At 57.3% G+C, this 208,499-nt stretch carries 198 protein-coding genes, 1 tRNA gene, 1 other RNA gene and 1 pseudogene; 91 read left to right on the plus strand and 110 right to left on the minus strand.

The genetic code is table 11. From position 1 onward, the window contains the following. The first annotated feature begins 669 nt into the window (after positions 1-669). From SVU69_01020 to rsgA, 5 genes are all read left to right on the plus strand, one after another. Positions 670-3,231, plus strand: coding sequence for an EAL domain-containing protein (locus SVU69_01020; protein MDY6941577.1), 2,562 nt, complete (start codon positions 670-672; stop codon positions 3,229-3,231). Positions 3,232-3,343: 112 nt separating this feature from the next. Further along, the gene (locus tag SVU69_01025) at positions 3,344-3,913 is read left to right on the plus strand and encodes a pyridoxamine 5'-phosphate oxidase family protein (protein MDY6941578.1); all 570 of its coding nucleotides are present in this window, start codon (positions 3,344-3,346) and stop codon (positions 3,911-3,913) included. A gap of 92 nt (positions 3,914-4,005) precedes the next feature. Further along, positions 4,006-4,428 (plus strand): hypothetical protein, encoded by a 423-nt coding sequence (locus tag SVU69_01030; GenBank protein ID MDY6941579.1) that lies wholly within the window; start codon positions 4,006-4,008, stop codon positions 4,426-4,428. A 228-nt stretch (positions 4,429-4,656) separates the two neighbouring features. After that, positions 4,657-5,001 carry a 4a-hydroxytetrahydrobiopterin dehydratase gene (locus SVU69_01035; GenBank protein MDY6941580.1) on the plus strand — a complete coding sequence of 115 codons (345 nt, stop codon included), beginning with the start codon at positions 4,657-4,659 and terminating at the stop codon, positions 4,999-5,001. Between the two features lie 3 nt (positions 5,002-5,004). Further along, positions 5,005-5,907, plus strand: a complete 903-nt coding sequence (gene rsgA, locus SVU69_01040; protein ID MDY6941581.1) for a ribosome small subunit-dependent GTPase A — start codon at positions 5,005-5,007, stop codon at positions 5,905-5,907. A 92-nt stretch (positions 5,908-5,999) separates the two neighbouring features. On the opposite strand, the gene SVU69_01045 is transcribed toward rsgA, so the two are convergent. From SVU69_01045 to dapA, 8 genes are all read right to left on the minus strand, one after another. Then, positions 6,000-6,344 (minus strand): histidine triad nucleotide-binding protein, encoded by a 345-nt coding sequence (locus tag SVU69_01045; protein ID MDY6941582.1) that lies wholly within the window; start codon positions 6,342-6,344, stop codon positions 6,000-6,002. A gap of 35 nt (positions 6,345-6,379) precedes the next feature. After that, positions 6,380-6,994 carry a recombination mediator RecR gene (gene recR, locus SVU69_01050; GenBank protein MDY6941583.1) on the minus strand — a complete coding sequence of 205 codons (615 nt, stop codon included), beginning with the start codon at positions 6,992-6,994 and terminating at the stop codon, positions 6,380-6,382. Between the two features lie 6 nt (positions 6,995-7,000). Then, on the minus strand, positions 7,001-7,309 hold the full coding sequence (locus tag SVU69_01055) for a YbaB/EbfC family nucleoid-associated protein (GenBank protein ID MDY6941584.1): 309 nt from the start codon (positions 7,307-7,309) through the stop codon (positions 7,001-7,003). A 28-nt stretch (positions 7,310-7,337) separates the two neighbouring features. Then, on the minus strand, positions 7,338-8,972 hold the full coding sequence (dnaX, locus tag SVU69_01060; protein MDY6941585.1) for a DNA polymerase III subunit gamma/tau: 1,635 nt from the start codon (positions 8,970-8,972) through the stop codon (positions 7,338-7,340). Between the two features lie 148 nt (positions 8,973-9,120). Beyond that, positions 9,121-9,217: signal recognition particle sRNA small type (ffs, locus tag SVU69_01065), an RNA gene on the minus strand. Between the two features lie 105 nt (positions 9,218-9,322). Further along, positions 9,323-9,413: transfer RNA gene (locus SVU69_01070), tRNA-Ser, on the minus strand. A 97-nt stretch (positions 9,414-9,510) separates the two neighbouring features. Next, positions 9,511-9,786, minus strand: coding sequence for a hypothetical protein (locus tag SVU69_01075; protein ID MDY6941586.1), 276 nt, complete (start codon positions 9,784-9,786; stop codon positions 9,511-9,513). Next, positions 9,783-10,661 carry a 4-hydroxy-tetrahydrodipicolinate synthase gene (gene dapA / locus SVU69_01080; GenBank protein ID MDY6941587.1) on the minus strand — a complete coding sequence of 293 codons (879 nt, stop codon included), beginning with the start codon at positions 10,659-10,661 and terminating at the stop codon, positions 9,783-9,785. The genes SVU69_01075 and dapA overlap by 4 nt, the downstream gene beginning before the upstream one ends. Positions 10,662-10,801: 140 nt before the next feature. Here dapA and SVU69_01085 point away from each other — a divergent pair, with 140 nt between their 5' ends. Further along, positions 10,802-11,275, plus strand: a complete 474-nt coding sequence (locus SVU69_01085; protein ID MDY6941588.1) for a peroxiredoxin — start codon at positions 10,802-10,804, stop codon at positions 11,273-11,275. Between the two features lie 111 nt (positions 11,276-11,386). Further along, entirely contained in the window at positions 11,387-12,742 is a 1,356-nt protein-coding gene (locus SVU69_01090) for a PhoH family protein (GenBank protein MDY6941589.1), read from the plus strand. Between the two features lie 110 nt (positions 12,743-12,852). Here the strand turns inward: SVU69_01090 and SVU69_01095 are convergent, their stop codons facing one another. Both SVU69_01095 and SVU69_01100 read right to left on the minus strand, forming a co-directional pair. Beyond that, complete coding sequence (locus SVU69_01095; protein MDY6941590.1) at positions 12,853-13,932, minus strand: AI-2E family transporter; 1,080 nt, start codon at positions 13,930-13,932, stop codon at positions 12,853-12,855. A 94-nt stretch (positions 13,933-14,026) separates the two neighbouring features. Then, positions 14,027-14,257, minus strand: coding sequence for a sulfurtransferase TusA family protein (locus tag SVU69_01100; GenBank protein MDY6941591.1), 231 nt, complete (start codon positions 14,255-14,257; stop codon positions 14,027-14,029). Between the two features lie 61 nt (positions 14,258-14,318). Between SVU69_01100 and SVU69_01105 the strand changes: the two genes are divergently transcribed. Next, the gene (locus tag SVU69_01105) at positions 14,319-15,818 is read left to right on the plus strand and encodes a M48 family metalloprotease (GenBank protein MDY6941592.1); all 1,500 of its coding nucleotides are present in this window, start codon (positions 14,319-14,321) and stop codon (positions 15,816-15,818) included. 52 nt (positions 15,819-15,870) lie between these two features. Next, positions 15,871-18,549: a bifunctional acetate--CoA ligase family protein/GNAT family N-acetyltransferase gene (locus SVU69_01110; protein MDY6941593.1), complete on the plus strand. Its 2,679-nt coding sequence runs from the start codon at positions 15,871-15,873 to the stop codon at positions 18,547-18,549. Between the two features lies 1 nt (position 18,550). On the opposite strand, the gene SVU69_01115 is transcribed toward SVU69_01110, so the two are convergent. The 11 genes from SVU69_01115 to ccmA all read right to left on the minus strand — a co-directional run bounded on the left by SVU69_01115 (position 18,551) and on the right by ccmA (position 27,906). Continuing rightward, a complete protein-coding gene (locus tag SVU69_01115; protein ID MDY6941594.1) occupies positions 18,551-19,243 on the minus strand; it encodes a class I SAM-dependent methyltransferase in 693 nt (230 codons plus the stop codon). Positions 19,244-19,272: 29 nt separating this feature from the next. After that, the gene (locus SVU69_01120) at positions 19,273-20,874 is read right to left on the minus strand and encodes an AAA family ATPase (protein MDY6941595.1); all 1,602 of its coding nucleotides are present in this window, start codon (positions 20,872-20,874) and stop codon (positions 19,273-19,275) included. A gap of 96 nt (positions 20,875-20,970) precedes the next feature. Beyond that, on the minus strand, positions 20,971-22,179 hold the full coding sequence (gene ccmI, locus SVU69_01125; protein MDY6941596.1) for a c-type cytochrome biogenesis protein CcmI: 1,209 nt from the start codon (positions 22,177-22,179) through the stop codon (positions 20,971-20,973). Further along, positions 22,179-22,646 carry a cytochrome c-type biogenesis protein gene (locus SVU69_01130; GenBank protein ID MDY6941597.1) on the minus strand — a complete coding sequence of 156 codons (468 nt, stop codon included), beginning with the start codon at positions 22,644-22,646 and terminating at the stop codon, positions 22,179-22,181. Before SVU69_01130 ends, ccmI begins: the two co-directional genes overlap by 1 nt. Further along, positions 22,643-23,179: a DsbE family thiol:disulfide interchange protein gene (locus tag SVU69_01135; GenBank protein MDY6941598.1), complete on the minus strand. Its 537-nt coding sequence runs from the start codon at positions 23,177-23,179 to the stop codon at positions 22,643-22,645. The genes SVU69_01130 and SVU69_01135 overlap by 4 nt, the downstream gene beginning before the upstream one ends. A 3-nt stretch (positions 23,180-23,182) precedes the next feature. Then, a complete protein-coding gene (locus tag SVU69_01140; GenBank protein ID MDY6941599.1) occupies positions 23,183-25,165 on the minus strand; it encodes a heme lyase CcmF/NrfE family subunit in 1,983 nt (660 codons plus the stop codon). After that, positions 25,162-25,626 carry a cytochrome c maturation protein CcmE gene (ccmE, locus tag SVU69_01145; protein ID MDY6941600.1) on the minus strand — a complete coding sequence of 155 codons (465 nt, stop codon included), beginning with the start codon at positions 25,624-25,626 and terminating at the stop codon, positions 25,162-25,164. Before ccmE ends, SVU69_01140 begins: the two co-directional genes overlap by 4 nt. After that, a complete protein-coding gene (ccmD, locus tag SVU69_01150) occupies positions 25,610-25,798 on the minus strand; it encodes a heme exporter protein CcmD (protein ID MDY6941601.1) in 189 nt (62 codons plus the stop codon). The genes ccmE and ccmD overlap by 17 nt, the downstream gene beginning before the upstream one ends. Further along, positions 25,791-26,540, minus strand: a complete 750-nt coding sequence (locus SVU69_01155) for a heme ABC transporter permease (protein MDY6941602.1) — start codon at positions 26,538-26,540, stop codon at positions 25,791-25,793. Before SVU69_01155 ends, ccmD begins: the two co-directional genes overlap by 8 nt. A gap of 2 nt (positions 26,541-26,542) precedes the next feature. Further along, complete coding sequence (gene ccmB, locus SVU69_01160; protein MDY6941603.1) at positions 26,543-27,220, minus strand: heme exporter protein CcmB; 678 nt, start codon at positions 27,218-27,220, stop codon at positions 26,543-26,545. Between the two features lie 62 nt (positions 27,221-27,282). Continuing rightward, positions 27,283-27,906: a cytochrome c biogenesis heme-transporting ATPase CcmA gene (gene ccmA / locus SVU69_01165; GenBank protein MDY6941604.1), complete on the minus strand. Its 624-nt coding sequence runs from the start codon at positions 27,904-27,906 to the stop codon at positions 27,283-27,285. Positions 27,907-28,178: 272 nt separating this feature from the next. Here ccmA and pdxH point away from each other — a divergent pair, with 272 nt between their 5' ends. From pdxH to SVU69_01185, 4 genes are all read left to right on the plus strand, one after another. Next, a complete protein-coding gene (gene pdxH, locus SVU69_01170; protein MDY6941605.1) occupies positions 28,179-28,781 on the plus strand; it encodes a pyridoxamine 5'-phosphate oxidase in 603 nt (200 codons plus the stop codon). A 153-nt stretch (positions 28,782-28,934) separates the two neighbouring features. Then, positions 28,935-29,441: a 3-hydroxyacyl-[acyl-carrier-protein] dehydratase FabA gene (fabA, locus tag SVU69_01175; GenBank protein ID MDY6941606.1), complete on the plus strand. Its 507-nt coding sequence runs from the start codon at positions 28,935-28,937 to the stop codon at positions 29,439-29,441. A gap of 195 nt (positions 29,442-29,636) precedes the next feature. Next, the gene (fabB, locus tag SVU69_01180) at positions 29,637-30,854 is read left to right on the plus strand and encodes a beta-ketoacyl-ACP synthase I (protein MDY6941607.1); all 1,218 of its coding nucleotides are present in this window, start codon (positions 29,637-29,639) and stop codon (positions 30,852-30,854) included. A gap of 178 nt (positions 30,855-31,032) precedes the next feature. Further along, positions 31,033-32,412: a hypothetical protein gene (locus SVU69_01185; protein MDY6941608.1), complete on the plus strand. Its 1,380-nt coding sequence runs from the start codon at positions 31,033-31,035 to the stop codon at positions 32,410-32,412. Positions 32,413-32,435: 23 nt separating this feature from the next. On the opposite strand, the gene SVU69_01190 is transcribed toward SVU69_01185, so the two are convergent. After that, a complete protein-coding gene (locus tag SVU69_01190) occupies positions 32,436-33,170 on the minus strand; it encodes a helix-turn-helix domain-containing protein (GenBank protein ID MDY6941609.1) in 735 nt (244 codons plus the stop codon). Between the two features lie 387 nt (positions 33,171-33,557). Between SVU69_01190 and pyk the strand changes: the two genes are divergently transcribed. After that, positions 33,558-34,985 carry a pyruvate kinase gene (gene pyk, locus SVU69_01195; protein MDY6941610.1) on the plus strand — a complete coding sequence of 476 codons (1,428 nt, stop codon included), beginning with the start codon at positions 33,558-33,560 and terminating at the stop codon, positions 34,983-34,985. A 52-nt stretch (positions 34,986-35,037) separates the two neighbouring features. Here pyk and SVU69_01200 read toward each other — a convergent pair whose 3' ends face one another. From SVU69_01200 to flgA, 4 genes are all read right to left on the minus strand, one after another. Further along, positions 35,038-35,769, minus strand: coding sequence for a flagellar regulator YcgR PilZN domain-containing protein (locus tag SVU69_01200; protein ID MDY6941611.1), 732 nt, complete (start codon positions 35,767-35,769; stop codon positions 35,038-35,040). A gap of 70 nt (positions 35,770-35,839) precedes the next feature. Continuing rightward, positions 35,840-36,337 carry a flagellar protein FlgN gene (locus SVU69_01205; GenBank protein MDY6941612.1) on the minus strand — a complete coding sequence of 166 codons (498 nt, stop codon included), beginning with the start codon at positions 36,335-36,337 and terminating at the stop codon, positions 35,840-35,842. Positions 36,338-36,360: 23 nt separating this feature from the next. Then, the gene (gene flgM / locus SVU69_01210; protein ID MDY6941613.1) at positions 36,361-36,687 is read right to left on the minus strand and encodes a flagellar biosynthesis anti-sigma factor FlgM; all 327 of its coding nucleotides are present in this window, start codon (positions 36,685-36,687) and stop codon (positions 36,361-36,363) included. Positions 36,688-36,841: 154 nt separating this feature from the next. Continuing rightward, a complete protein-coding gene (flgA, locus tag SVU69_01215) occupies positions 36,842-37,627 on the minus strand; it encodes a flagellar basal body P-ring formation chaperone FlgA (GenBank protein ID MDY6941614.1) in 786 nt (261 codons plus the stop codon). A gap of 294 nt (positions 37,628-37,921) precedes the next feature. Between flgA and SVU69_01220 the strand changes: the two genes are divergently transcribed. Continuing rightward, complete coding sequence (locus SVU69_01220; protein MDY6941615.1) at positions 37,922-38,854, plus strand: chemotaxis protein CheV; 933 nt, start codon at positions 37,922-37,924, stop codon at positions 38,852-38,854. An 84-nt stretch (positions 38,855-38,938) separates the two neighbouring features. Here SVU69_01220 and SVU69_01225 read toward each other — a convergent pair whose 3' ends face one another. The 32 genes from SVU69_01225 to fliS form a co-directional block, all read right to left on the minus strand. Further along, the gene (locus tag SVU69_01225; GenBank protein ID MDY6941616.1) at positions 38,939-39,325 is read right to left on the minus strand and encodes a DUF2802 domain-containing protein; all 387 of its coding nucleotides are present in this window, start codon (positions 39,323-39,325) and stop codon (positions 38,939-38,941) included. Between the two features lie 234 nt (positions 39,326-39,559). Next, positions 39,560-40,108: a chemotaxis protein CheW gene (locus tag SVU69_01230; protein ID MDY6941617.1), complete on the minus strand. Its 549-nt coding sequence runs from the start codon at positions 40,106-40,108 to the stop codon at positions 39,560-39,562. A 12-nt stretch (positions 40,109-40,120) separates the two neighbouring features. Then, positions 40,121-40,696 (minus strand): hypothetical protein, encoded by a 576-nt coding sequence (locus SVU69_01235; GenBank protein ID MDY6941618.1) that lies wholly within the window; start codon positions 40,694-40,696, stop codon positions 40,121-40,123. An 11-nt stretch (positions 40,697-40,707) separates the two neighbouring features. Then, a complete protein-coding gene (locus SVU69_01240; protein MDY6941619.1) occupies positions 40,708-41,502 on the minus strand; it encodes a ParA family protein in 795 nt (264 codons plus the stop codon). Further along, positions 41,502-42,569, minus strand: coding sequence for a chemotaxis response regulator protein-glutamate methylesterase (locus SVU69_01245; protein ID MDY6941620.1), 1,068 nt, complete (start codon positions 42,567-42,569; stop codon positions 41,502-41,504). The genes SVU69_01240 and SVU69_01245 overlap by 1 nt, the downstream gene beginning before the upstream one ends. Beyond that, positions 42,559-44,541 carry a chemotaxis protein CheA gene (locus SVU69_01250; GenBank protein ID MDY6941621.1) on the minus strand — a complete coding sequence of 661 codons (1,983 nt, stop codon included), beginning with the start codon at positions 44,539-44,541 and terminating at the stop codon, positions 42,559-42,561. Before SVU69_01250 ends, SVU69_01245 begins: the two co-directional genes overlap by 11 nt. Positions 44,542-44,549: 8 nt before the next feature. Next, positions 44,550-45,239: a protein phosphatase CheZ gene (locus SVU69_01255; GenBank protein MDY6941622.1), complete on the minus strand. Its 690-nt coding sequence runs from the start codon at positions 45,237-45,239 to the stop codon at positions 44,550-44,552. 11 nt (positions 45,240-45,250) lie between these two features. Continuing rightward, entirely contained in the window at positions 45,251-45,646 is a 396-nt protein-coding gene (gene cheY / locus SVU69_01260) for a chemotaxis response regulator CheY (GenBank protein MDY6941623.1), read from the minus strand. Between the two features lie 10 nt (positions 45,647-45,656). Further along, positions 45,657-46,388 (minus strand): RNA polymerase sigma factor FliA, encoded by a 732-nt coding sequence (locus SVU69_01265; GenBank protein MDY6941624.1) that lies wholly within the window; start codon positions 46,386-46,388, stop codon positions 45,657-45,659. Then, on the minus strand, positions 46,385-47,266 hold the full coding sequence (locus SVU69_01270; GenBank protein ID MDY6941625.1) for a MinD/ParA family protein: 882 nt from the start codon (positions 47,264-47,266) through the stop codon (positions 46,385-46,387). Before SVU69_01270 ends, SVU69_01265 begins: the two co-directional genes overlap by 4 nt. Beyond that, on the minus strand, positions 47,259-48,566 hold the full coding sequence (gene flhF, locus SVU69_01275) for a flagellar biosynthesis protein FlhF (GenBank protein ID MDY6941626.1): 1,308 nt from the start codon (positions 48,564-48,566) through the stop codon (positions 47,259-47,261). Before flhF ends, SVU69_01270 begins: the two co-directional genes overlap by 8 nt. Positions 48,567-48,687: 121 nt before the next feature. After that, positions 48,688-50,733: a flagellar biosynthesis protein FlhA gene (gene flhA / locus SVU69_01280; GenBank protein ID MDY6941627.1), complete on the minus strand. Its 2,046-nt coding sequence runs from the start codon at positions 50,731-50,733 to the stop codon at positions 48,688-48,690. A gap of 42 nt (positions 50,734-50,775) precedes the next feature. After that, complete coding sequence (gene flhB / locus SVU69_01285; protein MDY6941628.1) at positions 50,776-51,915, minus strand: flagellar biosynthesis protein FlhB; 1,140 nt, start codon at positions 51,913-51,915, stop codon at positions 50,776-50,778. A 6-nt stretch (positions 51,916-51,921) separates the two neighbouring features. After that, positions 51,922-52,698 carry a flagellar biosynthetic protein FliR gene (gene fliR, locus SVU69_01290; GenBank protein ID MDY6941629.1) on the minus strand — a complete coding sequence of 259 codons (777 nt, stop codon included), beginning with the start codon at positions 52,696-52,698 and terminating at the stop codon, positions 51,922-51,924. Between the two features lie 5 nt (positions 52,699-52,703). Next, a complete protein-coding gene (gene fliQ, locus SVU69_01295; GenBank protein ID MDY6941630.1) occupies positions 52,704-52,973 on the minus strand; it encodes a flagellar biosynthesis protein FliQ in 270 nt (89 codons plus the stop codon). A gap of 9 nt (positions 52,974-52,982) precedes the next feature. Further along, complete coding sequence (fliP, locus tag SVU69_01300) at positions 52,983-53,729, minus strand: flagellar type III secretion system pore protein FliP (GenBank protein ID MDY6941631.1); 747 nt, start codon at positions 53,727-53,729, stop codon at positions 52,983-52,985. Then, positions 53,726-54,175: a flagellar biosynthetic protein FliO gene (gene fliO / locus SVU69_01305; protein MDY6941632.1), complete on the minus strand. Its 450-nt coding sequence runs from the start codon at positions 54,173-54,175 to the stop codon at positions 53,726-53,728. Before fliO ends, fliP begins: the two co-directional genes overlap by 4 nt. An 83-nt stretch (positions 54,176-54,258) precedes the next feature. Beyond that, positions 54,259-54,729: a flagellar motor switch protein FliN gene (fliN, locus tag SVU69_01310; GenBank protein ID MDY6941633.1), complete on the minus strand. Its 471-nt coding sequence runs from the start codon at positions 54,727-54,729 to the stop codon at positions 54,259-54,261. A 10-nt stretch (positions 54,730-54,739) separates the two neighbouring features. Then, positions 54,740-55,786 (minus strand): flagellar motor switch protein FliM, encoded by a 1,047-nt coding sequence (gene fliM, locus SVU69_01315; GenBank protein MDY6941634.1) that lies wholly within the window; start codon positions 55,784-55,786, stop codon positions 54,740-54,742. Between the two features lie 4 nt (positions 55,787-55,790). Continuing rightward, positions 55,791-56,297, minus strand: a complete 507-nt coding sequence (locus SVU69_01320; GenBank protein ID MDY6941635.1) for a flagellar basal body-associated FliL family protein — start codon at positions 56,295-56,297, stop codon at positions 55,791-55,793. A gap of 265 nt (positions 56,298-56,562) precedes the next feature. Further along, positions 56,563-57,528 (minus strand): flagellar hook-length control protein FliK, encoded by a 966-nt coding sequence (locus tag SVU69_01325; protein ID MDY6941636.1) that lies wholly within the window; start codon positions 57,526-57,528, stop codon positions 56,563-56,565. A gap of 289 nt (positions 57,529-57,817) precedes the next feature. Beyond that, complete coding sequence (gene fliJ, locus SVU69_01330) at positions 57,818-58,267, minus strand: flagellar export protein FliJ (protein ID MDY6941637.1); 450 nt, start codon at positions 58,265-58,267, stop codon at positions 57,818-57,820. A gap of 38 nt (positions 58,268-58,305) precedes the next feature. Next, entirely contained in the window at positions 58,306-59,730 is a 1,425-nt protein-coding gene (gene fliI / locus SVU69_01335) for a flagellar protein export ATPase FliI (GenBank protein ID MDY6941638.1), read from the minus strand. Positions 59,731-59,744: 14 nt separating this feature from the next. After that, complete coding sequence (locus SVU69_01340) at positions 59,745-60,401, minus strand: flagellar assembly protein FliH (protein ID MDY6941639.1); 657 nt, start codon at positions 60,399-60,401, stop codon at positions 59,745-59,747. After that, positions 60,394-61,398 (minus strand): flagellar motor switch protein FliG, encoded by a 1,005-nt coding sequence (gene fliG / locus SVU69_01345; protein MDY6941640.1) that lies wholly within the window; start codon positions 61,396-61,398, stop codon positions 60,394-60,396. The genes SVU69_01340 and fliG overlap by 8 nt, the downstream gene beginning before the upstream one ends. Further along, complete coding sequence (gene fliF, locus SVU69_01350) at positions 61,391-63,124, minus strand: flagellar basal-body MS-ring/collar protein FliF (GenBank protein MDY6941641.1); 1,734 nt, start codon at positions 63,122-63,124, stop codon at positions 61,391-61,393. The genes fliG and fliF overlap by 8 nt, the downstream gene beginning before the upstream one ends. Before the next feature lie 68 nt (positions 63,125-63,192). After that, on the minus strand, positions 63,193-63,525 hold the full coding sequence (fliE, locus tag SVU69_01355) for a flagellar hook-basal body complex protein FliE (protein ID MDY6941642.1): 333 nt from the start codon (positions 63,523-63,525) through the stop codon (positions 63,193-63,195). 108 nt (positions 63,526-63,633) lie between these two features. After that, positions 63,634-64,992: a sigma-54 dependent transcriptional regulator gene (locus SVU69_01360; GenBank protein MDY6941643.1), complete on the minus strand. Its 1,359-nt coding sequence runs from the start codon at positions 64,990-64,992 to the stop codon at positions 63,634-63,636. Positions 64,993-65,034: 42 nt separating this feature from the next. Further along, on the minus strand, positions 65,035-66,252 hold the full coding sequence (locus SVU69_01365) for an ATP-binding protein (protein MDY6941644.1): 1,218 nt from the start codon (positions 66,250-66,252) through the stop codon (positions 65,035-65,037). 137 nt (positions 66,253-66,389) lie between these two features. Continuing rightward, the gene (locus SVU69_01370; GenBank protein MDY6941645.1) at positions 66,390-67,805 is read right to left on the minus strand and encodes a sigma-54 dependent transcriptional regulator; all 1,416 of its coding nucleotides are present in this window, start codon (positions 67,803-67,805) and stop codon (positions 66,390-66,392) included. A 414-nt stretch (positions 67,806-68,219) separates the two neighbouring features. Further along, a complete protein-coding gene (locus SVU69_01375) occupies positions 68,220-68,564 on the minus strand; it encodes a flagellar protein FliT (GenBank protein ID MDY6941646.1) in 345 nt (114 codons plus the stop codon). 6 nt (positions 68,565-68,570) lie between these two features. Beyond that, entirely contained in the window at positions 68,571-69,008 is a 438-nt protein-coding gene (fliS, locus tag SVU69_01380) for a flagellar export chaperone FliS (protein MDY6941647.1), read from the minus strand. Between the two features lie 323 nt (positions 69,009-69,331). Here fliS and SVU69_01385 point away from each other — a divergent pair, with 323 nt between their 5' ends. The 16 genes from SVU69_01385 (at position 69,332) to flgL (ending at position 85,311) form a co-directional block, all read left to right on the plus strand. Further along, positions 69,332-70,825: a flagellin gene (locus SVU69_01385; GenBank protein ID MDY6941648.1), complete on the plus strand. Its 1,494-nt coding sequence runs from the start codon at positions 69,332-69,334 to the stop codon at positions 70,823-70,825. A gap of 252 nt (positions 70,826-71,077) precedes the next feature. After that, entirely contained in the window at positions 71,078-71,443 is a 366-nt protein-coding gene (locus tag SVU69_01390; protein MDY6941649.1) for a flagellar protein FlaG, read from the plus strand. Positions 71,444-71,501: 58 nt separating this feature from the next. Further along, positions 71,502-72,905 carry a flagellar filament capping protein FliD gene (gene fliD, locus SVU69_01395; GenBank protein MDY6941650.1) on the plus strand — a complete coding sequence of 468 codons (1,404 nt, stop codon included), beginning with the start codon at positions 71,502-71,504 and terminating at the stop codon, positions 72,903-72,905. 104 nt (positions 72,906-73,009) lie between these two features. Next, the gene (locus SVU69_01400; GenBank protein ID MDY6941651.1) at positions 73,010-73,969 is read left to right on the plus strand and encodes a GGDEF domain-containing protein; all 960 of its coding nucleotides are present in this window, start codon (positions 73,010-73,012) and stop codon (positions 73,967-73,969) included. 105 nt (positions 73,970-74,074) lie between these two features. After that, positions 74,075-74,956, plus strand: coding sequence for a protein-glutamate O-methyltransferase CheR (locus tag SVU69_01405; GenBank protein MDY6941652.1), 882 nt, complete (start codon positions 74,075-74,077; stop codon positions 74,954-74,956). A gap of 145 nt (positions 74,957-75,101) precedes the next feature. Further along, entirely contained in the window at positions 75,102-75,509 is a 408-nt protein-coding gene (flgB, locus tag SVU69_01410) for a flagellar basal body rod protein FlgB (GenBank protein MDY6941653.1), read from the plus strand. Positions 75,510-75,512: 3 nt separating this feature from the next. Next, on the plus strand, positions 75,513-75,926 hold the full coding sequence (flgC, locus tag SVU69_01415; protein ID MDY6941654.1) for a flagellar basal body rod protein FlgC: 414 nt from the start codon (positions 75,513-75,515) through the stop codon (positions 75,924-75,926). A 15-nt stretch (positions 75,927-75,941) separates the two neighbouring features. After that, positions 75,942-76,616, plus strand: a complete 675-nt coding sequence (locus tag SVU69_01420; protein ID MDY6941655.1) for a flagellar hook assembly protein FlgD — start codon at positions 75,942-75,944, stop codon at positions 76,614-76,616. A 43-nt stretch (positions 76,617-76,659) separates the two neighbouring features. Then, entirely contained in the window at positions 76,660-77,880 is a 1,221-nt protein-coding gene (gene flgE, locus SVU69_01425; protein ID MDY6941656.1) for a flagellar hook protein FlgE, read from the plus strand. A 40-nt stretch (positions 77,881-77,920) separates the two neighbouring features. Continuing rightward, positions 77,921-78,661 (plus strand): flagellar basal body rod protein FlgF, encoded by a 741-nt coding sequence (locus tag SVU69_01430; protein MDY6941657.1) that lies wholly within the window; start codon positions 77,921-77,923, stop codon positions 78,659-78,661. 37 nt (positions 78,662-78,698) lie between these two features. Then, positions 78,699-79,484 (plus strand): flagellar basal-body rod protein FlgG, encoded by a 786-nt coding sequence (gene flgG / locus SVU69_01435; protein MDY6941658.1) that lies wholly within the window; start codon positions 78,699-78,701, stop codon positions 79,482-79,484. A 16-nt stretch (positions 79,485-79,500) separates the two neighbouring features. After that, on the plus strand, positions 79,501-80,193 hold the full coding sequence (flgH, locus tag SVU69_01440; GenBank protein MDY6941659.1) for a flagellar basal body L-ring protein FlgH: 693 nt from the start codon (positions 79,501-79,503) through the stop codon (positions 80,191-80,193). A gap of 9 nt (positions 80,194-80,202) precedes the next feature. Continuing rightward, on the plus strand, positions 80,203-81,330 hold the full coding sequence (locus tag SVU69_01445) for a flagellar basal body P-ring protein FlgI (protein MDY6941660.1): 1,128 nt from the start codon (positions 80,203-80,205) through the stop codon (positions 81,328-81,330). Next, positions 81,327-82,220: a flagellar assembly peptidoglycan hydrolase FlgJ gene (gene flgJ / locus SVU69_01450; GenBank protein MDY6941661.1), complete on the plus strand. Its 894-nt coding sequence runs from the start codon at positions 81,327-81,329 to the stop codon at positions 82,218-82,220. Before SVU69_01445 ends, flgJ begins: the two co-directional genes overlap by 4 nt. 20 nt (positions 82,221-82,240) lie before the next feature. Beyond that, complete coding sequence (gene flgK / locus SVU69_01455) at positions 82,241-84,109, plus strand: flagellar hook-associated protein FlgK (GenBank protein MDY6941662.1); 1,869 nt, start codon at positions 82,241-82,243, stop codon at positions 84,107-84,109. 5 nt (positions 84,110-84,114) lie between these two features. Further along, positions 84,115-85,311, plus strand: coding sequence for a flagellar hook-associated protein FlgL (gene flgL / locus SVU69_01460; GenBank protein ID MDY6941663.1), 1,197 nt, complete (start codon positions 84,115-84,117; stop codon positions 85,309-85,311). An 8-nt stretch (positions 85,312-85,319) separates the two neighbouring features. Here flgL and SVU69_01465 read toward each other — a convergent pair whose 3' ends face one another. Further along, complete coding sequence (locus SVU69_01465) at positions 85,320-85,757, minus strand: CBS domain-containing protein (protein MDY6941664.1); 438 nt, start codon at positions 85,755-85,757, stop codon at positions 85,320-85,322. Between the two features lie 2 nt (positions 85,758-85,759). Beyond that, a complete protein-coding gene (locus tag SVU69_01470) occupies positions 85,760-86,971 on the minus strand; it encodes a cation:proton antiporter (GenBank protein MDY6941665.1) in 1,212 nt (403 codons plus the stop codon). 228 nt (positions 86,972-87,199) lie between these two features. Between SVU69_01470 and SVU69_01475 the strand changes: the two genes are divergently transcribed. The 5 genes from SVU69_01475 to glgP all read left to right on the plus strand — a co-directional run bounded on the left by SVU69_01475 (position 87,200) and on the right by glgP (position 95,220). Continuing rightward, positions 87,200-88,303, plus strand: coding sequence for an efflux RND transporter periplasmic adaptor subunit (locus SVU69_01475; GenBank protein MDY6941666.1), 1,104 nt, complete (start codon positions 87,200-87,202; stop codon positions 88,301-88,303). Beyond that, positions 88,288-90,267, plus strand: a complete 1,980-nt coding sequence (locus tag SVU69_01480) for an ATP-binding cassette domain-containing protein (GenBank protein MDY6941667.1) — start codon at positions 88,288-88,290, stop codon at positions 90,265-90,267. Before SVU69_01475 ends, SVU69_01480 begins: the two co-directional genes overlap by 16 nt. After that, entirely contained in the window at positions 90,264-91,400 is a 1,137-nt protein-coding gene (locus SVU69_01485) for an ABC transporter permease (protein MDY6941668.1), read from the plus strand. Before SVU69_01480 ends, SVU69_01485 begins: the two co-directional genes overlap by 4 nt. Positions 91,401-91,420: 20 nt before the next feature. Then, positions 91,421-92,527 carry an ABC transporter permease gene (locus SVU69_01490; protein ID MDY6941669.1) on the plus strand — a complete coding sequence of 369 codons (1,107 nt, stop codon included), beginning with the start codon at positions 91,421-91,423 and terminating at the stop codon, positions 92,525-92,527. A gap of 134 nt (positions 92,528-92,661) precedes the next feature. Continuing rightward, a complete protein-coding gene (glgP, locus tag SVU69_01495; GenBank protein MDY6941670.1) occupies positions 92,662-95,220 on the plus strand; it encodes an alpha-glucan family phosphorylase in 2,559 nt (852 codons plus the stop codon). A gap of 37 nt (positions 95,221-95,257) precedes the next feature. On the opposite strand, the gene malQ is transcribed toward glgP, so the two are convergent. The 3 genes from malQ to glgC are packed head-to-tail and all read right to left on the minus strand — an operon-like array spanning position 95,258 to position 99,696. Continuing rightward, positions 95,258-96,781, minus strand: coding sequence for a 4-alpha-glucanotransferase (gene malQ / locus SVU69_01500; GenBank protein ID MDY6941671.1), 1,524 nt, complete (start codon positions 96,779-96,781; stop codon positions 95,258-95,260). Beyond that, a complete protein-coding gene (locus SVU69_01505) occupies positions 96,747-98,432 on the minus strand; it encodes a glycoside hydrolase family 57 protein (protein ID MDY6941672.1) in 1,686 nt (561 codons plus the stop codon). Before SVU69_01505 ends, malQ begins: the two co-directional genes overlap by 35 nt. Beyond that, positions 98,422-99,696: a glucose-1-phosphate adenylyltransferase gene (gene glgC / locus SVU69_01510; GenBank protein MDY6941673.1), complete on the minus strand. Its 1,275-nt coding sequence runs from the start codon at positions 99,694-99,696 to the stop codon at positions 98,422-98,424. Before glgC ends, SVU69_01505 begins: the two co-directional genes overlap by 11 nt. A 382-nt stretch (positions 99,697-100,078) precedes the next feature. Between glgC and glgB the strand changes: the two genes are divergently transcribed. From glgB to ccoS, 11 genes are all read left to right on the plus strand, one after another. Further along, positions 100,079-102,274 carry a 1,4-alpha-glucan branching protein GlgB gene (gene glgB / locus SVU69_01515; GenBank protein MDY6941674.1) on the plus strand — a complete coding sequence of 732 codons (2,196 nt, stop codon included), beginning with the start codon at positions 100,079-100,081 and terminating at the stop codon, positions 102,272-102,274. Next, positions 102,267-103,775 (plus strand): glycogen synthase GlgA, encoded by a 1,509-nt coding sequence (gene glgA / locus SVU69_01520; GenBank protein ID MDY6941675.1) that lies wholly within the window; start codon positions 102,267-102,269, stop codon positions 103,773-103,775. The genes glgB and glgA overlap by 8 nt, the downstream gene beginning before the upstream one ends. Before the next feature lie 1,195 nt (positions 103,776-104,970). Further along, the gene (ccoN, locus tag SVU69_01525; protein ID MDY6941676.1) at positions 104,971-106,401 is read left to right on the plus strand and encodes a cytochrome-c oxidase, cbb3-type subunit I; all 1,431 of its coding nucleotides are present in this window, start codon (positions 104,971-104,973) and stop codon (positions 106,399-106,401) included. Between the two features lie 20 nt (positions 106,402-106,421). After that, positions 106,422-107,036: a cytochrome-c oxidase, cbb3-type subunit II gene (ccoO, locus tag SVU69_01530; GenBank protein MDY6941677.1), complete on the plus strand. Its 615-nt coding sequence runs from the start codon at positions 106,422-106,424 to the stop codon at positions 107,034-107,036. Positions 107,037-107,038: 2 nt separating this feature from the next. Beyond that, entirely contained in the window at positions 107,039-107,218 is a 180-nt protein-coding gene (locus SVU69_01535; GenBank protein MDY6941678.1) for a cbb3-type cytochrome c oxidase subunit 3, read from the plus strand. Further along, positions 107,215-108,126, plus strand: a complete 912-nt coding sequence (ccoP, locus tag SVU69_01540; GenBank protein ID MDY6941679.1) for a cytochrome-c oxidase, cbb3-type subunit III — start codon at positions 107,215-107,217, stop codon at positions 108,124-108,126. The genes SVU69_01535 and ccoP overlap by 4 nt, the downstream gene beginning before the upstream one ends. Before the next feature lie 6 nt (positions 108,127-108,132). Beyond that, the gene (locus SVU69_01545) at positions 108,133-108,435 is read left to right on the plus strand and encodes a hypothetical protein (protein ID MDY6941680.1); all 303 of its coding nucleotides are present in this window, start codon (positions 108,133-108,135) and stop codon (positions 108,433-108,435) included. Next, positions 108,432-109,838 (plus strand): cytochrome c oxidase accessory protein CcoG, encoded by a 1,407-nt coding sequence (gene ccoG, locus SVU69_01550; protein ID MDY6941681.1) that lies wholly within the window; start codon positions 108,432-108,434, stop codon positions 109,836-109,838. The genes SVU69_01545 and ccoG overlap by 4 nt, the downstream gene beginning before the upstream one ends. 5 nt (positions 109,839-109,843) lie before the next feature. Beyond that, positions 109,844-110,359: a FixH family protein gene (locus SVU69_01555; GenBank protein MDY6941682.1), complete on the plus strand. Its 516-nt coding sequence runs from the start codon at positions 109,844-109,846 to the stop codon at positions 110,357-110,359. Then, positions 110,360-112,828, plus strand: coding sequence for a heavy metal translocating P-type ATPase (locus SVU69_01560; protein MDY6941683.1), 2,469 nt, complete (start codon positions 110,360-110,362; stop codon positions 112,826-112,828). After that, entirely contained in the window at positions 112,825-113,022 is a 198-nt protein-coding gene (gene ccoS / locus SVU69_01565; GenBank protein MDY6941684.1) for a cbb3-type cytochrome oxidase assembly protein CcoS, read from the plus strand. Before SVU69_01560 ends, ccoS begins: the two co-directional genes overlap by 4 nt. 463 nt (positions 113,023-113,485) lie before the next feature. Here the strand turns inward: ccoS and SVU69_01570 are convergent, their stop codons facing one another. Together SVU69_01570 and fnr are read right to left on the minus strand one after the other, a co-directional pair. Then, positions 113,486-113,695 carry a hypothetical protein gene (locus SVU69_01570; protein ID MDY6941685.1) on the minus strand — a complete coding sequence of 70 codons (210 nt, stop codon included), beginning with the start codon at positions 113,693-113,695 and terminating at the stop codon, positions 113,486-113,488. Positions 113,696-113,747: 52 nt separating this feature from the next. After that, positions 113,748-114,497, minus strand: coding sequence for a fumarate/nitrate reduction transcriptional regulator Fnr (gene fnr, locus SVU69_01575; GenBank protein MDY6941686.1), 750 nt, complete (start codon positions 114,495-114,497; stop codon positions 113,748-113,750). A 409-nt stretch (positions 114,498-114,906) separates the two neighbouring features. Here fnr and SVU69_01580 point away from each other — a divergent pair, with 409 nt between their 5' ends. Next, complete coding sequence (locus SVU69_01580; GenBank protein MDY6941687.1) at positions 114,907-115,350, plus strand: GNAT family N-acetyltransferase; 444 nt, start codon at positions 114,907-114,909, stop codon at positions 115,348-115,350. A gap of 76 nt (positions 115,351-115,426) precedes the next feature. Here SVU69_01580 and SVU69_01585 read toward each other — a convergent pair whose 3' ends face one another. Then, the gene (locus tag SVU69_01585) at positions 115,427-118,504 is read right to left on the minus strand and encodes an error-prone DNA polymerase (protein ID MDY6941688.1); all 3,078 of its coding nucleotides are present in this window, start codon (positions 118,502-118,504) and stop codon (positions 115,427-115,429) included. A gap of 40 nt (positions 118,505-118,544) precedes the next feature. Continuing rightward, positions 118,545-120,281, minus strand: coding sequence for a sugar phosphorylase (locus tag SVU69_01590; protein ID MDY6941689.1), 1,737 nt, complete (start codon positions 120,279-120,281; stop codon positions 118,545-118,547). A gap of 259 nt (positions 120,282-120,540) precedes the next feature. Between SVU69_01590 and SVU69_01595 the strand changes: the two genes are divergently transcribed. From SVU69_01595 to SVU69_01650, 12 genes are all read left to right on the plus strand, one after another. After that, a complete protein-coding gene (locus SVU69_01595) occupies positions 120,541-120,858 on the plus strand; it encodes a hypothetical protein (GenBank protein ID MDY6941690.1) in 318 nt (105 codons plus the stop codon). Positions 120,859-120,965: 107 nt separating this feature from the next. Further along, entirely contained in the window at positions 120,966-122,378 is a 1,413-nt protein-coding gene (gene atpD / locus SVU69_01600; protein MDY6941691.1) for a F0F1 ATP synthase subunit beta, read from the plus strand. Positions 122,379-122,381: 3 nt separating this feature from the next. Continuing rightward, complete coding sequence (locus SVU69_01605; protein ID MDY6941692.1) at positions 122,382-122,780, plus strand: F0F1 ATP synthase subunit epsilon; 399 nt, start codon at positions 122,382-122,384, stop codon at positions 122,778-122,780. Between the two features lie 32 nt (positions 122,781-122,812). After that, positions 122,813-123,088 (plus strand): AtpZ/AtpI family protein, encoded by a 276-nt coding sequence (locus SVU69_01610; GenBank protein MDY6941693.1) that lies wholly within the window; start codon positions 122,813-122,815, stop codon positions 123,086-123,088. Beyond that, positions 123,072-123,434 carry an ATP synthase subunit I gene (locus tag SVU69_01615; protein ID MDY6941694.1) on the plus strand — a complete coding sequence of 121 codons (363 nt, stop codon included), beginning with the start codon at positions 123,072-123,074 and terminating at the stop codon, positions 123,432-123,434. The genes SVU69_01610 and SVU69_01615 overlap by 17 nt, the downstream gene beginning before the upstream one ends. A 1-nt stretch (position 123,435) precedes the next feature. Further along, entirely contained in the window at positions 123,436-124,179 is a 744-nt protein-coding gene (locus tag SVU69_01620; protein ID MDY6941695.1) for a F0F1 ATP synthase subunit A, read from the plus strand. Next, positions 124,172-124,444, plus strand: a complete 273-nt coding sequence (locus SVU69_01625) for a F0F1 ATP synthase subunit C (protein MDY6941696.1) — start codon at positions 124,172-124,174, stop codon at positions 124,442-124,444. The genes SVU69_01620 and SVU69_01625 overlap by 8 nt, the downstream gene beginning before the upstream one ends. A 4-nt stretch (positions 124,445-124,448) precedes the next feature. Beyond that, the gene (atpF, locus tag SVU69_01630; protein MDY6941697.1) at positions 124,449-125,234 is read left to right on the plus strand and encodes a F0F1 ATP synthase subunit B; all 786 of its coding nucleotides are present in this window, start codon (positions 124,449-124,451) and stop codon (positions 125,232-125,234) included. Next, positions 125,231-126,742, plus strand: coding sequence for an alternate F1F0 ATPase, F1 subunit alpha (locus SVU69_01635; protein MDY6941698.1), 1,512 nt, complete (start codon positions 125,231-125,233; stop codon positions 126,740-126,742). Before atpF ends, SVU69_01635 begins: the two co-directional genes overlap by 4 nt. A gap of 12 nt (positions 126,743-126,754) precedes the next feature. Continuing rightward, the gene (locus SVU69_01640) at positions 126,755-127,657 is read left to right on the plus strand and encodes a F0F1 ATP synthase subunit gamma (protein MDY6941699.1); all 903 of its coding nucleotides are present in this window, start codon (positions 126,755-126,757) and stop codon (positions 127,655-127,657) included. Between the two features lie 36 nt (positions 127,658-127,693). After that, on the plus strand, positions 127,694-128,995 hold the full coding sequence (locus SVU69_01645) for an MFS transporter (GenBank protein MDY6941700.1): 1,302 nt from the start codon (positions 127,694-127,696) through the stop codon (positions 128,993-128,995). 89 nt (positions 128,996-129,084) lie between these two features. Then, positions 129,085-129,687, plus strand: a complete 603-nt coding sequence (locus SVU69_01650) for a hypothetical protein (GenBank protein MDY6941701.1) — start codon at positions 129,085-129,087, stop codon at positions 129,685-129,687. A gap of 31 nt (positions 129,688-129,718) precedes the next feature. Here the strand turns inward: SVU69_01650 and SVU69_01655 are convergent, their stop codons facing one another. Genes SVU69_01655 through SVU69_01665 form a run of 3 tightly spaced genes read right to left on the minus strand, consistent with a single transcriptional unit; the run spans position 129,719 to position 131,826 of the window. Beyond that, the gene (locus SVU69_01655; protein MDY6941702.1) at positions 129,719-130,189 is read right to left on the minus strand and encodes an Rrf2 family transcriptional regulator; all 471 of its coding nucleotides are present in this window, start codon (positions 130,187-130,189) and stop codon (positions 129,719-129,721) included. 13 nt (positions 130,190-130,202) lie between these two features. Continuing rightward, complete coding sequence (locus SVU69_01660; protein ID MDY6941703.1) at positions 130,203-131,402, minus strand: NnrS family protein; 1,200 nt, start codon at positions 131,400-131,402, stop codon at positions 130,203-130,205. After that, positions 131,386-131,826 carry a YbaN family protein gene (locus SVU69_01665; GenBank protein ID MDY6941704.1) on the minus strand — a complete coding sequence of 147 codons (441 nt, stop codon included), beginning with the start codon at positions 131,824-131,826 and terminating at the stop codon, positions 131,386-131,388. The genes SVU69_01660 and SVU69_01665 overlap by 17 nt, the downstream gene beginning before the upstream one ends. 100 nt (positions 131,827-131,926) lie before the next feature. Between SVU69_01665 and hemN the strand changes: the two genes are divergently transcribed. Beyond that, complete coding sequence (hemN, locus tag SVU69_01670) at positions 131,927-133,306, plus strand: oxygen-independent coproporphyrinogen III oxidase (GenBank protein ID MDY6941705.1); 1,380 nt, start codon at positions 131,927-131,929, stop codon at positions 133,304-133,306. 14 nt (positions 133,307-133,320) lie between these two features. Here the strand turns inward: hemN and SVU69_01675 are convergent, their stop codons facing one another. The 5 genes from SVU69_01675 to SVU69_01695 form a co-directional block, all read right to left on the minus strand. After that, a complete protein-coding gene (locus SVU69_01675; GenBank protein ID MDY6941706.1) occupies positions 133,321-134,754 on the minus strand; it encodes a DNA polymerase Y family protein in 1,434 nt (477 codons plus the stop codon). A gap of 84 nt (positions 134,755-134,838) precedes the next feature. Then, positions 134,839-135,528: a translesion DNA synthesis-associated protein ImuA gene (gene imuA / locus SVU69_01680; protein MDY6941707.1), complete on the minus strand. Its 690-nt coding sequence runs from the start codon at positions 135,526-135,528 to the stop codon at positions 134,839-134,841. Then, a complete protein-coding gene (lexA, locus tag SVU69_01685) occupies positions 135,525-136,139 on the minus strand; it encodes a transcriptional repressor LexA (GenBank protein MDY6941708.1) in 615 nt (204 codons plus the stop codon). The genes imuA and lexA overlap by 4 nt, the downstream gene beginning before the upstream one ends. A gap of 410 nt (positions 136,140-136,549) precedes the next feature. Further along, positions 136,550-136,825: a hypothetical protein gene (locus SVU69_01690; protein ID MDY6941709.1), complete on the minus strand. Its 276-nt coding sequence runs from the start codon at positions 136,823-136,825 to the stop codon at positions 136,550-136,552. 185 nt (positions 136,826-137,010) lie between these two features. Then, a complete protein-coding gene (locus SVU69_01695) occupies positions 137,011-137,916 on the minus strand; it encodes a cation diffusion facilitator family transporter (GenBank protein MDY6941710.1) in 906 nt (301 codons plus the stop codon). Positions 137,917-138,059: 143 nt separating this feature from the next. Here SVU69_01695 and SVU69_01700 point away from each other — a divergent pair, with 143 nt between their 5' ends. Further along, positions 138,060-139,136, plus strand: a complete 1,077-nt coding sequence (locus SVU69_01700; GenBank protein MDY6941711.1) for an MBL fold metallo-hydrolase — start codon at positions 138,060-138,062, stop codon at positions 139,134-139,136. A 19-nt stretch (positions 139,137-139,155) separates the two neighbouring features. Here SVU69_01700 and SVU69_01705 read toward each other — a convergent pair whose 3' ends face one another. Together SVU69_01705 and SVU69_01710 are read right to left on the minus strand one after the other, a co-directional pair. Continuing rightward, positions 139,156-139,905 carry an SDR family oxidoreductase gene (locus SVU69_01705; GenBank protein MDY6941712.1) on the minus strand — a complete coding sequence of 250 codons (750 nt, stop codon included), beginning with the start codon at positions 139,903-139,905 and terminating at the stop codon, positions 139,156-139,158. 108 nt (positions 139,906-140,013) lie between these two features. Beyond that, positions 140,014-140,760, minus strand: coding sequence for a molybdopterin-binding protein (locus tag SVU69_01710; protein MDY6941713.1), 747 nt, complete (start codon positions 140,758-140,760; stop codon positions 140,014-140,016). Positions 140,761-141,124: 364 nt separating this feature from the next. Between SVU69_01710 and SVU69_01715 the strand changes: the two genes are divergently transcribed. Continuing rightward, positions 141,125-141,757, plus strand: a complete 633-nt coding sequence (locus SVU69_01715; GenBank protein ID MDY6941714.1) for an outer membrane beta-barrel protein — start codon at positions 141,125-141,127, stop codon at positions 141,755-141,757. Between the two features lie 146 nt (positions 141,758-141,903). On the opposite strand, the gene SVU69_01720 is transcribed toward SVU69_01715, so the two are convergent. After that, a complete protein-coding gene (locus SVU69_01720) occupies positions 141,904-142,524 on the minus strand; it encodes a carbonic anhydrase (GenBank protein ID MDY6941715.1) in 621 nt (206 codons plus the stop codon). Positions 142,525-142,747: 223 nt separating this feature from the next. Between SVU69_01720 and corA the strand changes: the two genes are divergently transcribed. Beyond that, complete coding sequence (corA, locus tag SVU69_01725; GenBank protein ID MDY6941716.1) at positions 142,748-143,719, plus strand: magnesium/cobalt transporter CorA; 972 nt, start codon at positions 142,748-142,750, stop codon at positions 143,717-143,719. 5 nt (positions 143,720-143,724) lie between these two features. Beyond that, positions 143,725-145,887: a mechanosensitive ion channel gene (locus SVU69_01730; protein ID MDY6941717.1), complete on the plus strand. Its 2,163-nt coding sequence runs from the start codon at positions 143,725-143,727 to the stop codon at positions 145,885-145,887. Positions 145,888-145,909: 22 nt separating this feature from the next. Here SVU69_01730 and SVU69_01735 read toward each other — a convergent pair whose 3' ends face one another. The 4 genes and pseudogenes from SVU69_01735 to SVU69_01750 form a co-directional block, all read right to left on the minus strand. Then, positions 145,910-146,578, minus strand: a complete 669-nt coding sequence (locus SVU69_01735; GenBank protein MDY6941718.1) for a TrkA family potassium uptake protein — start codon at positions 146,576-146,578, stop codon at positions 145,910-145,912. Continuing rightward, on the minus strand, positions 146,575-148,041 hold the full coding sequence (locus SVU69_01740; GenBank protein MDY6941719.1) for a potassium transporter TrkG: 1,467 nt from the start codon (positions 148,039-148,041) through the stop codon (positions 146,575-146,577). Before SVU69_01740 ends, SVU69_01735 begins: the two co-directional genes overlap by 4 nt. 139 nt (positions 148,042-148,180) lie before the next feature. Next, on the minus strand, positions 148,181-148,426 hold the full coding sequence (locus SVU69_01745) for a YdcH family protein (GenBank protein MDY6941720.1): 246 nt from the start codon (positions 148,424-148,426) through the stop codon (positions 148,181-148,183). Between the two features lie 167 nt (positions 148,427-148,593). Then, positions 148,594-150,756 (minus strand): annotated as a pseudogene (locus SVU69_01750) (YgiQ family radical SAM protein). A gap of 65 nt (positions 150,757-150,821) precedes the next feature. On the opposite strand from SVU69_01750, the gene SVU69_01755 reads away from it, so the two are divergent. The 6 genes from SVU69_01755 to SVU69_01780 all read left to right on the plus strand — a co-directional run bounded on the left by SVU69_01755 (position 150,822) and on the right by SVU69_01780 (position 155,809). Further along, a complete protein-coding gene (locus SVU69_01755; GenBank protein MDY6941721.1) occupies positions 150,822-151,619 on the plus strand; it encodes a DNA-3-methyladenine glycosylase I in 798 nt (265 codons plus the stop codon). A 128-nt stretch (positions 151,620-151,747) separates the two neighbouring features. After that, positions 151,748-152,329, plus strand: coding sequence for a phage tail protein (locus tag SVU69_01760; GenBank protein ID MDY6941722.1), 582 nt, complete (start codon positions 151,748-151,750; stop codon positions 152,327-152,329). 293 nt (positions 152,330-152,622) lie between these two features. Beyond that, positions 152,623-152,907, plus strand: a complete 285-nt coding sequence (locus SVU69_01765) for a VF_A0006 family four-cysteine protein (protein MDY6941723.1) — start codon at positions 152,623-152,625, stop codon at positions 152,905-152,907. After that, complete coding sequence (locus tag SVU69_01770) at positions 152,904-153,452, plus strand: GNAT family N-acetyltransferase (protein ID MDY6941724.1); 549 nt, start codon at positions 152,904-152,906, stop codon at positions 153,450-153,452. Before SVU69_01765 ends, SVU69_01770 begins: the two co-directional genes overlap by 4 nt. A gap of 60 nt (positions 153,453-153,512) precedes the next feature. After that, the gene (locus SVU69_01775) at positions 153,513-155,186 is read left to right on the plus strand and encodes an AarF/UbiB family protein (protein MDY6941725.1); all 1,674 of its coding nucleotides are present in this window, start codon (positions 153,513-153,515) and stop codon (positions 155,184-155,186) included. An 83-nt stretch (positions 155,187-155,269) separates the two neighbouring features. Beyond that, entirely contained in the window at positions 155,270-155,809 is a 540-nt protein-coding gene (locus SVU69_01780; protein ID MDY6941726.1) for a DUF924 family protein, read from the plus strand. Between the two features lie 110 nt (positions 155,810-155,919). Here SVU69_01780 and SVU69_01785 read toward each other — a convergent pair whose 3' ends face one another. The 5 genes from SVU69_01785 to SVU69_01805 all read right to left on the minus strand — a co-directional run bounded on the left by SVU69_01785 (position 155,920) and on the right by SVU69_01805 (position 161,591). After that, positions 155,920-156,714 (minus strand): methane monooxygenase/ammonia monooxygenase subunit C, encoded by a 795-nt coding sequence (locus SVU69_01785; protein MDY6941727.1) that lies wholly within the window; start codon positions 156,712-156,714, stop codon positions 155,920-155,922. A 632-nt stretch (positions 156,715-157,346) separates the two neighbouring features. Continuing rightward, positions 157,347-158,504 (minus strand): thiolase family protein, encoded by a 1,158-nt coding sequence (locus SVU69_01790; GenBank protein MDY6941728.1) that lies wholly within the window; start codon positions 158,502-158,504, stop codon positions 157,347-157,349. A 17-nt stretch (positions 158,505-158,521) separates the two neighbouring features. Next, positions 158,522-158,938, minus strand: coding sequence for an OB-fold domain-containing protein (locus SVU69_01795; GenBank protein ID MDY6941729.1), 417 nt, complete (start codon positions 158,936-158,938; stop codon positions 158,522-158,524). A gap of 192 nt (positions 158,939-159,130) precedes the next feature. Beyond that, positions 159,131-160,417, minus strand: coding sequence for an acyl-CoA dehydrogenase (locus tag SVU69_01800; GenBank protein MDY6941730.1), 1,287 nt, complete (start codon positions 160,415-160,417; stop codon positions 159,131-159,133). A 67-nt stretch (positions 160,418-160,484) separates the two neighbouring features. Then, positions 160,485-161,591 carry an acyl-CoA dehydrogenase family protein gene (locus tag SVU69_01805; protein ID MDY6941731.1) on the minus strand — a complete coding sequence of 369 codons (1,107 nt, stop codon included), beginning with the start codon at positions 161,589-161,591 and terminating at the stop codon, positions 160,485-160,487. Positions 161,592-162,074: 483 nt separating this feature from the next. On the opposite strand from SVU69_01805, the gene SVU69_01810 reads away from it, so the two are divergent. Beyond that, positions 162,075-162,542, plus strand: coding sequence for a universal stress protein (locus SVU69_01810; GenBank protein ID MDY6941732.1), 468 nt, complete (start codon positions 162,075-162,077; stop codon positions 162,540-162,542). Between the two features lie 9 nt (positions 162,543-162,551). Continuing rightward, positions 162,552-163,013, plus strand: a complete 462-nt coding sequence (locus SVU69_01815) for an HIT family protein (protein ID MDY6941733.1) — start codon at positions 162,552-162,554, stop codon at positions 163,011-163,013. A 99-nt stretch (positions 163,014-163,112) separates the two neighbouring features. Here SVU69_01815 and SVU69_01820 read toward each other — a convergent pair whose 3' ends face one another. Beyond that, positions 163,113-164,162: a class I fructose-bisphosphate aldolase gene (locus SVU69_01820; GenBank protein MDY6941734.1), complete on the minus strand. Its 1,050-nt coding sequence runs from the start codon at positions 164,160-164,162 to the stop codon at positions 163,113-163,115. A gap of 216 nt (positions 164,163-164,378) precedes the next feature. Here SVU69_01820 and glpK point away from each other — a divergent pair, with 216 nt between their 5' ends. The 4 genes from glpK (at position 164,379) to SVU69_01840 (ending at position 169,450) form a co-directional block, all read left to right on the plus strand. Then, a complete protein-coding gene (gene glpK / locus SVU69_01825; protein ID MDY6941735.1) occupies positions 164,379-165,878 on the plus strand; it encodes a glycerol kinase GlpK in 1,500 nt (499 codons plus the stop codon). A 66-nt stretch (positions 165,879-165,944) separates the two neighbouring features. Next, complete coding sequence (locus SVU69_01830) at positions 165,945-166,526, plus strand: acyl-CoA thioesterase (GenBank protein MDY6941736.1); 582 nt, start codon at positions 165,945-165,947, stop codon at positions 166,524-166,526. Between the two features lie 218 nt (positions 166,527-166,744). Next, a complete protein-coding gene (locus SVU69_01835) occupies positions 166,745-167,932 on the plus strand; it encodes an OmpA family protein (GenBank protein ID MDY6941737.1) in 1,188 nt (395 codons plus the stop codon). Positions 167,933-168,238: 306 nt separating this feature from the next. Continuing rightward, positions 168,239-169,450, plus strand: a complete 1,212-nt coding sequence (locus SVU69_01840; protein MDY6941738.1) for an OmpA family protein — start codon at positions 168,239-168,241, stop codon at positions 169,448-169,450. Positions 169,451-169,528: 78 nt separating this feature from the next. Here the strand turns inward: SVU69_01840 and SVU69_01845 are convergent, their stop codons facing one another. The 8 genes from SVU69_01845 to ald all read right to left on the minus strand — a co-directional run bounded on the left by SVU69_01845 (position 169,529) and on the right by ald (position 177,415). Next, a complete protein-coding gene (locus tag SVU69_01845; protein MDY6941739.1) occupies positions 169,529-169,816 on the minus strand; it encodes a DUF2845 domain-containing protein in 288 nt (95 codons plus the stop codon). Positions 169,817-169,886: 70 nt separating this feature from the next. Further along, positions 169,887-171,170, minus strand: a complete 1,284-nt coding sequence (gene serS / locus SVU69_01850) for a serine--tRNA ligase (protein ID MDY6941740.1) — start codon at positions 171,168-171,170, stop codon at positions 169,887-169,889. Positions 171,171-171,216: 46 nt separating this feature from the next. Next, positions 171,217-171,600 (minus strand): fluoride efflux transporter CrcB, encoded by a 384-nt coding sequence (crcB, locus tag SVU69_01855; GenBank protein ID MDY6941741.1) that lies wholly within the window; start codon positions 171,598-171,600, stop codon positions 171,217-171,219. Between the two features lie 28 nt (positions 171,601-171,628). Next, on the minus strand, positions 171,629-172,930 hold the full coding sequence (locus SVU69_01860; GenBank protein MDY6941742.1) for a replication-associated recombination protein A: 1,302 nt from the start codon (positions 172,928-172,930) through the stop codon (positions 171,629-171,631). Further along, complete coding sequence (locus tag SVU69_01865) at positions 172,927-173,265, minus strand: VanZ family protein (GenBank protein ID MDY6941743.1); 339 nt, start codon at positions 173,263-173,265, stop codon at positions 172,927-172,929. The genes SVU69_01860 and SVU69_01865 overlap by 4 nt, the downstream gene beginning before the upstream one ends. Before the next feature lie 53 nt (positions 173,266-173,318). Then, complete coding sequence (gene lolA, locus SVU69_01870) at positions 173,319-173,933, minus strand: outer membrane lipoprotein chaperone LolA (protein MDY6941744.1); 615 nt, start codon at positions 173,931-173,933, stop codon at positions 173,319-173,321. Positions 173,934-173,984: 51 nt separating this feature from the next. Further along, the gene (locus tag SVU69_01875) at positions 173,985-176,297 is read right to left on the minus strand and encodes a DNA translocase FtsK 4TM domain-containing protein (GenBank protein ID MDY6941745.1); all 2,313 of its coding nucleotides are present in this window, start codon (positions 176,295-176,297) and stop codon (positions 173,985-173,987) included. Between the two features lie 53 nt (positions 176,298-176,350). Next, a complete protein-coding gene (gene ald / locus SVU69_01880; GenBank protein MDY6941746.1) occupies positions 176,351-177,415 on the minus strand; it encodes an alanine dehydrogenase in 1,065 nt (354 codons plus the stop codon). A 145-nt stretch (positions 177,416-177,560) separates the two neighbouring features. Here ald and SVU69_01885 point away from each other — a divergent pair, with 145 nt between their 5' ends. The 3 genes from SVU69_01885 (at position 177,561) to infA (ending at position 179,872) form a co-directional block, all read left to right on the plus strand. Beyond that, positions 177,561-178,736, plus strand: a complete 1,176-nt coding sequence (locus SVU69_01885; GenBank protein MDY6941747.1) for a GNAT family N-acetyltransferase — start codon at positions 177,561-177,563, stop codon at positions 178,734-178,736. Between the two features lie 24 nt (positions 178,737-178,760). After that, positions 178,761-179,504, plus strand: coding sequence for a leucyl/phenylalanyl-tRNA--protein transferase (gene aat, locus SVU69_01890; protein MDY6941748.1), 744 nt, complete (start codon positions 178,761-178,763; stop codon positions 179,502-179,504). A 149-nt stretch (positions 179,505-179,653) separates the two neighbouring features. After that, on the plus strand, positions 179,654-179,872 hold the full coding sequence (gene infA, locus SVU69_01895) for a translation initiation factor IF-1 (protein ID MDY6941749.1): 219 nt from the start codon (positions 179,654-179,656) through the stop codon (positions 179,870-179,872). Between the two features lie 14 nt (positions 179,873-179,886). On the opposite strand, the gene clpA is transcribed toward infA, so the two are convergent. The 6 genes from clpA to SVU69_01925 form a co-directional block, all read right to left on the minus strand. Further along, on the minus strand, positions 179,887-182,154 hold the full coding sequence (gene clpA, locus SVU69_01900) for an ATP-dependent Clp protease ATP-binding subunit ClpA (GenBank protein ID MDY6941750.1): 2,268 nt from the start codon (positions 182,152-182,154) through the stop codon (positions 179,887-179,889). 122 nt (positions 182,155-182,276) lie between these two features. Continuing rightward, entirely contained in the window at positions 182,277-182,594 is a 318-nt protein-coding gene (gene clpS / locus SVU69_01905; protein ID MDY6941751.1) for an ATP-dependent Clp protease adapter ClpS, read from the minus strand. A 258-nt stretch (positions 182,595-182,852) separates the two neighbouring features. Then, positions 182,853-183,812: a beta-ketoacyl-ACP synthase III gene (locus SVU69_01910; protein MDY6941752.1), complete on the minus strand. Its 960-nt coding sequence runs from the start codon at positions 183,810-183,812 to the stop codon at positions 182,853-182,855. Positions 183,813-183,818: 6 nt separating this feature from the next. Then, complete coding sequence (gene plsX / locus SVU69_01915) at positions 183,819-184,853, minus strand: phosphate acyltransferase PlsX (protein MDY6941753.1); 1,035 nt, start codon at positions 184,851-184,853, stop codon at positions 183,819-183,821. 116 nt (positions 184,854-184,969) lie between these two features. Next, a complete protein-coding gene (gene rpmF / locus SVU69_01920; protein ID MDY6941754.1) occupies positions 184,970-185,143 on the minus strand; it encodes a 50S ribosomal protein L32 in 174 nt (57 codons plus the stop codon). A 162-nt stretch (positions 185,144-185,305) separates the two neighbouring features. Next, positions 185,306-185,833 (minus strand): YceD family protein, encoded by a 528-nt coding sequence (locus SVU69_01925; GenBank protein MDY6941755.1) that lies wholly within the window; start codon positions 185,831-185,833, stop codon positions 185,306-185,308. A 194-nt stretch (positions 185,834-186,027) separates the two neighbouring features. Between SVU69_01925 and SVU69_01930 the strand changes: the two genes are divergently transcribed. Continuing rightward, the gene (locus tag SVU69_01930) at positions 186,028-186,615 is read left to right on the plus strand and encodes a Maf family nucleotide pyrophosphatase (protein MDY6941756.1); all 588 of its coding nucleotides are present in this window, start codon (positions 186,028-186,030) and stop codon (positions 186,613-186,615) included. Here SVU69_01930 and SVU69_01935 read toward each other — a convergent pair. Both SVU69_01935 and radA read right to left on the minus strand, forming a co-directional pair. Further along, positions 186,607-187,593 carry an RluA family pseudouridine synthase gene (locus SVU69_01935; GenBank protein ID MDY6941757.1) on the minus strand — a complete coding sequence of 329 codons (987 nt, stop codon included), beginning with the start codon at positions 187,591-187,593 and terminating at the stop codon, positions 186,607-186,609. The two genes, SVU69_01930 and SVU69_01935, sit on opposite strands and share 9 nt — an antisense overlap. Further along, on the minus strand, positions 187,590-188,942 hold the full coding sequence (gene radA / locus SVU69_01940; GenBank protein MDY6941758.1) for a DNA repair protein RadA: 1,353 nt from the start codon (positions 188,940-188,942) through the stop codon (positions 187,590-187,592). The genes SVU69_01935 and radA overlap by 4 nt, the downstream gene beginning before the upstream one ends. Before the next feature lie 6 nt (positions 188,943-188,948). Between radA and SVU69_01945 the strand changes: the two genes are divergently transcribed. Both SVU69_01945 and SVU69_01950 read left to right on the plus strand, forming a co-directional pair. Beyond that, entirely contained in the window at positions 188,949-190,004 is a 1,056-nt protein-coding gene (locus tag SVU69_01945; GenBank protein MDY6941759.1) for a Stp1/IreP family PP2C-type Ser/Thr phosphatase, read from the plus strand. 6 nt (positions 190,005-190,010) lie between these two features. Beyond that, a complete protein-coding gene (locus SVU69_01950; protein ID MDY6941760.1) occupies positions 190,011-190,736 on the plus strand; it encodes an FHA domain-containing protein in 726 nt (241 codons plus the stop codon). A 14-nt stretch (positions 190,737-190,750) separates the two neighbouring features. Here SVU69_01950 and hrpA read toward each other — a convergent pair whose 3' ends face one another. Continuing rightward, entirely contained in the window at positions 190,751-194,638 is a 3,888-nt protein-coding gene (gene hrpA, locus SVU69_01955; protein MDY6941761.1) for an ATP-dependent RNA helicase HrpA, read from the minus strand. 100 nt (positions 194,639-194,738) lie between these two features. Between hrpA and SVU69_01960 the strand changes: the two genes are divergently transcribed. After that, on the plus strand, positions 194,739-195,659 hold the full coding sequence (locus tag SVU69_01960) for an SDR family oxidoreductase (protein ID MDY6941762.1): 921 nt from the start codon (positions 194,739-194,741) through the stop codon (positions 195,657-195,659). 9 nt (positions 195,660-195,668) lie between these two features. Here SVU69_01960 and SVU69_01965 read toward each other — a convergent pair whose 3' ends face one another. After that, a complete protein-coding gene (locus tag SVU69_01965) occupies positions 195,669-196,568 on the minus strand; it encodes an SAM-dependent methyltransferase (protein ID MDY6941763.1) in 900 nt (299 codons plus the stop codon). 126 nt (positions 196,569-196,694) lie between these two features. Between SVU69_01965 and SVU69_01970 the strand changes: the two genes are divergently transcribed. From SVU69_01970 to SVU69_01990, 5 genes are all read left to right on the plus strand, one after another. Then, positions 196,695-197,153 carry a hypothetical protein gene (locus tag SVU69_01970; GenBank protein ID MDY6941764.1) on the plus strand — a complete coding sequence of 153 codons (459 nt, stop codon included), beginning with the start codon at positions 196,695-196,697 and terminating at the stop codon, positions 197,151-197,153. Continuing rightward, complete coding sequence (locus SVU69_01975) at positions 197,114-197,854, plus strand: class I SAM-dependent methyltransferase (protein ID MDY6941765.1); 741 nt, start codon at positions 197,114-197,116, stop codon at positions 197,852-197,854. The genes SVU69_01970 and SVU69_01975 overlap by 40 nt, the downstream gene beginning before the upstream one ends. A gap of 115 nt (positions 197,855-197,969) precedes the next feature. Beyond that, a complete protein-coding gene (locus tag SVU69_01980) occupies positions 197,970-198,446 on the plus strand; it encodes a DUF3592 domain-containing protein (protein MDY6941766.1) in 477 nt (158 codons plus the stop codon). A gap of 242 nt (positions 198,447-198,688) precedes the next feature. Beyond that, on the plus strand, positions 198,689-199,150 hold the full coding sequence (locus tag SVU69_01985) for a globin family protein (protein ID MDY6941767.1): 462 nt from the start codon (positions 198,689-198,691) through the stop codon (positions 199,148-199,150). A gap of 185 nt (positions 199,151-199,335) precedes the next feature. Next, a complete protein-coding gene (locus tag SVU69_01990; GenBank protein MDY6941768.1) occupies positions 199,336-200,010 on the plus strand; it encodes an energy-coupling factor ABC transporter permease in 675 nt (224 codons plus the stop codon). Positions 200,011-200,095: 85 nt separating this feature from the next. Here SVU69_01990 and SVU69_01995 read toward each other — a convergent pair whose 3' ends face one another. Both SVU69_01995 and SVU69_02000 read right to left on the minus strand, forming a co-directional pair. Continuing rightward, a complete protein-coding gene (locus SVU69_01995; protein ID MDY6941769.1) occupies positions 200,096-200,962 on the minus strand; it encodes a class I SAM-dependent methyltransferase in 867 nt (288 codons plus the stop codon). A gap of 117 nt (positions 200,963-201,079) precedes the next feature. Next, the gene (locus tag SVU69_02000; protein MDY6941770.1) at positions 201,080-203,593 is read right to left on the minus strand and encodes an ExeM/NucH family extracellular endonuclease; all 2,514 of its coding nucleotides are present in this window, start codon (positions 203,591-203,593) and stop codon (positions 201,080-201,082) included. 298 nt (positions 203,594-203,891) lie between these two features. Here SVU69_02000 and SVU69_02005 point away from each other — a divergent pair, with 298 nt between their 5' ends. After that, complete coding sequence (locus tag SVU69_02005) at positions 203,892-204,935, plus strand: methyltransferase domain-containing protein (GenBank protein MDY6941771.1); 1,044 nt, start codon at positions 203,892-203,894, stop codon at positions 204,933-204,935. Positions 204,936-204,961: 26 nt separating this feature from the next. Here SVU69_02005 and SVU69_02010 read toward each other — a convergent pair whose 3' ends face one another. Then, positions 204,962-205,771: a thioesterase family protein gene (locus SVU69_02010; protein ID MDY6941772.1), complete on the minus strand. Its 810-nt coding sequence runs from the start codon at positions 205,769-205,771 to the stop codon at positions 204,962-204,964. Positions 205,772-205,899: 128 nt separating this feature from the next. Beyond that, positions 205,900-206,349, minus strand: a complete 450-nt coding sequence (locus SVU69_02015) for a VOC family protein (GenBank protein MDY6941773.1) — start codon at positions 206,347-206,349, stop codon at positions 205,900-205,902. 244 nt (positions 206,350-206,593) lie between these two features. On the opposite strand from SVU69_02015, the gene SVU69_02020 reads away from it, so the two are divergent. Continuing rightward, positions 206,594-208,261: a cytochrome c peroxidase gene (locus tag SVU69_02020; GenBank protein ID MDY6941774.1), complete on the plus strand. Its 1,668-nt coding sequence runs from the start codon at positions 206,594-206,596 to the stop codon at positions 208,259-208,261. Positions 208,262-208,499: the final 238 nt, after the last annotated feature.

Below are 208,499 nucleotides of genomic sequence, written 5' to 3' on the forward strand. Positions count from 1 at the left end.
GCCACTGTGGCGGCAGTGCCCCAGGTTGCCGTGCGTGCGTAGGCAGGTAACAAGCTGCCATAAGCGGCGATAACGCCGCCGGAGGCGAGCCCCGCCACAAAACGGCGACGGGTTAATTTTGGTCTTCGAAAAGTCATGATCTATTGGCCTAGAAAGCATGAGTATCGCCAACTCATGGTAAAACTTGTACCTAACGCACAGGTCAAGTCATATGTCGTGCTCGCCCTAGGATATGACGCTAGCGCAGCCGATTAGTCAATCGGCCAAAGCGGAAAACCAGGGCGGCCGAAGAGGTGCTCCGCAGAGCTGGGGTATGGTCCGTGTCCGGGTAGTCTCGCAACCGACGGATCACGGATAGTCGCCGCAACGCATATTCCGCGCGTTTCACTTGTTGGAATAAAAAAACACGACCATATTCTTATCATTCGGACGGAGATGATACCGCCGCCCGAGATCAAGAATTAAGAAACGACGACGATTTAAAAGTTTGAAGCCCGCCCGACCCGAAACGCATTGGCGCGAACGTTTGCGTGACAATATCACCGTATAAACTCGAGCACGACGAGAAGAACACATGACGTTGACCATCGAGCGAAGCATCTGAGTGCGATGAAGGCTAGTAACAATAGACCTGCGAAAGCAACCGAAAAAAGCCTCGAACACGATCGCTTGTACGAAGCGACGTTTGAGCTGGCACCGGAAGCGATGGCGCTGATCGATATCGATCGTGCCCTGGTGGTCAAAGGCAACGCCCGTGCGCGGCAGTTGTTGCAGGCCGAGAAAGGCTCGGATTGGCCGGAACCACCGCTTTACTCGCTATTCCCTAAATTCCAACCGGACGGCAGCTTGTCCAGAAGCCATGTGGCACGGGTGTTCGAAACCGCGCTCGACGGACGCACTCAAATACTGAGTTGCTGGCTAAAAGATCTCACCGGACGAATTTTCCCGAGCGAAGTACGCTTGGTGAAACTCCCTGTTTCCGGCCGCGAATTACTTCAAGCGACGATCCGTGATGTTTCTGAACAATATCGCGAGGAAACGCTGCGTTCGGGTGAAAATAAAATTCTCGCCAGCATTTCTTCGCCCACGCCATTGGCTGATGTGTTAGATCAGATCAATCAGTTGGTAGAAGAAGTCGTCGCGCGATCAATTTCTTCAATCGTGCTGGTCTCCGAGGACGGAGGCTACATGATTCATGGCTCGGCGCCCTACCTCCCTGACGAATACAATCAAGTCGTGGACGGCACGGCAGTCGGCCCCGCCGTCGGTTCGTGCGGAACAGCGATCTTTCGGCGAGAGCGGGTGGTGGTTACCGACATCCGTTCGGACCCGCTCTGGGCGGACTATCAAGAGCTCGCCGAGCTGGCCCGTGTGCGGGCGTGCTGGTCGACACCGGTTATCGCCGCCGATGGTCGAGTTCTGGCCAGCTTTGCGGTGTATTTTCGCGAACCCAAATCGCCAACCGCAGACGAACTGGCGCTCCTCGATCGCCTGGGACATCTGGTTCGAATCGCGATCGAGCGGGTTCGCTCGGCCGAGGCCTTACAGCGAAGCGTCACCCTTTACGAAGCGACCTTCGAACAAGCCGGCGTGGGAATCTCCCACCTGAGCACCGATGGTCGATGGTTGCACAGCAACCAAAAGATGCGCGAGATCACCGGCTTCGACGACGCCGAACTTCTGGCCAAACACATTCAGGAAATTACGCATTCCGACGACACCCCGGCACTACTGGACGCGCTCGCTACCCTGGCACGTAAGCCACAAACCCGTTATCACGCTGAGATTCGCTGCTACAAAAAAACGGGGGAAACGGTTTGGGTAAATCTTGCGCTAACGCCGATCAGCAGCCTGGATGGGCAGAGCGCCCACTACATCTGTGTGATGGAAGACATCTCCGAGCAACACCGCCTCTCCGAGCAACTGTCCTACCAGGCAAGCCACGACGCGGTCACCGGACTCATCAATCGATACGAGTTTGAGAATCGACTACGAAAAATCCTGCAAAATGCCTCCGCCGCTCCTAACCAGGCGGCCTTGTGCTATCTGGATTTGGATCAGTTCAAACTGGTCAATGACACGGTGGGTCACATTGCCGGCGACGAACTGTTACGGCAACTCAGCCGGGAGTTGACCCAAATCATCCCTGGCAGTGCCACGCTCGCTCGTCTCGGCGGTGACGAGTTTGGGGTCATCCTCCGGGATTACCCACTCAACGAAGCAGTGGAACTCGCCGAGCAACTGCGCGAAACGGTTGCGGAATTCCGCTTCAATTGGGACAGCAAAAACTTTCGTCTCGGCGCCAGTATTGGCGTGGTTGCGATTTCAGAACCCGAGTTCACCAGCGTCACCGACGTTCTTCGAGCAGCCGATGCCGCTTGCTACACCGCAAAGGATCAAGGCCGGAACCGAGTTTGTGTTTATCGGTCTGACGATAGCGACATTTTCCAGCGTCACGGTGAGATGGAGTGGGTGCAGCGCCTGACGCGGGCGCTGGATCATAACCTGTTCGTACTGGAAGCGCAGCCGATTGTGACAACCGATCAGCCGTCCGGAGATCCCCACCACTACGAATTGCTGATCCGGCTGCGCGACGGCAACGACCTGATTCCGCCCGGTGCATTTCTTCCAGCCGCCGAGCGCTATGCGATGTCGCCCCATATTGATCGCTGGGTTCTAAACAACGCGCTTAACTGGTTGGAGCGTTATCCCCACGCGATACCGCTGAGCGGATTCATGACCATCAATCTGTCTGGCGTGACGGTGGGCGATCCGAGATTTCACGATTTCCTGAGGGACGCCATGCGTGAGCGGATTCAACTGGCGCGGAAGATCTGTTTTGAGATTACCGAAACGGCCGCCATATCGAATTTGGCCATCGCGACCCAGTTGATCGACGCCCTACGAAAGCTCGGCTGTTCTTTTGCTTTGGACGATTTTGGCAGTGGCTTGTCTTCGTTCGGTTACTTGAAAACCCTTCCGGTCGACTACCTTAAAATTGATGGTTTGTTCGTCAAAGATATCGGGGACGATCCTCTGGACCGCGCGATTGTCCGGTCGATCAATGAAATCGGCCATGTGATGGGCAAGAAGACCATTGCGGAATTCGTCGAATCGGCGGAGATTCTGAACCATCTTCAACAAATCGGCGTCGACTACGCACAGGGCTATCACACTGGGCGCCCAAAACCGCTCATCCAGCTCGCTCCGGCGGAACACCGCAACCGCTAACCGATTGAATAGGTGGAGGGTACCGCCTTAGTCGGACCACGCCGAATCAGCAACAGATAAACTACGAATAATGCGCCACGCGTGCCGGCGCCAACGAAGCCATGGCGGGAACATGGGAAAGAAATTCGACACCATCAACGAGCGGCTGAAAGCTTTTATCGAAGCGCAAAAAATATTCTTTGTCGCTACCGCCGCTTGGGACGGGCGGGTCAACGTCTCGCCCAAAGGCTGCGATTCGCTCAGGATTCTCAACGGAAATCGATTGATCTGGCTTAATCTGACGGGTAGCGGAAACGAAACCGCAGCTCATGTGCAAGAAAACCCTCGGATGACGCTCATGTTTACCGCGTTTAGCGGCAACCCACTGATCGTTCGCCTGTACGGACAGGCCGAATGTGTACACGCCTACGACGCGAAGTGGTCCGAGCTCTATCCTTTATTCCCAGAGATACCCGGCGCACGGCAGATATTTGACGTTACGGTTGATTTCGTCCAATCGTCATGCGGTTTCGCCGTACCCTACTTCGACTACGTTTCCGAGCGCGACCAGTTAACGAAATGGGCCGACAAGAAAGGCGAGTCGGGTATTCGGGAATATTGGCGTGAACGGAATACTCATAGTATTGACGGGAAGCCAACGTACGTTTTGGAAGCCAAAGACGAACCCCCACTATCCGATTAGTCTGGCAATCCGGATGCGAAACCGCTTCAGGATTGGGTCGGAAACCCACCATACCGCCTTAAAAACGTCATTTGGACGAAGAGACCCTTAGCATGTCGAAAACAATAAAGCCTGTCGTCCAAGAAGAGAAAACGGGATGTGCAATCGCGGCCTCCGCAGCCTTGGCCGGCCTCTCCTATGCGCGTGCCAAGGAGATTGCGAATCGCCTCGGCATCTATGCCGAAGATTCGGCGTTGTGGTCCCAGACACATCCCATTCGCAGATTGTTGACCGAACTCGGAATCCGCACGGCACCCGACGAATCAACATTCGTCAGCTGGACGTCTCTACCGGATTGCGCGCTACTGGCGACCAAATGGCGTTTGATCAAAGAGAAACCCTTTTGGCATTGGGCGGTATTTGTGCGGGAAGGCCAGCACAGCTATGTGCTGGACTCAAGCAAAACACTTAAAACCCACATCCGAACCGACTTGGGGAGAATCGAACCCCGCTGGTACATCGAAATCATCCGCTAAAGTGCGCTCCAAAAACCATCACGAGACACCCCGATCCGTCGGATTTACGCGGTTTCCACGCCGCTAAAGCCTCTGTTTTTAACCGGACGCGGGGTCAGCTTTCTGAAACACTGGCGAGATGTCGCGCCGTATTGACGTTGTTTACGTGTCCAAAAAGAGGTAATACCCGTGGCCCGGCTATGGTATTTTCTCTCATCTCACGGAAGGACCAACAACACGAGCGGGCCTATGACCAACTTTCGAAACAAACGATGTAAACCCTGCGAAGGCGGCGTGCCACCATTGGACGACGCCACGGCTCGCGAATATCTGGCGCAGCTCGACAGCGGCTGGACGCGTAGTGCCGACGGTACGCGCATCCAACGGACATTCAAGTTTAGAAACTACTATCAAACCACCGCTTTCGTGAATGCCGTGGTGTGGATTGCACATCAGGAAGATCACCACCCCGACATCGCTTTTACGTACAACAAGGCGGATATCAGTTACTCAACGCATGCCGTGGGCGGATTGACGGAGAACGATTTCATCTGTGCGGCAAAGGTAGACGCCTTGATTCCGAAAGACGAGTAGTTCATGGCGCCAGTGCAAAACTCGGGGGCGACCAACCGGGCACGGGTGGTTGTCAACTTTGGCGCCGAATTACTGATCGAGACCACCCAAGGTGAATTGATACGCGCCAAGCCACGCAGAGGCGCGACGCTGCCGGTGTGTGGCGACTGGGTGAGCTACCAAATGGCGGATACACAAACCGCCCGAATCGACTCCATCGAGCCCCGTGCGAGCGCACTCTATCGCCCCCAGGGGCGTCATCGGAAACGCGTCATGGCCGCCAATGTCAACCAACTGTTGGTGGTGATTGCGCCAGAGCCGGCCCCGGATGCATTTCTGATCGACCGCTATCTGGTTGCCGCGGAAGTGGAAGGCATCAGTGCGCGGCTCGTCCTGAACAAATGGGATCTTGTGACCTCGGAGCAAGCTCCATACTACGAGTCGCTGCTGAATGAATACGAATCATTGGGGTACGCCGTCCACAGGGTCTCCGTACCCAGAGAGATCGGTCTGCAGAGGCTCAAAGAAGCGATCGACGAACATCTCAGCATTCTGGTGGGACAATCGGGTGTCGGTAAGTCCAGCTTGACCCGCATACTGATTGCCAGCAGCGAGGTGAAGGTCGGCGCTTTGTCCGAGGCCACGGGGACCGGTCAGCACACCACCACTGCTACCACTCTGTATCACGTTCCGAGCGGTGGCGATATTCTGGACTCTCCGGGAGTCCGGGACTTTAAGCTTTGGACCATGCCCATCTCGGACATTGCTCAGGGGTTTATTGAATTCTGCTCCCAACGTCCTTGTCGATTTCACAACTGCACCCACCGCGACGAGCCGGAATGTGGCATACGGGATGCCGCGCAATCCGGGGACATATCACCCCGCCGTTATGAGAGTTACCTGCGCTTGGTACGCGAGCTAACCTGACCGGTGAACGGCCCCCGCCAAAAGGCTTAATCGCACCCACGGCGAGGCACGCAAAGTCCCTACCGCCTATCAGTGAATAACTCGCGTCCTACTTAGCCCGGCGGCCAAGTCATCTGCCGACCGCCCAACAGGTGCAGATGAAGGTGGTACACCGTTTGCCCTGCAGCCAAATTGCAGTTCATGACCGTGCGAAAACCTCGATCGGCGATGCCGACTTCCTGCGCGATGTGTCGCGCGGCCAAGTACAGTTTCCCCACCAATTCGCCATCTTGGGGCGTCAAATCGTTGATCGTTGGGATGTGTTTGCGCGGAATCACCAGAATATGCGTCGGCGCTTGGGGGTTGATGTCATGAAAGGCGAACACATCTTCATCTTCGTAGGCCACCTTGGCAGGTATCTCACCGCTTAGCATTTTGCAAAAAATACAGTCAGCCATGTAGGCACCCCTCTCCCTGCTGTACCTGAGGTCTATTACGAAACCGGATCGCGGTGGATGGTTTGTCTTCCGCTGAAAGCGTGTGACAGCGTCCCGCCGTCGACATATTCCAGTTCACCCCCCATCGGGACGCCATGCGCGATTCGCGACGCTTTGACGTCATGTCGGGGGGCGATCTCGGCGATGTATTGTGCTGTCGCCTCACCCTCGACCGTCGGATTGGTGGCGATGATCACTTCGGATACCGGACCAGCGAATCGCTGCTCCAACAGATCCAGGCCAAGCTCGGTCGGCCCAATGCCATCCAGTGGTGATAAATGCCCCATCAACACAAAATATCGCCCTTGATAAAATCCGGCATTCTCGATGGCCAAGACGTCTGCTGGCGTCTCCACCACGCAGATCATGGAAGCATCCCGACGCTCATTGCTACAGATCGGACACAAATCGTTCTCGCTGAACATCCGGCAGGACTGACAATGACCGATGGTATCAACAGCCGTCGACAAGGCCGTGGCCAACGCTTTGGCCCCATCTCGGTTGCGTTCGAGCAGGTAAAAGGCCATGCGCTGGGCCGACTTGGGACCCACGCCGGGTAATAGCCTTAAGGCTTCGATCAGTTGAGCCAGACGAGGCGAAAACACACTCACCGGTCGCTAGCTCCCACTGGGTCCGCCAAACCCGCGGGCCATACCACCGACCTTCTGACTGAGCATCTTGTCCGCCTTATGGACGGCGTCGTTAAAGGCAGCGGCAATCAAATCCTCCAGCATCGACTTGTCGTCCATCACGCTGTCGTCGATTTGGACTCGACGCACTTCTCGGCGGGCGTTGATCACCACCTCGACCAGTCCGCCAGCCGCTTCGCCGGTGACTTCCAGGTTATAGAGATCTTTGGCTGCCTGCTGCATGTCTTGGCCCATCTGCTGGGCTTGCTTGAACAATTTGTCAAAAGGGCTACTCATTGGTGTTTTCTCCGTCAGCGCCGGGGCGCTAATCGATGGGTTTTACCCGTTTTACTTCCGCACCCATGTGTTCTTGCAACAGCTGAACGTTGGGGTCGTGTTCCGCCGCCTCCCGGGCTTCCAGTTCGTGCTGCGCACGGGCGGCGGCTTCGACGCGAGCCGGTGTCGACTCCAGCGTAGCCAGTTCAATTTTCAAAGCCAGGTTTGGTCGTTTGAAGTGCGTCCGTAGCGCCGACTGTAAGCGCTCCACTGCGACCGGGGTCTGCAGCTGCGAAAATTCCTGATCCAGTTGAAGAACGATGTGATCGCCTTGCATCGATTTCAAGGTGCTGTTCATCGCCAACTGCTGGGTCATGCCCCCCAACCGCAGTTTTTCGAGCTGCGATGACCAGTTGTCATCGCCGGCGGCATCTCCTACTGGAGACTTGGTCATCGGTTGCGGTAGGTCGTCGGGTCGCTCAGCAGCCGACTGACGTTGTTCGCCCTTGCCCGGGATACGCCGTCTGGAAGTGGGGTCTGGCTGGGGCGCCTTGGGCGCAACCGGAGCCGATGGCGACGCGGTGTGTGTCTGCGTCGTGTTCTTCATCGGGTGAAAAGCGAACAAGCGAAGGGCCGTCATTTCGAAACCCACAGCAGGGTCAGGCGCGAGCGGCAACTCACGCTTTCCGATCAGACAGAGTTGATAGAAGACTTGAATATCTTCCGGCGAAATAGCCGCTGCCAGATCGTCAATCAGGCCCGATTCCATTACAGCATCCGAACCTTGACCCAGTGTTTTAATAAACGCCATTTGCTGGAGCGTACTGGCGATTTCGTCCAGCAGACCGGAATAGTCAACGGCTTGTTCGCGCAGCCGCGTCAACAAATCGCGCAAAGCTTTCGCATCGCGCCGGATCAGTGCGTCCAGAAATCCGCGGACCTGCGTTTGGTCAATCGCCCCCAACATGCTGCCCACCTCTTCCGCCACCAGCCTTCCGGCGCCGAAGGCGATGGCCTGATCGAGCAGACTCAATGCATCACGCATGCTGCCATCGGCCGATTTGGCAATCAGCGCCAAAGCCTGCGGCTCGGCTGAAACGTTTTCTGCATCAGTGATTTTCTTGAGCTGCGTTTGAATAAGATCGGGCGGTAGTCGTTTGAGATGAAACTGAAGACACCGCGAGAGTACCGTGATGGGTAACTTACGGGGGTCTGTCGTACAAAGCAGAAACTTCACATGTTCCGGGGGTTCCTCCAACGTCTTCAACAACGCGTTGAAAGAATGCGTCGATAACATGTGCACTTCGTCGATGAGATAAATCTTGTAGCGCCCCCGCGTGGGTGCGTACTGCACGTTGTCAAGCAACGTCCGGGTATCATCGACTTTGGTGCGGGAAGCCGCATCGACTTCGATCAAATCGATAAAACGTCCCGCGTCGACATCCTGGCAGGCTGCACACTCGCCGCACGGTGTGGCGGTCATGCCCTGCTCACAGTTCAAACACTTGGCCAGGATGCGGGCAATGGTGGTTTTACCCACCCCACGGGTGCCGGTGAATAGAAAAGCGTGATGGAGTCGCTGCTGTTCCAGACCGTTGGACAAGGCACGCGCAACATGCTCCTGCCCGACCAATTCGGCAAAACTGCGGGGACGCCATTTGCGCGCAAGAACCGTATAACTCATCGGTGAACAACTATGAGGCAGCCCGATGCCGCCGTGTGACCAAACCGACATTCTAGCCCAATCGATAGGTCACGGTATGCAGTGAGCACGGATTTGCACCGCTGGTGCGTAATCAGACCAACCAAACTCGGCTATTTGGGGAGGCAGCCCCGACCAGCCACACCCCGGCGCCCGAATCCACTGCTGCCGCTGCTCCCTTCCGGGCCTGACGGGGTTCACAGTTTATCGTCGCGAGGGGACCAATCGGAGCCACCATAGAACAGTGAAATGTCAATTTTTCGTTAATATTGGCCGAGCCAAATAGCCGCGAATATCGATCTCCGCTCTTCTCGGCAGCTCGCGGCGAGATATGGCGGAGAGAGAGGGATTCGAACCCTCGATACGGTATTACCGTATACACGATTTCCAGTCGTGCGCCTTCAACCGCTCGGCCATCTCTCCACGCGGGTTTCGTCGTCGCCAGGGCATTAACGAGGGCGCAAGATTAACGCACACCGTGCGCCCGGCGCAATGTATGGCTCTCCCTGTCGCGAAAGGTTCAGGGGCTGGCCGGTTCATCCAAAAACGGCGGCGGCTCGTCCAGACATCGCCCATCGGCGCGCTTGCGGATGTCAGCTCCCTCGGCCACCGGCCGAGCGGGTGGGATATCCCAGGTCGTGTCCGGTGCCGGAAAACTGGCATTTTCCGGAATTACCATGGGCGGATATTCTCGAGCGTCGAGATAGATATCGCCATTGTTACATTCGGGCGTGCTCGCACAGCCGACGAGTAGCAAACCGATGGACGACGGGATCAACAGTTTCAATCGACTCACACTTCAATTCCAGCTTGTTGTAATGCCGCCACGACTTTAGGTCGGGATTCCGCGGTCAACGGCGTTAAGGGCAATCTGATTCCCTCTTCGATCAGCCCCATTTTGTGTAAGGCCCATTTCACCGGAATGGGGCTGGGTTCGACGAACAAATCCCGGTGAAGCCCCCGCAGTGATTGATCAATACCCATTGCGGTCTCCCGATCACCGGTCATGGCCGCAGCGCAAAGATCGTGCATCGACCGGGGCGCCACGTTGGCCGTGACGGAAATATCGCCTTTCGCGCCGGACAATATGGCCTCGGCCGCCGTCGCATCGTCACCGGAGTACACGATGAAACCATCACGACTGCGACTCAGAATTTCCCCGACACGCGAGATGTCTCCGGTGGCTTCTTTGACACCGAAGATATGGGCGACCTGCGACAGGCGGACAATGGTCTCAGGCTTCATATCCACGGCGGTGCGGCCGGGCACGTTGTACAGTATTTGCGGGACCGCGACCGCTTCGGCGACCGCCCGATGATGGCGATAGATGCCTTCCTGGGTCGGTTTGATGTAATACGGGCAGACCAGCAAGCAGGCGTCCACACCGGCTTCTTTCGCACCCCGCGTCAATTCGATGGCCTCGGTGGTCGAATTGGCGCCGGTTCCGCCGATGACGGGTATTCGTCCCTTCACCAGTTCGACTGTTCGCCGGATCACCTCCAGGTGTTCAACGAAATTGAGCGTGGCGGACTCTCCAGTCGTACCGACCGAGACAATTGCATCGGTGTGGTTTTCTATGTGAAATTCGACCAGTCGCGCCAAGCCATCCCAATCCACACCGCCATCGGCGTGCATGGGTGTGACCAATGCGACGATGCTGCCTTGAATCATCACGGGCTCCCTGGGAAAGAGTGCCATGTTACCTTGGGGGTCTGACGCCCCACAAGCGGGCAGAGCCCATCGGATGGGTTGTGCGTCTTATCGGTCACTAATGGGCGCAACCCCTCCCCAGCCAAGGAGTGCGAATCGCCATGAGCCAAATCGATGTCGGAGATCAACTACCCTCGTTTTCCGTCACCGCCACCGGCGGACAAACCATCACGGAAGAGAATCTGAAAGGAAAATTCACCGTGATTTATTTCTACCCCAAGGACAACACCCCTGGCTGCACCACGGAAGGACAAGAATTCCGCGACCTGCATGATCAGTTCCAGGCGCTCAACAGCCAAGTCTTTGGCGTCAGCCGCGACAGTATAAAATCACACGAGAACTTCAAGACCAAACAGATGTTCCCGTTCGATCTGTTGTCGGATCCCGACGAGGTGCTTTGCCAGGTGTTCGATGTCATCCGTGAAAAGAACATGTACGGGAAGAAGGTGCTCGGTATTGAGCGCAGCACCTTTCTCATCAACCCCGAAGGCGCCGTCGCGCAGATCTGGCGTAAGGTAAAAGCCAAAGGTCACGCCAAGGAGGTGCTCGACACCATCGCTGATATCAATACCTAGAGTGAAAAACACGACCCTGTTCTCCGTGCACTGCATATCGACTTAGAGGCCGTTGTGAAAAAAACCAAGATTCCGCATCTTCGCCTGTTTGTTCTGGACACCAATATCTTAATGCACGATCCCACAGCGCTGTTTCGTTTCGAAGAGCACGCTGTGTATATCCCCATGGTGGTACTCGAAGAACTCGACGCCGCCAAGAAAGGCATGTCTGAATTGGCGCGCAACGTCCGCCAGGTCAGTCGCTTCCTGGACGATTTGATCCGCGGCAAGGGGCGAGAAGAAATCAGCGACGGGATCGATCTCAGCCAATCACCGCTCACCGGCAACGGCTTTACGGTGGGCGGCGGGCGGTTGTTTTTTCAAACCGAACCCTTACTCGCGGAGTTACCGGGAAACCTGCCGGGCAACAAGCCGGACAATAGCATTCTCGCGACCGTGATGGGTCTTCAGGCGCAGCATCCCGACAGCCGCGTGACGCTGGTCTCGAAAGACATCAATTTGCGCATCAAAGCCACGGTGATGGGGATCGACGCCGAAGACTACTACAACGATCAGGTGCTGGACGACGTCAATTTGCTGTACACCGGCTGGGAAGCTTTGCCGCCGGATTTCTGGGATACGCACAGCAAGGACATGGATTCCTGGCATGAGGAAGGACGGACCTTCTATCGCGTTAACGGTCCCGGGTGTGGCGGATGGTTCCCTAACCAATGTCTATATCTGGAGGGTGACCAAGGGTTCGAAGCTGTGGTCCGCGAGGCTGGCGAAGATCAGGTCACCATCGAGATGCTCCGGGATTATCGTCAACAAAATCCGGTCTGGGGCATTCATGCGCGAAATCGAGAGCAGAACTTCGCCTTGAATCTGCTGATGGACCCCGATGTGGACTTCGTCACCCTGCTCGGCTCGGCCGGCACGGGAAAGACCCTTCTGGCCTTGGCCGCCGGTCTCACACAATGTCTGGAGATGAATCGTTTCCGCGAAATCATCATGACCCGGGTTACCATTCCAGTAGGAGAAGATATCGGCTTTCTACCGGGCACGGAAGAAGAAAAAATGACGCCGTGGATGGGTGCGTTGATGGATAACTTGGAAGTGCTCACTCACACCGATCAAGCCGGGGAATGGGGACGGGCGGCGACCAACGACCTGCTCAGCCATCGAGTGAAAATCCGGTCGCTGAATTTTATGCGGGGGCGTACTTTTCTCGACCGCTACATCATCGTCGACGAAGCGCAAAACCTGACTGCCAAACAGATGAAAACCTTGATTACCCGCGCCGGACCAGGGACCAAAATCGTCTGTTTGGGCAACATCGCTCAGATCGACACGCCCTATCTGACCGAAACCAGTTCAGGACTCACCTACGTGGTGGATCATTTTCGCAGTTGGTCCCACAGCGGACATATCACCTTGCTGCGGGGCGAAAGATCACGCTTGGCAGATTTCGCCTCTGACGCACTTTGATTTCGTCTGTTCCCACCCAACGGTGCTGCTAAGCCGACAGCGGGCTCGCAGCACCGATTGGGAACCAGGATTGCCGCAGACCAAAGCACGGCGGGTTATTCTTGAGCTCACTAGGGGGCCGTTTCGTCGGTCACGACACCCGATGCAATGTGATGAGGCCAGGCTTTGAGTATCGCTTGGACCAAGGTAGCCAAGGGAATGGCGAAAAAAATGCCCCAAAATCCCCATACACCGCCAAAGAACAGCACGGCGATAATAATGGCTACCGGATGCATGTTCACTGCCTCGGAAAATATCAGCGGCACCAGGATATTGCCATCCAGAAACTGAATGATGCCGTAAGCCAAGGTGACGTAAAACAGCTCGACGCTCCACCCCCACTGGAACCAAGCCACAGCGCATACCGGAATGGTCGCCACGGCTGCCCCGATGTAGGGTATCAGCACGGAAAAACCCACCAGGGTTCCTAGCAGCATGGCGTAGTCCAAGCCCAATATTCGGAACGTTGCGAAGGCGATAAATCCTACGATCACGATTTCGGCGATCTTACCTCTGATGTAGTTCGCCATCTGAGTATCCACCTCTCGCCAGACGGTGACCGCCAGCCCCCGATTGGAGGGCAAATAACTTTGAAACCAGCTTAAGATTCTGTCTTTGTCTTTCAGTAAGAAGAACACCAGAACAGGCACCAAGACCGTATAGACCATCATGGTGATCAGGCCGAAACCGAACGAGAGCGTGCGGGCCAACACATACTGCCGGAAGCTATTGACGTCCTCGCCAATTTCCGCGATGAGCGCTTGAACTTGCGCATCAGTGAAAAGGTTCGGATAACGTTGGGGTAAATTAATCAGCAACTGCTGTCCCTGTTCAATCATTCCCGGGAGCTGCTGAACCAGCTGAGTGATCTGGCGGATCAGAATGGGCACCAACGCCAAAGTGATGAAAAGCAGCGCCAGAACGAAGGCAAGAATAACGGCGGATACTGCGAGCAAGCGGGGTGTTTTGAGCCGCTCCAGAATTCCGACCAAACCCTCAAGCAAATAAGCGATCACAATGCTGGCCAGCACCGGCCCCATAATGTCGCCGAAAAAGAGCACGATGGTCATCCCGACCACCAAACTCAAGATCAGAAAAACCACCTGAGGGTCGGAGCTGAGCCGAGAAAACCACGCCCTTATAGATTCCATAATTTCCTGGCCGATTGAACCTATCGCCGGTTGTAACGTTCCAAGGCTCATACAGATAAGCAGTGCCATTGAAACGCTTTGAGTGACCGGTATCCTAACGCTTCAGCATGACCAGGTGAAACTTGTTGGCCAATGCGTGTTTCTCCAGTAGGGTGTTACCCGAGTGCTCCGCCCATAATTCGAAGTCCTTGATGGCGGTTGGCACTGTGGTCATGACACTCAGGGTTTGGCCGACTTCCATCGACTCGAGCGCTCTGCGGGCACGCAGCAAGTGAGCTGGCGCGGGGATGTTGCATAAATCAAGTTCGGCATCGTAATTAGCCATTAATATGACCTCTCCTATAGTCCAACTTTTTATTCGGCAGAGTCCATGGAAACCCGTCATCGTGAATCGTGACAAGTCTTCCGGACAGCCCGCCAGCACATCGGGAATCGTTCGGCACCCCATATCTCGCTTTCGCGTGACGCTGTTAGCCTTACTCACGCTAATTCTAGCCACACCCGCGGTGGTTTTTTCTCAAAATGACGCGCTGCCCGATATGGGGACGGCCTCCGACAACATCCTCTCACCACAAGAAGAGGAACAACTTGGCCGGCAAGTGGTCGAGCAACTTCACCGTCAGGGTGTGATCGTCCAAGACCCGCTCATCGCGGCCTATATCACAGATATCGGCCGCCAGTTGGCAGCATACAGCGGAACCAATCAAGGGCCTTTCTTCTTTTTCGTCACACGTGATCAGAGCATTAACGCTTTTGCCCTACCCGGTGGGTATGTGGGGGTAAATGCAGGGCTGTTTCTCACTTCGACTAACGAGAGCGAGCTCGCCGGCGTTTTGGCTCATGAAATCGCCCATGTCACTCAACGGCACATCGCACGCCGGATCGAAGCCACGCGCACAGCCAACATTGCCACCACGGCAGCTGTCCTAGCGGCCATCTTGGCCAGCAGCGGCGATGCGCAAGTGACGGAAGCTGCTATTTCCGCCGGTATGGCGGCGACTACCGAAAACGCAATTCGTTTTACCCTGCAAAATGAGTACGAAGCTGACCGCATTGGTATTCGAACGCTGGAAGAAGCTGGCTATAACCCGAGCGGTATGGCGAGCTTTTTCAAGCGGCTACAACAGTACAATCGGTTGTACGAATCGGCCGATAGCGGCTTTCTGAGAACTCACCCGGTGACATCGGATCGTATCAGCGAGGCGCAAAATCGCGCCGCCAACTATGGCTCCTCCTTCGAAGAGAGCAGCGACGCCTATCTGATCACGAAAGCACGGTTACGTGTCTTGACTACGCGCGAATTGACGCCCGTCATCGCCCATTTCGACGAAGAGCGTCAAACGACAACCGGCGCGCAATGGCAGGCGGCAACTTATGGTCAGGCCTTGGCGTTGAAGGCGCGCGGAAACAATGCCGCCGCCCTGCCGCTCTTGATCGCCCTGGTGGAACAGGCGCCCACGGTTCCGGCCTACCGGCTCGCCCTCGCGGAATCACAGCTATCGTCCCGCGAAATAACCGAATCATTAGACACATATGAGAAATCGTTAAAGTTATTTCCAATTAACTATCCGCTAACCCTGTCCTATGCTCGCGCGCTATTGGATACTGGCAACGCCCAAAAGGCCCGTGACCAGCTTCTGCAGCTGCCGTCTGATCAACCCGGCCACGCAGACCGCCTTCGGTTGCTGGCCCAGGCAGCGGAAGCTTTGGGACAGCAAGCGGACAGCCAATATTATCTAGCGGAATACTATTTGCTGCAGGGTCAACGTAGCTTAGCCATCGAACAACTTCAGATTTCCTTGACAAGAGCGGATATAAACGAAATACAGAAGGCGCGTGCACAGTCGCGCTTGAACACACTCATCGACAAGCCTGCACCACCATAACATCGGTGTCGTTTGGTGTAGGGATGGCATCGCTGTTGGAGAGGATATCGCAATGGCACAGCACTATCTCAGCAAGCTCTTTAAACCGGAATCCATCGCGGTATTCGGCGCCAGTGACAGAACCAATTCGGTAGGGCAATTGGTTTTCTCCAATCTCCTCTCCAACTGGAACCGAGATCGGCTCTATCCGATTAACCCCAGTCATCCGCAAATTGCCGGCGTTGCAGCTCACGCCTCCCTCGATACGGTCGATCAGAATGTCGATCTGGCCGTCATCACCACGCCCGCCTCCAGTGTTCCATCCATCATTCAGCAATGCGGAGAGCACGGCGTATCGAATGCGGTGATTCTCTCGGCGGGGTTCCGAGAAATCGGAAAAGATGGCGAACAGTTGGAACAGGACGTGATCAAAACCGCCCGAAAGTACGGGATTCGGTTCATTGGCCCGAACTGCCTGGGTGTCATGCGACCCGAATGTGGTTTGAACGCGACCTTCTACAAGGGTACGGCCCAACCGGGAAAACTCGCCCTAGTGTCTCAATCAGGCGCTCTGTGCACCGCCATTCTCGACTGGGCGGATGCAAACTCCGTCGGCTTCTCTACCGTGGTCTCGATGGGTATTTCAGCCGACATCGACTTCGGCGAGGTTCTGGACTTCTTAATCCATGACCCCGAAACGGAAAGTATTCTGCTGTACATAGAAGGCATTCACGATGCCCGCCGGTTCATGAGTGGCCTGCGGGCCGCCGCCCGGGTCAAACCGGTGATTGCCCTGAAGGTGGGCCGTCACGCAGCCGCCGGCCGCGCTGCCATGTCTCATACCGGCGCGCTGGTTGGCAGCGACGATGTCTTCGAGGCGGCATTACAGCGAGCCGGCGTGGTCCGAGGCCGGCGAATCTCTCATCTTTTTGCTGCTGCCAAAGCCCTGGCTTCCCCCGGGAGGCCGGAAGGAGACGCCCTCGCAATCGTCACCAACGGTGGCGGGCCAGGCGCGATTGCCAGCGATACCGCTTCCGATCTGGACATTCCGCTGGCCGAGCTGTCTCCACAGACGATCCGCGCTTTGGATGCCGTTCTACCTCCAACGTGGTCGCGAGCCAATCCGGTGGACATCATTGGCGACGCCACACCAGACCGATACCGGCAAGCGGTTGAAATCTGCTTAAACGATTCGAAAGTTCAAGGCTTGCTCGTTTTGCTCACCCCGCAAGCCATGACACAGCCCACCGAAGTGGCCGAAGCCGTGATCGCCGCCAGCCAAAACCAAACGAAGCCGGTGTTTGTCTGCTGGATGGGACAAAGCCAAGTTGACGAAGCCCGAGAGCGATTTACCGCCGCGGGGCTCCCCAGTTTCCACACACCTGAAACCGCGGTGGAAGCATTTCATTTTCTGGTCAGGCATCGACAAACTCGACAACAGCTCTTGCAAACACCGGCACCTTTGGGTGAATGGGAGCCGGCTGATGTGGACGGGGCCCGCTTGATCGTTGAGGGCGTACTTTCCGAGGGCCGCACCGTTTTAAGCGAAACCGAATCCAAGGCGTTACTCAGGGCATTTCGCATCCCCACCGCCCCGGCGCTTGTCGTCCGCTCTCCCAACGAAGCATTGGTTCAGGCAGAGGCCATTGGTTTTCCCGTGGCGATGAAGATCAACTCACCCGACATCACCCATAAATCGGATGTCGGCGGCGTGAAGTTAAACATTCTCAACGCCCAAAGCGTTCGTTCAGCCTACCAGGAACTGCTGCGCGAAGTGGCAAAACGCCGCCCGGAAGCGCGCTTGGACGGCGTGACGGTAGAGCCCATGGTCAAACGGCGCCATGGTCGGGAACTGTTGGTCGGTGTGGTGTCCGACCCGGTATTTGGGCCCGTGGTCACCTTCGGTGCGGGCGGCACCGCGGTGGAAGTGATGGGTGATCGTGCAGTCGCTCTTCCACCATTGAACCGGTTTCTGGTACGCGAACTGGTCAGCCGCACCCGGGTTGCCAAAATGTTGGGACCTTTCCGCGATATGCCAGCAGCCCACCGTGGCGCCCTGGAAGAGGTTTTACTGCGTGTCTCGGAGTTGGTTTGCGAACTGCCCACGGTGGACGAATTGGACATCAATCCACTCATTCTGGACGAGACGGGGGCCGTCGCAGTGGACGCCCGCGTGGTGGTGAAGCACGCGCGCACCACCGCCCAGCGCTATTCGCACATGGCCATCTACCCCTATCCGACGCATCTGGTTCAACGTTGGCAGTTGCCGGACGGAACCAATCTGACCGTCCGCCCTGTTCGGCCTGAGGATGCGGAATTGGAGCAAGCGTTCGTGCGAGAACTTTCCGAACGCTCTCGCTACTTCCGTTTTATGCAGGCACTAACCGAGCTCAGCCCGGATCTTTTGGCCCGGTTCACGCAACTCGACTACGACCGGGAAATGGCCTTGATCGCGGTGGCTCGCGAACAGGGTAAAGAGCGGGAAATCGGCGTCGCACGGTACGTGATCAACCCCGACTGGAGAAGTTGCGAGTTCGCCGTCGCAGTGGCCGATGCCTGGCAGGGGCGTGGTGTCGCTCATCACCTGATGGAGCAAATTATCGCCTCGGCACGTAGTCAGGGTCTTCGGCGGATGACGGGGCAGATATTGGCCGACAACCGGGAAATGCTCGAGCTGGCCAGCACGCTGGGCTTCGAGATCTCTCGAAATCCGGAAGACGCTAACCTGATGGAGGCGAACCTGGCACTTTGAATCAAATTGGCGCGCGCGCGGCAAAAAATGCCAGACAACCCTGAACCGACAGCTCATAGTTATCGAAGCGATCCGCCAAGGCCGTCTGCAGTCTATCTTCCGTGTCGGACGTGTTGTGGAATACCCCTTTCCGGTTGTAGAACGACATCAACCGCCGCGACAGGGCATTTTGCTGCGCCGGAGAATGCAGCAAGGTGGTACCGAACAGCACGCCACCGCTGGCCAAATAAGGCCGGAGATTGTCGAAAACCACCGCCTTATGAGACATATCGCCCGGCAGACAGTGCAGCAGATAGTTCAAACCGATCGATTCAAAAGAACGGGTTAAACCGCTGTCAGCCACGCTCTGGGGATCCAATACATTGGCTTGATGAACCGAGGGGCGATAGCGGACGATCCGCTGTGCCGTGACAGCCAGGCTGTTGGGATTCAAATCCAACAGGGCAATTCGCGGTTGCGGCGTGGGAAAATTAGCCCGGTCGAGAAACAAGCCGGTGCCCACGCCGACGTCCAAGTGAGATGAACTTAAATGTCTTTGGTAATGTGCGGCGATATCCTGGGTACGGACACGCCAAATGAAAGGTGTGGGAAAACGATAGACGAACCCATCGTAGCACGCCAAAACCCAACGCGAGTAGATGGCCTGCCCTTCGCGAACCGCCTCCGCCATCGATTCCGATTGCCGAATGTCCACTTTCTCAGTCGCCTTTTCGTATTGTTTTGTTACGATATCGCCGGTTGTCGCGTTGGCGCAGCGGCGCACATGCGGTGAATTTGCTCACCGATTGATTCCAAATCAACCGGTTTCGAGGTATCAACTGCCACCGCATGCTGACTTTCTACTTCTCCCAGAGGTTCGCGAGCCGTCAATTGTGCCTGAAGGACCGCCAAGCCGGCGTCTGACACAGACTGACCACTGCGCTCCCGGTCAATCACTCGCCGCCGCAGTTCGGCCGCTGGTGCGGTGAAACTCAAGATCACATGCGGAACGCCTTCCGGCTCTGCCACTGCCTCAACGAACCGCTGTCGTTCCGCCTGGCGAAGGAAGCTTGCGTCCACAACGACGGTGCGACCGGTTCGTAAGATTGCTCGCGCAAGGTTCCGAAGTCGGGCATAGGTTTGCTCGCTCGCTTGCGCGCTGTAGATCGACTCACCCACTCCAGCTGCCGCTCGGGTCTGCGGCCGTAACCCGAACAATCGTTTTCGCTCCACATCCGATCGTAAACGGATCGCCGGCAACCGCTCGACCAAGCGCTCAGTCCAGTAGGATTTCCCACTGCCGGAAACCCCATAGGTCAAGATCAGGATGCCGCCTGGCCGATCAGAGCACTGCCCTGCGAATTCGAGATAATCCCGGCATCGCGCATGAAACTCGGCATCGTCTTGCGATTGCGCCCGGGCTTGGGCGACGCCGATGGCAGCAACCTTCGCTCGAACCATGGCGCGGTAGGCTTGGTAGAAATCCAACACCGCCAGTCCTTCATAGTCGCCGCACAAGGCAAGGTATTGATCGAGGAATCGATGCGCCAATCCATTTTGCCCCTTGACCGACAAGTCCATGATCAGGAAGGCAATATCGTTGACGGTGTCGATCCATCGAAGGGCCGGATTGAACTCAATCGCATCGAAAGGCACGACGTGGCCCTGCCAACGAACAATGTTGCCCAAATGTAAATCGCCGTGCAGCTCCCGAACCCACCCCGCGGCTTTTCGGTCGCAAAAGGTCTCAAACAACGCATCGTGCCACGCTGCGCTATCCACTTGCATGCTCGACAGCTTTATCTGAAGTTCCGAATCTTGCCCCAAACAAAGTCTGACCGTTCTGAAGTTCTCCAATACATCATGAAGGATTTGATCGGGTTCTCCCCAGGGAGTCGATGGCAATGCCTGCGTGGCATCGATATGAAACTGTGCGACCTCCTTGGCCAGCGAATCCACAAGCTCGCCATGCAACGCACCGCGCATGGCCAATTGATCCAAGGTCTGATCCGGATCGAACTGCCGCATTTTTACCGCGTACTCGATCACCGGGCCTTTGCCGTCAAGCTCCGGGGCGGATACCTGCCCGGTGATGGCGACAACCCCAACGTACAAATCCGGCGCCATACGGCGATTGATCCGAATCTCTTCCTCACAGGCGTACCGGCGTTTTTCCAGGCTCGAGAAGTCCAGGAAACCCAGTTCAACCGGTTTTTTAAATTTGTAAACGTAGCTTCCGGTCAACAACAACCAGGAGATATGCGTTTCGATAATCTGAAAATCACTGACCGGGTGAGGGAAACGGGCCGCTGTCTGAAGCCGTTGCAAAAATGCAGGAAAACTCATAACAGGCCCTTAGCCGAGGAGGCGAACCAGGTTATCCCAACCGAATAATCCCTGGCTGCGCGTCCGGGAGGAACTGTCTCGCCGTGCTAATCAGACCTATGGGGTTCGGTTCCTAATGTCTATATGTAGCACAGTTTCAGACCAGTTCGACACCGGGCCAATTTGACCGTAAGGATCGCCCGTCTGCGCTTGTGCCGAATGGGTCCGGGAAATCCTTGCCGTGACCAGCACCTCCTCGAAATTAGAGAGACGAAGGCCGTCCGTCATCGCCATGCTATCGTCCAGGCGGACGTTGAGTGGCAAATCCCGAACCCGAACGCGAGCAACGGCTAAAGGCATCGGCGGACCCTCAACCGCTCGGGCGAAAACAAACACGGTATCGTTCGGTTGAACCGCATCGGCAATGGAAGGATCCAGGCTTACGGCCACCTCCAGACCCGTTTCGACACGTGTATCCAAGGCCGGATCGGCCGGAGCCGAAAGCCCACCCTTCTCCCGCGCGATGGCAATCTGCTCCCGAAGCAACTCATTCGCCTCTGGATCCAGCGTGTTCTGGGTAATCAGCGCTTGCCAACGGGAAACGGCAGTCTGGTACTCCCCGGCTTGCGAGGCAGCCAAACCGCCTAACCACAACGCCTTGGGCAAATCCGGTGTCATCGTCAACGCCTGCTCGATCAACGCCCGTGGCCGGCCCTCAAAGGCGTACAGCTCCCCGCGGATCGCAGAGACCTCGGCCAGGTCCGTCAGGAGCGCTGCATCATCGCCAAGGATCTCCCGCGCGTTCTCGTAAGCCGATTTGGCATCTTCATAGCGTGCCATCGCGAAATATGATCGGCCGAGCAAATACCAACCTCTGCCGTCGGAAGGATCCTGCGCCAAGCGGTCCGCCAGTGACTGAACCATCGCAGCCACCTCGGAAGAGGACACAGACGGTTGCGTACCGGCATTAAGCGCACCCGCACCCCCACCGAGTTGTGCGTAAAAGAACACGGCAACCACTGAAAACAGTGACGCAACCAACACTGCTGCAATCGGCGCTTTACCGGACTTCGCCGCCCTGCCCGCCATGTCTAAATCGTTGAGCAATTGCCGAGAAAGCTCATCGCGTAGTTCGTCGGCGGCGGCGGGATCGAACAAACCCGATTCGGCATCTTCGGCCAGCTCCGCCAAGCGTCGGCGATGGACGTCCGTATTGGTTTGGTCGGCTGATCTCACCCGCGTCACGCCCCGCCAGAGCGGCCAGGCCGCAAACAATAGCGCAACAATGAGCAGCGACAAAAGAAGTAAGTAAAATACCAAATCCATCAGTTGTTTTCGTCGCTATCTGAAAGTATTTTATTAGCCAGTTCTCGCTCGGAATCGGACAGCGCCGTTACCTCGGCGCCCGATTGCCGCCGCACTGTCATCAAAAGCGCGATAACGCCCAGCAATAGTAGTGCGCCAGGACCGAACCACAGCAGGTAGGTACTCCCTTTGACGGGTGGCCGATAGAGCACGAAATCGCCATAGCGGCTGACGAGAAATTCACGGATTTGTTCGTCGTCATGCCCGGCTATCACCATTTCATAAACCTCGCGGCGAAGATCTTCGGCCAGCTCGGCGTTGGATTCCGACAAGGTTTCGTTCTGACAGACCAGGCATCGCATGGATTCGATGAGTTGCTCATAGCGAACCCGCTCTTTTGGATCGTCGAACTCTCGCGGCAATATGGCATCAACGGTATGAGCAAGCAAAATCAAACACAGCAAGATCCCAGCGCGAATGTAGTTCATGAGAACTCCTCACGAATCTCCCGCAACAGGGGAATGATCTGATCCTCGACAATATCCTCCGTCAGCGGGCCGACGTGCTTATAGCGGATGACTCCGCGCCGGTCGATGACAAAGGTTTCCGGAACGCCATAGACGCCCCAATCAATTCCCACCCGACCCGAGAGATCATGTGCATTGGCCTTATAGGGGTTGCCAAAATGTTCCAGCCAAGCCAGCGCATCGACGCGCTGATCCTTGTAATTCAAGCCAAAGACGGGGGCCACTCTGCGGTCCGCGAGGCTTGAAAGCACCGCGTGTTCAGCACGACAGGCCACACACCAGGAAGCCCACACGTTCAGTACAGAAACAGGCGCTGCGCGTAAATCCTGTTCCGTAACGTGTCGATCAGGATTCGCTAAATCAGCCAATGTGAACGCGGGTGCCGGTTTTCCGATCAATGGCGAATGAATGCGGGAAGGATCACGCCCCAGACCCACGTACAAAAGCACGACAAGAGCGAGAAACAACACCAGCGGAACGAGAAAACGTCCCATTCGCTAAGCCGCCGCACCGCTCTCGGGTGTTTTTTTCTTCAAAGCCGACTGCCGACCGCTGACCCGCCGATAGCGCCGGTCTGTTGCTGCCAGAATACCGCCCAGCGCCATGAGCCAGGCTCCGAACCAGATCCAGCGGACCATGGGCTTGTGATGAATCCGCACGCTCCAGGCACCCCCGCCCAAAGGCTCTCCCAAAGCGGCGAACACGTCGCGGAGAAATCCCGGGTCGAAGGCTACTTGGGTCATGGTCTGTTGACGCACTGTATAAACCCGCTTTTGCGGCCGGAGCTCAGCCACGAAATCGCCGCCTCGGCTCACCACGAACAGCCCTTCTGCGGCTTCATAGTTGGGTCCGGATACCGCTCTCACGCCCTCAAACCGGTAGTGGTATCCGGCAACCTCAACCTCATCTCCGGGCTCCATTCTGAGGTTCCGCTCAATATCGAAGGTACTGACAACGCCGGCACCGATCATGAACACTGCGATGCCTATATGGGCCAGCTGCATCCCATAGTAACTTCTCGGCAAGGCACCGAAGGCGGCCAAACCACCGCCCCGCCGGCGAATTCGATCATAGATTCCCTGAAGCGCCGAACCCACGACCCAGAGCGCGAGAAACACAGTCAGGCCCAAAACGTAGTGTTCAAAGCCCACCCAAAACACGACGGTAATGGCCGCGAGAGCCACCGATACCAGGAATACGCCTTGCAAACGCGACATCAACTGCTTCGGTTCGGCCCGGCGCCATGCGACCAAGGGCCCCACGCCAATGAGAAAAACCAGAGGCAACATGATCGGCACAAAAACCGTGTTGAAATAAGGCGGGCCCACAGAAATGTTACCCAGTCCCATCGCGTCCACGGCCAAGGGATAGAGAGTGCCGAGAAGCACCGAGCCGCAGGCCACCACCAACAACACATTGTTGGCCAACAACAAACTTTCCCGTGAGAGCAAACTGAAACGACCGAAACTTTGCAGCGTTGGTGCCCGCCAAGCGTATAGCAGTAGTGATCCCCCAATCACGATCACGAGGAAGATCAATATAAACACACCGCGAGTCGGATCGGTGGCGAACGCGTGAACCGAGGTCAGCACGCCGGAACGAACGAGAAACGTCCCCAACAGACTCAACGAGAACGCCGCAATCGCCAGCAACACCGTCCAGGCCTTAAAGGTTCCGCGCTTTTCCGTGGCCGCCAGCGAGTGAATCAATGCCGTACCGACCAACCACGGCATGAACGAAGCATTTTCCACCGGATCCCAAAACCACCATCCACCCCAACCCAGCTCGTAGTAAGCCCAGCGACTTCCCAGGGCGATGCCGACGGTCAGGAACATCCAGGCGATCGTGGTCCAAGGCCGTGACCAGCGCGCCCAAGTGGCGTCCAGTCGGCCACCAAGCATGGCCGCGACAGCTAAACTGAAGGCTACCGAGAACCCCACGTATCCCATGTACAGCATGGGCGGGTGAATCACCATTCCGGGATCCTGCAACAGCGGATTGAGATCCCGACCGTCCGCAGGAACCGGAAACAGGCGATGAAAGGGGTTGGAAGTGAATAGGGTAAACAGCAAAAAGCCGACACTCACCAATCCCATGACGCCCAGTACCCGCGCCGCAAAAACAGTCGGTAGGCTGCGACTGGCGATGGCGACCGCCAAAGTCCAAAGCGCCAGGATCCAGATCCACAGCAGCATCGATCCCTCGTGACCGCCCCACACAGCCGTGACGCGATAGATCCAAGGCAGTTGGCTATTGGAATTTTGGGCGACGTAGTAAACGCTAAAGTCGTTGCTGAAGAAGCTGTAGGTTAGACAGCCGAGCGCCAGGGTGACGAAGACAAATTGACCGGCAGCGGCCGGCCGTGCGACACCCATCCAGCTAGCACGGCCAAGGGCTGCCCCAAGCAATGGCAAAACACCCTGCACCACCGCCAAACAACAGCTCAGTATCAATGTGAAATGACCGATCTCCGGAATCATTTCTGGAATTGTTCCAGCATTTCGTGGGGTGGCATCGCACCTTGGGCACGCAGGGACTCAGCAACTTCAGGCGGCATGTAGTTCTCGTCGTGCTTAGCCAACACCTGTGTTGCCTTCATGATACCCTCGGCGTTCAAGCGGCCCTTTGCGATCACACCCTGGCCTTCCTTGAACAGGTCGGGAAGGATGCCGTCGTATTCGATGGTCAACGTCTGTGCGGTATCGGTGATATCGAAGCGTACCGTGACACCCTCAGTCATTCGCTCAATCGTACTGGGAACCACCAGTCCACCCACACGAATGGGTTTGTCGACTGGCGCCTCTCCCGCCATAACTTGACTGGGGCTAAAGAAAAACATGAGGTTATCGCGGAAAGCGAAGCTGATCAGTAACACCGCCACGCCGACGCCAGCGGCGATCACAGTGGCGGCAATCAGGCGGTTTCTACGTCGTCGATTCATTTTGTGCTTTCTGTAGTTTTCGGTTTCGCTCCGAAAGACGGGCGATATCCCGGACAATACGCCGATGGCGGAACACCGGTAAGGCGGCCTGAAGGGTCAATAGGACGGCCGCGAGACCATAAGCCGACCACACATAAAGCCCGTATCCCCCCATCGCGAAATACTCAGCCATCACTCAGGGACTCTCCTATGACTTCCTTAACCCAATGTCGGTTCCGCTCGCGCTCCAGGATCTCGCAGCGCGAGCGACTCAATACCGCCGCGGCAAAATAGGCCATAAAACCTGCGGCCATGAGTAACAATGGAGTCAGCATATCCGCAGTCATCGAGGGCGCCGATGCCTTACTGACGGTTGCACCTTGGTGCAAGGTGTTCCACCAGACCACCGAGTAGTGAATGATCGGAATGTTCACAATGCCGACCAACGCCAGAATGGCGCCGGCCCGTGCCGCTTTTCTCCGATCCTCGATCGCCAGTTGCAGGGCCATGAAGCCGATATACAAGAAAAACAGAATGAGGACGGATGTCAGGCGCGCATCCCAGACCCACCAAGCCCCCCAAGTTCGCGCTCCCCACAATGAACCACTGGCCAAGGCCAATGCCGTAAACGCAGCGCCCAGCGGCGCGCTCTCCCGCGCCACCACTTCCGCCAGCTTGACCCGCCACACGAAGCCGATGGCGGCTGCTCCGGCCATAAACGAATAAACAAACATGCCCATCCATGCACTGGGCACGTGGACATAGATGATCCGGTAGACTTCACCTTGCTCATAATGGGTCGGCGCCAGGATGAGGCCGCCCACAAGACCGGCGCCCAACAGGCAGGCCGCCAGCAACCACAGCCAGGGGATCAACCGGCCGGCGCGACGATAAAAAATGGCTGGAGAAGCCCACTCGTGAAGATATCGATGCATCGTTAACCCAGGCTGACGCGAAGCGCGGCAGCGGTCGCGAACGGTGCCAAACTGGCCGCTAAAGCGAAAAGAGCACCCAAGATATAAAGTTGCGGTGCCGCTGAAAGCCCCTCCAGGGCCGCTCCAACGGCGCCTGCGCCAAACACCAAGACGGGCACATACAACGGAAGTAACAAAACCGACAGAAGGACACCGCCGCGCCCCAATCCAACGGTCAGTGCAACCCCGATCGCGCCCACCAGGCTCAACACAGGTGTACCCAGCAGCAAGCTCAACAGAAGCACCGGCAACACGTCGGGCGACAAGTTTAACAGGATGCCTAGGACCGGTGCGAGTAGAAGCAGCGGAAGCCCCGCCACCAACCAATGCGCCAAAACTTTTGCCGCGACCAATAGCGCAGCAGGATAAACGCTAAGCAACATTTGCTCGAGGGACCCATCTTCGAAATCGGCCCGAAACACGCTGTCCATCGATATGAGGCTGGCCAACAGCGCCGCCACCCAGATCACCCCGGGCGCAATACGGCGCAACACGTCCGGGTCAGCGCCAAGCGCCAGCGGAAACAGAGAAACGACGATCACGAAAAAAACCAGCGGATTGGCCAATTCGCCCCGACGGCGCACGGCCAAGCGTAAATCACGCTGAAGTAGCCCGAAAAATGCGCTGACCCCGTTACCCACTCGAATGACAACCTCTACAACATACCGATGGTGTTCACAAACCGATTTCGATGCGTTAACCGCTAGCCCAAGCGCAAGCGGGACACCCGCGCATCGGCCTCGTAGTCTAGCCCCCCATGAGTGCTACTGACGACGATACCCCCTTGCGACAGATGATCGTTGACCAGCCTCGCAACCATGGCTTGTCCGCGGACATCCAACGCCGTCAACGGCTCGTCCAGAATCCACAGCGAAGCCGATGCAAGCAGCAAGTGGGCCAGGGCCACCCTTCGACGCTGCCCCGCGGACAGGCGACGGACCAGCACATCTTCAAAACCGAGCAGACCGACCCGATGCAGAGCCGCCTCGAAATCAATATCTGCGCGACCATCGCCCAAAGAACCAGCGAACTGAAGATTTTCGACCGCGGTCAAATCCGAGCTCACGCCATTCAGGTGACCAACGTAAGCGAGTTCACCGTGAAAAGATGACTGCCAACTCCGAATATCGCGGTCACGCCAACGCACGGCGCCCTCTTCCGGCTCCGATAGCCCGGCAAGGATTCGGAGCAAACTGGTTTTACCGCTACCGTTCCTGCCCTCGATCTCCAACGCATCCCCCGGATAGAGTTGGAAGCTCAAGCCCTCAAACAACACCCGTTCATCTCGAATACAGATCAACTCGTCCGCACAAAGCCTCGGCTGCATGTCATCAGGTTGTGGTAGGTCCGGTGGAGTCAGGCGGAAGGACGACATCTTTTAAGACGCTTTTCCCCGAGTGATTGCTGTGGGGTGGAATCGGCGGATACGTTAATGGCCGTCCGCCAATAGGTCAATGCTGCACGCGGGCGTTTCAGCGCAGGTCGAGGAGCCGTATAATCTCGGCGTTCCGACACCAACTGTGCCCGAAAGGGCAGAAATCCTCCACCTGACAAGCAAACGCACCCATGGCGAATATTCAGGACTCACATAAAGACTCTATGGCCCTCAACGAGCGTAACGCGCCAAAAGATCCCTTCATATTGTTCACACAGTGGTACGCGATGAGCCAAACGCTCGGGTTAAGCGAACCGACCGCGATGACGGTTGTCACCGTTGACACGGCCGGACAACCGTCCGCCCGAGTAGTGTTGTTGAAAGAGTATGACTCGCGCGGATTTGTTTTTTTTACCAACTATAACAGTCGCAAAGGCTCGGATATTTGCGACAACGCGAAATGCGCCCTGCTGTTCTATTGGGGCCCGGTGGCGCGGCAAATCCGTATCGAGGGGGTTATCGAAAAAGTAGACCCCGCTGAATCGGATACCTATTTCGCCACTCGCCCGCGTAACAGCCAACTCGGTGCTTGGGCATCACCGCAAAGTCAGCCCATCGAAAACCGGCGCCAACTGACGGATCAATTCGAAGAGTTACGGCAGAAATATGAAGGCCGCCCCATTCCGCGGCCGCCCCACTGGGGTGGATATCGCGTCGTTCCCACCGTGATGGAGTTTTGGCAGGGCATGCCTGACCGTCTGCATGATCGCTTGCAATATGATGTTCTGGCATCGGGCGAGTGGTCGATGAAAAGGCTTGCCCCCTGACGACACTAAGGATATTAACGGTTGCCAATCGCTTGGTCATCGGAGATCATGCCCATCGGCAAGTTGGCATAGAACCCTCACGGGCCTTGCGATTCGTCAACAGAATTCAAGAAAACCGAGCTTTCTATGCACGTAAAATCAATGGGGTATTGAGTGGAAAGACGCCAGAGCTTCAACTACGATGATCTGCTGGCCTGTGGGCGCGGCGAACTGTTTGGTCCTGGCAATGCCCAATTGCCATTACCGCCGATGCTGATGTTCGACCGCATCACCCATGTATCGGATAAGGGCGGCGTCTATGACAAAGGACATATGGTCGCCGAATTGGACATCCGCCCGGAACTGTGGTTTTTCGAGTGTCATTTCCGCAATGATCCTGTCATGCCCGGATGTTTGGGTCTGGATGCCATGTGGCAGCTGATCGGATTCCACTTGGCTTGGCTGGGTGCCCCCGGCCGTGGCCGTGCCTTGGGTGTTGGTGAAGTCAAATTCACCGGACAAGTGCTGCCCGATGCCAAACGCGTCACTTACAAAATCGATATGAAGCGGGTGATATTACGCAAGCTCGTGATGGGCATCAGCGACGCCACAATGGAAGTTGATGGAAAAACAATTTATGAAGCCAAGGATTTACGGGCCGGTTTGTTCACTTCCACCTGATTACCAGAATTGCCACGAAAACACCTCAGACGCGATCATTGAAGGCGCCGTCGGAGTGAGCACCATGGCATCCGAGCCAACGATAATAAAACAGATGTACCCTTAGGCGAATAAGGCCAGATCATCGGTAGGTTGTGCGGCCGCACCGTACACCCCTACCCTAACAGGTAAGAGTATTTCCCAGGAGTTGCCACTATGCGAAGAGTCGTCGTGACCGGAATGGGCGTCGTGTCCAGCATCGGGAACAATAAGCAAGATGTGCTGAACTCGCTACGCAACGGAACCAGTGGAATCGCACGAAACGAAACGTATCAGGAATTGGGCTTTCGTTCCCATGTGGACGGCCCGCTTCGCATAGATCCGAAAGAGCTGATCGATCGGAAACTGTTTCGTTTCATGGGCGATGCCGCCGCCTACGCCTATATCGCGATGCGTGAGGCCATCGAAGATGCCGGCTTGCCGGCGGAGATCGTTTCAAATCCGCGCACCGGACTCATCTGCGGAAGCGGCGGAGCATCGCCAAGGAATCAAGTCGATGCAGTTGATATTCTCCGGGAAAAAGGAATTCGGCGGGTCGGGCCGTATATGGTCCCGCGGACCATGGCCAGCACCACATCGGCTTGCCTAGCGACCTCCTATCAGATTCAAGGGATCAACTACTCCATCAGCTCAGCCTGCGCCACCAGCGCGCACTGCATCGGAAACGCCTGCGAGCAAATCCAACTTGGCAAGCAGGACGTCGTCTTCGCCGGGGGCGGCGAAGAACTGCATTGGTCGTTGAGCATGATGTTCGACGCCATGGGTGCGTTATCCAGCAAGTACAATGACCACCCCACGACCGCCTCCCGAACATTCGATGCCGACCGCGATGGGTTTGTCATTTCCGGTGGCGGCGGAATGCTCGTTTTGGAAGAGTTGGAGCACGCGCTCGAACGCGGTGCCCCGATTTATGCCGAGATCGTTGGCTACGGTGCGACCTCCGACGGTTTTGATATGGTGGCACCCTCCGGAGAAGGCGCGATACGCTGCATGCGCCGAGCGCTGGAAACAACCGATGGGCCTATTGACTACATCAACACCCACGGAACCAGTACTCCGGTTGGTGACGTCAAGGAACTGCAAGCGATTCGCGAGGTTTTCGGCGATTCGATCCCCGCCCTCACATCGACGAAATCGCTCACGGGACACGCGTTGGGGGCTGCCGGCGCACACGAAGCGATTTACTCTATCCTCATGATGAAAAACGATTTCATCGCCGCATCCGCCAACATCGAAACACTGGATCCGGAAGCGGAAGGCTTCCCGATCGTGCGTGAACGACGCGATGGCGTTCGATTGGATCGGATTCTGTCTAACAGCTTTGGTTTCGGCGGCACCAATGCTTGCCTGGTACTACAACGTTTCGAGCGCTGATCACCGATATTCGCCAGAGAACGCGTCGCGAAAATTAGTTGCCTCGGTGGTTTTGCCTTCACCGAGGTTTTTAGCATCGTTCACAGCCGTTGATGTACGTCAATGCGCTTTCCGCACTAACCATTAGAGTAAGCCCATAAGGGATGAATCGACCGGGTTCGAGTGCGGTGGGCGCGGCATGGATGGCGGAGTTGAATTTGACGAGCGGCTCATTCAACACTACGACGCGGCCCGGTCCCGTTACACTTTCTACCCGACTCCGAGACACTTTCATCCCCTCTTCAACGGAACGACGTTCCGCCGGGCTCTTCTAACCAGTAACAACAATGCGCCGACCCGCTCCCTCTCCCTTCTGATTTACATCCCGTTTTACAAGGCGCCGGACGACCGCGCCAGCGGCCATCGCACCGACCCGAGTCAGACCCCGCACTATTTCGCGTGCTTGAAACGTGAAGTCGAATTGCTCGGCCAGCTGCTGCGCCCGGATCGGAGAGTCGCGGAGCTGACCGTGGTCGGTGGAACGCCAAGTGCCCTTGCGTCGGCGCAACTCGACCCGTTCTTCCCGTGTATTCACCGTGTGTTTTCACTGCCCCCCGAGGCCGACCGCGAATGGGCAGTCGACCTGGATTCGTCCGATCGGTGTGCCCGTGTTTTTTCGGACTTAGTCAATCTCGGCTTCAACCGGGTTCGCCTACGCCCGAGAAATTTCCAGCCGCAGAAACCATCCCTCGGATCACGACGAGTCAATTCGGATATACGCACCGCAGTAGTAGCGGCGCGGCGCGCCGGCTTGGGTTCCGTCGGTGTCGAGATTTTTTCCACATCGCTGATGCAACAATCAAAATACGTCAGCGTGGCACTGGATCAAGTGATCGAAGCGCGGCCGGATCGCGTGTTCCTCTTTCGGCCCCCGCAAAAGTTCCATTGTGCCAGTGGTACGGACTATTACCGTGATCTGGAGTTTGTCGGATCGAAAAACAATTTCGCAGTTTTCAAGCGATTTGCCGAACAGCTGCGCGATGCCGGTTATGTTTATGTCGGCCCAGATGTTTTTGCGCTTCCTTGCGATGCGCTGGTTCAAGCGCTGCAGACCGGTCAGCTATACCAGAATTGCTACGGCTATACCGCACACGGTCATTGCGACTTAATAGGATTGGGGTTGGGTGCAATCAGCCGAATCGGAACCAGTCTCTCCCAGAACACTCGGGACCCTCACGTCTACGAAAACCAATTGAACAGCGGCGCACTCCCGGTGGAATGTGGTATCGAATTAACACGGGTTGATCTGCTTCGCGAAGATATCATCTCCGACATCATGTGCCAGGGATGGGTCGATTACGCGTCAATTCAGGCCCGTCATGGCATTGAATTCGAGGATTATTTCCAAGAGGAGCTCGTGAATCTCAGAGCCATGGAAACCGACGGCCTGCTAAAAATGTCGGCTGATCATTTCGAGATTACCGCCCGCGGTAAACCACTACTGCCGGTCATCGCGGAGGTATTCGATACGGAGGCGTCGAGCCAGAACCGGAAGAGACCTCACTTTCATGCCGTATAGATGTAAGCCGGGGAATGGTCAAATCAAACAAATCGGGTCACACACCGCGCGGTGTGCGCCAGAGCAGCCATGTCGAGTAGCTTGACATCTCTGCGGTTGACCTCAATCAAACCTTCTTTCTCAAATCGCGTAAACACTCGACTAACGGTTTCCGTCGCAAGACGCAAAAAGTTTGCGATATCCCGCCGCGACATCGCCAGAACAAATTCTCGATCCGAGTAGCCCCGCTCCCGAAACCGATTAGACAGGTCTATTAGAAAACCGGCCAGTCTTTCCTCCGCGTGACTATCGCCCGCCAGCCACACATGGTTAGACAAATCTTTACTTAGCAGCCGCATAATCTGGTCTTGAAGACGGGGAATCTGGGATGCCAGAAGCGTTAGTTCTTCATAGGGCAAGGCGCACACTGAGCCGGTATCCAATGACACCGCGTCGGATTGGTAAGTGCCCGGGTAAATGGCGTCCAAGCCCATGATCTCGCCGGGTAAGAAAAACCCGAGGACGCGGTCGCGACCCTCGCTATCAACACGGTAATTCTTGAAACAGCCGGAACGAACCACAAACAGCGTGTGAAACTGTTCGCCCACCCGATAAAGGTGGTCACCGGTGTGCTTCGGACCGGAACGCTCAACGACGCTCTCCAAACGTTCGACATCGTTGCGGTTCAAACCGACCGGAACGCATAACTCGCTGAGCGAACAGTTAATGCAGGCACGACGAATCTGACGCTCCAACGAGGCATTGTTCGAATTCGTCACGGAGGGCACATCAAACTCCTGGAGCAACTGGGTAACGAGGAAACTCCGACTAATCGGATCGTCATGTCGATGCTTGGTTTTATTGCGGCGTTGGGAAATCCCCATTCGGACAGGTCCGTCCACCCGCACGCCAACCTGCCACTATTGTCCCAATCTATGCTCATGCTTGGATTGACCTGGGTCAATCCATCCGGGTTAATCGATCGAATCGACAAGCCCCAGATCCCCTGTCGCGGTCGACGGACCAAAGGGAACATTAGCCTATGGCCCAAGCATCGTCACCGCTATATAAATTACAGGGCATCAACCTGGTGTGTTTCATACGCCCACCGTATGATGTCGCCATAGGTCTCTCCCCGTTCGCCCCACAACTCAGGGAGTTCGTCCATGTCAAAATTTTTTCCCAAACACAAAACTAAAATTGTCTGCACCGTCGGCCCGGCGTCGTGGCAACCAGCGACGCTCAAGCGGATGGTGAGTGCGGGTATGAATATCGCTCGACTCAACTTGGCGCATGGCAGTCCTGATGATCACGTGAGGATGATCCGAGACATTCGTGCGGCCGCGAAATCACTGAACCGCCGTGTTGCCATTTTGGCTGATCTTCCCGGACCCAAAATGCGGGTAGGTCAAATCCCAAACGCACCGATCCATCTACGCCGAGACCAGAAAATCTGTCTGACAGACGACCCGAAAAACAAAACCGAGATCAATATTCCGCTGGATTGCGAAGGCTTGCGGAATTCGATCAGAACCGGCGCAACGATTTATTTAAACGACGGATTTATTCAACTCAAGGTCACCCGAATCGACGGCCACGACATTCACTGTCGGGTGATAGTCGGCGGGTCATTGTACTCCCACAACGGGCTGAACATTCCAGGCATTGATCTAGGTATCGCAGCATTCACCGAAGAGGATCGAAAACTAATGTCTTTCGCGCTGGATGCCGGTGTCGATGCCTTGAGCGTCTCATTCGTGCAACGTGCAGCAGACATTCATGCCGCGCGTGCGGCCGCGGCTGAACGTGGTTTTTCGCCTTTTATCATCGGGAAAATCGAACGCGGTCTTGCGGTTGAGAATATCGATGAAATACTCAGCGCGGCCGACGGCATCATGGTCGCACGCGGAGACCTGGGTGTGGAAACGCCGATTGAAGCCATCGCAGTAACGCAAAAGGCGTTGATCAGAAAAGCGAATTTGCGCGGACGCCCCGTGATCACGGCCACGCAAATGTTGGAATCGATGACAGAAAATCGGCGACCGACCCGAGCTGAAGCGACAGATGTCGCCAATGCCATTTTGGACGGCACCGACTGCGTGATGTTGTCAGGAGAATCGGCGATGGGGAGCTATCCCGTCGATGCTGTGAGGATGATGGCTCGGATCGCCAGCACTGTGGAACCCTCTCGCTCCCGCGATGACGTCCACGCCAAACTGCTGAAATCGAATGCGCAGGGAAAAGCCCGGGTAGAAGACGTGATGGCGATGGATATGTCAACGGCGGTAGATCGGTTAAAACCTCGCATCGTGGTCGCGCCCACCGACAGCGGTGCGACAGCCAGGCGGCTGAGCCGCTTCAAGTTTCCTCATTGGATCGTCGCCTTCACCAGTTCCCACCAAGTCTGCCAAAACCTCTGTTTTTCCTACGGTGTATACCCGGAGATGATCGAGCCCGGCGACTACAGCTGGCGAGAACTCAGCCGCCAATGGTGTGCCGATCACGACATATCTAGCGGAAGGGTCGTAATGACCCACGGCCCATCACGCGCGCAGCCCGATGCCAGTAGTTTCGTGGAAATCTTCGAGTTATAGTCAGGTCCGATAGTGACCTGCGCTCTTTTTGGTCCCGTCTGATGCGAGTAGTTCAGTCGCCGGTATGGGTTCTGACCCGAATCATCCTTCGCTGCAAATCGGCAACGAACCGGCGGATCATGGCGCGTTGCTTGGGTTCCAGAGAAACGAATCGGGCGCCAACACGGGTTTGCCTGCAGATCTCAATTTGTCCTTTAAATCGCAGTTCGACATCGGTTATCAGATCCCCGTCCGGCAGACGGAGGATGATCGGATAAGCGGCATCCCCCACGTCGACACTCAAATGATCTGGAAAACTCACTCCAAGTCCCTCTTCTGACAAGTCTTCCAGTTTGCCGACGACTTGACGCTCAAAGCCATCGTCGTACAGAACTAAACCCGCATCGACCGTGGAGCCGACAGGCACACGATGACAACCGCGTTGTTGTAAATACCGCAGCCATTCGGGAAAGGATATCCGTAACAACAACCGCTCCGCTCCCTGCGAAGAGTTGACCAAACGAGATGCGAAGAGAATTTCTTGACCACCCATCGCCCCCATCACGCTGAGACGCCTTGCCTCCAGCAGCCGATCATTGCCCGATGCAGGACGAAGGCCGTCTATAACGATTTCATGCTGGTACTCATCGATGTCGACCAAGGTGGTGCTATAACGGTCGTCGGTATCGGGAATCGAGACATTCAGAGGAATACGATTCTCCACCATCTGGCGGAGAATCTGCCTCACGCGACGCTTATCGCAAATCATCTCGTATCGGGTGAGAGAATCCGAATCAACAGGCATCGAAGACAAGATAGGGTCTCCCTTGTTGTCCGATTACAGACGTCTCGTGAGATTCTCGGAGCGCTGGCGTCTAAGCCGCGCCAAAACTACGGGATGCTGGGGCCGTCCAAGCGGATGGGTCTCCCGCGGGCCCATAGACAGGCTGATCCGCGTGTCCGCTCAATAGGGCGAGGGCTTGTTTCGCTTGGCGTTGCCGGAGGTTCAAGGCGACGCCGTTTACCGCGTTGGCCCGTTGGACGTGCCTCAGTAAATCGAGCATTTCTTTCCAAGCCGGGGTCACACGTTCGGACTCCGGCTGACCGCTGTCCAGGTGACCGAGCAAGGCATCGATTGACAAAGGTGAGGCATCATCAGACCACGTTGCCGTCAGCCTTTTTTGCGCGATATCGACGTTTTCCAACGCTTCAACACACACGCGTTTTTTTCCAACAACCACCTCCAGGGCGTCCCAATCGTTCCGGGTCAACATGACCCGCTCCCGTTCGATCAGGCCCAGAAGCGTTTGAGCGTGTTGCGTACCCTCTTCAAAGAGGGCACGCAACTGGTGGCGCATATCATTTATGTCCATATTCTCTCGCCGAAAGTAAACCTTTACCCACGGTCACCCAGCATCTGCTCCAGTGCGATCAATCGATCGGCTACCCGTTCCGAGTCAACGCGATATTGCCCACTGTCCACGAGCTGTTTGATTTGCTCGACGCGTTGAGTATCGACGACCGGTACTTTCTCAACGGCGGCGGCAAGCTCGTTAAGCTGCCTGGCCGTATCAGTGAAGGTGACCGAATCAGAAATCCGACTACCTGCCGCTCCGTCTTTCGGTGCGGCATCTTGCTTGCTATCTGTCTGAAACTTGGATTGCGAAACGCGATTGAGCGCCTCGGTAATTTGAGGTCCCAGACCATCGATTTTGTCGGGCATATTCCGTGCTCCCTAAAAGGTGTTCCCCGTGACTCGGTACGTGTATCGGTCGGCCTAATCGAAACTTTAGATCACACCACGAACACCTTTCCTCGGGCGACTCGACATGTGATCCATGTTTGCCCCCCCCAATCCTTGTGTTGTCCGAGTTAATCTACATCTGCACCTCCACTTCCGATTCCGATCGCACGACACCTTCAATGACCCGGCCCGAAGACTGATTTTTTACTTTGATGTAATCGCCGATCGCGCCTTCGGTGATCGCCTCCCCTCCCATGCGAATCAGGGCAGAGCCGTAACGTGCCATGATGCGAACGCGCTGACCTCGATGTATGACCACCGTCGAGGCTAATGCGTTGGCCGTCAGCGGTGTACCTTTGGCAACCGCCCGCGTGACCGTGCGACCCAATATCGCTTGCTCAGAACGGATATATCCATGCGGGATGGCGTTGAGATCACGCCGGATACGCATCAGATCGCCCGGTTCGACCACCGTACCCACAGCCAACGGTCTTGCCGCTACGAAAACGTGGCCAAACTCGGAAACTCGCACGGGAACGAACAAACGCCATGGACGATCTCCTTCACATTGCACCGAGACGGTCGTTTGCGCCCGAATATCACCGCCGTACGGGACCGATGCGATCAAGGGATACCCGCAGGCCGGTAGGCGTAATCGTTTATCCAGCTTGCCTGCGACCACGCTCACATCGGCCGAAGACGGCAACTGACTGGCCACGTAGCGTTCTGCGGCCTGACGAATCGCATCTAACGACTCAATGGCCTGATCCGCTTGAGATGGCGAGGCGATCGCGCCCAAGAGCACGAGACATAGCACGAACGATATCCGACGAACCAAACCCTGATCGGCCATCGATATCTGTACGGACAGCGGCACCGGCCGTATCCGGTGAATCCCATGGCGTCGGCTTTTTGACATACGTCAGAATTCCGTAACGTTCGACAAAATTTTCGTGTGGTTCGTGCGGTCGACCAAATGCCTCGTTCATTCAGCGACTTAGGGAGCCCCCATCTGAGTCACGGGTGAGGGTGCTTCGGGAACGAGGATTCGGCCTACCGACGATCCGAAAGACTTTATGCAAAACACATACCAACTTGAGTAAACGTCAGAAATTTAAGATCCCCTCGGAAACGTCGATATTCTTTGATGCAAATTGGGCACCTGGCCCGTCACTCAGGTCTCCGATCGATCTGAACTAAGGGAGAAATTTCCTTGGCAACACGGTTGCAAAGCGTCGACGAACGAACCCGACTCGCCGGCAGTAATCGGCTCGAGTTGTTATTGTTTCACTTGGGCGGACGGCAACGTTTCGGTATTAATGTTTTCAAAGTGCAGGAAGTCGTTCACTGCCCGCCCTTGAACAGCATGCCGAAAACCCATCCGCATATTAGTGGTGTTGCCCATTTTCGTGGGCGAACCATTCCATTTATCCGGCTCTCGGAGGCCATAGGGGCCCGAACCGACCCGTTTCAAGACGGCGAGATATTCGCGATCATTACGGAGTACAACCGAAAGGTTCAGGGCTTTCTCGTCAGCTCCGTGGATAGGATCGTCAATATCAATTGGCGGGACATTCACCCTCCACCACGCGGCAGTGGCCACCAACACTACCTCACCGCTGTCACCGAAATCGAAGATGAACTGATCGAGATTCTAGACGTCGAAAAAGTCCTATTCGATCTGGAAGGAAAACCTGAAAGCGAATGGACTCCAGACCTGACGTCTGATGGTTGTGCTTCCACTCCGTGTCAGAGAGAGGTTCTCGTCGTTGACGACTCTTCCGTGGCGCGCGCCCAGATTTGTCGGACCTTAGATCGCGTCGACGTGAAACACTCCGTCGCACGCAACGGCGACGAAGCGTGGAAGTTGCTGAAGAACCTGGCCGAAGAAGGTACACGTCCGAGTGATCGGTTCTTTCTTGTCATCTCCGATATCGAAATGCCGGAAATGGATGGTTATACGCTAACAAAATCCATTCGAGCGGATAAGCGGATGGACGATCTGCATGTCCTTCTGCACACGTCTTTGAGCGGCTCTTTCAATAAGGCCATGGTGGAACGGGTTGGCGCGAATAGCTTCATCGCCAAGTTCGATGCAGAAGAACTGGGCCGGTATGTCATCGACGTAATGCCGAGGGATCACTAATCAGAACAGTGCCGATTCAACCGCGCAACTGGCCAGATAGCAGCGGGCGCAACGGACAATAATCGCCCCAATCCGGCGGAGCGATCAACCTCGTTGGGCACGGTGCAGTTGTACAATCAGCTCCGCTTCGCCCTGACTCAACCCATAAGTCCTCACGAGATGCTGCGCGTCCGCGCCTTGATCGACCAGCCGGACCGCCTGCTCATAGAAGCGATCGCCTCCCATACGCCCACCGTCGGTCCGCTCCTGCCATTGGCCGAGTTTTTCCAAACGCTGCTCGATAGCTTCCAATCGCTTCTCCATCATTACCAAAGCCTTCCGCTGAGCTTGAGATTCTTTTTGCCAAGCTTGGATCAGATCGAAGTTCTTGCTGCTGGAAGACGATTTGATCTGGTTGAAGCGAATGACTGCCAGCACGACCAGAATGGCACTTCCCACCAGTAGCGTGGCTATCGTCAGTGTCGTTAACATCACTACCTCTTCGAAGCGAATTCTATCCGCAACGCCGCATGAACGGATCAGACGTATTCATCAACCCGCGCATCATCGTCCGGCGGTCGTTGATCGTGGGGCCGAGACGGTTGCTTCCGCTGTCGCCTACGGTCCTTTGAATCGTCTCCTTTCACCGGGCGCGTGGGCGCAACAGGCGAGAGTGGATTCAGCCGGTCAATCGCCATCGATTGCGTATGCGAGCCCTCTGTTTTCTCACGGGGAAAACGCCATCTCATTGAGATCGGTCTCCGTTAAAATCCGAGTCAGATCAACCAAAATCACCAACTCGTCATTCACGCTGGCGACGCCTTCTATGTAAGCAGAGGTCTCTTCATTGCCGAGGTGTGGAGCGCCTTCGATGATCGAAATGGGAATATCACGTACTTCAGAGATACTGTCCACCATAAAACCGATCACTTGATCGTTCGCTTCCATGACGACGATGCGCGTCATTTCATCGGGATCTTCGGCTACCAGGCCAAATCGGGTACGGGTGTCGATTACCGTCACCACGTTACCGCGCAAGTTGATGATTCCCAATACATAGTTGGGAGACCCTGGGACCGGTGCAATCTCGGTATAACGCAGTACCTCTTTGACATGCATGACATCAACACCGTAAACCTCGTCGTCCAGACGAAATGTCACACACCGACGTAAACCGTCGTCGTTTTGCTGTTCGCTGGCGTCCAAGTGATTGTCCTCCGGAATTCGTCCAAACAGATTGCTCTGTGTGTCGGGAATCGTTTCGTTCGAGTTCATTTCTAGCAAATTTCATACCGATGATCGCGCCGAATCCGCTACCGCACACTCTTCCAACGCAGCGACATCCAATATCGCCAGACGCTCACTGGGCAGCGTACCCGCCAGCCAGGCGCGTCGACCGTGCTCGCCCCGCCAGCAAACCGCGTCAACATTCACCGTTCGATAGCCTGACGACCGATCGCATAGCAAAATCAAACCGCTTTTCAGATAAACAGCGTGTGTCGGAAGACCCGGATGATGCGCATAACGTCCTTCAGGCAAGATAGTCTTTGCCGTATCGACCAGCTTTCCGGCCAACTCCGCCGCGACGGTCGAGTCTGCGTCGGAACCAACATTCGGGGGTGATCCTACCCGGTCAACCGCATCAGCTGGAACGGCCAGGTTAATGTCGGCGACCACAAAAACCAGATAGCGCGATTCGGATACTATTTGCGAACAATCCGCCGCTTCGGGGATCTCCGATTCCAAAACGGACGGCTGGTACAGGCTCTCGTTTGTTTGGAGATCTTCTGACGTGGAAAGCACTTCTCTCAGGTACTCCCCCATCGCGATGTCTGAGTCGGTGGTTACCGCGCGGGTCGTCATCGTCCGGTGCCTCAGTGATTAACGGCCGCTGCCGGTTGATGGGGATCTCGCTCCATACCCATCAGATCATCGGCCAGACGTGCATAAGCCAACGCACCACGACTGCCGGCTCGGTACTGAGACAGGGGGGTGGCTGCCTGACTGGCGTCACGAAATTGCGTATCTACCGGGATCACGTCCGACCACAAATTGTCTCCGCAATGACGCCGAAGCCAATCCAGGCTGTCCAGTGACGCCCGCGTGCGCCGATCGAACATCGTCGGCACAATTAGATACGAAGGTACAGGGTGGCCGGCGCGCGCCAGCATCACGAGCGTTTTCTGAAGCCCTTCCAAACCTTTCAGTGCCAGAAATTCCGTTTGAACCGGGACGATCAACCGATCACAGGCAGCTAAAGCGTTCACCATCAGCACGCCCAGCAGTGGTGGGCAATCCATTAGAACCACATCAATAGACGAGCTCACTGTCCGAAGGGCCGTCGATAACACGCGGCCGATACCCGGACGTTGGCCCAACTGCCGCTCCAACGTCGCCAATGCAGAGCTGGCAGGGAGAAGCTGAACGCCTTCGCAACCGGTATCGAGCAACAGCGACTCGTCGATACGGGACGCGGAGCCGAACAACGCATAAGTACCTTCCGACGAGCGATCGTCGGATACGCCGAAATGCGTGCTCAGCCCCGCATGGGGATCAAGGTCAATGGCCAAAACACGATGGCCCTGTTGAGCCAGAGTTCCGGCCAGGGTCACCACGGTGGTGGTCTTACCCACCCCCCCTTTCTGATTGGCCACGGCCCAGGCTCTCATCAGACTGGTCTCGTCTGGTCGGCCGTTTCCGGCTTCGCCGATGCGGCTCCGGCCAGATCAGGGCCGATTCTGGAAAGCGCCAGGATGCGGTCGGCAACTCCGGCATCGATCACGGCCCCAGGCATTCCAAAAATGATACTGGTCTCCTCATCCTGCGCCCACACCGCACCGCCGGCTTGTTTGAGTGCTGTGGCGCCATCGCACCCATCGCGCCCCATACCGGTCAGAATCACCGACAAGGCGTGCCCGCCGCACGTTTCGGTCACCGAACGTAAGGTGATATCAGCACACGGCCGGTAGTAAGTCCGACTGCCAGGATCATCATAAACGTGGACGTGCAGAAAGCCCTTGACGCTCACGACCGAAGTTTGCCGCCCGCCAGGTGCGATCAAGGCCTTACCGGGCAACAACGAGTCGCCGGCACGCGCTTCGCAGACCTGTATCGCACACAAATCATTGAGCCGTTCAGCGAAAGGTCCGGTAAAACTGGCGGGCATATGCTGGACCACCAAAATAGGGACGCGGAAATCTGCCGGTAAAGCCAACAAAATTTGTTGGACGGCCGCTGGCCCACCGGTTGAGGCAACCAGTACCGCCAAGCGAAACGGATTGTGCGACAGGGCTCGGGACACCGGCGTTTTGATCGGTGCCGCAGTCGTTGCAAACAACCGCCGCCCACCCAGTACGCGCAAGCGCTCGCGCAACTTGTTTTTGGCCACGCTTTCATCGGCACAGATTTCACTGAGCCGTTTTGGCAAAAAATCCACCGCGCCGGCGTTGAGCGCGTTCAATGTCGCGGTCGCCCCTTCGTGGGTCAGGGAAGAGAACATGAGAATCGGCGTGGGATGAGACCGCATGATTTCCCGCGTCGCTTGGATGCCGTCCATCACCGGCATTTCGATATCCATGGTGATGACATCCGGCCGCAGGAGCAGCGTTTTCTGGACCGCATCGCGACCGTTCTCCGCCATCCCGACCACCTCCAGGGCGGGATCTGCGGAAACGATCTCGGCGATGCGACGGCGGAAGAAGCCGGAGTCATCGGCGATCAGAACTTTAACTGGCACGCAGAAACTCCCGTCGGCTTTTCGCCAAACGGCCAAGTAACCCAGGTACGTCGAGAATCAGTGCGATATATCCGTCACCGGTGATGGTGGCGCCCGCGTAACCTGACATGCCATGCAACAAAGCTCCGAGCGGTTTGATGACGACTTCTTCCTGGCCGAGCACGTCATCGACCGAAAGCCCGAGCCGGGTGTTGCCGACGTGAATGGTCACCACATGGGAATCCCCATGAGCGCCTTTTGGAGTCCGCTCCATGCCGAGGCACTCGCTTAAATGCATCAGTGGGAGCGGCCGTTCCCGAACCATGACTACTTCCTGGCCATCCACTACTGACATATCGAGTTCGCTCAAGGGAAGAATTTCTTCGACGTTCGAGAGCGGAAGTGCAAACGGCTTGCCCTGCACCTTGATCATCAACGTGGGCAAGATAGCCAACGTCAGCGGGACGCGGAGAATCAGCTTGGTGCCTTTGCCAAGTTCCGAATCGATATCGACCGACCCGTTCAGTTGGCTGATGCGGGTTTTGACAACATCCATGCCCACACCACGGCCTGACACATCGGATATCTGTTGGGCCGTGCTGAATCCGGGTGCGAAGATGAGATTGAAACACTCTCGCTCGTCAAGCCGCGCCGCTGCTTCGGCTGTCATAAGCTCTTTTTCGATCGCTTTTTGCCGCAATACCTCTGGATCCATACCGGCGCCGTCGTCGGATATGGTCAAAAGGATGTTGTCACCCTCATTCTCTGCGGAAAGCAACACCCGACCGGCTCGTGGCTTGCCGTTTCGAATTCTCACATCGGGTCGCTCGATGCCATGGTCCACCGCATTTCGCACCAGATGGACCATCGGATCAGCCAGAGCCTCGACCAAATTTTTGTCGAGACCTGTCTCCTCTCCGGTCATCTCCAGGTTAATTTCTTTCCCCATACTACGAGCGAGATCCCGAACCACGCGGGGAAACCGGCTGAAGATTTTCTTGATCGGTTGCATGCGCGTTTTCATCACCGCGCTTTGCAGATCTGAGGTCACTAAATCCAAATTCGATGCGACCTGCTGGATGTATTCATTGCCAATGCTATCGCGAAGCGTCTGCAAACGATTGCGAACCAAGACCAACTCGCCCACCAGGTTCATGATGGTATCGAGGCTTCGGGTATCTACTCGAACCGTGGTTTCCTGGGCGCTGACATGAGAAGACGGTCGAGGAGCGGCTTTTGTTGTCTCTGGGGGCCGCGACGGCGCGGCAGAGGCTTGGCTTCCGGCAGTGGTGGATTGTTCGGGAACCGGCGCGACCGATTGCGTCTCCGGCGTTTTCTGATCGGACGGGGCACTCGGCCCGGAACTATTCGAACCCGGAGCGCCGGTGCCGTGCAGTTCATCGAGCAGCGCCTCGAATTCGTCGTCTGTCATCACATCACTGCCGTCACCGCCGGGAGAGACCGGTGGCGTTTGCGAGCCGGCCAGATCTGCGTCTGACGTTGTCTCCGCCAACAGCGCATCGAATGCGCGGTCGGCGGGATCTTCCGCCACGGCCGGGGACGATGCGAGGGCTTCCTCAGTGGCGGGTGGAGTCCCGGCATCTTCCTCGGTCAAGTAACTGGACAGTTGACTCAGAAGATCGGGGTCGGCCGGCGCCGGCAAGGTTTTCTGCGAAAGCGTTTCCAGCATGGCTCGAACGGTATCGACCACGCTCAGAATCGTGTCCATCAAGTCTGGTGTGATGGTCCTATCGCCTTGGCGCAGCAGATTGAATACGTCTTCAGCGTGATGGCAAATTTCAACTAAGTGATCGGCGCCGACGAATCCGGCACCACCTTTCACCGTGTGGAAACCGCGGAAAACGGCATTCAATAATTCTGTATCGTCGGGTTTTTGCTCGAGTTCGACCAGCTGTTCACCCAGCTGCTCGACGAGCTCACCCGCCTCGATCAGAAAATCTTGAAGAATGTCGTAGTCCACGTCTAGACCCATGGATTGTTCTAAATTCCTAACTGCTTGATGATCTGGTCCACTTCTTCCTGGTCGACACGATCAATGGACTCCTCTTCGCCCGATGCCACAGGATGAGCACGATCATCGATATCGCATCCGGCCATCCGGCTCAGTTCCGATTCGAGTTCTTCGAACAGGCCGACGACCCGTCGGATCAACTGTCCGGTCAGATCCTGGAACGCTTGTGCCTCGGTGATTTCCACCAAATACCGATGAAGTTTCGGCAGCACCTCATCGACTTCGTCTATGTAAGTTTCTGCTTGTTTTTGCCGTCGTTCCTCGTCTTGCGCGTTACCATCCGGTAGGTCGCCTTTCATCTCGGCGGACGCTTTCGTCAAATGACCGACGTGAGACAAACCTTTTTCGACCAGACTCAACGTTCGGTGAGCCGCTTGATCGGTTAGGGCAATGACGTAGTCGAGTCGTGTTCGTGCCGTAGGGAGGTCGCGCTCGGTCAACGCGGCGATACGAGACTCCTGCCAGGCCGATTCCAATCGTTCGTCTATATTTTCAGCCAAGTCCCGAACGGTGCGGAAAACTTCATCACTGCGCTCGCGGGTCAATTCGTCCAACTCTTTGGCGAACGCCCGCTCTTGGCCCGCCTCCAAATGGGCGACCATGCGATGGAGCTTGGCCAAGTATTTTTGGTTCATGGAGTCCGGCGTAGATTCAGACATGTCGAACTCCTTTAACCCGCGTTGGCGGCCAAACGCTCGAAGATTTTTTCGAGTTTTTCTTTCAATGTGGCGGCAGTGAAGGGCTTAATGATGTAACCGTTAACCCCCGCCTGGGCGGCGTTCACGATCTGTTCCCGCTTCGCTTCCGCCGTCACCATCAGAACCGGTATTGCGGTCAACGATGGATCCGAACGAATGGATTTGAGCAATTCGATCCCCGTGACACCCGGCATATTCCAGTCCGTGATGACCAGGTCAATGCGCGATGACTGCAAGATAGGCAAAGCGGTTTTGCCGTCATCCGCTTCAACGACATTGGTCAGCCCAAGCTCGCCAAGGAGGTTCTTGACGATCCGGCGCATGGTGGAAAAATCATCCACCACGAGGATCTTCATGTTCTTGTCCAAAACGATTCCCCTAGTTCCCACTCACCCAATCAGACATGCGGGCACGAATTCGAACCAGTGCCTGACCGTGGATCTGACAAGCGCGCGACTCACTGACGCCGAGAACAGCCCCGATTTCGCGCAAATTAAGTTCCTGGTCGTAGTAAAGCGACATCACCAAACGTTCTTTTTCCGGCAAACCGTTGATGGCTTTGGCCAACGATTCTTTAAACCCGTAATCCTGCAGATTTGCGAACGGATCGGCGCTACCGTCGGCGGGAATATCGCCGGGTTCGGTCACGCCGGTCTCTGGTTGATCAAGACTGAGAACACGGCAACCCGCTGCGTCGTTCACGATCTTGTAGTATTCATCGACCGAAATGCCCATGGCATCGGCCACTTCGATCGGCATCACCTCGCGCCCCGTTTCGTGCTCGAGCTTTCGTATCGCCTCCGCCACTTCCCGTGCTTTTCGGTGGACGGATCGCGGCGCCCAATCGGACTTGCGCGTCTCGTCCAGCATGGCACCGCGAATGCGAATGCCGGCATAGGTCTCAAAACTGGCACCCTGCTCCGGATCGTAGTTCCGGGCTGCCTCTAACAGTCCGATCATGCCGGACTGAATCAAATCCTCGATCTGAACGCTGGCTGGCAGACGACTGATCAAGTGCTGCGCGATGCGGCGAACGAGTTCAGCGTGATCTCTAACCAGTTGTTCTTGGTCAATTACTCGGTCTTCTGCGTAGGCTGCCTGGCCCCTCATGGTATCGCTCCCACTGGTTGTCTATGCGCGCCAATGAGCCGCTCTACAAAGAATTCCAGGCGACCACGAGCTCCCCGTGGTACAGGCCAATTATCGGCTTGAGCGGCCAAAGACTTGAATGCCCGCGCCGAGGGACTGCTGGGAAAGATATCCACAACCGCCCGCTGACGCTGAAGCGCTTTTCTTAAATATTCGTCGTAGGGGACTGCCCCCATGTATTGGAGGCAGACGTCCAGATAACGATCGGTGACCTTTGCGATCTTGTTATAAAGCTCCCTCCCCTCGAGCGAGCTCGACACCATGTTCGCTAGCACACGAAAATGCGTTACACCAAAATCCCGGCTGAGCACCTTGATCAATGCATAAGCATCGGTGATGGAAGCCGGCTCGTCGCAGACCACCACCACAACTTCTTGTGCGGCCTGCGTCATATCCAGAACGCTGTTCGAAATCCCGGCGGCGACATCCACAATCAACGCATCGACGGGCTGACGCAATGAACTAAAGGCCCGGATTAGGCCCGCATGTTCCGCGGAGGTCAGTGCCGCCATTTGGCGCGTACCGGACGATGCGGGTACAACGCGGACGCCATGCGGTGCGTCGATCAGAATGTCATCCAGGGCGCACGTGCCTTGGAGCACGTGGGTGATGTTGTAGCGCGGTTGCAATCCGAGCATCACATCGACGTTGGCCAATCCGAGATCCGCATCCATCAACACGACCCGGCGGCCCGAGCGGCCCATGGACATGGCGAGGTTGACCGAAACACTGGTTTTACCAACGCCACCCTTGCCACTGGTAACTGCCACCACACGCACGGCACGGCGTTCCTGTATGTCCCGCAAACCAGCGGCCTGATCCGTGAGCTGGTTAGCCATGGTCCCTCCCGCCGGCTTGGACAAAGACGGCATCGGGCTGATCGGCTGCTTGTTGACGCGCCAGCTTGGCGGCCCGCGCCACCAGCGCATGCGCACGCGCAACCTCGATGTCTTCAGGCACCCGCTGCCCGTCAGTGGTATACGCAACGGGTAAGCCGCCGCGCGCCAACTCGGAGAGCGCCGGCCCAAGGCTGGCCGCCTCGTCCAGTTTCGTGACGATGCAACCGGCCAACGCGACACAGCGAAATGCCTCCACGGTAGCCCGAACAGCCTCCGCCTGAGCGGTAGCTGGCAACACCAGATAGGGCTTGACGGCATCGCCTACCGTTCGCAGCCACGAGAGTTGATCGGCGGTTTGAACCTTGCGCTGGCACAGACCAACGCTGTCAATCAACACCAACGAACGATCACTGAGTGAAGCCAAAGTACGGAGTAGCTGAGGGCCGTCCTCGACCAAGCGGACGGGGACGCCAAGAATTCTTCCGTAGGTGAGCAATTGATCGTGGGCACCGATGCGGTAATTGTCGGTGCTGATCAGCGCCACCGAATTTGGTCCGTGCTGCAATGCATAGTGCGCAGCCAGTTTGGCCAAGGTTGTGGTTTTACCAACGCCCGTGGTTCCGACCAGCGCGATCACACCACCATTTGAGAGAATTTCATCACCGGCAATGGGCAGGCGGCGCGCCAGCGCAGCCAACGCCATCCGCCGCGCATTTTCCTTATCGAGTGCGCCACTTAAACTGGACACCAAATCGCGAGCGAGCGATTCGGATATTCCCAAAGACAACAGCTTCTGAAACGCTGCACCCAGGGCCGGATCCCGACGGACCATGTCGTTCCAGCCAAGGCGCGTGAGCTGTTGTTCCAACAGTTCGCGAACCGCCGACAACTCTTCGCGCATGGCCATCATGGCCGGATCCTGAGACCAAACAATCTGTGGACGTTTCTCTGACGATGGGGGCGTCAGCCCGGCGAGATCATGCTCGTCGTCCTGTTCACCGAACACCTCTTCGATGTCCGTATCTTCTTCGCCCTGCTGGCCGCTTTCACGGGCCGCAGCAGCCTCATAGGTCTCTATCGCACCTCGCGGCTGCGCCGCTTCATTCGCGCGTTGTGAGGCACTCATGCTTCGGTCGACCGCTTCGTGCACCAGCGCCTCGTCATAATCAATGGCGGTGATGACTTCCACGCCACCGTCGACTCTTCGGTTTGACAGAATCACCGCATCAGGACCCTGGCTCTCGCGAACCTCCTGGATTACCGAACGCATATCGGAACCGAAGAAACGTTTGATTTTCATAATGGCAGTGCCCTGCGCGACCGAGACACGTGATCAGCACAACGCAACTCGGGTTCGAAGTAGCTGTGGCGTTTATCGAATTTCATTATTATTTTTCTGCTCGTTTCGTAGCCGGTTTGTTTTATCCACCGATGGTCGCGACCAAGCGAAGTTGACGGTCCTCCGGTACTTCGTTGTATGACAAGACATGCAATCCCTCGATGCTATAACGCGTCAGTTTCGCCAACGCTCGCCTGAGAACAGGTGGAACCAAAAGCACGGCCGGCTGCGCATTGGACTCCTGACGCTTGACCGCATCTTTCAGAGAGCCCAGTAGTCGTTCCGCCAAGCTGGGCTCCAAGCCAGGACCGCCGCTATCGGCCTGAAAGGCATTTTGCAAGATCTGTTCCAAGGCGGGATCTAGCGTCATCACGGGAAGCTCATCTTCCATCCCATTGATTTTTTGGATAATTTGTGGGGAGAGCGCAATGCGAACGGCCGCGGCTAAATCGCCAGATTCTTGACTCTTCGGCGCCTGCTCCGCCAATGTTTCGGCGATGGTCCGGATATCCCGAACGGGAATCCCTTCCTCCAGAAGGTTGCGCATCACCTTCACAATGACCGCCAGGGGTAGCAATTTCGGAACCAGTTCTTCCACCAACTTGGGCGCTGTTCGCGCCAGCGCGTCCAACATGAGTTGAGCTTCTTCGTGTCCCAGCAACTGGGCGGCGTTCGTTTCCAACAAGTGGCTGAGGTGGGTGGCCACCACCGTGCTTGGGTCCACAACGGTGTAACCCAATGTTTGGGCGTGTTCGCGATTGGTTGGATCAATCCACAAAGCATCCATGCCGAAAGCCGGATCCTTGGTCGGTGTTCCATCCAGGGTGCCGAACACCCGTCCGGGGTTGATGGCCATATCCCGCTCCGGATGGATCTGTCCCTGACCGACGGGGACCCCTCTCAACAGAATGCGGTAACCATCGGGCGGAAGTTCCAAATTGTCTTTGATGTGAACAGACGGAATGAGAAATCCCATTTCTTGGGACAGCTTTTTGCGGACCCCTTTGATGCGACCCATGAGTTCGCCACCCTGATTGCGGTCGACCAACGGAATCAGCCGGTACCCCACCTCTAAACCGATCATGTCCACTGGTTGGACGTCATCCCAGCTGATATCCCGTTGTTCGGGCGGTGTGGGCGGCGGTTCCGACTCCATCATGTGCTCGGTTTCCGGGGACTGATCTTTGCTGCGATTGCTGAGCCAATACGCGGCACCGAGACTGGCGCCCGCTAAGGCAAGAAAAATCACGTTGGGCATGCCGGGAATCAAGCCCAATGCACCAATAACACCGCCGGTGACCCCCAAGGCACGCGGTTTGGCGAACAACTGCGCCACCACCTGTTGCCCCATGTCTTCTGCCTGGGACATGCGGGTCACGATAATGGCGGTGGCCGTGGACAACAGCAGTGAAGGAATTTGAGCCACGAGGCCATCGCCGATGGTCAACAGTGTGTAGTTTCGCAAGGCCTCGGCCACGGGCAATTGGTGCTGCAAGGTGCCGATGGCCAAACCGCCAATAATATTGATGAACAAAATCAGAATGCCGGCGATGGCATCGCCGCGGACGAACTTACTTGCGCCGTCCATGGAGCCGTAAAAATCGGCCTCCATCCGGACTTCCTGGCGTAATTGCCGCGCCTCCTCCTGGCTGATCAGCCCAGCGTTCACATCAGCGTCGATGGCCATCTGTTTGCCGGGCATGGCATCCAGCGTGAAACGGGCACTGACTTCCGAGATCCGTCCTGCACCTTTGGTCACCACCACGAAATTGATGATCACCAAAATCGCGAAAACGACCAATCCGACAGCGTAGTTCCCACCGATCACGAAATCGCCGAATGACTCAATCACCCGTCCCGCGGCATCGGTACCCGTATGTCCCTCAAGTAATACCACCCGGGTGGAGGCCACATTGAGCGCCAAACGGAGCAAGGTCGAGACCAACAGCACCGTGGGGAATACCCCGAGCTCTAGTGGCCTCAAGGCGTAGATGGTGGCCAATAACACCACGAGCGAAAGCGAGATATTGAAGGTAAACAGACCGTCTAACGCAATGGGCGGCAAAGGTAGAACCATCATGGCGAGCACCATGACGACCAGCAACGGTGCACCAAGACCGCCACGCATAATCTCTCGAGCTATAGTAACAAGTTGATTGAGGTTCATTTGTTATTGCTCTGTTTTATCGATGAATTCTTTTGGAACCTGAGGACTAGGAACGGCGGGTGGCGAGGTGCCCTTGGTTTGGGCTTCTTTGAACTGGTAGACATACGCCAGTATTTGAGCAACGCCCAAATACAACTCTGCCGGTATGGCATCGCCCAACTCCGTGCTGTGGAAAACGGCCCTTGCCAAGGGTGGTGAGGACACCACCGGTACTTCGTTTTCACGTGCGATTCGGCGAATCTGAGCGGCCACGAGCTCAGCCCCTTTGGCAACAACCACGGGGGCCCCCATCTGGTCCGGGTCGTAGCGCAAGGCGACCGCGACGTGGGTGGGGTTGGTAATCACCGCATCCGCCGTCGGGATAGCCTCCATCATGCGGCGTTGGGCCATTTCTCGCTGGATGCTTCGAATCTTGGCGCGAACCTCGGGACGGCCGTCCGTTTCTTTCATTTCATCTTTGACTTCCTGGCGGGTCATCCTGAGCTGTTTACCGTGATCCCAGAGCTGAAAAGGAACATCCACCATCGCGATGACGATAAGGCCGGCGCTGATGTACAAGAATGCCTGCAGGTACAACGATCCGGTTTGGGCGAGACCGGTCGCGCTGGGCTGCAGGCCGAGGTGCAGCAGCTCATCGGACATGGACCACAACACCACCGCTGCCACGCCACCCACGACCAGGAACTTGGCCAACGCTTTAGCAAGTTCCATTAATCCCCGCGCTGAGAAAATCCGGCCCAGCCCTTTGATGGGATCGAGCTTTTCGGGCTTAAACGCCATGGCCTTGGCGCTGAAACTCCATCCGCCCAGTGCGGCAGGACCCAGAACCGCCGCCGCAGCCAACACCAACAACAGCGGAATCAACAACCGGACGCTGTCCCAGAGCGCGACCCCCAGGATGACCGGAAGCTGGGAAGGATGTGCCAGACCGCGCGGGTCGATAGACAGGTAACGGGCAAACAGGCCGCTGCCCTCCCGCATCATCTGTTCGCCGAGAAACATCAAACCCACGGCCGCTGATATCATCACCGCGGCGGTGGCCAGCTCTCTGGAACGAGGAATCTGTCCTTGCTCCCGTGCCTCTTGCAGGCGCTTGGGCGTTGCGCGTTCTGTGCGCTCCTGGGCGTTGTCACGTTCGGCCATGTTGAATCACCGTTCTCCGATCAAAAGAGCCCAAATCAACTCAAAGCTATCGTTGGTTAGTGTCATCAGGACGGGCTGTAGATTGGGAATGCTCCACATCAGGACCAGAAATCCCAACAACATAGAAACCGGAAAACCGACAGCGAACAGATTCAGGGTCGGCGCGGCGCGGCTGGTGATTCCGAAAGCAAGGTTGACGATCAGAATCGCGGCCAGCGCCGGTAGTGCGATCTGGACAGCTCCGGAAAACATGCGGGCACCAAAAGTCACGATCAGCCATAAGCCCTCTTTGGTGAGGGCCATTGCGGTGACGGGAAGCACTTGAAAACTCTCGGCCAACACGCGAATTAAAATCAGATGTCCGTTCAAGGCCAGAAACAGCAGAGTTCCGATCATCAGATAAAATTGACTGAGCACCGGCACACTGACCCCGTTTTGTTGGTCGATGGAAAAGGCGAAACCCAAGCCCATCGACATGGCGATGGCCTGCCCGCCAATGACGATGGCGTTAAAGACCAACTGCACAACGAAGCCCATAGCCACCCCCAACATGAGCTGCTGAACGATCATCAGCACCCACACTGAATCGCTGTAGCTGGGTTGAGAAGAAGGCAGCATCGGTGCAATAACGACCGTCAAAGCCACGGCCAGGCCGAGACGAACCCGAATCGGAATAAACGCGGCGGAGAAGATCGGCGCCACCAACAATAATCCGGTGATGCGGCAAAACGGCCCGAAGTAGTTCATTAACAAGGCCTGAATTTCCGCCGCCGATAGGGTCATGACCGTTACCCGATCAGCATCGGGATGTTGGTAATCAATCGGCGTGTGAAATCCATGATCACGGTCAGCATCCACGCGCCAAAGATAAACAATGAGAGCGCCAGGACCGCCAACTTGGGGATAAAACTCAAGGTCATCTCATTGATTTGGGTCGCCGCTTGCAACATGCCGATGAGGACACCGATCGCCAAGGCGGAAACCAATAACGGCGTCGCCAGGAGCACCGTGACCCACAGTGCCTGATAACCGATTTCCAGTACCGTCTCCGGCCCCATGGCGGCTCCTTATACGTAGAAACTCGTGGCCAGCGTCCCCATGACCAACACCCAACCGTCCACCAGAACAAACAACATCACTTTGAACGGTAGGGAAATCAGCATGGGAGAAAGCATCATCATGCCCATGGCCATCAACACACTGGCCACGACCAGATCGATGATGACGAACGGTATGAACACCAGAAAGCCAATTTGAAATGCCGTCTTCAGCTCGCTCGTTACGAATGCCGGTGCCAGGATCGAAAGCGGCACGTCATCAGCAGTTTCGAACGCACTGGCGCCGGCCATGTCGGCGAAGAGCATCAAGTCCGCCTCCCGGGTCTGCGCCAACATGAACTCACGGACCGGTGCCATGCCGGCGGTCAGTGCATCGGCAGCCGCCACCTCTTCATCGAGATACGGCTCGACTCCATCGGAGTAAACTTGCTGCCAAACAGGCGTCATGATGAAAAATGTCAGAAACAACGCCAAGCCGAGCAAGACTTGGTTGGGCGGAGTCTGTGGCGTGCCCAGAGCCTGTCGAAGCAATGCCAGGACGATGATGATCCGGGTAAAACCGGTCATCATCAGCAGCAGTGCGGGTAACAGCGTCAGGGCCGTCATCAGCGCGAGTATCTGAATACTCAGCGTGACGTTCTGTCCGCCATCGTCACCCGTTTGCAGCGTCAGAGCCGGAATACCCGGCTCAGCCCACGCCGCACCGCAGCACACCAGCAACAAGAAGGCCCCGACTGCAATAGAAAGATCTTTCATGACCGGCCCGCCCGAATGACGTCTTTGAGGCGTACGGCGAAGCTCTCACCTTCTGCCGTCGCACGGCTCGCGGTGATTAAGGGCTCGTCCAAGACCTGCAGAGTATTGACCCGGCCGGGCGCAACTCCGAGTAGAAGTTGGCGGTTTCCGACCTTCAACAGGACAACCCGTTCTCTTTGTCCCACCGCCAAGCCCCCGAGTATTTGTAAATGACCGTCGGCGGTGCCACTAAACCCGGTAAATCGTCGCATCAGCCAAGCCAGTGCAAAGATCAAGACGACGATCAACACGAGGCTACCCACCAAGCTCAGTAACTGCCCCGAGCCCAAGGCGGCGGGTGTCCCGATTCCATCCGGAAGCACCGGTGGCGAGACATCCGCTTGCTCCCCCCAAGCGTTGGAGCCCGGCATACCGATCGCCATCGCCGCGACCCAGATCAATGCCAACCACGACTTCCGAGTGCGCTCTGAATCAGCGCGGCACCAACAACAAACACGAGAACCGAGAATGCTCACGTTCGCACACTCCATCAGCGAAGTTTCTTCACCCGCTCTGCCGGACTGATCACGTCCGTCAGTCGGATGCCGTAGCGCTCGTTCAATACCACGACCTCGCCATGGGCGATCAAAGTCCCATTGACCAACACGTCCAGCGACTCGCCGGCCAGGCGATCCAATTCCAGCACCGAACCTTGGTTGAGTTGCAACAGATTCCGGATACTGATTCGCGTGCGGCCAATTTCCATTGACAACGTCACCGGAACATCCAAGATGACATCGAGATTGACCGGGGAATCATCGTCACCCCCGTCGTCCGTCAAGGAATCGAAGGTGGCTGTGGGCAAGGGGTCAGCCTGTGGGGCGGCATCGGCCGGCCCCTCGGTCGCGACCGTCGCTGCCTCCTCAGTGGCTTTCTTATCGCCTGCTTGTTCGGCCATCGCTTCGGCCCAGGCATCCTCGGCTTGGGCTTGGCTTTGATCCGAATCGTTGGCATCAGTCATGTTTGTGCTCCTAGACAGGCTTTCTGTCCGAGTTCTGTTTCTCTTCTTGGGTCGCAGCGCCACGGGCAAGGAGTTCGCGTCTTTCAACTTTCTCGACGATCTTGATCGCGTTCGATCCCCTGAAGACGCCAAATTTCCCTCTCAGCACCGGCACATCTTCGGCGATGACACTGACCAGCTCCGGCAACTCAATGGGAATCACATCACCGGCCCTCAGCTCCAATACATCCCGCAAGGTCAGGTCCGCAGAAGCAAGCGTGCTCGAGATCGCGACCGAGGCGTCCTTGATCTCCTCCTGCAACGCAGTGGCCCACAGATCGTCCACCGTATTGCGATCGGCTTGGACACCTGCCTCCAGTAGCTGCCGCAACGGGTCTACCATGGTCATGGGCATGGTGACGTGCAGTTCCCCAATATCGCTGAAGCCCTCAACCTCAATCTGGAAAACACTGATCACCACCAGCTCGTTGTGGGTGGTGATATTCGCGAAAGAGGGGTTCATCTCCGATTGGAGAAATTCATGTTTCAGTGCCAAGATCGGCGCCCATGCCTCGGCCATATCCGCGAACGCGCGGTTGAGAACCAGTTGAACCACGCGGTTCTCCGACGGGGTAAAGTCGCGCCCCTCCACCTTGATGGGAAAGCGGCCATCACCGCCGAAAAAACTTTCGACCGAGGTGAAAACCAGCTTCGGATCCAGAATAAATAAGGCCGTGCCGTGTAGCGGGTGAACCCGGACCATGTTCAAACTGGTGGGCATCAGCAGGCCACTGATATATTCCCCGTATTTTCTGATCTGGACCTTCTCCGCGGTCACTTGCGTGTAACGTCTTAGCATGTTGTACATGCCGGTACGGAACAATCGAACGAACCGCTCGTTAATCATCTCGAGCGTGGGCAACCTGCCGCGGAAAATTCTTTCTTGGTTGCTTAGATCGTAGGGTCGTACTTCGCCATCAACCGGCGGCGGTTCAGATTCGGTATCGACCGCGCCATCTTCCACGCCGTTGAGCAGCGCATCAATCTCGTCCTGACTGAGTATCTCGTCCACGGCCATGGCGTTACTGCATTACAAAGCTGGTTAGGTATACTTGCGTCACGTCGCGCTCCCCGGTTTTTTCTTCCAGCACACGACCCAACTCTTCCAACATCTCCGCCCGCAAGCTCTCTTTGCCTTCAAGCGTCCCGAGCTCGCCGAAATCCTGATTGCTCAAAATCAACAATAAATTGTTTCTTATCATTGGGTTATGACTATGAATTACCTCGATGGTTTCGTCCTTCGTAACCGCAATGCTTATCCCGACCTGAAGGAACCGCGGGCTATCCGGGGAACCGAAATTGACAACAAAGGGGGGTTCCATCGGGTAATAAATCGCAGGCGCCTCTACAGGCTCTTGTTCTTCAGCGACGACCGGTTGAGGATCGTCTGCCATCAGCACGAACGCGGCGATTCCTCCGCCGACGAGAAGAATCAATACGACGCCGATGATGATCACAATCAACATCATGCGATTGGAACTTTCGGCTGGAGCGTTGTCTTTTCCGTCAGCGGCCTGAGCTTGAGCCATCACCATCTCTCCAAGAATCTGTCTACCAAAGCGATAGCAATTCGTGTGCCACACAACTTTATGCCGATATAACAATAACTTAGGAGACCGGAGTGAGATGCGAGACAAAATTTTGACGGTCAGCAAGCCACGCTACACGAACCGCACGCCAAAGAATTGACGAACAACGCACAGTGGCGCGTCGATAGTTTCGGAAACGAGATTAACCGGCGGGAATCAACCGAAGTTTGATGCGGAGAGAAGCAGCTAAGGCCGTAAATATCGCTTAAGCGTATGTATCGATCAGGCCGTCACGCTCATGAACGAGCAAACCGGAGGCCGCTTCCGACTCTTCGGAAACACGGTCGCCAAACCAAGACGATCCGTTGGGGTAGCCGTCTTTTGCGTTCTGGTCCGCGTGTTGGGAGAAAGGCTCTCCGTCAGAAACGTGGGCCTGACCCAACTGCAGCCCTTGCTCTTGGAACATTTCTCTCAGACGGGGAAGTGTCGCCTCCAAAGCTTCCCGGGCCGCTGCGTTGCCACTCTGGAACCATACCGAGACCTGATCGTCCACAACCGACAAGCGCACATCGACTGCGCCCAAATCCGGTGGGTTCAGACTGAGTCGCGCTGCCTGGAGCCCTTCAGTGGACATCCAGACGATGCGGTCGGCCACCCGATTACCCCATTGCGCGTGGTTGACCGGGACATCCAGTGTGAAACTCGTCGGTGCCATAGAACCGGGACGTGGGTTGTTCGCGGTCCGGGATGATAAAGCACTTAGCGAAATTGATGGCTCGAGTGTGGACGTATCGTCCACTCCCTCCGGCAGAGATGAACCACCGAGCTCCGTACCCGTGGCCAAGGCCGGACGGTCACCGGCCGACTCTGACAACAAAGCAAATTCCGGCAACTGGATTTTAGCCGGTGATGGGACATCATCTTGGCTATACACGGAGATGGGTTGCGAGTTGGAATCGGACACGATGGCGGCCGTGGTGTGACTTACGGTTAGCTTATGGTCCCGACCTGAGTCCACCTTTGAGGCCGCGTTGGCCGGCGCCATCATCGCTTGCGATAAAAGGTTGTTCGCCGCGACCGAAGGATTGGTCAACTGTAAGTCAGCCGACCCGTCGCCGCTTATGGGCGGCAAGATCTTGCCGCTTGCCGGTAACACGTTGCCGCCCAGAAGTTCCGCCGGCAGCGTTTCTGCCGCTTGGTTGGACCGGCCTTCATCGCTTGGGGATCGCAAAAAATCCCTCAAACCGTTCGTTTGCGTGGTCGTTTCGCCGTCAACTGACAGCAATCCCGAGATCAAAACCGCAAAAAGGCCTTGATCTGCTTCGCCCGTGTTATCAGACACTTGGCTACTTTGATCAAGGCCTATGCTCGTCAGTTGCGAGATTTGCGTAAGAGAACCGAATCCTGGCATTGGCACGAGGTGATTTGCCCCTTGCTAAATCGTTTTAATTTAAAGCGCCCCGCGACGGGCATGTTTATCAATGCAATCTTTAGGCCAACTCTCTTCGGGCACCCCGAATTCACGATCGAGGCTGAGGACGGCTGAGCAAACGCAAGGCACATTCGTCGGACTCTCGCTGTTCCTTGCGATTCGCCGCGGCCCGTTCCTGATCACGTAATCGGTCCACGACTTTATCCAACGCCCGATGGCGCTGATGCTCCGCCACCCATCCCTGACGAACTTGATCGCAACGGGAACGTGCCGAATCGACAGCTGCTTCTTGTCTTAGAATACTGTCGTTGAGATGACTCAGAAAGGCTCGGTAATTCCGCAATTTGCGGGCGTCCATGACATTGGTGTCGGGCTGATTGGTTTCCTCCGCGTAGGTCTTCCGATAGTGTCGCAAGGCCTCGAGGTATTCCTGTTGTTTCGCGTAGATGCGTTGTGCTTCCCGCAGCCGACGCGCCGCATCTAATTCCCGTGATTCGGCGATATCTTGAATCGGTTTCATACGTTCCGAACGCGTCATGGGTTGCCTCCCCCGTTTCTTATCGGACGTTATCTTCGCTATGCATCAGAACCGACACTTGAGGACGCTGCGCTCAATGGCGCGAGCAGGGTCTGCAAACCCTCAAGGCTTTCCCGAAAGCTGACCGCTTCGTGCACATCCTGCTGGAGAAAAGCGGACATCACCGGAAATTGTAAAATGGCCTCGTCAATGGTGCGGTCGCTGCCTGCTTGGTAGGCTCCCACGCTGATCAAGTCACGGTTTTGCTGATAGGTCGAATAAATACGACGAAAGCGGCGGACCTGTTCCAAATGCGCGGGTTCGGCCATATCAGTGATGGCGCGACTGACAGACGCCTCGATGTCGATGGCAGGGAAATGTCCCGACTCCGCCAAGCGCCTCGAGAGCACCACATGACCGTCTAGAATGGCGCGCGCTGCGTCGGCGATGGGATCGTTGTGATCATCACCTTCCGTCAGCACGGTGTAGAAGGCCGTAATCGAACCGTGCCCGTTGGCATCGTTACCCGCACGTTCCACCAATTGGGGGATCTTGGCGAAAACTGAGGGTGGATACCCTTTGGTTGCTGGCGGCTCCCCGATGGCCAAACCCACCTCGCGTTGGGCCTGGGCCACCCGGGTTAAAGAATCCATCAGGAGCAGAACCTTGAGCCCTTGGTCGCGAAAATACTCCGCAACCGTGGTCGCTAACCATGCACCCTGTAATCGCATCAGGGGTGGATCGTCTGCCGGCGTGGCCACTACGACCGCCCGGCCGATACCCTCCTCTCCCAGCGTGCGGCTTACAAAGTCCTGCACTTCCCTCCCCCGTTCGCCGATCAAACCAACCACGATGACATCGGCTTCGGTATAGCGGGTCATCATGCCCAGAAGCATGCTCTTACCCACCCCGCTTCCCGCGAACAGACCCATGCGCTGGCCGCGCCCAACGGTCAATAAGGCATTAATCGCGCGGACACCGACGTCCAGTGGTTCGCGGATAGACTGGCGGCTCAAAGGATTGATGGGCGCACCGGTTAAAGGCATCCGTTGTACGCAATGTAACAGACCCCTTCCGTCCAACGGCCGGCCGGCCCCATCAAGCACCCGGCCCAGCAATTCGGGGCCAACAGGAGCATCGGCCACACCGCGGATGGGTACCACGCGAGCGTTAGGCATCTGTCCGTGCATCGGGCCGGTGGGCATCAGATAAAGGCGCTCGCCGGCGAATCCCACCACTTCCGCCTCGACGCTGCGCTGATCGGGCGAAATGATTCGGCAGCGTCCACCCACCGCCGCTTGGCAGCCCACCGCTTCCAAAGTGAGTCCAACACTCCGTTGCAAGGTGCCCTCAACGACCAGAGGCGGGACGTTTTTGATGCGCTGATCATAGCGATGAAGACGTCTAATCCAATGGGCTGAGCGATCCGGCGCCAGGGATGTCGTTTCGGTCTGTTCAGGCCCCGATTCGGTGATATTTTCCATCGCGCCGTCCGCATTCATCCGCCGGCACTCACGTCGCGTTCGTCGCCAAATACGGCGCTGATAATAGCGCCCAGCCGGGATTCAACCCGGGCATCGACGTGGGAGGTAGCCGTTTCGACCCGGCAGCCTCCTCGGGTCAGGACCGGATCTTCCACGATGGTCCAGGCGCCTTCCATTTCCGGCTGCGTCAGGGATTCACGAACTAGCGCGGCATCTTCGGGATGAAGATAGATTCGGATATCTCGTTGCCCTACCGGAAGGATACCCAGTGCCTCTCGAACCGCAGCCAGCACCTCTCCCGGCGTGGTTTTGAGTTCTCTCCTCACCAATTGGCGGGTCGCTGCGACAATCAGGGACACGACTTCGCTTTCCACCGCCTCGTCAAGCTCCTCGAGCGGCCGCGCCAGCTTGTCGAATATCGATACCACCAAGGCCACCTGCTCTTGCATGCGGGCCTTGCCCGCCTCAATACCCGCTTCGTAGCCTTGCGCGTAGGCTTCGGCGTAGGCTTGTTGTTGGATCTCTTGGATTTGCTCGACGGTGGGTAATTCTTGTTCAACCGGCTCGCCTTGATCGGCCATCTGAACGGTTTTGTGGTGGTCGTCGCCCACGTTCGGTAACTGCCAGCGCGAATATGCGCCACCACGGGCGCCGCGGATCACATTAGACATAAGCATCTCCCTTGCCGCCTATGGAGATTTCGCCGGCCTCGGCCAAGCGTCGGGTGGCACCCAGAATCTCTTTCTGGGCCGTTTCCACTTCGGAAACGCGAACGGGCCCCTTGGCCTCGAGATCGTCCCGCAGCATTTCCGATGCCCGTTTAGACATATTGCGAAAGATCTTCTCCCGGACTTCTTCTTCGGCGCCTTTGAGCGCGATGATGAGAACGTCCGACGAAATCTCGCGCAGCAGAGTTTGAATTCCACGGTCGTCCAGGTCGATCAGGTTGTCGAATACAAACATGCGATCCTGGATTTCCTGGCCCAAGTCGGGATCTTTTTCTTTTACCTTCTCCATAATCGCGCTTTCGCTGATCCCATCGAGTTGATTGAGCAGGTTGGCGGCCACTTTGATTCCACCCACGTGGCCCGATTTGACGTTGGACGTCCCCCGGAACTGCTTCTCCATGATTTCGTCGAGCTCCTCGAGCGCTGCCGGTGGAATCCCGTCCAAAGTCGCCACCCGAAGTACCACATCCGGGCGAATAGCCTCCGGCAGGTTGCTGAGCACTTCGCCGGCCAGGTCCGGCTCCAGATAGGACAACACGATGGCGATCACTTGGGGGTGCTCAAGGCGCAGGATTTCCGCGATCCCGCGAGGATCCATCCATTTAAGGGCTTCCAAGCGTTTACTGTTCTGTGAGCGGCTGATCCGATCCAGCAGTGCGGATGCTTTCGATTCGCCCAAGGCCGCCCTCAGCACACGTTTCAGATAATCTTCCGCGTCAACACCGAGGGACGTTTCCGCCTCCACCGACTTGACGAAACTTTCCAGCACCATCATCGCCTGTTCGCGCGATACCGGGCCCAGCGAGGCCATCGCACCACCCACGGTTTGAACCTCTTTGGGGCTCATCAGGCGAAGCACTTCGGCCGCATCGTCTTCACCCAGTGACAGCAGCAGAACGGCAGCCCGATCTGCGCCGGAGATCTTCATTGCCTCACTCATCTTTCGCTAACCAGCCCTTTACGACTTGCGCCACCCGTTTCGGGTCTTCGGTCGCCAAGCTTCGAACTGCCTCCATCTTCTTCTCGAAACTCAAAGCCCTTTGGATAGCCGCGACGGCCTCATCCGGCGTTTCATCTTCCTGGGCCAGCATTTCCGCGGTCACTCCACCCTCGCCTTCCAGATAGGCTTGCGCCGCGGCACTCGGCTGGCTACCGCCGAGTGCCAGCTGCCCACCAGGAGCGACCCTCGCGGCCGGCGCCGCCAGTGCCCCCGCCGCCGGCTGCAGCAAACTTCGAAGTAATGGACGGAGGACACCGAAACCCAGGACCAATAGAACGATCGCAACAATGGCCTGGCGAACCAAGTCCCGTGCCCAAGGCTGCTGCCAAATGGGTGCCGCCGGCATGGGTTCGAGATCGTCCACCGTACGGAACGACTGGTTGATGACATTCAAACTGTCGCCGCGCTCAGCACTAAAACCGACGGCCTCCTTCACCAGTGTGGTAATTCGGGACAATTCTTCCTCTGTAAGCGGAACGCGCAATGGTTCCCCTTCGTCGTCGACACGTTCCCAATCGTCCACCACCACGGCTACCGATAGCCGATTGATGCGGCCGGTGGGTTGCTTGATCCGGCTGATGGTCTTGTCGACTTCGTAGTTACGAACGCTACGAACGCTGGAATTGACAGGTATCCGTGCCGTCCTGGTGGGGTTGTCATCGGTACCGACCACTTCGTCTAGGGTTTCCGTCACACCCGGCCCCGGCGGCTGATTGCTCAATGCCCCGGGAACGCCTTCTGGATTCAGCGGATAGGTGCGGCGCTCTTCGCTTTGTTGCTCGCTACGTATCGCCGATTGATCCGGATTGAACGATTCACGGGTTTCCTCGACTAAGGTGAAGTCCAATTCCGCGGTCACCTGAGCGCGGGCCTTGTCCGTTCCGAGTATGGGAATCAGCAGACTCTCGATCCGACGCACATAACCTTCTTCCAGGCGGCGGGTATATTCGAATTGACGCTCGGACATTTGCACGTCACGAAACTGCTCGGGGCTGGTCAACAGATCTCCCAACTGATTCACCACCGTAACGCGGCCCGCTTCCAATTCTGGAATGCTCGAAGCCACTGTGTGTGTGATTGCGGCAACCTGCCCTTTCTCCAACCGCCGGCCAGGGTAGAGCTGAACTACCACAGTCGCACTGGGTGTTTTACGATCCCTTACAAAGACCGATTGTTTCGGTAGCGCCAGATGAACCCTCGCCGTCTGTACCGGCTGCAAACTCGCGATGGTTCTCGCCAATTCTTCTTCCAACGCGCGGTGATAGCGAGCGTTTTCCATGAACTGGGAGGTGCCGATACTTTGACTCTCTTGCAAGGAATCGAAACCGCGTCCAGAGCTCTGTGGGAGACCCTGCGCGGCCAGTTTCATACGAGACTCGTATACTTTGTCGGGTGGCACCATGACCGCACCCGGACCGGCGCCCATCCGGTATGGGATACCGCTGCTATCGAGCGCTTGGATGACTTCCGCCGCTTCTTGATCCGTGAGTCCGGCGAACAGCAATCGGTAGTCCGGTTGATTTATCCAAAGCACCAGCATCACGCCGGCCGCAATACTGGCCGCCAATCCGACCAACAGACCCGCTTGCCGCACGCCGGGTAGCTGCATTAAGGAGTCCACTTGCATTCGGACCGGTACTTGTTGTTCTCTTGCGGCCTCAGCCATGCTTAATTCCTTAGTTTCTCCGCGCCAAGTGCGTTATTCGTTGATCTGTCGCCTGCCGCTCATCGCCGCTAAATTGGCATGCGCATAATTTCTTGATAAGCAGTCACCAGTTGGTTGCGAACCTCCGTCATGGCGCGAAACGACAAGCCTGCCTTTTGCAGTGCGATCATCACTTCCGCCAGATCCACATCCGATTCCCCACTGGAAAACGCATGTGCCAGCTCGTTAGAATTCTGCTGTAACTCATTGACTTTACTAATTGACTGCTTAAGAAGCTCGGCGAAATCCGCACCACCTGCCTGGTTCGCTTCAGCCGTCGCTTGGGCATCACTCGTACCAGCAGCCTGCGCCTGCAAAGCCCGCATCTGTGCCAGCACGCTTGAAACATCTATTTCGCTCATAAACTTACCGCTCCATCCCATTCCATGTTTTCATGGTTGTCGGCCATCGAATTTGAAGGCACAGATCGGGCCAATGTTTGAAATGGATAGGTCATCGTCGCGGCCAATCTAATCTGGAATCTCAACGCCCGCTTCGCGCAGACGTGCTAACTTGTACCGCAAGGTTCTTGGGCTGATGCCCAGATGCTCAGCAGCCCGCTTACGGCTCCCCTTACCCGCTCGTAGCGCGTCCAGAATCAAGCGCTGCTCGGCCTGTCGCAAATCGTCTCCGAGGCCACCTCGTACGGCGGCCGTGGGCGGTTCCGACTTCGAAGCCGGGGATGCCACCGCGACCGCATCGGGTTCCATACCCAGCATCAAATCCGCGGCCTGTATTTCGCTACCCATCTGGAGGATCAGTGCACGCTGCAAGACGTTGTCCAGCTCCCGCACGTTGCCCGGCCATTCGTAGGCCTCAAGCTGGGCGCCGGCTGCTTCAGACAAGGTCGGTATGGGACGACCTTCCGGCGTGCTTCTGGCCAAAATACGGCGCGCCAGCGGCAAGATGTCGCCACGCCTTTCCCGCAGCGGTGGGAGGTTCAGGGGGAAAACATTCAGTCGATAGTACAAGTCTTCACGAAAGTGACCTTGGGCCACCTCTTCCCGCAGGTTACGATTGCTCGTCGCCAACACCCGAACATCAAGCGGAATCATCTTTTGCCCGCCCAAACGCTCCACTTCGCGCTCCTGCAAGACACGAAGCAGTTTGGCCTGAAGACCTAGCGCCATCTCGCTTACTTCGTCCAGCAGCAAGGTGCCACCTTGAGCCAACTCGAACTTGCCGGGGTTAGACTTATGGGCACCGGTGAAGGCGCCTTTCTCGTAACCGAACAAGACCGCTTCCAACATATTCTCGGGGATCGCGGCACAGTTGAGCGCAACGAAAGGCTCGTCCCGACGTGGCGACTGCTGATGAATGAAGCGGGCCATGACTTCTTTACCGGTGCCTGATTCCCCCGTCAGCATCACGGTGGCCTCGGTCGCCGCCACCCGACGTGCCAAGGTCAGCAGCTCACGGGTTCGAGGCTCGGTGGCGACCGGCTCATCAAGATTCAAACCCTCGTCAGGCATCACGCGTTCGACCAGTTCGAGCAAGGCATCGGCAGCGAAGGGTTTCACCAGATAGTCGGTGGCACCGGAACGAATGGCTTCAACAGCACGTTCGATGGTGCCGTAAGCCGTCATAAGAATGACCGGAACACAATCGCCCATCCGCCCGCGGATCCGATTCATCAACTCCCGGCCATCCATCGGTCGCATCTGCACATCGCTGATCACCAAACCCACCGTGTGGGTTTCCAGGAGTTCGAGTGCACTTGCCCCTTCGGTGGCTGATATGACCGAATAACCCGCGATTTCCAGCGTGTCGCAGAGAGCCTCACGTAAGGTTTCGTCATCTTCCACCACCAATACGGACGCTGCCGTCATTCATATTCTCCTTGTTTGTTCTCATGGGTGATCAGGGACATATCAATCGATCCAACTGCCACCGGATTCGGATGCCCCGCATCCACTGGGCAAGGCGTGGCCGGCGCCGGATACGGGAAAACGAAGGATGATGCAGGTGCCACCCTGCTCGCCGTCCGATATCGCGATTTCACCGTTGTGGGCCTTGACCACCGATCGGACAATGGCGAGCCCCAAGCCCGTACCGTTCTCCCGAGTGGAAAAAAAAGGCTCAAACACCCGTTCTCGCAACGGCTCGGGAATTCCGGGCCCCTGATCCTCAATGCGGATCGTCGCCATGTGCGAAGCGGTACGTTCGACATGGATCCGGAGCGTGCTGCCGGGTGGCGAAACCTGAATACCGTTAGCGGAAACATTCGACAGCGCGCTGACCAAAGCTTGGCGATTTCCCCGGAGGGTGGTTTCGTCGAAATCACCCGTGATATCGACGCGGGCATTACCACGCGCCGCCAGTTGCGGCTCCAATCCCTGACGGACTTCTTCAATGAGTTCAGCGATCCGCACTTCGTCATCGCCCATCTGCTCGCCGCGGGCGAAAGACAACATATCGTTGACCATCTGCTCCATATCTTGAAGCCGCGAGACGACACGAGCTGAGAAGCGTTCCCGATGGGCTACAGAAAGCTGCGAATCGCTGAGTTGCGATGCATACAAAACGGCAGTGGACAGCGGTGTACGAATCTCGTGGGCGAGCTTTGCGGCCACTTCACCCATGGAAGACAAGCGTCTTTCCCGATCCAACATCGCCTGGAGTTGGCGAGCCTGAGTCACGTCCGTGAGCAGGACCAAGGTTCCCGATTCTTTCGTCAGTGGTCGCCGCGATATGCTGACGCGTCGTCCATCGCGAAGACTCACCTCTCCCCCGTCGGTCACACCGGGGACGAAAGAACGATCGGAAACATCGTCCCAAAGCTGATTCTTGAGGGGTTCTTCGAGAAGATCGGCGGCCGCCGGATTGAAAGCTTCGATACAGCCGTCACCGTCGAGTACAACCACGCCAGCCGGCAGTGTCTCGAGCAGATTTTGCATCCGCGAAGCCAGTCTCTGGGTCTCGCCGAGTTGCCGCACGGTTTCGCGACGGGCGGCGGCCAACTCTGAAGTCAGCCGTGCGACTTGCCCCTCCAACTCATGGTACGAATCGGCAAGCACGCGCGACATGCGATTGAACTGTTCAAACGCCTGCTGTAACTCGTTCGCGTGCTGTCCGGTGGGACGGTTCATGCAATGCTCCGAAGTGGGCGATGGCAAAAGGCCGCCGGCGGGCGGCAGGGTCTTGCCGTATTCGGAGCAAATAGTGTGCCGGTAGGGTTAAGCTACTTTATAATCAGAAGGTTACAATTAAGCCCGCAAATCGAGCGTCAAATATTCGACAGTTCGTCGTTGCGGTTGAGGCCGTACTTGCGTAATTTTTCGACGAGAGTAGTCCGGCCGACGTTCAGTAGCTTGGCTGCCCTTGAAACCACGCCACCGGTGGCGTCCAACGCCTGTTCGATCAGACTGATCTCCACCTCGGTCAAATGCCCTTTTAAATCAATCCCTTCTCTCGGAAGGCGAGGCATCTGCAGCAACGCATTAGGGGCTTCCACCCCGAGCTGACCCAACGACTCCGGTGCCGTGACGGCATTCTGACTATTGCCGCGATACTTGTCGGGAAGCTCGCCCACGTCCACACTGCCGTTGGGGTACAGAATCGCCAGTCGCTCGACCAGGTTGGCGAGTTCACGCACGTTACCGGGCCAACGATATTGGCACAGCGCGATCACCGCTCCTGGAGTCAAACGAACGGTGACACCTCGCTCATGCTCGATTCGAGCAATCAACTCTTCAATCAGTAAAGGTAAATCTTCGAGTCGATCCCTCAGCGGCGGCATCTCGATGGGAAACACGTTGAGGCGATAGAACAAATCCTCACGGAAGCGCCCCTCTTTGATGCTTTCTTCCAATTGTCGGTGAGTAGCCGCAATGATCCGAGCATCGGAGTGGATACTTTTATTGCTTCCGACACGTTCAAACACCCGCTCTTGTAGAACGCGGAGCAACTTGACCTGCATCGGCAGACTCATGTCGCCGATTTCGTCCAGAAACAAGGTCCCGTCTTGAGCCATTTCGAAACGCCCTTGACGGCTGCTAATCGCACCGGTAAATGCGCCTTTTTCATGCCCGAATAGCTCCGATTCCAAAAGATCGGACGGAATAGCCCCGCAATTGACCGGAACAAACGGACCATCCCGGCGAGTGGAGTAATAGTGGATGTTCCGCGCAACGACTTCCTTACCAGTACCGGACTCGCCCAAAATCAGCACGTTGGCATCGGAGCCGGCAACCTGGCTGATCAATTTGCGAACATTCCGAATCGCTCGGGAGTTTCCAACCAGAGAACGGAACAGTTCAACACGTCGTGATGCATCGTCGCCTTGGCTATTGCGGTAGATTTCCGCTAGGCGGAGTGTCTCTGATAGCTGCGGATATTTGATAGGTTGATCGACCTTCCAGGTGGGATGCCCTATCAATTCGGGACTTTGGTCGGACAACAGCAAAATGGGCAATCGTGGTTGCTGCTCGTGGAGATCTTTAAGCGTGTCGGGATTTATCCGGCCGGGATCGACATCTCCGACGCAAACCGCCGTGCACTCAACCGTTTGATCGGATGACCAGTCCCAGTGACTGGGATCCCGAACTTCCTCCGCGTCGAAATCGATAAATTTCAACAACGCCCGCAATTCGCTGGCTCGCTCCCGGTTGGCGTCAATAATGAGCACCTTCGATCTGGACATAGCGATCAACTCATTTCATCAGGTCTTCTGTAATCCACCGCGTGAACGCTTAGAGGCGTTTACATGCGGTGCTCCCCGTTGACCGAAGCGCATCGGTCAGCATTTTAACCTCAATGTTAGATGGGACCATGCCCGGTCGCGATACCCTGACTCACACTCGGCAGAACAACTATACGCATCAGTCCGAAACGCAACCATGAGGTGGGAAGTGACGGGATGCTTCGATCTGCGATGTCGCGTGGCGCATTTCGACACTTTCCCAGGGTCTCGCTCTCCTTACTGCATTCGAGCACGCCATACACGGAATGTCAATTTTCTGTCGCCAGCTCAAAAATTTCGAGAAACGAAACCTGTTTGGAAAATCGTCAAGTGGGAGGAGTCAAGATTCGGAGAGAATGTCTGTCGAAGGACGAATCACGGGAAAACGTTTGCCCGATACTTCGCCGCCGCCTTGCGACCGCGACTCGTGCGAGACAGATCTTCCGCCAATTCGTGGTGGGCATCGCCCACGAGGCTGATAACCTGATCGGTCAGTTCCTGAATCCGTGCCAGCGTGTCAGCAACGCCCATAGACTCAGCCCCCGTGACCGGCTGAAGGAAAGCTTTCTGGAGCTGCAGGTGTTGCTCGGCTTGCAACCTGAAGACGGTATCCCACTGCGCCTCTTCGGCCGAAGCCAACATCCGCTGAGTCACTTCCAGGACCGTTTCGAGATGATGTTTACGCTTGGGGCATACCAAAGGAGCAATCGACTCCGTCATGCTGCGTTACCTGGCGCCAGCGCGAGCTTCCGCTTCGGCAACGCTGGGCGGAACACCGCGGATACTGGGTGGTATGGCTTCCCATGCGCCCTTCAATTCATGGATTAGGTCGGCCACTTCGTCAAGCTGTGTCGGGTTATTGTTGAGATTGGCCTGCAACAACACCCGCCCGATATATTCGTAGAGATTGTCGAGGTTAGCAGCAATTTCCCCGCCCGCTTCCAGATCCAAACTCATTCGAAGCCCATCGACGATGGCGATGGCTTTGCTGATCTGAAGCCCCTTGCCCGCAACGTCGCCGTGTTGCATCAGCCCCTTCGCCGCGGCCACTCGCTCTAAAGCACCGTCCATGAGCATCGATATCAAACGATGCGGACTCGCATTGTCGACCGCGCTCTGCGTACCTACTTGTTGATAAGCCTTGGTGGCGTTTCGATAAGACATCTAATGACTATCCCCGATTTGATGGCTACGCACTCCGTTCTTAGCGACCCACTAGACGGTTTCTTTAAGCACCGATGACGATCTCGCCGACTTGATTGGTCAAGTATTTGACGGACACATTGTAAAGACCAAAAAGCGCTTCATCGATCGCTATAGCAGCGGCTGATTCCCGTGTGTCAATCTCTTGGCTAAAGGTTTAGTGACTCTATTCCGATAAAAGGCTGACAGCGGCAAAAGCTCTCCGCGACGGGCCTTGGCCGCTGGCAAGAATTTTCCCATGCCACGGCCTGGGGACACTACAGAATAATCAGGAGAATCCGAAAATGCCGCAGATTATCAATACCAACATCGCGTCGCTAACGGCGCAGCGAAATTTGAACAGCTCTCAGAACGCTCTTCAGACATCTTTACAACGCTTGTCATCCGGTCTCCGGATCAACAGCGCGAAAGATGATGCCGCCGGTTTGGCAATTTCTGAGCGATTCAACACCCAGATCCGGGGCTTGAATCAAGCCGTCCGAAATGCCAACGACGGTATTTCTCTCTCGCAAACCGCAGAAGGTGCCCTGGTCGAGGTCACCAACAACCTGCAACGTATTCGTGAACTGGGCGTCCAGGCTCGAAACGCCACCAACACATCTGCCGACCGTGCCGCGCTGGACGCCGAAGTCCAGCAGCGTTTGGCGGAGATCGACCGCGTCGCCCGACAAACTGAGTTCAACGGGCTGAAACTGCTGGACGGCAGTTTCGTCGATCAAGTCTTCCAGGTGGGCGCCAACGTGGGCCAAACCATCACGGTCAGCGGAATCGCCAACGCCACCACCCTTCAGTTGGGTAAAATTGCTGAGGGTACCGGCACCAACACGGCTGCCGGCAACGCCGGTGAAGTGAGCGGCGCTGCCATAGCCGGTGGCGGTGATCTCACCATCACCATTGGCACCAACACCGCTGTGAACATTGCCGCTTCGGCCGACTATGCCGATTCCAGCGGCAACGGCGGCGACTCCACCAGCGCCTATGCCAAAGCCGCGGCCATCAACGCCTCGGGCGTCGAAGGCCTGAGCGCCACCGCCAACAATGTCAGTGAAACCTTCACCACAGCGGCCTTTGCCGGTGCGGGTGCGGGTGATACGTACACTTTGGAACTCAACGGCACCACCGTCATCAATGGTGGCGACCTGACGAGCTTGTCGGCTCAAAACGTGGTGGATGCCATCAACTCCTACACCGGCACGACCTTCGTGAGTGCTTCGCTGTCCGGCAGTGACATCACCCTCACGAGCTCCCAGGGACGTAACCTGGAAATCGACGAGACCATCGTCGACGCGGATACTTCGATTACTGCCGGGACCTTCTTCGGCGCCACCGCAGGCTCCCTGACGAACACCGACACGACCCGGGGGACCATCACCTTGTCGGCCTCGGAGAATATTGCCGTCGCGGGTAGCACCGGCGGCGCGTTGATCGGTTTCAACGCCTCCGAAACGGTAACCCTGGGCTCCAACGGTTTGAGCAGCCGCGATGTCACCACGGCAACCAACGCCGACACGATGATTAAAGCGGTGGATGCGGCCTTGAGCACCATCAACAGCGCCCGCGCGGATCTGGGTGCTATCCAGAACCGCTTCGAGTCGACCATTGCGAACTTGAGCACGACCTCGGAAAACCTGAGCGCCTCTCGTTCCCGTATCGTCGATGCCGACTTCGCGGCGGAAACCGCGGCGTTGACCCGGGCTCAGATCCTGCAGCAGGCCGGCGTATCCGTCCTGGCGCAGGCCAACGCGGTTCCCCAGAACGTCCTGGCGCTGCTCCAGTAAGGTAAGGCGCCTCGACGATTCGTTGAGGAACTGATAATAACAGGCTCGGGTTTGGGCTATCTGGTCCAAGCCCGAGCCCCAATTGAACAAACCCAATACTAATGTCGCCTGTAGAGTCCGACCAGGCAGGCGACCTTGGCGAATCCGTCGCACGATCCCCTGGCGGTCGAAACCGGAGGACGTAAGGACGGGATAAGGATCTATGGAACAACGTCGCGGGCGACGTCACCATAGACCCGGGAGGGTTGGAAGGTGACTGGAGAAATAAACCAGTTAACGCGTATCGACAACATAGAGCGATCATCGCCGGCAGAGAAACTTCGGCCCGCCGTGCCTGAAGTTCCGGAACCCGGACCGACGAAAGACGAAGATCAGGTCGATCGGAAAGCGGTGGGCGAGCGAGATCTCGCCGAGGTGATCACGCAATTGAATGACCGTGTTCAGTCGGTGAGTCGACAACTGCAGTTTTCTGTCGACAACAATAGCGGACGAACTGTCATTCGTGTGCTCGATGCCGATACCGGAGAGCTCATTCGGCAAATTCCGCCGGAGGAATTTATGAGTATCGCAGACAAAGCAAAGAACGGCGAACTACAGCTCATTCGTGAGCAAGTTTGACCCGAGATGAACATACAATCTCCGACGACCATCGGTCGCAGGCCATAGGATACGCATCATGGCATCGATTGCATCGCCAGGTTTGGGCTCCGGCTTAGACATCAACTCCCTGGTTTCGCAGCTGGTCGCTGCCGAAGGGCAGGGCCCGGCGCTGCGCCTCGATACGCAGGAGGCCAGGTTCCAGACCAAGCTCTCCGCATTCGGTTCTTTGAAAGGTGCCTTGGCTGATTTTCAAACCGGCTTGTCGGGATTGAAAGACCTGACAAACTTCCAGGCCCGTACAGCCCTGTCCGCGAACCAGGATCTATTCACCGCCAGTGCATTGAGTAGCGCCACACCCGGCAGCTACGAGATCGAAGTGCTCGCCTTGGCTCAAGCGCAGAAACTCGTCTCGGGCGCGTTCGCCTCGGCGGATACGACGGTTGGCAATGGCACGCTGACCCTCTCGGTGGGCAGCGAAAGTTTTTCCGTCAGCATCGAGGCTGGCAGCGACTCCCTGACAGATATCCGGGATGCGATCAACAACGCGTCCGACAACACCGGGGTCACGGCACGTATCATCAACTCAGACGATGGCGCATCGTTGGTGCTCGCCTCCGACGAGACCGGCACCGCCAATGCCATCACCGTCACCACATCGGGAGGTGACGGCGGCTTGACCAGTCTGGTCTATGATCCCGATCCGCCCGGCAGCGGCGTCACCAATCTTACCGTCGCCCAACCGGCGGCTGATGCGGTCATCAAAATCGACGGCCTCACCGTAACGAGTTCCATCAATGAGATCGCCGGCGCAATACCCGGTACGACGTTGAATTTGGTCGCGGCCGAGGTGGGAACCAAAACCGATTTGACGGTCAGCTTGGATAAAGACGGCGTCCGAGAAAAAATCGACAGTTTTGTGTCAAGTTTCAACAAACTGGTGGATACCATCAGTAATCTAGGCAGCTATGACGCCGACACCCAGGCCACATCCGTCCTGCTAGGAGACTCCACCCTCCGAAACATTTCCTTCCAGATTCGACGCGAACTGGGCAAATCAATTGACGGTCTAGATGGTCCCTTCTCGACCCTCGCGGAAATCGGCATCAGCACTAGCCTTGAGGGGAAACTCGAAGTCGATTCTGAAACCCTCGATGCCGCGCTGGAGTCCGACTTCGACGCCATTGGAGAGCTGTTCTCCAGTGAAAACGGCTTTGCGGTTCGACTGGATTCGTTGGTCGATGGCTATCTATCCACCGGCGGCGTGATCGACTCGCGGACAACCGGGTTAAAAGACAGTATTAAGGACATCGAAGAACAACGGCTGGCCTTACAAGACCGCCTGAATGCTGTCGAAGCGCGCTATCGTGAACAATTCACAGCGTTAGATACTCTACTCAGCCAACTGACCAGCACGTCCAGCTTCCTCGCTCAGCAATTGGCGAACCTGCCCAAACCCGGTCAACTCGTTGGGAATAACTAGCCGACCGTAGCGATACGGCAACCGGCCACGCCCCACGTCACAGCTTCGATTGTGGCACGCAATTTGCTTACTAAGTAATGCGTACCCCCATAGGAAGTTGTACGGTGAAACAGTTCGAGTCCTTGCCAGCCAAGTCGCCTTTTCAGTTGAGCGCTCGTCCAACTCAAAAGCAATTGGATGAACACGCCACATCGCCCGGACTTCGTTTCCAGGTGCAAGCGCCGCTGCAATTGGAATATCTTCTGAAATCGTTCGCACAATTCCTCGCGACAACAACCACCTTCGAGGGCCTGAGCTATCGGCTCAAAACCACCAAAACGAGCTGGGAAACCGGACAATTAGCCGGCCATAACGCGCACTATGACTTGAACTACCAGGATCAAGACTTGGGTGAACTGACGGTGTATCGCCGTCAAACATTTGACCCTGCGTCGCTGGATCGCCTCGAGGAAGCGTTGTGTTATCTGTGCACACCGCTGTACCACGCGGTCTTATATTTACAGGCGCAACGCGATGCGTGCCTGGACGAACTGACCGGGTTGCCGAACCGGCGGACCTTTAAAGCATGCGTGGAACGTGAACTCGCCCAAGCCGGTCGGCAAGGATGGCCGATTTGTCTAGCGATGATCGACATTGATCATTTCAAAAGGATCAACGATGCCTGCGGTCATATCACCGGAGACGAGATGATTTCGGAGACCGCGACCTTGTTGAAATCTGGAATCCGCTCCAGTGATGGCTTATTTCGCTACGGTGGTGAAGAATTTGTACTGCTTCTCCCCGACACGCACCTCGCAGGCGCTGTTTTACTGGCCCAGCGGCTACGGCGAAAAATTGCCGCAACACGTTTTCCCGCGCTCCCAAATCGCCGCTTGACCGTCAGCATCGGACTGGCCACCTGGCGACCGGGCCTGACTGTTCAGGAATGGTTACGCGAGGCCGATGAAAAACTGTATGAGGCGAAGTACTCCGGCCGTAACCGCCTGTCGTACAGTGATCCGGCCGCGCGATCCGGAGCTAAACCCCTTCGCCGCCGCAAACACGTCGCCGAGAGAACCGATTAATCGAATCGCTTGCGGCAATTCCCGCCTCAACGCGATATGCTTAACAAAGAAAAGTCGCTCTTTACGACTGGAAAGCGAGTTATCCATCCAAATTGAATCAATGCAATGGCATATCGTGACTACGAGTTAAGCCAGAACGCTTACGATCGTTTTCGTGTGCTACTGGAAGGACTATGCGGAATTGTCTTGGGCGGGGACAAACAATACCTCGTGACAACGCGCCTGACCCCGCTGCTCAACGAATTCGGCTTCTCCACGATCGACGATTTGCTGAACTACATCCACCGCGATCCCCGGCCGGCTACTTTACACCGGGTGGTCGAAGCCATGACGACCAAAGAAACGTCCTGGTTTCGTGACCGATCTCCCTTCGAACTGCTGCAGCGGCACGTACTTCCTATCGTTGCCAAAAGCCAACCTCGGCGCCTGAAGGTGTGGTCAGCCGCCTGCTCCTATGGCCAGGAGACCCATTCGATCAATATCGCTGTCGAGGAGTTTCTGCGCCTGAATCCAAAGCAACTACCGGAACCCACCATCCTGGGTACTGATATTTCCGCCGAAGCCATCAAATCGGCTCGACGAGGCGTTTATACAGAACGGGATCTGGATCGCGGACTTTCGCCCGAACGGCGAAAACTCTTTTTTGATCAGGTGGATGACGGCTGGGCCGTGAACCGTCAACTTGCCCGCCGCGTGAGTTTCGTCCGTCACAACCTCTTGGATGACTACGCCTCGTTTGGTCACTTCCAAATCATCCTCTGCCGAAACGTCCTGATTTATTTCTCCCCGGAGACCAAGGCGGACATCCTAGAACGACTGGCCGGCGCCCTGGTTCCCGGCGGCTTTCTGCTGCTGGGTGCTTCCGAGCACCCGGGCTTCGGCTCCAAGTACTTTGAGCAAATCACCTTCGCCGGCACCGGTGTCGCCTACCGACGCAAATCACTAAGCACTGTTGAGCAGGCAAGCGGCAACACCTCCCAAAGCTAACCTTTGCCACCCCCCGGCAACGACTTGCCGGCCTCCCCCTGCAAACAGCTTCGAATCCTCACCAACACCATTGTTTAGAAGGTTTTTTCCATGCTGGCACGCTTGATGCTTGCAATAAGGAAAACTAAACGTGGAGCCCCAACGTATGGCACTGGATATCGACAAAGTTTTCGGAGGACACCAAAGGGCGTTGTCCGTCTATAGCAAACGCAGTCAGACGCTGGCATCCAATATAGCCAATGCCGACACGCCACATTACAAGGCGCGCGACGTGGACTTTCGATCCGTACTCGCGAACACCACGAAACCACAAGCGCCTGTCATGACGAAAACTCATCGCTCGCACATCACCCAAACCACTCAGATGGGCGATTCCAGCGGCGAACTGCTCTACCGCGTACCCATCCAACCCTCGTTGGACGGAAACACGGTGGACGCTCAAACCGAACAGGCTGCGTTTGCCGAAAACTCCATTCGATATCAAGCCACGCTCCAATTTATCAGCGGCAAGATTCGGGGGATCCGAATGGCCATTGTCGGAGGAGAAGGTTAAGCCATGTCGCTATTTCAAATTTTCGACGTCGCCGGCTCGGGTATGACGGCTCAATCGGTGAGATTGAACACCACCGCCAGCAACATCGCCAACGCCGACACCGTGAGCGGTAGCGCAGAGAGTGCTTACCGAAGCCGCCAGCCCTACTTCTTGAGCGTGCTCAAAGCAGCTGGCGCACCGGAAGGCTATGCCGGCGTCCGGGTGGCGGGGGTGATCGAAAGTCAAGCACCCGCGCCGCGCCTATATCAGCCGGGCCACGCCGAGGCAGATGATAACGGCTACGTCTACGGCAGCAACGTCAACGCCATAGAAGAGTTGGTGAATATGATCTCGGCATCACGCGCTTACCAAAACAATGTCGAAGTCATGAACACATCAAAGCAGCTTCTGATGCGTACTTTGTCACTTGGACAATAACCGAGGCCAACCATCATGACACCCGTTACCGATTTCGAACGTCTTCAGGATCTTGGGCTGGTCCGTAGTACACCCGACTCCAAGACCAATAAGGATTTGGGACAAGACGACTTCCTGGAACTGATGACCACACAGTTACAAAACCAGGATCCTTTCGAGCCCATGGAAAATGGCGAGTTCTTGGGGCAAATCGCCCAGTTCGGCACCGTCTCCGGCATTCAAGACCTGCAAGCCTCATTCTCGACGCTCGCTGAGAGTCTCTATGCCAATCAGGCTCTGATGGCCGCCAATTTGGTGGATCGGAATGTCTTGGTTCGGGGTAACGAGGCCGCCATCAACGCGGGGCAGTCCATCACAGGAACGGTAGATCTGGCGTTCTCCACCAGTAATCTACGCGTCAACATCGCCGACGAATCAGGCGAATTGATCCGCACACTCGATCTCGGCACCCAGGCAAAAGGTGATGCCTCGTTCAACTGGGATGGGACAGATTCGGCAGGAAATCCCGTTCCCGCCGGGCGTTACCAGGTTCAAGCGCAGGTCGCCACCGAGTCGGGTGACACGGGAGCGGACATCTACCTACACCGCCGCGTCGATAGTGTGAGCCTAGCCCGTCAGGGTGAATCACTCACGCTCAACCTCGAAGGCGGCGATTCCATGCGACTCGCCGAGGTCAAGCAGATCGGATAGGGCTAAAGCCCCATCGAATCAAGAGAATAATTGGGAGTGAACTATGCCTTTTCGTATTGCACTCAGCGGCCTTAACGCCGCCTCATCGGATCTCGGTGTCACGGCCAACAACATCGCCAACACAGCCACCGTTGGTTTCAAGGGGTCTCGCGCCGAGTTTGGCGACGTCTACGCCGTGGCCTATCAAGGTATCAGCGATACCGCCACCGGGAGTGGCGTGCGTCTGTCGAATGTGTCTCAGCAATTTGGCCAGGGGAACATCGACTTCACCGACAACAGCCTGGATATGGCCATCAGTGGTGAAGGTTTTTTTGTCCTCAGCGATGAGGGCAGTTTGAACTATTCTCGCGCCGGGACTTTCAGCGTCGACCGGGAAGGCTACGTGGTGAATGCCCAGAACATGCGAGTTCAGGTCTACCCGCCCAACAGCACAGGACAAATTAACACCGGTGTGTTGACCGATCTGCGCCTGGATACCACCGAAGGCGCGCCCAGCCCCACGACATCCATTGAGGTAGGCGCCAATCTGCCCGCCGACGACAGCGCTCCGCCGACCCCGGTATTCGACCCCAACGACGCGACCAGTTTTAACGGTTCCACCTCCACGACGGTCTACGACTCTTTAGGTACCGCCATGACCGGAACCCTGTATTTCGTCAAGGACGGCACCACGGCCAACACCTGGGATGCGTATTTCTACATCGACGGCACAGCAATCGGCGGTGCGCAACAGTTGGTGTTTAACCCCGACGGCACGCTGAACACACCCGCCAATGGCGATATCAACTTCGGCACCTTCACGCCGACGAACGGGGCCGCCCCGCTAAGCCCCACAGTGAACTACTCCAACGCCACCCAATACGGGGGCGGTTTTGGCGTTAACCAGTTAATGCAAGACGGTTTCGCTTCCGGCCGTTTGTCCGGAATCGACGTCGACCCGAGCGGAGTTGTGCTGGCCCGGTTCACCAACGGCCAATCGCAACCCTTGGGCCAAATCGCGCTGGCCAACTTCCCCAATCCCCAAGGTTTGCAACAGCAAGGGAACACGTCTTGGGCGGAAACTTTTTCCTCCGGCACGGCGGTTTTGGGCCAAGCGGGCACAGGCAGTCTGGGTTTGATTCAGTCCGGTGCGCTGGAAGGTTCGAATGTGGACCTGACAGAACAATTGGTCAATTTGATCACCGCGCAACGTAACTTTCAGGCCAATGCGCAGGTGATCTCTACGGCCGACAGCGTGACCCAAACCATCATCAACATTCGTTAAGGCGTCATGACGAGCGGATACGCGGGGAGCACAGGGCAAGATGGATAAAATGGTTTATCTGGCCATGGCGGGCGCGAAGCAAATCTTCGACGCCCAGACCGCCAACAACAACAATCTGGCCAATGCCACCACACCGGGTTTTCGCGCCAGTTTTGAGGCATTCAAAAGCTTGCCGGTCTATGGGCCTGGGCATGCCAGCCGGGTGTATGCGGTAGCCAACGATGCCGGACTCGATCTCTCCTCCGGCCCCTTAATGACCACCGGCCGGGATCTGGATGTCGCTGTTCGCGGCGAGGGTTACATCGCAGTCCAGGCACCCGATGGCACCGAGGCCTACACCCGGGCGGGCGATCTGCACGTTACGGAAACGGGCCTTTTAGAGACCGGCGCGGGACATTTGGTTCTCGGCGAATCGGGCCCGGTCGTGGTCCCCCCCTCCTCCAAAATCGAGGTGGGGCGAGACGGTACGGTTTCGCTCATTCCCTTAGGACTTACACCCAATACCGTGGCGGTCATTGACCGTATCAAGCTCGTCAATCCTCCCTCGGATCAACTCTACAAAGGGGAAGACGGACTACTGCGCGTCCCCGAGGGCACCACCGTGGCGCCCGATGCCAGCGTTCAGTTGGTCAGCGGTGCGCTGGAATCCAGCAATGTCAATGCGGCAGAAGCGCTGGTCAACATGATCTCTTTGGCCCGGCAGTTCGAGATGCACGTGAAAGCACTGCAAACCGCCGAACAGAACGACGAAACGTCAGCAAAACTGCTCCGGATGGAATAAGCACAACCGGCCTAGGGTCGCTTGAGGAAAGAACACGATGAATTTAGCTCTTTGGGTTGCCAAAACCGGCTTGGATGCGCAGCAAACGCGCATGGCCACAATCTCCAATAACCTGGCCAATGCCAATACCACCGGCTACAAACGTGGCCGGGCAGTGTTCGAAGACTTGCTCTATCAAAACGTGCGGCAAGTTGGCGGGCAAAGCAGCCAGCAGACCGAACTGCCTTCCGGTCTGTCGCTGGGCACCGGGGTCCGAACCGTCGCCACCGAAAAACTGTTCACCCAGGGAGGACTGGTGCAAACCAATAACTCTTTGGACGTCGCAATTCAGGGGCGTGGTTTTTTGGAAGTGCTCATGCCTGATGGCACCGCCGCCTATACCCGGGACGGCTCGCTGGCCGCCAACGATCAAGGACAGCTGGTCACCTCCAGTGGTTATCAAATTCAGCCGGCCATCACCCTGCCCACGGGCACTCAGTCCGTCACCATCGGTACCGATGGCGTGGTGTCAGTGCAGATTGCCGGCCAAGCCAGCCCCACCCAGGTGGGCTCGCTGCAGCTGGTGGATTTCATCAATCCCTCGGGCCTTCAGCCTCGCGGCGAGAATCTGTTCCTGGAATCCGGGGCCAGTGGCGCGCCGCAGACGGGCACACCCGGCCTGAACGGACTGGGCACGCTGGTCCAGGGATCATTGGAAGGATCGAACGTCAATGTGGTGGAAGAGCTGGTCAACATGATCGAAACCCAACGGGTTTACGAAATGAACTCCAAGGCGATCTCCACCAGCGACCAAATGTTGCAATACATCACCAATAACACCTGATTAGGGGCCGTGCACGATGGCGATAACGCTTAAGAAACCTTGGCTGACCGGCGGACTTATCTGCCTGGCGGTTTGCCTTTCCGGGTGTGCGACCACCCCGGTGGTGGAAATGCAAACGCCCCCGCCGACCCTGGTCTATCCGCCGCAGACGACGCAGATCAACCCCGGTTCCATTTTTCAGCCCGGTCACGAGCGGCCGCTGTTCGAAGACCGGACGGCACGGCGGATCGGCGATGTGCTGACCATTCTGCTGGAGGAGAACACCAACGCCAGCAAGAGTGCCACCACCAGCACCAGCAAAGACGAGTCGGTGAGCATCGACAACCCCATCGTGTTCGGTAAGGAAATCCTGCGCAAAGGCATCCCATTGTTCGAAACCACCATTGGCGGCGAACGCGCCTTCGAAGGTGCCGGCCAAAGTGCGCAAAGCAACAGCTTACAAGGCAGCATCACCGTTCAGGTGGTGAGCCGGCACGCCAACGGCAACCTGCTGGTGGAGGGAGAGAAGTGGATCACCTTAAACCAGGGACAGGAAGTGGTTCGGATCACGGGCATTATTCGTCCCACCGATATCGCGCCGGACAACACAGTGCCGTCGACCAAGGTGGCCGACGCCCGCATCACCTATAGCGGCCGCGGAGCCTTGGCCGATGCCAATGCGCAAGGCTGGGCGGCTCGCTTCTTCAACTCGCCAGTCTGGCCGTTCTGAGAGGTGGTTATGACATTCGATAGTGCCACCCGCCACGCGTTTGGCTTTGTCCTGTTCACGCTCACACTCGTTCTAGCGGTGCCCGCCGCGCATGCCGAACGCATCAAAGATTTGGCGTCAGTGGCCGGCGTTCGATCGAACCAACTGATCGGTTACGGTTTGGTCGTAGGCTTGGACGGTACAGGAGACCAGACCAGCCAGACGCCGTTCACCCTGCAAAGCTTGCGAAATATGCTGGCCGAGTTCGGCGTCGTCGTTCCCAATGACGTCAACCCTCAGTTAAAGAACATCGCCGCGGTGGCGGTACACGCCGATTTACCCGCCTTTGCCAAACCCGGCCAGAGAATCGACGTCACGGTCTCGTCACTCGGCAATGCCGAGAGCCTGCGAGGCGGCACGCTGCTGATGACCCCGCTGAAAGGGGCCGATGGACAGGTTTACGCCATCGCTCAGGGAAACCTCGTGGTGGGCGGACTGGGCGTTTCGGGTGGTGATGGCTCGCGAATCGCCGTGAACGTACCCAGTACCGGACGGATTCCCGCCGGCGCATCGGTGGAGCGTGTGGTTCAATCGGCATTCGCCAAGTTCAGTTCCATCGTGCTCAATCTGCACACACCGGATTTCACCTCCGCTCATCGTTTGGCGCAAAGCATTAACGACACCATGGGCGTGAATACCGCCCGGGCTGTCGATGCCATTTCGGTGGAGGTGGTTGCCCCCCGCGATGCGGCACAACGGGTGGCCTTCATCTCCGTACTTGAAAACCTCGAGGTGGAACCCGGCGATGCACCGGCCCGGGTCATCGTCAATTCACGCACCGGCACGGTGGTGATCGGCAGCCACGTTCGGGTGATGCCTGCCGCCGTGACCCATGGCAGCCTCACCGTCACGATTAGTGAGGAACCGACCGTCTCGCAACCGGCGCCGTTTAGCGAAGGGGAAACGGTCGTCGTCCCCCAAACGCAGATTGAAATCAGTCAGCCGGAAACGCGGATGTTTCTGTTCGATCCGGGCGTCTCATTGGACGAAATCGTCCGCGCGGTCAACGAAGTGGGTGCCGCACCGGGCGATTTGGTGGCCATTTTGGAAGCGCTGAAAAGTGCCGGTGCGCTGCGCGCTCAGTTGATCGTGATATGAACCCACTAGCCCCCACCGATCCTGGCATTTATACCGATCTCGGCGGCCTGTCGGCTTTGCGGGCCCAGGCCGAACAAGGTACGCAACGCGCCCTGCCGGACGCCGCGCGGCAATTTGAGGCCATATTCATCCACATATTGCTCAAAAGCATGCGCGCGGCCGAGTTGGGTGAAGGCTTCATGGATACGGAGACTACCCGGTTTTACCGCGACATGTTCGATCAGCAACTGAGTGTCGAGCTGTCGAAAGACCAAGGTATCGGGATCGCCGAGATGCTGGTCAAGCAGCTCGGAGGACCGCCTGCCGAAGGCGAAGCCGTGCCACTGACCCAGGATTTGCGGACGGTACGCTCCCCCCTTTCTGCATCACGTATCGACTGGAAACCCGGATCGGCGCGGGAATTCCTGGCCGCACTGGTGCCCCACGCCCGTGAGGTCGGAAAACAGCTCGGTGTGGATCCGCGGTTCATCATGGCTCAAGCCGCGCTGGAAACCGGTTGGGGACAGCATCAGATTCGTCACCCCAACGGACGGACCAGCTTCAATGTGTTCGGGATCAAAGCCGGGAGTCAGTGGCAAGGCTCACGCGTTGAGGTACCGACCTTGGAGTTTCGAAACGGCAAGGCATTCCGGACTCAAGCAGATTTCCGCGCTTACGGCTCACTGGGCGAAAGTGTGAAGGACTATGGCCGGCTGCTCTCGGGCTCTGAGCGTTATCGACCCGTGCTCGCGGCCGGAGGCGACGCAACGGCCTTCACCCAAGCGCTGCAGGACGCGGGATACGCCACCGACCCCCAATACGCTGAAAAAATCCGGGGCATCCTCCGCGGCGAAACGTTCAACAACGCGCTGGCGAAACTAAAGATGAACCCTCCAGAACCGCTAACCTAAGTTAGACACGAGGACATCCCATGGCCGACCCGTTATCTACAAGTATTTCCGGTTTAGTTGCTTTTCAAAGGGCAATTGCGACCACGAGCCATAACATCAGCAACGTCAACACACCGGGCTACAGTCGGCAATCGGTGGAGTTCGCGACCCAGAATGCGCAGGTATCCAGTGCCGGCAATATCGGCTCCGGTGTCACGGTGGTCACCGTCGAACGGGACTACGATGATTTTCTGACCGGTCAGTTACGCAATACCACGTCGAACTTCCAACAGCTCGATGCCTACTATGGGCTGGCCACGAAGATCGACAACATCCTCGCCGATTCCGAGACGGGACTGGCGCCCAGCCTGCAGAACTTCTACGACGCGGTTCAAGTGGTGTCTGAGAACCCCTCCTCGGTTCCCGAACGGCAATTGTTAATCAGTGAAGCCGAGGCCCTGGTCAATCGCTTCGAGTACATCGACGGTCGGCTCGGCGATCTGAACACCGAGGTCAATCAACGTCTTCGCGACGGCGTGGTCGAGGTCAACCAAATTGCCGAAGAAATCGCTGCACTCAATACGGAGATCGGCCGTATCGAAGGTCTGTCCCAAGGCCAACCCGCCAACGACCTGTTGGATCAACGCGACGAACTGGTCCGTCAGCTTTCCGAGCTCACATCCGTATCGACATTGATTCAGGAAGACGGCTCGATGAACGTGTTCATCGGCAACGGACAACCGCTGGTGGTGGGTAGCCGGCCGACCACCTTGTATGCCGTCAACAATCCCTTCGATTCCAGTCGCGTGGAAATCGCCTACGGCAGTCCGACCGGCGATCTGATCACTGGTGCCCTGCAAGGCGGCGAGATCGGCGGACTGAGCCAGTTTCGGGACGACACCCTGATACCCGCCCAAAATCAGCTGGGCCAGTTGGCACTGGGTTTTGCCGAGAGCTTTAACGCCCAGCACCGCATGGGAATGGATCTGGGTGGTCAGCTTGGGCAAGATTTTTTCTCTGTTTCTCAACCGAAAATACTGCCTGGTACGTCTAATACCGGAACGGCCACCATCAGCGCGACGGTGACCAGCGCCGCGGGTCTGACCACATCCGATTATCAGTTGAGTTATGACGGCAGTCAGTGGCAATTGCTCCGGCTCGATGACGGCGCCACGTTTACCGGGGCGGGACCCTTTAACGTCGATGGCCTTTCAGTTGCCATCTCGGGCTCACCCAATGCCGGCGACCGATATGAAATTCGACCGACACGAGGTGCCGCCTCATTAGTTGACGTGGCCATTGCCAATCCACAAGACGTGGCCGCTGCCGCCCCCGTACGGTCCAACGCTGAGGTCAATAATCTGGGAACGGCGACTATCGCCACCCCGAGCGTGCTGGATATTAACGATCCCAACCTGCTCCAAAATGTGGATATCGAGTTCACCAGCGCCACCACCTATAGCGTCAACGGCAGTGGCAGTTTCGCCTATACCAGCGGTGCCGATATCGATATCAACGGTTGGCGCGTTCAGATCGAGGGAACACCCAGCACCGGAGACCGATTCAGCATCTCGTCCAACGCTGGCGCCGTGGGCGACAACAGCAACGCGCTGGCATTGGCGGATTTGCGGGATTCCGGTGTGTTCAATGGCGGCAACACCACCTCACTGGAAAACTATGCCGGTTTGGTCGGCAGCGTTGCCACGGCAACCCGCGAGGCGGAGATCGGCCGCGACGCACAACGCGTCTTGAATGATCAGGCTATCCTGGCGCGAGACAGTTTCTCAGGCGTCAACCTGGATGAAGAAGCCGCCAACCTATTACGTTTTCAGCAAGCCTATCAGGCCGCGGCCCAAGCGATTTCCATTGCCGATAACCTGTTCCAATTTTTGATCAACTCGGTGCGCTGATCGCGATGAAACTTTCTACCCTGGCCCTACAGCGAATGGCAACCCAAGGTATCTTGGAGCAACAGGTCAAACTGGCACGCATTCAATTGCAGGTCGCCACGGGACAACGCATCTTGTCACCATCGGACGATCCGGCCGGAGCCACGCGGTTGCTGTCCATCGACGCCGGCCTGGATCAAATCGCGCAATACGACAAAAACGCCACGTTGGCTCTGAACCGTCTGAGTTCAGAGGAATCCGCCCTGAATTCAGTCGGCAATGTCTTGCAGCGTGCCCGAGAGTTGGTGGTGCAGGCGCTCAATGGCACCCAAACATCCGAAGATCGCGAACTGATCAGCGCCGAGATCGGACAAATCCTCGATGAGTTGGTCCGGGTGGCCAATTCTCGGGATGCCAACGGCGAATATCTCTTCTCCGGTAACATCAGCCGAACCAAGCCATTTCAGCGCGGGCCCGGCGGTACCTTCAACTATTTTGGAGACCAGGGCCAACGCTTTCTTTCCATTGGCGACAATCGTCAAGTGGCGGTGGGTGACTCCGGCGCCGAGGTGTTTCAGCTCATTCGTAATGGCAACGGCACCTTCACCACCGTCGCGCAGCCGACCAACACCGGCACCGGCGTGATCAACGCCGGCAGCCTGGTCGATCCCACCGCCTGGGTACCGGACACCTATACGGTCACTTTCACTTCGACTAACAGTTACGAGGTCACCGACAGCAGCGCGGCGGTGGTTTCCACCGGCACCTTCACCAGCGAAGAAGCCATTACATTCAACGGCATCGAGTTCAACATCACCGGCACGCCGTCAACGGGCGATCAGTACGTGGTTGAACCGGCCCGCAATCAGGATATGTTCACGACGCTGCAGAATATTTTTAACGCCCTGGCGAACGGCGCGTCATCACCCGATCAAAGGGCCCGCCAAAATAGCGAGCTCGGCCGGGGCTTAAGTGAAATCGACCAGGCCATCGAAAAGATTTTGGATACGCGAACGGTGGTCGGCGGACGATTAAAAACCATCGAAACGCAACAAGGCATCAATCAGGGCACGACCTTGGAACTGAGTAAGGTACGTTCCAGTATTCAGGATCTGGATTTCGCTGAAGCGGTCAGCCAACTGAATATTGAACTGGTGGGATTGGAAGCGGCCCAGAAAGCCTATACGCGGGTTCAGAATCTCTCTTTATTCAACTTCATTTAGCGGCTTTTTCAACCGCCATCCGAAGCCGAGGTGGATTCACGCTGGGCGCGGAGCAGCGCACTCAGGTTAATCGCTCCAATGAGGCAAGCGGCTTCATCCACCACCGGCATATCTTCCATGTCATGATCCAGAAGACGGTGCAAGACATCGTCTAAATCCTCCGATGCGCGAGCACAGGGAAAGTGCATATCCATGATATGACTGACCCGCTCCCCCGTCACCCGCTCGAGAATCTGTCGCCGCGTCGGCCGAGGATGGTAGCGGGCCAGTAGCAATTTCGCTAACTTTCGGTGGGAAACATGCCCGACCACCCGACCGCTCTGATCGACCACATAAAGATCACGCAGACAGGGTTGAGATAGCATCTGATCGGCCGCTTGCTCCACCGTTGCGTCCGGAACCACGGTCACCACCCTCGCGGGATGATCACCTATCCAGTCGGCCACTTTCATCTCGTTGCCCTTCCCCGTTTCTTGCCCAGTTCGCCCGCCCGCGCCAATGCAAATCGGGTCAACAGCGGTCCGGTCAGCTCGTACAACAGCGTCGAACCGATAATGATGTTCACCACCGCAACAGCAATCTCTGAGAACGCCGGTTGATCGGCCAGCGCCAAGCTCAATCCCACCGCGACACCGGCTTGGGGTATCAGACCCCAACCCACATTCCGCCGAACCGTGACGCTGCCCCCGGCCAAGCCGGCCCCGATACGCGCACCGAGCAACTTGCCGATCATTCGGGCCAGATAATAAGTCAGCACCCACGGCATGAACTGAACCAACACCGGAAGTTCGAAGTGGACGCCCGCCAAAGTGAAAAACAATACAAAGACGGTCTCTTCGAGATACTCCACGGGCTTGAATGCCTTGCGGGTACCCGTGGGTAGCGACAGCCGGACGAAAAAACCGAGCCCCATGCACGCGAGCAACGCAGACACCTCGAGGAACTGCGCCAGGCCGTTGATCAACAGAATCATTCCAAGGGTCAAGGGTAAATCCAGCTCGGTCCTGGATTGCCGTGCAATGGACAACGCCAGCACGCGCGCCCCCAACCAACCCAGCACGATTGCCCCGAAAATCTCGCGAACCGAGGTAAACAAGGTCCCCGTCACGCCGTCCCCGTTGGCAAGGGCGGTGACGAGCGAAAAAACGACGATGCCCACTGCGTCATCCAGCGCCACCACGCCTAATAAGGTCGTGGTCACGGGGCCCGATGCGCGATACTGATGAATCACCGCCACGGTGGCCGCCGGCGCGGTGGTACAGGCCACTGCCGCCAAGGCGAGCGCGAACAATGGGGTCAGTTCGCTTCCCAACCACCACGGGATGAGCACAAAGGACAATGCGACGATCAACATGGCGCCGGCGGTTTCGCCAAACACCACACCCAAAATCACTTTTCCTAGACGCCGCAATTGAGCCGGATTCAAGGAACCACCGATCAAATACGCGATGACCCCGAGCGCACCGGCGGTGAACTCCCCCGTCCACACTCCGGCATCCAGAGCCAGTACGCCGCCCAGTAAACTGGGCGACAACAATACGCCGGCCATCACGTAGCCCGCCACACGAGGCAACCCGAGACGCTCCGCGCCCACCCCCCCGAGTAAGCCGCCGAGCGTCAGCAATCCCAACATGAGCGAACCGGTGACGAGCGAATCCAAAAACCTCTCCCCTGCCTATCGAAGTCATCGCAGACCGATGGCAGCGTAAAACCTTTCTGAACCTCGCGCTTGATCGAAATCAGATCATCCGACCGCGCGTCCAACGGGTTTGAACCTGCATTGCGGGGATGTGTCCAATAGCGGTCCGATGGACGGACCGACGGCGCAATGGCTATTCTTGGCCAAACCGACGGGCCACAACCACGAATAACTGGATCCTATCGAATCATGCCTTCACAACGAACCCGTACCAGCGTCACCGTTCTGTTGGTCATCGCCGTTTTAGCGATTGTCATATGGATCGGTTGGCGTGCAACGCCCCAAGCCGTTCCGGAAGGCCTGTTGGTGGCCAGCGGTCGAATCGAAGGCCGTATCACCACCATCGCGCCCAAAGTCGCCGGACGCGTTTTGGAATTGTATGCGGACGAAGGCGAAAGCGTGGTGAGCGATCAGGATCTCATCGCGTTAGATGACGAAGCGCTCCTGGCCCGAGTCGACGCGGCCGAGAGCCAGGTTGACGCATTGGAAAAACAACTCTCCGCAGCAAAAACCCGTTTCGATCTGCTCTGTTGCCAAGTCCCGCTGGAAATCGAAACCACCCAAGCGGCACTGCTCGAAGCCAAGGAGCGATTGGCCCGCCTGCGAGCCGAAGCGGCCCAGGCTCGGAAAGACGCCGAGCGCTTGCAGAAGTTATTGCAAGACCGGATGGTTTCGCCGCAGATGGCCGAGCAGGCGGAACTGGTCGCGCAGGGCAAACAAAACGCCGTCAACGAGGCTGAAGCGGCGGTGGTCAGAACGGAGCGTCAGTTGGAATTGGCGCGCCTGGGAGAGCGTCGCATCGCTGCCTCCGAAGCGGAACTGGAGGCATTTAAGGCACAGCTTCGGCAAGCGCAGGCTACACTGGCCGAACAAACAAGCTACGCCAACGAACTGCGCATCCGCAGCCCCGTGAACGGAACCCTGCTGACGCGCAATGTGGAACTCGGCGAGCGGGTCGTTCCCGGCATGGCGCTTTTCACGCTGGTGGATCTAAACCAGCTCTACCTCAAAATTTACGTGCCCGAACCGAGACTGGGACAGATCACGCTGGGACAAAGCGCCCGCATCTTTGTGGACGCCTTCCCGGACCGATATTTCGATGCCAAGGTCAGCAAGATTGCGCAGCAGGCAGAATTTACGCCCAAAAACGTGGAAACACGGGAAGAGCGAGTCAAGTTGGTATTCGCCGTTGAATTAGCAATCGCCGAGAACCCGGAAGGCGTCCTGAAACCCGGCATGCCGGCCGATGCAGTGGTCCGTTTGGAAGAGAACATCGAATGGATGAAGCCCTGACGGGCCAAGGCGCGCAAACGGTTGTCGCAGTCGACAAGCTGCGCAAGACCTACGCCCGGGGAAAAATTGTCGCGGTCGATGAGGTCTCGTTCGCCATCCCACGAGGCACCATATTCGGTCTAATCGGACCCGACGGTGCCGGTAAGACCAGCATTATTCAGATGCTCGCCGGCGTGCTCAAGGCAGATGACGGAACCGGCTCCGTGGCGGGGCGGGATGCCATCAACCGGCCGGAGTCGGTCAAACCGATCGTCGGATACATGCCCCAAGGTCTGGGCTTGAATCTTTATGACACGCTTAGCGTGGAAGAAAATCTGGAGTTTTTCCGAGATCTCCGGCGCATCCCACCGGACGTGTTCGCGGTCAACCGGGAGCGTTTGCTGGAGATGACACGCCTGGCACCGTTTGTAAACCGGCTTGCCGGACAACTCTCCGGCGGCATGCGCCAAAAGCTGGCGCTGCTTTGTACGCTGGTGCATTTACCCGACATTTTGTTGCTCGATGAGCCCACAACCGGCGTCGATCCCATATCCCGGCGCGATTTCTGGAACATTGTCGTCGAGCTGGTAGCGGAACGTCGTGTGACGGTGCTACTAACCACCGCCTATATGGATGAGGCCGAGCGCTGCCAGCGCATCGCCCTGCTCCATCAAGGACGAGTCATCGACCAAGGCGACCCCATGAAGATCACCGAACCGTTGGAGGGGCGCCTGTTCAGTATCCTGGGTGCCTCGGGGGCACGCGCCGCGGCCTTGGCCCGCGCCACCCCGGGAATCGAATCGTGCCACCAGTCCGGTCGAAACCTCCAGTTGCTGACACACGATGGATTAGCGGACGCCCGGAAAGCAGCCGCCCGCATCGGCACCGAAAATACGGCCGTGGTCGCAACCCCGCCCAGCTTGGAAGACGTCTTCATTCACCGCCTGGCCGAACGGCAACCGGCGGACGTTGCAGGCCCCGTGTCACTGAGCCCCGCCTTGACCGTCGAGTCACCGGTCGTCCCTCGGTCCAATCGGGATGCCGTGGTGGTCGAGGAACTGACGTGCCGATTCGGTGATTTCGTGGCGGTGGACCGCGTCAGCATGACCATCGGTCGCGGTGAAATCGTTGGCTTGCTGGGGCCAAACGGCGCGGGCAAAACCACACTCATCAAGATGATCTGCGGTCTGATTCGCATGGACGGCGGTCGAGCCGAGATCGACGGCATCGATGTGGCCAAGGGTAATCATGAATTGCGGCACCATTTCGGCTACATGTCCCAACGCTTCTCGCTCTATCCCGACTTGGACGTTCGCGGCAACCTCGCCTTGTACGCAGGCCTTTACGGACTGAAGCGTTCCCAACGAACAGAAAGAATCAACGCCCTTTTGGAAGCCGTCGAACTCGAGTCCTACGCCGATCGGCCCACCCGTGCGCTACCACTCGGCCTGCGCCAGCGGCTGGCCTTGGGCACGGCGCTGCTCCACAATCCGCCGATTCTTTTTCTGGACGAACCCACTTCCGGCGTGGATCCCGTGGCACGCCGGCGGTTCTGGGATACCGTTCACTCTCTGGCGGAGGATTCGGGTGTGACGGTTCTGGTCTCGACCCACTATATGGACGAGGCCGAACATTGTGATCGACTGGGATTGATGGCTTCGGGGCGCCTGATCGCATTGGATGCCCCCCAAGTGCTGACCGACCGAGCCGCGGCAGCCGGCGGGCCTCTATTGACCGTCCATGCCGAAGATTTTGCCCGAACCTTTCAGTTGGTTCGCGAGCACATCCCCAGTGCCATGCTCTACGGTCGCCGAATCCAGTGGCAATCCACCGCTCCGGCCGAAGAGCAAGCACGTATCGCCACGGCACTTACCCAAGCGGGTATCGATGCAGCGATTGAACAGGCCAACCTTTCCATGGAAGAAACCTTCGTGCACTTCATTCGCAGCGCAGAAAATCGCACGATAGACAAAGGTGCGTCGTGAAATCAGCTGGTGTTTTCGCCATCGCTCGGAAAGAGACGCGCGAACTGCTTCGCGACCCCATTTACCTGGGACTGGCGTTCGCCGTACCGATGATGTTGCTGCTGCTTTTTGGCTACGGCTTGAGTCTGGACGTCAAACACCTCCCCCTGGTTTTTCTGGACGAAGACCGCACACCGTTCAGTCGGGATTACATGGACAGTTATGTCCATTCCGATTATTTCGAAGCCTTGGCGGTCGTCGGCGATGAAGCCGCCGCCCGGGAACTGTTACAAACCGGCGAGGCGCGGGTCATCATCACCATTCCCCCCGGGTTCGGACGCCATATCAGCGCCGGAGAACCGGTCAGTGTGGCCGTGGAAGTGGATGGGTCTTACCCCACGCGGGCCGAAATCATCTTGGGTTACGTCGAAGCCATCAACGGCTTGTATAGCCAGAAACTGATTGATCGGCTGATCGCCACCCGACCCGAACTGGGACGCCTGGGCTTACCCGTCCAAGCCGATATGTCGATCTGGTACAACCCGTCTTTGGAAAGCATCAACGCCATTGTGCCGGGTATGGTGGTACTGATCATGATGATGTTCCCAGCCATACTCGGCGCGCTGTTGGTGGTTCGGGAGAAAGAATCGGGCACGATCTTCAATCTTTACGCCTCCCCGGTCAGGCGGTGGGAAATACTGGCTGGCAAGGCCTTGCCTTACATCGGTGTGTCCATGCTCGACTATCTGCTCATCTATGTGATGAGCCTGTATCTGTTCCAGGTGCGGTTCGTCGGTAGTTTCTGGCTGCTGACGGCCGCCGCGACACTCTATGCCACCTGCACCATCGGTTTGGGACTGCTCATTTCCGTACTCACCCGAACGCAACTGGCCGCGATGTTGATCACGTTCCTGGTGACCATCACACCGGCGTTCAACTATTCGGGGTTCATCACCCCCATCGCCAGCATGGATGAAACCGGACAATTCATCGCTCACTTGATACCCGCCACGTATTTCATGCGCATCACACGCGGCAGTTATCTGAAGGGTCTGAACCTGGAGCAGGTTTCCTTCGATTTGGCTGCTCTCGCCATCTACACCCTCATCGTTTATCTCATCGCCTGGGCGATGCTACGCAAGAGGATCGGCTGATGTGGGGCCGGATGGCGTCCATGGTCACGAAGGAATTCGGTCAATTACTGAGGGATTGGCCAATCCTGGGAATTTTGCTCTGGACATTCACCGGTCAGGTGATCGTCGCTGGCAATGCGGTTCAAATCGAGGTTAAAGATTTTCCTTTCGTTGTCGTCGACCATTGCCGCTGCGCACTAAGCCGCGAGTTGATCGAGCGCGTGAGGCCACCCGAATTTAAGTTTGTCGGTTACCTGGCCAACGAATCCGAGCTGGAAAGCGCACTGAACGACGGCGATGCGACGTTGGGGGTGATTATTCCGCCCGAATTCGCCCGCCAAGCAGAAAGCGGACAAGGCCGTTTCCAAATCATATTGGACGGTACGCAATCGCAGTCCGCCACGCTCACAGCCGCTTACTTGAGCGCCATCACCCGAGATTTTTCCATTGAACTGCTACAACGCCAACAAGCTCCGGACCCCAGATTGATGGAGGCAATACCCAGCGTTGAGCCTCGGATCCGGGTCGCGTTCAACCCCACCATCGACGGTAGCTGGTTCGCCAGTTTGCTGGAACTGTTCGAGGTGACCACGATGGTGGCCATGCTCCTGACCGCAGCGGCGTTGGTTCGCGAAAAATCCCAGGGCACCCTTGAGCAAATACTGGTCACGCCGCTGCGGCCGGCGGAACTGTTTGCCGCCAAGATTCTCCCCACCATCGCCGTGGTGTTATTTCTCATGCCGGTATCGCTATTCGCCATCGTGGTGGGGATCTTTCATACCCCCTTGCGGGGAAGCTTGCTGCTATTCTTCAGCGTGACTGCGGTCTATGTCTTCTCCGTGGCGTCGCTGGGGATTCTCATTGCCGTCTTTGCCCGAAATATCGCTCAGGCCATGTTGCTGTTACTGCTCATTTTATGGCCCATGGTGTTTCTGTCGGGCGCGTTTACACCACCGGAGAGCATGTCCCCCTGGATGAAGTACCTCAGCACGATTTCGCCTTTGCGTTACTATATGGACTTCGGATATCAGGTTCTGTTCAAGGGCAACGGAATCCGCTACGTGTGGCAGGATATCCTCGGAATCGTGATACTGGGAACGCTCATCTTCAGTGCCGCGGTTTGGCGTTTCAGAACCCTGGTTCGGTAAAACATCTTGGACGAACGACCGCCGCGCAGATCAACATGACGCCGTTGGGTCCCGACCCGAGCCACTACAGCTCCACTTCAACTCAGGGCCGGCCAAGAGCCGTTGCATTTTCATCTTTAAGGAGATGATCGCTGATGACACCCAAACGTTACTCGATCGAGGTTCAGGCACGAATCCCAGAAGCCTTGGCTGGATTAAACCAGTTAGCCGGGAATCTGCTCTACAGCTGGGATCGTAGGGTACGAAGGGTTTTCCGGCATATGGACCCCGAACTTTGGGATGCCTGCGGCCATAATCCCAAGGTGTTTTTACGCTGGATATCGCAGCAGCGCCTGGACGTGCTGGCACAAGACAAATACTTCCTGGAAGAGTATCAGTACGCGCTCGCCGTATTTCGCAGCTATCGCGAACAAACCCGCAAGCCGCATCGTGACATCGGCCGTCAGCTCGATCCTGACACCGATCTTATCGCCTACTTTTGTGCGGAATTCGGCCTGCACGAGAGCCTTCCGGTCTACTCCGGCGGCCTGGGGATCTTGGCCGGAGATCACTGCAAAGCCGCCAGTGACCTCGGCCTGCCCTTCGTTGCGGTCGGATTGATGTATCACCAGGGCTATTTCATTCAGACCATCGATGAGAGCGGAGAGCAAAAAGCCCACTTTCACCCGAACCGATTGGAAGATTTGCCCATCCAACCCGCCACTGGCGGCGGCGACGAGCAGGTGCACGTGGAAGTCCAGCTGCCCGGCCGAACGGTTCGGGTGCGCATTTGGGAGGCCCAGGTCGGCCACCTGAAACTGTATCTCCTGGATACCGATGTGGCGGGCAATCGCGACCAAGACCGTGCCATCACCTATCAACTCTACGGGGGCGACCGAACCAATCGGCTAGCCCAGGAAATCGTTTTGGGCATCGGCGGGGTGCGTGCCCTGCGGGCATTGGGCCACACCCCCACGGTTTGGCACATCAATGAAGGCCATGCGGCATTTCAAATCCTGGAACGCACCCGAGAACACGTCTCGGAAGGGACGCATTTCGATACCGCCCTGGAATTGGTCTCGACCACTACGGTTTTCACCACGCACACGCCCGTGTCGGCCGGCCATGATTTGTTCGATCACGGGCTGATCGAACATTATCTGGGTTACCTCGCAGAAGAGATGAATATCCCTCGTGCCACCCTACTGGCACTGGGAGAATCTCCGGGCAACACCGGTCAGTTCAACATGACGGCACTGGGTCTTAGAGGCTCCCGCCGTCACAATGGTGTCAGTGAAATTCACGGTGGTGTGGCATCGAAGATGGAGGCCTATCATTGGCCGCAAGTGCCCCCGGAAGAAAACCCCATCGGATTCGTCACCAACGGCGTACATGTATCCACCTTCCTGGCCCGGGAATGGGCGATGATGCTCGACACCCGTTCTCACGGCTGGCGAGACCGTCTGATGGATCAGAAATTCTGGAATCAATACATCGATTCCATCCCCGATCAAAGCTTTTGGAATCTTCGACAGAATCTCAAGTCGGAGACCCTGGCCTACGTGGCACAAGTTCTTAAAAACCAGTACACCCGAAACCGGATCGGCGCAGCCCACACCGAGCGGTTGCTCGAGGGGCTTTCCGGCCACGGCAACCTTCCCTTGGTGATTGGTTTTGCCAGACGTTTCGCAACCTACAAACGGGCCACGCTGCTGTTCCGCGATCCCAATCGGCTATCGAAGCTCGTCAATGCCGCGGACCGCCCCGTGGTGCTTTTGTTCGCAGGGAAAGCACATCCGGCCGATCAACCCGGGCAAGACTTGATTCGCGTGATCACCGATTATGCGGAGCAGCCCGAGTTCGCCGGCAAGTTATTCTTTATCGAAAACTATGATCTGGCATTGGGCCGAAAACTGGTCGCGGGTGTGGACGTTTGGCTGAACAACCCCCAGTATCCCCTTGAGGCATCGGGAACTTCCGGTCAAAAGGCCGGGATCAACGGCGTACTTAATGTGAGCGTATTGGACGGATGGTGGGCGGAGACCTTCAACGGCGAAAACGGATGGGGAATTACGCCGCATAGCGACTGGGAACCGGAAATGCGCGACCGACTTGAATCAGGTGACCTGTTAGACATCCTGGAGCGGGAGGTCATTCCCTTGTATTTCGCGCGGAACGATGCCGGCTATTCGGAAGGCTGGGTGCACAAATCCAAATCCGCCATGAAAAGCATTCTGACCCGCCACAACGCCCAACGGATGCTGACGGATTACCTGCAAGATTACTATCTTCCCGCCATACGTCACGGCAAACGGCTGGCCGCCGACGGCGCACAGCGCGCTCATCAACTCACGTCCTGGAAACATCGGGTAAAACAGGCCTGGCCCGAAGTGCGTATCGAACGTTTGGACACGCCGGAAACCACCATACAAGCGGGTGGAAAACTCTCCATTCAGGTTCGAGCGCGTTTGGGAGGCCTCTCGGCCGATGACGTGCGCATGGAATGCGTGGTGGGCCGCGAAGACAAAGCCGGTCAGTTTCTACGGCAAACGTGCTTTAAGCTGGAACCGACCAAAAAAACCGACGGCGAGACGGTGTTCACACTGGAAGAACCTATCGCCGATAATGGCTTATTCAGCTACGAGATTCGGATTTTTCCTTATCATCCGGATCTGGCGCACCCCTTCGAAACAGGCTGCATGCTGTGGCTTTGAGCAAGCTGATCGGACGACAGGGACAAACGATACCGTTCTAACATCGCCCGTAAGTTTCCAGGAGACGGCGGTATCGGCTCGCGAGCTCGGGCGTTAACGCCGTCTGTTCAAATCGCCATGCCCAATTGCCCTTGGCTGTGCCGGGCGTATTCATTCGTCCCTGACTATCCAGTCCGAGCACGTCTTGCAGAGGAAGCATGGCCAATCGGGCGACGGACGCGAGCGCACAGCGGTTGAGGCCTTCTGGCACACGCATATCGGCACAAGCGCCCAGATAGCCGATCACACGCGATTTGAGTTGGTCGCTGACACCCAGCCACCACCCAAGGGTGGTGTCGTTGTCGTGAGTCCCGGTGTAGACGACCAATTGCGGCACATGGTTGTGCGGGAGATGGGGGTTGGCCGCATCGCTGTCGAACGCAAACTGAAGCACCCGCATTCCGGGAAGCCCCAACGCGTCACGCAGCGCATCCACTTCAGCGGTAATAAATCCCAAGTCTTCCGCAACCAGCGCAATGTCCCCGGCTTGCTCGCGCAGGCAGTCGAACAGCTCCCTTCCCGGGCCAGGTGTCCACTGGCCGTTGATGGCTGTCTTGGCGCCCGCCTCGACGGCCCAGGCCGATTCGAATCCGCGAAAATGGTCGATACGGATGAGATCAAACAACTCTCGTTGGCGCCGCATCCGCTGAATCCACCAACTATAGCCGTGGGATGCCAGCCAATCCCATCGATATAGCGGCATATTCCACAGTTGCCCATCGGCCGAAAAATAATCCGGTGGAACACCCGCAACCTGGGTCATGCGGCCGGCTTCGTCGATATGAAAATTTTCCCGTGCGGCCCATACGTCGGCACTGTCATGGGCCACGAAAATCGGCAGATCGCCGAACAAGTAGATACCGCGGGCATTGGCATAGTGTTTCAACGCTGCCCATTGGCGATCGAACACAAACTGCTCGAAACGAATTTGGGCCAGCGCATCGGCCAAATCCTCGCGGGCATTCACAAGTGCGGCCTGGTCGCGATCACGCAGCGCCGCAGGCCACTCATACCACGGAGCTCGCTCGACATCGTGAATCGCCTGGTAGAGGGCATAGTCCTCTAACCAGTAGGCCTGTTCTTCCAGAAAGCGCTGATAAGCGGTCCGTAGCTCCGGGGCCGCCGAGCGCTCGAAGCGCACCCGCGCGGTGTGCATGGTACGTCGGTGACCGGGCTTTGCTCCCATGCGTTCCGTCGCCGTGATTTCTGAGGCCTCCACGAGCCCCCATTGCACGAGCCCCTCCACACTGATGAGGCTCGGCTCGGCAGCGAAAACGGAGCATGACTGGTAAGGGCTACCGGTACTATCGACGGGACACAGCGGCAGGGTCTGCCAGACAGAAAAGCCGGCTTGGGCGAGAAAATCGGCAAAACGATAAGCGGCGGAATCGATCTCTCCACTCGGTCCGGGACCGGGCAATGAGCCGGGATGTAACAAGACCCCAGCCCGCCGCTGCTGCAGAATATCCGCAACGCCGTCCACCATGTCAGTGAGCTGGCCGCATGCTTGAACCCGTCCCACCGCTCATGCCTTTGGCAAAAACGTAAGAGAGATAATTTGGAGCGGAACGCCCCAAACATTGATATAAGGCCGACAGATGAAGCCGGAGCAGCCGCTCAAACTGAGAAACCGCGGATTCGGGATTGTTGTCCCCCAGCCACCAGAACCAATCCGACGCCTCACACCAAGCCAGTTGTTTTTCGGCGGCCGCAACGGCCTCTGGTGACAGGGTACCGGCTGCCATCACTTCGTCGTAGATGCGTTTGGCGTCAACCAACATGTCCCACGCCCGATTCTTTTCCGGATCGCCGATCCAGGTCGCAAAGTTACCGTAGACCCAACTGCCGGAAACCAAACGCTCCAGGGGATGACATGCCACGTCGGTTTGTTCAAGACATTCGGAAAATGTCGTCAATTCAATAGCCGGATGAGCAACCAACGCCCGATACAGCCCACTGAGAAAGTAATAGGCGTTTTCGTGGTAATACTCCCACGCATTTTCGCCATCGAGAATGATGGAAACCACCCGACCTGGCTTGACATTGGACGAGCGCGCCAGCGTTTCCAATTCATGGACCAAATTCGCCACGGCATCATCGGCATGCCAGTCCCGATAAACGAAACCAATCTTGTCGGACAGGCCATCGTCGCGAAAAAAACACGCCGGAGAACCGCCCAGCCGATACGGCCGATGCAACTCATTGGTTCCCAGGTGGCTATGCCCCAGACTGTTGTGAAGCACGCCTTGGCCGGTTGCGGTCCATTTGAATCCCGCTTCGCCCAACAACTCCAAAGTACGCGGACAGACACCGCCTTCTGCCGGCCAAACACCGGCCGGGATGTATCCGAAATGGCGTCCAAAGACCTCTTTGGAGTGCTCAATTTGCCAGCGCGCCCGCGCCTCGCCTCCGGGATAGGACGGACTGAGCGGTAAGGCGACATTGGACATCGTCTCACGTGCGCGATCGAAGCCCAACAACAACGGGATAATGGGATGACTGAACGGCGTCACCGACAACTCAATCTGACCCCGCTGAGCCAAGGTGCGATAACGGGGGATGATTCCGCCCATCAAGTCCGCCATCAGCCCCAGTAGCTCTTGACGGTCATTCAACGTGAAATTCCGTCCCTGCGCCATCAGTCGCTGAGCGGTGGCATCCTCACGCCGCACGGTCTCTCCCAACCACGCCAGGTGATACCAAACGACCAAATCAATGAGAAATTGATCGTTCAGGTAAATCAGGCCCTCAGGATGCCCGATTGCCCAATCGGCAATCGAGGCCAATCGGGCGAAGGGTGGAAAACGATCAATCAGACGTTTGCGATCCGCCCGCAAACATGCTTTGACAAGCGACAAACGCGACTCGTCGCTACCCACGGAAACAGGATGCGCCAGTGCCGCAAGTAGCGGATCGTGGACGTTGTCCTGCCCCCTTGCGGCGGATGCCATTTGCTTGGCGTAGTCTTCAATCTGCTCCAGCAACACCGGGGTAAAGTTGACCACGGCCTTGGCTTCCGGCACGGCCTCGAGGTGGGCCGCCATATCCACATAGTCTTTAAGACCGTGCAGATAGGTCCATGGCGATTGAAAGCGTCCTCCAATGGGATCTTGATATGGCGGCTGGTGCATATGCCAGCAAAGCACCACTCGCAAAGCCGGATTACCGGACATAGGGCAGTTCCTGTCGCAACATTTCGGGCGTCACTAATACCACCCCTTCAGGACTTACGTAAAAGCGTTTCGCGTCGTCTTCGGGATTTTCGCCGATGATGGTGCCCTCCGGAATATGGCAACCGGTTTCGATAATCGCTTTGCGAATCAGGCAATCCGGCCCGATCACCGCCTCGGGCAAAACCACCGTATCTTCAATCAGGGTCCGCTCCGCCACCAGCACGTTGGAAAACAACAGCGAATGACGCACCACGCCGCCGGAGACGATACATCCGCCGGCAACCATGGAGTCGATGGCGATACCCCGGCGATCATCGTCGTCGAACACGAATTTGGCGGGTGGCGCCTGTTCCTGATATGTCCAGATGGGCCAAGACTTATCGTATAAATCGAGCTCCGGCGTAACGCCGATGAGTTCCATGTTGGCCGCCCAGTAGCCGTCCACCGTTCCCACGTCACGCCAATAGGCTTGACCGCCGCGAACGTCATCGCGAAACGTGAAGGCAAACACGCGATGCCCTTCGCGGACAGCGCGTGGCAAGATGTCTTTGCCGAAATCGTGACTGGACTTCGGGTCGTCCGCGTCTTCCTCCAACATCCTCAGAAGGTAGTCCACGTCGAAAACATAGATCCCCATGGAGACCAGTGCTTTCTCCGGCGCACCCGGAACGCTGTTCGGCTTCTTGGGTTTCTCCTGAAACTCGCGAACCCACCCTTTCCCGTCTACCCCCATCACGCCGAACGCGGTGGCTTCGGCAACCGGCACCTCCAGACAGGCCACCGACACGTCGGCCTCTCGGCTCACATGCTGCCCAAGCATGGTGCCGTAGTCCATTTTGTAGACGTGATCGCCGCCAAGCACCAAGACGAATCGAGGACGGTGGGTTTTGATGATATCGAGATTCTGATACACGGCATCGGCGGTTCCACGATACCACCACTGCTCGTTGACCCGTTGCTGAGCCGGAATGATCTCAATGAACTCGCCGAATTCTCCTCTCAGGAACCCCCAGCCCTGGTGTAAATGGCGGATCAAAGAATGCGCCATGTACTGGGTCAGCACCCCCATTCGGCGGATGCCTGAATTCATGCAATTGGAGAGCGGAAAATCAATGATTCTGAACTTCCCTCCGAACGGAACGGCGGGTTTTGCGCGTCTGATGGTCAGGTCTTCGAGTCGGGAACCGCGTCCTCCGGCGAGAATGAGCGCGAGTGTGTCTTTGGTAACTAAGCTAATGAAGCGTTGAGAAGTTTCGACTTCCATTCCGTTCCTCGAGCGGTGTTGGGTCGCGTTTGACAAGGACGATCCAAGCCAGCGGCAAGAAATACAGGGTGATTATTCCGTTTACGTTACGACCTCCGCAGCAGTATTCAAAAACACGTTCGCAAACTCCGTCTTGACATGTATCAATGGAGTAGAACGCTCTACTACGCGACTCGTGAGATAGGATTCACCTACCACCGGCATGTGGGTATGATGCTCAAAGTAACAAACAACCTCTGCGACCACACGATAGGGAGTTCTCCCGGAAACGTGCTCGGGGCGGAAAACCGAAACCTCACACCGTAGCGCCGAGTGCCTGTTAGCAGTATCCAATACTTCCATCGGCCGCTTCAACGCTTGCGACAGAAGCCCAAAGGACAGCATGAAGACCGAAATCGCGCCCACATTGCTGCACGCTCAGGATCCCGACTTACTCCGCCTCGTCGAGGCACGCCATTACAACCCGCTGCACATACTCGGTCGACATCCGAGCGACGACGGTGTGACCGTCCGAGTCTTTTTGCCGTTGGCTAAAGAAGTCTGGCTGGAACCCGAGCACCGCCTGATGCATCGTATTCCAGGAACCGATCTGTTCTATTGGACCGGGCCGGCAGATACCGTGGCAACGCACCCGGAAATTCGGTGGATCGACCAATGGGATCATCTTCATCAACACGTCGACCCCTATTCCTTCCCGCCCCAATTGGACGAATCGGAACTCGCCGCTTTTCATCACGGAGAACATGTCCAAGCTTGGCGATTGCTAGGAGCCCAGCATCGAGTGGTCGATGGCGTTGAAGGCACCCTGTTCGCCACTTGGGCTCCCAATGCGGAACGGGTCAGCGTGGTGGGCGACTTCAACCGCTGGGACGGCCGTCGTCATCCGATGTGTTCCCGAGGCTACAGCGGAGTCTGGGAGCTATTTATACCGGGTCTAGAACCGGGAGCGCTCTACAAATTCGAAATCCGTAACAGTCTTTACGGAACGATTCACGTCAAAACCGACCCCTACGCCCGCTGCTACGAGTTGCGACCGAGCACGGCTGCCCGGATCACGGGCGAATCCAGTTACGAATGGGGCGATGACCAATGGCTGGCCGGCAGGGAGGGTTGGCAACACAGCCCCATGTCGATCTACGAAGTCCATCTCGGGTCATGGCAACGGGCCAATGACGGCGGTTTTTTGGGCTATCGTGAACTGGCCGATCGACTGGTCGAGCATGTGAGTGGATTGGGTTTCACCCACATCGAACTGCTACCGGTGACCGAACACCCGTTCGACGGCTCGTGGGGCTATCAAACCACCGGCTACTTCGCACCCACATCCCGTTTCGGTGAGCCGGACGATTTTCGCTACTTCGTGGATCGAATGCACCAGGCCGGTATCGGTGTGTTGTTGGACTGGGTCCCGGGCCACTTTCCAAAAGACGACTTTGCCCTCGCCCGGTTCGACGGCAGCGCGCTTTACGAGCACGAAGATTCGCGGCGCGGGGAACACCGCGAGTGGGGCACCCTGGTGTTCAACTACGGACGTTGCGAAATCAAGAGCTTTCTGATTTCCAGCGCGCTGTATTGGTTAAAGGAATACCACATTGACGGTTTGCGGGTGGATGCAGTGGCCTCCATGCTGTATCTCGACTACTCCCGCGAACCCGGCGAATGGCTGCCGAACCAGTTCGGCGGCAACGAAAACCTGGAGGCAGTCGAATTCATGCGAGAACTCAATATCGTCACCCACCGGGAATGCCCCGGGGCCGTTATCGTGGCGGAGGAATCCACCGCATGGCCGCAGGTCACCCGCCCGACTTATCTCGGCGGCCTTGGATTTTCCATGAAATGGAACATGGGCTGGATGCACGATACCTTGCGCTATTTCAGCAAGGATCCCGTCCACCGCCATTACCATCACAACGATCTGACCTTCGGGCTGTTGTACGCATTCACCGAGAATTTCGTCCTGCCGTTCTCGCATGACGAAGTCGTTCATGGCAAAGGTTCGATGTGGCAGAAGATGCCGGGTGACGAATGGCAAAAGTTTGCCAATTTGCGGCTGCTTTATACCTACATGTTCACCTATCCCGGGAAAAAGTTGCTGTTCATGGGCGCCGAATTAGCTCAACCGTGGGAGTGGAGTCACGACACCGCCATGCCATGGCACTTGGCGAACGACCCTGCCCGCACCGGCCTGCAACGGCTTCTGGGCGATCTGAATCGTCACTACCGCGCGCTGCCCGCACTTCACCAGTACGAATTCGAAGAACGCGGTTTTTCCTGGATCGACTGTCACGACGCCAGCCAATCGGTTATCAGCTATATCCGCAAGACGGGCGAGGAATTTCTGGTGATCGCACTCAACTTCACACCTGTCCCACGCGAAAAATACCGCATTGGTGTTCCTGCGGCAGGCGACTATGAAGAGCTACTCAATTCAGATGCCGAATGTTACGGCGGAAGCAACCTGGGCAACGGCGGCCATCTCAATGCGACGCCCGAGCCGTGGATGGGGTATCCCGCATCAATGGAGTTAACGCTCCCGCCGCTGGCAGGCGTCGTTCTTCGTCTGACCAACCATGGCTAAAACCATCGCCGTTAAAAAGCCAGCGCGCGCGCCGGTCACCCAACGAACGAAAGTGCTTTTTGTCACCAGCGAAATGCACCCATGGATCAAAACCGGCGGATTGGCCGACGTCGCAGCGGGGCTCCCGGCCGCATTGAAGGCCCTGGGGCACGATGTTCGCGTCTTGTTACCTGCCTACGGCGACATCCTGGCTCAAGATCATGCGTTTCGTGCGGTGCCCGGATTCCGGGCACCGGAGCCGGAAGAGGTGTCGCTGATCACCCCCGCTAAATCGGACGGGGGCCCGAAAGTTTGGCTGCTCAAAGCGCCGGGTTTCAGCGATCGGCGGGGCAACCCCTATCATGACGGCGGTGGCAACGATTGGCCCGACAACGCCAGCCGGTTTAACACCTTGGCAAAAATCGCCGCCGACATCGCCGGCAATCGAGCGGGGCTCAAATGGCAACCCGACGTCATCCACTGTAACGACTGGCAGACGGGGCTGACGCCGGTTTGGATGTTTCTGCGGCGCATCAACGTGCCCGTGGTTTTCACGATTCATAACCTTCATTATCGGGGGCTATTCCCCCGATCCTGTCTGGAAACGCTGCACCTGCCCAGTTGGCTGGATCATGCCGACGCTTTGGAGTTTTACGGGAATATCTCGTTTATCAAAGGCGGCTTGGTATTCGCCGATCTCCTCAACACGGTCAGCCCCACTTACGCGGCGGAAATACAGTCTCCCGAGATGGGTCATGGACTCGATGGCCTGTTAGCCCATCGTTCAAATGATCTAAGCGGTATCTTGAACGGCATCGATCACGACCTTTGGAATCCGCAGCAAGATCCTTTACTCACGACGACTTACGACGTCGATCACCTGGAAGGGAAAGCGATTGCCAAAACCGACCTCCAGCGGGAGGTGGGCCTGGAGCCTCGTACCGACATTCCCTTGGTAGGTCTGATCGCCCGCTTGGTTCCGCAGAAAGGCATCGATATACTCATCGAAGCCTTGCCCGGCATTATGGATTTCCCGGCACAGATGGTGGTTCTCGGGAGCGGCGAAGCGCATATGGAGTGGCTACTGAACGAGGCGGCACAACGTTATCCCGGTCGGCTGGCCGTCCGGGTGGGCTTCGACGAGGGTCTCGCCCACCGAATCGAAGCCGGCACCGACATGTTTCTCATGCCATCTCGGTTCGAGCCTTGCGGACTGAACCAACTTTACAGCCTTCGTTACGGCACGCTGCCCATCGTCCATCGCTGCGGCGGATTGGCCGACAGTGTCATTAACACGAACCCCACGACGCTCGAATCGGGGCATGCCACCGGGTTCGTATTTGATGAACCCAGCCCAGGTGCGCTTTATCACGCCGTCGAGCGTGCCGTCGGCCTCTACCGCCAGCCGGAGATCTGGCGAGGTATCGTTCGCAACGCCATGCAACAAGACTTCGGTTGGTCACGAAGCGCACAGGAGTATGTTGCGTACTATCGACGCGCCGCGGACAAACTACGCCAGTAAAGTGCTTCGCAGATCCGGTTTTCGCTCCCGACACCACGGTATTCAGTACGGAAACGATGACGCGCCGCCCCGAACGCCGTGCACTATCACGAAACACGCGTACATAAACTTGACCCGTGACAGCGCATCGCCCCACCTCAACCGCCGGGCCCATCCAAGCGATCCACACTTCAAAAATGCCCCTACGCCACCTATCCATAAACGGTCTGATCCCGCAATTGTCGCGGCGTTAAAGTTTTCTTCACATCGTTCAGATAACGTTTTGTGGGCACCATGAACCGCCGCTCCAGTTCTGGTCTCATATTTGCTTGAAAAATCCGGTGTGGGCAGGACACTGGGTTAAACAACCTGGATCCGCCACCACCCGACTTCAGATCACCGGGTTCAGTCGTGATTGATATTCGGATTTGACTCACCTTCGGCACGGAGGCTCAGCCATGCGACGCGGCTCACAGTTTGCGAAGATTTACGAACAGCGTATTGCCGACCTAGAGATCACCCAGTTTGATTCAACCCGCCGATGGGCGGTATGGAATGACCAGCAGCGATGTGGCAGCGTCACCTGTTTCCGCACCGATGTTCGGTATAGCTGCGAGAAAACCAACTGCGCGTGGCGAGCCGAATGTATGACGCTTCGAGCCGAGTGGAAACGCTGACGAGCCGGTTGGTTGCCATTGGGATCCGTCAGGATCTTTGACCAGTTCCAACTTTGAGCAACATTGTCCGTCGTCAGCGACGGTTCGCCTTTTGCGCTACCTTCATGCTGACGACGGCGTGGTCACCGATCACGCCGTCGTCGTTTCTGCGAGTAACGCCGCCTCACCCCATCTCCGCCGAATCACATAAGCTGATGGGCACCCATTCGATCCAGCCAATCAAGACCGCACGCCCAGTTGGCAGATCGGGCAATCCAAGTTAAAGTGCCCGCCGTTTGTCGGCGCTCTAGCACAAATCGCAGCTCACCCATGCGGCCCGTGCAATAGCCGCCCACCCGAAGGCGTCAACTTTTACTACGCTATGTCTATTAAGACTTTACGCTCGTTGCCGCTCTTAGGGGTTGATCCCATCGGGTTTTGGTGACTGATTTGACCCAAATCAACTGACTGTGGGCCGCATCCGCGGACAATAGTCACGCGCCGGAAACCCGTAGCGCATCCTCCATGCCCGCGTCACTCAACAACAAAACGGGAACACCATGCAACGAAGCAACACGTACAATGACCTGGTCGTCCGCCAGTTCACGATCATGACGGTCGTCTGGGGTATCGTCGGTATGACCGTCGGCGTCCTCATCGCGGCCCAACTGTATTGGCCCGCGCTGAACTTCGATGTCCCGTGGCTCAGCTATGGGCGCCTTCGTCCGCTCCACACCAACGCCGTCATCTTCGCCTTTGGCGGTTCGGCGCTTTTCGGAACGTCCTACTATGTCGTCCAGCGGACCTGTCACACACGGCTGTTTTCAGACCGTTTGGCCGCGTTCACCTTTTGGGGTTGGCAAGCCGTCATCGTGTTGGCTGCGATCACCCTGCCGTTGGGCATCACGGAAGGCAAAGAATATGCAGAGCTGGAATGGCCCATTGATTTGCTGATTACCGTGGTTTGGGTGGCCTACGCCGTCGTTTTCTTCGGCACGCTGGTTAAAAGACGCGTCAAGCATATTTACGTGGCGAACTGGTTTTACGGCGCGTTCATCCTCACGGTGGCAGTACTGCACATCGTCAACAATATCGCCCTGCCCGTTTCACTGACCAAATCTTATCCGGTGTACTCCGGCGCCGTGGACGCCATGGTTCAGTGGTGGTACGGACACAACGCGGTGGGCTTTTTCCTGACGGCCGGCTTCCTGGGGATGATGTACTACTTCGTACCCAAACAAGCAGACCGCCCCGTTTATTCCTATCGGCTGTCCATCGTGCATTTCTGGGCCTTGATTTCCATTTACATGTGGGCCGGCCCGCATCATCTCCACTGGACCGCGCTACCCGATTGGGCGCAATCGCTGGGTATGGTGTTCTCGTTGATTCTGCTGGCGCCGAGCTGGGGCGGCATGATCAACGGCATCATGACCCTTTCCGGCGCCTGGCATAAGCTCAGAACCGACCCCATTCTCAAATTCCTCATCGTGTCGTTGTCGTTCTACGGGATGTCGACCTTCGAAGGTCCGATGATGTCCATCAAGACCGTCAACGCCCTCTCCCACTACACCGACTGGACCGTCGGCCACGTACACTCCGGTGCGCTGGGCTGGGTTGGCTTCGTCACAATGGGTTCGCTTTATGTGCTGATTCCCCGGCTCTACGGCCTGAAGGAGATGTGGAGCGTTCGGCTCATCGACTGGCATTTCTGGATCGCCACCATCGGCGTCGCGGCCTATGCAGGCTCCATGTGGATCGCCGGCGTGATGCAAGGTCTCATGTGGCGCGCGGTGAACCCGGACGGCACCCTGACCTACACCTTCATCGAGAGTCTGAAAGCGACCTACCCCTACTATGCGGTCCGCCTCCTCGGTGGTCTGCTGTACCTCACCGGCATGCTCATTATGGCTTGGAACGTCTACAAGACGATTCAGTCCGCCTCGAAACCCGAGCCCGTCGCCGTGCCTCAGCCTCACCCTGAAGCCGCCTAAGCCCGCGCCGGAGAACGTCAATGTCGAAACAACACGAAATAGTCGAAAAAAACGCCGGCCTGATGGCCGTTCTCATTGCCGTCGTGATCAGCATCGGCGGGCTGGTGGAGATCGTGCCGCTGATGTTCAGCGCCAACACCACCGAGCCGCTTGAGGGCGTTAAACCCTACACCGCCTTGCAGATCGCGGGGCGGGACATTTATGTCCGCGAGGGTTGTTACAACTGTCATTCCCAGATGGTTCGTCCTTTCCGGGCGGAAACGGAGCGCTACGGACACTACTCCCTGGCCGGCGAATTCGTCTACGACCGACCGTTCCAATGGGGTTCCAAGCGTACTGGCCCGGACTTGGCTCGCGTGGGCGGACGCTACTCCGACCTGTGGCATGAAACGCATCTCAACAATCCCCGGGATGTCGTCCCGGAATCCAACATGCCGGCCTACCCGTGGCTGTCGAAGCGAACGGTCGACGGCGAATCCGTCGCACGTCGAATGAAGGCGCAAGCGACCTTGGGAGCCCCCTACACGGAAGCAGACTTAAACGGAGCCGCCGCCGCGGTTGAGGGCAAAACGGAAATGGAGGCGTTGATCGCGTATCTCCAAGGGTTGGGCACCGCAGTGACCAAGCGGAGGTAGATGTGAACATCGGCAACCTGATCGGTTTGGTGACCTTGGTACTCATGGTGTTGTTCATCGGCATTGTGGTTTGGGCTTACAGCAAGCGGCGCCGCGAGGATTTTGACGCCGCTGCCCGGCTACCACTGGATGACGACACGGAATACGAAAAACGAACTCCGCCAGAGGCTTCGGAAAAATGAATAGTTTTTGGAGTGCATTCATCATCGTCCTGACCCTAGCGAACATTCTCGCCTGCTGGTGGTTGATTCGCTGGACCTCGAAACGCGAGCCGGGCGAAACGGCCGAAACGTCCACCACCGGACACGTGTGGGATGGGGACTTGACCGAATACAACAACCCCTTACCGCGCTGGTGGCTCTATATGTTCCACCTCAGTATCGTGTTCGGTTTAGCGTATTTGGTCTTTTACCCGGGACTCGGTCATTTCTCCGGCCTGCTGGGTTGGACCCAGGTCACCGCATATGAACGGGAGTTGGCGGCGGCGGAAGATCGTTATGGCCCGCTCTATGCCCAGTACGGGGCGACGGAGATCACGGCCCTAGCCCAGAACGACGATGCCATGGGTACCGCGTCACGTTTGTTTGCCAACAACTGTGCGGTTTGTCATGGTTCGGACGCTCGCGGCGCTCCGGGTTTCCCCAATCTCACAGACGACGCCTGGCTCTACGGCAGTGATCCGGCCGCGATCAAAACCAGCATTTTGAATGGACGTAGCGGAGTCATGCCGGCGCTTGGTGCCGGGCTGGGAGAAGACGGTACTCGCCAAGTGGCCAATTACGTCATGTCACTATCGGGCAACGCACCGGATCCGGAATCCGTGGCGGCCGGTCGAGACAAGTACATGATGTTCTGCGTCGCCTGCCATGGACCGGAAGCGAAAGGAAATCCAATGCTCGGCGCACCGAATCTCACGGACGACGCGTGGCTTTACGGAAGCTCATTGGCTGCCATCATTGAAACCATCAACAGCGGCCGAAACGGCATCATGCCCGCCCATAAGGACCTGTTAGGCGAGGACCGGAGCCATCTGTTGGCCGCTTATGTTTATAAGCTATCGGGCGGCGCAACCGCTGCCGGCACGGAATAGTACGCTGTGAGAAACCCGGAAAGTAACAGCATCGAAATGGGCCCGATCGCTCGGGCCCTGGCAGCCGTTTTGTGGCCAGCCTTTATGACTTCGGTGATCGCAACAGCGGTATTTTTCGCCAACGTCGATCCCGAGACTTTGCGCCTGGCTACCTTTCCGGAGTGGGAGATCAGCCAAGAGCTCGGCTACACCCTGGGATTTTTCATGTTCTGGGCAGTCACCACCCTTTCGAGTTTTCTCACGCTGGTATTGGTTCAACGCGGCTCTAACAACCGGACATCGCGAAGTTCGGAGCGAGGGCAGTCATGAAAGTCACCCCGTTGAAGACAAAGGCGACTGAATCTTCCGACAGCGGACAATCGATGTATGCCGCTCGGGAGAAAATCTACCCCCGCGAAGTCAGCGGACTGTTTCAGAATCTGCGCAAGCTCGCGGTGATTGTGGTGCTTGGCGCGTTCTATACCCTTTGCTGGATTCCGTGGGGCGACCGCCAGGCGATGTTATTCGATCTGCCCGCCCGGCGATTTCATATTTTCTGGTTTACGTTCTATCCGCAGGACTTCTTCTATCTCGCAGCGCTGCTGGTACTGGCGGCCGTGGCCCTATTGTTTTTCACCTCACTGGCGGGTCGTCTATGGTGCGGTTATACCTGTCCGCAAACCATGTGGACGGAAATTTTTCTTTGGATGGAACGCTGGACCGAAGGACCTCGCGCCAAGCGTATCAAACTGGATAAAGGGCCGTGGACCCGCGAGAAGATTGTTCGTAAAACCAGCAAGCAATTCCTCTGGATTACCTTTTCCCTGTGGACCGGCTTCACGTTCGTGGGGTACTTCACCCCAGTGACAGAGCTGTGGCACAAGCTGCTGATGCTCAACATGGGTCCGTGGGAAACGTTCTGGGTGATTTTTTACGGCTTTGCCACCTACGGAAATGCAGGCTTCATGCGCGAGCAGGTCTGTATGTATATGTGCCCATACGCGCGGTTCCAAAGCGCGATGTTCGACCGTGACACGTTGGTGATCTCCTACGACCAGGATCGCGGTGAGCCGCGCGGCAGCCGGCGGCGTGGATCGGATCCCCAATCGCAAGGCTTGGGCGACTGTATCGACTGTACCTTGTGTGTTCAGGTCTGCCCCACCGGCATCGATATCCGTGACGGCTTGCAGTACGAGTGTATTGGCTGCGCGTCCTGCATCGATGTTTGCGACCAAGTGATGGACCGGATGGGATATCCCAGGGGGCTGGTACGCTACACCACGGAAAACGCCGTCGACGGCAAACCGACGCGGATCATTCGTCCACGCACCGTACTATACGGGTTGATTCTCGCACTGGGATTGGGAGCAACCACTTACTCCATCCTCAACCGGCCGACCGTGTCCATGGACGTGATTCGTGATCGCAACACCTTGTATCGGGTCGTGGATGCCGGCTGGATCGAGAACGGCTATTTGCTCAAAGTGAATAACCGAACCGATGCGGACCACACCTACCAGCTGAGCGCTTCAGGCATCGAAGGCATCTTGGCGGAGACCGATCCGCCGATCATCACGATCCGGGCAGGAGCCGTCGAACCGGTACCGGCACGGGTCCGTGTGCCGCCGGGAACCGTCGAAGGTCCGGCGAATATCGTGCTAACGTTGGAAAGCATCGATGCCGAGAACACCGCGATCAACGAAACCACCCGATTCATTGCGCCGGTAAACTAAGCCTCATGTCCATACAGCAGAAATCCAATGAAGACATCCAACCGTGGTATCGACAGTTCTGGCCATGGTTCATCATGACGCCCCCGGCCATCGCCGTGGTCGCCGGTCTGACAACCGTCTATATCGCCGCAAAGGACCCCGATGCTCTGGTGATGGACCGCTACGCAAAAGTCGGGTTGGCGGTGGAGCGCAATCTAGCGCAGGAACAATCAGCTCGAGAACGGGGTATCAACGCCCAACTTGTTCTGAATCGATCCGATGGCCACATCAGTGCACGCATCACCGGCGAGGCACCGCCACCCGACCAACTGCGCGTCTATTTCAGTCATCCGACACTGGCCGAGCGAGACATCGATTTGCTGCTTGATCGCGACTCGCGTGGGATCTATACCGCCAGCACCGGCCAAGACTTGGCGGGACGTTGGTACGTTCGCCTCGGTGTTCCCGATGGGCAATGGCGCCTGGACGGAGAACTGCAGGCGGAAGCGAATCAGCTCTCGCTGACCGCCGGTAATCCTTAGATGGCGGCAAGCCAACCCTGCTTTCACTGTGGCGAGCCGATCCCGAAAGGGTCGCAGTTGACGATTACCGTATCTGGCGCCGATCAACCGGTGTGCTGCGCCGGTTGCCAAGCCGTAGCCCGGCTCATTGCGGATGCCGGACTCGATAACTACTACCGTTACCGCGAAGGCTTCGCCGAAGTACCCGATACCAACCAAACCGATTGCGATTGGAGTGCATTCGACCGGGATGAGGCACGCCGTGATTTCGTCACCGACCTGGGCGGGAATCAAAAAGAAGCCTGTCTTCTGATCGAAGGCTTACGCTGTGCCGCCTGCGGCTGGCTGATCGAGAACGCGCTCAACAAACAACCGGGAATCGTCAGCTGTCAGGTCAATCCGGCCTCCGGACGGGCCCTCGTCCGCTGGGACAATGGCACCGTCGCATTGAGTCAGGTGTTGCGACGCATCGCCGCTCTGGGGTATCGCCCCCAACCGGAGCAAGCCGATGCCGCCGACAGCCTGATCATCCGTGAACGCCGCGCGGCCCTCACACGACTTGCCGTGGCGGGTCTGGGCATGATGCAAGTGATGATGTACGCCACCGGCCTATACGCCGGCGCTTATCAGGGAATTGCGGCAGAGCACGAGCAGTTTCTTCGGTTGGTGAGCCTGCTGTTTGCCACGCCCGTCGTGTTCTTCGCAGGCGCACCGTTTTTTCGCAGCGCCTGGCGCGGCTTGAAAGCCCGCAGGCCGGGTATGGACGTCCCTGTTACCCTGGCGATCGCCACCGCATATGGAGCCAGCGTGTGGTCCACACTGATCGGCGGCGGGGAAGTCTATTTCGAATCGGTCACGATGTTCATTTTCTTCCTCACCGTGGCGCGCTATTTGGAGATGGCCGCGCGCCACCGTGCCCGCTTCACCACCCACAGTTTGGTCACGCTATTGCCGTCCACGTGTCTGCGCTTGGAGAAAAATCGACCGCAGAGTGTCCTCTGTAGCGAGTTGACTGTCGGTGATACCGTGATCGTCCCCCGCGGCGCACCCATACCGGCCGACGGAACGGTACTGGACGAGACCGCCTATGTAGACGAGTCGATTCTCACCGGCGAATCCTCACCGCAACGAAAATCCATCGGCGATGCCCTGTTGGCGGGCAGCTTGAACGCCGGTGAGACGCTCCACCTCAAGGTGGCTAGGATTGGCGCCGAAACCACGGTTTCCCACATCGTCAGATTGCTGCAACGTGCCCAGGCCGAACGACCCCAGATCGCGGTCATGGCCGACCGTATCGCAACGTACTTCGTCACCGGCGTGCTGATTGCAGCGGGGCTGGTGGGTTTGGGGTGGTGGCAATTCGCCCCGGAACGGACATTCGAAGTCGTCCTGGCCGTGCTGGTCGTCACCTGCCCATGCGCCCTATCACTCGCCACGCCAGCAGCGTTGGTCGCGGGAACGGCCCGACTACTTTCCCAGGGCGTTCTCACCTTGCGAACGGAAACGCTGGAAATCCTCGCCAAAGCAGACCGCATTGTCATGGATAAAACAGGCACGCTGACCGAAGGCCAAATACGGATCCGCCGCGTCATGCCCTTGGGTGGACTCACCGAACAGCACGCGCTGGCAATCGCTGCGGCTTTGGAATCCGGTAACGAACATCCCGTCGCGCGCGCCTTCGCCGAGATTGAAATCCGACCGACGGTTGAGAAGCTTCGCGCCCATCCCTCCCGCGGGATCGAGGGGGAAATCGAAGACAAGCGATGGCGAATCGGAACGCCCGATTTCGTTGCCGAATTGCGCAACGGAGAGCCGCTCTCGCCACCGTGTGATGCCGACCAGGCTTGGATTGTTCTGATGGATCGAACGGGCAATGGCGCTTGGTTTCAATTGGGTGATCCAATCCGACCGGAAGCCTTCGAGACGATCCATGTCTTAAGAGCGCTCGGGTTGGAAATCGAGATCGCCAGCGGCGATCGCACCGCGACGGTCGCCGCGGTGGCGGATAAACTGGGCATCGAGCGCTACGCCGGCGGCCTGTCCCCGGACGAGAAGCTGAACCGGCTGCGTCAATTGCAAGCGAATGGACATCGTGTCATTACCGTGGGTGACGGCGTTAACGACGCCCCGTTTCTCTCCGGTGCTGATGCCTCGGTGGCCATGGGCAGCGGCAGCGCATTGACGCAAAAACAAGCCGACCTGGTTTTACTTCGCAATCAGCTCTCCACCCTGACCGACACGATCGTGATCGCTCGCGGTTTGAGGCGGACAATTGCCCAAAATCTGATGTGGGCCCTGGCCTACAACCTCGTTGCATTGCCGTTGGCCGCGGCGGGCCTTCTCGCCCCCTGGATGGCTGCACTCGGGATGTCTATCAGCTCTTTGGTCGTGGTCGGTAACGCCCAGCGTCTGGGCCGCTCGTCGGCCAGCATCGCACCCAAAGCGGTATCAGGGATGACGCCCGAAATTGCCGGTCAGATCCCCGGATGAACATTATCTTCGTGCTGATCCCCTTGAGTGCCGTGCTGGTGCTGGTGGCGATTGCGGCATTTTTCTGGGCGGTTCGTAGCGGCCAGTTTGACGATCTCGACAGCCCGGCTTATCGCATTTTGCTCGATGACGAGTCCACGCCAGATGAGGACTCGAATAGCGAAAATCGCACGGCCGACGACCGGAAACCATGACAGCCGTCACGACCGGGGTTTTCGCCGCGCTCGCCGCAGGACTGCTGGGCAGCGCCCACTGCGTAGGCATGTGCGGTGGCATTGCCGTGAGCGTGGGCGCCAGCGGTCAAAACCACTCCTCCGGCGACTTGATGCGAGTAACCCGCGTATTGGTCTTCAATCTGGGGCGCATCGGAAGCTACACGCTGATCGGCGCCCTGGTTGGTGGTCTCGGGGGTTGGTTCGGACACACGTTGAATATTCCGGCCTGGACGGGCTGGTTGCGCATCGCCTTGGGGTGCATGTTATTGGTCATCGGCGCCCATATTGCCTTCAACTGGAGCGGTCCACGCCGGATCGAAGTGGCAGGCGCCGGATTGTGGCGAGTCATCGCCCCACAGACAAGACGGCTGTTACCTCGGCGGGATATCGGTTCCGGCTTTCTGTTGGGAATGCTCTGGGGTTGGCTGCCCTGTGGGCTGGTTTACACCTTGTTGGTCACTGCCGCGGTATCGGGAGACGCGTTATCGGGCGCTGCCATCATGGCGGCGTTCGGGCTCGGCACACTGCCGGCCATGGTTCTGATGGGCGCCATGGCAGCGCAGCTGCGGCGCTTGGCCAAGCAGGTGATGCTCAGACGAATCGCTGGGATGGCGGTGATGGCCGGTGGAATCTGGACGCTGGCCGTCCCCATCGCAACGATGTCAGAAGGACACGGTAGGCATCATGCTCTACCCGAGATGCCATCAAGCCCGTTGGCAAGCGTCTCGATCCGTTTCGATATCGGCCAAGCCTTTCAAGCGATGCATATCCAATACGTTAACGCTGCGCCCTTCGATGTGGATCAGGCCATCCGCCTGAAAGCGGGCGAACATTCGACTCACGGTTTCCACCGCCAGGCCCAGATAATTGGCGATATCGCCTCGGGACATGCTGAGGTTGAATTCAGTGGCGGACAGGCCCCGAAGTTGGAAGCGACCGGAAAGACTCAACAACAGCGAGGCGAGTCGCTCTTCAGCGCTTTTCTTGCCCAACAAAAGCAGCAATTGCTGGTCTTGAATGATCTCCCGAGAGAGCAACCGCATCAACTGACGCCGCAAACCCGGAATCTCATCACACAGCTCATCGAGCCGATCAAACGGCAACTCACAAACGCTGGTGGCTTCCAGCGCAGTGACCGTGCAATCGTGAACCTCATCGGCAATGGCATCCAGGCCAACCAGTTCGCCGGGAAAATGAAACCCCGTGATCTGTTCCGCGCCGTCGGGTCCGACGGTGTGGCTTTTAACCGAACCGGTCCGAATGGCGTAAATCGCTTTCAGAGATTCCCCCTGATGAAACAAGGTATGCCCTCTGGAAAACGGTCGTTTTCGCTCGACAATATCTTCCAGTCGAGCCATCTCTTCTTGATTGATACCGTAGGGAAGGCAAAGTTCACGAAGGCTGCAGTTACCACAGGCGCGCTTGATGTCCTGTAACCGAAGTACCGTGCTCATGGATCTCAAACCTCGGAGTATGGAACGGGCAGTTTCGGCTCGAATCTGTGCCGTAGGATAAAATGGAAAAGATGGCCAAAAAGCCCTCGTTGCCGGACGCTTTTATCAACGACCATCACCCGCAAATCAATCAAACGCGCGATGAAACGATGCATTCAGTGCCCTTGCCGAATCAATCGCGTCCCACATCACTGGGTACCTGTCCCGGCCCTACCGGCCACAAACAAGTGAGAACAGGCACTTACCGGAAACATTCATTGTCTGCTTCAATGTGGATAATGAATCGGGTTACGCTCGCCGTGTATCCGTGGTGGAGCCATGCCTAATTTGCGTAATCCAGAAGTGCCTAAATTACGGCGCTCTTTAGACTCGGTCAACCCTCAATCCACGACCAACGGAACCCATAAGGATGATCACCACCATTGCCTTGGCCGAATCCGACGTCGACATTCTGGCATGCCATCCCGTCATGCACGAACTGCGACCAGCCATCACCCGGGACGAATTCCTGGTACGCGTACGTCGTCAGCAAACGTCCGGCTATCACCTGGCCTTTGTGGGTCTGCAAGGCGATCCGGTCGCCGTCGCCGGTTTTCGCATCGGCGAAAACCTGGCATGGGGCCGCTTTCTCTATGTGGACGACCTGGTCACCCGCAGTCATAACCGGTCTCAGGGACACGGTCGATCCTTACTCAATTGGCTGGCTCAATTCGGCCTGGACGCCGGTTGTGAGCAGATGCACTTGGATTCGGGTCTTCAACGCGTAGACGCTCACCGCTTCTACGAGCGGGAAGCGATGCCGGCGACCGGCTATCATTTCGCCAAAACGCTGGCGCATCATCAGCCCGACTAAGCCTTTTCGTTACCCCGTTGACGCGCACCGCTAAAGCTCGCCTCCGACTTGAACGTTCGGCCGTCGATGCAGAGATTCAATGAAAATCGCGTGAGGTCACCGTGAACTCACCCAACCAGGGTGTGAGATCTTCAAGCTCACCGGCAATCACATGAATCACCTCGCCTTCGCGCTGGACATTGCCTTTGACCAGCAATAAGCCAGCCCGCAAGGCAATGGCGCGCTGGCGTTCCATGACCGATGGATAGACAACCAGATTCACCTGACCGGTTTCGTCTTCCAGCGTCATAAAAACGACCCCGCTGGCGCTACCCGGCCGCTGCCGATTGATCACCAGGCCGGCCACACGGACAAAGCGGTCCGACGAAAGCTGCCTGAGGTCCACCGCCGTCGTCACTCGCCGACGGGCCAGACGGGGCCTCAACAAGCCGATGGGGTGTTCCCGCAACGTGAGACCGACCGAGGCGTAGTCGGCATAGACCTCATCGCGCGTCGTCGGCACCGGCAAATCGACCGCCGTATCGGCGAACTCGGTCTGATCGGTGAGTAAAGGTGTTTCCGGTACAACCCCCGTGGCCTGCCAACGGGCTTGATGGCGATCGCCTGCCAAACTGCTTAAGGCGTCTGCCGCCGCCAGGGCCTCCAGATCGCGGCGATTCAAACCCGCCCGGTGGACCAATTCGGAAACGCGGGTGAACGCATCCTGGTCACGGGCCGCAAGGAGTTTTTTCGCACCGGTTTTGGATAACCCGTTAACCTGCGAAAAACCCAGCCGCATCGCCACCTCTGAAGACTCTTGCGCACTCTCCAAGGTGGTCTCCCAGTCGCTGTTCAATACATCCACCGGCCTGACCGCCACACCATGGCGCCGGGCATCTTGCACCAACTGGGCCGGCGCATAAAACCCCATGGGCTGACTGTTGAGTAATGCCGCACAAAAGGCCGCCGGATAGTAGTGTTTCAACCACGCCGAGGCATAGACCAGCAAAGCAAAGCTGGCGGAATGAGACTCGGGAAAACCATACTCCCCGAAACCTTTGATCTGATTGTAAATCTGTTCCGCAAAGCTCGCCTCGTAACCGCGGTCGGTCATACCCCGAATCAGTTTGTCGCGAAATGGCTCCAAGCCGCCCTTACGGTGCCACGCCGCCATGGACCGCCTCAGTTGGTCGGCCTCGCCAGGAGTGAAACCCGCCGCCACCACGGCAAGCTGCATGACCTGCTCCTGAAATATGGGCACGCCCAAGGTGCGGCCCAGTACACGCTCGACACGCGGATCGGGATAGTGGGGAATCTCCGCCTCGCCGGCTCGGCGGGCGAGATAAGGATGCACCATGCCGCCCTGGATGGGACCGGGTCTGACGATGGCGACCTCAATGACCAAGTCGTAGAAACATTTGGGTTTTAAGCGCGGCAACATGGCCATCTGGGCCCGCGATTCCACTTGAAAAACCCCCACCGAATCGCCGCGCTGCAACATGCGGTAAACCGCCGGATCTTCCGGCGGCAACGTGTGCAAGGTCAGCTGGCGACCATATGTCGAGTCCAGTAGCTCGAAGCAACGCCGAATGACGCTCAGCATACCCAACGCGAGCACATCGATTTTCAGAATGCCCAAGGCATCCAGATCGTCTTTGTCCCACTGAATCACCGTTCGGTCCGTCATGGCGGCGTTTTCGATCGGCACCAGAGAATCGAGCCGATCATCCGAGATCACAAAGCCGCCCACGTGCTGCGACAAATGGCGAGGAAAACCGATCAGGGTATTCACCAATCCCATGAGCTGTCGCATGATGCGGCTGTCGGGATCAAAGCCCGCCTCGCGAATGCGCTCCGGGGAAACCTGCCGACCGTCCCACCACTGCATGGCCTTGGCCAGGGCATCCAACTGAGCGGGCGCCAGCCCCAGCGCCTTGCCCACATCCCGCAACGCACTTCGAGGCCGATAGGTGATCACCGTCGCCGCCAACGCGGCGCGCTGGCGCCCATATTTGGCATAGATGTACTGAATCACCTCTTCACGGCGGTCGTGCTCAAAATCCACGTCGATATCGGGCGGCTCGTTTCGCTCGCGCGACATGAATCGTTCGAACAGAAGATTGGATCGGGCCGGATCGACGGCCGTGATACCCAGGCAGTAACAAACCGCGGAGTTCGCAGCCGATCCGCGCCCCTGGCAGAGAATCCCCTGCTGCCGGGCGAAACGAACCAGATCGTAAACGGTCAAAAAATACGGCTCGTAGCCCAGCTCGCCAATCAGGCCCAGCTCTTGCTCGAGCTGAACGCTGACCTCGGCCGGTGTGCCATCGGGCCAATGCGTCCGTTGACCGGCGCGCACCAATTTCCGGAGATAAGCGGTGGGTGTTAGTCCCTCCGGAGCAATCTCGCGTGGGTAGCTGTATCGCAATTCGTCGAGGGAGAACTGGCAACGCTCGGCGATACGAACGGTCTCCGCGAGCATCCCCTGCGGATACAATTCGGCCAGCCTGTCCTTCGCTCGCAGATGCCGCTCGGCATTGGGGTCCAAAGCCGCGCCCAACTCGCCCACCGGACGATTCAGCCGGATGGCGGTCAGTGTATCCTGCAACGCCCGCCGGTCGGCATCATGCATATTTACCCCACCCCCCGCCACCAGGGGGAGCTCGTGGAATTCGGCCAGCCGCCGAGCGCGGGCCAGCACGGTCAAATCGTCCCCTGCCTGATGCAACTCCACGGCCAACCAGCCGCGCCCAGGAAAGGTTTGTGCAAACCATTGGGCCGTGCTTGCCGAGGGCATATCGCCCGCTATCCAGAGCGCCAGGCAATCATCAACCCGTCCTGGGAGATCGGTCCGGTCCAGTCGATAAGTACCCTTTTCCGCTTGCCGGCGTGCGTGGCTGATGAGCCGGGACAGTTGGTGATAGCCATCGACACAGCTAGCCAACAGCACGAGACGAATACCGTCGATGAGACGGAACTCGCTGCCGACCAGCAACCGAATGGGATGATCTTTGGCCGCCACATGGGCCCGCACGACGCCCGCCAGGGAACACTCATCGGTGATGGCCAAGGCGCGATAGCCCAACTCGGCGGCACGCGCGATCAGCTCTTCAGGGTGCGACGCGCCCCGCAAGAAGGTGAAGTTGGAAATGCAGTGGAGTTCGGCGTAGTCCATGGTTAAACATAAACAGGGCCATACGCCAAGAAGCCGCGGTTCACCCGGAGATCCAAACCGTCTGGTAGGGCTGGAGCGTGCAACTCGCCGAGATATCGATGGGCGCCCCCCGGATCAATTCATACCAGGCGCGGGATCGATCGGCCTTCCGATGATCCGTCAAGGAAAAACTCTGCACTTGATCGGTCACGTTGCTGATGGCGTAGAGTGCATGTCGGCCGTCTACAGACTCCCGTATGACGCCGAATAATCCATGGCCCATACGAAGGGTCTCTTGGCGGGAATCAGGATGAAATGCCGCCTGTTTTCGCCGTATGGATAACAAGCGGCGCAGCTCATCGAAGACCTGGGCATTGGGTGTCATGCCATTGGCGAGCAGCGCATTGAGGGTCTCACTTTCCCATTTATGCCGATTGATGGAGCGGGTGCGACCGGTTTTGTCCACCAGATCACGGTCGTTGGGGGTCGCGGTCAGGCTGTGAATGTAGAGCGCGGGAATGCCTTGAAGCGCAAACATGATGGTCTGACAGCAGACGAATCGCTGAACTTGCCAGGCGTCGCGTCCATGACGGGTGCCGGATAAGGCATCAAACAGAGAGATGTTGATTTCGTAGGGGCTTTCAGTGCCATCTCCGTTACTGCGCATGGTCACGAAACCGCCGTAACGGTGCATCGAAGCCACCAGCTCTTTTAGATCTTCTGGCGGCAACAGACCTTCGGTGGGACGCAAACCGATCCCGTCATGGGATGCCACAAAGTTCATATAGGTACACCCTTTCGGCGGACGTGGCATGTCCGCCGACCAGTCCGTCAGGTACTGGGAGGTCCCATTGTGCATGGCGTGGAGCAACAACGGTGGCAGCGTAAACTGATAAACCATGTGCGCTTCATCGCTGTGACCGAAATAGCTGAGATTCTCGCCGTTCGGCACATTAGTTTCGGTCAACAGCACCACATGCGGTGCGGTGACTTCCAGAATATCGCGCAGCAGTTTGACCACTTCATGGGTTTCTCGCAGATGAATGCATCGAGTGCCCACCGTTTTCCATAAAAAGGCCACGGCATCCAGGCGAATAAAACGGGCGCCCATCCGAACATACATCAGCAGGATTTCGACAAAAGCCAGCAACACATCGGGATTGGAAAAATTGAGGTCGATCTGATCTTCGCTGAATGTGGCCCACAAGTATTTCACGCCATGACGCGTGTGCACGGGTGTCAGCAAAGGATGATTACGGGGACGAACCACCATCGACACATCGGTGTCCGGCGGCAGTTCAATGAAAAAATCCCGTCCCGGCAACTCGTCGCGAAGGTAATCCACGAACCAAGGATGCTCACGGGAGACGTGGTTGATGACCAGATCCATCATCAGCCCGAAATCCTGGGACAAATTCTCAATATCGTCCCAATCCCCCAACTCCGAATTCACTGCCTGGTAATCCACCACAGCGAAGCCGTCATCGGAGCTGTATGGAAAAAACGGCAGGATATGCACGCAATTGATCACATCGCTCAAGTTTTTCCGAACAAATTCGTGCAAAGTATGCAGCGGCGTCTCATCGGGTGATCGAATACTGTCGCCGTAGCAAATCAGAATCGCATCTCGCTCCGACCACTTCGGCTTTTCTTCATGCTTGGACGCAATGCCCTGCTCAACCAACAAGGGGACCAGACGACCGAACACTTCAGGCGACCGTTGCGGACCATACAGCACGGACAGGCGGGAACCCGCCCGCTCGATGAACCAACGCGGAAGCAGATCGAGATTTTTCATAGACTAGCCCACTGGGTTGGTCGCCGATGAAATACGGCACAGCGTGCTGTCATATTACCATCATCGGACGACCCGCCCATGAGGGCCTGGTCCATCGGTCATTTACCCCCGCGACCGGGCATGGCCCTTCAGGAGTGCTAAAGTGGGGTACGGAAAGTAGATAAGCTCATCACGCTCCGACGGGGCACATCATTCGCCACCGCCCGTCCCGGGTGAGCAGATCGAACCGCGGTCTTTTCAAAAAGTTAAGGAGAACACCATGGACTGGCTCGTATTGCTGGCGCACTTTGCCGCCGGGGCTCTGCTCAGCAACAGCATCCCGCATTTGGTCAACGGGATTTCCGGCAACCCGTTTCAAACCCCGTTTGCCTCTCCGCCCGGTGTCGGCGAGTCGTCTCCCTTGGTCAACGTGCTCTGGGGTGGCGCGAATCTTATTCTCGGTTGGTTGCTGTTGTTCGGCGTCGGTGACTTCCAAGCCGGAAACAATCTCGACAGCTACGTGGTCATCGCCGGGGCATTGCTGTTGGCCATCGGCCTGTCGATTCACTTCGGGCGTGTTCGAAACCCAGAGTCGTAAGGCCGTCGGCGCCTTTTGACGTAAATCAATGGGACGATACACGGATCCTTGATACTGAATCGAGTAACTGTGTATCGCACACAGGGGCGAAGCCGCTACCGACCATCGTGATCACACAAACCGATCCGAGCCCACAAACGAAACCGACCGGAACGGTGGTTGCCGTCAACGGCAGCATCGTGGATGTTCATTTTCCCAGCGTCCTTCCGCCGGTGAATCGAGCCCTGCGCGTGGGCCTGCGGGGTCAAATCGTTGTCGAAGTGGCGGTGCACCTGAACGCCACCACCATTCGCGGCATCGCCCTGAATTCGACCCAGGGGTTGGCACGCGGCGAACCCGCCGTCGACACCGGCGATCACCTCACCGTCCCGGTGGGTGATCCATTACTCGGCCGCATGGTCAACGTCTTCGGTGACCCCATTGACCGCGGTGGGCCACTGGCAACCCGTGAGCGTCGCTCCATACACGGTTCGCCCCCTCAACTGGCCGAACAACCCGTCACCGCTGACATTTTCGAAACCGGCATCAAGGCCATCGACCTGCTGGCGCCGCTGGAACGCGGCGGAAAGTCCGGGCTGTTCGGCGGTGCGGGGGTCGGAAAAACGGTGGTGATTACGGAGTTGATTCACAACACGGCGGGACGCTATCACGGCGTCAGCCTGTTTTGCGGCATCGGGGAACGCTGCCGGGAAGCCGAAGAGCTGTTCCGCGAAATGAGCGACGCCGGCGTGTTGCAAGACGCGGTGATGGTGTTCGGACAAATGAACGAAGCGCCCGGCGCGCGCTTTCGGGTCGGTCACGCCGCCTTGACCATAGCCGAGTATTTTCGCGACACTCAAGGACGGGACGTCCTGCTTCTGGTCGATAACATTTTTCGGTTTATCCAGGCCGGCACGGAAGTGTCCGGACTGATGGGCCGCATCCCCTCACAACTGGGTTATCAGCCCACGCTCGCCACCGATCTTGCTGCTTTGGAAGAGCGCATTTGCAATTCGCCCACCGGCGCCATCACCTCCGTACAGGCGGTTTACGTACCGGCCGACGACTTCACCGATCCCGCGGCCACCCACACCTTCGGTCATCTTTCCGCCTTTATCGTGCTCTCGCGCAAGCGAGCCAGTCAGGGCTTTTATCCGGCCGTAGATCCCTTGCAATCCAGCTCGAAAATGTTGAGCCCCAACGTGGTGGGCGAACGCCACTACCGCATCGCCCAAGAAGTCCGACGGGTCCTCGCCGAATACGAGGAACTGAAAGACATCATCGCCATGCTGGGTATCGAGGAGTTGTCCGAACGGGACCGACACACGGTACAACTGGCCCGCCGCCTGGAGAGATTTCTGACCCAACCGTTTTTCACCACCGAACAGTTCACCGGCAAGCCCGGCCGCCTGGTTTCGCGCACGGAGACCGTGGACGGCTGCGAGCGTATCCTTCAAGGCGAGTTCGACGATTTTCCCGAAAAGGCCTTGTACATGATCGGCGCGGTGGACGATGCCCACGCGACGGCGGAGACCTCCTAGACCATGACCATGCAGCTGAGAGTGTTGTTGCCCACGGAGATCTTTTTGGATCAAACCGTGCTGAAGGTGATCGCGGAAGCGGAAAACGGATTGTTTTGCCTAGAACCACGCCATGTGGACTTTGTCACCGTATTGGTGCCGGGTCTTTTGATTTACCACGACGAAAGCAATCAGGAACGGATTGCCGCTGTTGACCACGGTATTTTGGTGAAGGCCGGCGAGGAGGTACTGATCTCCACCCACAACGCTGTATTGGGGGATGATCTGACCACCTTGCGCTCATCGGTCGTGGCGACATTCCGCCAATTGGATGAACACCAGCGCGTCACCCGCAGCGCACTGGCCCGACTGGAAGCCGGCGTGGCGCGTCGTTTTATCGAACTCCAGCATGAAGGGCTGTGACGGTGACCGAACCTCCGCGAGAAGGCGAACACATGAGCCGAGAGGTGGGCCGCAAGGCGGCCCGTCGACTTCGCGCCAAAGAAAATCGCGGGCGCGGCGTTTTGTTCGGCCTGGGCATGTTCGGCTTGGTAGGCTGGTCCATTGCGGTACCAACCGTGCTCGGCATCGCCCTGGGCAACTGGATCGACCACCGTTGGCCGGGGGAGATATCGTGGACGCTGACGCTGCTGTTTATCGGACTGATCCTGGGATGCATCAACGCCTGGCGTTGGGTCAAACAGGAAAGTCGCGGTGCCAACCCGTCTTGAATTTGGGAGCGATGCCTTGGACCTCATGACATCCGGCCGACTGATCGCATCCTTCTTAGGCGGTATGGGTTTGGGTCTGTTGTATTTTGGCGGCCTGTGGTGGACCGTGCGTCGCCTGCCGACGCGTGCGCATCCCGTAGCTTGGTTGTTCGGGAGTTTTTTGCTCCGCACCGTCGCGGTACTCGCCGGTTTGTATGTCCTCTCGGCAGGAGAGGTATTGCCGTTGACCGTCAGCTTGGCGGGAATGGTGCTGTTGCGCCTGTTGCTCACACGGCACATCGCGGCGATCCGTGATACCGGCCCGATGTCTACGCCGCCGACTGCCGGGTCGACGAGGAGCCGCTGAGATGCGTATCAGTCCGGATGAACTCGTTTTCTGGCAGTGGGATGCCATCACCGTCAACGCGACCTTGGTCTTTACCTGGATCGTGATGGTCATACTGGCGGGTGGGTCCGCCCTGCTCACCCGCCATCTGCGAGTGGAGCCACCGTTATCTCGCTGGCAAAATCTGTTGGAGGTTGTGGTCAGCGGAATGCGAAATCAGATCCGCGATGTAAGCCGGCAGGAACCCGGACCATTCCTGCCTTTCGTGGGCACCCTGTTTTTGTTCATCGCCAGCTCCAACCTACTGGCCATCGTCCCCGGCTTCATTGCCCCCACCGGGTCCCTCTCGACGACGGTCGCATTGGCGCTGTGCGTGTTTGTCGCCGTGCCAGGTTACGGCGTCGTTCGGCGCGGGGTGTTCGGCTATTTGCGCCAATACATTCAGCCGACGCCGTTCATGTTGCCCTTCAACATCATCGGCGAGCTCTCACGGACACTGGCACTGGCTGTTCGCCTCTATGGCAACATGATGAGCGGTACCGTTATCGTCGGTATCCTGCTGGGCCTCACCCCGCTGGTATTCCCGGTGGTGATGCAAGCGTTCGGCATGCTCACGGGGCTGATTCAAGCCTATATCTTTGCCGTTCTGGCTATGGTCTACATCGCCTCGGCGAGTACCGCGCAGCGCCAGCCATTGCAACCCAATAATGCTGAACCGCCAACATCCCATCCCCCTAAGCACACAGGAGAGAAACCCTATGACTGACCTCGGTTTGATCGGGATGATTTCGATCATCACCGCCGGTCTGACCATCGCAATCGGTGCCATCGCACCGGCGCTGGGGGAAGGCCGGGCAGTCGCCCAGGCCCTGGCTTCGATCGCCCAACAGCCGGACGAATCCGACACCATCACCCGCACCTTGTTCGTGGGTTTGGCCATGATCGAGTCCACGGCCATCTACTGCTTTGTGGTGACCATGATTCTGATCTTTGCCAACCCGTTCTGGAACCACTTCCTCGGCGGGGGCTGAGTCCATGCAGATCGATTGGTTTACCGTGGGCGCCCAGGTAGTGAATTTTCTGATTCTGGTCTACCTGCTGAAGCGGTTTTTGTACGGACCGATCATCCACGCCATGGCGCAACGCGAACAGACCATCGCCGATCGGCTGGAAGACGCCAAACGCCAGAGCCAAAATGCCCTTGCTGCCGAGCGGGAATACCAAGCGCGTACGCAGGATCTGGAGCAAACGCGCAGCCGCTATCTGGGCGAAGCGCGAGATGAGGCCGAGAAAGCGCGCGAGACTCTCATCGAACAGGCCAGGTCGGACGTCGACCAACTTCGGCAACGCTGGAAACAACAACTGAGCCATGAACGCTTGGCGTTTTTTCGCGAAGTGCGTCAAACCGTGGGCCGCCAATCCTGCGCGATCGCCCGGCGAACGATCGCCGAACTGGCAGACACCGACTTGCAATCGGGCGCCGTACGTATGTTTTGCCACCGTCTGAATGATCTTGAGCCCGCGGAGCGCAACGCCGTGGCCGCTGCGATGCAAGCCACGCCACCGACCGTAGAGACCGCCCTGCCCCTCGCCGAGGCGGATCGCCGGGATCTCGCTGCGGCGTTGGCAACGCTCTCGACCGATGGTCCTTCCCCCCGCTTTGAAGTCAACCCGGATCTGATTTGCGGCATTGCACTGATGATGCCGGGCAAAAAGCTGACCTGGAGTGCGGCCGACTATGTCGATGAATTGGAACGCGAACTGACCGCCGTGCTCGGATCTCATCTCGACGGAAGTCAGGATGAGATAGCATCCGCATGAAAGAAACCGAAGCCGTCCTGAAAGATACCGAACGCCAACTGGAAGCGACGTTGGCGCAACACCAGGCGCGGTTGAATCCCGTGGAAACCGGATGTGTCACCTACGTGGGCCAGGGGGTGGCATTGGTCGAGGGGCTCCCCAGCGTGGGCTCACAGGAATTGGTTCGTTTCGCCAACGGCGACGAAGGCGTGGCCATGTCGCTGGATCCCGGACAGGTCGGGGTGGTGTTGCTAAGCCGCGGCGACGAAGTCCGAGCCGGCACCGAGGTCACCCGTACCGGGCGGGTGGTTGACGTACCGGTGGGCGCGCCGCTACTCGGCCGGGTGATCGACGCCACGGGGCGGGTTCTGGATAGGGGGCCACCCCTGCCGGAACTGGAACGTTGGCCGATCGAGCGCGACGCGCCCGCGATTCTGGACCGGGCCCCGGTCACCGAACCTCTGGCCACCGGTTTCAAGGTCATTGACGCACTGATTCCCGTCGGTCACGGCCAGCGCGAACTGATCTTGGGTGATCGCCAAACCGGCAAAACCACCGTGGCACTGGATACCGTGATCAACCAAAAAGACCAAGAGGTGATCTGCATCTGGTGCGCTATCGGTCAGCGAACCGCCGCCGTCGCCCACGTGGTCGAGACCCTACGCCAACACCATGCCTTGGCCTATACCGTGGTCATGGTGGCGGCCGGCGAAGATCCCCCGGGATTGCAATACATCACCCCCTACGCGGCCACCAGTCTTGCCGAGTACTTCATGCAAGACGGTCGACGGGTGCTAATCGTCTACGACGACCTGACCCGCCATGCCCGCGCGTATCGGGAACTGTGCCTGCTATTGCGGCGCCCCCCCGGACGTGAGGCCTACCCCGGCGATATTTTTTATATTCATTCCCGGCTGCTGGAGCGTTCGACCCATTTGCGCCAGGAACTGGGCGGCGGCTCGCTCACGGCGCTACCCATCGTCGAGACCGAGGCGCAGAACCTCGCGGCCTATATCCCCACCAATCTGATTTCCATCACAGACGGCCAAATCTATCTCTCCCCCGAGCTGTTTCATCGAGGCATTCTACCGGCGATCGACGTCGGCAAATCGGTCTCACGCGTGGGCGGTAAGGCCCAACTCCCCGCCTATCGGGCGGTGGCCGGCGATTTGCGTTTGTCCTACGCCCAGTTCGAAGAATTGGAGGCCTTCGCCCGTTTCGGCACCCGCCTCGATGACGCCACCCGCCAAGCCTTGGAACGCGGGCGACGGGTACGAGAGACTTTGAAACAGGCGGAACACGTCCCACTGACCGTCGCAGAACAAATCGTCATTTTGTTGGCTCTGAACGCGGGCTTGTTCGATGCCATGCCAGTGGAACAACTGGCCGATGCGCAGCAGCGCCTATGTGACGCTTTTCGCACCCAATTGCCGGAGCTTCTTCATCGCTTGGCACGGGGCGAGAAACTGGAAGAAAAAGACCGCGAATACATCCTGGAAACCACGCGTGGTTTGCTGACACCGGAATAAGCGCCATCGGCTATGGAAACCCTTGACCTGCTCCGCCGCCAGATCGATACCACAGAAGATCTGCAAACCATCGTGCGGACGATGAAAGCCCTCTCGGCCGTCAGTGTCCGTCAGTACGAGCGTGCACAAACGGCGCTGGCCGAGTACAACCGCACCGTGGCATTGGGCTTGTATGCCCTGCTCAAAGAGCCGGCACCACCCACCGGAGGGACACGGCGGCAAGAACCAAGCCGTGCCGGCTGGGTGGTAATGGGCTCCGATCACGGTCTATGCGGCCGTTTCAATGAAGACCTGTGCCATGAAGTGGCGACAGATATTCAGCAACACCGCAAGACCGGAGGCACAGCTCGGCTGTTGGTCGTCGGCGATCGCGCCGGCGCGCATCTGGAAGCGTTGGGATACCCGCCGGAGACCATCCTCATGACCCCCTCAGCCGCCAGCGCCATCACCACGACAGTGACGGAGCTGTTGATTCAGCTCGATCAGTGGCAACAAGCGGCGAAGCTCGATACGGTTTGGCTGTTTCACAATCGACGCACAGCCAGCTCGGTGCATTTTCCCACGCGAATCCCGTTGCTTCCGGTGGACCCGGCCCACCTGAGAGAAATTGCCGGCAACCGATGGCCATCACGCCGTATTCCCACCCACACGCTGCCCGCGGAGCGCCTGCTGTCGGCTTTAATTCGCGAGTTTCTTTTCGTGAGTTTGTTTCGCGCCTGTGCCGAGTCTTTGGCCAGCGAACACAACAGTCGGCTTGCCGCCATGTACGCGGCCGAGAAAAACATCCAAGAGCGTCTCGAAGAGTTGGGGGCACGCTACCGCCAGCAACGCCAACAAGCCATCACCGCGGAGCTCTTGGATGTAACATCCGGCTTCGAGGTGCTCAGCGACGATACCGACCGCCGCTTGGGCTAATGGCCGTCGACCCGCCCATCAATCCGAGGAAAGAAGTTGCGGTTCACGACAGAACCCGCCGTTGAACGGCTCTACGGCCTGGTGGCCAACGAAGAAGATGCCCGGGTCTGTACCGACATCTCCGATGAAGCATGCCGGGAAGTTCCCGGTAATTTCTTCCTGATGCTGAGCAGCCTGGTGCTCACCAAGATCGGTGATCTGCTGATCAATCCGAAAACCGTTTTGGCCTGGCTCATCGGCGCGGTTGGCGCACCACCGGCGCTGGTGGCCTGGCTGGTACCGATCCGTGAATCCGGCTCCCTAATCCCGCAACTGATCATCGCGGCGCAGATTCGCAGGCAACCACACCGGAAGCCGGTCTGGGTCATCGGCAGTACGTTGCAAGGCCTGTGCGTTCTGGCGATGGGCATCAGCGTCTATCTGCTGGAGGGCACGGCAGCGGGACTGGCCGTGGTGGGCTTGCTGATCGCCTGGAGTTTAAGCCGGGGATTGTGTTCGGTGGCCATGAAGGATGTGCAGGGCAAATGCATACCGAAGACCCGGCGCGGACGCCTGGCCGGTCTGGCCAGCACCTTCTCCGGTGTGGCCACCTTGGTGATCACCATGCTCGCGTTTTCCACCAACCGCGATCCCTCTCTACCGTTCTATACCGGTTTGCTGTTCGGTGCCGGACTGTTGTGGATGGGTGCCGCCCTTTTGTTTTCACGTATCGATGAGTTTGCCGGAGAGACCGCCGGCGGTGGCAATGCCTTGAACGATGCGATCCGAAGTCTCAGCCTGTTAAAGTGGGACAAACCCTTTCGCGATTTCGTCATGACAAGGGGACTACTCATGGCCTCGGCCTTGGGCGCGCCCTTTCTCGTGGTACTCACACAGGACGGTGGCGGCTGGATGTTGGGAAGTTTTGTTCTAGCGTCCGCCCTCGCCAGCATGCTCAGTGCCGGCATCTGGGGCTGGATGGCCGACGTATCCAGTCGCTTGGTGATGGTTCGCGCCGGCGCGCTGGCGGCCCTCGTTTGCCTGACCGGGGCGTGCCTGGCACTGGCAGCAGAGGGGGATAAGACGCTGGGTTGGATATATCCGGGACTGTTCTTTGTCCTGGCCGTTGCCCACGATGGCGTGCGGATCGGCCGCAAAACCTATCTCGTGGACATGGCCGGCGGCAACAAGCGCACCGATTATGTCGCTGTCAGCAATACGGTCATTGGCGTGTTGTTACTGGTGGTGGGCGGACTCAGTGCGCTCGCATCGTCCATCTCTCCGGCCGTGGCCCTGTTGTTGCTGGCCGCGATGGGATTGACCGGAGCCGTCAGCGCCGTCCGGCTACCCACCGTTTGAGCAGTATGATTGTCCGCAAGAGGCAAGAACAAACCTGGCGTCGCTGTGTCTCAACCTTCGCCCGGTAAGACAAATGAAGGATACCCGAGATGACCTCATCCACCGCGGACGATTTCCAACATCCGCGCTACACCATTCGCCGCAAGTTCTTTCGCCTGTTCGGCGACGCTTTTCATCTTTACGACGATCAAGGCCAACTGGTGCTTTACTCGGAAATGAAACGTTTTCGGCTGCGGGAGGATATTCGTCTCTACCGCGACGAGTCACAAAGCGAGGAAATCCTGCGCATCACAACCCGAAGCATTCTCGATTTTTCCGCCGCCTATGACGTGCACGATTCGCGCACCGACCAGCGGGTGGGTGCCTTGAGACGCGCTGGCGTCAAATCCACCTTCGTGCGAGACCACTGGTCGGTGCTCGACCCGGAAGGCAACGAGATCGGCACCCTGGAAGAAGACTCCACGGCCAAGGCCCTGCTTCGACGTTACGTGGAGGGCTTAGCCATCTTCATACCCCAGCGATACCACGCTACGCTGGGCGGACGAACGGTGGCCACCTACCGACAGCGATTCAACCCGGTCATCCTGAAGCTGGAGTTGGATTTCAGCCCCGACAAAAATCATCAATTCGACCGTCGCCTCGGTATTGCCGCCGGCGTTTTGCTCTCGGCTATCGAAGGCCGGCAGGACTGACCCGCCCTCTCCCTCGAGTCGGGTGATTTGGCTAGTTGCGTTTGTCGGAGACGTGATATGACCTCGCGAACGGCCGAATGCCCAAAGCCAGACCCAGGTCTTGCTCCGGCTCGATCAGGTCCGCCAAGGTGTATTGGTTGAGATGATCGAAAAAGGCCTCCAACGCGTCCCGCAAAACACCCTTCAGGCGACAGGGACGGCTGATCCGGCAGGCGTCGGTGGCAGCGAAACACTCCACCAACGCCAGATCCTGCTCGGTCTCCCGAACGAAATCCCCCAAGGGGAGCGCATCGGGTCGCACCCGCAGGCGAATGCCTCCCCCCTTGCCGCGGATGGTTTCGATATAGCCTCGCCGGTTTAGCTCGTAGACTACTTTCACCAGATGATTCTTGGAGATGCGATAGCAATCGGCGATCTCTTTGATGGTCACCAACTCGTGACGTTTAAGCCCCAGGTAAATGAGCACACGCAAGGAATAATCCGTGTAACGGGTGATATGCATGTTTTATCCCGCCCTAACCCGGCCGACCGTCGGCGCGGGGTTGACTGAGAATCGGCCAGTAGACGACCAGAAACAATCCGAATGCGACCGTCCAGGCCAGAGCAGAGGTGACAATGCCAAAGGTGGCCAATGCCGGCATAAGAACCGCCATCAGACGAAGGGGAGCGGCCATCAGGATCGCCACGTAGATCCAAACGGCGAATCGGGGCAGTTGCAAGATTCGGCCCGTATGTCCCAGACCCACGCGCGTCATCACCCCCAGGATCATCGTACCGATGGCACCCACCCCCATCGTGTGCATCCAAACACTGGGTGGAAGCTCAAACCAGGGCGTCAATCCTTTCAGCCATAGCGCCAACACGATCCAGGCCATGCCCACATGCAAGATCCAAAGCAAAGGTTCGGACGCGGCCTGCCAACCACGCCACCAATAAATTCGCCAGCCGTTGACCACTGCTGCCGCCAGCGCCACCGCCGCCCCCAGTTCCGGGGTCCCGATGGCGAAGTCGGCCGGCACCATACCCATGGTCACCCAGAAAACGACACGGTCGAGCGACTCCGAGTGGACCACCCGATCCGACGCGCGACCTTGCATACGCAGCCAATTGGCGGTGAAAGCCGGCGTGATACGCCCCCCGATCACCACCAGAAAGAGCGCGATCACGTCCAGTGCCAACACCTCGCCCAGCCGACTTGCCGCCGGCCACAGATCGAGAAAACCCAAATGCATCAGCAGATTTGCGCTCGCCAGTAAAACCAGCAGCCAAACCAGCACGTGGTTTCGCCGGTTGCCGAAGCGCACCAACACGTGCGCGACATACCCGGCGACAACCGACAGAAAAGCCAGATCCACTGCAGCCACCAACCAACCGGGCAGGAATCCAGCCCCCCACATCACCACGCGCCCGGCAAGCCATGACGCGAGCAGCAGCAACAACGGCCCCCCGCGCAGCGGCTGCGCGCCCGTCCAGTTGCACATGGCGGTGAGAACGAATCCGGCAATGGCTGCCGGAATCACGCCAAACAACATCTCGTGGGCATGCCACTGCAACGGATTAGAGTCCAAGGGCAGCGGCAGACCCGCGAATAGGAACAATACCCAGGCAATAATCAGCACCAGGGCATACAACGCAGTGAGCAGAAAAAACGGGCGAAACGGGTAACCCAGGAGTACAGCGAGGGAGGCGGTCGAAGGCTTAGGTGTTTGGTTCATCGCTGTGCGTACCGTTCGGTGGCTTCAGTCCGTTCGTGGGAGTGGGCCGAGTGACCAAAAACAAAGCCAACGATGAAAAGAACAAAGCGGTAATGACCGGAACGATGCGGCTCTCGGTGGTTAGGAAAAGTACGGTCCAGCTCAGGGCCAGCAATACCACCGCGGTCAGCTTCGCCCGACGCGCGATGGCCCGCTCCGATTCCCAGTGGTTCAACAGCGGGCCGAAATGACGATGGCCATACAGCCAAGCGTGTAAGCGATCGGAGCCACGCGCCGCCGCCCAGGCCGCCAGGAGGAGAAAAGGCGTGGTCGGCAACCCCGGAAGCACCACGCCCACCGCGGCCAGACCGACGCTGCTATAGGCCAATAATAAGAACGGCCAGCGACGGGCGTAAGCTCGGGAATTTCGGAAGATTTGAGCCATGTCATACTCCCTGATCGTTTCAAAGATATATTTCGTTTATATGTTTTGCAAGAGTTTATGATGGGCCGCCACTGAAAGATTCAAACAAAGGGCTTGCGCGATGGAACAAACGCTGTTGTTCGACCCGGACCTGCTACGCAAATACGACGTACGCGGGCCGCGCTACACCTCTTACCCCACCGCGCCGCAGTTCACCCGGCTGGTGGATGAGCAGGTCTACCGGGCCATGGCCTCCAATGCGGGCAATCGAACCGATGCCCTGTCGCTTTACGTGCATATTCCGTTTTGTCGCACTGTCTGCTTTTACTGCGGCTGCAATAAGATCGTCACCGCCAACTATCGTCGAGCCGAAGACTATCTGGAGAAGCTGACCGGGGAGATGGCGCTGCAAGCTCAGTGGTTCGGCCAACGAGAAGTGACCCAGCTTCACTTCGGCGGCGGCACCCCGACCTATCTCGCCGATTCGGATCTCGAACGGGTGTTCGCCGGGCTCAAAGAACACTTCAATCTCAGCCGCCGGGTCGAACGCGAGTTTTCCATCGAGATCGACCCGCGCACGGTCTCGTCCGAGAAAATCGCCCTGCTCGGCCATCTTGGTTTCAATCGGATGAGCCTTGGAGTTCAAGATTTCGATCCGGCGGTGCAACAAGCGGTAAACCGGATACAGAGCGTTGAACAGACTGAAGCGGCATTGCTCGCCGCCCGCGCCAGTGGATTCCACTCCACCAGCGTGGATTTAATCTACGGCCTGCCGAAGCAGACGCTCGAGAGCTTTGGGAGAACGCTCGATACGGTGATCGGGCTTCGCCCCGAACGGCTGGCAGTCTATAGCTATGCGCATATGCCGGCACTGTTCAAGGTGCAAAAACAGATCAAAGCCGAAGACCTCCCCGACGCCGAAACCAAACTCAAACTGCTGGGCCTGACCATTGAGCGTTTGTCCGAAGCGGGCTATGTGTACATCGGCATGGACCATTTCGCCCGTCCCGATGACGAGTTGGCACTCGCGCAACGACAGGGGACTTTGCAGCGTAATTTCCAAGGCTATTCAACCCACGCAGAGTTGGATTTGGTGGGTCTGGGCGTATCGGCGATCGGCAAAATCGGTGCGATATACGCCCAAAACGCCAAGCAGCCGGATGCCTATGGCGAAGCCATCGACCAGGGACATTTAGCCATCGTGCATGGCCTTCGGCTATCGGCCGACGATCTGCTCAGGCGGGATTTGATTCAGATGCTCATGTGCCGTGGGGAAATCGATATCCGTGAATTGGAAACACGCCACGGCATCGACTTTTCCGCGTACTTTGGGGATGAACTCGAACGTCTGGCGCCGTTGATCGAAGACGCCCTGCTGGTCACCACGGACGATCGCCTCCAGGTCACGCCTCGAGGGCGGCTACTGCTGCGCAATGTGGCGATGGTGTTCGATGCGTATCTCCGGCCGGCCGATCGCGACCGCTTCTCCCGTGCCATATAAGGCCCGGTTCCGGGTCAGGCAAAATAGCCATGTAAGAACCAATACCCGCTGTACCGATCACGATAAACCCATAAGCGAGCACCCTCGGCGTCGATCCCCAGATAGTAATCGCGGGCAATCTCACCATTGTCCCACCAGCCGGTTTCGATGCGCTCGGGCCCGGCACAAAGCCGTAGTGTCCGGCCCACCACCGGCAACCCCTGGCTGGAATCCAAGCGCTGGGGCTGCCCGAGTAGCCACAAGGGGCGGTTGTGGTTTTTCGATATAACCTCCGCCGACCCTTGACCGGGTGGACACAAGGCCCAGGCCCGTTCCGGGCGATGATCGGCAAGACCATCGACCCCGTGTACCGCATCTTCCCCCAGCCGTGCCCGCAATCGCTCCAACAACGGTGCCGGGTTGTGATGGAGGTTGCCATCCAAGTCGAACAGGCCTGTCCGTTCCGGTGTGAACGGCAACAAATGTCCTGCCCACAGGGCCAGCTCGATCACCGGTTGCGCCAGCACAAGGCGCTCCAGGCGTTGCTGCATCATCTCCAACCAATGGCCGCTGTCCCTGCTGGGTGCCAGCAAATGCAAATCCACCGTTTGGATGGCCCCCCGAGCGGGCCGTAATTGCAGTTGGATACGCTGCACCGCGCCATCCCGCCCCCGCAGAAATCCGCACATCTCCTCCAGCAAACGCCGCAGGGGAAACAGCAAAGCCGGCGCCTGATCGACTTCCGCCGCCAAAGGCAAAGACGCCATAAAACGATCTGGCGGCTGCAGCGCAGGCCGTGGATCAGCCCTTTGACCCAGCGCTTGCTCCAACTGGACTTTCAACGTGGGGCCAAAGCGCCTGCCCAATGCTGCCCCGGGCAACCGAAAAAGCTGGGCAAGGCGGGTGATCCCCATCGCGGTCATGGCCTGTATTTGCACCTTGGGCAAACCCAGGACATGAACCGGCAATGGCTCCAGTTGGCATCGCAAATCATCGGTTTTCAGACAACTACCGCTGCCGCTGACGGCCAACCACTCGGCTGCCAAAGGGGTGGGTGCCATGGCCATCACATGACGATAGCCCAGCCCCGCAACACCCTCGGAGATTTGCCGGTATAGAGATCGGGCACCTCCGAACAAGCGCAGGCTGCCCCCCACTTCCAGGAGTAAGCGCTGAGGTTGAATCAAACACACCCGGGAAGTGAACTGCAAAGCCCAAACGCCCAACCTTTTAAGCGCCGCTTCTTCCATCGATGGATCGCGGGTCACGGCTTTGAGGTTCGACACCAGACTATAGGCCGCGGCCAGGGGCATCCCGTTTTGAACCCCCAAATCCCGGCTCCACTCATCAGCATCCAGCACAATGACCCGACCGCCCTGGTGCTCAACCAGGGCCAGATGGGTTTCGGGGGTGAGGCGTGCGCGTTCATCCAAACCCAAATGGGGCAAGTGGACACACAACCACAACATGCAAAGCCACCTGCATCTTCAGCAATTAAACCGCAAAGACCATTACCAGCCGCGATTCGACACACCGGCCATGCCGGCGAACGATCAGTAGGTTGATTCGGGGAAAAGACTGGCTTGCTTCATATTCTCCCAGGACTCGCCGCCAGCCCGCTGAACCGAATCCTTAGGTGCATTCAAACGCACGCGGGTTTGACTGCCCCCCCGACGCTTGAGTAGATGTAATTCCAGGCCTGCTGGCTCTCGTCGCACCAATACCCGCAATGCCGCCGGCGAGGACTCCCGGGCAGTTTCGGGAGGACGGAACAAAATGGCCATGCAATTGCCTTGTTCGGCCGCCAATTGCAGACGCCTAAGATCCTGAAAAGTACATTGCGAAGGCCAAGCCAACACCGCGCCGCATGTTCCAGCGGCCATGGTCTGAGCCAAAGCCCATAACGCCTCCTGAACAGCCCGCGGCCGAACCAACAAAATGCGCGAGATATCCACCTGGGCGGCGGCCAGTGCCGGGGCATAGGGAATGTAAGGCGGCGATACCCAGGCCAGCCAGCGGCCACTGTGACTCAGCTGGGCCAAGGCCGGCATCAATAAACTGAGCTCCCCCAAACCCTCACGGGCAACCAAGATTTCCGTCAGTGCACCTTGCGGCCATCCGCCACCGGGCAAAGCCGCATCCAAATCGGGAAAACCGCTGATGACAGCAGCGCTCGATGGTGCTTGTTGCGCCCGCCATAGCTGCGGGTGAGTCAACAGCTGTTCCAACTCGGGGTGTTTCATGGCGCAACCTGCCGGATGATGCCGACGACACAGCCTTCCAACACCAAAGGTTGCTGCGTCAAATCCACTTGAATAGGAGAAAAATCGGGGTTCTCCGGCAGCAACCAAACCCGATCACCCTCACGCCGGAAACGCTTGACCGTGACTTCGTCATCAATCCGGGCGACCACAATCTGGCCGTTGTCCGCCTGCGGCCGGATATGCACGGCCACCAGATCACCATCCCAAATTCCGGCATCCCGCATGCTCATGCCGTGAACCTTTAACAGGTAATCGGGCCGGGGCCGAAACAGTGCCTGATCCAGTTGGTAGTGTTCTTCGATGTGCTGCTCAGCCAAAATCGGCTCACCCGCCGCAACCCGCCCCACCAATGGCACGCCTCCGAAAGAATGGGAGCCTTGAGCCGTTAAGCGAATGCCTCGGGAGGTGCCCGCTTGAAGTTCAATGGCCCCCTTGCGGGCTAAAGCACGCAGGTGTTGCTCGGCCGCATTGGCGGAGCGGAAATTAAATTTGCGGGCAATTTCTGCACGCGTTGGCGGCGCGCCGGTCGCTTCGATATGCGATCGAATCCACGCCAGGATTTCACGTTGTCGGGGGGTCAATTCAAGCATACTGTATATTTATACAGTATTCAGGGGCGGAATCAAATGCTGTTCCTGTCAGACGCCGCGGAACCGGCCCAACATGGGATTAACGAGCCCTGCCCTGGGGAGATACGGTGCTGATGGGATCTTGATGGATAATTACTTCGGCCTCGGGAAACTCGCGCAGAATTTCCCGTCTCACCGATGGCATACGCCTCCGCCAGGGACTACGCATCCCCATCTCCAGGCACAACTGACTTCTGGCGTTCATGCGCTTCGGTGGTAGCGCGGGTGGACGGACATGAGTCCACGATGATCCGGCATCAATCGCGAAATCATTCAAGCCGCCGTGGATAAACCGGCTGATATGCGAAGCGGGAACCACAAGCGTTCCCGCCGCCCATTCGCCCGATTCCGGATTTCTGGATCCCGGCGGATCAAAGTCCTTTGTGATGAACGATAAACCGGAAAAGTAGGCTCTGGCCCGGGGCACCATAGAACGGGTTCTGACCAGGAGGAATCACGAAGGGGCCTTTGCCGGGCAGTACGATGCCGGCACCGGGCTTGCCGAGGTCAAAGAGTTTCCAGAGATTTAAGTTAAACTGGCCGGCGGTCTGGGCCAGCTCAGCAGAATCCATTTCGATCATGGCGGCTTGGGAGGTCATTGGCGCCAAGGCCAGCAAACCAGCCAGACACAGCAGTTTTAGTTTCATCACATACTCCTGGAGAAAGCGGGGTTCAGAGCCCCTTTGAGAAACCCATTCCAAAGGCGCGTGAATTATTCGGCTTATCAATAAGACGGTCAATAAATTTCCGACTGTCCTTTGCTCGTCAGCCAATCGCTTCTACTGTTGGGTTGTCCACTTAACGGGGAAGCTTACGGCAGCCGAACACGGGATTAATGGGCTCTGTCCTGGGGGGATACGGTGCTGATGGGGTCTTGGTGGATGATTACTTCGGCCTCGGGAAACTCGCGCAGAATTTCCAGTCTCACCGCCTCACCGATGGCATGCGCCTCTACCAGGGGCAACGCATCTTCCATCTCCAGATGTAACTGAATGAACGCATCCGGCCCCGACCGGCGGGTACGTAGGTCGTGAACATCCAATACCCGTTCGTTCTTGCGCGCAATATTCAAAATCCGCTCGCGCTCCGGGTCATCAAACTCACGATCCAACAAGCTATTTAAGGCTACGCCACCGATCCGGAAAGCACTAAAACCGAGATAAACCGTCACCCCGAACGCACACAGGGGATCGACGATTTGCCAACCCAGATAACGGCTGGACAGCAAGGACAGAATCACCCCTCCATTGGTGAGGAAATCGGACAGGTAATGTACCGAGTCGGCCTCCACCGCAACCGATCCGGTTTGTTCTACCGCCCGCCGCTGGACCATGACCAATGCCCAGGTCAAGGCCATGGCAAACAGCATGACGGCAATCCCCCACCCCGTCCGTTCCAAGGGTTGCGGATTAATCAAACGATCCACCGCGGATAAGGCCAGGAACAGCGCCGCGCCGGCCATAAAAGCCGACTGAACCAAGCCGGCAAGAGATTCGGCCTTACCATGCCCGAAACGGTGCTCCCGATCCGCTGGCATAAGAGCATAGGAAACGGCCAGCAGGTTTATCAGGGAGGCAAAACCATCCGCCAGGGAATCCACCATGCTGGCCATCAAGCTGAGAGAATCCGTCGCCAGCCAGGCAATGAGTTTGACCAGAAACAGGGTAAACGCCACAGCGACCGCACTCACGGTTGCAATGCGCAGTAATCGGCCAGATTCGCTTCGGTTAACTACCATAATTGAAGGACAAATTGGATGATGATCGGCACGGTGACTGGAAAGCGTACAAAGGTTAACTTACGCTGCGTGTTGTGCAAAATGGGTCCGGCTACTTAAGCGCCTACAATACCCCCATGATTACGAAGTGAAGGAAAACCCTTATGCGCATCGGCTTTTTTTTGGTTATTGTGAGTCTTCTGCTGCTGGGCACTTTCGCCCTCAGCGGATCTGCCCACATGGGACCGATCAGCGCACATTTTGACGGTTATCGCTTCCATAATCTGCAGCCGATCCAGCGCTCTTTCGACGACTACCTCGATTGGATGCTCCGGCGCGAAGCCGGCAGTTGGGAGGCGGTGACCGACGCCCCCATCGGATCGCCTCCGGCCGAGCGGATCGATGGCGTCGACTTGCGCGTGACCCACGTAAACCACTCGACGGTACTGCTCCAAACCCAGGGAATGAACATCCTCACGGACCCCATCTGGTCGGAACGCGCCAGCCCGTTCGGTTTCATCGGTCCCAAGCGATACCATCCGCCCGGCATTCGTTTTGAGGATCTGCCGCCTATTGATTTGGTGCTGATCAGTCATAGCCATTACGACCATATGGATCTTCCCACCTTGAGAAGGCTCTCCGACCGAGACCAACCGCTTATTCTGGTGGGTTTGGGCAACGCCGCCACCCTAGAAGGCGCGGGGATCGAAAACGTCGAGGAATTGGACTGGTGGCAAACCAAAGCCCTGGGCGACCAGATGAACGTAACAGGTGTGCCGGTACAACATTGGTCCTCGCGCAGCCTGGTGGATCGAAATCGTACGCTTTGGCTGGGCTATGTGGTGGAAGCTCCCGGCGGCCCAATCTATTTCGCCGGCGACACGGGATTAGGCCCCCACTTTGCGATGACCCGAGAACGCTTCGGGGCGATGCGCCTGGCACTACTTCCCATCGGCGCCTTTCGTCCACGATGGTTTATGAAGCCGGTTCACATATCACCGGACGAAGCCGTCGAAGCCCACCAGATCCTTCAGGCCAAGACATCGCTGGCGGTCCACCACAGCACTTTCCGGCTGGGTGAAGACGGACAACACGAAGCCCCCCGAAAACTGCGCGCCGCCATAAGAAAAGCGGGCTTGAGCGAAGACGATTTCTGGATTGCCGAGTTCGGGTTCGGTCGTTGGGCGCCCCCTTTATCCGTTCCGGCCGAAGATCTGCCCGTCCAGACCGCTGCGCGATAGCACCGAATCTCCAAAAAACTCACCAGGGAATGGGCTGGCGGTCCTGAAAAAATCCCCCGCGAGGGCCGTCGTCCGGCAGGGTCGCCAGCCATACGATGGTATCGGCGCCCTCGGCGACATCGCGCGGCGCCTTAGGACCTCCCAGATGGGTCCGGGTCCAGCCGGGGCAAACGGAATTCACCAGGATATTGGAATCGGCCACTTCCGCGGCAACGATGAGGGTGAGCGCATTCAAGGCGGCCTTGGATACGCGATACCCCGGCCAACCACCGGTCATGCTGGATAACTGGCCGAGGGTAGAGGAAACATTCACGATGCGGCCATAGCCTCGTGCCCGCATTAACGGCACGCAGGCCTGAATGAGACGGAGCGGACCATACACGTGGGTTGCCATGGCCAACTCCAGGGTTTCGATACGCGCATTAAAGACACTGGCACCTCTGCGTTGCTCGTCAAATCCACCACGGTCCGGCATGATTCCGGCGTTGTTCACCAAGACATCCACACGACCGACCGTCTCTTGCAAGCGATCCACACACGATTTGACGCTGGCCGGATCGGTGACGTCCAATTCGGTGCTCACCACCTCCGCGCCCGTTTGTTGACTCAGTTCGGCCGCCGCTTGCTCGCCCTGCTGTCCATCCCTCGCCGTCAGTATCACCCTCAAGCCCAGATTGGCCAGCTGACGACAGGTCTCAAAACCCAGGCCACGGTTACCGCCGGTCACCAAGGTAATACGGTCTTCGGATCTCTGCATGTGGGTCGGCATGTGATTCATCTCCGGAGCGGCGAGTGCCCTATCGAAACGACTCGGAACAGGACGGCCCCCTCCATCCCGTTAGGCTGGAGGGGTGGGAAGCCCGCTTCGTTCATTCTCTCATTGCGACGCCATTTCCCATTTAAGCCCGGTTTTTTCCATGGCAAGTTTGAATGCTTCCAGGGCCGCATCGGCAGCTGCCGGTACGCCGCGCAAGCCGAATTCGATATGGGATTTATCGCCGCCGATATGGGGCAGACTGGACAGCTTAACTGCCGGGTGTGCGGCGATGAGTGCCTCCATGAGCGGCACCATTTCACTTTCCGGCACACCGTAGACACGAACCAAGCGCTGCACCTTATGCTCCGCCTGATGCAAATGGACATAGCGCTCATCCAGCACCCACTCCAACATGGGCCATGCCATCTGCGGAAAGCCCGGAAAAAAATAGTGGTGACGTAAGGAAAACCCCGGAACCTGGTTGAAAGGATTGGGCACAATTTCCGATCCCGCCGGAAAATCGGCCATCAATATCCGTTGCGGGTAGGCTTTATCACCAAACTTTTCTTCCAAAATCGCCGCGGCCTCGGGGTGACGGACCAGCGGTACCCCCGCCGCTTGGGCAACACACTGACGGGTTTGATCATCCGGTGTAGCGCCAATACCCCCAAAGCTGAACACCAAGCCACCCGTACCCAGCGTTTCACGAAAAGTCTGAGTGAGTACATCCGGGGAGTCACCCACGATCCGGCACCAGGTCAGTTCCAACCCGCGCTTGCCCAACGCTTCGATAGTATGGGCCATGTGCTGGTCGGTCCGTCGGCCGCTCAACAGCTCGTCGCCAATGATCACAGCCCCGATACGCATGTAATCTCCTCCAAAATTCTTTTGCGTGTTCAGTTACCTTGCTGGGTCCTTCGCTTAAGTTCAACCATAAGAATGGACACATCACAGCGAGCAAGTTGCTAACTGGTTGCAAAAGAGTATCCTAATTCATAATTCATTCAACGTACGATCCACCTCTACACCCCGAAACGACCGCCCCACTCCCTCGAACACCGAGACACCTACGTTCGGATTTCCTGTTGATCGGCCCTATTGTGTATCAATTCGTTTTCCTATAATTTATCAGCCACTAACGGATCAATTTTAAATGTCAGGTGAACTTTGTCCCTCACTTGGCTGAAATCAAAGCGCGATTCGCGCAACGAGAGAGAAGGAGCAGGAAAAGATGGAGCGTAAATTTATTGCTGGTATGGCGATTGCCACCTGTGTTGCGGCACCCGGTGCGTGGGCTATTGAGGGCCCCTATGTCGGCGCCAAAGGCAGCATTGTTTGGGCAGACGATTCGGATTGGGCGTTCGAAGGTAACGGCACCATCGAATCGGAGTACGACACCAATTTTGGCCTGGCTGCAGTTCTAGGCACGGGAACGGCCGCTGGCGTTCGCGTGGAAGGCGAATTGTTCTACCGCAGCAGTGACATTGACGGCGGCAACATCGGCGCCGTGGAACTCGATGAGCTGGGCGGCGACGTCTCCCAGTGGGGTGTCATGGCCAACGCCTACTATGATTTCGACTTGGGTAGCCCGGTCAAACCGTTTGTCGGAGCCGGTATCGGCGCGGCACAGATTAACGCCGACGTCGACCTGGGTTCGGTTGACGTCATCGACGATGACTCCACCGAGTTCGCTTACCAGCTGACCGCCGGCTTGATGTTCGAAGTATCCCCCAACCTGATGATCACGGGTGCATACCGCTATCAGGCAACCAGCGACGCTGAGTTCGAGGATGAGCTGGGCACCACCGTCGACTTCGACTGGGCTTCCCACAATCTGGACGTCGGCCTCTTGTTTGTCTTCTAAGATAAGCTAAAACGGTGTCGTCAGGTTCACGAACCGGCACCAGCCGCTTGAAAACCCCGGTCCGACAATCGTCGGCCCGGGTTTTTAACGGCGATCGGGCGGTAGACAGCCGAGCCGGGACTAATCGGTTACGGTAGCTCGATTTTTCAGACGCCGTCGAAGAAATCCACCTCTCCGGTCTCCAGAGAATATTCTGCGCCCACGACCATCAGCCGATTGTTTTGAATCATCTGTTCAAGAATCTGCGAACCGTGCCTCAAGTGGTTCGCAGACGCCCGGATGTTCGCCCGAACGGCCTTGCAAAGCAGCGCATCGGGCTGATCACGCAGTTCGGTTTCCAGGAGAGATTCGACCGATGGTCGAATTCGGTCGACGATGGATCGCAGATTGGGTGATCTGGCCTCCGTCGGCCTTTCCAGCTCTTCCAATGTGGCGGTGACGGCACCACATTGTGAGTGTCCCAGGACCACGACGAGCGGCGTACCAAAACGATCGGCCGCGAACTCCACACTTCCCACCTGCGATGGTGCCACGACATTGCCCGCAACCCGGATCACGAACAGGTCTCCCACCCCTTGGTCAAACACGATTTCGGCCGGGACGCGAGAGTCAGAGCAACCTAAAATCACCGCAAACGGCGCTTGGCCTTCGACCAGCTCGGCGCGACGCGACGAACTCGCCAAAACATGGCTGATCGGGGTACCGGAAACGAATCGGCGATTACCCTGGCGCAAACGATCAAGTGCTTCTAGCGGTGTGATATCCATCGTGACGATCCAATCGAGTTAACGTATCAAACGGGTAGTTTCCGTAATCGGGTGAGAAGCTGCAACATCAACTCCCGCAGATGCGCCCCCCAGGCGCGCAAACGGCCGCTGTAATCCAAGCCGCGACGTTCTGCAGCACGCTGGTGAGTTGTGTAATCTAACAACACAGCGTCGACTCAACGGCGTTGCGCGAACTGATCAATTCGACTGTCCGGAGCCAACCGTGATTCGAACGTTGTTAATAAACCCGAAAACCGGCGAGACCACAGAAGGTAACTGGAGTTCGGTTCAACGCTGGAAAGAACAGCCCGAGTGGCTGATCTGGGTGGATCTGGATGAGATTCGTTCGGAAGGCGAGGCTAAACAGCTGACGGAATACTTCGGGATTCATCCGCTGGCCATCCAGGACGCTCAGCGCGAACGTCACCCGCCCAAGTTGGAGGATTTTGACGACCATCTTTTCGTGTTACTCAAAGGCCTCAATACAAACACCGACAGTATCGATTTTGCCACCATACAAATTGCCCTATTTGTCGGCGAACGTTTCCTGGTGACCCGCCATACGGGCAGATCGACATCCATTGACACCCTATGGAAGAACTGCCGGGATCACACCGCGCCGGAATTTCGCAACGCCATGCAGTTGGCGGCCAAGATATCCCGTCTAATCATCGACCGTTACCTGGCCATTCTCTTTAATCTCGAAATGCGCCTGGAGTCCATCGAAGAGGACATGACTGACAATCCGACCGACGAGTTGTTATTGGAGTTGCGCTCTCACCGCGCCAATCTAAAAAAACTGATGCGTATCCTGCTCTACCAAACGCATATCTTCCAAGAGATGAAATCGGACGATGGCGACGCGCGCCTTAGCCGCTATACCCACGAATTAACCGACGTCTATGAACAAACAGAACGTGCGCACAGCTTGGCACGGCTATACGACGAGTTGGCCGCTGATATGATCGAAGGCTATTTGTCTCTGGCCTCTCATCGCATGAACCAAGTGATGAAAATTCTTACCATCATCACCGCGATTTTCGTCCCTTTGAGTTTTATGGCCGGACTGTACGGTATGAATTTCGAATACATCCCGGAACTGCATGCCCGGAACGGCTACTTTGTACTGCTGGGTGTCATGGCTGCGGTGGTGGTTATCCTGCTGACGATCTTCCGGCGCAAGAACTGGCTATAAATTAAATGATGAAACGACGGTTACCGCGCCTTCTCATTATCACGACCCTGCTCTGGAACATCGGATCCGCCATTGCCATTGACTCCGAACCCCAGCCGCCACCAGCCGAGGCGCCGGTGTTCAATGACATGCCCACCGACTGGTGGCGCTATTTTGAACAAGCCGGCGAGTTGCTGTCGAAACGGGCCGATGAGCTGCTGGTGACACTCCAGGCGCTGCCGACCGATCCGCACGGCCCGCTTGTCAAAGAAATCGAGTTGGCATTACAGGCTTATCAGCTCAGTCTCGAAAAAACACCGCAAGTGACCGTGGCGCAGGTGGTCACTGCATCGAGCGAACCCACCCTCGACGAGCTTCTGGCGATGAAGCGCCAGCAGAACGAAACCAAGGCCATTTTGCAATTTCACGAAGACACGCTGGAAGAATTGCAAAGCACCCAACGCGATATGGAAAAAAGCGTGGCCTCCCTCAAGCTGTCCTACCTGGCCACCGACCCGGATGATCGCGAGCGTAGTGGCATTGCACTGGAGTGGATACGGGACCGCATCCAACTGGCGATCGTCGAACGGGCCATTCGCAACGAGCAGCGCACCATACAACTTCTAAACGAGGGCATTGCGGCCAACCGCACCGCTTTGGATAACGCCGTGGCAACCATCAGTTTTTCCGCCCTGGATACCGCGGCGTTGGAAAACCGTTTGCAGGCCTTGGAACGTGAGCGTCGGCGTAACGCCATAGCGCTAACCGAAACACACACCGCATTACTACAGAATCCCGAAAAGACGGACACTCAGAAATCACAAGCGCGTTTGGAGTCGCAACAAATCGTCAAACTGCAGGTTGAACGTAACGAAATCGACCTCGTGGATCAGACGATTCGACTCCAACAACTGCTGCACCGACTGGCAACCGACAGTGAGCAGAGCACCACCGCGCTAGCAGAAGCAGCGAGTGCGACAGAGACCTTAATCGAGAACAGCAAGACCAAACTCAAATACTGGCAGGCAATAACGAAAAGCGAGCTGGCGATCAGTGACACCCAGCTGGCCACCGCCGACGACGCGACGCCGGCGTTAAAAAAGCTCGCCCGCGATCGAATCGGATTGGCTCAGGCCACCGAAGACCAAATCTTGGAGTCTCAACGACATCTGCGGGATCTGGAATTTCTGGCTCAAGTCTACGAAGAGCGCCTGTTGCAAAACTTGGGCGGCACCTCCAAAGCCCTGGGCAGGGCCGCGCTCACCCTCAACGATCTTTGGGAACAGGGACGACGGTATCTCACCACCCCTCTGTTCGAAATCAGCGAAACACCGGTCACCAGCTTGGGTCTACTGCGATTCCTAATCGTCTTGGTGATCGCCTGGTTGGCGTCGCGAGCGGTTCGTGCCGGCATCATGAAACTTGCTCAACGACGGGACGGTTCCAGCAGCAGTGCGGTGTTCACACTCAGTCGTGTGCTGCACTACTTGATCTTGTTCGTCGGCGGCATGATTGCGCTGTCGTCTTTGGGCATCGACGTCACCAAGCTCGCACTGATCGCCACCGCCCTGTCCGTGGGTATCGGCTTCGGGTTACAGAATCTCATCAACAATTTCGTCTCCGGCATCATCTTAATGTTCGAGCGCAGTCTGAAAGTCGGTGACTTTATCGAGCTCCAGTCGGGCGTGAGCGGTGAAGTCCGCGAGCTCAATATGCGCAGCACCGTCGTGACCACCAATGACAACGTCGATATTGTCGTACCCAACTCGGAATTCGTGAGCGGCCGGGTAACCAACTGGACCATGCGGGAAGCTTTTCGAAGGGTGCATGTACCCTTCGGCGTCGCTTACGGCAGCGATAAAGATGTGGTCAAAAAGGCCGCATTGGAAGCCGCAGCGGCCACACCCCATACCCTGCGGAGCAGCGACACGCGGCGCCAGCCGCAAGTGTGGCTGACCGGTTTCGGCGACAGCAGTTTGGATTTCGAATTGGTTGTTTGGCTAACGCCTGACGCGGTCAAACGACCCGCCGCCGTGGCCGCAGCCTACACATGGGAACTAGAAACCGCGCTCCACAAATACGGTATCGAAATCCCATTCCCGCAACGGGATCTCCATATTCGAAGCGGTTTGACGCATACGTCCAGCAGCCCGGACGAACCGCCGCCCGACGGGGCGACTCCGATATGAGCTTAGAGAAACGCGCGGTGTTTTACGTCGTTTGATCGGACGAAATCTGATGATTCCAGCGTTCTTTTAAAATCGGCAGTACCTTGCTGTGGGCGATAATGACAACTTCGTCATCGGCCCGCAGAACCTGATTTTTCTCAGGAAGCATCAGCTCGTCATGGCGATAGAAGAACATCAGCCTGCTGCCATCGGGCAAATCCAGATCGACCAGCGGACCTTGATCCTCCTCTTTAACCACAAAAGAAAAAACACGAGCATCCCCTTTGATCATCGCCGAGATTTCCAGCGGATTTTGGCCCGCGCACAAATCCATCAAATAGCGGGCGATGGTGAAATCGGGAACGATGACATCCTCAAGCCCCAGCTCAATGCAAATATGTTCGTAAGACGGATCTTCAATCCGCGTCACGATGCGTTTGCAACCCAGCGAACGCCCCACCAGACTGGCAATGATGTTGTACTGATCGCTACCCGATAAGCAAAACAGAAAATCCGTCGCGAGCGGGTCGGCCTCTCGCAGAATGGCCGGTTTGCTTCCGTCCCCGTGGATATAGCCCGCGTCCAACTCGGCGCTCAACTCATCGATCCGCTCTTTATCGGTCTCGATAATGATTACTTCCAAACCGGATTTGAGAAGTTCGCGCGCCGTCATGACCGTAAGATCACCCGCGCCAATAAATACGGCTCTCATGACAACTCTCCCCGTCGCCCGAACCAATTACGCGGATACAACACGAGCAACAGCGCGATGATTTCGAGTCGACCGGCCAACATATCGAAACACAGAACAGCCTTGAGCGGCGCCTCTAACTCCGGGCGGGTAATGCCGGTACTTAAACCCACCGTTCCGCAGGCCGAAGCAACCTCGAACAACGCATCCAACGGATCGTAACCGAAAGCGACAAACACCGCCCACGAGAACACCACCACACCGACATACAGCACGATGAGCTGCAACGCCCGCAGCAGGTCGTCGGTATCGAGTTTTTGTCCGGATAAATGAGGCTCGGCCACTGCATGTGGCGGCATGGCCAAGCGACGCATAGTCAGTTGCAACATGCGCAGAAAAATCAACAACCGCAGAAGCTTGAACCCACCGGCGGATGAACCAACGCTTCCACCGACCAACATCGAGACAATCATCACCACCTTAGACGTGGCATCCAGATCGGCGACGGGTAGCGTGGCAAAACCGGTTGTCGTCTGAGCCGAAACCCCCATCATGAAACCGTGGTACCAAGGCAGTGCAATGTCGTGACGCCACGCCAACAGCGTGAGGCATCCCGCCACCGCGAAACAGCTCAAGACCAAAGCCCGAAACTCCACATCACCGAAAAAGGTGCTCACCGCCTTACCTCGCCCCGCGTGCGTCACGCCCCAATACAAGGGCAACGACACCGCGCTTAGAAACGAGATCGCGGTCACTGCAATGGCAGCCGACGATCCGAGCTCGGACAATCCGTCATCGAAACTGGAAAAGCCCCCGGTCGATACGGCCGCCAACACATGTACGAGTGCATGGAAACCGTCACCGGCCAACGGCCAAACCACAAGTAAACCCAGTGCCGTCAACACCAGATAGATGATCAAACTGCGTCGTGCGTGCGTCCGCGCCGTGGCGACCAACGTATCGCCGCTTTCAACCGGGTCCGCCAGTCGACGCGCGGCGGCGTGATGCCCCATGAGCAAAGCAACGGACAAAATGACGATTCCCAAACCGCCGTACCATTGCATCCAGGCCCGCGAGAACAAAAAAGTGACACTTCGATTTTCGATGCTGGCGAGCGTGGACAAGCCGGTGGTGGTCGCACCGGAAACGGCCTCGAACCACGCATCCAAAAAAGGAATACCCGCGGCCGTCATGGGCCAAGACATGAGTAAAGGGGCGATGAGGAACGCGATCGCGGTTACGGTGAGTGCTTCATTGGTCTGGATCGACGGCGGTACGCGGAGGCCCGCCAGGATACGGCCACCGACTAACAAAGCAGCGCACAACACCGCATAGCGCTGCGCTGCGGGCCAAGATGCGTCCATGACCGCAACGGCCAACGGCACAGTGGTTATCAAAGCCAGCATGAATGCCAACTGGCCCGAATACTTTAGAACGACCCGACCGCGAACGGCATAAGTTAAAACGCTGCTTTGTTGAGCCATGAGAAGCGATCTCAAATGTGTTCAACATCGTGATGAAACCGTCGCCAATCTTGAACCGACCGACAGTCAAGCCCGCTCGTCTGTTCTCATGCCCTCAAACGTTGTTCACCCAACGCCAAGCGAACAACCAATCCCGTCCTCAGCCGATTTCAGTTTTAATCAGGTGGTACAACTCGTCCTTGAGGCGAAGCCGTTCTTTCTTGCGATTTTCCAGATATTCATCCGAGGTCGCTTCGGCCCCCACTTCGATTCGATGCACTTCATGATCCAGATTGTGATACGCGTCGAATAGTTTGGCGAAATGAGAGTCTTTGACCTTCAACTCATGGATGATTTCGCGGTGCTCGGGAAATTCGTGCAACAAATCATGTTTTTCGAGTGTCATGCTTTCCTCTCTCGACAACTCAGGTTTTCTTTATATAAAAGTATGACGCGACGTCCTATCAGCGGTTCTGACATGAATCAAGGCCAGCGATCCTGCCACGGCGCAACTCAGTGACTGCGACGGGTCCGTCGCGTCGTGCGCTTGGGCCGGGCACGTTGTCCCTCCGATCGGGGAGGCAAGCCGGTGTGTTGAGTCAAAACCGTGCCCGGACCGGGTTTACGACGATTCTTCGGGGCTGCGACGGTATGCCGGCCACTCGCGGTGCCTTTACCTCGGGAAGACGACGGTTGCCACGCCGGTATGAGCTGATGCTTGCCGTTTCCGATCAGATCTGCGCGCCCCATTTTACGTAACGCCTCACGCAACAAGGGCCAGTTGTCCGGATCGTGATAGCGCAAGAAGGCCTTGTGCAACCGGCGCTGGCGCCCCCCCTTGACCACATCGACGGTCTCCCCCCCGCGCCGTCGAATCTTGTGCAAGGGGTTAGTGCCCGAATGATACATGGCCGTGGCGGTGGCCATGGGCGAGGGATAAAAAGCTTGCACCTGATCCGCGCGGAAGCCATGGCGTTTCAACCATAAGGCCAAATTGACCATATCCTCGTCCGTGGTGCCTGGGTGGGCCGCGATGAAATAGGGAATCAGATATTGCTCCTTACCCGCCTTTTTTGAGAAATGATCAAACAGGGTTTTGAAACGATCGTAGGTCCCAATCCCCGGCTTCATCATTTTTGACAGCGGCCCCGGCTCGGTATGCTCCGGCGCAATCTTGAGATATCCCCCCACATGGTGAGTGACCAGTTCCTCGACATACTCGGGCGACTGTACGGCCAAGTCATAACGTAAACCCGATGCGATCAGCACTTTTTTTACACCCGGCAAAGCGCGCGCCTCTCGATAGAGCTCGATCAAAGCGCTGTGATCGGTATTGAGATTGGGGCAGATGCCGGGGAAAACGCACGATGGTTTGCGACAAGCGGCTTCGATTTCGCGCGACTTGCAGGCCAGACGATACATATTGGCGGTGGGGCCGCCCAAGTCCGAAATCACCCCCGTGAACCCCGGGACCCGATCACGAATGGTTTCGATCTCGGCAAGAATGCTCTCCTTGGAGCGATTTTGAATCACGCGCCCCTCATGCTCGGTAATCGAGCAGAAAGTACAGCCGCCAAAACAGCCCCGCATGATGTTCACGGAGAAGCGAATCATCTCCCAAGCGGGGATACGCGCGTTTCCGTATGACGGATGGGGAGCTCGCGCATAGGGCCGATCGAACACGTAATCCATCTCCTCCGTGGAGAGCGGGATGGGTGGTGGATTCAGCCAGATGTCCCGATTGCCGTGGCGCTGAACCAAGGCGCGGGCGTTACCGGGGTTGGTTTCCAAGTGAAGCACCCGGTTGGCATGGGCGTAGAGAATAGGATCAGCCTTCACTTGCCCGTACGCCGGCAGACGGATCACGGTGCGACCCCTGGCTGGCATCCGGTGCTTTCGGGCACCCTGTTCCGCCGTTTCGTCTGGAGTGGTCGCTTCGATCTCGCCGACACCGGGGGGCGAACACTGGGACGCAAAACGCACATTGACGTACGGACTGATACGCGCCTCCACCTTGCCCGGCGTATCAATGGCCGTTGAATCGACTTCGAACCAGTCATCCGGGGTATCCTGGCGAATCATCACCGTGCCGCGAACATCGGTTATCTGTGCGATTGACTCACCCCGCGCCAAACGGTGAGCAATCTCCACAATGGCACGCTCGGCGTTGCCGTATAAGACCATGTCGGCCTTGGCGTCCACCAAAATGGAGCGGCGGACTTTGTCCTGCCAGTAGTCATAATGAGCGATCCGTCTTAAGGACGCCTCGATCCCTCCCAGGATAATGGGCACATCGCCAAAGGCTTCGCGGCAACGCTGCGCGTAGACGATGCTGCAGCGATCCGGCCGGGCGCCACCGACGCCATCCGGAGTGTAGGCATCATCGGTGCGAATTTTCCGATCCGCCGTGTAGCGATTGATCATGGAATCCATGTTGCCCGCCGTCACCCCGTAAAACAGGTTTGGCCGACCCAACACGGCAAAAGCATCTTTGGAATGCCAATCGGGCTGAGCGATGATTCCGACCCGAAATCCTTGTGCCTCCAATACTCGGCCGATCACCGCCATGCCAAAACTGGGGTGGTCGACATACGCATCGCCGGTCACCAGAATGACATCGCAGCTATCCCAACCGAGCGCGTCCATCTCCTGCCGACTCATGGGCAGAAACGGTGCCGGACCGAAACACTCGGCCCAGTAGGCCGGGTAGTCGAAGAGCTGCTGGGTGGACGACATGGTGATACCTCGCAAGGGCCCGATATTCTAGCGCAATCGGGCAACCGGCGGCAGAACCACGGGTCGTGATCGTCCCAACGGCAACACGGCGAAGCCGACGTTGGGCCAAAACCGATGTCGATCACAGCCCGGATGACGATACCGTTTGTTCTGTCCGGGCAGTTCTTGCCCTGCTGACTTTTACCGGCGATCGCCGGACAATGGTGCGAGATCGGAATCAGGCCACCTGCGGAAAGACCCGCTTGTCGGAACCGGACAGCCAGGGAGCGATGATGAATGAGAACGTATTACCACGTTGCGGGTGGTTGGGAAACGACCCCCTGATGCTGCGCTATCACGACGAAGAATGGGGTGTGCCGGTTCATGACGATCGCAAATGGTTTGAGTTGATCCTGCTCGACGGTTTTCAGGCCGGGCTGTCCTGGCGAACGGTACTTCACAAACGCGCAGCCTTTCGCGATGTGTTCCACAACTTCGATCCCGAGCAGGTAGCAAGGATGACGGAAGCTCAGCTAGAAGCGGCCCGCCAAAATCCCGCTATTATTCGCAATCGAGCCAAAATACGAGCGGCTGTCAAAAACGCCCGGGCATTTCTAAGGGTTCAGGAAGCACTGGGCGGCTTCGACGATTTTGTGTGGTCATTTACGGACGGACGAGTCACTCACAACCATTGGCGTTCACTGAGCGAAATACCGACTACCACGCCCTTGTCCGATGAGCTAAGCAAGGCACTCAAGTCGAAGGGATTCAGCTTCGTGGGCAGCACCATATGTTATGCGTTTCTGCAGGCTGCAGGGGTGGTGAACGACCACCTCATTAGTTGCTTCAGGCATCAAAGACTGCGAGAGCTCAGCCCGAGTTAGGCATGCGCCACGGTGCTACCGGTCGTCGAGAACCGCATCTGCCTGGCGCCCTTTTCGCCGGTTTTGTAGGCTTCGGCCTTCAAGGAAATCAAACAAGAAAGCTTATTCGACGCGAAAGGAGTTTGCGGATGCGAAATGTCTTAAACCTCATCGCCTTTCTATTCTTACTGCTCACCTCAGTGCCAACCGCGATTGCCGATGACACGCTGGTAACGGTTCCGCAAGGTCGGATAGCCGAAATCGAACGCCGTTTGATCCACCTGGAGGCACGGCAAAACGGAGAACTCGCGGTACCGGTGGGTACCGTAGTGGCATTCTTCGGCGACGAGATCCCTTTCGGCTGGTTACTCTGCGACGGCCGTGCACTCCCACCCGGTTACTCGGAATTGCAGGCCCTAGTGGGCGAGAACCTCCCCGATTTGAGAGGCATGTTTCTGCGTGGCCGGACCGACGGACGTGAACTCGGCTCGTATCAACCCGATGCGCTCATTGAGCACGCTCACTTGGTTCTCAGCCCCACAAAAGCGCGCACATCGTCACGACTGTCGGCGCAAAGAAGCATCGCCGCGAGCGGCATCAGTGGCGAAGTGGAGGACTATGAGCTGCGAGGTTCCGGTTTACCGCCCTCTCGCGGACAAACCTCGGAAACAGGAAATGCCCAGGAAACCCGGCCAAAAAATATCGCTGTTCATTGGATTATCAAATACTAAGACTTGACCGACCGGTATCGACTACGGGATCGTTTAATCAGTGGATGAGTTAAAACACGCGCGACAAATACACCGCAAACTGCTGCCTTTCCGTCAGCCAGGAATCAACGTGCGACAAAAACATCTGACTCGGCGCCGATCAATCTTCTAATATAGTGAAATTGTTGAATCGGAGCTAAAGGATGCCGGGGACATCGACGCGCTGTCACCTTAACAACACATACGCTCGCAACGGCCATCAAAAAGAATCGCCGCCGCTATTCGGGTCCAGACGTCCTATCATGTGGATCGGTATGTTTTTGACTGCCACCACGCTACTTGGCGGCGTCATATCACCGGCCAGCGCAGACCCTCGCCAGGGCTATGATGAATGCGTACTTCAACACTTGGCGGATGCGAAACTGGACTTGGCGTCGCAACTCATCATCCAAGCCTGTCGCGAAAACTACGGTTCCGGTCAGAACGTCCCCCCGAAACGGCGGGCCTACAACGAATGCCTGCTAACACACCTACCGGGCGTGCTGAGTCCACGGGCCGTGATTGAAATTCGCGATGCCTGTCAGAACCGCAACCGATGAACTCCGAAGGCTGCCCGAGCGGCCAACAACGCGACACGCGATCCGTCCGGCTATATCGCGGTGAGGATGTGGCGTTTTTGGCGGCGATGGTTCGCGATGCCATCCTGGTGACGGGCAAAACCGCCTACCCTCCAGAACAGTTGGCGGCCTGGGCGCGCTTTACCGATGATATCGACACATTTGGTGACCAATTGGAGAAGGGAGATACCTGGGTTATCACCCAGGACGATCATCCAGTGGCGCTTGCACAATTATATCCCTTCGATCACGTCGCCCTGCTCTATACCCATTGCGAGTACGCGCGAACGGGACTGGCCTCCATGCTTTACGGCATACTTGAAGCCAAGGCCATCGCAACAGGAGCTACGCTGTTGACCACACATGCCAGCCGCATTTCCAAACCCCTGTTCGAACGCTTCGGATTTCGCCCCGTGACTACGGAATATCCAATGCGGCATGGTGTTCAGATAGAACGTTATCGCATGCAAAAATCGCTTGAACCCACGACGGGTAGGATACATCCCTCAGTTCGAGCGGCTGAATAGCCCCCTTGGCGGGCGACCTACGTATCGAAACAACACCACCGGACGGAGTATGAGTACCTCGTGAGCTTTCTCGATACCCTAAGCGCCGGCCGAGACATCCGACGCGTCAATCAAATCTTGATGATTCTGGCCCAAAACGGCCTGGAAGACATTGCCGACCGACTGGGCTTTGCCAGTTTGCTGACAAAAATCGAAAGACGAATCGGTGTCAAGCCAACCTATGACGCCAGCCTATCGGCCGCGGAGCGAACCGTGCTGGCCTTTCAGGAAATGGGGCCAACCTTCATCAAGCTGGGGCAGCTGCTCGCCACCCGGGTTGACCTACTGCCACCCGATTGGATCGAAGCGTTCGAAACGCTACAAGATCGCGTTCCGGCGCTCCCTTGGAACGAAATCGTCGTATCGGCGGAAAAGTCTCTGGGAAGAAACCCTGAGACCGTATTCGACAGCATCGACAAACAACCTCTCGCCGCCGGTTCCATCGCCCAGGTCCATCGCGCAGTGCTGGCGGGCGATAATGTCGTGGTTAAAATACAGCGTCCGGAAATCACCGAAATTGTCGAATCGGACCTGCGGTTACTGAACGCCCTCGCCGAATGGCTTGAAGCCCAAGTGGAATCGCTGCAGCGATTCCGACCTCGGCAAGTCGTGCGCCAGTTCGCCACGTCTTTGCGGCGTGAATTGGACTTCACCCGCGAGTGTCGAGCCTCCGATCGCATCCGTAGCAACTTCGAAGACGTCGATTACATCGTCATCCCGAAAGTTTACTGGGAACTCACTTCACCCAAACTCAGTGTCCAGGAATATTTGGACGGCATACCCGCCCGTGAGGTCGATGCGATCAAGGCCGCCGGCCTGGATTGTCACCTACTCGCTCAACGCAGTGTTGACACGTTTTTGCGGATGGCCTTGGAACATGGTTTTTTCCATGCCGACCCCCATCCGGGAAATTATTTTTTTCTCCCCGACAACCGCCTCGGCTTGATCGATTTCGGCTTGGTCGGGACCCTAAGTGATCACCGGCGAGGGCAACTGGCCCTGCTGCTAAATGGCGCGATCCTCGGCGATGCATCGGCTGTCACCGACGTACTCGTTGATTGGGCCGACGAGGCGGATGTCGATCTGGACAGCCTCAGTCACGACATTCAGGCACTGCTGGATGAATATCAGGGAAGCACCCTTGCTCAAATCGATATGGGCGTTGCTTTGGGGCAGCTCACCACCCTTGCCCGCGACTATCAGCTCAGCCTGCCGCCGGATTTGACGCTGCTTATCAAGGCCGTGACAACCCTAGAAGCGTTAGGACGTCGCCTCGACCCGGAGTTCGATTTGATGTCGGAAGCCGAACCATTCGTGCAGCGAGCAATCCTCCAACGCTATTCCCCCGAGTCCTTGTTTCGAAGAGGTATACGCTCGGCGAATACGATGCTGAACATGGTCACGGAATTGCCGAGAGATCTGCGGCGGTTGCTGCACGGCATGCGCCGGGGAACCTTTCCCGTTGAGATCACGATTCCGGAACTCGACGAATTCGGTCAGCGTGTTGAAAAAGCCGCCAATCGGGTCACCATCGGGATTGTCGTTGCGGCGCTGGTGGTGGGCTCTTCTATTGCACTGACCGTCGATGCAGGGCCTAAGTTGTTCGGTTTGCCGTTTTTTGGAATCAGCGGATTTATTGTCGCCAACATGGGAGGATTCTGGATTCTCTACGCCATATGGAGAACCCGGCATTAGCGTTTGGTTGAGAGCTGCGCTGGGACGGCGCGCGTTCATCGGCTCATTCGTGACGGCTCATAAACACCACTGAGGACACTGCCGTGACACCCGAAACCATAAATGCCTTTTGGTTTGAGAAACTGGAACCTCGCCAGTGGTGGCAAAAAGACCCTGTTCTGGATCAAAACATTCGTGATCACTTCTCCGCGATCCATGCGGCCGCCATGAAGTGCGAATTGTGGCAATGGCGAAACACCGCAGAAGGTCGGCTAGCCGAGATCCTGGTCTTGGATCAGTTCTCACGCAATATTTATCGTGATACGCCAAATGCATTCGCGTGCGATCCCCTGGCACTGGCACTGGCGCAAGAAGCTATTCAACTTGGCGTGGACGATTCATTGCCTGATACAAAGCGTGCTTTCCTCTATATGCCCTATATGCACAGCGAATCGCGCGCCATCCACCAGGAAGCCGTCCTGCTTTTCAGCTCACCGGGTCTTGAATCACAGCTCGACTTCGAGCTGAAGCACCAAGCCATTATCGATCGATTCGGTCGTTATCCTCATCGGAACGCTATCCTAGGGCGAATGTCCACCGCGGAGGAGAATCAGTTCCTGACCCAAGCCGATTCATCCTTTTGACCAGATGGCCGCTGGCGAGGAAGTTGGAACGAAAACGAGCCCCCCAAAAAAACCGGCGTCCCTGTTGAAGGAACGCCGGTTGATTCATCAAACGAATCGCATGAGACCAACTAGGCAACCGAAGTCGTAGAGGACTCGTCAGGTAGTTTGGTGAGTTGGTGAACGCGGGCGATGCACTGCAGAACGAAGCCACCCAAAGCATACAATGCCCATGCCAGCACCACGAAACCCCAATGGATCGGAGCGGCGAACAGCTCTTCTGCATAGAAGAACGTATGCCCCCACTCGTTAAGACCCAAATTCGGCATGATCAAAATGGGGCCGGCGACTGCCAGACCAAGCGGCACCGAAATCCGGTTGGCAAAATCGGGCAAACGCGTATGCACCCACACAAAACCGAACACCAAACCCACTAATGCTGCCGGAATCGCAAAATAGAACAACGCGATGTGCGTCGGCGTGAAGTCGGTGTCGCGAATCGTGGTTTGATGCCATGCGGCGTCGGCTTCCACGAACAATCCGAAAGCGACCACAGCCAGGAAACTCGCAACGGCAAGAACCGAGAAGATATAGTAGTAGCGTCGAAGCTCCATCTGCGGGCTCAACAAATGCAATTGCTTGTCACGGGTAAGCCAAAGCACCACGACGGCGATTAACCCCACCAGGGGGATCACGGTCATCTGAATATAAAACAGGCTCATCCAATAAACCTGAAATTCAGGCTCGAAATAATCCATACCGACCGTGAAAGAATAATATTGCTGATACCACCGGTAGACGCCAAACAGCGCGCCGGCCAGCAACAACAAGCCAAAAGCAAAAACCCACGGCACTTTCGGAGCCGCAGTGTCATCGACAGCGGTCTGGTGACCGACAACAGGGGCATTGTTGAGCACAGAGCTCATCTTCGAATCCTCCTAACGAACGCACCCGCATCAGAACGGGCAAATGACTATGATTATTGTGATTGCGGTTCCTGAGTCACTTCGGAACGCTAAGAAAATACTAGGAACGATTGAACGTTAGGTCAAATAAATAGTGACGCTTCGTTTACTCTCCTTTTCGGCGCCGCCCGAATCACCAAATCAAGCCGAAAACGCCCTATTCTCCTGGGTCGGCGGAATCAATCGGACGCTAGAAAATCAGACCCACGGATCGACTTGGAACGAATCGAGCATCTGGCTCATCCTTCCGAAAAAATCAGCTGAGCCGGTCGGGCCGAAGTGATAGGAAAAAGTCTGGGATTCAAAGCCAAGACAATCCGACCGATTTAATGAGGTATGGTCTCGGCTCTCTCATATCAGGTCACTCGACAGGCCGGGACACGGGCCGACAACAAACATCACGCCAGCTACCCGATAAAACAAGCCCGCATTGCCTTCGGGAGTCTTACCTAACGGGACAAAGACGTATTAAGTAGTCCGATCCATTGCTGTGACCTACATGGCCATCGGGAGTACGGTCCCCGAATCTGCCAAAAAAAAGCCTCGGACGTGGCGAACGTCCGAGGCTTTTTCTTAGGCTTTCAGTGATGCCGCTAGCTGTCTTCGCGACTCAACATATGCATTACGCAGACTGAGCCGGCACCCATCATATGCACAGCGGCATTTTGAGCGCCGTCGACTTGCCGCTTGCCCGCTTCTCCGCGCAGTTGCAAGGTCGCGTCCCATACCTGCGCTAAGCCGGTCGGACCACCCGGATGGCCACGCGCAATCAAGCCGCCATCGGTGGAAAACGGAATCCGTCCGCCAATTTTAGTGGCGCCTTCCAACACCAGCTTGTCGCCTTCGCCCTCGTCGCAAAAGCCCATCAACTCGTAGTACATCAACTCTTCAATGGGAAATGCGTCGTGCACGTGCACCAAACTGATATCTTCCGGACCTAAGCCCGCCTCTTCATAACACGCCTTAGAAGTAGTGCGGGTCAGTTCGCTGGGTCCGACTACCGCGCCCAGGAACACATGACCATCGACATACTGCTCCGACTGCAACTGCGAAGCCACCACCCGAACGAGAGGACGACCGTTGGCCAATTTCTGGGCCCATTCCTTATTCGCCACAATGGCACAGGCAGCGCCGCCACCGGTTGCGCAAGCCATCATCGACGTATGCGGATAGGCCACGGCCTTCGCACTCAAAACCTCTTCCGCCGTAACTTCGTGGTCAGATTGACGCTGAGCCATGGGGTTGAAGCGGGCGTGGTTCCAGTTCTTTGCCGCGATCTCGGCGAAAATCTCCGGCTTAGTTCCGTATTCATGCATACGGCGAACCGCCCACATGGCGAAAAAACCGGCCGGAAGCACGATGCCCTCGATGCGCGGCCCTTGTGCCGTCATCATCTGCATCATCATCTGCCCCATGCGCACGATATCGTCGAAACCCAGTGCCATGGCCATGCCAACCTTACCGCTGGCGACTTGCAGGCAAGCTTCGCGGAAAGCGGTTGAACCAGTAGCCGAGGCATTTTCGACGTGAACGACCGGCAATCCGGTCAGTCCCAGATCTTTGGCGATCGCCACACCTTCGGTCATATCACCCATGATGTAGCCGTTGTAGAGATAGCCCATTTCCTTGAAGGACGTGCCGGCATCTTTCAGTGCGTCCTTAGCGGCTGTATAAGCCATCTCCCGGTTCGTTTTGCCGTGTTTGCCGAAGGGGTGCATTCCCACGCCGACGACGTAGACATCTTCCAACATCCTAAATTACCCCTTACTTACTTCTTAATCGGTTCGAAACCAAAGGTGCACATTTCCGTGTCACCCTTCTTCTTGACCGGGATGGCAATCAGACCCATGGGCATACCGATTTCCCAATCACCTTTCTGCCCAGAGATCACCGCCTGAACGCGCACGCCTTCTGGCAAATCGATTTGACCCACGCCGTGAGCGCGGCCATCACCCATTTTGGCTGCACCCATGAACGGCATCGTAATCCAGGTCCAGGAATACAAAACGCCTTCCGGGGACAACTCCACGTCCTCAACAGGGGTCTCAGTCAAAGGACATTGATATCGACGCGGGAAAAAATACTTATCGGCGGCGGGACTATAGGACGCCAACAAACGCGGCCGTTCCCCTTCCTCCTCGGGGATTCGGAAGTAGCCCTCCTCCAACGGTACCTGCTTTGGCATTACACGATACTCCTAAGTGTGAAAATACATCCTTGTCATTATACCTGCCGTTCTCCCCAGGCTCTCGCTCAACGGTAACGCGAAGCTGATACCAGGGCTGCTTGAGGTGGGATTTGGCAGGTCAAAACGCATCTGCTCAACGGCAAGCGCCCCACGCCTTAGGCGTGGGGCGCTGATGTAAAGCAGAGACAACTAAGCGGCTTTGCTCGGTCCGGTCGGAACCTCGCTGAAAGGTACACCTTTGTCGAGACGAACATCGGTGGGTAGACCCAACACTCGCTCACCGATGATGTTACGTTGAACTTCGTCGGTACCACCGGCGATACGAATCGCGGGGATACCCAGGTACGCTTGCTGCCACATGCCTTCCATCATGGCTTCCGACTTGTCGGTCAGAACACAGGAAGCGCCCTGAAGCTCCATGATGAAAGCTGCCATTTCCTGGATCAACAGCCCCATGGCCAACTTCATGATCGAACCCTCCGGCCCCGGCAAAGCGCCTTGGGACAAGGCGGATAAGGTGCGCTGACCGGTCAGTTCCAACGCTTTGAAACGTGCCGAGAATTCAGCGAGTTTCTGGCGAACGCCACCGTGTTGGAGAGCAGGGGTATCGCCGATATAGACATCGTCCAACAAACTGAACATTTGGCCCATGCCCATGTCGCCACCCAACATACCGCCGCCACCGCCGATACTCATCCGCTCATTCATTAGCGTCGTGATCGCCACGCTCCAGCCTTGGCCGACTGCGCCTAATCGGTTGGAATCGGGTATTCGGACGTCGTTAAAGAACACTTCGTTAAAGTTCGCGCCACCGGTAATTTGCTTGATCGGGCGAACTTCGATACCCGGCGTCGACATATCAACGATGAAATAGGTCAGCCCCTTGTGCTTAGGGACAGAGGGATCGGAACGAGTGACGAGAATACCCCATTGGCTGTAATGACCGCCGGAAGTCCATACTTTCTGACCGTTGATCACCCATTCGTCGCCATCCTTAACCGCTTTGGTCCGAAGACCGGCCAAGTCGGAACCCGCGCCTGGCTCACTGAACAGCTGACACCAGACCTCGTCGCCACGGAGCATGGGCGGCAGATAGCGGTCTTTTTGCTCGTTGGTGCCGTGGGTCATGATGGTCGGCCCGGCCATACCGATGCCGATCATAAAAATATTGGCCGGCGTGTTGAACTTGGACTCTTCTTGCCCCCAAATGACTTGCTGCATGATGTTACCGCCCCGGCCGCCATACTTCTTCGGCCAGGTGATCACGCCCCAACCGGCATCCGCTTTCTTGCGTTGCCATTCCTGGGCCTTACGGACCATTTCGTTTTCTGCCTCGCCACGGGGATCACCTCCCTCTGCCTCGGCGAACATGGCCATCATGTTCGTCGCTTCGGTTCGAGGCTCGGCGTTTTTAGATAACCACTCGCGAACTTCCGCCCGGAATTCCGCTTCCTGCGGGGAATCATTGAAATCCATCTTCAATCCCTCCTGAAAATCTTTGTCGAATCAACACCCTGGAGTCACGCTCGGTACCGGGGCATTGTCAAGCAGCAGCTTGCTCCAAGCATTGCATCAAGCGCTCCCGCCACATCATCGAGCCGCCAAGCACGCTTTCAAGATGCTTGGCACGCTTCATGTGCAAGTGGGGATCCGCTTCCCAGGTAAACCCGATACCACCGTGGATTTGGACGTTTTCTTCCGCCGCAAATCGATAGGCATCAATACCCATCACGCGGGCGCTGCTGGCGGCTTGGCGCACGTTTTCGGGTGAATGCTCCAGCGCCCATGCAGCGTAGTAAGCGCTCGAGCGGGCCATTTCCACTTTGACGAACATATCCGCGATGCGGTGTTTAATCGCTTGGAAAGAACCGATCGGGCGGCCGAATGCGTAACGCTCCTTGGCATAGTTGGTGGCCATTTCTAGCGCCGATTGCGCACCACCCACCTGCTCGAATGCGATCAAGGCAGCAGCCTTGTATAGCATGTCATCGAGATACTCCCACCCCTTGCCGGCCACTCCCAGTAGCTCTCCTTCGGCGCCGTTGAACGTCAGTCGTGCCTGCTTGCGCGCGCGATCCATGGACTGCACCAGTTCACGACTCACTTGCGCGCTACGTAGATCGACCGCGTACAGCGATACACCTTCCGCCGAACGGGCGGCCACGATCCCCAAATCGGCCGACAAACCATCGGCAACCGGCACCTTCACGCCGGTGAGCTTGTTGCCGTCGGCTTTGAGTTGAATACCGCCTTGGTCCAAACGACCTTTCTCCGACAGTGCCACGGTCGCAATGGATTCACCGCTAGCGATTCGGGAAAGATACTTTTTCTTTTGCTCTTCCGAGCCGGCTGCCTTGATCACTTCGGCGGCCATGAAAATGGATGAATCAAATGGGGAACACGCCAAGGCCTTACCCATTTCTTCAGCCAACACAGCCAATTCCAGATAACCCATGCCAGCCCCACCGAATTCTTCCGGAATGGCCATACTCGGCCAACCCGCTTCGGCCATTTGGCTCCAGAGCTTCTCGTCATAGGTCGCGTCGGAGTCGAGGATTTTGTGCACTGCACTGAGTGGAGACAAATCGGACAAGAGCCGCTTGGCCGAGTCGCGAATCATCTCTTGATCTTGAGAGAATGCAAAGTTCATGGCTTGAGCTCCTTTCAAGCACGAATGTTTCGAATCGATCCACCGTTCGGTGGACATGATTGCTGGAACGGATTCGAGGACACAACGCAGGAAAACGAAACCCGGAAAAACATCACCGAGGTTCTGTCAATCCGTGTTTTGTCTGTTGTTCAACGTGGCGCGTCGATCAGCGTTATCGTAGTTGTTACGCGCCTGAGCGATATGCTCTCTCCTCCGGATGCGTCACTAGTATCACAAAACGGTCGTTCAAGGCTAGTATTCGTGGCCCCAAAACACGACGCGCCGGTGGACCATCTTCGCCAAGCGATGAGGAATAATCGGACAACACCTATCCCCGGTCGACGATATCGACAAACCGCGGGCGTTTGATATTTCGATATTCGAGACGCCGTTCTAGAATGTTAGGCCAGAATCATTAGCGCCTAAAGCCGCTGCACTGATTCCACCAACGACTCATTATCGATACGAACGAGGCAACTGCCCATGTACCAAAGAATCCTTTTGGCGTTCGACGGCTCCCCTGAAGGTCACGCTGTGCTGAGGCAGGGGGCTGACCTCGCGGTACTATGTGGTGCTGAAGTCTGTTTGCTCGCCGTTTTGACCATCCCCTCGGGGGTGGCGATTGCAGAAAGCATTCTGCCCCCCGAAGTTGAACCAGAGGCGCGTGAAACTGCACAACAAGCCCTGCGGACGGGCGCAGCGGCGCTCCGATCACGCGGGGTGTCTATCCAGCAACGGTTAACGACGGGCGAGCCAGTTGACCAGATCGCCGCAGTGGCGCGCGACTTTCAGGCCGATCTTGTTGTGGTGGGACACGGGCATCGTGGCAAACTGGCGCAGTGGTGGAGTGGGTCGGTCGGAAAGAGTCTGCTCGGGCACCTGCCCTGCAGCCTGTTAGTTGCCATAGAACCCGAACAGGCTGATCCTAACAGAATAAATCAGGGGTACTAGGAGTCGGCCATGGAGACAAAGGCCAATCAACCGCATTGTGTTTTCTGCCAAGTGATCAGCGGCACGTTACCCGCCAGCCGGGTAATGGAAGACGATCACTGCGTTGTGTTTATGGATATTTTCCCGCTCCGACCGGGCCATACATTAGTGGTACCCAAGGTGCATCATCAATATCTCAACGAGTTGGAACCGGAGCTGCGCAATCATGTTATTGATGTAGGAACCCGGATAGCAGATGCCATTCGTCGGAGTGACCTGCCCTGTGATGGATTCAATTTCGCGGTGAATGAAGGACGCGCGGCACAACAAACCGTTCCCCATTGCCATCTTCACGTATTACCGCGTAAGCGCGGCGATCTTTTCGGGTTGGTGGGACAAGTACTCAAAAAACCCATTCAAGTGTTGCTCAAGCCCAACAATCGACAGCAACTCGACCGTCAAGCCGCCAGCATTGCGAACCACTTGAAGTAAATGGGCCTTCGACCACCACAGGTTTTGTTTCTGCGAAAGGTTGCTAGATCAATAAGGCCGGTTTCCCGGCCTTATTGATTGATCGTCTTTGCGGATTAATCAGGCGATGGTGATCTCAGGATCCAAATAGACATCTTGGATGGCATTCAGGAGCGCCACCCCCTCTTTCATGGGTTTCTGGAAAGCTTTACGCCCTGAAATCAACCCCGTCCCTGCGGCCCGCTTGTTGATCACAGCGGTCTTCACGGCCTGCGCCAGATCGTTTTCGCCCGAAGCGCCGCCGGAGTTGATCAGACCGGCCCGTCCCATATAGCAGTTGGCGACCTGATATCGGGTCAGATCGATGGGGTTGTCGCTGGTCAATTCATCGTAAACTTTTTTGTGGGTTTTGCCGAACTTGATGGCGTTGTAACCGCCGTTATTCTCAGGCTGTTTTTGCTTGACGATATCCGCACCGATCGTCGCCGCCAGATGGTTGGCTTGTCCGGTCAAATCCGCCGACACATGGTAGTCGACCCCTTCGTGGGTGAAGGCACTGTTACGAAGGTACGCCCACAAGATGGTCACCATTCCCAGCTCGTGCGCGTAGGCAAATGCCTCGCTGACTTCCTGGATCTGCCGACGAGAATCCGGTGAACCGAAATAGATGGTGGCCCCTACCCCGATGGCACCCATCTCGAAGGCCTGATCGATGCTCGCGAAAAGGGTTTGATCGTGGATGTTCGGATAGGTCAGCAGTTCGTTGTGGTTGAACTTCATGATGAAGGGGATTTTCGGCGCATATTTGCGTGCCACCATGGCCAATACCCCGTAGGTCGATGCCACGGCGTTGCAGCCGCCTTCGATGGCAAGCTCGCAAATATTGGCCGGATCAAAATAAGCCGGATTCGGCGCGAAGGATGCCCCGGCCGAATGCTCGATCCCTTGGTCAACCGGCAATATCGACAAGTAACCCGTTCCCGCCAGACGCCCGGTATTGAACAACTGCTGCAAGTTGCGCAGAACAACGGGACTACGATCCGACTGTAATAACACACGATCAACAAAATCCGGTCCCGGAAGGGCTAACGTATCGCGGGGAATCCCCGTGCACTCATGCGAAAGTAAGCCTTCGGCTTCTGTTCCCAAAAGCCCTTGGATATCAATCATAGGAAAACTCCCTTATCCCGTCGTCCGCAGAGGGTGGATCACGTCGTCTGAGGCATGACGAAACCGGCCCGTTCTGTATCGATCGTCGCCACCGGTTCGTCACGCAGCCGTCGCCGAAAGCGGTTTTAAGGCATCACGGCGATGAGTATTATAACGTTCCATCCCTTTAACCGCAGTAATATTGCCGGACCGCCAAGCGATCGAAGGAAGTCGGTGATGTCGAAATTTGTGTTGGCGCTGGATCAAGGCACTACCAGCTCGCGGGCCCTGTTGTTCGATTGCGACGGGAACATCATCGACACGGCCCAAGCGGAGTTTACGCAGCTTTTCCCACGGGCTGGCTGGGTTGAGCACGACCCGAACGAGATTTGGTCGACCCAGCGACAGGTGGCTGAGCGTCTGCTTCATGACACGAAAACGTCGCCTAGCGACATCGCCACCATTGGGATCACCAACCAGCGGGAAACCACCGTGCTGTGGGATCGTCGCACCGGCGAACCGTTATACAACGCGATTGTTTGGCAATGCCGACGCACAACTGCCCTGTGTGAGCAGTTGATCGCCGACGGCCTGGCCGACGAAGTGGCCAAACGCACCGGTTTGGTCATCGACGCCTATTTCTCCGGCACCAAGCTCGCTTGGCTGCTTGACCACGTTCCAGACGCGCGGGCGCGCGCAGAAGCCGGTGAACTGGCATTCGGCACGATCGACAGCTGGCTCATCTGGAAGCTCACGGAAGGACGTGAACATCTCACCGACATCACCAACGCATCCCGCACAATGTTATTTAACATCCACACCCGGCAATGGGACGAATTTTTATTGCGTTTGTTGCAAATCCCCCGCGAGGTGTTGCCAGAAGTCAAGCCATCTTCCGGTGAACTGGGTGTGACCCGCGTGTTTGGGAACGAGATCTGCATATCGGGCGTAGCAGGCGACCAACACGCGGCGCTGTTCGGCCAGGCTTGCCATTCCGTTGGGCAAGCAAAAAACACTTATGGCACTGGCTGTTTCGTTCTCATGAACACGGGTGAGCAGCCGGCAAAAACCACCGGCCGTTTGATCAACACTATCGCATGGCAACTGGGTGATGGTGCCCCGGTGGAATACGGGCAGGAAGGTTCAATCTTTATCGCCGGCGCCCTGATTCAATGGTTACGCGACGGCCTTGGCCTGATTCAGACCAGCGCGGAAGTCGAAGCCCTCGCACGTCAGGTTCCCGACAGCAACGGTGTCTATATCGTGCCGGCGTTCGTGGGTTTAGGCGCACCGCATTGGGACCCCAATGCGCGCGGGACGATCATTGGTCTCACGCGGGGCACCAATCGCTACCACATCGCGCGAGCCGCGCTGGAAGCTATCGCACTCCAAACCTGGGACGTCTTGAACGCCATGCAAAGCGAGTCGAAGATTACACTGGATCGGCTCCGCGTGGATGGGGGCGCATCGCAGAGCGATCTTTTGATGCAGATCCAAGCCGATCTGATCGGCGTGCCCGTAGAACGATCGAGACACCCCGAGACAACGGCACTCGGCGCTGCGGTTCTGGCAGGACTGGGCGTTGGATTCTGGCCCTCCCCCGATGTGTTGCGATCGATGAATCCGGTTACTCGCACCTTCACTCCGTCTTCCAGCGCGGCTTGGCGGAATCCGCTGATCGAAGGTTGGCAACGGGCGGTGGAACGAGCCCGGCACTGGGACCGGCCGGAACGTTAAGCAAAAACCAAAGAACAACAGCCACTGTAACCCACTCGACTAAGCAAATTTCGAGACTTCTCAATTATGTATCCCGTCGTACGCGCGCTTTATCACTTGGGACGTGAATCCTTCCGTCCCCGGCCTCACGTTCTCACCGAAGAACTCCGCCTTTCGATGCGGGTCATGCCTTGGGATTGTGACGCCAATCTTCATATCAACAACGGTCGCTATCTCACACTGATGGATTTGGGGCGAATGCAACTATTCGTCCGGCACGGATTGTTGCGGCGCTTTATGGGGCGCGGCTGGGGGGTGGTCGCGGCATCAGTTCATGTCGTCTACCACCGCCCAATCAATCTGTTCAAAGCCTTCCAGATGGGCACACGCGTGGCCGCGGCCACCGACAAGTTCATGACTATCGAACACGCCATGTACTCTGGTGAGCGCATGTGCACACTGGCCCACGTCAACGTCGCGTTCACCGACAAACGCGGCATCGTCCCGTCGGTCGAAGTGATCAAGATGCTCGATCTCAGCCGCCATCAAATCCCCACCATCACCACAATCGAACAAGCCGCGCGCGCGACCGATCAGGCCCTCCTCGCGGCAATTCGTCGTTGGAACGATCAAGCAGGCGTGTCCGGTCAAAAACACGATAAACACTGACTGACAGAGCGATTGTGTTTCACAAAACTGAAACATAGAATAGCCGCCGCCGTCGCGATTAAAACCAGTCGAAATCGCACGATTCCCGGATCAATCCGCCCAAGTTAGTGGGTAATACCGGGTGACGGAGAGAATGCTGTCCGCTGAGGCCTTGTTGGGTTTCGTGAAGCGACCGCAGACGTCACGACTGACAAACTGAAGTCATAAGGAGATTGCAAATGCGCGCTTTCACGAGCCGTATCTGCGTTGCAACCCTGCTTTGCGTGGGCACTTTTGTCCCAACCGCCGGTGCGATTGAACGCGGCATTACCATCACGCCCGGAATCAACTACTACTGGTGGGATCGGGAACGAACCCTCGAAGACAACCTCGGTGTTCGGCTCGGATTCGGTTATCAGATCAACGAGAACTGGTCGACCGAATTGGTGGTGGCTGACGTCGATACCCACTTCGAGTCTTTGAAGGACGTCGATGCCGACCTCACCCATCTCCAAATCGATCTCATGTACACATTCTTTCCGGATTCCCGGATGCGGCCCTACCTGGTCGTAGGCGCCGGCGGCGGGATCTTCGAACGTGACGACCGCAGCGAGAGCGAACCGCTAATCGACTGGGGTTTGGGATTGCGAACTCAAGTCAGTGAACGCATCGCGATCTTGGGTGATGTGCGAGCCTACACGTCTACCGAAACCAAAGATGACGATGTGGTGGCCATGTTGGCAGCCAGCTTTAATTTCGGCCAGAAAACCCCGCTGGACAGTGACGGTGATGGTGTAACGGACGACATGGATCAATGTCCTGATACCCCGGCCGGCGTGGCGGTTGATAAAGCGGGCTGCCCGCTGGACAGCGATGGTGATGGCGTGGCCGATTACCTCGACAAATGCCCCGACACTCCGGAAGGCGTGGAAGTCAATGCCGACGGTTGCCCGCTGGACAGCGATGGTGACGGCGTGGCCGACTACCTCGACAAATGCCCCAAGACACCCAAGGGCGCCAAAGTCGACGAGAACGGCTGCCAAATCATCCTGAAAGAACCGGTCAGCATCAAGCTGGAAGTCCTGTTCCCGACCAACTCGGCCGCCATCGCTCCGACCTACTATCCGGAGATCAAAGAAGTCGCCGACTTCATGGTCGAATACCCCAGCACCGAGGTGACCATCGAAGGCCATACCGATAGCACCGGCGCCGCCGAGTACAACCGCGTGTTGTCACAGCGTCGTGCCAACGCCGTACGTCAGGTCTTGCTCGAACGCTACAGCGTCGATGCCAAGCGCGTCCGTGCCGTGGGCTATGGTGAAGAGCGGCCCGTGGCCGACAACGGCACCGCCGCAGGCCGTCAAGCCAACCGGCGTGTCGTCGCTGTGCTCAAGGCCACCAAAGAAAAGGTATTGCAGAAAGACTAATCAACAGTCCAACGCATACCAAAAAAGGCCCGGTAGAAAACACCGGGCCTTTTTGAACAGTATCGGCAGCAAACACGAAAGGTGAAGAAATCCCGTTGCGACGACCCGGGTGATATGAAACCATAGATAGCAATTGCATATCGTCTGCGTTGGGCCTATGCTCTGCCCCGACTAACGACGGAGTAGCGATTCTCAGCAGGGCATTCACTCACTCCGGTTCGAGCAGCGCTGCAGACCCATACAGTTTCTGCTGCCTTGTTGCAATCAAACTTATCAATTACGGATAAAACCGAAAGGAGTCAGTCAATGAGACTTCGCCATTCCGCACTCGCTCTGGCACTGGCCAGCGGCATCGCCGCCATTCCTGCCGCTCACGCGGTGGACAGTGGGCCCGTCATCACGTTGGGTGGTACATCCACGTTCTTCGGTGACGACCGTGATATCGACATCACGGACAGCACCGTCGAAGACGCCATGGGTGGCAGCCTTGGCCTGGGTTATCGCTTCAATGAACACTGGATGACAGAATTGGTCGCTGCCTACGCCGGAACGGAGCTGGAAGGTACCGATCTGGATGTCGACTTCGGCCGTGTTCAACTCGACGTACTGTACTTGTTTGCGCCCGATAGCGTGATCCACCCCTATGTTGTGGTCGGTGGCGGTGGCGGCCGCTTTGACGCCGATACCGATCTGCTGGAGGACGATGATGACGCTCTATGGAACTACGGCTTGGGCTTGATGGCCGAGCTGACCAACAACCTGATGCTGCGCGGTGACGTCCGCGGCTACTATGCCGCCGACGAAGACACCACCGACGTCACCGGTTTGTTGGCCCTAAGCTACATTTTCGGTGCCGAACCGGCTGTCGACAGTGACGGTGATGGTGTAACGGACGACATGGATCAATGTCCTGATACCCCGGCCGGCGTGGCGGTTGATAAAGCGGGCTGCCCGCTGGACAGCGATGGTGATGGCGTGGCCGATTACCTCGACAAATGCCCCGACACTCCGGAAGGCGTGGAAGTCAATGCCGACGGTTGCCCGCTGGACAGCGATGGTGACGGCGTGGCCGACTACCTCGACAAATGCCCCAAGACACCCAAGGGCGCCAAAGTCGACGAGAACGGCTGCCAAATCATCCTGAAAGAACCGGTCAGCATCAAGCTGGAAGTCCTGTTCCCGACCAACTCGGCCGCCATCGCTCCGACCTACTATCCGGAGATCAAAGAAGTCGCCGACTTCATGGTCGAATACCCCAGCACCGAGGTGACCATCGAAGGCCATACCGATAGCACCGGCGCCGCCGAGTACAACCGCGTGTTGTCACAGCGTCGTGCCAACGCCGTACGTCAGGTCTTGCTCGAACGCTACAGCGTCGATGCCAAGCGCGTCCGTGCCGTGGGCTATGGTGAAGAGCGGCCCGTGGCCGACAACGGCACCGCCGCAGGCCGTCAAGCCAACCGGCGTGTCGTCGCTGTGCTCAAGGCCACCAAAGAAAAGGTATTGCAGAAAGACTAATCAACAGTCCAACGCATACCAAAAAAGGCCCGGTAGAAAACACCGGGCCTTTTTTTGTCGCTCGAACCCTAGGGACTGTCAGGGCGTCACCCGCCCACCCGTCAGAATACGGACCACCACTCCACGCTCAAACTCGACGATCTTGAAAAAACTGCCCGGCCCACTTTCGTAGGTCCACTGATCCACCACCTCGCACTCGGAAGAGCCGGAATGGGATTGGTAGTAGCGATCCTTTAGAAAAGGCTCTCCGCATTTCAACAAAACTTCAGCTTTGAAATCTCCGCGCCCCACCAGATCGTTCCCGCACCGTAACTCGGTCGCAGCGGCGCTGTGTAACGAAAAATAGCCGGGCATCAATGCGCTCACCCAGAGCGATCTACGACAACGCTGATCGCGACTTGTTCGCTCGGGAACCTTGGGGTCGTTGAACCCCATCTCAGTTCGCGCCGCGTATGAGATCCGACCCGCCCAGATACGGACGCAGGACCGGCGGGATGCGAATTGAACCATCGGCTTGCTGGTTGTTTTCCAATACCGCGATCAATGTACGGCCCACCGCTAAACCAGAGCCATTCAGCGTGTGCAACAGCGCGGGTTTTGATGACTCGGGATCACGATACCGCGCTAACATGCGACGGGCCTGAAAACTTTCGAAGTTACTGCACGAGGAGATTTCGCGATAGCGTTGCTGGCTGGGCAGCCAGACTTCCAAATCGTAGGTTTTGGCCGCGGAAAAGCCCAAATCCCCTGCACACAACGTCACCACGCGGTAAGGCAGGCCCAAGGCTTGCAAAACGGCCTCGGCATGGCCCAAAAGCGATTCCAAAGCATCGTAGGAGTCAGCGGGATTCACGCATTGTACCAACTCGACTTTCTCGAACTGGTGTTGACGGATCATGCCCCGGACATCCCGGCCGTAAGATCCCGCCTCGGAGCGAAAACATGGGGTGTGCGCGACAAATTTCAGCGGTAGCTGGTCCGTCTCGAGAATCACATCCCGGAATAGATTGGTGACCGGCACCTCGGCAGTAGGTATCAAGTAATAGCTTGGATCCGAGTCGATCTTGAACAAATCACTTTCAAACTTGGGCAGCTGACCGGTGCCCGTCAGTGACTGCGCATTGACCAGATACGGCACGTACACTTCTTCGTAACCGTGATCGCGCGTGTGCAAATCCAACATAAACTGCGTCAGGGCCCGCTGAAGGCGCGCGTATGCGCCCCGTAAAACAACGAACCGTGATCCGGTTAGCTTGCTGGCAGCGGCAAAATCCATACGATCATTCGCCGCCCCCAGATCCACATGATCTTTGGGTTCAAAATCGAATTCGGGTGGCGTGCCCCAGCGCCGTAACTCAACGTTTTCTTCTTCGCTGCGGCCATCCGGTACGCTGTCGTGAGGAACATTGGGCATTCCCAGAACAATATCCTGAATCCCGGCCTGCACCGACTCCAAGGCCCGCTCGGCAGCGTCGAGTCGATCCCCCAATTCGCCGACCTTGGCGATCAGTGGCGCCACATCTTCCCCGGCGGCTTTGGCCCGACCGATAGACTTGGAGGCGACGTTTCGCTCGTTGCGGAGGCTCTCCACCTCGATTTGACGTTCTTTCCGCTGATCTTCGAGCGCTTTTAAACGGTCGATGTCCATGACATAACCGCGGCGGGCGAGTTTAGCCGCAGTTTGCTCCGGTTCGGTTCGATATTGCTTGGGATCCAACATAGCGTTCGTTTTATCCTTGATTCGAAGTGCGCTGCATCGGTCACACTCACACGGTGCGGCCAAACCACGCGCCGATCGACGCCGCGACCAATGCGATGGAGACGCTCAATACGATGTTGGCCAGCGATTTACCGAAGGCGCCGGCGGTTAAAAGATTCAGGGTCTCTACGGAGAATGTAGAAAACGTCGTGAAACTCCCGAGAAAACCCACCATAAGCAATGAGCGCACCAAAGGCGCGGAGTCGGCACGTGTAAGCGACCAACTGTAGAGAAATCCGAGAATCAGCGACCCGACCACGTTGACACTCAACGTACCCAATGGAAAGTCCGTCCCAGCGACTCGTTGAACCCAGACACTCATCCAGTAACGCGCCAATGCGCCCAGGGCGCCGCCGGCGGCAATCGCGAGCGAGATCAGCCAAGTCTGCATGCACCGTCCTTCGCCATACCGCGGAGCCTCAGATCGCCTCGTCATCACGGCGTCGCAACTCTCTCAGGCGATCACCGATCCGAATCTCAAGGCCACGGTCTACCGGTTCGTAATACTGAAGAGGAACCATTTCGTCCGGGAAATATTTCACACCCGCGGCGTAGGCGTCTGGCTCATCATGGGCGTAGCGGTAATCACGGCCATGCCCCAACTCCCGAGTCAGCTTGGTCGGTGCATTGCGGAGATGAACCGGTACCGGCAGCGATCCATGTTCGCGGACACTGGCCATTGCGCTCCCGAAAGCCCGATAGACCGCGTTGCTTTTCGGCATACAGGCGAGATAGACCACGGCCTGGGCCATCGCCAAATGGCCTTCGGGGCTCCCCAAGCGCTGCTGAGCATCCCAGGCGTTGAGCGTCAAGGTCAAAGCCCTTGGGTCGGCATTGCCGATATCCTCATTGGCCATCCGCACCAGTCGCCGGGCAATGTACAACGGGTCACACCCGCCGTCCAACATCCTGGCCAGCCAATACAAGGCCGCATCGGGCGACGAACCCCGCACGCTCTTGTGCAAAGCTGAAATCTGGTCATAGAAGGCGTCGCCGCCTTTGTCGAATTGACGGATTCCATCGCCCACCACGTCCCGTACGGCATCGACATCGACCGTTCCATCGGCATCAGCGAGTTGAGCGCACAGCTCCAGCAAGGTCAGCGCCCTTCGACCATCGCCGTCGGTCGCCTGGATGAGCCCATCGAATGCGGCATCGGTCAGATGTATCCCTTGGGCGCCGAGTCCGCGTTCATCGTCGTCCAGCGCTAGATCGAGCAAGCGCCTTAGATCGGCTGGCTCCAAACGTCGGAGCACATACGTTCGCGCCCGGGATAACAACGCGTTGTTGAGTTCGAACGACGGATTCTCGGTGGTGGCGCCGACGAATATGATCGTACCGTCTTCCACGAACGGCAAAAACGCGTCTTGCTGGGCTTTGTTAAACCGATGGACTTCGTCCAAAAACAAGACCGTCGCAGTGCCTTGGGCGCTTTTGAGTCGCTGCGCCGAGTCCATTGCGGCGCGTACTTCTTTGACGCCCACCATCACGGCGGAGAGGTTCACGAACGCCAAACCGGCGCGGTCGGCCATCAACCGCGCCAGGCTGGTCTTACCGGTTCCCGGCGGCCCCCAGAGAATCAACGAATGCGGCAAGCTGCCCTCAAGGGCGCGGCGCAGCGGTTTTCCGGGTGCCAGCAGGTGTTGCTGGCCGACCACCTCATCGATATAGCGAGGGCGCATACGGTCCGCCAGGGGACGATGCTCGTTCAAGACATTCATCGCAGCTGCCTCGCGAGTACGCCATCTAGCGTCACCAATGCGTGACGCAGCGGCGTGAAATAGAGCAGAACACCCAGCAGACCGCCCAAGGCATTCGCCATCATGTCACCCAACTCCAGGCTGCGATGCGGCGTGAAAGCTTGCGCCAACTCCAGCGCTGCGCCGTACAGAGCGATGGTGGCAGCAATCGACATGAGCCGATTTCCGGACGAGATGCATGCGAACCATCCACCCAACACAGCATAAACCGAGAAATGAATCAGCTTGTCGTTCCAACTCGGGGCCGGAGTAGAACTGAGATCAACCAGTGAGAGGTAAGCGACGACCATTAACATGACGAACCCCGCTCCGATCCAGAAGCGGGCGAAAACCAGGCGCGACACGGCGACTAACCTCGAACGACGTCGACGTCCGGTGGCAAATCCAGTTCAAACCGACTCGCGGGTACGTCCACGTTCACTTTGATCGCCGTAAAACGGATACGGGTGACTTGTCCGAATTGATCAATCAACTCCATTTGCAAAATCCGCCCTTCTCTCAGCCCCAGACGAACCAAGCGAAAATCGGTTTCTGTATTGCGAGGCGTCAGCTCGAACCAGTCCAAGTCGTCATGCCGACCGGTCGAGGTCACCGAAAAATGTTGTTCCAGATCCGCGCCGCCCGCCAGCAACAAGGCGGGCGTTCCGCTCAAGGCGTCATCGAGCGGACGGACGGTCACCTGGGATAAGTCCACGTCGTAGAGCTGAATGTTGCGTCCGTTACTGACAATAATTTGCGGGTTGGGGCCATCGTAGCTCCAACGAAACAGGTTCGGCCGACGCAACCACAATTGACCCTCGGTGATTTCGATCACTCGACCCCGTTCGTCTTCGACCCGCTGTATGAACCGTGCTTGTAAGGTCGAAACTTCGTCGTAAAACCGCTGCAACTCGGAGGCCGATGCCAAACTCGCCGGCATCATCGCGACAGCCATCACAAAGCCCAATACGGCCAATATCGTCATTTGATGGTTGCTCCTGGAAAACAGTTTGCCCAGGTGAATACATTCCTTCATCTAGTCATCCCGTATGGGTCGTGGCGCAAGGACTTCCCGGCTGCCATTGCTTTGCATCTCGCCCACCACGCCGGCACTTTCCATCGCCTCGATCAGTCGAGCGGCGCGATTGTAGCCAATGCGCAATCGGCGTTGGACACCAGATATGGACGCTTTGCGGCTTTCGGTGACGATCCGGACCGCCTCGTCATAGAGTTCGTCCGCTTCCGGGTCGCTCCCCTCGGCGCCACCGTTACCGGGCAACAACGACCCGTCCGAGGCGCCCTCCAAAACGGTTCCGTCGTAATCGGGTTCACCCTGTTTTCGCAGATAGTTCACCACATTGTGGACTTCGTGATCCGCCACAAATGCACCGTGCACCCGCACCGGGATCCCCGTCCCGGGTTTCAGATAGAGCATGTCGCCATGACCCAACAGTTGCTCCGCGCCCATTTGATCGAGAATGGTGCGTGAATCCACGCGGGAGGAAACCTGAAACGCCACACGCGTGGGAATATTGGCTTTGATCAAGCCCGTAATCACATCCACCGAGGGGCGCTGGGTCGCAAGTATCAGATGTATCCCTGCTGCTCGGGCCTTTTGCGCCAGACGGGCGATGAGTTCTTCAACCTTTTTACCCACAACCATCATCAGGTCGGCCAACTCATCCACCACCACGACGATATTCGGCAATCGTGTCAGGGTCGGCGGTGCTTGCTCCGGGTCAAACGCCATTTCCGGATCGTAAAACGGATCCGTGATCGGTTCACCACGGGCCTGGGCTTCTTCAACTTTTCGATTGAATCCCGACAAATTCCGCACACCGATCTGCGCCATCAGATGGTATCGCCGCTCCATTTCGGCCACACACCAGCGAAGCACATTGGCGGCATCCTTCATATCTGTCACAACGGGCGTCAGCAGATGAGCGATTCCCTCATAGACCGAGAGCTCAAGCATTTTCGGATCAATAAGAATCAGCCGAGCGTCCTCGGGCTCGGCTTTGTAAAGCAAGCTTAAAAGCATGGCATTGATCGCCACTGACTTACCGGACCCAGTGGTACCGGCGACCAATAGGTGAGGCATCTTGGCCAAATCGGCCACCATCGGCTGACCGCTGATGTCTTTGCCAAGCGCCAAGGTCAGTGGCGAGGAGGCTTGATCATACTCCCGGGACTTGAGGATTTCGCTCAAGTACACCAGCTCGCGGTTCTCGTTCGGCACTTCCAGCCCGACCACAGTTTTGCCTGGAATCACGTCCACGACCCGGACGCTGACGGCGGAAAGCGATCGCGCCAAGTCTTTGCTGAGGTTATTGATCTGGCTGACTTTGACGCCGGCCGCCGGCTGCAGTTCAAAGCGCGTGATGACCGGCCCGGGGTGCACCGCCACCACCTCGACCTCGACGCCAAAATCACGCAACTTCAACTCCACCAGCCGCGATATGGCCTCCAGCGATTCATCGGACAAGCGGTTGCTGACGCCATTGGCCTCGTCCAATAGGGCCAGCGGCGGCATACCATCGCCGGCGAGGCCGTCGAACAGCGTGACCTGGCGTTCTTTCTGCGCCCGTTCACTGGGCTCAATGGCTTTGACGGTGGGTTCGATTCGGGGTTTGCTCGTTTTGGCGACTTTTTGTTTTCGTAGCTGTTGCTCATGCCGGTGTTGCTTTTGTTCGCGGCGCTCACTCAAGCGCTCGAAGCCGTCTTGTATGCGGCGTGTGATCCAACGGGCGGCATTCACACCCACCTCACCCAAATGATCCAGCACACTCAACCATGACAGGGTCGTGGATAAAGTCATCGCGCCCAGGAACAACCCGGCCAGCAGCAGACTGGCGCCGATGGGACTGAACACCCCGACCAAAAAATCGCCAATCATGTCGCCCGCAATACCGCCCGCTCCTGCCGGCAAAGCAATCAAGTCGGTACGAAAATGCAACGCAGCCAGACCACTACCGGTAGCAATCAACACGATGAATCCGACGGTTCTCAGAACGTGTTCCGCGGAGAGGCCCTGCCCTTTGAGCGAACGGCCGCGAAACATCAACCAGCCGCCGTAAGCGATCAGGATGGGAAACAGATAGGCGACATAACCGAACAGCGACAGCAGAACGTCTGCCAGCCACGCGCCCGCTACGCCACCCCAGTTTTCAACTGGTGTTCCGGCACCCGTATGCGACCAACCCGGATCGTTCGCATCGTAGGTCGCAAGGGTGACCAGACTGTACACCGACACGGCCGCCATCAGGATCAGCACGGCCTCGCGTAAGCCACGCGCCAGCGGTTCCACACTTAACGTGCGCTTTTGTTGCTTAGGTGAAGCCTGGCTCAAATCGCAATCTAGCCCGTAATAAGTCGCCGGTAGCGTATTAGTTTAACCGAACATTATCCATCAACCGGCCAGTTTTCGGCGAGCCGGTTTCTGCCGCCTTCCACATTGACCGCTTTTTCTAACACCGGGTTCTCTCGCCACCGTTCGGATGCGAGCTGCGAAACATAAGGAAGCAACACGGCGGACAAGCCCTGGGACGCCGTTCTCGGTACCGCGCCGGGCATGTTGGTTACCGAGAAATGGAGAACCCCGTGTTTCTCATAGACCGGATCGTCGTATCCACGCGGTTCGGTGGTTGCCACACACCCGCCTTGATCCACCGCCACGTCCACAATCACGCTGCCCTTGGGCATCTGCTGCACGGTCGCCTCGTCGATCACATGCGGAGCGCGCGCACCCGTGACCAAAACCGCGCCCACTAAAAGGTCTGCCTCGGCGGCCGCGGACGCCAACGCTTGGGCATAGGGATACAAGGGCGTGACATTCTCACCAAGCGCGCCCGCTTGCGCGAGGCGTTCGCGGTTCAGATCGAAGGCCGTCACTTGGGCCCCCAGGCCAGCCGCCGCACGGATCGCGGACAGGCCAACGTTCCCGCAACCGATCACCACCACATGCCCGCGAGGCACGCCGGTAATTCCACCCAACAACAAACCGCGTCCACCCTGCGGGGAATGAAGCAAATGTGCGCCGACCTGGATAGCGATCCGTCCCGCGATCTCGCTCATGGGCGCTAATACCGGTAGCTGACCGCCCTCAAGCACCGTCTCGAATGCCAGCGCGGTGGCGCCGGAAGCACATAAGGCATCGGCGAGCTCAGGATTCGGCGCCAGGTGCAAAAATGAGAAAAGCGTATGATCGCGTCGTAGCAAGGGCCATTCAGCCGGCACCGGATCTTTCACTTTAACAATCAGTTCGCCCGCGCCGTAGAGCGAGGCGGCATCCGGCTGGATCTGTGCGCCCGCTTGCACGTATGCCGCGTCTTCGTAGCCGCTCGCCAGACCCGCACCGCTTTGAACAAACACACTATTCCCGTGCGCCACCAATTGGGCGCAGGCCTCGGGAATCAAAGCGACACGCCCCTCTAGCGGTTTGACTTCTTTTGGTATGGCGATTTTCATAACACTCCTTGTCGAGCAGGATGACGATTCCAACCAATTGCCCGATGCCACCGTCACGATGTCAACAGACCGGACAATGGGCTTTGATCCACACCGGCGAGCCCCGCTATTCGGTGCGAGAAAACCCTGTCATCATAGCCATAGAATGTTTGACCGCACAGCCACCTCCGAATTCAAGATCACACGACACGCGCGGATCGACGAGATTGCCGCTGGTGACTGGAACAACTTAGTTCCTTCCCACTATCCGTTTTTGCGTCACGAGTATTTGACCGCCCTCGAACAGACCAAATGCGTGGGTCATCGGACAGGGTGGCAACCTCGGCACATTTGTGCGTTTCGCGAAGGGCAGTTGGTGGGCGCCATGCCCCTTTATCTCAAAACCCACTCTCGAGGCGAATACGTCTTCGATATCTCCTGGGCCGATGCCTACGCACGTCACGGTATCCCCTACTACCCGAAACTCGTCAACGCAATTCCTTTCACGCCCGTGCCCGGCTCCCGTATGCTAAGCCTTCACGACGCACGTAATCGTTCGCAGATTGAAACTCAGCTCGTGGATGCAGCCATCGAGTATGCACAAGATGAAGACATTTCGTCTTGGCATTGTTTGTTTCCGAGCGATGAGCAGCGCTTAGCGCTTGCCGACACCGAAAGTCTACTCATCCGGAAAAGCTATCGCTTTCTCTGGCAATCCCAGAATTGGACCGATTTCGACGCGTTTCTGGGCGCCATGACCGCGAGTAAAAGAAAGAAGGCCAAACGTGAGCGCCGTCGCATTGCCGAGTCGGGGGTGCGAATCGAGTCGTTATCCGGTGCCGAAATCACCCCCGACCTATGGGCGAACCTCTATCCGCTTTATGCCCGCACTTTTCTGATTCGCGGTACACACCCTTACATGAACCCATCATTTTTCGAACAAATCAGCCGGACGATGGGAGAACAAATGCGCATCTTTGTAGCGCGCCACCACGGCGATATTGTCGCCTGTAATATCAGCTTTGAAGATCAAGACACGCTCTACGGCCGTTATTGGGGTTCACGAGAGGACTACCATAGCCTGCATTTCGAACTCTGCTACTATCAGGGCATCGAGTACTGTCTGGCCTCGAATCGCTCGTTTTTCGACCCGGGCACCCAGGGAGAACACAAGCTGAGCCGGGGATTCCTCCCGGTTTCCGATTGGTCAGCGCATTGGATTGGCGATCGCCGTTTTCGCGCCGCGATCGGAGATTTTGTGCACCAAGAACAGGCCTTGGTGGACCGCTACCTCGCCGAACTTCGCGAGCACTCGCCATTTCGGCAAGATGGCACGCCCTGAACTCTTCACGATTCGAAGTTTTTCATGACCACCATCCCCTGGATTCCACCCTCGGCACCGCCGTCCGATTTCCCCCCTGTCGAGGCCGCCTTGCAATCGCCTAATGGCCTTTTGGCAGCAGGTGGCGATCTGTCCGTGGGCAGACTGCTATACGCCTACCAAAAGGGCATCTTTCCTTGGTACAACCCCGGCGAACCCATTCTGTGGTGGTCGCCCGACCCGCGCGCTATTCTTTACCCCCACGCTATCCACGTGTCCCGCAGTCTCCGCCGTGAACTCAAGCGTTCGGGGGCAACCCTTCGCGCGGACAGCGCCTTCGAACACACAGTCCACGCCTGCGCCGCGCCGCGAGAAGCCCAGTCAGGAACATGGATCACCGAGGAGATGCAAGCCGCCTATGGGCGGCTCCACCGCAGAGGATTCGCCCATTCGGTTGAAGTTTGGCTCGACCAAGAACTGATCGGCGGTATATACGGCGTGGCCTTGAACAAAATCTTTTTCGGTGAGTCCATGTTCAGTCGCCGCCCGAATGCATCAAAGATCGCTCTGGTGGCGCTCTGTGCGCAGCTTATGCGTTGGGGCTATCACTTTATCGACGCACAGGTTTCCTCTCCCCACTTACTTCGTATGGGCGCGGTAGAAATACCCCGATGGCGTTTTCTCCAACAGCTCGAACAAGCCAATGACGGTCGGCCAAATCCCACAAGATGGCAACTGGACGACGATCTCGGAGAAGCGACAAATTTGGCGCAATGGAAAGCAAATTAGGGTCGAGTCGGATTGATCGGGAGCGGATTCGTATCAACGCCAGTTGAAGCCCAAGATCGCTTGGTGCACAATCCTCGCCGCACACCTTATCCAGGGAAGACGAAAGCAACCCTGGAAACCGTTCAGTTGACCACCAACGACGAGGCTCTATGGCGAAGGAAGATTTGATTGAAATGCAAGGCAAAGTCATCGAGACATTGCCTAATACGACGTTCCGAGTGGAATTAGAAAACGGTCACGTGGTGACAGCCCACATATCCGGAAAAATGCGCAAACACTATATTCGGATTTTGACCGGTGATAAAGTCACCGTTCAACTGACGCCTTACGACCTCAGTAAGGGACGCATCGTTTATCGGGCCCGTTAGTCAGACCCACCCGTTTATGCGAGTGTCTCGTCCTTAGCCGTCTCGTATTCCAGTACCAGCCCGTTCTCGTCCGCTGACAAGTGCACATGACCGCCATGCGCGAGCCGCCCGAACAGGATTTCGTCGGCCAACGGACGCTTAATGTGGTTTTGTATCACCCGGGCCATGGGCCGCGCGCCCATCTGCGAATCATACCCCTGCTCTGCCAGCCAATGTCGAGCCTGCTGATCGGCCGATATCGTCACCCGTTTGGCCTCTAACTGAACTTCGAGTTCGGTGAGGAACTTGTCCACCACATGGTCCAATGTTCGCCGGTCCAGCGGTTGGAACTGGATGATCGCATCCAATCGATTGCGAAACTCGGGCGTAAATGACCGGCGAATCACTTCCATCACATCGGTGGAGTGGTTTTGCTCAGTAAAGCCGATCGACGGACGATGTAAAGCCTCGGCACCGGCGTTGGTGGTCATCACCAAAATCACGTTGCGGAAATCGGCCTTTCGACCATTGTTGTCAGTGAGCGTTCCGTGATCCATCACCTGAAGCAGCAAATTAAATACTTCGGGATGTGCTTTTTCGATCTCATCGAGCAGAATCACTGCATGGGGATTCTTTAAAACGGCATCGGTAAGCAATCCACCTTGGTCGAAACCGACGTAGCCAGGCGGCGCCCCGATCAAACGGGAAACCGTATGCCGCTCCATGTACTCAGACATGTCGAAGCGGATCAACTCGATTCCCATGACATGCGCCAGTTGGCGCGTCACTTCGGTTTTCCCCACGCCGGTCGGGCCGGCGAACAGAAACGAACCGATTGGGCGATTGGGATGCCCCAGGCCCGACCGACTCATCTTAATGGCATCGGCAAGAGACTCAATGGCCGCATCCTGGCCGTAGATGACCAGCTTCAGATCGCGCTCCATGTTGCGCAGGATGTCTTTGTCTGAACTGGAAACGCTCTTGGGAGGAATACGTGCAACTTTGGCGACGATGGCTTCGACATCGCCCACCGTTACCGTTTTTTTGCGTTTTCCTGCAGGCTGTAGCTGGATGCTCGCACCCGCCTCGTCCACGATATCAATGGCCTTATCGGGCAAGTGACGGTCGGTAATGTAACGGGCAGACAACTCGGAAGCGGCTTTCAGGGCCGGCCGCGTGAACCGAACCTTGTGGTGATCTTCGAATTGTTTCTGCAGACCGATTAAGATCTGATAGGTCTCTTCCACGCTGGGCTCAGGAACATCGATCTTTTGAAAACGCCGAGCCAACGCTCGGTCTTTCTCGAAAATCCCGCGGTACTCCTGATACGTCGTGGAGCCGATACATTTGAGTTCGCCCGACGCGAGCATGGGCTTCAACAGGTTTGATGCATCCATCACGCCGCCAGAGGCTGCGCCAGCACCAATAATGGTATGAATCTCGTCGATGAACAAAACCGAGCCAGGTTGCTTACGCAGTTGCGCCAGGACACCTTTCAATCGTTTTTCGAAATCCCCGCGATACTTGGTGCCGGCCACCAAAGCCCCCAAGTCCAGAGCATAGATCGTAGCGCCTGCGAGAACTTCGGGGACACGATTTTGCGTAATCAACCAGGCCAGACCCTCGGCGATCGCGGTTTTGCCAACACCGGCCTCACCGACCAACAGCGGATTGTTCTTCCGGCGCCGGCATAGAACTTGTACGACCCGCTGGATTTCGTTCTCACGCCCAATCAACGGATCGATATGGCCGCGCCGGGCACGCTGGTTCAAATTGGTGGCATATAACTCGAGCGGGCTGTCACTTTCATCCGTATCGGCGGTGCGATCCGTGTCTCCGGACACATCGTCTGGGGTGTCATCATGGTCATGGACTTTGCGAATGCCATGCGAGATGTAATTTACGACGTCCAGGCGAGTCACCGATTGTTTGTTCAGCAAGAACACCGCATGCGCATCTTGTTCGCTGAAAATCGCGACCAAGACGTTCAAGCCCGTCACTTCCTTCTTACCGGCGGACTGAACATGAAAAAAAGCACGTTGGAGGACACGTTGAAAACCAAGAGTGGGTTGGACGTCGTGGGATTCATCCGCGTCCACCACCGGCGTATGGGCGTCTATGAACTCTCTCAATTCCCGACCGAGCAACTCCAGATCGGTGCCACATACTTTGAGCACTTCGACGACCATTGCGTTATCCAGTAAGGCCAACAACAAATGCTCAACGGTGATGAACTCATGATGACGCTCACGTGCGTCATTGAAAGCGGCGTTTATGCTGTACTCAAGCTCTTTGCTTAACATGCTCGATTACCCCAGTCGGACGCGAACCGGTCTCCGCCGGATGCCCAAATGTACTCTCTACTCCTACCCCGTTATCGGTCTGTTTCCCCAAACCCGTAGTCCTGAAGAGGACGAATTTCAGCTTATGCTTCTTCCATCGAACAAAGCAACGGGTGATTGTTCTTCCGCGAATACTCGTTCACCTGCGCCACTTTGGTTTCCGCGATCTCCGCCGGAAAAATACCGCAAACCGCTTTTCCCTGCGTATGGACTTGCAACATGGTCTGCGTGGCCTTATTCCGATTCATGGCGAAAAACTGCTCGAGCACGTGAACCACAAACTCCATCGGCGTGAAATCGTCGTTGAGCATCACCACTTTATACAGAGGTGGTGGCTTAACTTGCGGTCTAGACGTCTCGACAGCCAGATCGCCGTCGTCGAATCGTTCTTTACGGGTCATGGTACTCGGAAAGACATTCGCCAATTACTAAGATGGGTAAGCCACGTCGAAAGTTCAGAAATACAAACGCGCGGCCGACGAAGACCCCACCTAAATCGCAGGTGGTGACGATTATTGTGCAGCTAACTGGCTTGGTTTAAAAGACCAAAACAGCGACTGCGTGGAGTGAGCCGAGAAGGCTGTGCTCTAAAGAGCAATCCTCACCAGATTCCAGTGACGATTCGCGAAACGATATTGTTCGATTTTGAGTGCTTCAATTCAGTATCGAACCAACGCGGAGCCCCAAGTGAAGCCGGCGCCGAAGGCCTCCAGCAACAGAAGGTCGCCACGTTTGACACGACCATCCCGGACGGCGACATCAAGAGCCAGGGGAACCGAAGCCGCTGAGGTATTTCCATGCTCGGCGACCGTTACGATGACTTGCTCCATCGACATGCCTAATCGCCGCGCCGTGGCTTGAATGATGCGGATGTTCGCTTGGTGAGGGATCAACCAATCAATATCTGTCTTGTCGAGCTGGTGTTTTTCCAGGCACTCTTCCACCGTCCGGCCCAAAGTGGTTACGGCCACTTTGAACACTTCGTTGCCTTTCATTTGAAGAAAGTCATTTTCCATATGGCGGAAGTTCCGGCCCACGCCCGATGGGAAATAGAGCAAATCCTTGTAACGGCCATCTGCGTGAATATGGGTTCCCACAATGCCGGGCTCTTCACTCGCCTCAAGAATGACGGCGCCGGCGCCGTCACCGAACAAAACGCAGGTACCCCGGTCATCCCAATCCAACAATGGGGTAATTTTTTCTGCGCCCAGCACGAGAATTCGATTCACCTCGCCGCTACGCATGAATTTGTCAGCAACGCTGAGCGCGTAGATAAAGCTGCTACAGGCCGCTTCCAGGGTGAACGCGGGAATGTCCTTGACCCCCAGTTTTTCTTGTAATAACACGGCGCTATTAGGGAAAATCTGATCCGGCGTGGTGGTACCGAGGATGATCATATCAAGATCTTCGGGCTGCAGTCCCGCACTCTCCAATGCTTGGCGTGCCGCCTTCTCGGACATCCAGCTGACCGTTTCCTCATCATCTGCGATGCGACGCTCTACTATGCCGGTGCGCTCCCGAATCCATTGATCCGAGGTGTCAACCATCTTTTCTAACTCTGCGTTGGTCAACACACGCTTCGGCAAATAGCTGCCCGTCGCCACAATCCGAGAATACATTTGACGTTATCCCTCGCCGACTTGTTGTTCTGTTAATGCCGAAGCCACCAATCGGCCGATTTTCTGAGGCACGGCTTTCTCGACTTCCACTACCGCGATTCGGATCGCGTTTCCGAAAGCCAATGCATCCGCGCCGCCATGGCTCTTGATCACGATACCTTGAAGCCCGACCAAACTCGCGCCGTTGTAAAGGCGCGGATCCAACCGCCGCCCGATCGCTTTAAGAACCGGGTATGCAATCAAGCCCGCCGCTCGCGTCAGCCAGTTCCGCTTGAATTCAGCGCGGATAAAGTGCGCCATCATGGTCGCCAGTCCCTCACTGGACTTGAGTGCCACGTTACCGGAGAACCCGTCACAGACGACGACGTCCGTGTCACCGGAGAAAACGCGATTGCCCTCGACGAAGCCAACGTAGTTGAGATTGGAATGCTGCAATAGCTGCGCCGCACTCCGAATCGTGTCGACACCTTTGACTTCTTCCTCACCGATGTTCAGCAGCGCCACTCGTGGATCCGCGATGTTGTCCACCGACTCCGACATCACGGCACCCATCACGGCGAATTGATACAGCTGCTCGGGGGTACATTCGGCGTTGGCGCCCAAATCAAGCATATAAGTGCGACCGCGGATAGTCGGCATGGCCGATATAATCGCCGGACGATCAATACCCGGAATGGTTTTGAGGACGAACCGTGCCGTTGCCATAAGCGCGCCGGTATTTCCGGAGCTCACCACCGCATCGGCAAGACCGTCTTTCACCAGGTTGATTGCCACGCGCATCGACGAGTCTTTCTTGTTGCGAAGCGCCTTGGATGGCGACTCGTCCATCCCCACCACTTCACTGGCATGACGAACGGCCAATCGCTCGTCTTCGGAAACGCGATGCTTGGCAAATTCCGCTCGAATCGCGTCCTGGTCACCCACCAGAATCTGCCGCAGAGCGGGATACTCGCGATAAGCCGCAACGGCGGCCGCAACAACCACCTGGGGACCGTGGTCACCGCCCATGGCATCAAGTGAGATTCGAGCTTGGTATTCCATCGGTGGCGTTTATTCCGAATCCCGGCCGTTACAGCGAATCCCTGTAATGTACGGATCCAGATCCCGCGTCATCACCAACCACGTGAAACAACGAATGGAACCGGCATCCGGTAAATTCATTCTTTATCTAGCACTTTGCGGCCACGATAATAGCCATCAGGGGTGAGATGGTGACGGCGATGAGTTTCGCCCGTGGTCCGGTCTTCCGAAAGCGTGACGCCGCCCAATGCATCGTGCGCGCGGCGCATCCCGCGTTTTGAACGTGTTTTACGGTTTTGCTGTACGGCCATGAATTCCTGACTCCCATTTGATCCAAACTATGTAACGAACGAGCTCCCTATGCGGCAACCGGTCAGTAGCCGCCCAGCTGATGACTATCTTGAATAGCTCAACGCCGGTAACACCATAAGTGGAAGAACTCGCCTCGTATCAAATGTCGCGTAGAACACACCCTAATCGTGTTCTGAACGCCAATTTTTAAGTGCCGCGAATGGATTCTGACTCGGCTGCTCTCTACTATCGCTCTCTTCGCACTCACGCGGGATTTCCGGCGCGGGACACGACTGCCCTTCACCATGTCGGGGGAAATTCGGCAGCGCCAGTATCATCTCGTCTTCAATCAGATCTGCCAGCGTCAGGTACTCGTCATCGAGCAACAACGGCTCGGATTCCCTGGCCACCTGCGACAAATCGGCCTCATTGCTGACACACTGAAGCGTTATAGGTCGTTCCACCCGGACAACAACCGGTTCCAAGCATCGCTGGCAGGTCATAGTGACCGAACTGCGAATGAAACCGCGTATCTCCGAGCGGCCCGTGTCGTTACGCCCGAACTTCAGCTCGAACTGGACGTCACCTACGGTGTCGCAGACCATGGTTTTCACGCGCGGCAGTTCCGAAATGGCATAGCCGCCACTGAGAACTTCGCCCGCAGATACCATACGAGGAACGTCGATACGTCCCGGCAGCCCATCGCGCATAAGCGGCGTATCTTAGTCTCGCCCCCCGTCGTTGTCAAAGAAAAGCGACGCGAAAAAACCGACACAAGCCTTTGTTTTTCAATAATGGAGTCGAATCGACAAGTCCACGTACTTTAAAGGCTTCGAGCTTGACAAACTTCCGCTCAATCCCGTAGTAAATGAAACCCGCGCCACAAATCAGATGATCCTTACCCATGAACGACCAACCCACTCTCGTTCTCGCTTCGACCTCCCCCTATCGAAAGCAGTTGCTCGAACGTTTACAGATTCCTTTCAACTGTCGCGCACCGGCCGTCGATGAAACGCCCCACCCAGGAGAATCACCCGTCGACATGGTTCGCCGACTGTCCCTGGAAAAAGCGCGCGCGGCTATGAGTGAATTCAACAACGCGCTGATTATCGGTTCCGACCAAGTGGCCGTGGTGGACGGTAAATCCGTCGGCAAACCGGGAGGACACGAACAGGCAGTCCTGCAACTGCAACGGCTTTCGGGTCAGACCGTGATCTATCTCACCGGCTTGTGCCTCACCAACACGGTCACCGGGAAAAGCACAGTCGATTTGGTGGAAACGACGGTAGAATTTCGGGCGTTGAGGGACGAGCAGATCGAGAATTATTTACGGAAAGATCAGCCCTACAATTGTGCGGGCAGCTTTCGCAACGAAACCCTGGGTATCGCGCTTTGCCGTCGAATCGAAAGCGAAGACCCCACGGCTTTGATGGGACTGCCATTGATTCGTCTGTGCGATATGCTGATGGCCGAAAGTTACCCGTTACTTTGAGGTACCGCGCTTGATCGGCAGATGATCGAGCACCCCTTTCAAATCGTCCGCAAGCGGCGCGTCAAAATCTAACGGCGGATGCTGACCCAAGGCGGGGAGCGACAGCGAAACGGCGTGCAAGAACAAGCGCTTTAACCCCAGCGCCTTCATTTGACGGTTAAATTCCGGATCGCCGTAACGATCATCGCCTGCGACGGGATGTCCCTGATGGGCGGCATGGACGCGAATCTGATGGGTACGTCCGGTACTGATCTGGATCTTGACCAATGAAGAAAACGAGAACACCTGAACCACACGAAACGTGCTGGACGCCGTGCGGCCATCGGCGCTGACCCTGACGGTTCGCTCACCCCGTTCTCGATGCTCCGTGTCCAACGATGCTTGGACAACTGTCTTATCAGAAGCCCAGCGGCCCCGCGTCAAAGCCAAATAGTGCTTCTCACACGTCCCTGATTTGAACGCCGCGTGGAGTTCTCGCATGGCAACCGGCGTTTTGGCGAGAACCAAAACGCCGCTGGTCGCGCGATCGAGCCGGTGAGCCAAACTGACATCGGGGCAGTCGGGGCGCAGGTAACGAAACACTTCAATGACACCGTAGTCGACCCCCGTGCCCGCGTGCACGGGAATCCCCTGCGGCTTATTGATAACCAGCAAGCGATCATCCTCGTAAATGACGCTGCCGGCCAAGCGCTCCGTCAAACGTGAAGGCGGTGGCGACGTGGACTGCGCCGAGACGGATGCCACTCGGAGCGGAGGTACTCTCACCACATCGCCAGCACGGAGTTTGTAGTCGGGCTTGACGCGTCCTTTGTTAACCCGCACTTCGCCCCGCCGCAGGATACGGTATATGTGGGTTCGCGGTACGCCTCGCAGCTGCCCCATCAGAAAATTGTCGACCCGCTGACCGGCGCGCGATGCATCGATTTCCACATACGACACTTCGCGACGGTCGGTACCGCGCTCATCGGCTTGGGTCATAGCAGGTCCAACGCTTCCGACATCCGTCGCAGACCGATCACTTCCAATCCCTCAATCGTACGGTGACGCGGCTGGTTAGCATAAGGAACGATAGCCCGGCGAAACCCATGTTTCGCCGCTTCATTCAGTCGTTCCTCGCCATTGGGCACCGGCCGCACTTCGCCGGCCAGGCCTAACTCTCCGAACACCAGCGTATCGGCACCTAATGGTTGGTTGCGAAAACTGGACAAGACAGCCAACAGCACCGACAGATCGCTGGCGGTCTCCCCAATGCGCATACCGCCCACCACATTCACGAACACGTCTTGATTGAACATGGCCACACCCCCGTGGCGATGCAGAATAGCCAACAGCATGGCCAGACGATTTTGATCCATGCCAACCGTCACCCGCCGTGGGTTTTGTAGCGGACTCTCGTCCACCAACGCCTGAACTTCTAGCAGCATGGGGCGAGTACCTTCACGGATACAGGTGATGACACTCCCGGTCATGGGCGCCTCGTGCCGCGACAGGAAAATCGCGGAAGGGTGAGAGACTTCTTTCAATCCCCCATCCGTCATGGCAAAAACGCCCAGTTCGTTGGCCGCACCAAAGCGATTCTTCACCGCCCGAACCACGCGATAGCGGCCACCCACGTCGCTCTCGAAATACAACACCGTATCCACCATATGTTCCAGCACACGAGGCCCGGCGATGGCGCCTTCTTTGGTCACATGGCCAATGAGCAGAACGGCTGTCCCCGTCCGCTTCGCGTAGCGGACCAGTTGCGCTGTGGATTCACGAAGCTGACTTACCGAGCCGGCCGCCGATTGCAGTGTTTCGGTAAAAATGGTCTGAATGGAGTCGATGACCAGCAGCCCCGGACGGGCCTGCTCGGCCTGCGCCATGATTCGTTCAACGCAGGTTTCGGCCAGCGCGGTAATGGGAACATCGGCCACACCCAAACGCTGGGCCCGCAAATGAATCTGTTGCAACGATTCTTCGCCCGCCACATAGAGCGTGGGAAGTGCATCGTGAACGCGGGCGACGAGCTGCAATAGCAGCGTCGATTTGCCGATGCCGGGATCCCCACCTATTAAGGTTACGCCGCCGCGGACGATACCTCCTCCGAGGACCCGATCAACTTCCCGCAAGCCTGTGGACGTTCGAAGCTCTTCGGCAGATTCGAGCTCCGTCAGTCGACGCAGTGCGCTGGCTTCGCCAGCGTAACCGGACCGATGGGTAACGGCAGTGGTTGCTTGGGTCTCCTCAAGGGTATTCCAGGCCCCGCAGTCGGCACATTGGCCAACCCATTTCGGGGACTGGGCACCGCAGGCATTACACACGAACAAGGTTTTGGGCTTGGCCATACATCTGTGCAAACACGGCTGTCGGAAGTCGGCAATGGTAACACGGCGCGCGCTCGGCTCCGCGTGGCAGCTTATCGTGCCCAACGCGCATCGCCGGAAAGCCTGTCCAGCCGCCTATCGATCAACCGATGCAGGATCGAACACCCCCTGGACGAGCCCAGCGAATATTTCAACCGGCGCGCTGATCAAGCCATGAGCGACCAAAAAAAACCCAGCGCAAAACGCTTTCAGTTTACCGGCTTAAGCGACCGGGGCCGCGTGCGCGCCAAAAACGAAGACAGCATCGAGATCGATGCCGATCACAAGCTCATTGTGCTGGCGGACGGTATGGGCGGCTACCAAGCGGGAGAGGTCGCCAGCCGCCTGGCGGTGAAAAGTGTCCGTCACTACGTCAATCAAAACATTGGCGACATCAAACCCCAATGCAAAGATCCCAAAACGGGGCTGACAGCCTACAGCCGCCTATTGAGCGAGGCGATTCATTCGGCGAATCAACGCATCCTCAAGACCGCTACAACGCGCGCTGAGTACAAAGGCATGGGGACAACCATTGTGTCGGCGATTTTCTTCGGCAACTCCTTGAGCATTGCGCATGTCGGCGATTCGCGAGCATATCGGATACGCGAAAAACGTTTGGAGCGCCTGACCTTGGATCATTCGCTGCATCAGGAACTGATCTCACGTGGCGTCTTCACGCCGGAAGAAACCGCCAAGCTGGGAAATCGCAACGTGGTTACCCGAGCCTTGGGGATGGACCGCGATGTCAAAATTGATGTGGTTGAAGATGTCGTCAAACCGGGCGATGTCTATATGCTATCGTCCGACGGACTACATGATTTGGTGGGCGACGAAGTCATTGGTCGCATACTCACGCAATGGGAAGCCAGCCTGAATAGGGCCGCACAAGAGCTGATCAAGGCCGCCAACGCAAAGGGTGGACGCGATAACATTTCCGTTATTTTGGCGCGCGCTAGGGATACACAAGTGCAATCCCGAAGTACCGAAGATAACTGGTTCAAGCGCATTTTCCGGCACTTTCCGTCGCTGAATTCGGCTCGTTGATACGCTATGGCAAAGTTGATACTGACTGAAAATGGCGCTCCGATACAGGAATTCCCCGTTGACCAATCCCGGTTAACGATCGGGCGTGCGAACGACAACGACATTCCCTTGGAAAGTCGCGCCGTAAGCAGCCGCCACGCGATCGTCCACCAAACACCCGGATGCTGCGAAATCGAAGACCTGGGCAGCACTAACGGTACATTGATCAACGGACAACCCGTTAAGAAGCTGCCACTGGCCGATGGTGACATCATCACCATCGCCACCTACACCTTCGTTTTTCAGGAAGAATCGCCCAGCGAAGCGGAACTGGAAAAGACCATCGTGTTGCGTCCCGGCAACCGGGAGGCGAAAGGACTACCCAGTATCAGCAACATCCAGCGCCGCGTGGCGGCCGCCCGACGTGCGCTGGAGACGACGGACACGACCACAGAAACCGCCCCCACCAAACTTCCCCTGGCGCGCCTGGAAGTCTTGAGTGGCCGACAGGCGGGCCAGAGCATGAAGCTGGCCAAAACCCTGACCACGGTAGGCCGCCCGGGAAATCAGGTGGCGGCGATTACCCGCAGCCCAGACGGCTACACCATCTGCTACGTCCCGTCGGCGGGAGACAGCGGCAAGCCGCCGAAGGTCAATGGCAAATCCATCGGGCACGACGCGCACCGATTGAATGACAACGACGTCATCGAACTGGCGGGCATCAATATGGGTTTCTTTTGCGAGCCCAACTGAGTGAAGCGCGACGCTCACTTGAGGGCATCGGCCAGCTTCTGAAGCCGCTTTTCAGAGACGGGACGCACCGTACCCAAATCCTGGGCGAATAAGGAAACCCGGTACTCCTCGATCAGCCAACGAAACTCCCGCAACGCCTCGCGGGTCTGTGCCGCACGATCGCCCCCTTTGTTCTCATACCAAAGCCACCACTGACGAACCTGGCTCTGGGCCTGGCGATCCCGCTCAAGGCGCTGAGGCATTCTCTCCAGACGCCGACTAGCAGCCTCCAAGTAGACCTGCAGACGAGCTCGCCAAGGTGCCGGTGTTGCTCTGACAAACCCGGGATAGATCAAACGATCGATTTGATCCCGTACGTCCTGATACGCCCCCACCAAAGCCGGCGAGGCGCCCCGCTTCAGTGCTTTTAGAACTTGGTGGTAAGTCGCCAGCGTCGGTGCCACGTGTCCCGCGATGTCATTCACCGCCGGTGTCAACTGAGCACGGCCCTGAGTCAAGCAATCCCGAAACGCTGCTTCCGTGCGGGGAACGCCGTCGCCCAGAAAAACGGTGTCCATCGCCGCATAGATGATGTCGTCGCGCAAACCAGCACAATCGCCCTGAGCAGAGAAGTGCAGGCACATGGTCTGTAGCGCGGGAATATTTTTCTCGAGATACCGGATCTGTTGATGGAGCTTGAGCCGAATCAAACCGATCACGCCATGCCGAGTCGCCTGAGCCGCCGCCTCCGGCGAATCCATGAGCCGCAGATTCACACAGCCGTCTTCGGCCACGTCTAGCGCCGGATAGGCACGCAGTTGAACGCCCGCACGGGTAATTTCGACCGATTCGGGTAATTCACCAAAGTCCCACTCCTTAAGATCACAACGCTCCCACGGACTTTCAACAGTCGCACCGAAGGTTTGGCGAGCGCGGCCGCCGTGCTCACGCTGAAGCGCGCTGAGATCTCGACCCTCCGCCTGCACGTGGCCTTGTTCGTCAACCAACTCAAAGCGCATTTTTAGGTGACGGGGTACTTTCGATGGATCCCACGCGTCGCGCGGAATCTCGACCCCCGTCATACGATTCAGCTCGCCGGCAATCGCCCCGAGCAGATCTTTCTCCGGATCGTAACTCAGCGCTTCGCGAACCGCCCGTGCGAAATGTGGCGCCGGCACACAATTGCGCCGCAGCGGCTTGGGCAGACTGCGAATCAGCGCGACGATCCTCTCCTCCAGCAAACCGGGAACCAGCCACTCGAATGGCGCCGGATTGAGCTGGTTCAGTGCGGGCAAGGGAATACGAACCGTAACGCCATCGGCGTCGGTGCCCGGCTCGAGCCGATAAGCCAACGGCAACTGCAACCCCTGCACGGAAATAAAATCCGGGAACGCCACCGCGCTGGCCAATTGGACGTCGCCGCGCAACAGATCGGCCTTGGTCATCACTAACAGCGCTGGGGTTTTGGCCTCATTCTTTTTGCGCCACGTCTCGAAGGTCTTGCCGCTGTAAATATCTTCAGGGATCCGCTGGTCATAAAAATCGAAGATCGTTTCCGGATCGAACAGGACACCTTCCTGGCGGAACTTCGCCTCTTCGTTCTCCAACGATTCGATCAACGTCCGGTTGCGCGCTTGGAACACCCCCTGACTGACGTAGCCGCCAGCGCACAAGCCTTCACGAATGAAGATCTCCCGACTCGCGACCGGCTCGATGGGACCGTAGTGAACACGTCTTCGGGCGGTGAGCACCAAACCGTACAAACTGGTCTGCTCATAGGCTACGGCCTGGGCCGGCCGCTTTTCCCAGTGAGGGTCAAAATAGCTACGCTTCAGAAGATGCGAGCCGATCTCCTCGATCCACTCGGGCTCCACCCGGGCGACGCAGCGAGCATACAACCGCGCCGTTTCAACCAGTTCGGCCGCCATCAGCCACGGCGGGCGTTTCTTGAACAACGCGGAACCGGGATGAACATGAAAGCGCGTCCCCCGCGGGCCCTGATATTCACCGTCTTCGCCCTTGAAACCGATGCGGCTCAGAAGGCCCGTTAACAGGGCCTTGTGAATCGCCGCGTAGTCCGCCGGCGTCTGGTTGATTCGAAAACCGCTCTCGTTGACCGTCGCGAGCAATTCCCGGTGAACGTCCTGCCATTCGCGCATCCGCAAATAAGAGAGAAAATGCGCCTCGCAAAAAGCCCGCAAACGACTGCCCGACAAAGCCGCCGCGTCGCGATAGGCGTTCCAGAGATTCAGATAACTCAGAAAATCGGAACGCTCATCCTGAAACGGCCGCTGTGCTTCGTCCGCTTGCTGAGCGTAGTCGGCCGGCCGTTCGCGGGGATCCTGGATGCTCAGTCCGCTGACGATGATCAGTATCTCGTGTAGGCAGTGATGTTCCGCGCCGGCCAGCACCATTCGCCCTAAACCGGGATCCACTGGGAGACGGGCGAGCTCCCGACCCGGTCGGGTCAGATTCCGCCCCTCGTCTAAAGCGCCGATCTCCGCCAGCATGCGCAAACCGTCATTCACGTAACGCGAATCGGGCGGTTCGATAAACGGAAATTGATCGATGTCGCCCAGCCCCAGGGATTTCATCTGCAAAATCACACTGGCCAGGTTGGTGCGAAGAATTTCCGGCTCGGTGAACTCCGACCGACTGTGGAAATCCTCCTCGCTGTAAAGGCGCAGGCAAATCCCGGGACCGGTCCGCCCACAGCGGCCGGCTCGCTGATTGGCACTCGCCTGGGAAACCGGCTCGATGGGTAAGCGCTGGACCTTGGTGCGGTAGCTGTAACGGCTGATCCGCGCCAACCCCGGATCAATCACGTAGCGTATGCCCGGAACGGTAATGGATGTCTCGGCGACATTGGTCGCCAGCACAATCCGCCGTTGTGTGTGGGACCGAAAAACCAGATTTTGATCTCGCGCCGCCAGACGCGAATAAAGCGGCAGAATTTCCGTTTGCGGAAGCGCCCGTTTACGCAGCGCATCAGCGGTTTCCCGAATGTCCCGTTCACCCGGAAGAAAAACCAGCATATCGCCTCGACCGGCGCGGTCCAGCTCCTGCACGGCGTCCACGATGCCTTGGGTAATATCGCGACGGGACCGGTCCGGGGTGTCGTCCAAAGGCCGGTAACGGATGTCCACCGGGTAGGTACGCCCCGATACTTCAAGGATCGGGGCGTTGCCGAAGTGTCGGGAAAAGCGCTCAGGATCGATCGTCGCGGAGGTAACGATCAATTTCAAGTCGCGTCGCCGAGGCAACAACTGCCGCAAATAGCCCAGCAAAAAATCGATGTTCAGACTGCGCTCGTGGGCCTCGTCGACAATGAGCGTATCGTAAGCCGACAACATCCGGTCTTGTTGGGTTTCGGCCAGCAAAATGCCGTCGGTCATCACCTTAACGAAAGGGTCGGGCCCAAGGGACTGGCTGAAACGAACCTTGAATCCAGCCTCCTCTCCCAGCGGTGTTCCGAGTTCCTCGGCAATTCGTGTTGCCACGGTACGGGCTGCCAGACGACGGGGCTGGGTGTGCCCGATCAGCCCGCGTATGCCCTGCCCGGCCGCCAGGCACAGTTTCGGCAGCTGAGTGGTTTTACCCGAACCCGTTTCGCCGCAGACAATGAGCACCTGGTGGGATCTGATCGCTTCGATGATCTCGTCCCGGCGTTCCGAGACCGGCAGCGCAGGCGGGTATTCGAGCGTGGGCAAACGTCCGGCTCGTATCTCGCATCGCGCCAAACTTTGCTGGATGTCCCGACTGAGCGCCGCCAACCCCCGATCCGCGCTTTCACCCGCCGCGAGACGTCGTTTCAGTCCGCGCCAACGCTTTAACAGCTTGCCCACATCCGAGGTGCGACACTTGAAGATCGACTCCAAGAGCGCTTGGTGATGGTGTTGGTCGCGTAAATTCGGTGGCGTCACGTGAGTCAATCGATGCGATGCGTATGGGTCATAGGCCGGCGCTATTATAACGAGTCGTAACCGGAAGCCTCCCTTCATACGCTTTCCGTTGAGTTCTGCTATGGTTATCGATGGTCGGCAAAGCGCGCAGACGCTCCGGGTCATCGCGATCATTCACGGGGGAGAAAAAGGAATGGACACCGCCGAGGGAATGGATTTCCGAAATACGGTCTTAGTCACCGGCGCCAGCTGGGGATTGGGCTTTGAGTTAAGTAAGCAATTCGCGGCGGACGGACACGATTTGGTCCTGGTCGCCCGCAATCGCGACCGCTTGGTTGAGGTCGCTCATGAACTGAGAGGCCAATTCGGCATTCGCGTAAAGATTGTCGCCAAGAACATGGCTACCGCAACGGCCGCCCGAGAGCTTTACGACGAACTCAAAGCGCAGAGTTTTGAAATCCAGGTTCTGGTCAACAACGCCGGCTTCGGCACCTACGGGCAATTCTCCAAAACGGCGTTGGAAACCGAAGAACAGGAAATGCAACTGAACATGGTCACACCAGTGCAGATGTCGAAACTGTTCGTTCAGGACATGCTTGAGCGCCGGCAGGGACACATCGTCAACATGGCCTCCATGGCGGGCTACATTCCGGGCCCCTATATGACCATCTACTTCGCCACCAAAGCGTTTTTACTGTCATTCTCGGAAGGACTGGCCGAAGAACTCCGCGGATCAGGGGTGAAGGTCACGGCGATATGTCCCAATGTGGTCGCGACCAAATTTCAGGAGACGGCGCAGAACCAAGCCGCTTTTATCGGCGGCCGGTTCCGGCCGCTCATGGCCGACGCCACCACCACGGCCAAACAGGCCTATCGCGAGATCAAATCAGGGAAAATTGTCGGCATCCCGGGATTCACCAACAAGCTGGCTGTGGCGTTTCTGCGGCTCGTGCCCCGGTCACTGCTTCGCCGCGCTATCGTGGGCTTTCAGAAAGGTCCGGACATCGAGCCTTATCCGCCGGCAACGCCGCCTCGCTCCTAGGATAAACGCTTATCCGTTGCGGGCCGTGAGGTAGTGGATGTGTGGCAGCACTGTTGTCAGATCGCGCCTGTCGCGCAGATAGCGCGCCTCCACTGCCTCCGGCCCCAACCTTTCTAACACGTGAAAATCACGTGCTGACAGGAAGCTTTCGACCACTCCGTGCGACATGCCGCTTTGCAACGGCTCCCCGAATGCACGGGCGATGAATAAAGTTTTGGCCAAAAGCGCGGGTAGCTTCTCACCCGAAAACGGTTTCGGATCCATATAGTCAAACACCAACCAACTGCCGGGTGCGGCACAACGGGTGATGTCATCGATGACGGACTCGGCCGCTTCCCGGCTGAGATAGTAAGCCGTTCCCAGCCAGGAGAAAAAGGCCGGTTTTTCAACCTCGAATCCCGATTGCAGTAAGCGGGTGCGCAGGGAGTCGTGCTGAAGATCGACCGGCACGTAAATCACGTTTTGGGGCTCATTCAGACCCAGCGCTCGAGCACGTGCGCGTTTACTGGCCTGAGCGGCGGGCTGATCCACCTCGAATACCCGCAACCGCGCCGCCAAATTCGGGTGCCGCCAAACGAAAGAATCAAATCCGGCACCCAACATGACGTACTGTGTCACCCCCGCAGAAATCGCTCGTGTCAGTTGTTCCTCGTTATAACGCCCGCGCGTCACCATCGTGGCCTCACCGGCCAGAAACGTGAGGTGAAAACCGGTCAGGCGACCCGACCAACGCCCTACCGGCGTTTGTACCATGAGCTTGTAGTTCGGGTTCAAAAACCCGAAAGCGTACGGGTCATTGAACACCAGCGGTGTGTGGCCGTTTATACGGTGATCGGCCCGTGCCTGAGCGGAAACTTCCGCCATTCGGCTCCCTGCCAAACCCAGTCGGCGTAATAGCGTCGTCCTCAATCCCAACGGTCTCTCCTCTTCGCATCACTGCGCGGGCTGATCTCACACGCCCGATTTGCGCTTAAAATGGACCCAAACATGCGGTCATAGAATCGCAACACCCAAACAACGAGGAGCAACCCAGCCATGACGGTTCAAAACCATAAATCGCACTACCTCGGGCTGGTGTCCCCCCGGGCCGTTTTATATGGTGTCATGGCCTATCTCTTCGGTACCGTCGTAGTCAGCATTTCCATTTCTGGCGCCACTCGGGCCTACCTGAGCGCACAGGGTATGGACGAGGCGCGTATTCGCGCATTTTTCGGCGAGCAATTCGACTCCCCCCTTTTTGTGCTGATTGGCTTTTTGCCTTCACTGTTGGTATTTGCCATCGCTGGATTCGTTTCGGCCCGGGCCGCCCGGAAACTGCCCTATTGGCATGCTTTGGCGACGATTTTGGTCGCTCTGGCGTTTAGTTTCGCCCCGGTGATCTCACAGGTACCTGTTTGGTTCACATTCATGAACCTGATCGGTGCCGTCATCGCCGCGCTGGCCGGGGCCTATTGGTGTCAATCCCGGTTCCCTACCTCGTCGGCGAGCGGCTGACACTGAGCCAATACGCCACCGTGGCAAAGTTTACCAACCCCTACGGCGACCACCCCATTCCCACGACCGGAAACCACGGCCTGGACATCGGTGGGCAACGAACGGATGAACTCGATCAGAGCTGCCTGGACTTTGCCCGCACCCTTCAATCGCCTGCCCCGACAGCCGTCGACTTGGGCTGCGGCCAGGGCCGAATGAGCATCGCCCTGGCTGAACTCGGCGTTCGTTGTTGGCTGGTCGATCAAGCACCTCCCTCACCGGTTTTGCAAGCCAGAATCACCGACCCAGCTTCTCACCTGCGGTATCTTCAGTGTGAGATTGGCGCACTGGATGCCGATTCGCTCCCCACGAGCATCGATATCTTGTTCTCCCAACGCTTTATCCACTATTTGGCATATCCGGATGCGGTGCGTGTCTTGAACGCGCTCTCAGCGCGTCTACGCCTGGGCGCACGGCTGTTTTTGTCGGCGTCGGGTCTTCACTCCGAGTTGGGCGAAGACTATCCAGCGCACAACGCCGGCATCAATCATCGAATGGCTTTGTTGTCCGAGCCCATGGCTCAAAAACACCAGATCCATGTGCCGGTTTGCTTGTACACGACAGCCGATCTGGCAGCGCTGTCCGATCAAGCCGGGCTCTTTCCCGTACGTATCTGGCGATCGCCCTTTGGCAACATCAAAGGAATTTTTGAAAAACCCTAGTTAAGTATCTGTCATTGCGGACGATTACCACCGTAGGGACACCCAAAAAGTCGACAGCAAGCGTGTCGACTTAACGCGGTTGTCCATCCGATCGGGGGCGTTGCACGAACCTAAGATGGCAGATCCGAAGCAATCCAAGCACACAGATATTATCAGTACCGTCTTGCACGGTGGCTTTATCGCCACAGGTGCCCTGCTATTGTGCCTCGGTATTGCACTGCACCGGCAACAGGCGTTGATGACGCATGACGCCGTGCGCGCCGAGGGCACCGTGACAGCGTTCGTCGCCGATCCACGCCCCGCAAGCGATTCGGATCGCACGCAGCTCGTTCCGGTGTTTCATATCCAGCGAATCACCGAAAAAGACCTGATATTTCTCGGAACCGTCGCCGGCAGTCATTGGTCGAAATATCACGTTGGAGACTCGGTTCGGGTGCTCTACAACCCCGACGAGCTGGAAGATGCGCGAATCGAAAACTTTCCGCGCACCCGTTATGCGTATGTGTTCTATTACCTGCTTGGCACCCTCGCGATCACGCTGGCCCTGTCCAGTTTGCTTCGAAAATTGCGCCCCAACCCCCCGCGGGACTAGGTCGGCCTAAAAACCGACCGAAATGATTCGCCCCACGATGGGGCTCCTCTCTAATTACGCGCCCTATCTTCGCGCAGATTCCAGTCTATCAGTGCTCTTTTTTGGCCATTTACATAATCGAAATGCTGGCCCGGTTATTGCTAAACTGGGTGACAGCGCATGCATTGCAAACCGGCCAGGCCGGAGACGCAGCATAGAATGACTGACTTTTTGCGCCCGACCGTTATAGAAGGACACTGAAGATGACTCCGGAACAAATTACGCTGATCAAAGAAAGCTGGGCCAAGGTCGAGCCCATCTCCGACCAGGCTGCCGAGCTTTTCTACGGACGACTGTTCGAAACAGAACCGAGCGTAAAACCGTTGTTCAAAGGCGACATGGAATCACAAGGCCAGAAACTGATGACGATGATCGGTGTCGCGGTTAACGGCTTGGACAAATTGGATGAGATCGTCCCGGCCGTTCAAGACCTGGGCCGACGGCACGTCGGGTATGGCGTCAAAGACGAACATTATCCCGTTGTCGGTGCGGCGCTGCTCTGGACCCTTGAGAAGGGACTCGGGGATGCCTGGAACGACGACCTCAAAGCCGCATGGGCGGAAGCCTATGGCATTTTGTCATCCACCATGATTGCGGCCACGAAAGAGGCCGAACCTGAAAAACCCAAAGGTCTGATGGGGCGACTGAAGAAAATGTTCGCCTGACAAATCAATTGCCGATAACAAAAACCTCCTGAAAATCCGTCACGACTCTACCCCACCGCGCCCATCGGAGTGGGGTTTTTTTTGCCCGTGATCAATACTTTACGAGTGGGATTATCGTGCTATTCTTAGACAAATGATGACTGATGGGGCCGCTAGAGCCCCAACAACGAGGGGACATTACGGAGATGGCTATCCTGGGCGTTTCCGGCATCGGCTTTTGGCTCAGCCATGCCATCGCTTTATCGGCTGTGGCCTATGCTGCGTATAGCGCGGACTGGTCACGCCTCAAAAACTCACAACTGCAACATGTGTTCTTCGCCAGCTGTCTGCTGATCGGACTCATGTGGACCATGCGAACTGAGGTTTTGCCGCCGATCAGTTTGCATTTCTTCGGCGTGACGACACTCACATTAATGATGGGCTGGCGTATGGCGACGGTAGGCGCGGCGCTGGCCGTATTGGTCGCCGGCGTGTTTCAGGGCCAAGCCTGGCATACGATCGCCACTGACTATTTGATTTTGGGGCTGGTCCCCGTTCTGCTTTCTCAAGCGGTACTGCTGGTGGTCACTCATAAGCTTCCCGCCAACATCTTCGTGTATATTTTCGGGGGCGCCTTCGTCGGTTCCATGATTGCCGCTATCGGCGGCGGATTGCTGGAATTCACTTTGGCGCCTACCCTGTCCGCTGATGCCGCGACACTGGCGTTGGCAGACTACGTCGTGATTCTGCCGCTGCTGTTGTTTGGCGAGGGTTTTCTTAACGGTGCGTTTGTCACCATGCTGGTGGCCACCCGGCCTCAGTGGATATTGACCTTCGACGATGCTCGCTATCTCTACGGCAACAACGAGACGGGGCAGTAGATAGGCGGGCGAACAGACGCGACGGCTGGCCCGCGACACTCGCGCCCTATGGCAATGCGGCAGCAGAAAGAGCATCCAGGGACGGTCAAGCGGCTGGATTTCGCGCAGTGATAAACCACGTGCTGGAAGGTCCCCACACCTCACCGTTCCGTAGATAGGGTCGGAAAACTTCCCCTAACGCCTCGCGCACTTGCGGTAAACGCCGCTCGCCCTCTTCTCCCGCCAAGCGAATAATTTCACCCGCCGGCCCCAGTGCCATGGCGAATTCAACCGCTTCGTCAATGCTGTGCCCGATGCAGATATCGGCATCGAAACGCTCAAACCGAATACGGTCGAAACCCACACTGCGCAACATGGAACTCACCATATCGGGCCCGGACATGGAGAACGGCCCTGGGCCGCAATGCACCTGGTCGGTCTCGTCGTGGGACACCACAGGTACCAGCTCCCGAACGCACATCTCCGCTTCATACAACCAGGTGTTGTCCTCCCGCTTACGCCATACGATTTGCGTAAATTCACCGCCCGGTTTCAGCGCCCGGCGTATATTGGCCATGGCCGCCCCGGGCAAGGCAAAGAACATCGTGCCGAATCGCGCAAAAACCGCATCGTACGGGCCATGCAGATCGTCTCGTTGAACGTCGGCCACCAAAAACTGGGCGTTGCGGGTCTTTCGAGTTTCAGCGGCCGCGCGCGCTTCGCGAACGAAGTTTTCGGCACAGTCAGCGCCGACGGCCAGACCATCGGGCGCCACCTGTTGTGCGATGCGAAGCGTGCTGTCGCCGAAACCGCAGCCGACATCCAACACACGTTGCCCCGGCTGGTACATATCGCGGGAGAAAACTTCATTGCTGTGGGCGGACAAGCCGTCGACGAGCAAGTGTTTGAAACGGGAGAACTTATCAAAAAGTATCGTATCCCAAGCGTCGACGATGATCTGGTTCTCATCCATGATCGATAATCCCAATGGCTGGCGGTCGCCACACCGTAGCAACGAGCGCATACCGACGCAAACGGTGGGCTTCCCTGCCCCGGTTCTGTCCGATGCGTCGGTCTCCCAACCAGATCGCTAGAGCGACTCGGCGCAGTCGCTCAGCCACAGGCGCACGTCGCGAAAATTCACCCGTCCGTCATCGTTCAAATCGGCTGCCCCGATGGGCCAGGGATAACCCGAGCGCTCCAGCCAGTAAGCGACGAAAATGAATGCCAAGTCCCGTTCATCGGTCGCCTGATCGCCGTTCACATCGCAGAAAGAAACACTCCCGCCCAAAGCCAAATCGACAATCAGCGGATCGTGATCCGAGGCCCGATAAGGGTCGGCGTTGTAGAGCGAACCCACCTGTCCGGGCGAGAGGAACTCCTCGTTGTAGTCCAGAACGCGAGGTTCGTCGGCATTGATATGCCACTCCGTGGCGGCGTGAACCTGGCCCGCCAGCGAGGGCGTTGCCAACGCATGATCAAGCGAGCCCGATTGCCCCATAAATATGTAGCTGTAGGCGCTATCGCCCAGCGACTGCTCGATGAGATTCACGTATCCACCCGTAACGATGGCGTCGACAGGATCTTCTTTGGCATAGGCGTTGAGATCCCCGATGATCAACACGTCCGAATCACCGCTTCCGGTGGGATCGGTCGCAAGCCAGTCGACCTGCGCTTGGGCCGCCGCTGTCCGGGTGAGGTTGCAGTTGCCTTGGCCATCGCCGGTATCCGGGTCGCCCAGGTCATCGCAATCCGACCCCTTGGACTTGAGGTGATTGACCGCCACCGTGAGTCGCTCTCCGTTCTCCACAGATTCGAATGTCTGCGCCAAAACCGGTCGGTTTTTAGTATCCACAAAGCGCGGATCGACCGTACCATCGAGAATGGCCGATGCGCCCGTCGGCGTCACGGTGCCGGGGCGGTAGATCAAACCCACCGTAATTTGGTCGGTCCCAATCTGCGAGACGCCGGGATCCACAAATGCATAGGTGTCGCCACCCGCCACCGCATTGAGTCGATCGACCAGGCCGGCGATGGCGGACTGTGGTCCGTAACCATCATTTTCGAGTTCGATCAAACCCAGAACGTCGGCCTCCAGCTCAATGATCGCGCTCACGATCTTGTCGCTCTGGCGCTCGAACTCGCTGACGCTGTCGGCCCCGCGAGCGGTGGGGAATCCACCGCCGGCACCGTCGCCGTTGAAATAATTCAACACGTTGAAACCAACCACCCGGAGATGTTCCTCGCCTTTTTCCGGCGCACCGGATCGTGCATTGGTAGGGCTAAAGACCGGCTCAACGGTGGGTTGCAGGCGATAACGGCCGAAGCCATAGCTGAGAACGCCCTCAAGCCCTGACACCGTATCGCCCACGCGAGCGGTGGTGAATGCCGACAAGCCAGTCGGCGTGGGGTATACGATGGGGTCCGGATTCTGATCGGTACTGCCGTCGTCCAACAGCAATCGCTTGAGGGCATTGGCGTCGGCCAATGCCAGTGCCGCCGGACCCGGCTCGACCACCTGCGTCGGTTGCATCAAACGCTCGGTGGCCAAGTCCAACTCTCCAAACCGGCCGAGGTTGAAATTCTCCGTAATCACCAGCGTTTGCTCCACCACAACACGCATGCCTTCGTAGCGTTCCAGATCGGAAACATCGGTGAGCGGCAAACTGATGGTTGCAGGTGTGGCGGTGGATGCGGCCTCGCATTGCCGTACCGAGCTGACATTGATGAGCTGCGTCAGATCGAACGACTCGGCGACTTGTCCGGCAACCCGGACCCGGTCACCGATATTCACTTGGTCGCTGGCCGATGTGGCCACAAAAATGCCTTCGGACGTCGCCGAATCGCCGTCCTGGTCCGTGTCTTCTTCTTGCACGAAAAATCCGCCGAGACGATCCGAGCCTTCGAAATCACCAACGACGATACCTTCGATCTCAACCGCCTGGCCGACAAGAGGACTCGTCTGCCCACTGCCCTGGATGGCGGAAATCAGTTCCGCCGGGTCACCGCATTCTCCCAACACCGGGGGTTCCTGGGGTTCACCGAAAACCTGGTCGGTGTTGCACTGACCGAAACTGCTATTCGTCGGGCCCGTCCAGGAGAAGTCTTCCGAGGTTTGACCGGTTCCGGTTAATTGCAGCGAAGCACCCACCGGGGTGCTGCTGGTTTCGGCAACGGCGATATCGACGCTGGTCAGGCCCACCGCCGTGCCGCCCAGGGCCTCGAAACTGCCTTCGTAACTGATGAACTGCATAACCGCACCGCTGTCATCGATTAGCGCAATGCCGTCCGGTGCGCCGTTTTGGATGCCGTTACTCGGAAAATCGACCACCTGAACGCCCAAACCGTCACAACGGTCGGGCAAGACCCCACTCAAATCCACCGTGCCGTAGGGCGCACGCACCGAACTGGAACCGTTGTATAACTCGAGTGTCCAGCCGGTCAGGTCCGTGCCGGCCGGGCCTGCGATTTCGATCGCCTCGCCGCTGTCCGTGCCTTCGTTGTCGTAATGGAATTCATTAACGAAAACAGAACTGGCGTGAACGGGTAGGGTCACTATCAGGCCCGCGAATGCAGGCCCGACATACCGTCGCAGGTGGATCATTGCGCTTCCTCACGATCGTCGGCTTAGGGCGGTTTGGCGGTACACGCCAAAAAGACTCACCCTAGGGGGCGGTTATGACCGATTCGTGAGCAATCAATGACGAACTAATGACCGGAAGCGGTTCCCGCGGGAACTCCAACGGAAAAGGATCGAATTTGGTCAGCTCGTCGTCGGGCTGACTGCGGATGCCCTCGCCCTCGGTGACAATCCTGTAATCTTCGGAGCGACCGGCAAGAAAAACGGCGCAGAGTGGGTCTTGATGTATGAATAGGTCGCGATGGGCGGCAGGAGGATGGTCGTGCTAGAAGACGTTAAGCGATACTACGGCGAAACCCTAACCGGCAGCGAGGATCTGAAAACCAACGCCTGCTGCACGCCGACGGGTTTACCACCCGAGCTGAAGGCAATCCTGTCCGAAATCCACGAAGCGGTCGCAACGCGTTACTATGGATGCGGACTGGTGATTCCGCCCCAGCTGGAAAACACCCGGGTATTGGATCTCGGTTGCGGCGCCGGGCGGGATTGCTACCTGCTCTCCCGTTTGGTGGGAGAAAACGGCGAGGTGGTCGGTGTCGATATGACCGAAGCCCAACTGGCCGTCGCCCGCGCCCACTTGGACTACCATACCGAGCGGTTCGGCTACCGGCACGCCAACGTGCGCTTTGTGCAGGGATACATCGAACAGCTTGATCAGCTGGGGCTGGGAGAGGACCAGTTCGACGTCATCGTTTCCAACTGCGTACTCAACCTCTCGCAGGACAAGCACGCCGTCTTGGCCCAAGTCCACAGACTGTTGAAGCCCGGCGGCGAATTTTACTTCTCCGATGTGTACACCGACCGTCGAGTCCCCACCGAACTAACCCAAAACCCCGTGCTGTACAGTGAGTGTTTAAGCGGCGCGTTGTATTGGAACGACTTTCTCGAGCTCGCCGGAAACGCGGGATTTGCCGATCCCCGGTTGGTGGAAAACCGGCCACTCACCATCAGCGAACCGGAGATTCTTGCTCAATTGGGGGGTATTCAGTTCTGTTCCGCGACCTATCGGCTGTTCAAGATTCCGGGGTTAGAAACCACGCGTGAAGACTATGGCCAATCCGTGCGCTACCGGGGCGGTGTAACGCATGTCCCCGACCGTTTTCGACTCGACGCCGACCACGTGTTCGACAGGGGACGGATCGATCCGGTATGCGGCAATACCTTTCGGATGCTCAAGGAATCACGCTTTGAGCCCTATTTTGATTTCTTCGGCGACCGGCGCACCCATCTCGGCGCCTTCGGCATCGACAATCGACGCAACCCTTTCGGTGCGACGGTCGATTCATCGGCGCAAAACTGCTGCTAGGTATCGCGCCTTCGCATCGGCATTGCTCAACCGCTAAACGCGCGGGTTACCAAAGACTGCGTCACATGGCCGATGGTGCCGTGGGTGTCGTAGAGTTTGGTTTCCGTGGTGCCGAAGCCGGTGGGCTGAATACTCGTGCTCGATTGCAGGCAAATCCATTCGCCTTCGGGATAACGGTGCAGGTGCATGTCGATATCCGCATTGATACAGGCCACCTTGCCCCCCAGATACACCTGGCCCAAGCCGTTGCCGAAGTCCGACATCATGCCCATGTAGCTGATTGAGGTGTTCTCCTGCCCTTGAACCACGTCGGCGTTGATTCTCAGCCATGCGGTGCCTTCCCCACGGAACTGAAAGCCGCCCACCACCTTCGCATCCACCGCGAAATTGAGCCCCGGCGGAAGCTTTTTCGCATCCTTGGGCGCGCTACCCAGAAAGCCCGAGATGTCGATCCCGTCCGGTCCCTCGGGCGTATCCGACGGCACACGGGCGTAATCCGGCAATTCAACTTCCTGCACACGCGCCCGCAGGCCGGTGGCCCGGGCGACCTCCACCCCTTCGGCCATCAATCGCGCCTGAATCACAGAGATGCGCTTTCCATCCCGGACTTTGTCCAGCTCAACCCGGACGGGCACACGTGGTGCCGGGCGAAACAAATCGTTGGTGATGCGAACGAATCGCATATCCGGGTTGGGGTCGAAATGATCCAGTGCGTGAGCGAGAATTCCGGCGATAGCGCCTCCATGAAGCAACCCGGAATCCCAAGGTGAACAGGTTCGCAGACTGGGAACGTAAAGATCCCCGTCGCGCTCGTAAAGTGGTTCCCTCGTTGACATAGCAATCCTTTGACTCAATTCCCTGTTATCCGCAAGCAAGGCAATCCGCTACCGATGCCGGAAGGCGAAACGAAGAATATTACCTTGTCGGAGATGGCAAGAAAATCGACGCCGAAAACGAAAGGGGGTTAAACGCGAATGTCTTCCGTGATGGAACGCTCGTGCACCGAAACACGATGGCCGTCGGGGTCTTCCACCACGAACTGCCATCCCGCTTGGGGATCGAAATGTAAGTAACGGTTAATGGTGGCGCCGGCAGCGCTGACTCGGCGATAACAAGCATCCACCTCGTCCACCGCGAGCTGGGTCTCGCAACACGCCCGCCGTTGACCGGGGACCAAACGAAGACGCGAGCCGGCTTCGTCTCGGAGTTGTACCGACTGATCGGCCCGCTCCGGTTTAATCACCTGTAGCCCCATGACTTCCTGGTAAAACCGCACCGAGCGGTTTAAATCAGCGACGGCAAAATCCTCTTGCCTGCGACATTGGGCTGAATAGCTGGAATTTTCCTTGATGCCCACCTGGTTGGGTCTCAGTGACGCCGTGTGTCCGGCGCTGCTAATAATGGCACCATTCATTCGCGTTTGCCACATCCAACAAGCAGATTTTTAGCGTGGATCACCCGCCGTATACACGTCGGCTGCTCGAGACCCGGCCCGATCCGCGAGATAACAAAACACCCCACCTAAACGAAATAGTTTTACAAATAATAATAATTATCATTACTATCTCAGCTTCTCGTGATCTCTCGGTCGGTCACCATGTCGACCACCCATCATCTCTCGGCAGCTCAAGGATGAAACGGACACAGGAGTGTATTCGATGAAACTGCGCACGCTGATCGTACTGTTTGTTTGCCTGCCCGCCCTTTGGCCCGTGGGATCGACAGCTTCCGAAGCGCCCGACCCCGCCGAGATACAGATGGGCGAACGCCTGTTTCTCGAAACCCGATTCGCCCAGTTTTTCTTCGCCAACGGCACCGGCGGCGATCCCGCCTTGGATACCACCGAAACCACCGCTGCCCCCTTGCCGGGGCCATTCGCCGGGGAAAGCATGAATTGCCGCGCGTGCCATCTGGTGGACGAGCACCTGGAAGCAACCGAAGGCGGCATGCGCAGCTACGGCGATTTCGCGCGCCGCAGCCCCATCCCGGCGCGGGAAGATGGCAAAACCCACACCGTGCGAAACTCCCCGCCCCTGGTCAACGCCTCGCTCCCGCGCTTCGGTGGCGCCTTATTCCACTTCGACGGTGAGTTTCCCACCATGCCGGATCTGGTCAAAGGCACCCTGACCGGCCGCAACTACGGCTGGTTACCGACCGAATACGATCAGGCCGTGAGCCACATTGCCGAGATAATCCGCAATGACGATGGCAGCGGGGATTTAGCGCAAGAGTTCGGCGGCCCCTACCGCATCGTGTTGGCCGGTACCGACCCGTCGCTACCGGAAGCGCTCCGGCTCCCACCGGAATTCAGAATCGACACCGAAACCGCCAGCGACCGGCAAATTCTCGATGCGGTGGCGAAGCTCATCGCCGCCTATGTTGAAGACCTCACCTTCGAACAGGACCCGACCGGCCAGTTCGTCGCGTCTCCGTACGATCTGTTCCTGGCGAAAAATGGCTTGCCACGCGGGCCAGCAGAAGGTGAATCCCCGCAAAAATACAGCCGCCGTCTGGCACGGCACTTGGCCTTTCTCCGCAAGCCGATATTCGTCTCGCCAGACGAGGGTGAATTTGCCTTTCACGACCAACCGTTCGTGTTCGGCGAACAGGAGCTGAAAGGCATGCGAATATTCTTTCGCGAGGCGGACCCCATGGGCATTAACTTTCCCCCCGCGATCCCAGGCGCCACCGGCAACTGCGTTGCCTGCCACACCGCGCCGGCTTTTACGGACTTCGGCTTTCACAACACCGGCGCAACGCAGCGCGAGTATGACGAACACCATGGCCCCGGCGCTTTCGCACAACTCAAGCTCCCTTCGCTGCTCGTGCGTAATCTCCAAGCGGACATGTACTTACCGGCCAACGCTGCAAACCCCGACTCCGCAGAAATATTCCTGCGCGTGCCGGACGCCAACCGCCCGGGCGAAACGGATTTGGGCGTGTGGAATATGTTTGCCAATCCCACCATCCCGCGGCCGCAAGTCAAACTCTGGACCACGCTTTGCCGCCAAAGCCTGCGAGAAGCCATCAAGATGCGGGAATCCTCACCGGCTCGGCCGTGCTCCCCTTCAACCCTGCTGAACCGCTCCGTGGCCGCCTTCAAGACACCGGGTCTGCGCGACTTGGGGCACTCTGCCCCGTACCTGCACACTGGGCAGTTCGATTCCCTTGAAGACGTGATCGAGTTCTACATCGACAGTGCCAAGCTGGCGCGTACGGGGGATTTGGTCAATGCCCCAGCGGAGCTGGCCGACGTTGATTTGGCTGCGGAAAACATCCCGGCCCTGACCGCTTTCCTGCGGGCGTTAAACGAAGACTACGAATAGCAACATCGGCGGCGGCAACCATTGGCATGGTCCAAGCAGGCTGACTTCTGCAACCCCTTTGATGGGAGCAGTCGGATGAGCTTAGCCAAGATGCCGGGTCAACTGGACTTGGCCCGGCCGTGTTCGTCCACAACGCCTATCTCGAACAAGGTCTGGTTGGAGATGGTCATGGGGGTTTGGATTACACTCCCCCGCCGCTTCATCCGGGCTATGGCCTGCTCCCATTCGGCATCTTGGT

The organism is Pseudomonadota bacterium, from assembly GCA_034189865.1.
In the GTDB taxonomy this organism is placed as follows: Bacteria; Pseudomonadota; Gammaproteobacteria; order UBA5335; family UBA5335; genus JAXHTV01.

What these genes read in the sequence shown, in the direction of transcription:
- SVU69_01055 (MDY6941584.1), bottom strand. Translation starts at nt 7,309, where the DNA reads ATGAGTAGCCCTTTTGACAAATTGTTCAAGCAAGCCCAGCAGATGGGC.
- SVU69_01095 (MDY6941590.1), bottom strand. Translation starts at nt 13,932, where the DNA reads ATGGAATCTATAAGGGCGTGGTTTTCTCGGCTCAGCTCCGACCCTCAG.
- SVU69_01025 (MDY6941578.1), top strand. Translation starts at nt 3,344, where the DNA reads ATGGGAAAGAAATTCGACACCATCAACGAGCGGCTGAAAGCTTTTATC.
- SVU69_01730 (MDY6941717.1), top strand. Translation starts at nt 143,725, where the DNA reads ATGATGAAACGACGGTTACCGCGCCTTCTCATTATCACGACCCTGCTC.
- glpK (MDY6941735.1), top strand. Translation starts at nt 164,379, where the DNA reads ATGTCGAAATTTGTGTTGGCGCTGGATCAAGGCACTACCAGCTCGCGG.
- SVU69_01690 (MDY6941709.1), bottom strand. Translation starts at nt 136,825, where the DNA reads ATGAAACTAAAACTGCTGTGTCTGGCTGGTTTGCTGGCCTTGGCGCCA.
- fliE (MDY6941642.1), bottom strand. Translation starts at nt 63,525, where the DNA reads ATGAGCGAAATAGATGTTTCAAGCGTGCTGGCACAGATGCGGGCTTTG.
- plsX (MDY6941753.1), bottom strand. Translation starts at nt 184,853, where the DNA reads ATGGAATACCAAGCTCGAATCTCACTTGATGCCATGGGCGGTGACCAC.
- fliJ (MDY6941637.1), bottom strand. Translation starts at nt 58,267, where the DNA reads ATGACGCGTTCGGAACGTATGAAACCGATTCAAGATATCGCCGAATCA.
- hemN (MDY6941705.1), top strand. Translation starts at nt 131,927, where the DNA reads ATGGAACAAACGCTGTTGTTCGACCCGGACCTGCTACGCAAATACGAC.
- flgH (MDY6941659.1), top strand. Translation starts at nt 79,501, where the DNA reads ATGGCGATAACGCTTAAGAAACCTTGGCTGACCGGCGGACTTATCTGC.
- SVU69_01270 (MDY6941625.1), bottom strand. Translation starts at nt 47,266, where the DNA reads ATGGCTAACCAGCTCACGGATCAGGCCGCTGGTTTGCGGGACATACAG.
- glgC (MDY6941673.1), bottom strand. Translation starts at nt 99,696, where the DNA reads ATGGAAGTCGAAACTTCTCAACGCTTCATTAGCTTAGTTACCAAAGAC.
- fliQ (MDY6941630.1), bottom strand. Translation starts at nt 52,973, where the DNA reads ATGGGGCCGGAGACGGTACTGGAAATCGGTTATCAGGCACTGTGGGTC.
- fliP (MDY6941631.1), bottom strand. Translation starts at nt 53,729, where the DNA reads ATGAAAGATCTTTCTATTGCAGTCGGGGCCTTCTTGTTGCTGGTGTGC.
- lexA (MDY6941708.1), bottom strand. Translation starts at nt 136,139, where the DNA reads ATGCTTGAATTGACCCCCCGACAACGTGAAATCCTGGCGTGGATTCGA.
- SVU69_01865 (MDY6941743.1), bottom strand. Translation starts at nt 173,265, where the DNA reads ATGTTAATGGTCGTCGCTTACCTCTCACTGGTTGATCTCAGTTCTACT.
- SVU69_02000 (MDY6941770.1), bottom strand. Translation starts at nt 203,593, where the DNA reads ATGATCCACCTGCGACGGTATGTCGGGCCTGCATTCGCGGGCCTGATA.
- flgJ (MDY6941661.1), top strand. Translation starts at nt 81,327, where the DNA reads ATGAACCCACTAGCCCCCACCGATCCTGGCATTTATACCGATCTCGGC.
- ccmA (MDY6941604.1), bottom strand. Translation starts at nt 27,906, where the DNA reads ATGCAGCCGAGGCTTTGTGCGGACGAGTTGATCTGTATTCGAGATGAA.
- aat (MDY6941748.1), top strand. Translation starts at nt 178,761, where the DNA reads ATGACCACCATCCCCTGGATTCCACCCTCGGCACCGCCGTCCGATTTC.
- SVU69_01770 (MDY6941724.1), top strand. Translation starts at nt 152,904, where the DNA reads ATGAACTCCGAAGGCTGCCCGAGCGGCCAACAACGCGACACGCGATCC.
- SVU69_01980 (MDY6941766.1), top strand. Translation starts at nt 197,970, where the DNA reads ATGGCAGATCCGAAGCAATCCAAGCACACAGATATTATCAGTACCGTC.
- SVU69_01860 (MDY6941742.1), bottom strand. Translation starts at nt 172,930, where the DNA reads ATGAATGTCTTGAACGAGCATCGTCCCCTGGCGGACCGTATGCGCCCT.
- SVU69_01925 (MDY6941755.1), bottom strand. Translation starts at nt 185,833, where the DNA reads ATGCGCGATGGGCTGCCGGGACGTATCGACGTTCCTCGTATGGTATCT.
- SVU69_01660 (MDY6941703.1), bottom strand. Translation starts at nt 131,402, where the DNA reads ATGAACCAAACACCTAAGCCTTCGACCGCCTCCCTCGCTGTACTCCTG.
- serS (MDY6941740.1), bottom strand. Translation starts at nt 171,170, where the DNA reads ATGTTGGATCCCAAGCAATATCGAACCGAACCGGAGCAAACTGCGGCT.
- flgL (MDY6941663.1), top strand. Translation starts at nt 84,115, where the DNA reads ATGAAACTTTCTACCCTGGCCCTACAGCGAATGGCAACCCAAGGTATC.
- SVU69_01555 (MDY6941682.1), top strand. Translation starts at nt 109,844, where the DNA reads ATGTCCATACAGCAGAAATCCAATGAAGACATCCAACCGTGGTATCGA.
- SVU69_01385 (MDY6941648.1), top strand. Translation starts at nt 69,332, where the DNA reads ATGCCGCAGATTATCAATACCAACATCGCGTCGCTAACGGCGCAGCGA.
- SVU69_01815 (MDY6941733.1), top strand. Translation starts at nt 162,552, where the DNA reads ATGGAGACAAAGGCCAATCAACCGCATTGTGTTTTCTGCCAAGTGATC.
- SVU69_01715 (MDY6941714.1), top strand. Translation starts at nt 141,125, where the DNA reads ATGGAGCGTAAATTTATTGCTGGTATGGCGATTGCCACCTGTGTTGCG.
- SVU69_01710 (MDY6941713.1), bottom strand. Translation starts at nt 140,760, where the DNA reads ATGCGTATCGGGGCTGTGATCATTGGCGACGAGCTGTTGAGCGGCCGA.
- SVU69_01720 (MDY6941715.1), bottom strand. Translation starts at nt 142,524, where the DNA reads ATGGATATCACACCGCTAGAAGCACTTGATCGTTTGCGCCAGGGTAAT.
- dnaX (MDY6941585.1), bottom strand. Translation starts at nt 8,972, where the DNA reads ATGAGTTATACGGTTCTTGCGCGCAAATGGCGTCCCCGCAGTTTTGCC.
- fliR (MDY6941629.1), bottom strand. Translation starts at nt 52,698, where the DNA reads ATGACCCTATCGGCGGCGGAAATTCAGGCCTTGTTAATGAACTACTTC.
- flgE (MDY6941656.1), top strand. Translation starts at nt 76,660, where the DNA reads ATGCCTTTTCGTATTGCACTCAGCGGCCTTAACGCCGCCTCATCGGAT.
- SVU69_02020 (MDY6941774.1), top strand. Translation starts at nt 206,594, where the DNA reads ATGAAACTGCGCACGCTGATCGTACTGTTTGTTTGCCTGCCCGCCCTT.
- SVU69_01045 (MDY6941582.1), bottom strand. Translation starts at nt 6,344, where the DNA reads ATGGCTGACTGTATTTTTTGCAAAATGCTAAGCGGTGAGATACCTGCC.
- SVU69_01885 (MDY6941747.1), top strand. Translation starts at nt 177,561, where the DNA reads ATGTTTGACCGCACAGCCACCTCCGAATTCAAGATCACACGACACGCG.
- SVU69_01155 (MDY6941602.1), bottom strand. Translation starts at nt 26,540, where the DNA reads ATGCATCGATATCTTCACGAGTGGGCTTCTCCAGCCATTTTTTATCGT.
- SVU69_01785 (MDY6941727.1), bottom strand. Translation starts at nt 156,714, where the DNA reads ATGAGCTCTGTGCTCAACAATGCCCCTGTTGTCGGTCACCAGACCGCT.
- fliD (MDY6941650.1), top strand. Translation starts at nt 71,502, where the DNA reads ATGGCATCGATTGCATCGCCAGGTTTGGGCTCCGGCTTAGACATCAAC.
- SVU69_01590 (MDY6941689.1), bottom strand. Translation starts at nt 120,281, where the DNA reads ATGAAAAATCTCGATCTGCTTCCGCGTTGGTTCATCGAGCGGGCGGGT.
- SVU69_01370 (MDY6941645.1), bottom strand. Translation starts at nt 67,805, where the DNA reads ATGTCCAGATCGAAGGTGCTCATTATTGACGCCAACCGGGAGCGAGCC.
- SVU69_01930 (MDY6941756.1), top strand. Translation starts at nt 186,028, where the DNA reads ATGAACGACCAACCCACTCTCGTTCTCGCTTCGACCTCCCCCTATCGA.
- glgA (MDY6941675.1), top strand. Translation starts at nt 102,267, where the DNA reads ATGGCTAAAACCATCGCCGTTAAAAAGCCAGCGCGCGCGCCGGTCACC.
- SVU69_01480 (MDY6941667.1), top strand. Translation starts at nt 88,288, where the DNA reads ATGGATGAAGCCCTGACGGGCCAAGGCGCGCAAACGGTTGTCGCAGTC.
- glgB (MDY6941674.1), top strand. Translation starts at nt 100,079, where the DNA reads ATGAAGACCGAAATCGCGCCCACATTGCTGCACGCTCAGGATCCCGAC.
- SVU69_01950 (MDY6941760.1), top strand. Translation starts at nt 190,011, where the DNA reads ATGGCAAAGTTGATACTGACTGAAAATGGCGCTCCGATACAGGAATTC.
- SVU69_01700 (MDY6941711.1), top strand. Translation starts at nt 138,060, where the DNA reads ATGCGCATCGGCTTTTTTTTGGTTATTGTGAGTCTTCTGCTGCTGGGC.
- infA (MDY6941749.1), top strand. Translation starts at nt 179,654, where the DNA reads ATGGCGAAGGAAGATTTGATTGAAATGCAAGGCAAAGTCATCGAGACA.
- SVU69_01790 (MDY6941728.1), bottom strand. Translation starts at nt 158,504, where the DNA reads ATGTTGGAAGATGTCTACGTCGTCGGCGTGGGAATGCACCCCTTCGGC.
- SVU69_01805 (MDY6941731.1), bottom strand. Translation starts at nt 161,591, where the DNA reads ATGAACTTTGCATTCTCTCAAGATCAAGAGATGATTCGCGACTCGGCC.
- SVU69_01795 (MDY6941729.1), bottom strand. Translation starts at nt 158,938, where the DNA reads ATGCCAAAGCAGGTACCGTTGGAGGAGGGCTACTTCCGAATCCCCGAG.
- ccoS (MDY6941684.1), top strand. Translation starts at nt 112,825, where the DNA reads ATGAACATTATCTTCGTGCTGATCCCCTTGAGTGCCGTGCTGGTGCTG.
- SVU69_01490 (MDY6941669.1), top strand. Translation starts at nt 91,421, where the DNA reads ATGGTCACGAAGGAATTCGGTCAATTACTGAGGGATTGGCCAATCCTG.
- SVU69_01655 (MDY6941702.1), bottom strand. Translation starts at nt 130,189, where the DNA reads ATGCATATCACCCGTTACACGGATTATTCCTTGCGTGTGCTCATTTAC.
- SVU69_01820 (MDY6941734.1), bottom strand. Translation starts at nt 164,162, where the DNA reads ATGATTGATATCCAAGGGCTTTTGGGAACAGAAGCCGAAGGCTTACTT.
- SVU69_01960 (MDY6941762.1), top strand. Translation starts at nt 194,739, where the DNA reads ATGGTTATCGATGGTCGGCAAAGCGCGCAGACGCTCCGGGTCATCGCG.
- SVU69_01675 (MDY6941706.1), bottom strand. Translation starts at nt 134,754, where the DNA reads ATGTTGTGGTTGTGTGTCCACTTGCCCCATTTGGGTTTGGATGAACGC.
- SVU69_01035 (MDY6941580.1), top strand. Translation starts at nt 4,657, where the DNA reads ATGACCAACTTTCGAAACAAACGATGTAAACCCTGCGAAGGCGGCGTG.
- SVU69_01665 (MDY6941704.1), bottom strand. Translation starts at nt 131,826, where the DNA reads ATGGCTCAAATCTTCCGAAATTCCCGAGCTTACGCCCGTCGCTGGCCG.
- SVU69_01360 (MDY6941643.1), bottom strand. Translation starts at nt 64,992, where the DNA reads ATGACGGCAGCGTCCGTATTGGTGGTGGAAGATGACGAAACCTTACGT.
- SVU69_01740 (MDY6941719.1), bottom strand. Translation starts at nt 148,041, where the DNA reads ATGGCTCAACAAAGCAGCGTTTTAACTTATGCCGTTCGCGGTCGGGTC.
- SVU69_01640 (MDY6941699.1), top strand. Translation starts at nt 126,755, where the DNA reads ATGGAAACCCTTGACCTGCTCCGCCGCCAGATCGATACCACAGAAGAT.
- SVU69_01255 (MDY6941622.1), bottom strand. Translation starts at nt 45,239, where the DNA reads ATGTCTGAATCTACGCCGGACTCCATGAACCAAAAATACTTGGCCAAG.
- SVU69_01585 (MDY6941688.1), bottom strand. Translation starts at nt 118,504, where the DNA reads ATGGACTACGCCGAACTCCACTGCATTTCCAACTTCACCTTCTTGCGG.
- rpmF (MDY6941754.1), bottom strand. Translation starts at nt 185,143, where the DNA reads ATGGCCGTACAGCAAAACCGTAAAACACGTTCAAAACGCGGGATGCGC.
- SVU69_01110 (MDY6941593.1), top strand. Translation starts at nt 15,871, where the DNA reads ATGGCACAGCACTATCTCAGCAAGCTCTTTAAACCGGAATCCATCGCG.
- ccoG (MDY6941681.1), top strand. Translation starts at nt 108,432, where the DNA reads ATGAAAGTCACCCCGTTGAAGACAAAGGCGACTGAATCTTCCGACAGC.
- SVU69_01570 (MDY6941685.1), bottom strand. Translation starts at nt 113,695, where the DNA reads ATGGGGACGGCCAGCGTCCAGATTCCACCGGCCATCACCGCCATCCCA.
- SVU69_01760 (MDY6941722.1), top strand. Translation starts at nt 151,748, where the DNA reads ATGCGAAATGTCTTAAACCTCATCGCCTTTCTATTCTTACTGCTCACC.
- fliG (MDY6941640.1), bottom strand. Translation starts at nt 61,398, where the DNA reads ATGAGTGAGGCAATGAAGATCTCCGGCGCAGATCGGGCTGCCGTTCTG.
- SVU69_01135 (MDY6941598.1), bottom strand. Translation starts at nt 23,179, where the DNA reads ATGGGACGTTTTCTCGTTCCGCTGGTGTTGTTTCTCGCTCTTGTCGTG.
- SVU69_01835 (MDY6941737.1), top strand. Translation starts at nt 166,745, where the DNA reads ATGCGCGCTTTCACGAGCCGTATCTGCGTTGCAACCCTGCTTTGCGTG.
- SVU69_01735 (MDY6941718.1), bottom strand. Translation starts at nt 146,578, where the DNA reads ATGAGAGCCGTATTTATTGGCGCGGGTGATCTTACGGTCATGACGGCG.
- radA (MDY6941758.1), bottom strand. Translation starts at nt 188,942, where the DNA reads ATGGCCAAGCCCAAAACCTTGTTCGTGTGTAATGCCTGCGGTGCCCAG.
- SVU69_01605 (MDY6941692.1), top strand. Translation starts at nt 122,382, where the DNA reads ATGACCATGCAGCTGAGAGTGTTGTTGCCCACGGAGATCTTTTTGGAT.
- SVU69_01985 (MDY6941767.1), top strand. Translation starts at nt 198,689, where the DNA reads ATGACTCCGGAACAAATTACGCTGATCAAAGAAAGCTGGGCCAAGGTC.
- SVU69_01030 (MDY6941579.1), top strand. Translation starts at nt 4,006, where the DNA reads ATGTCGAAAACAATAAAGCCTGTCGTCCAAGAAGAGAAAACGGGATGT.
- SVU69_01830 (MDY6941736.1), top strand. Translation starts at nt 165,945, where the DNA reads ATGTATCCCGTCGTACGCGCGCTTTATCACTTGGGACGTGAATCCTTC.
- SVU69_02010 (MDY6941772.1), bottom strand. Translation starts at nt 205,771, where the DNA reads ATGTCAACGAGGGAACCACTTTACGAGCGCGACGGGGATCTTTACGTT.
- clpS (MDY6941751.1), bottom strand. Translation starts at nt 182,594, where the DNA reads ATGACCCGTAAAGAACGATTCGACGACGGCGATCTGGCTGTCGAGACG.
- SVU69_01445 (MDY6941660.1), top strand. Translation starts at nt 80,203, where the DNA reads ATGACATTCGATAGTGCCACCCGCCACGCGTTTGGCTTTGTCCTGTTC.
- SVU69_01430 (MDY6941657.1), top strand. Translation starts at nt 77,921, where the DNA reads ATGGATAAAATGGTTTATCTGGCCATGGCGGGCGCGAAGCAAATCTTC.
- SVU69_01970 (MDY6941764.1), top strand. Translation starts at nt 196,695, where the DNA reads ATGACGGTTCAAAACCATAAATCGCACTACCTCGGGCTGGTGTCCCCC.
- fliM (MDY6941634.1), bottom strand. Translation starts at nt 55,786, where the DNA reads ATGGCCGTGGACGAGATACTCAGTCAGGACGAGATTGATGCGCTGCTC.
- SVU69_01910 (MDY6941752.1), bottom strand. Translation starts at nt 183,812, where the DNA reads ATGTATTCTCGGATTGTGGCGACGGGCAGCTATTTGCCGAAGCGTGTG.
- ccoN (MDY6941676.1), top strand. Translation starts at nt 104,971, where the DNA reads ATGCAACGAAGCAACACGTACAATGACCTGGTCGTCCGCCAGTTCACG.
- SVU69_01580 (MDY6941687.1), top strand. Translation starts at nt 114,907, where the DNA reads ATGATCACCACCATTGCCTTGGCCGAATCCGACGTCGACATTCTGGCA.
- rsgA (MDY6941581.1), top strand. Translation starts at nt 5,005, where the DNA reads ATGGCGCCAGTGCAAAACTCGGGGGCGACCAACCGGGCACGGGTGGTT.
- SVU69_01090 (MDY6941589.1), top strand. Translation starts at nt 11,387, where the DNA reads ATGCACGATCCCACAGCGCTGTTTCGTTTCGAAGAGCACGCTGTGTAT.
- SVU69_01320 (MDY6941635.1), bottom strand. Translation starts at nt 56,297, where the DNA reads ATGGCTCAAGCTCAGGCCGCTGACGGAAAAGACAACGCTCCAGCCGAA.
- SVU69_01620 (MDY6941695.1), top strand. Translation starts at nt 123,436, where the DNA reads ATGCGTATCAGTCCGGATGAACTCGTTTTCTGGCAGTGGGATGCCATC.
- flgC (MDY6941654.1), top strand. Translation starts at nt 75,513, where the DNA reads ATGTCGCTATTTCAAATTTTCGACGTCGCCGGCTCGGGTATGACGGCT.
- fabB (MDY6941607.1), top strand. Translation starts at nt 29,637, where the DNA reads ATGCGAAGAGTCGTCGTGACCGGAATGGGCGTCGTGTCCAGCATCGGG.
- SVU69_01935 (MDY6941757.1), bottom strand. Translation starts at nt 187,593, where the DNA reads ATGACCCAAGCCGATGAGCGCGGTACCGACCGTCGCGAAGTGTCGTAT.
- SVU69_01705 (MDY6941712.1), bottom strand. Translation starts at nt 139,905, where the DNA reads ATGCCGACCCACATGCAGAGATCCGAAGACCGTATTACCTTGGTGACC.
- ccoO (MDY6941677.1), top strand. Translation starts at nt 106,422, where the DNA reads ATGTCGAAACAACACGAAATAGTCGAAAAAAACGCCGGCCTGATGGCC.
- SVU69_01745 (MDY6941720.1), bottom strand. Translation starts at nt 148,426, where the DNA reads ATGACACTCGAAAAACATGATTTGTTGCACGAATTTCCCGAGCACCGC.
- SVU69_01800 (MDY6941730.1), bottom strand. Translation starts at nt 160,417, where the DNA reads ATGGATTTCAATGATTCCCCGCAGGAAGCGGAATTCCGGGCGGAAGTT.
- ccmD (MDY6941601.1), bottom strand. Translation starts at nt 25,798, where the DNA reads ATGGCTGAGTATTTCGCGATGGGGGGATACGGGCTTTATGTGTGGTCG.
- SVU69_01650 (MDY6941701.1), top strand. Translation starts at nt 129,085, where the DNA reads ATGACCTCATCCACCGCGGACGATTTCCAACATCCGCGCTACACCATT.
- SVU69_01240 (MDY6941619.1), bottom strand. Translation starts at nt 41,502, where the DNA reads ATGAGAGCCTGGGCCGTGGCCAATCAGAAAGGGGGGGTGGGTAAGACC.
- SVU69_01635 (MDY6941698.1), top strand. Translation starts at nt 125,231, where the DNA reads ATGAAAGAAACCGAAGCCGTCCTGAAAGATACCGAACGCCAACTGGAA.
- SVU69_01990 (MDY6941768.1), top strand. Translation starts at nt 199,336, where the DNA reads ATGGCTATCCTGGGCGTTTCCGGCATCGGCTTTTGGCTCAGCCATGCC.
- flgM (MDY6941613.1), bottom strand. Translation starts at nt 36,687, where the DNA reads ATGCCCGACAAAATCGATGGTCTGGGACCTCAAATTACCGAGGCGCTC.
- flgB (MDY6941653.1), top strand. Translation starts at nt 75,102, where the DNA reads ATGGCACTGGATATCGACAAAGTTTTCGGAGGACACCAAAGGGCGTTG.
- SVU69_01230 (MDY6941617.1), bottom strand. Translation starts at nt 40,108, where the DNA reads ATGAACTCGAACGAAACGATTCCCGACACACAGAGCAATCTGTTTGGA.
- flgA (MDY6941614.1), bottom strand. Translation starts at nt 37,627, where the DNA reads ATGTCAAAAAGCCGACGCCATGGGATTCACCGGATACGGCCGGTGCCG.
- pyk (MDY6941610.1), top strand. Translation starts at nt 33,558, where the DNA reads ATGTCAAAATTTTTTCCCAAACACAAAACTAAAATTGTCTGCACCGTC.
- flhB (MDY6941628.1), bottom strand. Translation starts at nt 51,915, where the DNA reads ATGGCCGAACGTGACAACGCCCAGGAGCGCACAGAACGCGCAACGCCC.
- flgG (MDY6941658.1), top strand. Translation starts at nt 78,699, where the DNA reads ATGAATTTAGCTCTTTGGGTTGCCAAAACCGGCTTGGATGCGCAGCAA.
- SVU69_01130 (MDY6941597.1), bottom strand. Translation starts at nt 22,646, where the DNA reads ATGAACTACATTCGCGCTGGGATCTTGCTGTGTTTGATTTTGCTTGCT.
- lolA (MDY6941744.1), bottom strand. Translation starts at nt 173,933, where the DNA reads ATGACGATATTGGCCGTATTGGGCTTTGTGATGGCTGTCGCGATGATG.
- SVU69_01625 (MDY6941696.1), top strand. Translation starts at nt 124,172, where the DNA reads ATGACTGACCTCGGTTTGATCGGGATGATTTCGATCATCACCGCCGGT.
- SVU69_01505 (MDY6941672.1), bottom strand. Translation starts at nt 98,432, where the DNA reads ATGTCCGGTAATCCGGCTTTGCGAGTGGTGCTTTGCTGGCATATGCAC.
- SVU69_01205 (MDY6941612.1), bottom strand. Translation starts at nt 36,337, where the DNA reads ATGGACATAAATGATATGCGCCACCAGTTGCGTGCCCTCTTTGAAGAG.
- SVU69_01100 (MDY6941591.1), bottom strand. Translation starts at nt 14,257, where the DNA reads ATGGCTAATTACGATGCCGAACTTGATTTATGCAACATCCCCGCGCCA.
- imuA (MDY6941707.1), bottom strand. Translation starts at nt 135,528, where the DNA reads ATGAAACACCCCGAGTTGGAACAGCTGTTGACTCACCCGCAGCTATGG.
- atpF (MDY6941697.1), top strand. Translation starts at nt 124,449, where the DNA reads ATGCAGATCGATTGGTTTACCGTGGGCGCCCAGGTAGTGAATTTTCTG.
- SVU69_01610 (MDY6941693.1), top strand. Translation starts at nt 122,813, where the DNA reads ATGAGCCGAGAGGTGGGCCGCAAGGCGGCCCGTCGACTTCGCGCCAAA.
- SVU69_01250 (MDY6941621.1), bottom strand. Translation starts at nt 44,541, where the DNA reads ATGGGTCTAGACGTGGACTACGACATTCTTCAAGATTTTCTGATCGAG.
- SVU69_01375 (MDY6941646.1), bottom strand. Translation starts at nt 68,564, where the DNA reads ATGACGGAGTCGATTGCTCCTTTGGTATGCCCCAAGCGTAAACATCAT.
- pdxH (MDY6941605.1), top strand. Translation starts at nt 28,179, where the DNA reads ATGGCCCTCAACGAGCGTAACGCGCCAAAAGATCCCTTCATATTGTTC.
- clpA (MDY6941750.1), bottom strand. Translation starts at nt 182,154, where the DNA reads ATGTTAAGCAAAGAGCTTGAGTACAGCATAAACGCCGCTTTCAATGAC.
- ald (MDY6941746.1), bottom strand. Translation starts at nt 177,415, where the DNA reads ATGAAAATCGCCATACCAAAAGAAGTCAAACCGCTAGAGGGGCGTGTC.
- SVU69_01340 (MDY6941639.1), bottom strand. Translation starts at nt 60,401, where the DNA reads ATGTCTAATGTGATCCGCGGCGCCCGTGGTGGCGCATATTCGCGCTGG.
- SVU69_01420 (MDY6941655.1), top strand. Translation starts at nt 75,942, where the DNA reads ATGACACCCGTTACCGATTTCGAACGTCTTCAGGATCTTGGGCTGGTC.
- SVU69_01810 (MDY6941732.1), top strand. Translation starts at nt 162,075, where the DNA reads ATGTACCAAAGAATCCTTTTGGCGTTCGACGGCTCCCCTGAAGGTCAC.
- crcB (MDY6941741.1), bottom strand. Translation starts at nt 171,600, where the DNA reads ATGCAGACTTGGCTGATCTCGCTCGCGATTGCCGCCGGCGGCGCCCTG.
- fnr (MDY6941686.1), bottom strand. Translation starts at nt 114,497, where the DNA reads ATGAGCACGGTACTTCGGTTACAGGACATCAAGCGCGCCTGTGGTAAC.
- ccmI (MDY6941596.1), bottom strand. Translation starts at nt 22,179, where the DNA reads ATGGATTTGGTATTTTACTTACTTCTTTTGTCGCTGCTCATTGTTGCG.
- fliN (MDY6941633.1), bottom strand. Translation starts at nt 54,729, where the DNA reads ATGACTGATGCCAACGATTCGGATCAAAGCCAAGCCCAAGCCGAGGAT.
- SVU69_02015 (MDY6941773.1), bottom strand. Translation starts at nt 206,349, where the DNA reads ATGAATGGTGCCATTATTAGCAGCGCCGGACACACGGCGTCACTGAGA.
- ccmE (MDY6941600.1), bottom strand. Translation starts at nt 25,626, where the DNA reads ATGAATCGACGACGTAGAAACCGCCTGATTGCCGCCACTGTGATCGCC.
- SVU69_01235 (MDY6941618.1), bottom strand. Translation starts at nt 40,696, where the DNA reads ATGACGACCCGCGCGGTAACCACCGACTCAGACATCGCGATGGGGGAG.
- SVU69_01265 (MDY6941624.1), bottom strand. Translation starts at nt 46,388, where the DNA reads ATGAGGGGCCAGGCAGCCTACGCAGAAGACCGAGTAATTGACCAAGAA.
- flgK (MDY6941662.1), top strand. Translation starts at nt 82,241, where the DNA reads ATGGCCGACCCGTTATCTACAAGTATTTCCGGTTTAGTTGCTTTTCAA.
- SVU69_01140 (MDY6941599.1), bottom strand. Translation starts at nt 25,165, where the DNA reads ATGATTCCGGAGATCGGTCATTTCACATTGATACTGAGCTGTTGTTTG.
- ccoP (MDY6941679.1), top strand. Translation starts at nt 107,215, where the DNA reads ATGAATAGTTTTTGGAGTGCATTCATCATCGTCCTGACCCTAGCGAAC.
- SVU69_01200 (MDY6941611.1), bottom strand. Translation starts at nt 35,769, where the DNA reads ATGCCTGTTGATTCGGATTCTCTCACCCGATACGAGATGATTTGCGAT.
- SVU69_01695 (MDY6941710.1), bottom strand. Translation starts at nt 137,916, where the DNA reads ATGGTAGTTAACCGAAGCGAATCTGGCCGATTACTGCGCATTGCAACC.
- SVU69_01595 (MDY6941690.1), top strand. Translation starts at nt 120,541, where the DNA reads ATGGACTGGCTCGTATTGCTGGCGCACTTTGCCGCCGGGGCTCTGCTC.
- SVU69_01365 (MDY6941644.1), bottom strand. Translation starts at nt 66,252, where the DNA reads ATGAACCGTCCCACCGGACAGCACGCGAACGAGTTACAGCAGGCGTTT.
- fliI (MDY6941638.1), bottom strand. Translation starts at nt 59,730, where the DNA reads ATGGAAAATATCACCGAATCGGGGCCTGAACAGACCGAAACGACATCC.
- SVU69_01840 (MDY6941738.1), top strand. Translation starts at nt 168,239, where the DNA reads ATGAGACTTCGCCATTCCGCACTCGCTCTGGCACTGGCCAGCGGCATC.
- SVU69_01995 (MDY6941769.1), bottom strand. Translation starts at nt 200,962, where the DNA reads ATGGATGAGAACCAGATCATCGTCGACGCTTGGGATACGATACTTTTT.
- SVU69_01765 (MDY6941723.1), top strand. Translation starts at nt 152,623, where the DNA reads ATGTTTTTGACTGCCACCACGCTACTTGGCGGCGTCATATCACCGGCC.
- SVU69_01560 (MDY6941683.1), top strand. Translation starts at nt 110,360, where the DNA reads ATGGCGGCAAGCCAACCCTGCTTTCACTGTGGCGAGCCGATCCCGAAA.
- SVU69_01405 (MDY6941652.1), top strand. Translation starts at nt 74,075, where the DNA reads ATGGCATATCGTGACTACGAGTTAAGCCAGAACGCTTACGATCGTTTT.
- fliS (MDY6941647.1), bottom strand. Translation starts at nt 69,008, where the DNA reads ATGTCTTATCGAAACGCCACCAAGGCTTATCAACAAGTAGGTACGCAG.
- dapA (MDY6941587.1), bottom strand. Translation starts at nt 10,661, where the DNA reads ATGATTCAAGGCAGCATCGTCGCATTGGTCACACCCATGCACGCCGAT.
- SVU69_01120 (MDY6941595.1), bottom strand. Translation starts at nt 20,874, where the DNA reads ATGAGTTTTCCTGCATTTTTGCAACGGCTTCAGACAGCGGCCCGTTTC.
- SVU69_01225 (MDY6941616.1), bottom strand. Translation starts at nt 39,325, where the DNA reads ATGTTAACGACACTGACGATAGCCACGCTACTGGTGGGAAGTGCCATT.
- glgP (MDY6941670.1), top strand. Translation starts at nt 92,662, where the DNA reads ATGACACCCAAACGTTACTCGATCGAGGTTCAGGCACGAATCCCAGAA.
- flhA (MDY6941627.1), bottom strand. Translation starts at nt 50,733, where the DNA reads ATGCGTGGCGGTCTTGGTGCACCGTTGCTGGTCGTCATGGTGCTCGCC.
- flhF (MDY6941626.1), bottom strand. Translation starts at nt 48,566, where the DNA reads ATGAAAATCAAACGTTTCTTCGGTTCCGATATGCGTTCGGTAATCCAG.
- fliF (MDY6941641.1), bottom strand. Translation starts at nt 63,124, where the DNA reads ATGGCTGAGGCCGCAAGAGAACAACAAGTACCGGTCCGAATGCAAGTG.
- SVU69_01475 (MDY6941666.1), top strand. Translation starts at nt 87,200, where the DNA reads ATGCCTTCACAACGAACCCGTACCAGCGTCACCGTTCTGTTGGTCATC.
- SVU69_01185 (MDY6941608.1), top strand. Translation starts at nt 31,033, where the DNA reads ATGGATGGCGGAGTTGAATTTGACGAGCGGCTCATTCAACACTACGAC.
- SVU69_01085 (MDY6941588.1), top strand. Translation starts at nt 10,802, where the DNA reads ATGAGCCAAATCGATGTCGGAGATCAACTACCCTCGTTTTCCGTCACC.